The sequence below is a fragment of the Occultella kanbiaonis genome (genome assembly GCF_009708215.1).
In the GTDB taxonomy this organism is placed as follows: Bacteria; Actinomycetota; Actinomycetes; order Actinomycetales; family Beutenbergiaceae; genus Occultella; species Occultella kanbiaonis.
Genome location: NZ_CP046175.1, coordinates 342704 through 570770 on the forward strand (window position 1 = coordinate 342704; position 228067 = coordinate 570770).

At 71.2% G+C, this 228067-nt stretch carries 207 protein-coding genes and 2 pseudogenes (2 of these 209 cut by a window edge); 104 read left to right on the forward strand and 105 right to left on the reverse strand.

The genetic code is table 11. The annotated features are described in order from the left end of the window. On the reverse strand, positions 1-249 hold the beginning of the coding sequence (locus GKS42_RS01480; RefSeq protein WP_168217701.1) for a Gfo/Idh/MocA family protein. Its footprint begins 606 nt before the window's first position; only the first 249 of its 855 coding nucleotides appear in the window; the start codon lies at positions 247-249; its stop codon lies beyond the left edge, outside the window. Positions 250-323: 74 nt separating this feature from the next. On the opposite strand from GKS42_RS01480, the gene GKS42_RS01485 reads away from it, so the two are divergent. From GKS42_RS01485 to GKS42_RS01500, 4 genes are all read left to right on the forward strand, one after another. Then, positions 324-1364, forward strand: a complete 1041-nt coding sequence (locus GKS42_RS01485) for a Gfo/Idh/MocA family protein (protein ID WP_232847872.1) — start codon at positions 324-326, stop codon at positions 1362-1364. Beyond that, positions 1361-2356 (forward strand): Gfo/Idh/MocA family protein, encoded by a 996-nt coding sequence (locus GKS42_RS01490; RefSeq protein WP_154792236.1) that lies wholly within the window; start codon positions 1361-1363, stop codon positions 2354-2356. Before GKS42_RS01485 ends, GKS42_RS01490 begins: the two co-directional genes overlap by 4 nt. 188 nt (positions 2357-2544) lie before the next feature. After that, entirely contained in the window at positions 2545-3534 is a 990-nt protein-coding gene (locus tag GKS42_RS01495; RefSeq protein ID WP_168217702.1) for a LacI family DNA-binding transcriptional regulator, read from the forward strand. A 149-nt stretch (positions 3535-3683) separates the two neighbouring features. Then, positions 3684-4445 carry a 6-phosphogluconolactonase gene (locus GKS42_RS01500; RefSeq protein WP_154792238.1) on the forward strand — a complete coding sequence of 254 codons (762 nt, stop codon included), beginning with the start codon at positions 3684-3686 and terminating at the stop codon, positions 4443-4445. A 304-nt stretch (positions 4446-4749) separates the two neighbouring features. On the opposite strand, the gene GKS42_RS01505 is transcribed toward GKS42_RS01500, so the two are convergent. Both GKS42_RS01505 and GKS42_RS01510 read right to left on the reverse strand, forming a co-directional pair. Next, positions 4750-7800: a choice-of-anchor Q domain-containing protein gene (locus GKS42_RS01505; protein WP_154792239.1), complete on the reverse strand. Its 3051-nt coding sequence runs from the start codon at positions 7798-7800 to the stop codon at positions 4750-4752. Between the two features lie 219 nt (positions 7801-8019). Next, positions 8020-8379 carry a VOC family protein gene (locus tag GKS42_RS01510; RefSeq protein ID WP_154792240.1) on the reverse strand — a complete coding sequence of 120 codons (360 nt, stop codon included), beginning with the start codon at positions 8377-8379 and terminating at the stop codon, positions 8020-8022. 52 nt (positions 8380-8431) lie between these two features. Between GKS42_RS01510 and GKS42_RS26165 the strand changes: the two genes are divergently transcribed. The 3 genes from GKS42_RS26165 (at position 8432) to GKS42_RS01525 (ending at position 12538) form a co-directional block, all read left to right on the forward strand. Next, positions 8432-9115, forward strand: a complete 684-nt coding sequence (locus tag GKS42_RS26165) for a TetR/AcrR family transcriptional regulator (RefSeq protein ID WP_210769282.1) — start codon at positions 8432-8434, stop codon at positions 9113-9115. Between the two features lie 18 nt (positions 9116-9133). Next, positions 9134-10129 carry a cation diffusion facilitator family transporter gene (locus tag GKS42_RS01520; RefSeq protein WP_154792241.1) on the forward strand — a complete coding sequence of 332 codons (996 nt, stop codon included), beginning with the start codon at positions 9134-9136 and terminating at the stop codon, positions 10127-10129. 441 nt (positions 10130-10570) lie between these two features. Continuing rightward, on the forward strand, positions 10571-12538 hold the full coding sequence (locus GKS42_RS01525; protein ID WP_154796474.1) for a beta-galactosidase: 1968 nt from the start codon (positions 10571-10573) through the stop codon (positions 12536-12538). Between the two features lie 56 nt (positions 12539-12594). On the opposite strand, the gene GKS42_RS01530 is transcribed toward GKS42_RS01525, so the two are convergent. Continuing rightward, positions 12595-13512, reverse strand: coding sequence for an NADP-dependent oxidoreductase (locus GKS42_RS01530; RefSeq protein ID WP_154792242.1), 918 nt, complete (start codon positions 13510-13512; stop codon positions 12595-12597). 174 nt (positions 13513-13686) lie between these two features. Between GKS42_RS01530 and msrB the strand changes: the two genes are divergently transcribed. Both msrB and msrA read left to right on the forward strand, forming a co-directional pair. Continuing rightward, positions 13687-14163: a peptide-methionine (R)-S-oxide reductase MsrB gene (gene msrB, locus GKS42_RS01535; protein WP_154792243.1), complete on the forward strand. Its 477-nt coding sequence runs from the start codon at positions 13687-13689 to the stop codon at positions 14161-14163. After that, complete coding sequence (gene msrA, locus GKS42_RS01540) at positions 14160-14714, forward strand: peptide-methionine (S)-S-oxide reductase MsrA (RefSeq protein ID WP_154792244.1); 555 nt, start codon at positions 14160-14162, stop codon at positions 14712-14714. The genes msrB and msrA overlap by 4 nt, the downstream gene beginning before the upstream one ends. An 85-nt stretch (positions 14715-14799) precedes the next feature. Here msrA and GKS42_RS01545 read toward each other — a convergent pair whose 3' ends face one another. Next, complete coding sequence (locus GKS42_RS01545; protein ID WP_154792245.1) at positions 14800-15294, reverse strand: winged helix-turn-helix transcriptional regulator; 495 nt, start codon at positions 15292-15294, stop codon at positions 14800-14802. Between the two features lie 105 nt (positions 15295-15399). On the opposite strand from GKS42_RS01545, the gene GKS42_RS01550 reads away from it, so the two are divergent. Both GKS42_RS01550 and GKS42_RS01555 read left to right on the forward strand, forming a co-directional pair. Further along, entirely contained in the window at positions 15400-15894 is a 495-nt protein-coding gene (locus tag GKS42_RS01550) for an SRPBCC family protein (protein ID WP_154792246.1), read from the forward strand. Positions 15895-15938: 44 nt separating this feature from the next. Continuing rightward, on the forward strand, positions 15939-17048 hold the full coding sequence (locus GKS42_RS01555) for an enolase C-terminal domain-like protein (protein WP_154792247.1): 1110 nt from the start codon (positions 15939-15941) through the stop codon (positions 17046-17048). On the opposite strand, the gene GKS42_RS01560 is transcribed toward GKS42_RS01555, so the two are convergent. From GKS42_RS01560 to GKS42_RS01575, 4 genes are all read right to left on the reverse strand, one after another. Next, positions 17045-17956 (reverse strand): SDR family NAD(P)-dependent oxidoreductase, encoded by a 912-nt coding sequence (locus GKS42_RS01560; protein ID WP_154792248.1) that lies wholly within the window; start codon positions 17954-17956, stop codon positions 17045-17047. The genes GKS42_RS01555 and GKS42_RS01560 overlap by 4 nt on opposite strands. A gap of 70 nt (positions 17957-18026) precedes the next feature. Beyond that, entirely contained in the window at positions 18027-18254 is a 228-nt protein-coding gene (locus tag GKS42_RS01565; protein WP_154792249.1) for a DUF6458 family protein, read from the reverse strand. Positions 18255-18352: 98 nt separating this feature from the next. Further along, positions 18353-18868: a mannonate dehydratase gene (locus GKS42_RS01570; RefSeq protein WP_290368043.1), complete on the reverse strand. Its 516-nt coding sequence runs from the start codon at positions 18866-18868 to the stop codon at positions 18353-18355. Next, the gene (locus GKS42_RS01575; protein WP_154792251.1) at positions 18865-19938 is read right to left on the reverse strand and encodes a LacI family DNA-binding transcriptional regulator; all 1074 of its coding nucleotides are present in this window, start codon (positions 19936-19938) and stop codon (positions 18865-18867) included. Before GKS42_RS01575 ends, GKS42_RS01570 begins: the two co-directional genes overlap by 4 nt. Before the next feature lie 374 nt (positions 19939-20312). Between GKS42_RS01575 and GKS42_RS01580 the strand changes: the two genes are divergently transcribed. The 8 genes from GKS42_RS01580 (at position 20313) to GKS42_RS01615 (ending at position 29953) form a co-directional block, all read left to right on the forward strand. Then, positions 20313-21623 (forward strand): ABC transporter substrate-binding protein, encoded by a 1311-nt coding sequence (locus GKS42_RS01580; protein ID WP_168217704.1) that lies wholly within the window; start codon positions 20313-20315, stop codon positions 21621-21623. 131 nt (positions 21624-21754) lie between these two features. Continuing rightward, complete coding sequence (locus GKS42_RS01585) at positions 21755-22792, forward strand: carbohydrate ABC transporter permease (RefSeq protein ID WP_232847873.1); 1038 nt, start codon at positions 21755-21757, stop codon at positions 22790-22792. Continuing rightward, the gene (locus GKS42_RS01590) at positions 22789-23751 is read left to right on the forward strand and encodes a carbohydrate ABC transporter permease (protein ID WP_154792253.1); all 963 of its coding nucleotides are present in this window, start codon (positions 22789-22791) and stop codon (positions 23749-23751) included. The genes GKS42_RS01585 and GKS42_RS01590 overlap by 4 nt, the downstream gene beginning before the upstream one ends. A gap of 77 nt (positions 23752-23828) precedes the next feature. After that, positions 23829-24593 carry an SDR family NAD(P)-dependent oxidoreductase gene (locus tag GKS42_RS01595; protein ID WP_154792254.1) on the forward strand — a complete coding sequence of 255 codons (765 nt, stop codon included), beginning with the start codon at positions 23829-23831 and terminating at the stop codon, positions 24591-24593. Then, complete coding sequence (locus tag GKS42_RS01600; RefSeq protein ID WP_154792255.1) at positions 24590-26422, forward strand: heparinase II/III domain-containing protein; 1833 nt, start codon at positions 24590-24592, stop codon at positions 26420-26422. The genes GKS42_RS01595 and GKS42_RS01600 overlap by 4 nt, the downstream gene beginning before the upstream one ends. After that, positions 26419-28467: a DUF4962 domain-containing protein gene (locus GKS42_RS01605; protein WP_154792256.1), complete on the forward strand. Its 2049-nt coding sequence runs from the start codon at positions 26419-26421 to the stop codon at positions 28465-28467. The genes GKS42_RS01600 and GKS42_RS01605 overlap by 4 nt, the downstream gene beginning before the upstream one ends. A gap of 8 nt (positions 28468-28475) precedes the next feature. Beyond that, entirely contained in the window at positions 28476-29144 is a 669-nt protein-coding gene (locus tag GKS42_RS01610) for a DUF624 domain-containing protein (RefSeq protein ID WP_154792257.1), read from the forward strand. Next, positions 29141-29953: an IclR family transcriptional regulator gene (locus tag GKS42_RS01615; protein WP_154792258.1), complete on the forward strand. Its 813-nt coding sequence runs from the start codon at positions 29141-29143 to the stop codon at positions 29951-29953. The genes GKS42_RS01610 and GKS42_RS01615 overlap by 4 nt, the downstream gene beginning before the upstream one ends. Here the strand turns inward: GKS42_RS01615 and GKS42_RS01620 are convergent. After that, positions 29866-30927, reverse strand: coding sequence for an acetylxylan esterase (locus GKS42_RS01620; protein WP_154792259.1), 1062 nt, complete (start codon positions 30925-30927; stop codon positions 29866-29868). The two genes, GKS42_RS01615 and GKS42_RS01620, sit on opposite strands and share 88 nt — an antisense overlap. A 53-nt stretch (positions 30928-30980) precedes the next feature. Beyond that, positions 30981-32342 carry an SGNH/GDSL hydrolase family protein gene (locus tag GKS42_RS01625; RefSeq protein WP_210769283.1) on the reverse strand — a complete coding sequence of 454 codons (1362 nt, stop codon included), beginning with the start codon at positions 32340-32342 and terminating at the stop codon, positions 30981-30983. Between the two features lie 220 nt (positions 32343-32562). Here GKS42_RS01625 and GKS42_RS01630 point away from each other — a divergent pair, with 220 nt between their 5' ends. Then, positions 32563-34524: a right-handed parallel beta-helix repeat-containing protein gene (locus GKS42_RS01630; RefSeq protein ID WP_168217705.1), complete on the forward strand. Its 1962-nt coding sequence runs from the start codon at positions 32563-32565 to the stop codon at positions 34522-34524. Between the two features lie 87 nt (positions 34525-34611). On the opposite strand, the gene GKS42_RS01635 is transcribed toward GKS42_RS01630, so the two are convergent. Next, a complete protein-coding gene (locus GKS42_RS01635; protein WP_154792262.1) occupies positions 34612-35052 on the reverse strand; it encodes an anthrone oxygenase family protein in 441 nt (146 codons plus the stop codon). An 81-nt stretch (positions 35053-35133) separates the two neighbouring features. Between GKS42_RS01635 and GKS42_RS01640 the strand changes: the two genes are divergently transcribed. Next, positions 35134-35724 (forward strand): TetR/AcrR family transcriptional regulator, encoded by a 591-nt coding sequence (locus GKS42_RS01640; protein WP_154792263.1) that lies wholly within the window; start codon positions 35134-35136, stop codon positions 35722-35724. Between the two features lie 138 nt (positions 35725-35862). Here GKS42_RS01640 and GKS42_RS01645 read toward each other — a convergent pair whose 3' ends face one another. The 5 genes from GKS42_RS01645 to GKS42_RS25930 are packed head-to-tail and all read right to left on the reverse strand — an operon-like array spanning position 35863 to position 41225. Then, complete coding sequence (locus GKS42_RS01645; RefSeq protein WP_154792264.1) at positions 35863-36690, reverse strand: carbohydrate ABC transporter permease; 828 nt, start codon at positions 36688-36690, stop codon at positions 35863-35865. Beyond that, positions 36687-37628: a carbohydrate ABC transporter permease gene (locus GKS42_RS01650; RefSeq protein ID WP_232847874.1), complete on the reverse strand. Its 942-nt coding sequence runs from the start codon at positions 37626-37628 to the stop codon at positions 36687-36689. The genes GKS42_RS01645 and GKS42_RS01650 overlap by 4 nt, the downstream gene beginning before the upstream one ends. After that, entirely contained in the window at positions 37625-38962 is a 1338-nt protein-coding gene (locus GKS42_RS01655; RefSeq protein WP_154792265.1) for an ABC transporter substrate-binding protein, read from the reverse strand. The genes GKS42_RS01650 and GKS42_RS01655 overlap by 4 nt, the downstream gene beginning before the upstream one ends. Before the next feature lie 47 nt (positions 38963-39009). After that, positions 39010-40392: an FAD-dependent oxidoreductase gene (locus GKS42_RS01660; RefSeq protein ID WP_154792266.1), complete on the reverse strand. Its 1383-nt coding sequence runs from the start codon at positions 40390-40392 to the stop codon at positions 39010-39012. Next, positions 40389-41225, reverse strand: coding sequence for an IclR family transcriptional regulator (locus GKS42_RS25930; protein ID WP_168217706.1), 837 nt, complete (start codon positions 41223-41225; stop codon positions 40389-40391). Before GKS42_RS25930 ends, GKS42_RS01660 begins: the two co-directional genes overlap by 4 nt. A 154-nt stretch (positions 41226-41379) precedes the next feature. Here GKS42_RS25930 and GKS42_RS25935 point away from each other — a divergent pair, with 154 nt between their 5' ends. The 7 genes from GKS42_RS25935 (at position 41380) to GKS42_RS01695 (ending at position 51675) form a co-directional block, all read left to right on the forward strand. Beyond that, positions 41380-43344, forward strand: coding sequence for a hypothetical protein (locus GKS42_RS25935; RefSeq protein ID WP_168217707.1), 1965 nt, complete (start codon positions 41380-41382; stop codon positions 43342-43344). 74 nt (positions 43345-43418) lie between these two features. After that, complete coding sequence (locus GKS42_RS25940) at positions 43419-44255, forward strand: alkaline phosphatase family protein (RefSeq protein WP_168217708.1); 837 nt, start codon at positions 43419-43421, stop codon at positions 44253-44255. Positions 44256-44274: 19 nt separating this feature from the next. Further along, positions 44275-45132: an EamA family transporter gene (locus tag GKS42_RS01675; protein WP_168217709.1), complete on the forward strand. Its 858-nt coding sequence runs from the start codon at positions 44275-44277 to the stop codon at positions 45130-45132. 118 nt (positions 45133-45250) lie between these two features. Further along, positions 45251-46606, forward strand: coding sequence for a hypothetical protein (locus GKS42_RS01680; protein ID WP_154792269.1), 1356 nt, complete (start codon positions 45251-45253; stop codon positions 46604-46606). Between the two features lie 66 nt (positions 46607-46672). Then, a complete protein-coding gene (locus GKS42_RS01685; protein WP_154792270.1) occupies positions 46673-48568 on the forward strand; it encodes an ABC transporter ATP-binding protein in 1896 nt (631 codons plus the stop codon). Between the two features lie 133 nt (positions 48569-48701). Continuing rightward, the gene (locus tag GKS42_RS01690; RefSeq protein ID WP_232847875.1) at positions 48702-51251 is read left to right on the forward strand and encodes an alpha-L-rhamnosidase; all 2550 of its coding nucleotides are present in this window, start codon (positions 48702-48704) and stop codon (positions 51249-51251) included. A gap of 46 nt (positions 51252-51297) precedes the next feature. Next, on the forward strand, positions 51298-51675 hold the full coding sequence (locus GKS42_RS01695) for a VOC family protein (RefSeq protein ID WP_154792271.1): 378 nt from the start codon (positions 51298-51300) through the stop codon (positions 51673-51675). Between the two features lie 97 nt (positions 51676-51772). On the opposite strand, the gene GKS42_RS01700 is transcribed toward GKS42_RS01695, so the two are convergent. From GKS42_RS01700 to GKS42_RS01725, 6 genes are all read right to left on the reverse strand, one after another. After that, positions 51773-52123, reverse strand: a complete 351-nt coding sequence (locus GKS42_RS01700; RefSeq protein ID WP_154792272.1) for a UBP-type zinc finger domain-containing protein — start codon at positions 52121-52123, stop codon at positions 51773-51775. 28 nt (positions 52124-52151) lie between these two features. After that, entirely contained in the window at positions 52152-52625 is a 474-nt protein-coding gene (locus GKS42_RS01705) for a hypothetical protein (protein WP_154792273.1), read from the reverse strand. Positions 52626-52678: 53 nt separating this feature from the next. Then, positions 52679-53299, reverse strand: coding sequence for an RNA polymerase sigma factor (locus tag GKS42_RS01710; RefSeq protein ID WP_232847876.1), 621 nt, complete (start codon positions 53297-53299; stop codon positions 52679-52681). Then, the gene (locus tag GKS42_RS01715; protein WP_154792274.1) at positions 53296-53943 is read right to left on the reverse strand and encodes a hypothetical protein; all 648 of its coding nucleotides are present in this window, start codon (positions 53941-53943) and stop codon (positions 53296-53298) included. Before GKS42_RS01715 ends, GKS42_RS01710 begins: the two co-directional genes overlap by 4 nt. A 79-nt stretch (positions 53944-54022) precedes the next feature. Continuing rightward, positions 54023-58657: a golvesin C-terminal-like domain-containing protein gene (locus GKS42_RS01720; protein WP_154792275.1), complete on the reverse strand. Its 4635-nt coding sequence runs from the start codon at positions 58655-58657 to the stop codon at positions 54023-54025. 190 nt (positions 58658-58847) lie between these two features. Then, a complete protein-coding gene (locus tag GKS42_RS01725; protein WP_154792276.1) occupies positions 58848-63695 on the reverse strand; it encodes an NAD-glutamate dehydrogenase in 4848 nt (1615 codons plus the stop codon). Between the two features lie 240 nt (positions 63696-63935). On the opposite strand from GKS42_RS01725, the gene GKS42_RS26865 reads away from it, so the two are divergent. Next, the gene (locus GKS42_RS26865) at positions 63936-64835 is read left to right on the forward strand and encodes a YceI family protein (protein WP_154792277.1); all 900 of its coding nucleotides are present in this window, start codon (positions 63936-63938) and stop codon (positions 64833-64835) included. Positions 64836-64959: 124 nt separating this feature from the next. Here the strand turns inward: GKS42_RS26865 and GKS42_RS01735 are convergent, their stop codons facing one another. Then, positions 64960-66330 carry an FAD-binding oxidoreductase gene (locus GKS42_RS01735; protein WP_168217710.1) on the reverse strand — a complete coding sequence of 457 codons (1371 nt, stop codon included), beginning with the start codon at positions 66328-66330 and terminating at the stop codon, positions 64960-64962. Positions 66331-66532: 202 nt separating this feature from the next. Between GKS42_RS01735 and GKS42_RS01740 the strand changes: the two genes are divergently transcribed. Beyond that, positions 66533-67522: an LLM class flavin-dependent oxidoreductase gene (locus GKS42_RS01740; protein WP_154792279.1), complete on the forward strand. Its 990-nt coding sequence runs from the start codon at positions 66533-66535 to the stop codon at positions 67520-67522. A gap of 140 nt (positions 67523-67662) precedes the next feature. Here the strand turns inward: GKS42_RS01740 and GKS42_RS01745 are convergent, their stop codons facing one another. Next, positions 67663-68622 (reverse strand): helix-turn-helix transcriptional regulator, encoded by a 960-nt coding sequence (locus tag GKS42_RS01745; protein ID WP_168217711.1) that lies wholly within the window; start codon positions 68620-68622, stop codon positions 67663-67665. Between the two features lie 123 nt (positions 68623-68745). Here GKS42_RS01745 and GKS42_RS01750 point away from each other — a divergent pair, with 123 nt between their 5' ends. The 3 genes from GKS42_RS01750 to GKS42_RS01760 all read left to right on the forward strand — a co-directional run bounded on the left by GKS42_RS01750 (position 68746) and on the right by GKS42_RS01760 (position 71405). Beyond that, positions 68746-69348: a TIGR03086 family metal-binding protein gene (locus tag GKS42_RS01750; RefSeq protein WP_154792281.1), complete on the forward strand. Its 603-nt coding sequence runs from the start codon at positions 68746-68748 to the stop codon at positions 69346-69348. A gap of 120 nt (positions 69349-69468) precedes the next feature. Further along, on the forward strand, positions 69469-70296 hold the full coding sequence (locus GKS42_RS01755) for a CPBP family intramembrane glutamic endopeptidase (RefSeq protein WP_154792282.1): 828 nt from the start codon (positions 69469-69471) through the stop codon (positions 70294-70296). 71 nt (positions 70297-70367) lie between these two features. Continuing rightward, the gene (locus tag GKS42_RS01760; protein ID WP_210769284.1) at positions 70368-71405 is read left to right on the forward strand and encodes an LLM class flavin-dependent oxidoreductase; all 1038 of its coding nucleotides are present in this window, start codon (positions 70368-70370) and stop codon (positions 71403-71405) included. A 165-nt stretch (positions 71406-71570) separates the two neighbouring features. Here the strand turns inward: GKS42_RS01760 and GKS42_RS01765 are convergent, their stop codons facing one another. Then, complete coding sequence (locus GKS42_RS01765; protein ID WP_154796480.1) at positions 71571-72407, reverse strand: phosphotransferase; 837 nt, start codon at positions 72405-72407, stop codon at positions 71571-71573. A 129-nt stretch (positions 72408-72536) separates the two neighbouring features. Between GKS42_RS01765 and GKS42_RS25945 the strand changes: the two genes are divergently transcribed. Both GKS42_RS25945 and GKS42_RS25950 read left to right on the forward strand, forming a co-directional pair. Then, positions 72537-73238 carry a hypothetical protein gene (locus GKS42_RS25945; RefSeq protein WP_168217712.1) on the forward strand — a complete coding sequence of 234 codons (702 nt, stop codon included), beginning with the start codon at positions 72537-72539 and terminating at the stop codon, positions 73236-73238. After that, the gene (locus GKS42_RS25950; protein WP_168217713.1) at positions 73235-73582 is read left to right on the forward strand and encodes a nuclear transport factor 2 family protein; all 348 of its coding nucleotides are present in this window, start codon (positions 73235-73237) and stop codon (positions 73580-73582) included. Before GKS42_RS25945 ends, GKS42_RS25950 begins: the two co-directional genes overlap by 4 nt. 31 nt (positions 73583-73613) lie before the next feature. Here the strand turns inward: GKS42_RS25950 and GKS42_RS01775 are convergent, their stop codons facing one another. Both GKS42_RS01775 and GKS42_RS01780 read right to left on the reverse strand, forming a co-directional pair. Beyond that, on the reverse strand, positions 73614-74129 hold the full coding sequence (locus GKS42_RS01775; RefSeq protein ID WP_154792284.1) for a DUF2087 domain-containing protein: 516 nt from the start codon (positions 74127-74129) through the stop codon (positions 73614-73616). 40 nt (positions 74130-74169) lie between these two features. After that, positions 74170-74703 carry a hypothetical protein gene (locus GKS42_RS01780; protein WP_174791021.1) on the reverse strand — a complete coding sequence of 178 codons (534 nt, stop codon included), beginning with the start codon at positions 74701-74703 and terminating at the stop codon, positions 74170-74172. Positions 74704-75185: 482 nt separating this feature from the next. Between GKS42_RS01780 and GKS42_RS01785 the strand changes: the two genes are divergently transcribed. The 3 genes from GKS42_RS01785 to GKS42_RS01795 are packed head-to-tail and all read left to right on the forward strand — an operon-like array spanning position 75186 to position 80561. Further along, positions 75186-76619 carry a hypothetical protein gene (locus GKS42_RS01785; protein WP_154792285.1) on the forward strand — a complete coding sequence of 478 codons (1434 nt, stop codon included), beginning with the start codon at positions 75186-75188 and terminating at the stop codon, positions 76617-76619. Continuing rightward, positions 76616-77725: a hypothetical protein gene (locus GKS42_RS01790; protein ID WP_154792286.1), complete on the forward strand. Its 1110-nt coding sequence runs from the start codon at positions 76616-76618 to the stop codon at positions 77723-77725. The genes GKS42_RS01785 and GKS42_RS01790 overlap by 4 nt, the downstream gene beginning before the upstream one ends. Then, a complete protein-coding gene (locus GKS42_RS01795; RefSeq protein WP_154792287.1) occupies positions 77712-80561 on the forward strand; it encodes a CHAT domain-containing tetratricopeptide repeat protein in 2850 nt (949 codons plus the stop codon). Before GKS42_RS01790 ends, GKS42_RS01795 begins: the two co-directional genes overlap by 14 nt. 32 nt (positions 80562-80593) lie before the next feature. Here GKS42_RS01795 and GKS42_RS01800 read toward each other — a convergent pair whose 3' ends face one another. The 5 genes from GKS42_RS01800 to GKS42_RS01820 are packed head-to-tail and all read right to left on the reverse strand — an operon-like array spanning position 80594 to position 86183. After that, positions 80594-81418: an ABC transporter ATP-binding protein gene (locus tag GKS42_RS01800; RefSeq protein ID WP_174791023.1), complete on the reverse strand. Its 825-nt coding sequence runs from the start codon at positions 81416-81418 to the stop codon at positions 80594-80596. Then, positions 81415-82428, reverse strand: coding sequence for a FecCD family ABC transporter permease (locus tag GKS42_RS01805; RefSeq protein WP_210769285.1), 1014 nt, complete (start codon positions 82426-82428; stop codon positions 81415-81417). Before GKS42_RS01805 ends, GKS42_RS01800 begins: the two co-directional genes overlap by 4 nt. Continuing rightward, entirely contained in the window at positions 82425-83453 is a 1029-nt protein-coding gene (locus tag GKS42_RS01810) for a FecCD family ABC transporter permease (RefSeq protein ID WP_232847877.1), read from the reverse strand. The genes GKS42_RS01805 and GKS42_RS01810 overlap by 4 nt, the downstream gene beginning before the upstream one ends. Next, positions 83450-85186, reverse strand: a complete 1737-nt coding sequence (locus GKS42_RS01815) for a siderophore-interacting protein (protein ID WP_154792288.1) — start codon at positions 85184-85186, stop codon at positions 83450-83452. The genes GKS42_RS01810 and GKS42_RS01815 overlap by 4 nt, the downstream gene beginning before the upstream one ends. A 1-nt stretch (position 85187) precedes the next feature. Beyond that, positions 85188-86183 (reverse strand): ABC transporter substrate-binding protein, encoded by a 996-nt coding sequence (locus tag GKS42_RS01820; protein ID WP_210769286.1) that lies wholly within the window; start codon positions 86181-86183, stop codon positions 85188-85190. A gap of 96 nt (positions 86184-86279) precedes the next feature. Here GKS42_RS01820 and GKS42_RS01825 point away from each other — a divergent pair, with 96 nt between their 5' ends. Together GKS42_RS01825 and GKS42_RS01830 are read left to right on the forward strand one after the other, a co-directional pair. Next, positions 86280-87056 carry a helix-turn-helix domain-containing protein gene (locus tag GKS42_RS01825; protein WP_154792290.1) on the forward strand — a complete coding sequence of 259 codons (777 nt, stop codon included), beginning with the start codon at positions 86280-86282 and terminating at the stop codon, positions 87054-87056. Between the two features lie 201 nt (positions 87057-87257). Beyond that, positions 87258-88112, forward strand: a complete 855-nt coding sequence (locus GKS42_RS01830) for a GTP pyrophosphokinase (RefSeq protein WP_435529654.1) — start codon at positions 87258-87260, stop codon at positions 88110-88112. 35 nt (positions 88113-88147) lie between these two features. On the opposite strand, the gene GKS42_RS01835 is transcribed toward GKS42_RS01830, so the two are convergent. Then, positions 88148-88618: an SRPBCC family protein gene (locus GKS42_RS01835; RefSeq protein WP_154792291.1), complete on the reverse strand. Its 471-nt coding sequence runs from the start codon at positions 88616-88618 to the stop codon at positions 88148-88150. Positions 88619-88658: 40 nt separating this feature from the next. Here GKS42_RS01835 and GKS42_RS01840 point away from each other — a divergent pair, with 40 nt between their 5' ends. Then, positions 88659-90173 carry an amidohydrolase gene (locus tag GKS42_RS01840; protein WP_232847878.1) on the forward strand — a complete coding sequence of 505 codons (1515 nt, stop codon included), beginning with the start codon at positions 88659-88661 and terminating at the stop codon, positions 90171-90173. A 48-nt stretch (positions 90174-90221) separates the two neighbouring features. On the opposite strand, the gene GKS42_RS01845 is transcribed toward GKS42_RS01840, so the two are convergent. Then, positions 90222-91196: a DUF4862 family protein gene (locus GKS42_RS01845; RefSeq protein ID WP_154792293.1), complete on the reverse strand. Its 975-nt coding sequence runs from the start codon at positions 91194-91196 to the stop codon at positions 90222-90224. Positions 91197-91418: 222 nt separating this feature from the next. Here GKS42_RS01845 and GKS42_RS01850 point away from each other — a divergent pair, with 222 nt between their 5' ends. After that, entirely contained in the window at positions 91419-92048 is a 630-nt protein-coding gene (locus GKS42_RS01850; RefSeq protein WP_154792294.1) for a nitroreductase family protein, read from the forward strand. Positions 92049-92384: 336 nt separating this feature from the next. Here the strand turns inward: GKS42_RS01850 and GKS42_RS01855 are convergent, their stop codons facing one another. The 4 genes from GKS42_RS01855 to GKS42_RS01870 all read right to left on the reverse strand — a co-directional run bounded on the left by GKS42_RS01855 (position 92385) and on the right by GKS42_RS01870 (position 97484). Further along, complete coding sequence (locus tag GKS42_RS01855) at positions 92385-94397, reverse strand: HNH endonuclease signature motif containing protein (RefSeq protein ID WP_168217714.1); 2013 nt, start codon at positions 94395-94397, stop codon at positions 92385-92387. Positions 94398-94657: 260 nt separating this feature from the next. Beyond that, on the reverse strand, positions 94658-95389 hold the full coding sequence (locus GKS42_RS01860; RefSeq protein WP_154792296.1) for a FadR/GntR family transcriptional regulator: 732 nt from the start codon (positions 95387-95389) through the stop codon (positions 94658-94660). After that, complete coding sequence (locus tag GKS42_RS01865) at positions 95386-96375, reverse strand: dihydrodipicolinate synthase family protein (protein WP_154792297.1); 990 nt, start codon at positions 96373-96375, stop codon at positions 95386-95388. The genes GKS42_RS01860 and GKS42_RS01865 overlap by 4 nt, the downstream gene beginning before the upstream one ends. Continuing rightward, positions 96372-97484: a sialidase family protein gene (locus tag GKS42_RS01870; protein ID WP_154792298.1), complete on the reverse strand. Its 1113-nt coding sequence runs from the start codon at positions 97482-97484 to the stop codon at positions 96372-96374. Before GKS42_RS01870 ends, GKS42_RS01865 begins: the two co-directional genes overlap by 4 nt. A gap of 60 nt (positions 97485-97544) precedes the next feature. Here GKS42_RS01870 and GKS42_RS01875 point away from each other — a divergent pair, with 60 nt between their 5' ends. From GKS42_RS01875 to GKS42_RS01890, 4 genes are read left to right on the forward strand one after another with little or no spacing between them, the layout of a single operon-like run. After that, positions 97545-99203, forward strand: coding sequence for an extracellular solute-binding protein (locus GKS42_RS01875; RefSeq protein ID WP_154792299.1), 1659 nt, complete (start codon positions 97545-97547; stop codon positions 99201-99203). After that, positions 99184-100179: an ABC transporter permease gene (locus tag GKS42_RS01880; RefSeq protein WP_154792300.1), complete on the forward strand. Its 996-nt coding sequence runs from the start codon at positions 99184-99186 to the stop codon at positions 100177-100179. The genes GKS42_RS01875 and GKS42_RS01880 overlap by 20 nt, the downstream gene beginning before the upstream one ends. Continuing rightward, positions 100176-101132: a carbohydrate ABC transporter permease gene (locus tag GKS42_RS01885; RefSeq protein WP_154792301.1), complete on the forward strand. Its 957-nt coding sequence runs from the start codon at positions 100176-100178 to the stop codon at positions 101130-101132. The genes GKS42_RS01880 and GKS42_RS01885 overlap by 4 nt, the downstream gene beginning before the upstream one ends. A gap of 55 nt (positions 101133-101187) precedes the next feature. Continuing rightward, positions 101188-102291 carry a sialidase family protein gene (locus tag GKS42_RS01890; protein WP_154792302.1) on the forward strand — a complete coding sequence of 368 codons (1104 nt, stop codon included), beginning with the start codon at positions 101188-101190 and terminating at the stop codon, positions 102289-102291. 10 nt (positions 102292-102301) lie between these two features. Here GKS42_RS01890 and GKS42_RS01895 read toward each other — a convergent pair whose 3' ends face one another. Next, the gene (locus GKS42_RS01895; RefSeq protein ID WP_232847879.1) at positions 102302-103339 is read right to left on the reverse strand and encodes a BUD32 family EKC/KEOPS complex subunit; all 1038 of its coding nucleotides are present in this window, start codon (positions 103337-103339) and stop codon (positions 102302-102304) included. Positions 103340-103565: 226 nt separating this feature from the next. Here GKS42_RS01895 and GKS42_RS01900 point away from each other — a divergent pair, with 226 nt between their 5' ends. Then, the gene (locus tag GKS42_RS01900) at positions 103566-104723 is read left to right on the forward strand and encodes a phosphotransferase enzyme family protein (RefSeq protein ID WP_154792303.1); all 1158 of its coding nucleotides are present in this window, start codon (positions 103566-103568) and stop codon (positions 104721-104723) included. A gap of 234 nt (positions 104724-104957) precedes the next feature. Here GKS42_RS01900 and GKS42_RS01905 read toward each other — a convergent pair. After that, a pseudogene (locus GKS42_RS01905) lies at positions 104958-106457 on the reverse strand (ABC transporter ATP-binding protein); the annotation flags it as partial. Then, entirely contained in the window at positions 106454-108103 is a 1650-nt protein-coding gene (locus GKS42_RS01910) for an ABC transporter transmembrane domain-containing protein (RefSeq protein ID WP_168217715.1), read from the reverse strand. The gene GKS42_RS01910 and the pseudogene GKS42_RS01905, both read right to left, overlap by 4 nt. Positions 108104-108278: 175 nt before the next feature. On the opposite strand from GKS42_RS01910, the gene GKS42_RS01915 reads away from it, so the two are divergent. From GKS42_RS01915 to GKS42_RS01925, 3 genes are all read left to right on the forward strand, one after another. Continuing rightward, complete coding sequence (locus tag GKS42_RS01915) at positions 108279-108680, forward strand: RidA family protein (RefSeq protein ID WP_154792306.1); 402 nt, start codon at positions 108279-108281, stop codon at positions 108678-108680. A gap of 323 nt (positions 108681-109003) precedes the next feature. Then, the gene (locus tag GKS42_RS01920) at positions 109004-109846 is read left to right on the forward strand and encodes a hypothetical protein (protein WP_154792307.1); all 843 of its coding nucleotides are present in this window, start codon (positions 109004-109006) and stop codon (positions 109844-109846) included. Then, positions 109843-110685, forward strand: coding sequence for a hypothetical protein (locus tag GKS42_RS01925; protein WP_154792308.1), 843 nt, complete (start codon positions 109843-109845; stop codon positions 110683-110685). The genes GKS42_RS01920 and GKS42_RS01925 overlap by 4 nt, the downstream gene beginning before the upstream one ends. Positions 110686-110725: 40 nt before the next feature. Here GKS42_RS01925 and GKS42_RS01930 read toward each other — a convergent pair whose 3' ends face one another. From GKS42_RS01930 to GKS42_RS01960, 7 genes are all read right to left on the reverse strand, one after another. Next, positions 110726-111397: a hypothetical protein gene (locus GKS42_RS01930; RefSeq protein WP_154792309.1), complete on the reverse strand. Its 672-nt coding sequence runs from the start codon at positions 111395-111397 to the stop codon at positions 110726-110728. A gap of 67 nt (positions 111398-111464) precedes the next feature. Then, on the reverse strand, positions 111465-113393 hold the full coding sequence (locus GKS42_RS01935; RefSeq protein WP_168217716.1) for a glycoside hydrolase family 127 protein: 1929 nt from the start codon (positions 113391-113393) through the stop codon (positions 111465-111467). 23 nt (positions 113394-113416) lie between these two features. After that, positions 113417-114442: a Gfo/Idh/MocA family protein gene (locus GKS42_RS01940; RefSeq protein ID WP_154792311.1), complete on the reverse strand. Its 1026-nt coding sequence runs from the start codon at positions 114440-114442 to the stop codon at positions 113417-113419. 7 nt (positions 114443-114449) lie between these two features. Next, a complete protein-coding gene (locus GKS42_RS01945) occupies positions 114450-115382 on the reverse strand; it encodes a carbohydrate ABC transporter permease (protein ID WP_154792312.1) in 933 nt (310 codons plus the stop codon). Then, on the reverse strand, positions 115379-116335 hold the full coding sequence (locus GKS42_RS01950; RefSeq protein WP_154792313.1) for a carbohydrate ABC transporter permease: 957 nt from the start codon (positions 116333-116335) through the stop codon (positions 115379-115381). Before GKS42_RS01950 ends, GKS42_RS01945 begins: the two co-directional genes overlap by 4 nt. Then, positions 116332-117693 (reverse strand): extracellular solute-binding protein, encoded by a 1362-nt coding sequence (locus GKS42_RS01955; RefSeq protein WP_154792314.1) that lies wholly within the window; start codon positions 117691-117693, stop codon positions 116332-116334. The genes GKS42_RS01950 and GKS42_RS01955 overlap by 4 nt, the downstream gene beginning before the upstream one ends. Before the next feature lie 45 nt (positions 117694-117738). Beyond that, positions 117739-119643 carry a glycoside hydrolase family 127 protein gene (locus GKS42_RS01960; RefSeq protein WP_154792315.1) on the reverse strand — a complete coding sequence of 635 codons (1905 nt, stop codon included), beginning with the start codon at positions 119641-119643 and terminating at the stop codon, positions 117739-117741. A gap of 170 nt (positions 119644-119813) precedes the next feature. Between GKS42_RS01960 and GKS42_RS01965 the strand changes: the two genes are divergently transcribed. Further along, positions 119814-120818 (forward strand): LacI family DNA-binding transcriptional regulator, encoded by a 1005-nt coding sequence (locus GKS42_RS01965; protein WP_210769288.1) that lies wholly within the window; start codon positions 119814-119816, stop codon positions 120816-120818. Between the two features lie 263 nt (positions 120819-121081). Here GKS42_RS01965 and GKS42_RS01970 read toward each other — a convergent pair whose 3' ends face one another. Then, positions 121082-122005, reverse strand: a complete 924-nt coding sequence (locus GKS42_RS01970; RefSeq protein WP_154792316.1) for an NADP-dependent oxidoreductase — start codon at positions 122003-122005, stop codon at positions 121082-121084. 200 nt (positions 122006-122205) lie between these two features. Here GKS42_RS01970 and GKS42_RS01975 point away from each other — a divergent pair, with 200 nt between their 5' ends. Continuing rightward, positions 122206-122850, forward strand: a complete 645-nt coding sequence (locus tag GKS42_RS01975; RefSeq protein WP_154792317.1) for a hypothetical protein — start codon at positions 122206-122208, stop codon at positions 122848-122850. Positions 122851-122874: 24 nt separating this feature from the next. Here the strand turns inward: GKS42_RS01975 and GKS42_RS01980 are convergent, their stop codons facing one another. From GKS42_RS01980 to GKS42_RS02010, 7 genes are all read right to left on the reverse strand, one after another. Beyond that, positions 122875-123324, reverse strand: a complete 450-nt coding sequence (locus tag GKS42_RS01980) for a cupin domain-containing protein (protein ID WP_154792318.1) — start codon at positions 123322-123324, stop codon at positions 122875-122877. Between the two features lie 140 nt (positions 123325-123464). Continuing rightward, positions 123465-124076 (reverse strand): response regulator transcription factor, encoded by a 612-nt coding sequence (locus GKS42_RS01985; protein WP_154792319.1) that lies wholly within the window; start codon positions 124074-124076, stop codon positions 123465-123467. Further along, positions 124073-125197 (reverse strand): sensor histidine kinase, encoded by a 1125-nt coding sequence (locus GKS42_RS01990; RefSeq protein ID WP_154792320.1) that lies wholly within the window; start codon positions 125195-125197, stop codon positions 124073-124075. Before GKS42_RS01990 ends, GKS42_RS01985 begins: the two co-directional genes overlap by 4 nt. Before the next feature lie 27 nt (positions 125198-125224). After that, the gene (locus GKS42_RS01995) at positions 125225-126025 is read right to left on the reverse strand and encodes an ABC transporter permease (protein WP_154792321.1); all 801 of its coding nucleotides are present in this window, start codon (positions 126023-126025) and stop codon (positions 125225-125227) included. Next, positions 126022-126954, reverse strand: a complete 933-nt coding sequence (locus tag GKS42_RS02000) for an ABC transporter ATP-binding protein (RefSeq protein ID WP_154792322.1) — start codon at positions 126952-126954, stop codon at positions 126022-126024. Before GKS42_RS02000 ends, GKS42_RS01995 begins: the two co-directional genes overlap by 4 nt. A gap of 76 nt (positions 126955-127030) precedes the next feature. After that, the gene (locus GKS42_RS02005) at positions 127031-127420 is read right to left on the reverse strand and encodes a PPOX class F420-dependent oxidoreductase (RefSeq protein WP_154792323.1); all 390 of its coding nucleotides are present in this window, start codon (positions 127418-127420) and stop codon (positions 127031-127033) included. A gap of 33 nt (positions 127421-127453) precedes the next feature. Further along, the gene (locus tag GKS42_RS02010; protein ID WP_354002695.1) at positions 127454-128386 is read right to left on the reverse strand and encodes a DUF899 family protein; all 933 of its coding nucleotides are present in this window, start codon (positions 128384-128386) and stop codon (positions 127454-127456) included. A gap of 48 nt (positions 128387-128434) precedes the next feature. On the opposite strand from GKS42_RS02010, the gene GKS42_RS02015 reads away from it, so the two are divergent. The 6 genes from GKS42_RS02015 to GKS42_RS02040 all read left to right on the forward strand — a co-directional run bounded on the left by GKS42_RS02015 (position 128435) and on the right by GKS42_RS02040 (position 134238). Beyond that, on the forward strand, positions 128435-129076 hold the full coding sequence (locus tag GKS42_RS02015) for a TetR/AcrR family transcriptional regulator (protein ID WP_154792324.1): 642 nt from the start codon (positions 128435-128437) through the stop codon (positions 129074-129076). Between the two features lie 21 nt (positions 129077-129097). Next, positions 129098-131494, forward strand: a complete 2397-nt coding sequence (locus GKS42_RS02020) for an MMPL family transporter (protein ID WP_154792325.1) — start codon at positions 129098-129100, stop codon at positions 131492-131494. 98 nt (positions 131495-131592) lie between these two features. Beyond that, positions 131593-132273, forward strand: coding sequence for a metalloregulator ArsR/SmtB family transcription factor (locus tag GKS42_RS02025; protein ID WP_154792326.1), 681 nt, complete (start codon positions 131593-131595; stop codon positions 132271-132273). Between the two features lie 32 nt (positions 132274-132305). Next, on the forward strand, positions 132306-132728 hold the full coding sequence (locus tag GKS42_RS02030) for an arsenate reductase ArsC (protein ID WP_154792327.1): 423 nt from the start codon (positions 132306-132308) through the stop codon (positions 132726-132728). A gap of 51 nt (positions 132729-132779) precedes the next feature. After that, entirely contained in the window at positions 132780-133442 is a 663-nt protein-coding gene (locus GKS42_RS02035) for an arsenate reductase ArsC (RefSeq protein WP_154792328.1), read from the forward strand. A gap of 130 nt (positions 133443-133572) precedes the next feature. Then, positions 133573-134238 carry a Pr6Pr family membrane protein gene (locus GKS42_RS02040; protein ID WP_154792329.1) on the forward strand — a complete coding sequence of 222 codons (666 nt, stop codon included), beginning with the start codon at positions 133573-133575 and terminating at the stop codon, positions 134236-134238. Between the two features lie 18 nt (positions 134239-134256). Here the strand turns inward: GKS42_RS02040 and GKS42_RS02045 are convergent, their stop codons facing one another. From GKS42_RS02045 to GKS42_RS02075, 7 genes are all read right to left on the reverse strand, one after another. After that, positions 134257-137229 (reverse strand): glycosyl hydrolase family 28-related protein, encoded by a 2973-nt coding sequence (locus tag GKS42_RS02045; RefSeq protein ID WP_154792330.1) that lies wholly within the window; start codon positions 137227-137229, stop codon positions 134257-134259. 149 nt (positions 137230-137378) lie between these two features. Then, the gene (gene manD / locus GKS42_RS02050) at positions 137379-138599 is read right to left on the reverse strand and encodes a D-mannonate dehydratase ManD (RefSeq protein ID WP_154792331.1); all 1221 of its coding nucleotides are present in this window, start codon (positions 138597-138599) and stop codon (positions 137379-137381) included. Positions 138600-138671: 72 nt separating this feature from the next. After that, positions 138672-139565, reverse strand: a complete 894-nt coding sequence (locus GKS42_RS02055; protein ID WP_154792332.1) for a carbohydrate ABC transporter permease — start codon at positions 139563-139565, stop codon at positions 138672-138674. Next, positions 139562-140533, reverse strand: a complete 972-nt coding sequence (locus GKS42_RS02060) for a carbohydrate ABC transporter permease (protein WP_154792333.1) — start codon at positions 140531-140533, stop codon at positions 139562-139564. Before GKS42_RS02060 ends, GKS42_RS02055 begins: the two co-directional genes overlap by 4 nt. After that, a complete protein-coding gene (locus GKS42_RS02065; RefSeq protein WP_210769289.1) occupies positions 140533-141912 on the reverse strand; it encodes an ABC transporter substrate-binding protein in 1380 nt (459 codons plus the stop codon). The genes GKS42_RS02060 and GKS42_RS02065 overlap by 1 nt, the downstream gene beginning before the upstream one ends. Before the next feature lie 107 nt (positions 141913-142019). Next, positions 142020-142823 carry a FadR/GntR family transcriptional regulator gene (locus GKS42_RS02070; protein WP_154792334.1) on the reverse strand — a complete coding sequence of 268 codons (804 nt, stop codon included), beginning with the start codon at positions 142821-142823 and terminating at the stop codon, positions 142020-142022. A 35-nt stretch (positions 142824-142858) separates the two neighbouring features. Then, positions 142859-143521, reverse strand: coding sequence for a class I SAM-dependent DNA methyltransferase (locus GKS42_RS02075; RefSeq protein WP_154792335.1), 663 nt, complete (start codon positions 143519-143521; stop codon positions 142859-142861). 166 nt (positions 143522-143687) lie between these two features. On the opposite strand from GKS42_RS02075, the gene GKS42_RS02080 reads away from it, so the two are divergent. Further along, a complete protein-coding gene (locus GKS42_RS02080) occupies positions 143688-144470 on the forward strand; it encodes a DUF1206 domain-containing protein (RefSeq protein WP_154792336.1) in 783 nt (260 codons plus the stop codon). Between the two features lie 13 nt (positions 144471-144483). Here the strand turns inward: GKS42_RS02080 and GKS42_RS02085 are convergent, their stop codons facing one another. Genes GKS42_RS02085 through GKS42_RS02095 form a run of 3 tightly spaced genes read right to left on the reverse strand, consistent with a single transcriptional unit; the run spans position 144484 to position 147262 of the window. After that, the gene (locus GKS42_RS02085; RefSeq protein ID WP_154792337.1) at positions 144484-145440 is read right to left on the reverse strand and encodes an aminoglycoside phosphotransferase family protein; all 957 of its coding nucleotides are present in this window, start codon (positions 145438-145440) and stop codon (positions 144484-144486) included. After that, on the reverse strand, positions 145437-146696 hold the full coding sequence (locus tag GKS42_RS02090) for an MFS transporter (protein WP_154792338.1): 1260 nt from the start codon (positions 146694-146696) through the stop codon (positions 145437-145439). Before GKS42_RS02090 ends, GKS42_RS02085 begins: the two co-directional genes overlap by 4 nt. Beyond that, positions 146693-147262, reverse strand: a complete 570-nt coding sequence (locus GKS42_RS02095; RefSeq protein WP_210769290.1) for a MarR family winged helix-turn-helix transcriptional regulator — start codon at positions 147260-147262, stop codon at positions 146693-146695. Before GKS42_RS02095 ends, GKS42_RS02090 begins: the two co-directional genes overlap by 4 nt. Before the next feature lie 143 nt (positions 147263-147405). Here GKS42_RS02095 and gad point away from each other — a divergent pair, with 143 nt between their 5' ends. The 3 genes from gad to GKS42_RS02110 all read left to right on the forward strand — a co-directional run bounded on the left by gad (position 147406) and on the right by GKS42_RS02110 (position 150628). Beyond that, entirely contained in the window at positions 147406-148824 is a 1419-nt protein-coding gene (gene gad / locus GKS42_RS02100) for a glutamate decarboxylase (RefSeq protein WP_168217717.1), read from the forward strand. 249 nt (positions 148825-149073) lie between these two features. Continuing rightward, on the forward strand, positions 149074-149769 hold the full coding sequence (locus GKS42_RS02105) for a hypothetical protein (protein ID WP_154792340.1): 696 nt from the start codon (positions 149074-149076) through the stop codon (positions 149767-149769). Positions 149770-149953: 184 nt separating this feature from the next. Continuing rightward, positions 149954-150628 (forward strand): suppressor of fused domain protein, encoded by a 675-nt coding sequence (locus GKS42_RS02110; RefSeq protein ID WP_154792341.1) that lies wholly within the window; start codon positions 149954-149956, stop codon positions 150626-150628. A gap of 81 nt (positions 150629-150709) precedes the next feature. On the opposite strand, the gene GKS42_RS02115 is transcribed toward GKS42_RS02110, so the two are convergent. Beyond that, positions 150710-151486, reverse strand: coding sequence for an aminoglycoside adenylyltransferase domain-containing protein (locus GKS42_RS02115; RefSeq protein WP_154792342.1), 777 nt, complete (start codon positions 151484-151486; stop codon positions 150710-150712). A gap of 76 nt (positions 151487-151562) precedes the next feature. Here GKS42_RS02115 and GKS42_RS02120 point away from each other — a divergent pair, with 76 nt between their 5' ends. The 3 genes from GKS42_RS02120 to GKS42_RS02130 all read left to right on the forward strand — a co-directional run bounded on the left by GKS42_RS02120 (position 151563) and on the right by GKS42_RS02130 (position 153248). Further along, entirely contained in the window at positions 151563-152168 is a 606-nt protein-coding gene (locus GKS42_RS02120; protein ID WP_154792343.1) for a TetR/AcrR family transcriptional regulator, read from the forward strand. After that, positions 152165-152755, forward strand: a complete 591-nt coding sequence (locus GKS42_RS02125; RefSeq protein WP_154792344.1) for a GNAT family N-acetyltransferase — start codon at positions 152165-152167, stop codon at positions 152753-152755. The genes GKS42_RS02120 and GKS42_RS02125 overlap by 4 nt, the downstream gene beginning before the upstream one ends. A gap of 64 nt (positions 152756-152819) precedes the next feature. After that, positions 152820-153248 (forward strand): NUDIX hydrolase, encoded by a 429-nt coding sequence (locus tag GKS42_RS02130; RefSeq protein ID WP_154792345.1) that lies wholly within the window; start codon positions 152820-152822, stop codon positions 153246-153248. 50 nt (positions 153249-153298) lie between these two features. Here the strand turns inward: GKS42_RS02130 and GKS42_RS02135 are convergent, their stop codons facing one another. Further along, the gene (locus tag GKS42_RS02135; protein ID WP_232847880.1) at positions 153299-153859 is read right to left on the reverse strand and encodes a TetR/AcrR family transcriptional regulator; all 561 of its coding nucleotides are present in this window, start codon (positions 153857-153859) and stop codon (positions 153299-153301) included. Positions 153860-153982: 123 nt separating this feature from the next. On the opposite strand from GKS42_RS02135, the gene GKS42_RS02140 reads away from it, so the two are divergent. After that, on the forward strand, positions 153983-155869 hold the full coding sequence (locus GKS42_RS02140; protein WP_154792346.1) for an ABC transporter ATP-binding protein: 1887 nt from the start codon (positions 153983-153985) through the stop codon (positions 155867-155869). Positions 155870-155906: 37 nt separating this feature from the next. Here the strand turns inward: GKS42_RS02140 and GKS42_RS02145 are convergent, their stop codons facing one another. Beyond that, positions 155907-156611 (reverse strand): Type 1 glutamine amidotransferase-like domain-containing protein, encoded by a 705-nt coding sequence (locus tag GKS42_RS02145; protein WP_168217718.1) that lies wholly within the window; start codon positions 156609-156611, stop codon positions 155907-155909. Between the two features lie 125 nt (positions 156612-156736). Between GKS42_RS02145 and GKS42_RS02150 the strand changes: the two genes are divergently transcribed. From GKS42_RS02150 to GKS42_RS02180, 7 genes are all read left to right on the forward strand, one after another. Continuing rightward, positions 156737-157426: a ZIP family metal transporter gene (locus GKS42_RS02150; protein ID WP_154792348.1), complete on the forward strand. Its 690-nt coding sequence runs from the start codon at positions 156737-156739 to the stop codon at positions 157424-157426. A 42-nt stretch (positions 157427-157468) separates the two neighbouring features. Beyond that, entirely contained in the window at positions 157469-158560 is a 1092-nt protein-coding gene (locus GKS42_RS02155; protein WP_154792349.1) for a LacI family DNA-binding transcriptional regulator, read from the forward strand. 131 nt (positions 158561-158691) lie between these two features. Then, positions 158692-159933, forward strand: a complete 1242-nt coding sequence (locus tag GKS42_RS02160) for a sugar ABC transporter substrate-binding protein (RefSeq protein ID WP_154792350.1) — start codon at positions 158692-158694, stop codon at positions 159931-159933. Positions 159934-159937: 4 nt separating this feature from the next. Further along, positions 159938-160897 carry a carbohydrate ABC transporter permease gene (locus GKS42_RS02165; RefSeq protein ID WP_435529655.1) on the forward strand — a complete coding sequence of 320 codons (960 nt, stop codon included), beginning with the start codon at positions 159938-159940 and terminating at the stop codon, positions 160895-160897. A gap of 14 nt (positions 160898-160911) precedes the next feature. After that, complete coding sequence (locus GKS42_RS02170; protein ID WP_154792351.1) at positions 160912-161793, forward strand: carbohydrate ABC transporter permease; 882 nt, start codon at positions 160912-160914, stop codon at positions 161791-161793. A gap of 31 nt (positions 161794-161824) precedes the next feature. Beyond that, complete coding sequence (locus GKS42_RS02175) at positions 161825-162646, forward strand: ThuA domain-containing protein (protein WP_154792352.1); 822 nt, start codon at positions 161825-161827, stop codon at positions 162644-162646. Continuing rightward, positions 162643-163776, forward strand: coding sequence for a Gfo/Idh/MocA family protein (locus GKS42_RS02180; protein ID WP_232847881.1), 1134 nt, complete (start codon positions 162643-162645; stop codon positions 163774-163776). The genes GKS42_RS02175 and GKS42_RS02180 overlap by 4 nt, the downstream gene beginning before the upstream one ends. Here GKS42_RS02180 and GKS42_RS02185 read toward each other — a convergent pair. The 3 genes from GKS42_RS02185 to GKS42_RS26170 all read right to left on the reverse strand — a co-directional run bounded on the left by GKS42_RS02185 (position 163767) and on the right by GKS42_RS26170 (position 165567). Further along, on the reverse strand, positions 163767-164537 hold the full coding sequence (locus GKS42_RS02185) for an ankyrin repeat domain-containing protein (protein ID WP_154792353.1): 771 nt from the start codon (positions 164535-164537) through the stop codon (positions 163767-163769). The two genes, GKS42_RS02180 and GKS42_RS02185, sit on opposite strands and share 10 nt — an antisense overlap. 215 nt (positions 164538-164752) lie before the next feature. Beyond that, positions 164753-165118, reverse strand: a complete 366-nt coding sequence (locus GKS42_RS02190; RefSeq protein WP_154792354.1) for a hypothetical protein — start codon at positions 165116-165118, stop codon at positions 164753-164755. Then, complete coding sequence (locus GKS42_RS26170; RefSeq protein ID WP_210769291.1) at positions 165115-165567, reverse strand: DODA-type extradiol aromatic ring-opening family dioxygenase; 453 nt, start codon at positions 165565-165567, stop codon at positions 165115-165117. The genes GKS42_RS02190 and GKS42_RS26170 overlap by 4 nt, the downstream gene beginning before the upstream one ends. On the opposite strand from GKS42_RS26170, the gene GKS42_RS26350 reads away from it, so the two are divergent. Beyond that, positions 165481-166035, forward strand: coding sequence for an amidohydrolase family protein (locus GKS42_RS26350; RefSeq protein WP_232848054.1), 555 nt, complete (start codon positions 165481-165483; stop codon positions 166033-166035). The genes GKS42_RS26170 and GKS42_RS26350 overlap by 87 nt on opposite strands. Before the next feature lie 39 nt (positions 166036-166074). Here the strand turns inward: GKS42_RS26350 and GKS42_RS02200 are convergent, their stop codons facing one another. Next, positions 166075-166761, reverse strand: coding sequence for a GntR family transcriptional regulator (locus GKS42_RS02200; protein ID WP_232847882.1), 687 nt, complete (start codon positions 166759-166761; stop codon positions 166075-166077). 341 nt (positions 166762-167102) lie between these two features. Between GKS42_RS02200 and GKS42_RS02205 the strand changes: the two genes are divergently transcribed. The 14 genes from GKS42_RS02205 (at position 167103) to GKS42_RS02270 (ending at position 179825) form a co-directional block, all read left to right on the forward strand. Next, entirely contained in the window at positions 167103-168830 is a 1728-nt protein-coding gene (locus GKS42_RS02205; RefSeq protein WP_232847883.1) for a GH39 family glycosyl hydrolase, read from the forward strand. Continuing rightward, positions 168827-169684: an aldo/keto reductase gene (locus GKS42_RS02210; RefSeq protein WP_154792357.1), complete on the forward strand. Its 858-nt coding sequence runs from the start codon at positions 168827-168829 to the stop codon at positions 169682-169684. The genes GKS42_RS02205 and GKS42_RS02210 overlap by 4 nt, the downstream gene beginning before the upstream one ends. A 31-nt stretch (positions 169685-169715) precedes the next feature. After that, positions 169716-170684 (forward strand): carbohydrate ABC transporter permease, encoded by a 969-nt coding sequence (locus GKS42_RS02215; protein WP_154792358.1) that lies wholly within the window; start codon positions 169716-169718, stop codon positions 170682-170684. After that, the gene (locus GKS42_RS02220; protein ID WP_154792359.1) at positions 170681-171553 is read left to right on the forward strand and encodes a carbohydrate ABC transporter permease; all 873 of its coding nucleotides are present in this window, start codon (positions 170681-170683) and stop codon (positions 171551-171553) included. Before GKS42_RS02215 ends, GKS42_RS02220 begins: the two co-directional genes overlap by 4 nt. Positions 171554-171603: 50 nt before the next feature. Next, positions 171604-173040 (forward strand): ABC transporter substrate-binding protein, encoded by a 1437-nt coding sequence (locus GKS42_RS02225; protein ID WP_154792360.1) that lies wholly within the window; start codon positions 171604-171606, stop codon positions 173038-173040. Positions 173041-173093: 53 nt separating this feature from the next. Continuing rightward, on the forward strand, positions 173094-173861 hold the full coding sequence (locus tag GKS42_RS02230) for an SDR family NAD(P)-dependent oxidoreductase (protein WP_154792361.1): 768 nt from the start codon (positions 173094-173096) through the stop codon (positions 173859-173861). 35 nt (positions 173862-173896) lie between these two features. Beyond that, entirely contained in the window at positions 173897-174871 is a 975-nt protein-coding gene (locus tag GKS42_RS02235; protein WP_154792362.1) for a 3-hydroxyacyl-CoA dehydrogenase family protein, read from the forward strand. Then, positions 174868-175812, forward strand: a complete 945-nt coding sequence (locus GKS42_RS02240; protein ID WP_154792363.1) for a sugar phosphate isomerase/epimerase family protein — start codon at positions 174868-174870, stop codon at positions 175810-175812. The genes GKS42_RS02235 and GKS42_RS02240 overlap by 4 nt, the downstream gene beginning before the upstream one ends. Before the next feature lies 1 nt (position 175813). Then, positions 175814-177556 carry a dihydroxyacetone kinase family protein gene (locus tag GKS42_RS02245; protein ID WP_154792364.1) on the forward strand — a complete coding sequence of 581 codons (1743 nt, stop codon included), beginning with the start codon at positions 175814-175816 and terminating at the stop codon, positions 177554-177556. Continuing rightward, positions 177553-178011, forward strand: a complete 459-nt coding sequence (locus GKS42_RS02250; RefSeq protein ID WP_154792365.1) for a ribose-5-phosphate isomerase — start codon at positions 177553-177555, stop codon at positions 178009-178011. Before GKS42_RS02245 ends, GKS42_RS02250 begins: the two co-directional genes overlap by 4 nt. Continuing rightward, on the forward strand, positions 178004-178741 hold the full coding sequence (locus GKS42_RS02255) for a triose-phosphate isomerase (protein WP_154792366.1): 738 nt from the start codon (positions 178004-178006) through the stop codon (positions 178739-178741). Before GKS42_RS02250 ends, GKS42_RS02255 begins: the two co-directional genes overlap by 8 nt. A 103-nt stretch (positions 178742-178844) precedes the next feature. Next, complete coding sequence (locus GKS42_RS02260; protein WP_154792367.1) at positions 178845-179189, forward strand: hypothetical protein; 345 nt, start codon at positions 178845-178847, stop codon at positions 179187-179189. Positions 179190-179287: 98 nt separating this feature from the next. Next, on the forward strand, positions 179288-179518 hold the full coding sequence (locus tag GKS42_RS02265; protein ID WP_154792368.1) for a hypothetical protein: 231 nt from the start codon (positions 179288-179290) through the stop codon (positions 179516-179518). Then, on the forward strand, positions 179490-179825 hold the full coding sequence (locus GKS42_RS02270; protein ID WP_232847884.1) for a type II toxin-antitoxin system PemK/MazF family toxin: 336 nt from the start codon (positions 179490-179492) through the stop codon (positions 179823-179825). The genes GKS42_RS02265 and GKS42_RS02270 overlap by 29 nt, the downstream gene beginning before the upstream one ends. A gap of 57 nt (positions 179826-179882) precedes the next feature. On the opposite strand, the gene GKS42_RS02275 is transcribed toward GKS42_RS02270, so the two are convergent. The 7 genes from GKS42_RS02275 to GKS42_RS02305 form a co-directional block, all read right to left on the reverse strand. Beyond that, positions 179883-182150: an FAD-dependent oxidoreductase gene (locus GKS42_RS02275; RefSeq protein ID WP_232847885.1), complete on the reverse strand. Its 2268-nt coding sequence runs from the start codon at positions 182148-182150 to the stop codon at positions 179883-179885. After that, positions 182147-183019 carry a MurR/RpiR family transcriptional regulator gene (locus GKS42_RS02280; RefSeq protein WP_154792369.1) on the reverse strand — a complete coding sequence of 291 codons (873 nt, stop codon included), beginning with the start codon at positions 183017-183019 and terminating at the stop codon, positions 182147-182149. Before GKS42_RS02280 ends, GKS42_RS02275 begins: the two co-directional genes overlap by 4 nt. Then, positions 183016-184413 (reverse strand): hypothetical protein, encoded by a 1398-nt coding sequence (locus GKS42_RS02285; protein WP_154792370.1) that lies wholly within the window; start codon positions 184411-184413, stop codon positions 183016-183018. Before GKS42_RS02285 ends, GKS42_RS02280 begins: the two co-directional genes overlap by 4 nt. Next, positions 184410-185309: a carbohydrate ABC transporter permease gene (locus GKS42_RS02290; protein WP_154792371.1), complete on the reverse strand. Its 900-nt coding sequence runs from the start codon at positions 185307-185309 to the stop codon at positions 184410-184412. The genes GKS42_RS02285 and GKS42_RS02290 overlap by 4 nt, the downstream gene beginning before the upstream one ends. After that, positions 185302-186243, reverse strand: coding sequence for a carbohydrate ABC transporter permease (locus GKS42_RS02295; protein ID WP_154792372.1), 942 nt, complete (start codon positions 186241-186243; stop codon positions 185302-185304). Before GKS42_RS02295 ends, GKS42_RS02290 begins: the two co-directional genes overlap by 8 nt. Next, the gene (locus GKS42_RS02300) at positions 186243-187547 is read right to left on the reverse strand and encodes an ABC transporter substrate-binding protein (protein ID WP_154792373.1); all 1305 of its coding nucleotides are present in this window, start codon (positions 187545-187547) and stop codon (positions 186243-186245) included. Before GKS42_RS02300 ends, GKS42_RS02295 begins: the two co-directional genes overlap by 1 nt. Before the next feature lie 187 nt (positions 187548-187734). Then, positions 187735-188769, reverse strand: coding sequence for a LacI family DNA-binding transcriptional regulator (locus GKS42_RS02305; RefSeq protein ID WP_154792374.1), 1035 nt, complete (start codon positions 188767-188769; stop codon positions 187735-187737). Between the two features lie 152 nt (positions 188770-188921). Here GKS42_RS02305 and GKS42_RS02310 point away from each other — a divergent pair, with 152 nt between their 5' ends. Continuing rightward, positions 188922-190412 carry an ADP-ribosylglycohydrolase family protein gene (locus tag GKS42_RS02310; protein WP_154792375.1) on the forward strand — a complete coding sequence of 497 codons (1491 nt, stop codon included), beginning with the start codon at positions 188922-188924 and terminating at the stop codon, positions 190410-190412. 40 nt (positions 190413-190452) lie between these two features. Here GKS42_RS02310 and GKS42_RS02315 read toward each other — a convergent pair whose 3' ends face one another. Further along, on the reverse strand, positions 190453-191304 hold the full coding sequence (locus GKS42_RS02315) for a phytanoyl-CoA dioxygenase family protein (protein ID WP_154792376.1): 852 nt from the start codon (positions 191302-191304) through the stop codon (positions 190453-190455). Between the two features lie 15 nt (positions 191305-191319). Here GKS42_RS02315 and GKS42_RS02320 point away from each other — a divergent pair, with 15 nt between their 5' ends. After that, positions 191320-192228 carry a helix-turn-helix transcriptional regulator gene (locus GKS42_RS02320; RefSeq protein ID WP_290368044.1) on the forward strand — a complete coding sequence of 303 codons (909 nt, stop codon included), beginning with the start codon at positions 191320-191322 and terminating at the stop codon, positions 192226-192228. Here the strand turns inward: GKS42_RS02320 and GKS42_RS02325 are convergent. The 3 genes from GKS42_RS02325 to GKS42_RS02335 all read right to left on the reverse strand — a co-directional run bounded on the left by GKS42_RS02325 (position 192140) and on the right by GKS42_RS02335 (position 196025). Then, positions 192140-193885, reverse strand: coding sequence for a DUF4091 domain-containing protein (locus tag GKS42_RS02325; RefSeq protein ID WP_232847887.1), 1746 nt, complete (start codon positions 193883-193885; stop codon positions 192140-192142). The two genes, GKS42_RS02320 and GKS42_RS02325, sit on opposite strands and share 89 nt — an antisense overlap. Positions 193886-193964: 79 nt before the next feature. Then, a complete protein-coding gene (locus tag GKS42_RS02330; RefSeq protein ID WP_154792378.1) occupies positions 193965-194453 on the reverse strand; it encodes a hypothetical protein in 489 nt (162 codons plus the stop codon). A gap of 159 nt (positions 194454-194612) precedes the next feature. Beyond that, complete coding sequence (locus GKS42_RS02335) at positions 194613-196025, reverse strand: FAD-binding oxidoreductase (protein ID WP_232847888.1); 1413 nt, start codon at positions 196023-196025, stop codon at positions 194613-194615. Here GKS42_RS02335 and GKS42_RS27005 point away from each other — a divergent pair. After that, positions 195921-196403: a DUF4143 domain-containing protein gene (locus GKS42_RS27005; RefSeq protein WP_435529657.1), complete on the forward strand. Its 483-nt coding sequence runs from the start codon at positions 195921-195923 to the stop codon at positions 196401-196403. The two genes, GKS42_RS02335 and GKS42_RS27005, sit on opposite strands and share 105 nt — an antisense overlap. Positions 196404-196442: 39 nt before the next feature. Here the strand turns inward: GKS42_RS27005 and GKS42_RS02340 are convergent, their stop codons facing one another. Continuing rightward, a complete protein-coding gene (locus tag GKS42_RS02340; protein WP_154792379.1) occupies positions 196443-197504 on the reverse strand; it encodes a DUF2332 domain-containing protein in 1062 nt (353 codons plus the stop codon). A gap of 156 nt (positions 197505-197660) precedes the next feature. Here GKS42_RS02340 and rpiB point away from each other — a divergent pair, with 156 nt between their 5' ends. Beyond that, complete coding sequence (rpiB, locus tag GKS42_RS02345) at positions 197661-198116, forward strand: ribose 5-phosphate isomerase B (protein WP_154792380.1); 456 nt, start codon at positions 197661-197663, stop codon at positions 198114-198116. Between the two features lie 10 nt (positions 198117-198126). Here rpiB and GKS42_RS02350 read toward each other — a convergent pair whose 3' ends face one another. Continuing rightward, a complete protein-coding gene (locus GKS42_RS02350) occupies positions 198127-198570 on the reverse strand; it encodes a glutaredoxin family protein (RefSeq protein ID WP_154792381.1) in 444 nt (147 codons plus the stop codon). Between the two features lie 38 nt (positions 198571-198608). Here GKS42_RS02350 and GKS42_RS02355 point away from each other — a divergent pair, with 38 nt between their 5' ends. Then, positions 198609-198977, forward strand: coding sequence for a nuclear transport factor 2 family protein (locus tag GKS42_RS02355; RefSeq protein WP_168217720.1), 369 nt, complete (start codon positions 198609-198611; stop codon positions 198975-198977). Positions 198978-199002: 25 nt separating this feature from the next. Continuing rightward, a complete protein-coding gene (locus tag GKS42_RS02360) occupies positions 199003-200031 on the forward strand; it encodes a LacI family DNA-binding transcriptional regulator (RefSeq protein ID WP_154792383.1) in 1029 nt (342 codons plus the stop codon). On the opposite strand, the gene GKS42_RS02365 is transcribed toward GKS42_RS02360, so the two are convergent. From GKS42_RS02365 to GKS42_RS02405, 9 genes and pseudogenes are all read right to left on the reverse strand, one after another. Continuing rightward, positions 200016-200750: an SDR family NAD(P)-dependent oxidoreductase gene (locus GKS42_RS02365; protein ID WP_168217721.1), complete on the reverse strand. Its 735-nt coding sequence runs from the start codon at positions 200748-200750 to the stop codon at positions 200016-200018. The two genes, GKS42_RS02360 and GKS42_RS02365, sit on opposite strands and share 16 nt — an antisense overlap. Next, a complete protein-coding gene (locus GKS42_RS02370) occupies positions 200747-201529 on the reverse strand; it encodes an enoyl-CoA hydratase/isomerase family protein (RefSeq protein WP_154792385.1) in 783 nt (260 codons plus the stop codon). Before GKS42_RS02370 ends, GKS42_RS02365 begins: the two co-directional genes overlap by 4 nt. Positions 201530-201570: 41 nt before the next feature. Beyond that, positions 201571-203115, reverse strand: a complete 1545-nt coding sequence (locus GKS42_RS02375) for an acyl CoA:acetate/3-ketoacid CoA transferase (RefSeq protein WP_154792386.1) — start codon at positions 203113-203115, stop codon at positions 201571-201573. 96 nt (positions 203116-203211) lie between these two features. Continuing rightward, the gene (locus GKS42_RS02380; RefSeq protein WP_232847889.1) at positions 203212-203622 is read right to left on the reverse strand and encodes a hypothetical protein; all 411 of its coding nucleotides are present in this window, start codon (positions 203620-203622) and stop codon (positions 203212-203214) included. 3 nt (positions 203623-203625) lie between these two features. Then, a pseudogene (locus tag GKS42_RS02385) lies at positions 203626-204749 on the reverse strand (SIR2 family protein); the annotation flags it as partial. 42 nt (positions 204750-204791) lie between these two features. Continuing rightward, entirely contained in the window at positions 204792-205247 is a 456-nt protein-coding gene (locus GKS42_RS02390) for a hypothetical protein (protein ID WP_154792389.1), read from the reverse strand. Between the two features lie 144 nt (positions 205248-205391). Further along, positions 205392-206822, reverse strand: a complete 1431-nt coding sequence (locus tag GKS42_RS02395) for an NAD-dependent succinate-semialdehyde dehydrogenase (RefSeq protein WP_154792390.1) — start codon at positions 206820-206822, stop codon at positions 205392-205394. Between the two features lie 14 nt (positions 206823-206836). Beyond that, positions 206837-208060 carry an iron-containing alcohol dehydrogenase gene (locus tag GKS42_RS02400; protein WP_154792391.1) on the reverse strand — a complete coding sequence of 408 codons (1224 nt, stop codon included), beginning with the start codon at positions 208058-208060 and terminating at the stop codon, positions 206837-206839. Beyond that, a complete protein-coding gene (locus GKS42_RS02405) occupies positions 208057-209097 on the reverse strand; it encodes an Ldh family oxidoreductase (protein WP_154792392.1) in 1041 nt (346 codons plus the stop codon). Before GKS42_RS02405 ends, GKS42_RS02400 begins: the two co-directional genes overlap by 4 nt. Positions 209098-209154: 57 nt before the next feature. On the opposite strand from GKS42_RS02405, the gene GKS42_RS02410 reads away from it, so the two are divergent. The 6 genes from GKS42_RS02410 to GKS42_RS02435 all read left to right on the forward strand — a co-directional run bounded on the left by GKS42_RS02410 (position 209155) and on the right by GKS42_RS02435 (position 215480). Further along, positions 209155-209925 (forward strand): IclR family transcriptional regulator, encoded by a 771-nt coding sequence (locus tag GKS42_RS02410; protein ID WP_154792393.1) that lies wholly within the window; start codon positions 209155-209157, stop codon positions 209923-209925. Between the two features lie 126 nt (positions 209926-210051). Beyond that, positions 210052-210990: a carbohydrate ABC transporter permease gene (locus tag GKS42_RS02415; protein WP_210769293.1), complete on the forward strand. Its 939-nt coding sequence runs from the start codon at positions 210052-210054 to the stop codon at positions 210988-210990. A gap of 121 nt (positions 210991-211111) precedes the next feature. Next, on the forward strand, positions 211112-211900 hold the full coding sequence (locus GKS42_RS02420) for a carbohydrate ABC transporter permease (protein WP_197522357.1): 789 nt from the start codon (positions 211112-211114) through the stop codon (positions 211898-211900). Positions 211901-211911: 11 nt separating this feature from the next. Beyond that, positions 211912-212994, forward strand: a complete 1083-nt coding sequence (locus GKS42_RS02425; RefSeq protein ID WP_154792395.1) for a mandelate racemase/muconate lactonizing enzyme family protein — start codon at positions 211912-211914, stop codon at positions 212992-212994. A gap of 138 nt (positions 212995-213132) precedes the next feature. Continuing rightward, a complete protein-coding gene (locus tag GKS42_RS02430) occupies positions 213133-214428 on the forward strand; it encodes an extracellular solute-binding protein (protein WP_168217722.1) in 1296 nt (431 codons plus the stop codon). A gap of 2 nt (positions 214429-214430) precedes the next feature. Continuing rightward, positions 214431-215480 carry a mandelate racemase/muconate lactonizing enzyme family protein gene (locus GKS42_RS02435; RefSeq protein WP_154792397.1) on the forward strand — a complete coding sequence of 350 codons (1050 nt, stop codon included), beginning with the start codon at positions 214431-214433 and terminating at the stop codon, positions 215478-215480. Positions 215481-215490: 10 nt separating this feature from the next. On the opposite strand, the gene GKS42_RS02440 is transcribed toward GKS42_RS02435, so the two are convergent. Further along, positions 215491-215967 carry an anthrone oxygenase family protein gene (locus tag GKS42_RS02440; RefSeq protein ID WP_154796500.1) on the reverse strand — a complete coding sequence of 159 codons (477 nt, stop codon included), beginning with the start codon at positions 215965-215967 and terminating at the stop codon, positions 215491-215493. Beyond that, positions 215967-216818: an NAD(P)H-binding protein gene (locus GKS42_RS02445; protein ID WP_210769294.1), complete on the reverse strand. Its 852-nt coding sequence runs from the start codon at positions 216816-216818 to the stop codon at positions 215967-215969. The genes GKS42_RS02440 and GKS42_RS02445 overlap by 1 nt, the downstream gene beginning before the upstream one ends. An 82-nt stretch (positions 216819-216900) precedes the next feature. Here GKS42_RS02445 and GKS42_RS02450 point away from each other — a divergent pair, with 82 nt between their 5' ends. Together GKS42_RS02450 and GKS42_RS02455 are read left to right on the forward strand one after the other, a co-directional pair. Further along, positions 216901-217863: an AraC family transcriptional regulator gene (locus GKS42_RS02450; RefSeq protein WP_154792399.1), complete on the forward strand. Its 963-nt coding sequence runs from the start codon at positions 216901-216903 to the stop codon at positions 217861-217863. Between the two features lie 185 nt (positions 217864-218048). Beyond that, the gene (locus tag GKS42_RS02455; protein ID WP_154792400.1) at positions 218049-219065 is read left to right on the forward strand and encodes an adenosine deaminase; all 1017 of its coding nucleotides are present in this window, start codon (positions 218049-218051) and stop codon (positions 219063-219065) included. An 11-nt stretch (positions 219066-219076) separates the two neighbouring features. Here the strand turns inward: GKS42_RS02455 and GKS42_RS02460 are convergent, their stop codons facing one another. Together GKS42_RS02460 and GKS42_RS02465 are read right to left on the reverse strand one after the other, a co-directional pair. After that, positions 219077-220402: an FtsX-like permease family protein gene (locus tag GKS42_RS02460; protein ID WP_154792401.1), complete on the reverse strand. Its 1326-nt coding sequence runs from the start codon at positions 220400-220402 to the stop codon at positions 219077-219079. After that, positions 220399-221178 carry an ABC transporter ATP-binding protein gene (locus GKS42_RS02465; RefSeq protein WP_154792402.1) on the reverse strand — a complete coding sequence of 260 codons (780 nt, stop codon included), beginning with the start codon at positions 221176-221178 and terminating at the stop codon, positions 220399-220401. Before GKS42_RS02465 ends, GKS42_RS02460 begins: the two co-directional genes overlap by 4 nt. Positions 221179-221245: 67 nt before the next feature. Here GKS42_RS02465 and GKS42_RS02470 point away from each other — a divergent pair, with 67 nt between their 5' ends. Then, positions 221246-221833, forward strand: a complete 588-nt coding sequence (locus GKS42_RS02470; RefSeq protein WP_154792403.1) for a TetR/AcrR family transcriptional regulator — start codon at positions 221246-221248, stop codon at positions 221831-221833. A gap of 117 nt (positions 221834-221950) precedes the next feature. Here GKS42_RS02470 and kduI read toward each other — a convergent pair whose 3' ends face one another. The 5 genes from kduI to GKS42_RS02495 form a co-directional block, all read right to left on the reverse strand. Beyond that, a complete protein-coding gene (gene kduI, locus GKS42_RS02475) occupies positions 221951-222781 on the reverse strand; it encodes a 5-dehydro-4-deoxy-D-glucuronate isomerase (RefSeq protein ID WP_154792404.1) in 831 nt (276 codons plus the stop codon). A 59-nt stretch (positions 222782-222840) separates the two neighbouring features. Then, complete coding sequence (locus GKS42_RS02480) at positions 222841-223821, reverse strand: C-terminal binding protein (RefSeq protein ID WP_154792405.1); 981 nt, start codon at positions 223819-223821, stop codon at positions 222841-222843. A gap of 16 nt (positions 223822-223837) precedes the next feature. Further along, positions 223838-225145, reverse strand: a complete 1308-nt coding sequence (locus tag GKS42_RS02485; protein WP_154792406.1) for a TRAP transporter large permease — start codon at positions 225143-225145, stop codon at positions 223838-223840. A 1-nt stretch (position 225146) separates the two neighbouring features. Then, positions 225147-225689 carry a TRAP transporter small permease gene (locus GKS42_RS02490; RefSeq protein ID WP_154792407.1) on the reverse strand — a complete coding sequence of 181 codons (543 nt, stop codon included), beginning with the start codon at positions 225687-225689 and terminating at the stop codon, positions 225147-225149. 93 nt (positions 225690-225782) lie between these two features. Further along, a complete protein-coding gene (locus GKS42_RS02495; protein WP_154792408.1) occupies positions 225783-226844 on the reverse strand; it encodes a TRAP transporter substrate-binding protein in 1062 nt (353 codons plus the stop codon). 240 nt (positions 226845-227084) lie between these two features. Here GKS42_RS02495 and GKS42_RS02500 point away from each other — a divergent pair, with 240 nt between their 5' ends. Further along, on the forward strand, positions 227085-228067 hold the 5' portion of the coding sequence (locus tag GKS42_RS02500; protein ID WP_154792409.1) for an NAD(P)-dependent oxidoreductase. The gene runs 67 nt beyond the window's last position; only the first 983 of its 1050 coding nucleotides appear in the window; it begins with the start codon at positions 227085-227087; the stop codon falls past the right edge of the window.

The window sequence follows — 228067 nt, forward strand, 5'->3', positions numbered from 1 at the left end:
GGCCTGCCGGCGGTGCAGCGCGCCGTCGCGGGTGGAGATGATCGCGGCGTCGACCTGCCCGATCAGGTCCTCCGGGGCCTGCACGACGAGGTCGATCCCGCCGCTCGCGGCCAGCGCGGCATTGCGGTCGTTCGGTCCGCCGACCAGCGCCGCTGCGCGATGGCCGGGGTGGCGTTCCTCAGCGTTGAGGAAGCGGATGAAGTGGTCGGTGTGGGAGTTCTCGGTGCCGATGAATCCGATTCTTGTCACGCGACGCATCCTGTCGTGCAATCGGTTGCAAGTCAAGAGTTCGACCCCGTAGGGTGACGGGACACTCTCACGTCGTGGAAGGGATCCAGGTGAGCTCGCCCGAACTCGGTATCGGCATCATCGGGCTTGGCGCGATCGGAGTCACGCACGCGCGGGCGCTTCGTGCGCTGCCCGGCGTGAACCTGGTGGCGTTCAGTGGCGGAAGCTCTCAGCTCGCGGCCGAGAGCGGCTGGCCGGGGGCGGTCCGGCTCGACCCCGACGCGGTGATCGCCCACCCGGAGGTGGCCGCCGTCGCGGTGTGCACCCCCACCGAGTGGCATGCCCAGCTGGCCATCGCCGCCGCGGAGGCCGGCCGGCACGTCCTGGTGGAGAAGCCGATGGCCACCTCGATCGCCGACGCGGAGCGGCTCGCCGCGCTGCAGGCCGAGCGGGGCGTGGTGATCGCCATGGTGGCGCAGCGGCGGTTCGAGGCCGAGTTCGCCCACGTCAAGAGCCTGCTCGACGCCGGCCACCTGGGCCGGGTGCGTCTGGCCACCACCCACGTGCACTGGCACCGCGACGACGACTACTACGCGGCCGCCGGGTGGCGCTCCTCGATGGCCGCGGGCGGCGGTTCGCTGATGAACCAGGGTGTGCACAACGTGGATCTGCTGCGCTGGCTGTGCGGCCCGGTGGCCGACGTGACCGCGCAGTACGGCACGCTCGGGCACGAGATGGACGCCGAGGACACCACGGTGGCCACGCTGCGGTTCACCTCGGGCGCGCTCGGCATGATCAGCACCTCCACGGCCACGCCGCCGGGCTCGCCCGCGACGCTCACGCTGCACACGTCCCTTGGCGTCGTCGAGCTCGGGCAGGGCGAGGTGATCCGCTGGGACCTGCCGGGGGTGCCGCCGCCCTCCGCCGACGACACGGTGATCAGCGGGGCATCGGACCCGGCCGCGATCGGGATCGCCGGGCACGTCGCGATGTGGCGCGAGGTCCTCGAGGCGGTCGCGGGTGGACGCCGGTCCGCGGCCGACGCCACCGACGCCGTGGAGACCGTCCGGCTGCTCTGCGGTATCTACGAGGCGGCCCGGACCGGGCGCCAGGTACGACTGGAGGACCTCTCGTGACCCGTGTGGCCATCCTCGGGGCGGCGCACCCGCACGTGAGCTACGTCCTGGACGAGGTGGCCCAGCGGCCCTCGTGCGAGCTGGTGGCGATCGCGGAGCCGGATCCGGCGATGCGCTCCGCGCACCTGGCCGGTGCGCCCGACGTGCCCAGTTACGCCGACCCCGGCGAGCTGCTCACCGAGCACGACGTCGACGTGGCCCTCGTTGCCGGTGTGTACGGCGAGCGGGCGGCGGCGGTGCTGGCCGCTCTCGAGGCAGGTGCGCACGTTCTCGCGGACAAGCCGCTGTGCACGTCGCTGCCACAGCTCGACGAGATCGAGCGGGCGGCCGAACGGGCGGACAGACACGTCTCGGTGGTGTTCGAGAAGCGGTTCTACCCGCCCACCTCCGCCGTCCGCCGGCTGCTCGCGGACGGCGTGCTGGGGGAGCTCGCCCTGATCGCGAGCACCGGCCCGCACAAGCTCAACCTGCCGACCCGCCCGGCCTGGTTCCTGAGCCGAGCCGGCTACGGCGGGATCGTGGCCGACCTGCCGGTCCACGACATCGATCTCGTGCTGGCCCTGACCGGTGCGACGTCGGGCTCGGTGGCGGCCCTGACCGGGAACGCGCGGCCTGGCGACCACCCGGAGTTCGACGACCATGTGGCCGTGCTGCTCCGCGCCGGATCGGTGACCGCGACGATCGAGGCGAACTGGCTCTCCCCCCAGGCCGCGGACGTGCACGGGCACTACCGGATGCGCCTGACCGGTTCGGAGGGCACGGCCGAGCTGGACTGGGCGTACAACACGCTCACGGTCGCCACCCACGACCGGGCCCCGTGGGTCGAGACGCTGCCGCCGCCTCGGCGCCCGGCCGCGTACTTCTTCGACGCGGTCGACGCCGGACGCGAGCCCGAGATCACCACGGCAGCCAGTCTGCTCGCGACCCGTGTCGCGCTGCTCGCGCAGGAGAGCGCGGACACCGGCGGTGGCGCCCGGAGCTTCGGGGTCTGACGGGTGCGTGGCTCGAGGAGGCGCGCGATCCGACGACGCCGGTGCGCATCGTGCGTCATGATGGGGTTCCTCGCCGTCATTCCACCCGGCGCGCCTGGAACAGGGCGGCGGGATACGCCTGGGGATGGTCGTGGCGGGTTGGGGCATCGGTCCGCGCGGCCGCGGACGACGAACGGCCGGAGGGACTCGTGAAGGCTGCCACCATCTACTCGATCGCGGCCGAGCTCGGCATCTCCGGCTCCACGGTCTCCCGCGCGTTCTCCCGTCCCGACCTGGTCAAGGACGATGTCCGGGAACGGATCCTCGCCACTGCCGCGGCCCGCGGCTACGCCCCCAACCGGGCGGCGCGTGGGCTCGCCACCGGCCGAACCGGACTGATCGGGCTCGTGGTCGTGGACATCACCAACCCGTTCTTCCCGCCGCTCGTCGGGTCCATAGAGCGCGCCGCAGCGGGGATCGAGGCCTCGGTGCTGCTCGTGGATGCCGCGGCGCACGCCCCGGCCGAGCCGGGCCTCGTGCAGCGACTCAGTTCGCAGGTGGACGGCCTGATCGTCGCGTCCTCGCGGCTGCCCACGGCCGACCTCAAGGTTGCGATCGGCGCCACCACCCCCGCGGTTTTGGTGAACCGTGCCGCGGCCGGGCTGGCCTCCGTGGTCTGTGACAACTCCGAGGCATTGCGGGGCGCCGCCGATCACCTCGTCGAACTGGGGCACCGGCGCCTGGTCGTACTCCGCGGGCCGGCCGCGTCCTGGGCGGCGCAGCGGCGAACGGCGGCGATCCGGACGTGGGCGCGATCTGCGCCATCCGACGTGAAGGTGATCGAGCTCGGACCGTTCGACGCGGTGTTCGAGTCCGGTCGTGACGCGGTCCCGGACATCCTCGAGTCGGGTGCGACGGGCATCCTCGCCTTCGACGACCTCATGGCCTGCGGCGTGATCGCCGGTCTCGCCGAGCGGGGCGTCCGGGTCCCGGCGGACTGCAGCATCGTGGGGTGCGACGACGTCCTCCTGGCTCGAATGCTCACCCCACCGCTGACGACCGTCACGGCACCGTTCGAGGAGCTCGGCCGACACGCGGTCGAGCTCCTGAGTGAGGTGATCGCCGGCGCTCCACGACCCGCGAACGTCAAGCTCTCCGGATCACTGACCATCCGTGGGACGACGGCCCCGGTGCGCTGAGCAGACCCGCCGTCGCGTCCCCCCGGTCGAGTGGTCGCAGGCCCGGTCGAAGACAGCGCGACGGGGTCTGCGGTCTCGAGGATTGACCCTGACCGACGTCCTCGCTATAGTCGCTGCAACCGATTGCAAGCAGAGCAGGGTGAGTGGTCATGACGGAGACCGGTGTGCAGCAGTCCAGGATTCGGGTCGGGTCCACGGTGGATGAGGTCGCGATCGTTGCCGCCCGGGTGGTGGCGGACGCGATCATCGCAGGGATCGAGGCTCGGGGCACCGCCCACGTGCTCTTCGCGAGCGCGCCGTCCCAGGAGGCGATGCTCGCGCACCTGGCACAGGATCCGCGCGTCGACTGGTCCGCCGTCCGGTCCCTGCACATGGACGAATATGTCGGCCTCTCACCCGACGCGCCGCAGTCGTTCGGCCGGTGGCTCCAGGACCGCCTGCCCGACGCAGCGCTTGCCGGGTTCTCGCGCCTGCGCACCGACGGTGACGTGGATGCGGAGGTCGCCAGGTATGAGGCACTGCTCGCGGGCGCCCGGCTCGACGTCACGTGCCTCGGGGTCGGCGTCAACGGCCACGTCGCGTTCAACGAGCCAGACGCCGCCGCGTTCGACGATCCGGACGCCCTGCGCCTGGTGGACCTGGACATCGCCTCGCGGCAACAACAGGTCGACGAAGGACTGTTCGCGGACCTTGCGGCGGTCCCTTCGTCCGCGGTGACCCTGACCGTTCCGGTCCTGATGAGCGCACGCACGATGGTCTCGACCGTGCTCGGGCCGCACAAGGCCGCCGCCGTCGCGCGAGCCCTGCAGGGGCCGGTGAGTGTCGGCTGTCCGGCCAGCGCCATGCAGGCGCATCCGGACGCCCACTGGTTCCTTGACGGCCCGGCCGCGTCCCTACTGTCCGACGCGTAGTTGATCGATCGCCTTACGGGTTGCTGGCGAGGGTGGCCCGCGCACCTGAGCGCCGCGATCGGCCTCAGCCTACGTGGCGCTCCAGGCCACGGGTCATCCGTTCGTGTGCCGTGGCGAGGTCGCCCAGGAGAGGCATCCTGCAAGCTGTCCGGGGTCCGCTGATCGCGCCGTGCTGCCCATAGCGCTCCTGCTCACGGTCGCGTCGGCGCACCTGGAGGCCCGATGTCGCTCATCCGCGATGAGCGACATCGCGAGGGCAACCCAGATCCCGTGGTGGCGAGCCCAGGGCCCCGATCGACGTTCGTCAGGAGCCCGATCGCTGATGCTGTTGGCGTCGGCGGATGAGCAGCGCGGCGGTTCCGAGGAGCAGCATCGCCATGCTGGCAACCACGGCGGGCAGCGCATCCGATCCGGTGTCCGGCAGGCTCTGTCCGGCACCGCTCGGCGGTGCGCCGCCGTCGGTCGGCTGGACGCTGGTGTCGCTGCTGCTCGGCGGGTCCGTCGGTGCGGTGGCCGGCGGGTCCGTCGGCGCCGTGGTGGGCGGAGTCGTCGGCGCGGTGGGCGCGGCCGCCACACTGATCGTGAACACCTTGGTGATGGGGTCGCCCACGAACACGGTGAACGTCACGTCGCCGGCGACCTCGGGCGTGCCCGAGATCTCACCTGTCTCGGTGTCGAGCTCCAGACCGGCCGGAAGGTCTCCGTCGAACACGCCCCAGGTGTAGGGACCGCCGTTGCCGCCGGTCGCCTCGAGCGTGACCGCGTACTCCTCGCCGACTTCTGCGTCCGGCAGCGAGTCGGTCACGATCACCAGCGGGTCGAGCACGGTCAGGGTGCCGTTGACGTACACGAACGTGTAGAAGTCGTCCGCGCCGCCGCTGCAGAACGTGGTGCCCGCCGCGATGTCGTAGCCGCATGTGGGCAGCGTGTCCAGGTCGTCGACGGTGTCACCGGCGAGGAAGCCGGTGTAGTCGGCGCTCACCTCAGGCTCGAACGCGCCCTCGTAGGTGGTCGCGTCGCTCGCGGTCACGGTGACCACCCCTCCGGAGCGTTCGACCGCGCCGGCGTCACATGCGTCACCCACGAGCCGCGGGAATCCCTCGCCGCGCTGATCGAACTGGCCGGGGCACACGTCGATCGTGGCCTCGCCCCACGGCATCGAGGTGCCGGTGGAAACCAGGTTCACCGCCGGGCTCGTCGGTGCCGGGAGCGCGGTGCGCGTCGGGCCGCCGTTGTCGCCAAGGGCGTCGAGCAGCGGGTCCGCGACCGTGGTGCCGGCGTCGAGCGCGCAGGTGTCATCGGAGGCCAGGTTGAAGCCGGCGTCGGTCAGGCTGGACGTCTCACCGGTACAGGCGGGTACGCCGTCGGGGCTGCCCACGATCGACCCGATCACGGTCACCCCGGCGTCCTCACCGAGGGCGAGTGCGCCCTCGGCATTCTGCGCGACCGTGCTGCCGGCGAGGAGCAGCGTCTCCAGGGGGTACTCGTCCGACAGCTCGCCGATCCCCCGGCCGATGCCCGCGCCGCCGTTGCCGGCGACGGTGCTCGCCTGGATGAGGCCGCCGGCCCGATAGCTCAACAGGAGGCCGTTGGACTCGTTGCCGGAGACCTCGGTACGGACCAGCTGGACGTCCCCGGGCCAGAGGGCGCCGGACTCGGTCGCAAGGATGCCGTGGCCGGTGATCGGCACCCCGGCGGGATTGTCGAAGGGCGTCCTCACGCTGTCCCTGATCGTGCTGTCCGTGAGGGAGAGCGCACCGCCCTGCACCATGGCGCCCACGGAGTTACCGGCGATCGTCAGATCGCTCCCGGTCACGGTCGCAGCGAACCGGATGGCGATGCCCCCGAAGCCGAAGGCTGCGCCACCGTTCTCGAGACCGTTCCCGGTGATCGACGTGCCCGTCACGTCCACCGTGGTCCTCAGCGTCGCGTAGGGCTCCTCAGCCGCGAAGATCCCGGCCCAGTCGTTGTCGGACACCTCGCCGCCGGTCACCGTGACGTCGGCAGCCGTCACGTACATCCCGATCAGGTTGGCGCTGATCTCGGTGTTGGTCACGACGGCATCCACGGGACCCCCGATGAACACGCCTGCCGGGACGATCGAGCCCGGCGCGCCGACGTCGACGGGGGTGTTGCCCGTCACGACGCTGTCGGTGAGCTCCAAGCTCGCTCCGGCTTCCCCGGCCGTGGAGAAGATCCCGGCGAGGTTGTCGGCGATGGTGCTGTCGCTGATCTGCGTCTGGGCGCCCTCCAGGGTGAGCCCGACCCCGTTGCCCGAGACCTCGGTCCCGATGAGCGAGACGGTGAGCGGGATGGGATCGCCGCCTGCTGACTCACCTGCCCGGCCGAAGATCCCCTGACCCGACTCCTCGCCGAGGTTGCCCGTCACCGCGCTGTTCGTCAGCATGACGGTGCCGCCCTCGGGCAGCATCACACCGTTGTCGTTGCCCGAGATCGTGACGTCCTCGCCCAGGAACGTGCCGCCCTCGTAGAGCAGCACCCCACCACGAAACGTCCCGCCCTCGGGCGCACCGCTGTCGGTGATCGACGTCCCGGTCACATCGAACACCGCACCGCTGGTGTGGCCGGTGAGTCCGGCACCGAGGCTGGCGGACACCGATCCGCCGGTGATCGTCGCCTCGCCCGCCAGCAGAGCGACCGCCGTGCCGGTGGCGGCAATGGTGGATCCGCTGATCGACACGGTGGTCGGCACCGGGTCCCCGGGCTCTGTCGAGAGGCCGCCGGCCGTGACGCCGTTGAAGGTACCGCTGATGGCTGCGTCCTCGATGGTGACCGTGCTGCCACCCTCCGTCAGCACGCCCACGGTGGCGCCGGTCAGGCCCGACGGCCCGGCGCTGATGACGATGCCCGAGAGCGTCGCGGTCCGGTCCCCGGCGAGATGGATCACCGGCTTGACCGCGCCGCCGGCGTTCTCGGCGAGGAAGGTCATGTCGGCGATCGTCACGGCGCCGTCGGCATCGACGAGCACGGTTGCCGTGTCGTCGACGGCGGGGTTGGTCAGGACCACGTCGCCCGCGCCGGCGCCCTGCAGCGTGACCGGTGTGGTGACCGTCAGCGCCTCCGCGTAACTGCCGGCCGCGATCTCCACGACGTCATCGGTGGTGACCCGCGCCAGCGCCGCGCCGATCGTCGCGCACGCGCCCGCGCCCGCAGTCTCGCCACAGTCCGGCGCGTCGGCTCCGGCGCCCTGGTCGACGTACCAGGTGAGGCCTGCGGCTACCGCAGGCAAGGCCCCCGACAGCGACAGGGCCGCCGCGGCCACCGCCGCCGAGCCGAACGCCACGAGGCGCCGGCGCGGGGGGAGTCGATGGTTGCCCATCCGGTCGTCGAGCATGGCTGTCCGGCTACCGGCGCCGCCCATCGCAGTCCCCCTGCTTTGTTGTGTATTCAAGAATCGCTGTGACACTAGCGCTCATTCCGTGATGCGGGAACCCCCAATCTGTTCGATTCGATTCGAATCCGTGACTATCCGTTCCAGTTGCTCGACGTGGTTGCCACTCAAGGTTGGCTCGGTCGGGTGAAAGCGGGTCGGATCCCGCTCCACGCGCCCGGCTCAGGCCTCGGGAGCCTCCTCGGTGGAGTGGTAGATCCGGAACACATTGCCGTCCGGATCCTTGAAAGCCGCGTACCGGATCGGTGGCAGGTCCACCGGCTCGGTGAGGAAGTCCACGGAGTCCTTCTTCTCGGCGAAGTACGCGTCCACGTCGGCGACCTCGTAGAAGCCGGACTGGCCGTGCGGGTCGTCGGTGGGGATGTCGAGCATCAACTCGATCTCGGAGTCCGGGATCTTGAAGGCGGCGGTGGTGTCACCCATCCGCCACGCCTCGTCCCACCCGAGGGTGTCCCGGTAGAAGGTGACCGCGCGATCGAGATCGGCCACGGGTTGGTAGATCATCGTGAGTTTGAGTGCCATGTCAGAACCGTAAATGGATTACGTTGGGCCGTCAATGGTTTATGGTGTCGGGATGACGGATTGGATCCCGCTCCCGGGCAGCGCGAAGGCGCGACTGCTGGACGCGGCGATCGACCACCTCCAGCGTCAGGGGTACGAGGCGCTGAGCGTCCAGGCGGTCGCCCGCGCCGCGGGCGTGACCACCGGTTCGCTCTATCACCACTTCGGCAACAAGCTCGGCCTGTTCACGGTGGTCCGCGACGAGATGGACAAGCGCATGGTCGAGCGGATCGAGAGTGCTCTCGACGCGCTCGCGGCGGCCGGTGGCGCAGAAGGCAAGGACCCCGACGGCGAGGGCCGGGCCGGTCCGGACGGTGCGCCACGGGGCGGCGGCCGGGTCGGCAGGAACAGCGGGCCCGGCGGTGGTCCGGCGGACGTGAACGGCATACCCGACGGCGTGGCGCCGGCGGGCGGTGGTGGTGCGGCCGTCGCGGTGGACCGTGCCGCGCTCGCGGCCGCGCTCGAGGTCGCGTTCGACGCTGCGGTGCGGTTCGGCGTCACCAGGGTGCTGTCGGAGCCACGGCCCGACGGCGGCGCCGACGTCATCGCTGCCGCGCTCGTTCGCGCGGTGCCGGGCGGGGCGGCCGCGCCGGCCGCGATCCTCGCGGCGGCGTGGCGGCAGGCGCTGCGGTCGGTCGCCGACGGTGGGGATCCGGACGAGGTCCGGTCCGGTCTACGGTGGCTGCTCGCCGCCTGAGGTGCCAGTGTTGCCGATGTGAGCGAGCGGCGGCAGCGGGTGAGCGCGACGGTCCTCATCGCCTTCGGGGCGAACCTGTTGATCGCGGTCGCGAAGTCGGTGGCGGGGGCGATCACGGGATCGGCGTCGATGGTGGCCGAGGCGGCGCACTCCTGGGCGGACACCGGGAACGAGATCTTCCTGATGATCGCCGAGCGTCGTGCCCGCCGTCCGCAGGATGTCGCTCACCCGCTCGGGTACGGCCGCGAGGCCTATGTCTGGTCCATGTTCGCCGCGCTCGGACTGTTCGTCGCCGGTTCCGCCGTCTCGATCATGCATGGCATCCAGAGCCTCGTCGACCCCGAGCCCGCCTCGAACTTCGGCGTCGCCTACGTGGTGTTCGCGATCGCTCTCGTGCTCGAGGGCACCTCGTTCCTGCAGGCATACCGCCAGGTGAACCGAGCGGCGAAGGAGAGCGGTCGGGACCTGTTCGAGCAGGCGATCGAGACCTCCGACCCGACCCTGCGTGCGGTCTTCGCCGAGGACCTCGCGGCGGTCGTGGGCATCCTGATCGCGTTCGGTGGGGTGCTGGCGCACCAACTCACCGGCTCGCCGATCCCGGACGCGGTCGGCTCGATCCTGGTCGGGATCCTGCTCGGTGTGGTCGCGATCGTCCTGGTGGACCGGAACCGGCGCTTCCTGGTGGGGGTGGAAGTGCCGGCTGCGGCGCGTGCCCGTGTGCTGGAGAGCCTCACCTCCGTGCCGGAGATCAGCCGTGTCACGCAGCTGCACGTCGAGTTCGTCGGGCCGCGGCAGGTGTACCTGGTCGCCGCGGTGGACCTGCTCGGCGACGACACGGAGTCGCACCTCGGAAGCCGCCTGCGGGCACTGGAACACAGGATCGAGGCGAGTCCCGGCGTGGTGCAGGCCGTCCTGACGATCGCCGAGCCGTCCGCGCCCGACCTCAGGCCCGAGCACGCGCCGGGCCGGCCCAGGAACGAGCGCCGGACGGAGCCCGAGGTCGGTGCCGCCTGATTAGGTTCCGCGCGAGCGGTTGAATACGCTTCCCGCATGTCAGTCGACCCCGCTGCCAGCACACCGGACTCGAGCGCGGTCGACGGCCGCGAGCAGGAGTCGCGTGCGGACGCGCCCACAGCACCTCAGGCGGCGGACGCCTCCGCGCAAGCGCGGGTCGACGCACCCCTGGCCGATGCCGGCCCGGACCAGGTGGTGGACCCGCTCGCCGCAGGTGAGGCGGCCGATGCTGGGAGCGAGGCGCCCCTGGCGGACGGCGACGCACCCGCCGACGGCGGGGAGACCGACGCGGGATCGGACGCACAGAGCGAGGGTGACGCGACCGACGAGGCGGCCTCCGCCGTCGGGACCGAGGACGGGACTGTCGAGCCGGAGCCGGAGCCGGAGCCGGAGCCGGAACCGGAAGCGACGCCGGACGCCTGGCCGATCGCGCTGACCGGCATGGGGTTCGGCGGCGACTACAACCCGGAGCAGTGGCCGATGGCCACCCGTCTCGAGGACATCCAGTTGATGCGCGAGTCCGGGGTGAACATCGTCAGCCTGGCGATCTTCTCCTGGGCCACCATCGAGCCGCGCGAGGGCAAGTACGACTGGGCCTGGCTGGACAACATGATGGACCGGCTCTCGGCCGCCGGGATCCGGGTCGCGCTGGCGACCGCGACCGCGTCGCCGCCGCCGTGGCTGACCGTCGCGCACCCGGAGATCCTGCCCGTGCTCGCAGACGGCACGGTCCTCGGCCAGGGCGGGCGGCAGTCCTACGCGATCTCCTCGAAGGTCTACCGCGACTACGCGGTGAAGATGGCCTCCGCCGTCGCCGAGCGCTATGCGGGGCACCCGGCGCTGGCGCTGTGGCACGTCGACAACGAGATCGGGTGCCACGTCCCGCACGACTACTCCGAGTCGGCCGAGAAGGCCTTCCGGGCCTGGCTGATCAAGCGCTACAAGTCGATCAACTCCCTCAACGACGCCTGGGGCACCGCGTTCTGGTCGCAGAAGTACAACTCGTTCAAGGACATCCTGCCGCCGCGGTCCGCGCCCACCTACGCGAACCCGACCCAGCAGCTGGACTTCGCGCGGTACTCCTCGGACACCCTGCTCAGCTACTACACGCTGCTTCGGAACGCGATCCGCAAGATCACCCCGGGCGTGCCGATCACCACGAACTTCATGGTGGGGCCGGGCACCAAGTGGATGGACTACTACCGCTGGGGCGACGAGGTGGACGTGGTCGCGACCGACCACTACACCGTCTCCGCCGACGCCGAGCGGGAGGTCGAGCTCGCGCTCGCCGCGGACATGACGCGAGGCACCGCCAAGGGCAGGCCGTGGATCCTCATGGAGCACTCCACCGGCGCCGTGAACTGGCAGCCGCGCAACCGGGCCAAGGGGCCGGGGGAGATGCTGCGGAACTCGCTGCAACACGTCGCCCGCGGGGCGGACTCGGTGATGTTCTTCCAGTGGCGCCAGTCCAAGGCCGGCGCGGAGAAGTTCCACTCATCGCTGGTGCCGCACGCCGGCCGGAACTCGCAGATCTGGTCCGACTCGGTGCGTCTGGGCGAGACGCTGCGGGCCATCGCGCCGGTGCGCGGCTCACGGGTGCAGGCGCGCGCGGCGATCGTGTTCGACTACGTGAACTGGTGGGCCGTCGAGCTGGACTCGCACCCGAGCGAGGACGTCACGGCGTTCGACCGGCTGCGCGCGCTCTATCGCGAGCTCTGGCGCCGCGGCGTGACCGTGGACGTCGTGAACCCGACCGCCGACCTGTCCGGTTACGACCTCGTCCTGGTGCCGACGCTCTACCTGGTCACCGACGAGGGCGCCGCGAACATCGCCGATGCCGCCGAGCGCGGCGCAAGCGTGCTGATCACGTACTTCTCCGGGATCGTCAACGAGAACGACCACATCCGCCTCGGCGGCTACCCCGGTGCCTTCCGGGACCTGCTCGGTGTCAACACCGACGAGTTCTTCCCGCTGCTCGCGGGCGAGCGCGTCGCGCTCGACGACGGGTCGACGGCGGACGTCTGGACCGAGCGGGTCCGCGTCACCTCCGCCGAGGTGCTCCGGTCGTTCGTGGACGGCCCGCTGCCGGGTGGGCCGGCGGTCACCCGCAACGTCGTCGGCGACGGCGCCGCCTGGTACGCCGCGACCCGTCAGGACGAGGCCGGGGTGGCGTGGCTCGTGGGCGAACTGCTCGCCGAGTCCGGCGTGGCTCCCGCGGCCGCCGCGGCGCCGGGTGTCGAGGTCGTCCGGCGGACCGACTCCGACGGCGTGAGCTACCTGTTTCTGCTCAACCACACCGACGCCGACGTGAGCGTCCCCGCGAACGGGACCGACCTGGTCAGCGGAACCGTGCACACCGGTGACGTGACCGTGCCCGGCTGGGGCTACGCCGTCGTGCGGGAGGCCTGAGCAGCGGAGGACTGGACCGCGCGGCGCCGCTCGTACGGTGGGGCGGCTCCGCGCCGCTAGGCGCGAACTCGGATGATGGTCCTTCCCCGGACCCGCTCGGTCGGGTTGAACGCGGCGACAGCGAGGTCGAGGCTCGCGGTGTTGCCGATGTTCGGCCGCAGCCGGCCGTCCCGGACCCGCTGGACGATCTCACCCAGTTGCGCGCGGTCGGCCTCGACGACGAAGTCCACCGCGAGCCCGGCTGCCGGGCCCGCCTCGGGTGGGCCGGCAATGGTCACGAGTGTTCCTCCGGGGCGAACCAGCCGTGCGGACCGCGTTCCGACGTCGCCGCCGATGACGTCGAAGACCAGGTCGACGCCGCCGACGTCCTCCAGCGAGTCGTTGTCGAGGTCGACGAACTCCTGCGCGCCGAGGTCGAGCGCCGCCTGCCGGTCGGCGGCGCGCCCGGTGCCGATCACGTACGCGCCCGCCTCCCGGGCGAGCTGGGTCACCATCGAGCCGACCCCGCCGGCTGCGCCGTGGGCCAGGACGGCCTGCCCCACCTGGAGGCGGCCGTGCACGAAAAGTCCCTGCCAGGCCGTCAGGCCGGAGACCGGCAGGCTCGCGCCGATCGTGAAGTCGACGTCGCCCGGCAGCGGCGCGAGGTTGCGTGCCTCGACGGCCACGTACTCCGCCAGGGTGCCGTCGCGGGTCCAGTCCGCGAGCCCGAACACCCGCTGACCCACGGTCAGCCCTCTCGTGCCGTAGCCGAGCGCACTGACCACCCCGGCCAGCTCATGGCCGGGGATCGACGGTGTCCGGTCCCGGCCGAGGCGATCGGTCCAGGTACCCGGCCACGTCAGCTCGCCTGGCGTGAATCCCGAGGCGTGGACCTCCACGACGACATCGTTGCTCGCCGCTTCGGGGTCGGGCCGCTCCGCCACCATCATCCCGGCCGTGCCCGCGGACTGATCCGTCACCACGATGGCCTTCATCACGTACCTCCATGTCCTGTCCTCATCGCCACCGTAGTTCCACTCGGTCAGCGGCGGCGAGATCCGATCTGCCACCACGATCGGATCGGGTTCGCAGAGCCCGGGACCAAATCGACGCGCTGCGTTGTTCTGGTCTGTGACGCCGTAGCCAGCGACGTCAGAAGAGGAGAGATCGTGCCACACGACTATCGCAAGACCCCCGAGGCGCTGAGCCGCCTGACCCGCAGCCAGTTCAAGGTGACGCAGAAGAACGGCACCGAGCCGGCGTTCCGCAACGAGTACTGGAACAACCACGAGCCCGGGATCTATGTGGACGTGGTCTCCGGCGAACCCCTGTTCTCGTCGACCGACAAGTTCGACAGCGGCAGCGGGTGGCCGAGCTTCACGAGGCCGATCGGGGCGGAGGCCGTTCGCTCGGAGACCGACACGACGTTCGGAATGGTCCGCACGGAGGTGCGCTCCTCGGGCGCCGACAGCCACCTCGGGCACCTGTTCGATGACGGTCCCCCCGCCGCCGGCGGGCAGCGGTACTGCATGAACTCGGCCGCGCTGAGATTCGTCCCGGTCGCCGAGCTCGACGCGCAGGGTTACGGCGAGTACCGCTCGCTGTTCGAGACCGACACCACCAGCAGCCAGGAGAACGCATCATGACCAGCGGAATCAACGACACCGGAGCGATCACCCGTGAGCCGGGAGCCGAGACCGCCGTCCTCGCCGGCGGTTGCTTCTGGGGCATGGAGGACCTGATCCGACGCCAGCCCGGAGTCCTGGGAACCCGCGTCGGGTACACCGGCGGGGAGAACGACCACGCCACGTACCGCAACCACCCCGGGCACGCGGAAGCGGTCGAGATCGTCTTCGACCCGGCGCAGACCACCTACCGGGACATCCTCGCGTTCTTCTTCCAGATCCACGACCCGTCGACCCTGGACCGCCAGGGCAACGACATCGGCGCGAGCTACCGTTCGGCGATCTTCCCGGTCACGCCGGAACAGGACAGCGTCGCTCGCGACACGATCGCGGACGTCGATGCATCACGCCTGTGGCCGGGCAAGGCCGTCACCACGATCGAAGCGGCGGGACCGTTCTGGGAGGCCGAGCCCGAACATCAGGATTACCTGATCACCTACCCGAACGGTTACACCTGCCACTTCCCGCGTGCGGGCTGGGTGCTGCCCAAGCGCACCCCCACGACCGCCTGAGCCCCGTGCTGGCGTGGGCGCGTCCATCGTTCCTCACGATGGGCGTGCCCACGTCGCACCCACGAGTGGTGACCCGGCGGCCCGGCTAGTTCGCCGCCAGTCGCCGGCGGATGACGGCGGCGCGTTCCTCCGGCATGCCCGGGCCGGGGTGGGCCTCGACCTGGGTGGGGTCGGCGAGCGCGCCGCAGGTCGTGCAGGTGAGCTGCGGCGCGACCGTGCCGCCGCACCCGGTGTGGTGGTAGATGATCGGCGGGCCGTCCGGGGCCGCCCAACGGTCGCCCCAGGCGGTCAGGGCGACGAGCGCGGGCACGAGGTCGTGGCCCTTCCGGGTGAGCACGTACTCGGCGGTGCTCGGCTGCTCGCGGGTCGGGCGGCGCTCCATGAGGCCGGCCTCGACGAAGCCGTCGAGGCGTGACTGCAGCACGTTCGTCGCGATGCCGAGGCTGCGGCGGAACTGGCCGAACCGGGTCATGCCCGCGAAGGCGGCGTTGCGGATGATCAGCAGGCTCCACCGCTCCCCGACCAGCTCGAGGGTCCGGGAGATCGAGCACACCTGGGAGTCGTAGGAGTTGCCGAGCATGGACAGGATTCTAACCAAGGGCTTGCGTGATGCAACCACGCGGGTCTACCGTCGATTGCGTGATGCAAGCGCATCGGGCGCGGGCGTCGACCAACGGAGGTAACGATGACCGAGCAGGACTACACGACGACCATCGCCGTCGCACGCGCAGCCGAGGACGTGTTCGCCGACATCAGCGACGTGGGCGCCTGGTGGGGCGCGATCGAGGGACGAGCCGACGCCGTCGGCGCCGAGTTCGTCTACGAAGTCCCTGACATCCACTACTCGAAGTTCCGCGTCACCGAACTGGTGCCGGGTGAGAGGATCGTCTGGCGGGTGCTGGACAGCCGGCTGACCTTCGTCGCGGACGAGCGGGAGTGGGACGGCACCGAGGTCCACTTCGACCTGACCGCCCGCGGTGATGGCACGGACGTGACGTTCACCCACGTCGGCCTGCACCCCGGCGAGGAGTGCTACGACGTCTGCTCCACGGCGTGGCGGCACTTCATCGAGCGGAGCCTTCGCGCCCTGCTCGTCACCGGGACCGGGATGCCCGGCACGAACCCCGATGGCGAGCCGGAGGCGCACGAGGAGTGGCTGGATCGGTTCCGGGCCGGGTGACCGGGACGCGTGCCGGGCCTCTGGGGGCCAGTACGCTCGTCACCGTGTCAGCCGAACAACGCATCGCCGCGATCGAGACAGCCGAACTCGTCACCCGCTACCCACGCACGATCGGGCGCAACGCCCGCCTCGGCAGCCATGGCTCCGGGCCGACGGCCACGGCCGTCCTGGTCCGGACGGCCGATGGCGCGAGCGGGTGGGGCATCGTCGGGAGGGGAGACCTCAAGGGAGCCGCCGCGCTCGTGGGCGAGGAGGTCGGGGCCCTGTTCGACCCGAGCTTCGGCGTCATCGATCCGCGGGCGTCCGCGCTCGACTTCGCGCTCCACGACCTGGCGGCGAAGGACGCGGGCGTGCCCGTGTACGAACTCCTCGGCGGTCGCGGTGAGACCGCGGTGCCGTGCTACTCCGGTGCCATCTACTTCGATGACCTCGATCCCGACGACGACCCACGCGGCGTGAGCGCGGTTCTCGCGAACTGCGCGTCGGACCGGGGCGCCGGCTACCGTGCGTTCAAACTCAAGATCGGTCGCGGTCACCGCTGGATGGACGCCGAGGCCGGCTTCGCGCGCGACGTCGAGGTCACCCACGCGGTCCGCGCGGCCCACCCGGACGCACGGATCCTGGTGGACGCGAACAACGGCTTCAGCCCACTCGAGACGGTCCGATACCTACGGGCCGTCGCCGACTGCGAGCTCTACTGGCTCGAGGAGCCCTTCCACGAGGACCCCGACGGATTGCGGCTGGTCCGTGACTTCCTGCGTGAGAGTGGCTCCTCGACCCTGATCGCGGACGGCGAGTTCGAGCCCGACGAGGCCCAGGTGCTCGAGCTCGCCGGAGCCGGGCTCATCGACGTCCTGCTCATGGACATCGTCTCGTTCGGCCTCACGGACTGGCGGCGGGTGATGCCCGCCGTCCGTGAGTCGGGCGCCGACGCCTCCCCGCACGCGTGGGGCCTGCCCATCAAGACCTACTACGCCGCCCAGCTGGCGGCGGGCCTGGGATCGGTCCGGACGGTCGAGGGTGTCCCCGGGGTCACGGAAGGCGTCGACGCGAGCGGCTACGGCCTCATCGACGGGGTGCTCGCCGTTCCGGACGCGCCGGGATTCGGCCTCGCGCTCACCGCACCCACACGCCCGGTGACGCCGACGCGCTAACCGGACGCTGCGCCGTCGAGCCCGACGAGCCGGGCGCTATCGGCCCACAACGCGTCGGCGAGGTCGTCCCGGACGGCCAGCGTCGAGGGGTCGATCCAGGTGAGGCTGCCCGAGCGCAGCGCGGCGTAACCGCGCTCGTCCGGGGCGCGCCGACTGCCGTCGGCGAGATCGGTCAGGGCCTGCCCGGCGGCCTTCGCGGTGTTGAGGGTCGGCTGGAACCGGCGCAACGGGGCACCCGCCCCGGTGCCGAGCACCGCCCACGCCGCCCGCATCGGTGCCGGCAGGTCGCGGACGAGTCCGGTGCCGAACACCTGGCCCGGGTCGTAGGCGATCACCGTCGCATCACGCTCGCGGACCTCGGCTCGGGTTCGCAATGCCCGGGCGTTCAGGATCGCGCAGAGCTTGGCCGCGGTGTAGGCGCGCTGACCGGCCCTGCGCGGCTTCGAGTCCCGGTCCGGATCACGATCCGGGTGGGCGAGCAGATCGGCATCGGCATGGCGGGGGACGGCGAGACTCGCCTTCGTGGCGGGGTCGTGGGTGCCGCTCGTGGTCAGCACGATGCGGGCGCCCGGGGCCAGGACCGGGAGCAGGAGCCGGGTGAGCAGATAGTGCCCGAGATGGTTCAGGACGAACGTGGTCTCGTACCCATCCGCGGTCCGGCCGTCGGCGTCCGGCCGGATCCCACCGGCATTGAGCAGCAGGCCGTCGATCCGGGAGTCGCCGAGGCGCTCACGCACCGAGGCTGCGAACGCGCGGACCGAGTCGAGACTGGTCACGTCCATGGCGTCGGCCCGGTCCACGGGCGAGCGCGCCCCGACGATCACCCGGGTCTGCGGAGGGCCGGCCAGCGATGCCGCGCTGAGTGCACCGAAGCCGGAGCTGCCACCGGTCATCACATAGGTCGCCACGGTGTCCGCCTCTCGTGGGCCGCTTCGACAGCGTAGGGGGTCGGGACCCGAGGCTCGGTAGCGTGGGTGGTCAGCGCGGCGGCTCGACCGGGGGCGGTCCCTCGCGGCGTTCGACCACCGTGTGGGAGGTGTTGGTGCGTTGGCGGTTCATGACCAGCGCGATGATCAGGGCGATCGCCCCGGCCGCCATGCAGATGTAGCCGATCATGGTCAGGTCCACGACGTCCCAACTGTCCCGCACCGCGAAACTGAGGATCGCGCCGAGCACGATCAGGAAGATTCCTCCACCGATGCCCATGTCTGATCTCCCTCCGGCCCAGCCGAGTGTCCGGTGCCGCTCCCATGGTGCCCGCGGACGGGCCTCTCCGCATGTCGACAGTGGTGGCGCCCCTCTGTTCAGACGGGGGCCGTGACGGCGCCGCTGAGCCCGCGCGGGTACGTGCGGCTGTGCGTGCTGCCGGCGCGCATGATTGCGTCGTCCCCGTCGAGTCGGGGGACACGGTCGGGCACCGCGGGGACGTTGAAGCCGATCTCGTGGAGGGCCCGTACGACCCGAACCAGCTCCAGGTAGCCCTCGTCCGGAAGGGTCTCCTCGAATGCGGGCAGCGGCCCGGTGACGTTGCGCCGGTGCACGTCTGCGAACGGGCCCCGCCGACCGTAGTTCTCGATCATCGCGAACATGTCCGCGCCGCCCTCGGGCCAGGTGCCCACACAGAAGGTCGGGCCCCAGCGACTGCGACCAGCCGCACGTGCCTCCGCCCTCTGGTAGCCGTCGGCATTCCTGAACCACGTCGCGACGCCGCTCATCATGGGGATCGGTGGGTCGTCGGTGGAGTAGGTGTTCCCGGATGGAAGTCGAAGTCGGCCACCTCGATGCCGACTGCGCCGAGGCTCGCGATGTGCGAGCCTCACGCGGAGAGCTCGGCCTCGGTGCCCGCGGCGGGTGGGGCACTCGAGGCGCGCACGACGAGCTCGGGGCGGAGCAGGACCGACCGGCCGGCTTCGGTGTCGGACCGGGTCTCGCTGGCGATGATCTCCTCGACGGCCAGGCGGGCCATCTCGGCGATGGGCTGGCGGATCGTGGTCAGCGGCGGGTCGTAGAGGTCCGCCAGGACGATGTCATCGAAGCCGACGACGGAGACGTCCTTGCCGACCCGCAGATCCAGGTCGCGCAGTCCCCGGCAGACTCCCAGCGCGGTCATGTCGTTGATCGCGACCACGGCGGTCGGTCGGTCCGCGCGGGAGAACAGCTCGTGCGCCGCACGCCGGCCCACTTCGGCGGCTTCGACGTCGCCGAACGGCACGGCGTCCATCCCGGGCCACGAGGGCATGTCGTCGACGTCGATCCCGGCCGCCTCAAGGGCGGAGCAGAACCCGCGATACCGGGCGGTGCGGTTGACGCTTCGCAGCGATCCGGAGATGAATGCCAGGCGCCGGTGGCCCAGCTCGATCAGGTGCGATGCGGCCAGGTAGCCGCCCATCGGGTTGTTGATGCTGATGCTGACGACGGAGGCCGGGTCGTCCGGCTGGGCCGGCCGGTCGAACGTGACCAGGTGCAGCCCGCGCTCGATCGTCGGGGCGAGGTGGGCCAGCGACGGCAGCGAGGTGCACAGCACCATGCCACGTACGCCGTCCTCCCAGAGTTCCTCGACGTAACGGCGCTCGCGCTCGGGGTCGCGCTCGCTGTTGCACAGGAGCAGGTTGTACCCACGGGCCAGGGCCGCGGACTCGAGCTCACGCGCGAACGCTCCCCAGAACGGGTTGCCCACCGAGGGCACCACCAGGCCCAGCGTGCGGGTCCGTCCAGTGCGCAACTGGCGCGCCGCCCGGTTCGGCCGGTAACCGAGCTCGGCGATCGCCGCGTCGATGCGATCCTTCGTGGCGGGCAGCATGCGTTCGATCCGCCCGTTGAGCAGGTTCGAGACAGTGCTGGGCGACACCCCGGCGGCTCGTGCCACCTGCTGAATCGTGACTTGTCCCATGGTCCCCATCCTCAAGGTTCTCGCGTACTGCGCGGCCGGGGAAGAGGCTCGTAGCGGTCCTCGTCCACCGGCGGGTGCCGCGGCGTGCCGTCGGTGGCACTCCGATGCATCGGTGCACCATCCTGCCACGGATCGTGGACGTGCGGTGCAACGTGTACTCGGTGCGCTAGCCGCGAACGGCTTGCAAATCATCACTTGACTCTCCGGCGAACTTGTATCTAGTGTCAGTGCATCGATACACCGGGGATCTCGGATACAGAAGTCCGATCCTCCCGATGGAGAACCCCGACGCCGTTGTCGAACGCCTGCCGACGACGTCTGCACCGATCGAGTTCCACCCCGATGTCACATGCACCCTCGAAGGGAAACCACGCATGAGTTCCAGAACGAGTCGCACGCGGCGCTGCGCTGCCGGCCTGACCGCGGCCCTTGCCCTGACCCTCGCCGCCTGCTCCGCCGGCAGTGACGCCGGTGGCGGTGGCGACGCCGCCCCCGGCGAGGTGAGTGGCGACATCACGCTGCTCACCCCGATCTACGAGGGCACCGAGGGGCAGCGCCTCCTCGAGGACGAGTTGCTCCCACAGTTCTACGAGCAGTATCCGAACGTCACCGTGACCGTGGACTACACCACGTACGGGCAGCTCAACGAGAAGCTCACCACAGCCGTCGCCTCCGGCCTCATCCCGGACGTCATGATGATGGGCGTCGGCTGGATCGAAGGGTTCGCCGACCGCGGCATCCTCGCGAACCTGTCCGAGGACGCCGGGTACACCCAGGCCGACCTCGAGGCGGACTACGCCCCCCAGATCGTCGAGGCCGGCATGTGGGACGACAGCGTGTTCGCGCTCCCGATCATGCTCGACACCCGCGTCGGCGTGGCCCGGATGGACCTGCTCGCCGAGGCGGGCTATGACCACACCCCGACCTCCTGGGAGGAACTGCGGGAGATGGCGATCGCGCTCACGGAGCGGGACGCCGCCGGCACCCTGCAGCGGACCGGGTTCGACATCATGTCCACGGACCTGCGCCAGGGCTTCGAGACCATGTTCTTCTCCTCCGGGGGCTCCCTGTTCAACGAGGACTTCACCGAGCCCACGTTCAACTCGCCCGAGGGCGTCGAGACCCTGCAGTTCCTCGTCGATCTCGTCAACACCGACGGCATCGAGGACATCGGCTTCACGAGCACCGACGCCGAGGTGAACCCGCTGCTCAACGGTCGGGCGGCCATGGGCATCGCCCACAACAGCCTCTGGACCCAGGCCGAGGACGCCGCGCCGGACGTCATGGAACACCTGCAGCCGTTCACGATCCCCGGCGAGGTGCCCGGGATGTTCTTCGGCGGCACCATGGCCTCGGTCGCGGCCGGCTCCGAGCACCCGGAGGCGGCGCAGGCCCTCACCGAGTTCCTTGCCAGCCCGGACGCTGCCCTCGCCGCGAACGAGCAGCGAGGCAACGTGCCCGCCCTGACCGAGCTGCTCGACAGCGACTACGTGCAGGGCAACGTGATGGTCCAGTTCGCCATGGAGAACCTGGACGTCGCCCAGCGCGAGGGTGGTCCGCCCGCGTGGCTGGAGATCCGCGGCGACATCAAGCCCGCGATCGAGGCAGCCCTGCTTCAGCAGCAGACGCCACAGGAGGCGCTGGACACGCTGGCCGACGCCGCCCAGGCGGCGATCGACCGATAGCACCGGTGTGGCCCGGCCGGCTGAACGGGCCGGCCGGGCCTCGTCGGAGCGCACCTGCGTCAGCGGCAGGGCGCGGCCGATCGACTACTCGCCCGGGTGCGGGCGAAGCGACATTCGACAAGGACGTGATGATGAGCGCAGCACAGCACAACCCGGCCGCGGGCGCCGCGGTGCTGGCCGCCGCGGACGGCACCGGGCTCGCACCGACGGCCGATGCGACGCCCGCCGCGACCGGCCCGATGGCCCTACTGACCGGTCGCCTGCGTGGCGGCCGGCGGCGCCCGCCCCGGGTCGCGCCGTCGCGGTCGGGTCGCAAGACCCGGCGCGCCGGCTGGCTGATGGTGGCCCCGACGATCGCGCACATCGGACTGTGGACGCTGATCCCGGTGCTCGCGACCTTCGCGCTGAGCCTGACCGACTACAGCGTGTTCGACGCACCGGCCTGGATCGGCCTGGCCAACTACGTCGAGATCATCAACGATCCCGCGTTCCGCAAGGCCACCTGGAACACGATCGTCTACACGTTCTGGACCGTGCCGGTCTCGATGGCGATCGCCGTCGTGATCGCGGTCATGCTGAACCAGAAGCTGCGCCTGCAGAACTGGTACCGGGCCGCGTTCTTCCTGCCACAGGTCACCGCCACCGTCGCGATCGCGATGGTCTGGCTGTGGATGTTCAACCCGCAGACCGGCCTCATCAACGGGATCCTCTCGGTGGTCGGCATCCCCGGCCAGGCCTGGCTCGTGGACCCCGAGTGGGCCCTCTGGGCGGTGATCCTGGTGGGCGTGTGGCAGGGCATCGGCATGAAGATGCTCATCTACATCGCGGCGCTGCAGAACATCGACGAGAGCCTCTACGAGGCGGCCTCCATCGACGGCGCCTCCGCGGTCCGCAAGTTCTTCGCGATCACGCTGCCGATGCTCAAGCCGGCCACGTTCTTCGTGTTCGTGATCTCGATCATCGGCGCCTTCCAGGTCTTCGACCAGGTCTACGTGCTGACCGACGGCGGACCGGCGAACGCCACCACGATGATGACCTACGAGGTCTACCGGGCCGCGTTCCAGGACTTCCGGATGGGCCTGGCCTGCGCACAGTCCGTCCTGCTGTTCGCGTTCCTGCTCGTGTTGACCCTGATCAGCCGCCGCGCCACTCGAGGTGATGAGGAATGAGCACGTCCACCCCTGCCGCACCGCCCGCCACCTCGGCCGCAGAGGTCCGACCGTCCCGCCCTTCCGCGAGCAACCGCCGGGATCGCAGGGCACGCGACCGTCGACGTTTCGCGACCCGGAGCCTGCTGAACCTGTTCCTGCTCGTGGGTGCCTTCACGATGATCGTCCCGTTCCTGTGGATGATCTTCACGTCGCTGAAGAGCCCGGCCGAGCTCGCCCTGTTCCCGCCGACGTTCTGGCCGCAGGAGTGGCGCTGGGAGAACTACCCGGAGGCCCTCGCGGCGGCACCGTTCCACATCTACTTCCGGAACAGCTTCATCATCGCCTTCAGCCACACCGCGATCACGCTCGTGTTCGCCTCCATGGCCGGATACGCGCTCGCCAGGATCCCGTTCCGGGGCCGGGAGTGGATCTTCATGGGCATCGTCGCGATGCTGATGATCCCGACCTACTCCAAGATCGTGCCGCAGTTCCTGATCGTGCGCTTCATGCCGCTGTTCGGCGGCAACGACATCCTCGGTCAGGGTGGCACCGGCTGGCTGAACAGCTGGTGGGCCCTGATCATCCCGGGTGGGCTGAGCGCCTCGGCGATCTTCCTGTTCCGGCAGTTCTACCTGTCCCTACCCAAGGAGCTCGAGGAGGCCGCCCGACTGGACGGCCTCGGCGAGTACCGGATCTTCGCGCAGATCTACACGCCCCTGGTCAAGCCCGCGCTCGCCACCGTCGGGCTGCTCACCTTCCAGGACAGCTGGAACAACTTCCTCTGGCCACTGCTGGTGACCACGAGCGACAACCTGCGCGTCATCCAGGTCGGTCTCGCCGTGTTCCAGCAGCTCGAGGGCACCGCCTGGGGCTATCTGATGGCCGGCACCACGCTGGCCACCGTGCCGATGGTGCTGCTGTTCCTGTTCTGCCAGAAGTACTTCGTCCAAGGATTCGCGAACGCGGGCATCAAGTAGCGGCGCAGGCCCGGCGCCACCACGACCAGCAACGAACGGCCCCCGACCGGGAGCCCACCGAAGGAGAAGGAACCAGCATGCAGATCGACCTCACCGGACGCCGCGCACTCGTCACCGGGGGTGGTGCCGGGATCGGCGCCGCCATCGCCCATGCGCTCGGAGTGGCCGGTGCCGACGTCGCCGTCCACTACGCACACAGCAAGGAGGGAGCCGAGCGGGTCGCGGAGAGCCTCACCCGGCTCGGCCGCCGGTCCCTCGCCATCGGGGGCGACCTCACCGAGGCGGTCCAGGCCAAGGCCGTCGTCGAGCAGGCCGCCGGCGAGCTCGGTGGTCTGGACATCCTGGTCAACAACGCCGGCCACCTCGTGGCCAGGTCCCCGATCGCGGACATGAGCGACGAACTGTGGGAGCAGGTGGGTGCCGTCAACGTGAGCAGCACGTTCTTCACCACCCGCGCCGCGATCGGCTACCTGCGGGACTCGGCGGCAGGACGGGTGATCCTGATGTCCTCCCTCGCCGCGGAGAACGGCGGAGGTGCCGGCTCGGTGGCCTACGCGGCCTCGAAGGGCGCCGTCGTCGGCTTCGGTCGGGGACTGGCGAAGGAGCTCGCGCCGGACGCCATCACGGTGAACACGCTCGCCCCCGGGTTCATCGGCGACACGGCCTTCCACAACACGTTCAGCCCGCCGCAGGCCCAGGCCGCGATCATCGCAGGGGTACCGCTGAAGCGGGCCGGCACGGTGGACGACGTCGCCGGGGTCGCCGTGTTCCTCGCCTCGGACCTGTCGTCCTACGTGACGGGCCAGGTCGTGGACATCAACGGGGGAACGAACTTCCGGTGACCGACATCCTCGGCGCTCGCGGTGGGTGGTGGCACAACTACGTGTGCCCCACCCACGGCACGGAGCTCCTACCGGCCGACGGCGAGACCTACCCCTGCCCGCACGGCTGCCGCCTGCAGGGGGAGCCGTACGCCTCCGCGTGGACCGTGCTCGACCACCAGGCCAAGGCTCGGGCCGCGCGACACGCAGCCCACCGGTACCGAGCGGACGGGCGGGACGCCGACCGTGACGAGGCCACCCGGATCATCCGAGGGTTCGCGCGGGTGCATCATGATCTCGCGGGGGACTGGAGCGACCGGGCCGAGCCGTGGATGCTGCGAGGGCGGCTGTTCGCCCAGGCCCTCACCGAGGCCATCTGGGCCGTGCAGCTCGCCGACGCGATCGTCACCCTCGGGCCCGATGCACCCATGAGCACGGACGTCGTGGAACTGCTCGAGGGCCTGCTGACGACCGTGGCGGCTGCACGCGAGACCCTGGTGGTCGATCGAGGCGAGCCGGGCAGCAACTACACCGCCTGGCTCGACGCGGCCGGCGGCATGCTGAACCGGGCGCTCGAGGTGCTCGGCCGGCCCGCCGACGTCGGCACCTGGGTCGCGCGCACGTTCGAGCACCTGGAACTGGCCGTGGCGGGGGACGGTTGGGAGTGGGAGGGGTCCACCTACTACCACCTGTTCGTGCTGCGTGCCTACCTCCTCAACCTGCGCGGCACGCGGCCCGCCGACCTGCCGGCCGCCGCGGTCGCCAGGCTCGCCGCCATGGTCGCCGTGCTCAGCGGTCTCGCCACCGGCGACGGCACGCTCCCGATGCTCCACGACGGCCCGTACGACCGCGACGGCGTGCACCTCGAGGTTCTCGAGATCGCGGCACTCGCCGGCGGCCTGTGGCGCGAGACCGGCCTTGACCGCGTCGTCAACCACGCCCGACGGCGGTTGGCCGGCAGGTACGACGGGCTCGAGGACACGCTCGGGCCCTGGTTCGACGGCGATCCGCTGCCGGCGCTCACCGTCGACCGGGCGTCGGTGCACTTCGCGGATGCCGGCTACCTGGTCCTGCGGGACGCCACGGACTCCATCCAGGCGATCGTCGACGCCGGCCCGCACGGCGGCTCGCACGGGCACCTCGACAAGCTGGCCCTGTACCTCTACGGAGCCGACGGCGCCTGGCAGCCCGCGCCCGGGGTGCCGCCCTACGGCAGCCCGCTGCGCCGCGGGCACTACGCCCGCACGCTCGCGCACCCCACCGTCCGGGTGGACGACGCGGACCAGAACGAGAGTTCCGCCGTCGTCACGGCCTGGGAGGTGAGCGCGGACCGCACCCGCGCCGCCGCGCAGACCGACACGGCGATCGACGGCGTCCGGTTGCGACGCGAGGTGATCCTCGCCGGCGGGTGTCTCGTCGACGTGATGCGGGCCGAGACCCTCGACGGCGCGGCCCGGGACGTGACTCTCGCGTTGCGTCCCGCGGTGGCGCTGACGGTGTGGGCGGCCGACTGCGGCTGGCGGTCACGATGGGCCGCCGAGACCGGCGTCGCCGATCCGGACCGGTCGGTGGCGCCCGGCCCGGCTCAGCCGGCGGTGCTGCACGGCCTGCACGCCGCGACCGCGGCGGCCGACCTCGTGCTCGGCCCGGGCCGTGGCCCGTCCGACGACCCGTCCCGGCTCGTCCACGTCGCGGATTGGACCGCCAACGCCGCGGACGTCACGTTCGTGTCCGTGTACGCGGTCGGAACCGCCCCCGACGTGCTCACGATCGAAGCGACCGACGGGCAACTCACCGTCGGCGTCGGCGCGGCCGACGGTACCCGAACGACGTACGAGGTGATGAGATGACGAACCCAACCCTGCTCCTCGACGGCCACGAGGACCGGCTCCGCGCCGAGGCACAGGGCGTCCGTGCCGGCCAGTTCCGCCGGCTGCTCGAGGAGTGCGAGCGCTACCGCAGCGAGGTGCTGCCCACGGAGCATCCCAGCGCCTCGATCACCTACCTCGGTGCGGCGGCCGCGAACCTCGCGCTCGCGTACCGGATCACCGGGCAGGCCCACTACCTCACCGAACTGCGCCGCTGGCTCGCGGTTCCGGTGGGGTTCGTGCACTGGGGCAGGGCACACATGCCCGATCACGACCTGGACGCGGGCTGGCTGCTGCACGGGCTCGGGCTCGCGTACTCCTGGGCCGGGCCCGCACTACCCGCCGACGAACGGACCGCCCTGCGGGACAAGCTGATCCTGCAGGGTGCGCGGATGTACGAGTTCGCCGTCTCCACCGAGGGGCAGTGGTGGTCCTCGTCGTACTGGCAGAACCACAACTGGATCTGTTACGCCGGGCTCGCGACGGCCGGCTACGCCGTGACCGCCGAGCACCCGGCGGCCCGGGACTGGACCGAGCGGGCGAAGGCGAACTTCGACATGGTCCTGGACCTGCTTCCCGCGGACGGCTCGAACTCCGAGGGTGTCGTCTACTGGCGCTACGGCGAGCCCTGGCTGGTCAGCTACCTCGACGTGCTGCGGTCCGCGGAAGGGCTCGACTGGTTCGGTCGCAGCGACCACCTGCGCGAGACGTTCTGGTACCGCCTCTACCAGGCGGCGCCGGACCTGGAACGGATCGTCGACCACGGCGACTGCCACGACCGCCGCAGCGGGCACCCGGTGGCGATGTACTACAAGCTGGCGTCGGAGTACGGGATCGGCCAGGCGCAGTGGCTGGCCGCGCAGGTCACCGACCGGTTCCTCTGGCGCGAGGCGTACGAGAGCGGGGTCCGCCCCGGGATCAGGGCCGAGGCGTACCAGGAGTTCCTCTGGTACGACCCGAACGTCGCGCCGGTGGCGCCCGACGACCTGCCGACGAGCCGGCACTTCCCCGACCTCGGCCTCGTGGTGGGCCGGACCTCGTGGGCCGAGGACGCCACCCTGGTCTCGTTCAAGGCATCCCCGGGTGGTGGCCACAAGGCCTGGGACACCTCCCACGATCTGCTCGAGCAGCGCGGCTGGGTGACCCTGAGCGCCGGGCACCACCACCCGGACTCCGGCACGTTCGTGCTGCTCGGCGAGGGCTCCTACCTGGCCGTGGACGAGGGGTACTCCTCCCGCAAGCGCACCGCGCACCACAACGCCGTCCTCGTGGACGGCAACGGGTACGTCAACACCGGCCGCTACCACGTCTACAAGGACCTGGACCGCGAGTACACCGGCCGGATCGTGACCACGACGCTCGGCTCGGGCTGGACCCACGCGGTCAGCGAGGTCGCCGCCATGTACGACCGGTCGCTGGGGGTGCGGCGGGTCCGCCGGCACCTCGTGCTCACCCCGGGCGGGATCCTCGTGCTGGTGGACGACCTCGCGGCGGATGCCCCACGCGAGTGGACCTGGCTGCTCCAGACCGACAACCCGGCAGCACCGGTGGAAGCCGGTACCGACGGCACCCCCGAGCTCTGGCGCGCGGAAGCCGGCCGCGGCGCGCTCGCCATCCACGCGGTCGCGCCCGCGGTTGCGCGAACCGACGTGGTGCCCACGCCGATCCATGCGAACCCGACCTCATCGACGCCGTCGCTGGCGATCGAGAAGGTCCAGCACACGCTGCGGCGCACCGTCGGCCCGGCGGCGGAGGCGACGATCGTGAGCGTGCTCGAACCCCGGCCGTGGTCCGTCGACGGCGGAGCCCGGGTCCGGGCGCAGACCGACGGCCGCGTGGTCAGCGTGGAGATCACGGCCGACGGCGCCATCGAGCGGGTCGTGCTCGACCTGGACGGCGCCGCGGTGCCCGGCACGGGTGCGGCGGTCACGGGCGAGGGGTTCGCCGGGTGGCGCACCGAGCCCGGCGACGCGGACCCGACACGCTCCGCCGGTGCGGAGCTCGCCGAGGCGCCGAGGCGGCAATGATGAGCGCCGTGACCACACGCAGGCGCCGGGGCTGGGAGCAGCGACTCCTCGCCGCGATGGCCTACCCCGCGAACCTCGCCCTCGGCGGCGTGGCCGCGTTCATCCTGGCCCTCCCGGTGATCACCGCGGTACCCGCCGTGATCGCGCTCGGGCGGGCCTACGGGTCGTGGTTGCGCGAGGGTGATGATGCGGTGTTCACGGGCACCTTCCGCGAGTTCGCGGCGACCTGGCGGCGGAGCCTGCCGCTCGGGTTGGCGGGCGCCGTGGTCGTGGCCCTGCTGGTGGTGAACGCGACGTTCCTGATGGACCGCCTCGACGCGGGTCCTGATCCGCTCGCGCTGGTGCTGGTGCTCGTGCTGGCGCCGGCGACGGCGGTCGTCGGCGCCGCCGTCACGCTGCTGCTCCTCGGGCTGCCGGTCGCGGCGCACCGGTCCCGGGACGCCGACGTCAAGCACTGGCTGGCGGAGTCCGGCTACCTGGTGGCACGCCGGCCGGTGCGCGCGCTCGCCCTCCTCGCGATCGTCGCCGCGTTCGTCTTCACCTGCGGGCTGCTGCCGACGATCGTGCCGTTCCTGGGCCTCTCACTTCCCGTGTACCTGGCGCACGTCTCGCTCGGCCAGGGCGACGGCGCCGGACCGGGCCGCGGTGGCACCGGGCCGGAGGCCGACCGCCGATGACCGTCACGCATCCGGGCCCCGAGCAGACGAGCGCGTCCGCGCTCGCCAAGGGACTGCGGGTGCTGGAGGCGGTGCTCACGAACCACCGGCTCACCGACATCTGCGCGACCACCGGACTCAGCTACGGCACCGTCCATCGCATCCTGGCCGAGCTCGTGGCCGGCGGGTGGGTCGTCCAGGACGCCGACCGGCGCTACCACCCGGGCCCGCGGCAGGACGGCATGGCGAGCCTGCGGCGACCCACCGCCGGCGGTGGCCTGGACCCGGCGCGTCGCGACCTCACCCCGCACCTGCTGCGCCTGCGTGACGCGACCGGCCTGACCGTGCACCTGGCCGCGGTGCGGGACGGCGCTCTGGTGTACGTCGCCAAGGTGGAGGCGCCCGGGTCCTACCTGCTCGGCTCCTACGTGGGCCTCGGGCTCGAGCTGCACGCGACCGCCATCGGCAAGGCGTACCTGGCGACCATGGCGCCCGAGCGAGCAGTGCGGCTGCTCACCCAACGTCCGGTGCATGCCCGCACCCGGCACACGCTGATCTCCCGCGCTCGCCTCCTGGTCGATCTGAGCCAGATCCGCGAGCGGGGCTGGGCGTTCGACAACGGGGAGAACGAGGAGGGCATCCGCTGCATCGGGGTGGCGCTGCGCGGCGCGGACGGTCAGGTCTGCGGCGGTGTGAGCGTGTCCGGCCCGGACGCTGCGCTGGAGCGGCCCACCATCGCCGCTCACGCGCGGGCGGTGGTCCGGGCGGGCGCCGCCATCGGGAGTGCGCTGGCCGCGTCCGGACCTGACCCGGACGGTGTGTCGGACTGAGCGGTCGGGCGGCCGAGGGTCTCGGCCAGGGCGGCCAACGTGCGCGGGACGCCGTACGGGCCACCGCCCTCGTGACCGTTGTAGTGGTACACCGCGATGTCCCTCGGGCCGGCGTACCGGTGATAGGCCGCATAGACGGTGGACGGCGGGCAGATGTTGTCCATCAACGCCACCGAGAACCAGGCGGGACAGGAAGCACGGGCGGCGAAGTTCACGCCGTCGAGATAGGAGAGGGTGCGCATCGCCGCGTCGACGCTGTCCCGGTGCCCGCTCAGCCAGCGCCGGATCTCCGCATAGGGACCGTTGTCGGTGATCGTGGACGCACGCCGGTAGTGACACATGAACGGCACGTCCACGATCGCGGCAGACAGGTCGTCCCGAAGGCCGGCCACCGCGAGGGCGAGCCCGCCGCCCTGGCTGCCACCGAGCACGGCGACCCTGCTCCCGTCGACCTCCGGCGCACCCTTCAGGGCGTCGACGGCCCGCACGGCATCGGTGATCAGGCGGCGATAGAAGTGGCGCTCGGGGTCCTCGATGCCGTTCGTCAGGAAGCCCGGTGCGGACGACCCGTGGCCCTCCGGGTTGAGGTCCGGGGTGTGCGCGACTGTCTTGCCGCCGCCGCCCTGACCCCGGTTGTCCATGATCAGGTGGGCGTACCCGGCGGCGCTCCAGGTGAGCCATTCGAACGGGATGCCGCGCCCACCGTTGTAGCCGATGTACTGCACGATGCCGGGCAGCCGGCCGGTCCGGTGCCGGGGCAGCAGCAGCCAGGCCTTGATCGGCTGGCCCGCGTAGCCGGGGAACGTCACGTCGAACACGTCCACCGTGCTCAGGCCGACGTCGACCCGCTCATAGCCGGCCACGCCCGCCGGGGAGTCGGCGAGGGTGCGCGCCCAGAACGCGTCGAAGTCTCCTGGCTCCTCGGGGGTTGGGCGATACTCGGCCAGGTGGTCGAGGGACATGTCGACGTACATCGTTCTCGCTTCTCGTGTTCGTGGTGGTCGTGACTGCTCTGCGTGGACCGCGCTCAGCGCAGCTCGCGCAGCGGCACCGCATCCGCGAGAGCCTGGGCGCCCGCGTCGTTCGGGTGCAGCCCGTCGCCACTGTCGTAGGCCGGCAACAGCCGCTGGGGCCGGGCCGGGTCGCGCACGGCCTCGTCGAAGTCGGCGACCGCGTCGAAGAGGCCGCCGAGGATGCCCGCGTTGACCCTGGCGCGTACCTGCTCCAGCTCCGGGGTGTACCGCTGCCAGCCCTCGAACGGTGTCACGGTCGCGCCGAGGACACGCAGGCCCTGGTCGCGCGCGCGGCGAACGATCTGGTCGAGGCCCGCCAGGATCACCGAGGCCTCGAGCTGGCTCGGCGGCTGCTGGATGTCGTTGATGCCGAGGTGCACCAGCAAGGTGGACAGGCCCGGCAGCCCGAACACGTCCCGGTCCAGACGCGCCTGGCCGCTCACCCCGAACCGGGCATCGTCGAGGAGCACCCGGTTCCCGCTGATGCCGAGGTTCGCGACCGCCGGCATGCGCTGCCGGTCACCGGGCCGCCCGGCCGGGACGCGGCCGGCGAGCAGGTCGGGCCAGCGTGAGTTCGCGTCCGTGGTGGTGCCGACCCCCTCGGCGATCGAGTCGCCGAGCACTGCCACGACCGCACGACCCCGCGCGGGCACGTCCAGCCCGGTGACCAGGTACGACGCGGTGCCGCTGGGGACGAACGCCGCGCCCGGATCGAGGACCCGGTCACCGGGCGCCGCGTAGCCGGTCGCATGCACGTTGCGGTGGAAACTCACCGGACCGGTCGGTCCCGCGAGGTAGACGCTGACCACCACGTCGCCGCCGTCGTCCGCCTGCCACGGTCGGGGACCGCCCGGCGCCGGCCGGACCACCGGGTCGCTGACGAGCGTGGCGCCGGCGGCGAGCAGCCCGGTCGGTGACCCGCCGAACGTGACCGCCGCGCTCGTGCCGGTGTCGATGTGCGCCCCGCCGGTGCCGAACGCCACCGATACCGGACCGATCAGGACCGGGTCGGCCCCGAACGGATTGCCGAACCGCAGCCGCACCTGGCCGCCGGCGCTCAGCCGCAGCACCTGCCGCACCGTGGTGTCGGTGAATCCAACGCTCGCCACCGGGTCCGCACCGGTGGGCGCGACCGGCGCCGTCGCCCAGCTCGCCGCCCAGCCCGCGCCACCGGCTCCCGGGTCGCTGCGCACCTCGGCGGTGGCCCCGGCCGCCGTGGGCGCCCCCGCCGCGCGAGTCGGGCGGGCGGCCAGGCCCACCAGCGCACCGGCTCCGCCGAGCAGCGCCCGCCGGCTCAGCACGCGAGCGGCCGGTGTGGGCCGTCGTGCTTCGCACGCCTTCGTGATGGGTGCGGCGCGCGCCCTCGTGATGGGCACGGCGCACGCCCTCGTGATGGGCGTGGCGCAGGTCCGCTCGTCATCGGTCTCCCTCTCGCAACGGCGCCGGCCGCGATGCCCGCGCCGGTGCCATGATGCAGCGGACGCTACGGCCGGGCGCCAGCGCGGACAAGACGTTTCCATTGGCCGGAAACCGGCCGGCTTTCCGTCAGCAGGGAAAGCGTTGACGCGGGCCCCCGGGGCCGCTTGCGTCGTCACCATGGATCTCACCCGAACCACCGGACGACGCCGTCCGGGACCCACCCGAACCCTGGCGATCGTCGTGAGCGCGGTCCTGGCCGGGACCGTCGCGACGGCGCTCCCGGCGGTGGCCGAGGTGGCCCCCGCCCACCACGAGGTCGTGAGCGTCACGGCGTCCGGAAGCGACGGCAACCTCCCCGAGAACGCGGTCGACGGGGATCCGACCACCCGTTGGTCCGCGCAGACGATCGACGGCGGCGAACCCCAGTGGCTCACCATCGACCTCGGGGCGGCGCACCAGGTCGGCTACCTCGGCATCGCCTGGCACCAGGGCGATCAGCGCGAGTCCTACTTCGACATCGAGGTCTCGGTCGACGGCCAGACGTGGACGGCAGCGACGACCGGGCGCGCAAGCTCCGGGGCCTCGCTGAACTTCGAGCCCGTGGAACTGGGGGTGGCGCCCGAGACCGGGCTCGCTGCCCGGTACCTGCGCTACGTCGGGCACGGCAACTCCGCGAGCGGCTGGAACAGTGTGACCGAGCTCCGGGCGTACCTGCCGAACCCCGACGGCGCCGTCGTGGACGATCTCTCCGACCTGCTGCCCGGCCCCGATCCGGACGCGGAGCCGTGGACGGCGCCCGGTCTGGTGACGCCGGACGGCACCCCGCACGAGGTCGCCGAACCCGCACCAGCGACCGGCGCCACGCTCGACGTGCGCGACTACGGGGCCGACCCGTCCCCCGACACCGGTGACGACGCCGTCGCCCTCCGTGCCGCGATCGCGGCGGCCGCGCCCGGGGACACCGTGCTCCTGCCGCCGGGGACGTACGACCTGGTCAGCACCGACCCCGCCGACCCCACCACCCATGTGGTGCTGCGCTCCGGGGTGCACCTGATCGGGTCCGGCGCCGACGTCACCATCCTGCGCTCCGCGCTCACCGAGGAGACCTCCGCCGGGAAGGTGCTGCGCGGCTACGGGATCCACGACGTCGTGATCGCCGGCCTGACCATCACCTCGACCTTCGACGGACCGTTCAGCGACGACCCGAACGACAACTCCATCGGCGGCGGCCCCACCTACGGGATCTACCTCGCCCACCAGGGGCCGAACGGCAGCGAACGGGTACTGGTCGAGAACGTCACCGTCGAGCGCTTCCAGCGGATCGCGATCCGGATCGAACGCAGCAGGGACGTGATCGTCCGCGGCAGCCACTTCGCGAACGCGACCTCCGTGGGCGGCGGCGGCGCCGGGTACGGCATCGCGATCCAGGGCGCCCCGGGCGAGGACCGGTATGCCTATGCCGACGACTCCCGGCACAACCTGATCACCGGCAACACCTTCGACGGCACGTATCTCAGGCACGCGATCCTGCTGCAGTACTACACCCACAACAACCTGATCAGCGGGAACACGATCACCGGCGGCGTGCTCGACGCGATCGACCTGCACGGCGAGGACGAGTACCTCAACGAGATCAGCCGGAACACGGTCACCGGTGGCAGGGCGGCGGGCATCGCCCTCGGCAACACCGGCGGTGGCGCCACCCAGCACGACGCCTCCGGGCCGGGCAACTGGGTCCACCACAACATCCTGCGGGGCAACCGGGAGGCCGTGATCGTGATGCTCGGCTCGCCGACGACCCTGATCGAGCACAACGTCATCGTCGCGGGCCAGTTCGCGCCGGCACGCTCCGGGATCGAGCTGCGCAACGCGCCGGGGACCGTGGTCCGGGCCAACATCATCACCGGGAACCGGGCCGAGGGATTCTGGGGGATCCGACTGGTCCCGGACCCGGGCGACGACGGTCACGCCGCCGGTGACCCCACCGACGTGCTGATCGAGGCCAATGTCGTGACCGGGAACGCGAACGGAGTCCGTATCGACGCCGGCACCGGGATCGAGCTGCGGGCCAACGTGATCGCCGGCAACCGTGGCGAGGACCTGCTCGTCGCCGATGGCGCGGAGGTGATCGGCGGCTGAGGCACTCGGTGCGCCGACCGTCGGTCGAGACCAGCCGGTCGCGCCCGAGAGTGGTGGCCGGTCCGAGGGAGTGGACCGGCTGCCCTCTCAGGCGGCGACCGCGACGGTCAGCAGCGTGAACGCGGCGACGATGATGGCGACGCGCAGGTAGTGCAGGGCGTCCCAGCGCCCCACCTGTTCGCGCCAGTCGGCCGGCGCCGTCTCGGGCGTCCAGGTCTTCGACCGGTTGTTGATGGGTACCAGCAGGGTGATCGAGATGATCACACTCAGCGTCAGCAGGGCCGCGGCGATCCAGGCCGCGATGGCTGCCTCGGGCAGCAGCAGAGCCGTCGCGGCGGTGAGCAGGAGCGAACCGAAGTACCAGAACGGCATCAGCCGGCCGAGCATCCGACCACCGTCGGCTCGGGCGAGGAGCCCGGCGTTCTCCGGCAGCCGGTCGGTGATCGGGTTGATGACGAACGCCACCGATGCCTCGACCCCCACCATCAGTCCCGTGACCACCACTGCGACGACTGGCAACCAGTCCATGTCCATCTCCTCTGTCCTGAACGAAATCTAGCAGTGCTAGAAAACGTAGCAGAAGAAATCTAGCGGCGCTAGCATGGGCTGATGACCACACCGGCAGCAGCGCACAAGGCACGTCGGCTCGCGGAGCGGGAGGCGCGGATCGTCGCCGCGGCCCGTGCGCTCGCCGAGGATCAGGGCTGGGAGGCCGTGACGACGCGTCGGCTCTCGGACGCGATCGGGTACAGCCAGCCCGTGCTCTACTCGCACTTCCCCGAGGGAAGATCCCAGATCGTCACCGCCGTGGCACTCGACGGCATGGTCGAGCTCTCGGCGGCGATGGTCGCGGCGACCGCACCCGACGCGGCTCGGACCGGCGCGGAGGGAGTCCGCGCGCTCGTCACGTCCTACCTGGACTTCGCCGAGCGGCATCCGGCCACCTACGAGGCGATGTTCCGGCTGCCGATCGGTGTGCCGTTCGCGTCCGCGGAGACACCCCGCCCGCTGCGCGACGCGTTCGAGGCGATCGTCATCACCCTCCGCGGTCTCGACCGGCCGCCGGCCGACCTGGAGACGGCCGCGGAGGTGCTCTGGGGCGCCGTGCACGGCGTGGCCACCCTCCAACGGGCCGCGCGCTTCTCGCCCGGGAACGAGGGGCGACGCGTCGACGAGCTCGTTCGCCACTTCGCGAACTGACGCCGCGGACCGCCGGAGGTGAGAGTGGCACCGTGAGGAAGCACCTCGTGCCTGAAGCAGTCCATGGTCGTGGTCTGTCTCAGGCGGGCGGTACTTCCTCGGCGGGACCGGCGCCGGCGCCAGGGTGCGGCGCCGCCGTCAGCCCTTGATGCCGCTCGCGAACCCGATGATGAAGTACTTCTGCAGGAAGAAGTAGACGATCAGCAGCGGGATGATCGCGATCGCCATGCCCGCGAACAGCACTCCCCAGTCCGTGGCGAACTCGCCGCGGAACGCGTAGATCGCCACCGGCAGCGTCTGCTGGCTGCTGCCGCCCACGTAGAGCAGCGGGGTGAGGAAGTCGTTCCAGGTGGTGATCCCGGTGAGGATCACGACGGTGCCGGTGATCGGACGCAGCAGCGGGAACACGATCCTGCGGAACATCGTGACCGGACCGGCGCCGTCGACCCGCGCGGCCTCCTCGTACTCGCGGGGCAGCGCCCGGATGAACCCCGCGTACAGGAAGATCGTGAACGGGAGCTGGTGCCCGGCCTCGAACAGGATCAGAGCGGTCCAGGTGCCGAGCAGGTTCGCCGAGTTCATGAACTGGTACAGCGGCACCATGCCGAGCTGCAGCGGGATCATCAGCCCGACCAGGAACACCAGGTACGCCACGGTGCTGAGCCGGCTCAGCCGTCGGGCCAGCGTGTAGGCGGCCATGGAGCCGAAGCCGACCAGGATGAGCACGCTGAGGGCCACCACGATGATCGAGTTGAGGTACGCCTCGCCCAGATCGCCGCGGTTCCAGGCGGTGGCGAAGTTGTCCAGGTGCAGCGTGGTCGGCAGTCCGAGCGGGTTCGAGGCGACCTCGGCCTGCGTCTTCATCGAGACCGTGAAGAACACGTAGAACGGGAAGATGAACGCGCACGCGACGAGGACCATGAGCGCCTCGCGGCCCAGCCGTGCCGCCCCGAACCGCCGGCTCATCGGTCCACGTCGAATCGTCGCAGGGCGCCGAGCTGGACCATCGTGAAGGCGAACACGATCATCGTGAGCACCAGGGCGATCGCGGTGGAGTAGCCGAACCGGCCGGACACGAAGGCCTCCTTGTACATGATCACGGACAGCGTCTCGGTGGCGTAGCCGGGCCCACCGCCGGTCATCGCGAACACCTGGTCGAACAGCTTCAGGCTGCTGATCAGGGTCAGCGACATCGCGACCGTGGTCGCGGGGATGAGCAGCGGCACCGTGACGAGGCGGGTGCGCTGCCACCACGACGCCCCGTCCAGCGCGGCGGACTCGTTGAGCTCGGTGGGGATCCCCTGCAGCCCGGCCAGGTAGATCACCATGGTCAGCCCGGCGCTCTGCCAGATCACCACGCCGATCACGGTCCACAGCGCCAGCGAGGAGTCGCCGAGCCAGTTCTGCGCGAGGAAGTCCAGCCCCAGCCCGCGCAATACCGTGTTCAACGGCCCCTGCGGGGTGAGGATGAACGTCCAGAGGAACGCGATGATCACCGGCGGCAGCAGAGCGGGTGCGAAGAACAGCGTGCGGAGCACGTTCCTGGTCACCAGCGACGTGTGCAGCGCCAGGGCCAGCGCGAGCCCGACGAGCGTCTGCACCACGGTCACCGACACGGCGATGACCAGCGAGTTCCGCAGCGCCGACCGGGCCGCCACGTCGGAGAAGATCTCCGCGAAGTTGGCCCAGCCGACGAATTTCGTGCCGTCGGCCCGTCCGGTCCAGTCGGTGAACGCGTACACCGCCCCGGACAGGGTCGGGTAGAGCACCACCATGGCGTAGAGGACGAACGCGGGCAGCAGCAGCGCGTACGGCACCCCGCCCGGGGTCAGGCGTCCCTTCCTGCCCGACGGCGTCGGTCCGGTCGTTCGCGGTGACGTCGCCGTGGTCACGGCTGAGGTCACGGCGTGCCCTTCGCGTACTCGGCGTCCATCTGGGCGAGCAGGTCTGCGATGGTGATCTCGTCGGCGTAGAGCTGCTGCCCGGACTGCAGCATGGTCTGCTGCACGTCACCGTTGGGCCACAGGTAGTTCGCGTAGGAGACGGTCCGGCCCGCGTCGACGAGCGGCAGCACCGGCTCGAGCGCCGGGTTGTCGACCTGGGCGCCGACGTCCAGGCCGGGCAGCACCGCGAGCGCGTTCGCGTAGGTCTCCACGTTCGCGGGCTCGGCGAGGAACTCCAGGAGGGCGCGGGCGCCGTCGGGGTTGGTGGCCGCCGCGTTGACGGCCAGGAAGTCCGGCGCGGTCGGCATCAGGGTTGCCTCGGCGTCGTCGCCGGCGGGCATCGCGAGGATGGAGAACGCCTCTGCGCCGGTCTCGGAGTACTCGTACAGGGCGGGCAGGCCCGAGTTGGTCAGCACGGTCATCCCCGCGACGCCGGTGGCCAGGTCCTGCATGGCCTGGTCCGGCGAGACGCCGAGTGCGCCTTCGGTGAAGTAGCCCTTGTCACGCAGCTCGAGGTACTTGGTGAACACCTCGGTCCAGCCGGGCTCGTCGGTGAAGCTGGTCTCCCCGGCGCGCATCTGGGCGTCGAGGTCGGGGTTCGGCCCGTACAGCAGGGTGCCGGCCAGGATGTACACGTAGAACTGCAGGTAGATCGCGCCGCCGGACAACCCGTGCGAGATCGCGGTCCGGCCGGAGTCGGTCAGGGCCTGGCACACGTCGAGCAGCTCGGTCCAGGTGGTCGGCGGCTCGAGGCCCAGCTCGTCGAAGACCGCCAGGTTGTAGGCCAGCACAAGAGAGTTGCGCGCGACCGGGAACGCGAACGTCTTGCCGTCCACGTCGGACAGGGCCCGGGTGCCGTCGTCGATGCTGGCGGCCCAGGCCGCATCGGAGAGGTCGAGCAGGTCGCCGCCGCTGCCGAGCACGCCGGCGGCCACGTTGGAGGAGTACCCGGGGGAGACCCGGAAGATGTCCGCCGCGGTCCCGGACGAGAGCTGCACGGCGAGCTGCTGGTTCATGTCCGGCACGGCCACGGACGTGATGTCGAGCTCGACGCCGCTGTCGGCGGTGAACGGCTCCACGAGCGGCTCGATGCCGGTGTTCTGCTCGGTGGACAGGTACGCGGAGACGGTGCCACCGCCGGCACCGGACCCGGACTCCGCACCCGACCCGCCGCCGTCGTCGTCGTTCACGAAGCCGCCGCACCCGGCGAGCGTGAGGGCGCCGAACCCGGCGCCACCGAGGAGGAGGGCGCGGCGGGACGGGGTGAAGCGCGGTTCCGAGGTGATGGGGGACATGATGGGCCTCTCCTTCGAGGGTCGGGCGTGGGATCGGGGTTGTCGGGTCAGGCGCTGCGCGGATGGCCGGTCGTGGCCGGTTCGGTCGGGTGCGTCGAGCCGGCCGAGAGCGTCGGGTCGGTGGAGCGCGTCGAGTCGGACTCGGGCTCGGTACGGGGTGCGTCGGGGTCGCCGGGCACGATGGCGCCGTGGGCGCGCAGCGCCGCGCGGACGTCCTCGATGGGCACGTCCGCCGCGGCCGATCCGGTGCGCGCCGCGAGGGCGGTGATGGCGCCGGCCGCCTGGCCCATCGCCATGCAGGAGGCCTGCACGCGGTAGGCGGAATTGGCCTCCTGGTCCCCGGCGATGGCCCGGCCGGCCACGACCAGGTTCGTGCTGCCGCGCGGGATCATCGCGCCCCGCGGGATCGTCGGGAAGATGCCGAACGTCAACGGCCGGATGTCGATGCCGTCGCCGTCGTGCGAGTGCACGTCGATCGGGTAGAAGCTGAAGCTCACGGCGTCGTCCCAGAGCCGGCCGCTCGTGTAGTCGACCGCGGTGACCCGGGTCAGCCCGTCGATCGTGTACGTCTCCCGGACCCCGGTCTCGATCGCCCACCGGTCCACCGTGAGGCCCTCGAGCCCGGGCAGCGCTCGGAGGAAGTTGTGCACGCGCATCAGGGTGCGGCGCCCGGCGAGCTCGGCGGCGGTCTTCGCGGCGGACGTGCCACCCTCGATCCCGGGCACGTGGATCGCGTTCTCGCCGTGGTTGCGCAGGAACTTGCGCATCGGTTTGGTGAAGAGCTGCAGGTCGCCGGGCACCAGGTCGCCGGCGGCGACCGCCCGCTCGTACGCCGCGTCCAGCACCTCGTAGTCCAGGGTGGCCGGGTCGTAGCCGCCGAAGCGCACCATGATGGTGCCCGGCTGACGGTCGGCGTTCGCGTGCCGGGCCAGGCCGGCGTGGGCGACCACGTCCGCGTCACCGGTCGCGTCCACGAGCATGGTGGTGCTGAGGTCGATCAGCCCTTCCTTCGTGCACAGGGTCACGTCCCAGCCGGCCGGACTCGGGCGCACCGCGGCGACCATGGTGTGCAGCAGCAGTTCCGCGCCGGAGGCCACCACGGTCTCGTCGATCACCGACGCGTAGATCGCCGGGCTGACCGGCACCTGGAGCTTGTAGTGGGGCAGCTGCCACTGGGTGAAGTCCGGGAGATCGCGCCCGGTGAGCTCGACGGAGCGGCGCACCATGTCCCAGCCGATACCGGCGATGATCTGCCGGCCCCACGCGTGGAACAGCCCCGGCAGCGCCACGCCGGCCACGGTGGTGGTGCCGCCGAGGGCGCCGTTCTTCTCGACCAGCAGGGTGCGGGCACCCAGGCGCGCGGCCTGGATCGCGGCTGGACAGCCCGCGGGCCCGCCGCCGACGACGACGACGTCGTAGTGCTCGGTCATGATGCCTGCTCCCCAAGGGTCGGTGCGGCGCCCAGGAGCGCCGAGAGTGCGGTCGCGGACTCGACGACGGCGGTGCGCAGCGCCTCCGCGTGCAGCGGCGAGTGCCGGACCGAGGGGTAGCCGACGCACAGGGCGGCGACGGTGCGCCCGGTGTGGTCACGGACCGGTGCGGCGACGCCGCACACGCCCGGTTCCTCCTCCTCGTAGTTGGTCGCGTAGCCCTGCGAGAGAACCTGCTCGACGAGTTCCTCCAGCTCCGCGGGCGTCCGGTCCACGGCCGCCCGCCACGGAGCCCCGTCGAGCATCGCTGCCCGCCTCCGGGCGCTCTGCCCGGCGAACAGGATCTTCCCGGCGGCGGTGCGGAACGGGGGGACGGCGTTGTCGTCGGTGAAGCGGGCGACGGTGGGGTTGATGTTCAGCAACTGTTGGCTGACCAGCACCGAGAGGTCGACGCGCCGGGCGTCCTTGAGCACGGACAGGTGCACGGTCTCGTCCGTGGCGAGCCACAGCTCCCGGAGCACCGGCGCGGCCACTGACGCCAGGTCGGACTGCTCCACGTAGGACCGGTTCAGCTCGAAGAACGTCGGCCCGAGCAGGTAGCGCCGCTCCGGCTCCGACTGGCGCGCCAGGCCGTGGGTGACCAGGGCGCTGAGCAGGGTGCGTCCCGTCGAGGGACGGAGCCCGACGGCGGCCGTCAGGTCCTTGAGCGCGAGTCCGCTCGGTCCGGCGCCGGCCAGGGCACGCAGCAGCGCGACCGTGCGGTCGATGACCTGGATCGAGCTGCGTTGGGCGCCGGTGCCGGGCGCGGTCGCGGTGTCGTCGGTGGCGGTCATCTCCGCACCTCCTCGTCGGGATTGGTTGCGTTCGACATTATCGAAGCACGTGCGACACTGTGGCGCATTCTGACGGTAGCGGCTACGTTTGAATCGTGTCAACGCCGATGCGCCGACGCATTTCCCACTGATGCCGTTCCCGGAAGGACAGTCGATGTCGACCTCCCCGCTCGCCCACCCGCCACGCCGTGCCGTGCTGCTCGGCGGCCTCGCCACGATCGGTGCGGCCGCCGGCTCGGCGCTCGCCGGGATCCCCTTCGCGTTGCCGGCCCACGGCGCACCGTCCTCGGCCGGGCCGCTCGCGCCGGTGCCACCACTGGGCGCAGGCGGGCCCGACCGGAGTGCGTTCGAGCCTGCCGAGCAGCGCTTCGCGACGTTCCTGGTCACGCTCGCGGACATCGCCAACGACGTCGACGACTCCGACACGGAGCTGCGCGGGTTCATCCGCGGGGGCTGGTGGCGCAGCCCGGCCGAGCCGTTCAACGCACGCATCAGCGAGCTCGTCTACGTGCTCGCCTGGTTCGTCACCACCGAGCGGACCTGGAACCCCTACCGCGGGGATCCGGCGCTGCTGGCCCGCCTGGACGCAGCGCTCGACTACTACCTGCGGCTGCAGCACGAGGACGGGTCCTGGCCGGAGTACGAACCGCAGGAACGCTCCCGGGCGGCCACGGCGTTCGCACTCGGCTACCTGAGCAAGGCGCTGGAGCACCTGCGGTCCGCGGACCTGCTGCCCCAGCGCCGTGCCTCGATCACCGCGGCACTGCATGCCGCGATGGCCTGGTTCCTCGACCCGGCCAACACCGGCATCTGGCAGCCGGACCGGGTCGAGTTCGTGAACCAGCCGATGGCTGGGCTGGCCGGTTGCGTGAAGGCCCTCGCGCTCGACCCGGACCCGCGGCTCTCGGCGTTGCTGAGGGACCGGGTCGCCTACCTCGCCGACCACGGGCAGAGCCCCGCCGGGTTCCTGTACGAGCCGCGCGGGATGGACATCGCCTACAACCTCAATGTGACGCTCAGCGAGGTCATCGAGATCCACGACGGCCTCGGCCACCCGGTGCTGCTGCCACTGGTGCGCCGGCTCGCGGACTGGCTCGGCTACGCGAACGTGCCCGAACCCGACGGCTCCGGACTGATCTCGTTCGCGTCCGGTGCGGCCAGGACACCGATGTACTTCCTGGACGACGCCACCACGGACTTCCAGCAGCGGGATCTGGGTTCGGTGCTCTCCGAGCGGGTGCCGGCGCTGCGGCCGTTCTACACCACGGCGCAGGACCGGGACCGGATCCGGGCCGATTGGGCGGCGTCGGACGAACCGGTGCCCGCGCTCGCACCGGGAGCCGTCAACCCGCGGATCCCGGCGAACATCGGCTACGGCGAGCACTACCCGAGCCGGCGCGCCAAGGACCTCGCGCTCGCGCAGATGCCGCCGGTGCGGCGCCGCCGGTTCACCGAGCTGCGCACCGACCCGCAGGACCAGTACTACCTGTTCGTGCGACGCCCGAGCCACTACGTGCAGGCGTTCTTCGGCACCCGCCCGAACGAGGTGGTCCGGGCGGGGTTCGGGCTGCTCTGGCACCCGCGGGCCGGCGTGTTCGTGCACGGCGGCCAGAACTCGAACACCGAGTGCTGGGCGAGCGTGCTCCCGAACGGTGGCACCGACGGCGCCTCGAACCTCGCCCCGACGTTCTACGACGGCCCCGTCGCCGACGGTCACGTCGTCACCGACGTCTCCGGCGTGGGGGACCTCGGACTCGCCTGGGCCACCACCGGCGGCAACATCACCGGCGCCGCCCTGCTCACCGACGACGGTCTGGTCCGCGAGATCACCGCCACGATGGACGCCGTCGAGCAGGTCCCGCTCGTCCTGATGCCGTCCGACGACCTGCGCTGGTCGGACGGGACGCGCGCCGAGTACGGCACGGCAGCCACCGCCGTCGCCACCTCGGCCACCCTGACCCGCGGCGACGTGAGCCTGGTGATCGACTGGGGCACCGCCGTCGAGGTGAGCCTCGCCCCGACGCAGCGGACCTACTTCGCCGACGGCCGCCGTCGGGCCCACATGCTCCGAGTACCCCACGGCACGGCGGGGCGGATCACGTACACCTTCACCGGCTGAGGCCGACGGCGGCCAGCGGTCCGGGGGGCGGACCCGCCTCACGGGGCGGCGACGGGATCTGGGACGCTGGCCGCGTGACCGAAGATCATGTCCTCGTCGTGGGCATCGACGGCGTGCGCTACGACATCCTCCGCGAGGTCGCGACCCCGCACCTGGACGGGCTCGCAGCGGCCGGGTTCCTGCGGCCGCTGCGCGTCAACGACGCCGGGCCGACGATCTCCGGCCCGGGGTGGTCGACCATCTTCACCGGTGTGCTCACCCCGGACCACGGCGTGGTCGACAACGACTTCAGCAGCAACCGCTACGCCGAACATCCCGATGTCGTGAGCCTCGTGCGCCGCCAGCGCCCCGACGTCGTCACCTGGGTCGGCGCCGGCTGGTCACCGCTGGTCACGAACGAGTCCGGCGGCCCGCTGTTCGCCGGCGGCGGCTGGGCGCCGGCGAGCCCGCCCGCGCACACCTGCGAGGCGTGGCTCGCCGTCGACGCCGAGATGACCGGCCACGCCGTCGCCCACCTGACGGCTCACGCCGGCGTCGGCGGGTCACTGGTGGTCGCGTACCTGGGCGCGCCCGACGAGGTCGCTCACCTGCGCGGGGTCGGCCCCGAGTATCGGGACGCCATCGCCGCCGCCGACGCCCACCTGGGCCGGCTGCTGGCCGCCGTCGCGGGCCGGGCCGGCGAGGACTGGACCGTCATCGTCGTCACCGATCACGGCCACGTCGACGACGGCGGCCATGGCGGCGACACCGAGGTCGAACGCACCGCCTGGATCGCGGCCTCCGGTCCCGGGTTGTCGACGGCGGGCCCGCACCCCCTGGAGCACGCCGACGTCGCGGCCCACACGTTGGCGGTGCTCGGGGCCGTGCCCACCTCGCCGGCATTCATCGGCCGGCCGTTCGGGACCCGGTGACCGAGCCGACGATGTTCTCATGACGAACAGCAGCACGGTCCTGCTGGTCGTGCTGGCGACCGCGGCCCTGCACGCGGTGTGGAACGCCGTCGCCAAGTCGATCGGCGACCGGTGGGTGGCGACCTTCCTCTTCGGCTCGGTGATCGCCGTGACCGGCGCGGTCGGTGCGGTCATCACGACCGCGACGCTCGGGCTCCCCGATCCGGCGAGCTGGCCGTTCCTGGTGCTCTCCGCCGTCCTGCAGTGCGTCTACATGGTGCTGCTGACCAGGGCCTACTCGCTCGGGCAGATGAGCCGGCTCTACCCGATCGCGCGCGGGACCTCCCCGGTCGTGGTGACCGCCGTCGCCGTACTGCTCCTGCACGAGCGACTGCCGGCCCCGGCCTGGCTCGGCCTGGCCCTGCTGGTGTTCGCGCTGGCCACCCTGGCGCTCTCGCGCGGGGTGCCGCGGGCGGGTTCGGGGCTCGGGCTGGCCCTGCTGACGGGGTTCGCCATCGCGGCCTACACCCTCCTCGACGGCGTCGGCGTCCGGATGACGGCCGAGCCCCTTCCCTACATCTCCTGGATGTTCGCGGTGCACGGGCCGCTCCTCGCCGGCCTCTCGGCATGGCAGATGGGGTCGGGCCGGCGCGAACGGGTCCGCGGCAACGTGCGCATGGGGCTGTTCGGCGGTCTGATGTCCGTGACCTCCTACGGCATCGCCGTCTGGGCACAGGCGTATGCCCCGCTCGCCCTGGTCGCGGCGATCCGTGAGACCAGCGTGGTCTGGGGCGTGCTCATCGCGCGGTTCATCCTGGGTGAGCACCTCTGGAGGCGCGAAATCGTCGCGATCGTTCTCGCCGCAGGTGGGGCGGTCCTGCTCCAGCTCGGCGGCTGAGAGACGGACACAAGGTAGGGACCCGTTCAGCAGCCGCGTTCGGCGGCATGGATCCACGCTGGGCGGTGGTCCGCATGCGCAGCACGCATAATGGGAGTCCACCCACGTGAGGAGCCCGATGTTCGGCGGAATCTTCGGACGTCAGAAGCCGAGCCCAGCGCCGGAGGTCACCCCCGAGGTCGCCGAGGCACTCGTTCGGGCCGACGAGACCGTGCGACGTGGCACCGACGAGCTCGGTTACGCGACGGCGGAGTTCGGCGAGGTCGACACGCGCGAGTTCGCAACCGCGCTCACCCAGGCACGCACGCAGCTGCGGGAGGCGTTCCGGCTGAACGGTCTGCTCCTGGACGACGAACCGGAGACGCCGCAGCAACGTCAGCAGCTCGAGGCCGGGGTACTGGCAACGACCGCGGAGGTGGACCGGCTCGTCCGTGCCCCCGCGTCGGCGTTCGCCACCCGCCGAGCCGCCCTGCGTGACGCACCGACCGCCATCGCGCGGCTGCGGGCGGAGTCGGTGGACGTCGCGAGCCGGGTCGCGGAGGCGCGCGGGGCGCTCGCGACCCTCTCGACCCGCTACAGCGAGGAGGCGATCGTCGCTGTCGCGAACAACCCCGATCAGGCGGAGGCGCTGCTGCAGTTCACCGAGCGCAGCCTGGGTCTCGCCGAACGCCGGCACACGGCCGGCCGCGGCGAGGAGGCGACGAAGGCGATCCGGGTCGCCTCCGACAGCGTCCGGCGCGCCGACGAACTTCTCGACGCCGTCACCGACTACGAGGTGGAGGCCGTCCACGCCGAGTCCATCCTGACCGCCGTGCTGGCGGACTCACGCTCCGACATCGCCGAGGCCCGGCAGCTGCTCGCGGCGTCCCCGGACCCCGAGGTCGACACGGCTGCAGCCGCGTTGGACGCCGCCGTGACGGCCGCCGCGACCGGTGAGGCGTCGCGTGACCCGTTCACCACCCTGAGTCGGCTCCGCGCCTCCAACGAGTCGCTGGACCGGCTCGTCCAGGAACGCAGGAACCGGCCCGAACGGGAGCGGCGACGTGCCCACCTGGAGGCGGCACACGCCGACGCCGACCGTCAGGTCGCGCTCGCGCGCACCCTCATCGCCGACTACCCCGGTTTCATCGGTCCGGACTCCAGGACCCGGCTGGCCCAGGCGGAGCGACTGCTCGGCGGCCTGTCGCTCGTCGAGGATCCGCAGGCGGCCGTTGCCCAGGCCCGGCAGGCCGCGGACCTCGCCGCGGACGCGGCCGCGCTCGCACGACGCGACCTCGAGGCCGCGCGCATGCGCGAGCACGAGCAGCGAACCGGTTGGGGCGAGGACCAGGGGTACGGCTGGGGCGAGGACCGCGGTCGCCGACGTGGCGGCCGAGGCGGCGGGGCCGAAGGGCTGCTCGGCGGCGTCATCGGCGGCATGGTGCTCGGCGGCCTCCTCGACGGCCTGGACGACTTCGACTTCGACTTCGACTAGCGCTTCGACGTTCGCCGGCCGCGTAAGCGTTGACCTGAACGGCGGTTGAGGTCGCATGCTCTGGGGATGAGCATGAACTTCAGCCACTGGCGCGCGCTCGAGTCGGCGATGCGCACGGACCAGCCCAAGCGAACCTTCACCCGTGCGACGCTCAGTCGGATCGGTGGCTTCGCCCGCCCGCACAAGCGCAAGCTGATCGGCTTCATCGGGCTGTCGGTGGTCGGCGCGGTCCTGACGGTGATGACGCCGGTGCTGGCCGGCCGGGTGGTCGACGCCATCATCGCGGACGGGCCGGCGGCCACGGTGGTGCTGCTGGCCGTCGCGATCGCCGGGGTGGCGCTGGTGAGTGCGGGGGTCGGGTTGGTCTCCCGGTGGCTGTCGTCGACGATCGGCGAAGGGCTGATCCTCGACCTGCGCCGGGCCGTGTACTCGCACGTGCAGCGGATGCCGATCGCCTTCTTCACCCGCACCCGCACCGGGGCGCTGGTGAGCCGGCTCAACAATGACGTGATCGGTGCCCAACGGGCGTTCACGTTCACCCTCTCCGGCGTCGTCACGAATGTGATCGCGCTGATCCTCACGCTCGCCGTGATGCTGCGGCTGTCGTGGCAGATCACCATGCTCGCGCTGGTGCTGCTCCCCATCTTCCTGATCCCGGCCCGGCGGATGGGTGGGCGGCTGGCGCAGCTGGAGAAGGAACGGGCGAACCTGAACTCCTCGATGACCACGCAGATGACCGAGCGGTTCTCCGCCCCCGGGGCCACCCTGGTGAAGCTGTTCGGCCGGCCCGAGGCGGAGGAGGCCGAGTTCGGCGACCGGGCCGGCCGGGTCGCCACGATCGGGGTCCGCACGGCGATGGGACAGGGCGTGTTCATGCTCGCGCTGACCCTCGTCTCCGCGCTCGCGCTCGCCCTTGTCTACGGGCTCGGCGGCTGGATGGCCGTGGCCGGATCCCTCGAGGCCGGCACCGTGGTCACGCTCGCCCTGCTGCTCGGGCAGCTGTACGGGCCGCTGACCGCGCTGGCGAGTGCCCGGGTCGATGCCATGACAGCCCTGGTCAGCTTCGAGCGAGTCTTCGAGGTGCTCGATCTGCCGCCGCTGATCGAGGAGCCCGCCGCGCCCGCGCCGCTGCCGGCGGGGCCCCTGGCCGTCGAGTTCGACGACGTGCGGTTCGCCTACCCGAGCCCGGACAAGGTGTCCCTTGCTTCCCTGGAGGAGGTCGCCACCCTGGACCGCCGCGGCGGCGTCGAGGTGCTCCACGGGATCTCGTTCCGGGCCGAGCCCGGGCAGGTGGTGGCGCTCGTCGGGTCCTCGGGCAGCGGGAAGTCGACGATCGCCTCGCTGTTGCCGCGGCTCTACGACGTCGACTCCGGCGCGGTCCGGCTCGGCGGCGCGGACGTGCGCGACCTCGCGTTCGCGGACCTGCGCGGCGCGCTCGGGATGGTCACCCAGGACGGGCACCTGTTCCACGCCTCGGTCGCGGAGAACCTGCGCTACGCGGCGCCGGGGGCCACCGATGCCGACCTGTGGCAGGCGCTCGAGCGGGCCCGGCTGGCGGACCTGGTGACCAGTCTTCCGGACGGGCTCGAGACGGTGATCGGCGAACGCGGCTACCGCTTCTCCGGCGGCGAGCGGCAGCGGCTGACGATCGCCCGGCTGTTGCTGGCCAGGCCACGGGTGGTGATCCTGGACGAGGCGACCTCGAGCCTGGACGCCACCTCCGAGGCCGACGTCAGTGCCGCCCTCGGGGCCGCACTGGAGGGTCGGACCGCGCTCGTGATCGCCCACCGGCTCTCGACAGTCGTCGGCGCCGACCAGATCCTCGTGGTCGAGTCCGGCCGGATCGTCGAGCGTGGCACGCACGCCGAACTGCTGGCCGACGGCGGCCGGTACGCACAGCTGTACCGCACCCAGTTCGCGGGTGGCCGGGAGGGTGACGGCGCGGTACCGGTCCGGTCCTGACCGCGGTTCCGGCACGCGGAAGATCGACGCGTGCGTTCTGCGGGTGGCGTGTACGGTCAGTGGTGGCAGGAGGGGGCATCCCCATTCCGCCGGCCGTCAGGCCGGCGACACTTCCCGGAGGTTTCTCATCACCGTGCCCGGCTCCGATCAGTCAGCGCCCCTGGACCTGCGCCTCGAGCGAACCGAGCAGGCCGGGTGCCTGGGCACCCCGACACCCCGGGTGGGGTGGCGCCACGCGGCCGGCACCGGGCCGCAGGACGGCTACGAGTTGGAGCTCGTGCGGGGCTCGGCTGCCCCGGTGACGGTCGAGGTGACCGGCGCCGGTGGTGCCGAGCAGGTCGCGGTCGCGTGGCCGCACGAGCCGCTCGCTGCCGGTGAGGTCGGCTCGGTGCGCGTGCGTACCAGCCATGGCGACGGCGGCTGGTCGCCCTGGAGCGCGCCGCTCGCCTTCCACGTCGCGCCCCTGGCGCCCGAGGACTGGGTGGCCCGGTTCATCTCTCCGCGGCACCTGGCCGGACTCGACGACCCGGCCCCGGTCCTGACCGGCACCGTGACCGTGGGGCCGGGGCTCGTCGGAGCGCGGCTGCTGCTCTCGGCGCTCGGTGTGGTCCGAGCCCGGATCAACGGCGTCCGGGTGGGCGCCGACGAGCTCACGCCCGGCTGGACGAGCTACCACAAGCGGCTGCGCTTCCACGGCTATGACGTCACCGACCTCCTGCGTGAGGGCAGCAACGACGTCGATGCGCTCCTCGGTAACGGGTGGTACCGCGGTGCGCTCACCTGGGACCTGCGCCGCGACCTGTACGGGGACCGGCTGGCCCTGCTCGCCCAGGTCGAGTTGCGCTACGCCGACGGCCGCGTCGAGACCGTCGGCACCGACTCCAGCTGGCGGGCGCACTCCTCGCACGTGCTCTCCGACGACCTGTACGACGGCCAGCACACGGACCTGCGCCTGCGCGGCACGCTCGGTGCGGCGGACGAGGTCGACGAGCTCGACGTGGACCCGCGGATCCTGGTTGCGCCCGAGGGCCCGCCGGTGCGGATCACCCAGGTGGTGCCGGCCGTCGAGATCGTCCACAGCCCGACCGGCAAACAGATCGTCGACTTCGGCCAGAACCTCGTCGGCTGGGTGAACCTGACCGTGCGCGGCCACGCCGCCGGGGACCGCATCACCGTCCGGCACGCCGAGGTCCTCGAGCACGGAGAACTCGGCACCCGGCCGCTGCGCAAGGCGAAGGCGACGGACACCTACGACCTCGCCGGCCCGGAGGAGACCGAGCTCGCACCGCAGCTGACCTTCCACGGCTTCCGCTATGCCGAGGTCACGGGCGTCGACGAGCTCCGGCTCGAGGACGTCAGCGCCGCCGTCGTCGGCTCGCAGCTGACCCGCACCGGGTGGTTCACCTGCTCCGAACCGATGCTCGAGCAGCTCCACGAGAACGTGGTGTGGGGCACTCGTGGCAACTTCCTGGACGTCCCCACCGACTGCCCGCAGCGTGACGAGCGGCTCGGCTGGACCGGGGACATCCAGGTGTTCGCGCGTACCGCGGCGTTCCTGTTCGACGTGGACGGATTCCTGTCCTCCTGGCTCCGGGACCTCGCCGCGGACCAACGGCCCGACGGTGGGGTGCCGGTCGTCGTCCCGGACGTGCTCCGCGATGAGAACGTGATCGCCACCGCCTGGGGGGACGCGGCGACGATGGTGCCGTGGGTGCTGTACCGGCGGTACGGGGACTTGGATCTGCTCCGGCGGCAGCTGCCCTCGATGCGAGCCTGGGTCGACCGGCTCTGGGCCGAGGTCGACGACTCCGCGCTCTGGCGCACCGGGTTCCAGTACGGCGACTGGCTCGATCCCACGGCCCCGCCGGAGGATGCCGCGGCCGCCCGGGCCGACCCGCATGTGATCCAGCAGGCGTACCTGGTGCGCTCCACCGAGATGGTCGCGTGGGCGGCCCGGGCGCTCGGCCAGCGCGCCCTGACCGAGGAGTACGAGGACCTGGCGGACACGGCCCGGGCGGCGTTCCAGAACGCATACGTGGCACCGGACGGCCGGGTCACCTCGGACTGCCAGACCGTGTACGCGCTGGCCCTGTGCTGGGCGCTCCTCGGCAGCGGCGAGCAGGTCGAGGGGGCCGGGGAGCGGCTCGCGACCCTGGTTCGGGAGGCGGACGCCACGGTCGCGACCGGGTTCGTCGGAACACCGCTGATCCTGGACGCGCTGGTGATCGCCGGGCACACCGAACTGGCCTACGCGATGCTCCTGCAGACGCAGAACCCGTCTTGGCTCTACCCGGTGACGATGGGGGCCACCACGATCTGGGAGCGCTGGGACTCGATGCTGCCGGACGGCTCGATCAATCCGGGCGAGATGACGTCGTTCAACCACTACGCGCTCGGCGCCGTCGCCAACTTCCTGCACCGCCGGGTGGCCGGCCTCGTCGCGATCGCTCCCGGCTACCGGGAGGTCGAGGTCGACCCGCTCACCGAGGGACCGCTGACCCACGCCGGTGCGCGGCACCTCAGTCCGTACGGCGAGATCGCCGTCTCATGGGAGAAGCGGCCCGACGGCGTGGTGCGGCTTGACGTGAGCGTCCCGCCCGGCGTGGTGGCGCGGGTGTATCCACCCGGGGTGAAGCGAGGGTCGGTCAAGGTGGGTGCGGGGGAGCATACGTTCAGCGGGTGATCTGGCCCGGGTGCGTTGGCCCGGGCGGTGACCGAGGGAGGAAGCCGTGGCCACGCTGCGGGAGATCGTCATCGACTGCCGGGACGCGCCGGCGCTGGCTCGGTTCTGGGCCGCGGCCCTGGACGGCTACGAGGTGCGCGCGTATGACGACGCCGAGGTGGCCCGGCTCGCGGGTCTCGGGCTCACCCCCGAGACCGACCCGACCGTGGCGGTCGACGGACCGGGTCCCACGCTGTTCCTCCAACAGGTCCCGGAGGCCAAGACGGCCAAGAACCGGGTGCACGTCGATCTGTCCGCGAGCGACCGGAGCGCCGAGGTGGCCCGGCTCGTCGACCTGGGCGCGCGCGTGGTGGCGCAACAGGACGGCTGGACGGTGCTGGGGGATCCGGAGGGGAACGAGTTCTGCGTGGCCGACGAGCACTGACCCGGCGCCGCGGGCCCGATCGCTGCGCCGACCGCGCCCGGGTACGGCGCCGGTCAGCGGTTGCACGGGTCCATCGGACCGCGCGCTTCGGCGCAGGTCAGCGGTGGATGTGATCGCGCCAGTCCGCGGGGACGCGGCCGGCCGGCCCGGGCGTCGGCTGGTCCACCGGGTGCGAGCTCGGTGGGGCCAGTTCCGGACCTGTGACCGTGGACTCGGTGCGGTAGTTCCAGTACCAGTCCTCGCCCGGCTCGAACGAGCGCATCAGCTCGTGCCCGGTCTCGCGGAAGTGGGCGGTGGCGTGCTGGCCGGGTGAGCTGTCGCAGCAGCCGACGTGGCCGCAGGCGGCGCACCGGCGCAGGTGCACCCACCAGCCGCCGAGGCCCTCACACTCCTGACAGCCCGTCCCGCTCGGTGCGGCCGTGGTGTCGACGGGGGTGGCCTCGCTCATCGTGGTGCCTCTCGCTGGTCAGGATGGGTCAGCCGGTCGTGACCCGATCGCGGACCACGTCGATCCAGCCTGAGTGCACCTTGGCTCGGCCGAGGTAGCCATGCAGCGGCTCGCCGGCGGCCCGTACGGCGACGCCGAGCAGCAGGAGCGCCTGCCCACCGCGGGTCACCTCCATGAGGGTGCGCAGGTCCGCCGGCCAGGTCAGCACCGGGCCACGCTTGGTGTGCGTCAGGGCGAGCGCCTCGGCGTCCGGCTCCGCGGGCACCGGTTCGATACGGAACCGGGGCTTGACCGTGCGTGCGAACACCGGCGGGTCCTCGGCGTCGAACCGGTCCGCCTCGCGGAGCCCGAGCGCCTCGGCCAGGTCGGCGATGACGCCCGGGTCGTCGGTCGGGGTCAGCACGAGGTACGGCAACCGGCCGGTGATCGTCGACACGGAGCCGGTGGCGAGGTCGACGGAGGTGTGCGCGACTCTCCGCAGGACGTGCTTCGTGGCGCCCATGCGCGACCGGGCCCCTTCCGAACCGACGGCGGCAGCGATGACTACTGCACAACCTACCCGGCGGGCGCCGTTTTGTGACCCCCTCTGACGGCGTGGATCGTCGGGGTGCTGGTCGGGGTGGCGGCCGGTCGGAGATCCCTGGTGTGGCTTCCGTCGGAGTCCTCTCGCGCGATGGCACCATCGTCCGGAGCGAGCGAACGCCGGAGGGTCTCCCGCGCCCGCCGGTACCGGCTCGTCGCCGTGGACGGGGGGATGTCGAGGACGCGGGCTGCCTCGGCGACGGTGAAGCCGTCCCAGTGCACCGTTCGGATCAGCTCCGCGAGGTCGGGCTCCAGGCGGTCGATCGCGTCACGGACCTCGATGCCGGCGTCGGCGGACTCCCCGTCGGTCTCACTCGTGTACCGACGCAGGTGCAGGCTCAGGTTCGACCTCCGCCGGCTGCTGCGACGAGCGTTCAGGACAGTGTTGCGGGCGATGCCGAAGAGCCACAGCCTGGCATCGTGACCGTGGTCCGGGAGGTCCTCGGCGCGCCGCCAGGCCGTCAGGAGGACGTCGCTCAGCGCATCGGGCGCCTCGTCCGAACCGAGCCGGTACTCGAGGTAGCGCAGCAGATCCCGGGACGACGTGGTCAGGACGTCCTGGAGTACCGACTCCGCCCGCTTGTTCGCGTTCACCAGTCCGCACCCGGGCACGAGGCCTGACCGGAGTAGTTCAGGTCGGTGTCCTCGACGTCGAAGCCCTGGCTCTCGAGCTCGTCGTTGACGAGTTCGGAGACGGCGCGTCCCAGCGCGAGCGCGTACTCCATGTCGGCCGACATGGGCTCCCAGTCCGGGTGGTCGGGCGGGAGCTCCACGCCGTCGGCGCCGAAGAACCCGCTCTCCTCCGTGCGCATCTGGGTGATCATGGCGTCGACGTCCACCAGCGCCAGGACGTCGTTGTTCCGGAAGAACTCGCGAGTCGCCTCCGCGATCTCCGAGTCGCCCGAGGCGACGTCGCCGATGCGCTCATCACAGACGGCCCCGCTCGGGAGCGTGTAGGTGAGTGCCAGATCGGGGTCCTCTGCCCACGGCAGCCAGTCGGCCTCCGTGACGGTCGCAGCGGCCGTACCGGCTCCGGCGAGACCGAGCACGACGGCGGCGCTCACCGCGGCGAGGCGCCGTCGCCTCCCGCGCGTGGATGGCGGCCTGGCGGCCTCGCGGCGGTCGGCGATGAGCGCCACCAGCTCGGCGTCGGTCATGTCCGTGGCTCGGGGAGTGGGTGGCGCCGACGCGCTCAACTGCGCGTCCAGCTGGTCGTCGAGGTGGCGCGAGGGGGTCATGTCGGCTCCGATCGTAGGGGGCGCTCACCCCCTACATGTCCGGCGCCCCGACCGGATGCCGACGGGATCGGTGCCGCCTTCACACGGCGCCGACCACGGGCTCAAAGCGCGCCGCGTCACTGCGGAAGTGGCCCGACGACGTCGTCTCCAGCCTGACCTGCGCGGTCCCGAGCGCGAGGTCGAAGAAGCCGAGTTGTCGCCACGCGCCGGCATCGGCCTGTTGGTCGACGATCACCAGCACGTCGGCGTCCGCGGTGACCACCGTGTAGGGGGCGGCGGTGGTGGTGGTCGCGTTCCCGGGGAACCAGACGCTGACCCGGTACCGCCCGGCCGGGGCGCTCGCGGCCCACGAGCACGCGGCTCCGGTGAGCCCGCCGGCGTAGCGGCTGGCGCTGCCGTCGTGCCCGGGCAGGCTGCTCGGGCTCCAGGTCCCGGACTCGGTGTAACCCGGATCCTCGTTGTCGACCAGGAACATGCCGGCCGCATCCGCTGCCGTGATCGCGACGGCCGTGGCCGCGGTGGCGTCCGCGACGCTGAGCACGATCTCGTGCTGGGAGCCGACCACCGCATCGGCGGGTGCGGTCAGGGTGAACTCCACGTCCACGGAGCTCGCGGCAGCGAGGTCGATCGGGACCGTCTCGGGCACCACGGTCCAGCCGGGCGGCGTCCGGAGGGTCACGTCACCCCGGACCGGGGCATCGCTCTGGCTGCGAACCGTCGCGGTCAGCGTCGTCGCGGCACCCGGCGCCGGAACCGCCGGGGCCTGCAGGGCTTCGATGGCCGGACGCAGCGAGGCCGCGTCGACCGGAAGGAAGCGGGTGGCGTCGATGCGGTGGTAGCCGGGGTTGCGCACCTCCACCTGCACGAATCCCTCGGAGCCGGCCTCGAACTCGAAGCGGCCCAGTGTGAACCAGCCGTTCGCGCCGGCCTGCTGGTCGACCTCGAACTCGTCCACGCCGCCCAGGTGGTGCACGCTGTAGATCGCCGCCCGGGTGGTCTCCGGGTTCGTGGGGTACCAGATGGCGACGTCGTACAGCCCGGCGGTCCGCAGCTCCGGCCGCCAGGTGGCCGTGCCGCCGAGTTTGCCCTCCTCGCTGAACCGGGTGGCCGTGCCGTTCCAGCCGGCGAGGGTGCTGGGCAGCCAGAACCCGGCCTCCGTGTACCGCGGCCAGAGGTCGGCGTTGTCGATGATGACCTCGGTCCCGGCGATCTGGATGGTGAGGGCTCGCTCCGTGCGGTTCTCCAGGGTCGCCACCAGTCGGTGGCCGGTGCCGGGGCGGGCCGTCGCCGCGGAGGTGAGCGTGACGCTGTACTCGCGTTCCTCCCGGCCGGGCACCTCGTAGGCGACCGTGGTAGCCGAGGCGGTCCAGCCCGCGGGCAGGCTCAGGGTGAGCGCACCACTGCGCGCGAGGGGCCCGACGTTCAGCACGGCGAACGTCACCTCCGTGGACTCGCCGGGCAGGGTGAGCCGAGCCGGCAGCGCGGTCAGGGCCGAGATCCGCAACGCCTCGAGGACGTTCACCTCGGCGCCGTCGAGGTCCGCCGTGCCACCGGACCAGGAGGCGACGGCGGTCAGGGTCACCGGCCCGGCGGGCTGGGTACCGGGGACGGAGACGTCGAAGGTCCAGTCGGCGTGGCCGGTAGCGGGTACCAGCGCCGGTACGTCCACGGGCTCCGCGGTCCAGCCGTCGGGCAGGCCCAGCTGGACCTGCGCCGACGTCAGGTCGGAGTCGGTGCCGTTGCGGACCCGGGCACGGGCCCGGAGGGTGTCGCCCGCCGTGGTGTCCGGGCTGATCTCGATCTCGCCGCACGCATCCACGCCGGGCGGGCAGACCCCGGTGACTGAGGACGGGAGGTGGAGGGTGTGGTCGGCCGTGGACACGTCGCCGTTCGTGAGCCGGTAGCTGAACGTGGCCGTCGGGTCGTCCACGCCGATGGACCACTCATAGGGGAACACCTTCTCCGGCGCGTCCTGCCAGGTCCCTTCACCCACCCGGTAGCTGAGGTCGGTGGGCGTCTCGGTGTCGATCTGGACGTAGGCGTCGTACCCGTCGCGGGCCGGACGCGGCAGCAGCAGCGCACGGACCAGGCCGAAGTTCGACGTCGGGTCGGTGTCCTCCTCGTGGAAGCTGGCGCCGGAGCGGTCGGTCGCCGTCGGCTCCCAGTGCCACGGCACGTCCATGCTCACGCCTCGGACCACCACGGCGCGCAGTCCCTTGGCGGGGACGAGCACCCGCAGCCGTCCGCCGCGGATCGTGGCGCTCTCGCGGGTCCCGTCCGCGTTGATCAGCTCGGCCTCGTAGCGGTTCCGGGTCTGGATCCCGGTCAGCTCCGGCGAGAACGTGACGGTGGCCATGGAGGGGGTGGTCGTCTCGCTCGTCAGGCTGAGGTAGAGGCTGTCGTTGCCGACGGCCGTGATCCAGTTGAGCTGGTGGTCCGAGACGTCCACGATGCCGGGCGGGAAGTACGGCCAGACGCCGTCCTCGCCGTAGAACGAGCCGGGTGCGTGGCCGTACGTGGAGTACTTGAAGAACACGTAGTTCGACTCGAACTGACGCGGGAAGCTGATCTGCCCGGCCGAGCGGGTGAGCTGCTCGGTGATCAGGTAGTCGAGCGCGAGACCGAGCTGGGCCGGGATGTGGTGGAAGTAGATGCAGGTGGTCCCCGGCGGGCCGGTGAGCGGGAAGTCCGGCTTCATGTTGGCGGCGACGAACTGCCGGTTGTAGTAGCCCGGGTAGTTCGTGAACCGGCCGACCACCAGGTTGTGCGCGACCTCATGGATCAGCGTGTCGCCGGTGTGCTGGGCGAGCCGGAGCAGGAACGGCGCCCAGACCGGGATCATCGAGAACCCACCGCCCGGGTTCTCGATGTCGCGGCCGATCTTGTACGTGCTGAGCTGTTCGAACGTGACGCCGCTGGTCGAGACGACCCAGGCCGGCACCGACTCGGCGGGAATGTCGTCGAGCGGGTAGTCGGGCAGCACCGGGCTGTCCGACCACCGGTCGAGCTGAGCATCGATGAACGGCTGGTTCGGCACCGTGACGTTCCCGCGCGGGATCGGGCGCACCTGGGTCTGGGTGATGTAGCGGCGCGCCTCGGCGAGGGAGGCGTCGAGGAAGTCGGTGTCCCCGGTGAGCTCGAACAGGACCAGGAGCTCGGTCCAGGCCTTCGAATAGTTGTAGCCGAAGTCGTTCTCGCCCCGGTTCGTCGTGTACGCCGTGACGATGTTGTCCCGGAGGTAGCGCCGCCCCTCGGCCGTGGCTTCGGCGAGGTAGGCCGGGTTCCCGGTGAGCTCGTACGCCTGCAGCGGCGTACTCATCGGGGTCCGAGCGTCCTTCGCGGGGCGCTGCGCGATCACCCGCATGGCGAGCCGGTGCAACGCGCCGCTCTGCCCACGCGTCTGTCGGTAGAGCGGGACGAGGGTGGAGGCATCTCCGGTGATCTGCCCGACGCGGTACTTCTCGAGGCTGCCGTAGACCGGCTTGCCCTTGATCGGGCTGTGCCCGACGTCGGCCCGGGAGAGCTGGTACTCGATCAGCGGTCGGGCGCGCCGGTCGTAGAGGTCCGGGGTGCCGGTGAGGTGGAACGCGGAGAGCAGCACGCCCGCGATCGGGGTCCGGACCGCCTGGTCGTTCTCGATGTCCACGAACCCCTTGGCGCGGTTCCACCAGCCGCTGAAGGACGGTACGAACGCCTCGCTGTCGTCCTCGGCGGGTTCGATCATGGTGAGGTCGATCAGGTTGAACACCGTCTGGGTCAGCGACGTGTCGAACACGTTCTCCCGGTAGTCGGTGTAGCCGTACTCGTCGTGGACCACGGCGGCGTAGGCCTCGTGCAGCGGCCCCGGCGCAGCGTAGATCCCGAAGGCGTAGCCGAACGCCTCGCCTGCCGCGAGGGACGAGCGCCGCCCGGCCTGCGGTGCGTACGCGACGGGCTGGACGTCGCGGGTGTCGTTGCGCAGGCTCATCCCGAACGGTTGACCGTCGGGTCCGAGTTCGCGCTCGTGCTCGAACTCCAGAACCTCGGCGGGGGTGTACAGCCCGAGCGTGACGGGACCGCCGTCGACCCGGTGCTCGGCCAGTGTCATGGGTGCCATGAGTTCCCAGGCGCCGAGGGACTGGGCGTCCTCGATGACCCGGGCGTGCTGGCGGGTGCCGCACAGCACCTCGTCCACCTCGTCGGGCTGGCGGGTGTCGAAGGACTGGTAGCCGACCACGTAGTGCTGGGCCTGAGCGGCGGTGACGGTCCACTGCACCTCGGGGTTGTCACCGTCGAGGTTCCAGCGCACCACGAGGTCGTAGGCGTCGGGCACGCTGCTGCGCAGTTCGACGGTGCGCCGCCCGACCTGCTCCATCGAGTCGAACGCCACCCAGTTCGGGTGCATCGACGCGTAGTAGTCGTTGGGGCTGCCTTCCTCGCCGGTGAGCACCACCCACTGTTCGTCGAAGCGCCGCTCCGGCGAGGTGACCGGCAACCAACCGGACGACGTGCGCACCTCCAGATCCCGCACATAGGTGCCGCCGCCGGTCCAGGTGGCCCGGTGCATGGTGAGGCGGTGGCGTGGCCCGGTCACCTGGAGCAGCTCGGTCACGTCCAGGTCGGGCATCTCGATACGGCGCAGCGCGTCCGGTAGCGGTGCGTTCGTCACGGTGTCCGCGGCGGCTGCCGTGGGGTTCAGGGCGCCCAGCACCGGGGGCAGGACCGCGGCCCCCACGAGGAGGCGGATCGCGGAACGACGGGAGATTGCCCCAACACTATTTGGGGCAGCGATCGAATCTATGGCTTCATCGCGCATGTGGTAGATAGTGCATGCACCAACGTGAGGGCGTCAAGGACTGATCGAGACCTCTCTCGCTCTTCCCAGGGCGCGGGCGGTGATCGGTGGAGGCGGAGACGCAGGGCCGTCAGCGCACCAGCGAGCGCAGGTTCCGGAGCGCGACCGACAGCGGCGCCACGTCGGCGCCCTCGAGCGCCGTGATGGTGGCCACCGAATCCTGGACCCGGGTCAGGGCCGTGCCCGCGGCCCCGGTCCAGGTCGCCAACCGTTGTTCGGGGTCCGTGTCGCCAGGGGTGGCCGCCTGCACCGTGCGGGTCAGCGAGGCGAGGGTCCCGTAGAGGTCGTCGCGCATGGCTGCGCGGGCGAGGGCGTCCCACCTGTCGTCCAGGGGCAGGCCGGCCACCTGGATGAGCAGGTCGTCCACCTGGAACCGGTCGGAGACGGCGAAGTACAGGCCCGCCACGGCGGTCAGGTCCTCACCGGAGGCGCCGGCGAGCTCGACCACGTCCAGGAGGGACAGTGCGGGCAGCAGTCCGGCCGCACGCTCGGCCTGTTCGGTCGGTACACCGGCCTCGGTGAGGGCGGTGGCACGGGCGTGGAACCGGTCCAGCTCGGCGCCGCGCAGCAGAACGGGCAGTTGCGGCGTCAGCTCGCCCACCGGCCCGGCGAACACCTCGACGGCCTCGGCCACGTCCACCTCGTCGGGACGGTGCTGCACGAACCATCGCGAGCCCCGATCCAGGAGCCGCCGGAAGTCGAGGTACAGCTGGGTCTGCACGGCGGCGTCCACCTTGTTGTCCAGAGCCTCGACGGCCGCGACGAAGTGCTCCATGGCGAAGACCTCGCGGCACGCGACGAAGGCCCGGGTGACCTGCTCGCTGGAGGCGCCGGTCTCGTCGCCGGCGCGGAACGCGAACGTGATGCCACCCCGGTTCACCATGGAGTTCACCACCGAGTTCACGATGATCTCCCGGCGCAGCGGGTGCTCGGGGAGCCGGTCGCCGTAGGCCTCCCGCAGCGGCGCCGGGAAGTACTCGGCCAGGGTCCGGGTGAACCACGGCCCGTCGGCCAGGGAGGTGGATGCCAGGTCGGCCTTCAGCGCGAGTTTCGCGTAGGCGACCAGCACCGCGAACTCGGGCCTGGTCAGGCCCTGGCCGGCGGCGTCCCGTTCGGCGATCTGCCGGTCGGTGGGCAGGAACTCCACGGCGCGGTCCAGCTCGCCGCGCCCCTCCAGCCACTGGATGAGGCGGTGGTGCACGGCGAGCATCTCGTGTGCGTGCGCGCGGGAGTTGCCCAGCAGCACGTTCTGCACGTAATTGTCGCGGAGCACCTGCGCGGCCACCTCGTCGGTCATCGACGCGAGCAGCTCGTTGCGCTGGTCGAGGGTCAGCTCCCCGTCCCGGGTGAGCGCGGTGAGCAGGATCTTGATGTTCACCTCGCGGTCGGAGGTACCGACTCCGGCGGAGTTGTCGATGGCGTCGGTGTTGATCCGTACCCCGTGCATGGCCGCCTCGACCCTGCCGAGCTGACTCACGCCCAGGTTGCCGCCCTCGACGAGCACCTGGCAGCGCAGTTCGCGCCCGTCCACCCGGATCGCGTCGTTCGCGCGGTCGCCGATCTCGGCATTGGCCTCGGCGGACGCCTTCACATAGGTGCCGATGCCGCCGTTGTAGACGAGGTCCACCGGGGCGAGCAGGATCGCGTGGATCAGCTCGGCGGGGGTGAGGCCGGTGACGTCGTCGGCGAGGCCGAGCACCTGCCGGGTCTCCGGGCCGATCGGCACCGACTTCGCCGACCGCGAGAACACGCCACCGCCGGCGCTGATCAGTTCCGGGGTGTAATCGGCCCAGCTCGAGCGCGGCAGGTCGAAGAGGCGACGCCGCTCCGCGAAGGAGGCTGCGGCGTCGGGCGTGGGGTCGATGAAGACGTCCCGGTGGTCGAAGGCCGCGACGAGCCGGATGTGCTCCGAGAGCAGCATCCCGTTGCCGAACACGTCCCCGCTCATGTCTCCGATGCCGACGACGGTGAAGTCCTCGGTCTGGCTGTCCACTCCCATCTCACGGAAGTGGCGCTTGGTCGACTCCCAGGCACCGCGGGCCGTGATGCCCATCTCCTTGTGGTCGTACCCCGCGGACCCGCCGGAGGCGAACGCGTCGTCGAGCCAGAAGCCGTACTCCGCGGAGATCGAGTTGGCCAGGTCGCTGAACGCGGCGGTGCCCTTGTCCGCGGCCACCACCAGGTAGGAGTCGTCACCGTCGTGGCGGACCACGCGCTCGGGCGGGACCACCTCGGACCCGACCCGGTTGTCGGTGACGTCGAGCAGGCCGCGGATGAACGCCGAGTAGGCGGACCGGCCCTCCGCGAGCCACGCGGCACGGTCGGCTGCCGGATCCGGCAGACGCTTCGCGAAGAAGCCACCCTTGGACCCGGTCGGCACGATCACGGCGTTCTTGACCATCTGGGCCTTCACCAGGCCGAGTACCTCGGTGCGGAAGTCCTCGCGACGGTCGCTCCAGCGCAGCCCACCACGGGCGACGGCTCCGAAGCGCAGGTGCACGCCCTCCACCTGCGGCGAGTACACCCAGATCTCGAACCGTGGTTTCGGGGACGGCAGGCCCGGAACCAGGTGGCAGTCCAGCTTGAGGCTGACCCGGTCGGTGGGTTCGCCGTCCTCGCCGACTGCGCCGGACCTGAAGAAGTTGGTGCGCAGGGTCGCGCCGATGACGCCCACGAACGAACGCACGATGCGGTCCTGGTCCAGGCTGGCCACCTGCTCCAGGTCGGCGTCGATCTCGGCGGTGATCCGGGCCTGGGCGGCGTCGCGATCGCCGCCCTCGACCGTGCTGTCCGGGTCGAAGCGTGTCTCGAACAGGGCCACCACCCGTGCGGCCAGATGGGGGTTCGCCACCAGGGCCGCCTCGAGATACTCGACGCTGAACGTCGAGCCGATCTGACGCAGGTAGCGCGCGATCGTGCGCAGGATGACCACCTGCCGCCAGGCCAGTCCGGAGCTCAGCACGAGCGCGTTCAGGCCGTCGCTCTCCGCTCGGCCGCCGTCCACGGCGAGGAACGCGGCCTCGAACGCGGTCGCGGCGTCCGCCTGCGCGTCCCAGAGGTCCGCGCTCGGGGTGCGCAGCCCGAAGTCGTAGATCCGCACGGTGTCCTCGGCGTCGCCGGTGATCAGGTACGGACGCTCGTCGGCAACCACGACGCCGAGGTGGCTGAAGATGGGCAGCATGGCGGTCAGGCTCAGGGGTTCGCGGCGGTAGACCTTCAAGCGTCGCTCGGTCGGCTCGCCGCGGTCCGGGTCGTACAGGTGCACCCTGGTGTCGCCCGGCGCGAGCGCCTGCAATTGGGCCAGGTCGTAGGTGGCGGCGTCGGCGCCGAAGTCCTCCTTGTATGCCTCCGGGAAGCCGTACACGTAGCCCCGGCCGGCGGCTGGGTCATCGGTGGGTGAGACGTGCAGCGCGTCGAGGAGGTCCTCCTCCCAGGTACGGGTCGCCCGCAGCAGCCGCTCCTGGACGGCGCCCGTGTCGACGTCCGGGATGTCGGAGCCGCGCGGGACCCTGACCACGAAGTGCAGCTGGGCCAGCGGCGACTCGCTCACTCGCGTGGTGAAGTCCACGTGCTCGGCGCCGTAGGCCTCCCGCAGGATGGCCTCCATCCGCAACCGGACCACCGTGTTGTACCGGTCTCGGGGGATGTAGACGAGCGCCGAGACGAACCGGCCGAACTCGTCCTTGCGCAGGAAGAGCTTCGCCTTGCGGCGCTCCTGCAGGTACAGGACGTCGGAGGCGACCTCCCAGAGCGTGTCCACGTCGGTCTGGAACAGCTCGTCGCGCGGGTAGGCCTCGAGCACCCCGAGCAGGTCCTTGGCCGAGTGCGAGTGGGCGGCGAAACCGCTACGGGCGAGGACGGCGCGGACCTTCTCGGCAGCGATCGGAAGGCGAAGGACCGAGTCCGCGTACGCCGTCGACGTGAACATCCCGAGGAACCGGCGTTCGCCGATGACGTTGCCGTCGGCATCGAACGTGCGGATGCCGATGTAGTCCAGGTACACGGGGCGGTGCACGGTGGCCCGCGAGTTCGCCTTCGTGATGGTCAGCAACCGCGGTTCGCGGGCATTCTCCTGGGCCTCGGGGCGCAGCCGCGAGAACTCGTGGTCAGCGCCGGGTTCGCCGCGGAGGATCCCGAGCCCGCTGCCGCTCACCGGGCGCAGCACGTCCTCGCCGTCGACGGTGTCGAGGGTGTACTCGCGGTACCCGAGGAATGTGAAGTGATCATCGGCGAGCCAGCGCAGGAACTGCTCGGTCGGCTCCACCTCGTCCTGGTCGACGGTGGGTGGGGCGCCGGCCTCGAGCTGGCGGGCGAGCCCCTCGCACGCGTGCCGCATGGCGGCCCAGTCGACGACGGTGCGGCGCACGTCCGAGAGGACGGACTCCAGCCGCGCGGTGAGTTCGATGCGGGCGGCCTCGGTGGCGATCCGGTCGATGGCGATGTGCATCCACGACTCGACGGTGCCGGCAGCCGTCGGCGGACGCTCCTCGCGGACCGCGGTGAGCGCGCCGGCCTCGTCCCGGCGGACCACGATCTGGGGGTGCACGATCAGGTACACCACCCGCCCGTGGTCGGAGAGCGCCGCGGTGACGGAGTCCACCAGGAACGGCATGTCATCGGTGCAGATCTGCACGATCGTGTGCTTGCTCTGCCAGCCGTCCTCCGGCAGCGTCGGGGTGAACACGCGCACCAGCGTCTCGTCGGCGCCGCGGTGCTGCGCCAGGGTCGACATCGACCGGACCATGCCGAGGACGTCACGGGGCTCGCGTTCGGCCAGGTCCTCGGTCGCGACATGCTCAAGGATCCGGTCCACGAGCGGGATCAGGTGGTTTTCGCCGGCGTGTTCCGCGAGGTCGGTGACCGCCCGGAGGATGGCCCCCCGCGTCGATCCGGTCGGGACGGTCGCTGCCGAGTTCATTGCCCACCCATTTGAGTCGCTCTCACGCCTGTGTACGCGATTCGCGAGTCTATCCAGATTGTGAGACGCGGGCAGGTCGAGTCCCGCAGCCGGTTCGCCACCGGCGTCGGCGTCGGCGCGGCCGCCCGCGCCGGGGCGTGATCGACGGCCGAATCATTGTCCGCCCGGCTGCGATCGGCCGGTAGTGTGCACCCACGTGCCCGCCTTCCTGTGTGCGGGCGTCCCCCAACGAGGAGAACGATGTCCGTACTCGATGCGTCCATGAGCGGCGAGTGGGTGTTCGATCCGTCCCACAGTCGCGTTGGCTTCTCGGCCAGGCACGCGATGGTGACCAAGGTGCGTGGCGCCTTCAATGAGGTCGACGGCCGCATGTACGTGGACCCCCACGGCCCTCAGAACTCCACGGTCGAGGTCCGGCTCGCGGTGGCGAGCGTGGACACCCGCAACGGTCAGCGCGACGACCACCTGCGCAGTGCCGACTTCTTCGACGCCGAGACCTACCCCGAGATCGTGTTCCGGAGCACCTCCGTCGACGAGGTCGAGGACGACACCTACATGGTGGTGGGAGACCTGTCCATCCGGGACGTCACCAAGCAGGTGGCGATCCCGATCACGCTGGTCGGCGTCGAGCGGGACCCGATGGGTAACCTCCGGGCCGGCTTCGAGGGCACCCGCCGGGTGGACCGCCGCGACTTCGGACTCGAGTGGAACGTCCCGCTGGACACCGGCGGCGTGCTCGTCTCGGAGAAGATCACCCTCGAGTTCGACATCTCCGCCGTGCGGACCGAGGATGCGGCCGCCGACGGTGCCGTCGCGTCCGAGGATGCCGACCAGGCCGAGGGTGCCGAGCAGGCTGAGGGTGCCGAGCAGGTCCAGCAGGCCGAGGGGGCCGAGCAGGCCGGATCCGACGCGGAGGCCCCCGCCGAGCCGACGGCCCCCGAGTACGCCCAGGCCCAGGAGGGTGACGCCTCCGATGCGGCAACACCCGCGGCTGGCGTGGCGGGTCTCGCGCAGCCCGAGGGCTTCGCGCAGGTCGAGAGCGAGGCTCCGGTCGCGCCCGAGTACGACCAGCGCCAGCCGCAGCCGGTCCCCGCCCAGCAGCCGTCGCCGTGGGAGCCCCCGCCGGGGCACCGGTACTGATCCGCGGCGGCCCGCCGTCCCCCTGGGGGGGGCGGCGGGCCGTGCTGGGTCGGGCCGGGCTCGACCGGGCCTCGGGCCCGGCTCGACGGGCCTCCGGCCGTCCTCCACCGGCCTCGGGCCGGATTCAGGCCGAGCGCAGCCAGGGTGGGCTGAGGATGCCGGCCGGGTCGTGGGCGGCGCGCACCCGTGCGAGGCGCTCGTACGCCTCGGCGGGCCACATGGCCCGGTAGGACTCGGCCGTGCTGGCATCCCCGAACGAGACGTTCTCGTGCTCCGCGAGCCAGGCTCCCGCGGCCGCTTTGAACGCCTCGAACGCGGCCGGCCCCTGCGCACGCACGGGTTCCGGTCCGGCGGCGACGGTGGACACGGCCACGGCCGCGCCCCGACCGGTGGCGGCCGATCCCTCCGGCACGTCCGTGGCCATGGCAGCGCCGAGGTGGCGCAGTTCCACGACCGCCAGCGGGCTGCTCGCAGCGGCGGCGGTGCCGAGCAGCACGTCGACGAGAGCCTGGTCGAGCCTGCGGAGCAGGGTTCCGGCCGACCATGACTCACCCGGGTCCTCCGGGTCCCCGTGGATCCGAGCCACCTCCGCCAGCGGCAGCTCACCGAGGTCGTCGGTGAGCGCCGGGGCCAGCGCGCGCAGCGGCGCGGCGAGCCGTTCGCCGTCGGCGACCGACCCGGGCCGCGCGAACCGCAGCGCCAGCACCCGCTGACCGCGCAGCGGCTCGGGGATGAAGGGCAGCGGCGGCATGGTGATCAGGGCGACGGACGTGCTCACGTCTGCCGGCGCCGTCGGGAGCCAGTCCACCCACCCGCGCAGGACCTGCTCGCGGTGCTCCGTGGCGAACAGCAGGTTGCCGGCGTACAGGGACGGGATCGGCGCGAGCTCGATGGTGATCTCGGTGACGACGCCGAGGCCGTACTTGCCGCCGCGCAGCGCCCAGAACAGGTCCTGGTTCTCGGTGGCGGAGGCCGTGACCACCGCTCCGTCCCCCGTGACCACGCGCACGGACCGGACCCAGTCGGACGTGAACCCGTGGCTGCGCACGAGCGGGCCGAGGCCCCCGCCCAGGGTGTAGCCGACCACGCCGACGTGGGTCGAGGAACCGGTCACCGGCGCCAGGCCAAGAGGCGCGGTCTTCTCGATCACGGCGGACCAGCGGGCTCCGGCCCCGATCGTGGCGAGCCGGGTGGCCGCATCGACGCTCACCCCGTCGAGGTCGCCGGTGAGCAGTTGCAGGCCGGCCGTGACCGGCGCGTGTGAGCCGTGCCCGGTCGCGAGCACGTCGACGGTGAGGTTGTGCGCGGCAGCGAAGGCGACGGCGGCGCTCACGTCAGCCTCGCCGGCGGCACCGACCGCCAGCTCGGGTTCGTGCGTGACGGCCAGGTTCTGGCCGCGAACGGCGTCCGCGAACCCCGGCTCGCCGCGCAGCAGTACGGGGCCGGAGATCGTGGAGCGGAGACGGGAGAGATCGGATTCGCTGAAAGTGGTCACGCACACAGACGCTAGGCGGAGGTACCGACATCCGGATAGGCGTTTTCGCGCTCGGCGATGACGTCGTGACGAGTCGCCCGTGTGGTGCCCCGTGGGGTGCCGCTCGACCGACCGCCGGTGGATCGGAATAGCCCGGCCGGGACCCGCGTTGCCGCCAAGGACGCGGTGTGGTCTCCCCGCGCCACTCTCGCGAAAGGTCACCATGTCCGTCCCGCTGTCCCTGCTCGATCTGGCCACCGTCGGAAAGGGCGAGACCGCCCGGGAGGCACTCGAGGGCAGCGTGGCGCTGGCCCGCGCCGCCGAGCGCACGGGCTTTCGCCGGGTCTGGTACGCCGAGCACCACAACAGCCCCGGCATCGCGTCCTCGGCCACCGCGGTCCTGATCGCCCATGTCGCCGCGAACACCCGGTCCATCCGACTCGGCTCCGGCGGGATCATGCTCCCGAACCACTCCCCGCTGACCATCGCGGAGCAGTTCGGCACCCTCGCCTCGCTGCACCCCGGCCGGATCGACCTCGGCCTCGGCCGCGCTCCCGGCACCGACCAGGTCACCATGCGCGCCCTGCGGCGGGACGCCACCTCCTCCGACACCTTCCCCCGGGACGTCCAGGAACTGCAGGGCTACCTCTCCGGCGACAGCCTGCTGCCCGGCGTCGAGGCCTACCCGGGCAGCGGCACGAACGTGCCGCTGTACATCCTCGGCTCGTCCCTGTTCGGCGCCCAGCTGGCCGCCGCGCTCGGCCTGCCGTACGCGTTCGCCTCGCACTTCGCCCCGGCCGCACTCGAACAGGCGGTGGCGGTCTACCGACGGGAGTTCACGCCGTCGGACCAGCTCGCGGAGCCGTACGTGATCGCCGGCGTCGGCGTCGCGACCGGCGAGACCGAGGCGCAGGCACAGGCCCAGCTGCTCGCGACCCAGCGCAGCCGGGTCGCGCTGATCCTCGGCGGCAAGCGCGACTTCACCGACGACGAGGCGGACACGGTGCTCGCCTCCCCGCAGGGCCAGCACCTGCTCGAGATGATGCGCTACACGGCCGTCGGCACCGCGGCGACGGTCGGGGAGTACCTGACCACGTTCGCCAAGCACGCCGACGCCGACGAGCTCATCGTCGCCCTGCACGCCACCACCGTGACCGACCGGTTGCGCGCAGCGGAACTGGTGGCGCAGGCAGGTGGGCTGACCGCGGACTGATCCTGCGCCGTCGGCCCCCGACCCACCCGGCCTGACGCAGCCGGCACCCCCACCCAGCCCTGCCCGTTGCGGTGTGGTTCCGAGGCACCGGGTACGTCGGGGCCGCCCCGTCGACGCCCGGCGGAGCCGCCCAGCAGGGCTCAGCCCGGGTAGTGCTCGAGCGCTCGGCGGGCGGCGACGCGGATCTGCTCGACCATCGACGCCGGCTCCAGGACCGTCACCTCCGGTGCGAAGAGGACCGCCACGGCCGCCATCACCTCGCTCTGACGCACCGTGACCCGCCAGGTCTCCGCGCCGCCGGGCACCGCGGGCGGCTCGACCTCGATGGCGCTGCCGGACGCCACCTGCATGTCCACCAGGCGCCGCAGGATCCCGGCCCGGTCCTGCGACACCAGCAGCGTCACCGGCACCGGACTCAGCCGGTCGGAGAACCGAGCGCGCAGCTCCTCCCAGATCACGGTCAGCGGCCGGCCGTCCACCGGGGTGCTCGGCGCCTCCAGCACCGTCACTCCGGCGATCCGGGACACCCGGTAGCTGCGGACCTGACGCCGATGCTCGGCGACCAGGTACCAGCGACTCGCGTGATCGACGATCCCGATCGGGTCGACGGTGCGGGTCCCGGGGGCGGTCGCGGTGGCCGAGGTGTACGTCATCCGCACCCGGCGGCGCCCGATCACCGCCTCGCGCAGCTGCGGCAGCAGCGGCACCGCCTCCGCCGCGGCGAACCAGGTGCGGCGGTCGGCGAGCACCACACCGCCCAGGGACTCGGCGCGGGCGACCGCCTGGCTCGGCGCGGTCGCGGCGATCTTGGCCAGCGCCGACGACAGCGCCCCGCCGAGCCCGAGCTGATCGGACGCCTCCCGGGCGGTCCAGGCGAACAGGGCCTGCGCCTCCGCCGGCGTCAGACCTGACGCACTGGTGGTGAAGCCGTCCATCAGCACGCAGCCGCCGCCCCTGCCCTGCTCGGTGTACACCGGCACGCCGGCCGCCGACAGTGCGTCCATGTCGCGCAGCACGGTCCGCTCGCTCACCTCGAGCTGTTCGGCCAGCCAGGACGCGGTCGCTCGCCGGTGCCGCTGCAGCAACATGAGCAGATGCATCAACCGGTCCGCGCGCATGGGTTCGAGACTGCCACGGAAACCAGACACTAGATGTCAGGTTTCCACGATGAACTGGTTCCGACGGGCCACACAGGCCCGGACAGTCCACGAAGGAGATCGACCATGACAACCACCGAATCCGCGCTGCGGGCCGACCCTCGACCGCTGCTCGCCCGCGTCCTCGACCAGACCGGTGCCCTGATCGCCGACACCGACGAGTCGCAGTCTTCGCTGCCGACGCCGTGCGCCGAGTTCGATGTCGGCGCCCTGGTGGGTCACCTGCAGGGCGTGGTCCGTCGGATCGGCGTGGTGCTGGCGGGCCGCCCGTTCTTCGAGGCACCGAGCCACGTCGACAGCACCGACTGGGCAGCGGACTGGGCCGACGGCCGGGCCGGCACCGACGCGGTGCTCGCCGACGACGAGTCGTTGACCCGCGCCGTGACGGTGCCCTGGGGGCAGGTCCCGGGCGCCGCGGCGATCGGCTCGTACGTCGGCGAGCTCGCGGTGCACTCGTGGGACCTCGCCGCCGCCACCGACCGCACCGACGCACTCGACGGCGAGCTGGCCGTCATCGCGCTGGCCGCCTACCAGCAGATGCTGCCGGCCGAGCCGCGCGGCGGGCAGATTCCCTTCGCCGCCCCGGTGCCCGTTCCCGACGGCGCCGATGCCTACGCGCGTCTGGTCGCCTGGACCGGACGCGATCCGTACTGGACGACGGCGGCCTGACCCGGCGCCGGCGGGCAGGTCGCCACGGGCGGGCGGTTCGTGGGCGACCGGGTCGGGTGATCGGTGTCCGGCACCGGCCACGCGGCGGCCCGGCCGCGTGACTCCTGCCATGCTGGGGGCATGCCGGCCCCCGAGACCGCCCTGCCCGCCACGGACCGACCGGCACGCTCGCTCGCGCTCGTCCCCGCCGTCGGCGTGAGCCTCTCCGCCTTCCTGCTGTTCGGCCTGCAGCTACCGGGCTGGGGCCACGCGCTCCTGGTGGCCAGCCTGGCCGGGGCGTTCCTGGTCGGACGGGAGCTCGGCAAGGACCTGACCCTGATCGGGGTGGGCGTCGCGATCGTGTCGGTGACCTCGGTCGAGGCGGACGTGAGCTGGGACCGGTTCGTCACGATCGGGATCGTGCTCGCCCTCGCCGTGACCGCGCCGTTCCTGATCGACAGGTTCGTCTACAAGCGCCGCGCGATCCGGTTCCCGTGGCGCACCGGCCAGCCGTGGACCCGCCTCGAGAAGGCCTACATCATCGCCGTGCCGGTGCTCGGGTGGCTGATCCTGCCGTTCTACTTCATCGACTCCGGCGCCTATCTGAACTGGCCGCACATCACGGACGCCAGTGAGCTCGGCCGGTTCTTCGTGGGCGTCAACGCGGTCGGTACCTGGGACGAGCTCTTCTTCATCTGCACCTGCTTCGCCCTGCTCCGCCGGCACTTCCCGATGTGGCAGGCGAACCTGCTCCAGGCCGCGATCTTCGTCTCCTTCCTGTGGGAGCTCGGCTATCGGGAGTGGGGGCCGCTGCTGACCGCCCCGTTCGCGCTGCTGCAGGGCTACATCTTCTCCAAGACGGGGTCGCTGACGTACGTGCTGATCGTGCACCTGCTGTTCGACCTGATGGTGTTCCTCGCGATCGTGCACGCCCACAACCCGGGTGTCATCCCGATCTTCCTCATCTGAGCCGGGAATAACGCCGGGCCGTCCCGCCTTGACCTCCACAGGTACATGCAAACGCATTGAGTGGAGTGGTGATGGCAGAAATCGAGCTCGGTCTGGACACGTTCGGCGACGTCACGATCGGTGACGACGGGCAGTTGCTGAGCCACGCCGAGGTGATCCGGAACGTGGTCGCCGAAGGGGTGCTCGCCGATCGGGTGGGCGTCGACTTCATCGGCATCGGGGAGCACCACCGCGACGACTTCGCGGTCTCCGCCCCGGATGTGGTGCTCGCGGCGATCGCGTCCCGCACCGAGCGGATCCGGCTCGGGTCGGCGGTCACGGTGCTCAGCTCCGACGACCCGGTGCGCGTGTTCGAGCGGTTCTCCACCCTGGACGCGATCTCCGGCGGGCGCGCCGAGGTGATCCTCGGCCGCGGCTCGTTCATCGAGTCCTTCCCACTGTTCGGGTACGACCTGAAGGACTACGACACCCTCTTCGAGGAGAAGTTCGACCTGTTCACGCACCTTCTCGAGGAGGAGCCGGTCACCTGGAGCGGGACGGTCCGGGCCGCGCTCTCGGAACAGTTGGTGTATCCGCCGACGGCGTCCGGGCGCCTCCGTACCTGGCTGGGGGTCGGCGGTTCGCCCCAGTCCGTGGTGCGGGCCGCGCAGTACGGAATCCCGCTGATGCTCGCCATCATCGGCGGTGCGCCCGAGCGGTTCGCGCCCTACACCGACCTCTATCACCGAGCGCTCGCCGAGTTCGGTCGCGAGGCGCTGCCGATCGGCGCGCACTCGCCCGGCCACGTGGCACCCACCGACGCTCAGGCCCGGGACGAGTTCTTCCCGCACTACGCGGCCGGGATGGCTCGCATCGGCGCGGAGCGGGGCTGGGCGCCGATGACCCGGGAACGGTTCGAGGAGGAGGTCGGCGAGGACGGTGCCCTGTTCGTCGGCTCCCCGGAGACGGTCGCGGCGAAGATCGTGCGGGCCGTGCGGGCCCTCGGGCTGTCCCGGTTCGACCTCAAGTACAGCGCCGGCACCCTGCCGCACGACCTCGCCGTGCGGCACATCGAGCTCTACGGCCGCGAAGTCATCCCCGCGGTGCGCGCGGCGCTCGCGCAGGACTGACTTCCGCGTCCTGCCCGAGCCCTCTTCCCGCTGTGAGGAAGTACCTCTCGCCGTGATGCAGTACCGCTTGCCTGAGGAAGACGGTTGTCAGTACCTACCTCGGGCATGAGGTACTGCCTGACGGCTGGGAGGTCAGCCTCGCCGCGACGCCGGGGCACGGGCCGGTCAGCCGAGACCGTCCCGCGCCAGCGACACTCGCAGCTGGTCGAGCCACTCCTCGCCGAGCCGGCGGCCGTCCGGGAACTGGTCGGCACGGTCCCAGCGCCATGCCGTGATCATGGCCAGCATGAGGATCCGGCACTGACGCAGCACGACCGGGTCGATGTCCGGGTAGTGCTCGGCGACGTCGTCCGGGGCGTGGGCGAGGTCGAACTCGATCGGCCCTCGGCACGCCGTCTCGAGGTCGATGAACAACGGCCCGTGCTCCGTGGCGAGCAGATTGCCGGGGTGCGGTTCTCCGTGCAGCAACTGGTCGCCGCCACGGTCGACGATCGCATTTCGCAGGCCGCTCAGGGTGTCGCCGAGCAGGTCCCGATCCGGATCGCGCAGCTCCGGTGACCGGGCGCGGTCCGCGACGAGCTGTCGTGCGTCCTCGACCCGGTCCGTGAAGTGAGGCGTCGGAACGTCGACGGTACGCATCCCGGCGTGCAGCCGCCGCAGCGCCAGCGCGTAGTCGGCCGGTGCGATCTCCTCCGTCACCGGTTCGTGGTACGTCCAGAACGTGAACACGAAGCCGTCGAGCTGGTGGACGCGTGGCTCCACCCGGGGCTCGAGAGCCCGCACCGGGCAGCCGGCACCGATGAGCCGCTGCGCCAGATCGATCTCGAACTGCGCGCCCTGCTGCGCCTGCGGTGCCACCCGGACGAGGACGTCGCAGGGCAGCAGCCGAACCGAGAGCTTGTTCGAGTTGTGCAGGACGATCGCGTCGTCGGCCGCCAGACCGCAGGACGTCGCGATCGACCGGGCGGCGGCGATCGCACGCGTCATCTCGGATGGCAGCATCTCCACGCCCCAGTCTGCGTTGCCGTGCGGCTGCCGGGTGCAGCCGTGGTCACGATACGCAGGGCCGACCGATGCGGGCCGTCTCTTTTTCCTTCGCATCGAAGCCGCGGGCCCGGTTACGGTGCGCCGATGACCTCGACCGCGGAACTCGCGACCCTGCTGGCCGGCCAGGACCACCGGCAGGCACACGCGCACCTGGTCCGCACCGGGTGGAACGTGTGCGGCGTGGGGGACTGGGCCGTGACGCTGCGTTCCCCGGACGGGCTCCTGGCCGCGCGGGTCTCGCCGTTCGACCCGGCCTACCCGGTGTTCGTGGACCTGTGCCGACGGCTGCCGGACTCGGCCCACCTGCCCCGGGTGGAGAGCGATGTCGCGCTCGACGGCGGTGGGCAGCTGACGATCATGGAGTTCCTCCTCCCCGCACCCGACGGTGTGGCGGCGCAGCTGCGGGCGTCCTGGGACGCGCGCACGGATGCCGGCCTCGATGCGGTTCGGCAGGTGGCCGAGGACCTGGATGCCACGGCCCGGCGGACCGTCCCCTGGTGGGATGGCCTCGACACGAATCCCGGCAACATCATGCGGGCGCTCGACGGTCGGACGGTCCTGGTCGACGTCTTCTGCATGGACGGGGCGGCGCTCTATGCCGCCCTCCTGGCCGACCCCGCCGGTTTCGCCGAGCGGATCCCTGCCGAGCAGCGCCAGCACCTCAACGAGATCGCGTTCATCGCCCGCAGCAGCACCCCGGCGGAGATCGCCGACCTACGGGCTGCCGATGCGCTGGCCCATCGCAGTGGCCCCGGTCGCGGCGCGACTGGCATCCTCGAGGCGTGAGTTCCGCGCAAGCCCTCGTCCGCCGTCACGTCGACTCCTTCAACGCCGGGGACGCCGGGACGCTGCTCAGCGACTTCACGTCCGACGCCAGCTGGGTCACCGGCGACTACACGGTGCCGGGCGGTGAGCTCCGGGAGTTCTTCCGGTCGGCGATGGCGTCGATCACGCCACGACTCGATCTCGTCCGAGTCGTCGACGGCGGCAGTGTGGTCGTGGCGGAGCTGACCGAGTCGTGGACCCACGACGGCGAGGCGAAGCAGGCTGCCCTGGTCGCGGTGTTCGACCTCGTCGAGGGCAGGATCGCCAGGGCGAAGATCTACCGCGAGGGCTCGGCGGACGCGTGAGCCCGGATCGCCGGTAGAGCTCGCGCTCGGGTCACCCGGCCGGGTCCGCAGCTCGGGCGTACTCCGACCCGGAGCGGGTGCGCTCCAGGATCTCCTCGTCGACCATGGCCCGCCGCAGCCCGGCGGTGTCCGGGTCGAACCTGGCGAGCCGCTCGTTGAGCTGGGCTTCGGACACCACCTCGTCGACGGCGAGCGCCCGGTCCGCGACCAGCCGGAGCAGCGCGCGTCGCTCGGTGGCGTCGTAGGGGTAGCGGTCGATCTCGCCGCGCTCGTTCAGGAACCGCTCGGGACCGGTGGCCCGAGGCTCGGCGGCCGCCGCCAGGACTCGGCCGAACACTCCCGGCTGCTCGACGAGCCGTCCCTGCGCCTCCCGGACCAGCCCCGCACGTGCCAGCATGGCGCTCGCCTGCCGCTGCTTCGACGGACTCAGGCCAGCGGAGTCCGGGGACTCGTCCAGCACGATCACGGCGAAGAGGCGGCGCGCGTGCGGGTTCGCCAGCGCGGCCAGGATGGGCCGCCAGTCCGCCTGGTCGGGGTGCTCCGTCACTCGGTCATGCTAGCCATCCCGGCAAGGCAGGTCCGCGTCGTCACCGCTGTGGGCGATCCCAGGGCTGCGGCGCCTGCGAGGGCTGGCCGCACGGGTTCGTCGGGCCGGGCTGCGCACCCGGCTGGGCCTGGCCCTGCTGTGGCGATCCCGCGCCCCCCTGCGGCGCGAGCCCGGCATACAGGAAGGACCCCGGCTGCTGCGGGTCGCTGACGAGCAGCACGTTGTCCCCGGTCCGCGGGATCTCCAGCTTGGACACCAGCGACTGCAGCTGCAGCTGCTGCCCGTTCACCTCCAGGACGAGCAGGATCACCGGGTCGTAGTTGATCAGCTGGCCGGTGTCCTGCAGGCCGAGCACCCGGGCCGTGGTGGTCGGGTGGCCGGCGGCGCGCAGCTGCGCAGCCGTCTGGCCCTGGTTCATCGCCCCGGTGGCCTGCTGCATCGCCTCGGTGAACTCGCGGCCCATGAACGCCTGGGTGAGCTTGCCGGTGAGGCCGCGGCCCTCGGCGATGTCGTTCGCCATCTGCATGCCCTCGGCCTGACGCTCGGCCATGGTCTTGCGCTTGAACAGTCCCATCGTGGTGCTCCTTGCTTCTCGGGGCGGCTCGCTGCGCCCTGGCCGATGCTGCTGACTCCTTGTGACATGACCGACGCTAGGAGGCCGTGGCGGCAACCGGTCCCAGGTTCGGCGACTGCTCATCGGGCGTTCCGGCGCGGTTCACGCAGGCCGCCGAGCGTTCACCTGTCGCGCAGGGCGCCGGCCCGGTCGAAGCCGTTGCACCGGCCGAAGCCCTTGCATCGGCCGAAGCCGTTGAACTGGGATCGGTAGCCGCCGGCGCCCGCCCAGGATCCGATGGTCAGCGCGATCCCATCGCCACCGCACCGCAACCAGCCAGGGGGCACACCGTGGGCGCATGCCCCGCATCGATCGACGATCCGCCCGCGCACACCCGGCCCAGGCGCCCGCGGCGCAGCAGCCGCCCACCGGACCGAGGCCGAGAGCGGCCCCCTCGGCGCCCGCGTCCGCACCTGTGGCCGGTGTCTCCTAGACTCGGGCGCGTGAGCACCGAGGGGGAGCGCGTCGCATCGACGTTGCCGCGCGCGCTCGTGCTGGACCGCGCGTGGCGTGCCACCGCCACCGATCACGCGCCCGGACTGGTCCCGCTGAGCAACTCCACCGGCGGGCCGCTGTCCCGGACCGTCAAGCTGATCCTCGACCCGCTGGTGATCCGCCCCGGCCAGCGACCCGAGCTCGCGACCACCGCCCTCACGCCCGCCGCGGCGGAGCAGGTGACGGACATCCTCAGCGACGCCGGAGCCGTCCTCGCGCACACAGCCGCCTGGTTCACGGTGCTCAAGCGTGCCCGCCGCGCGGCCCGGATCACCGAGGGCCACCCGCAGGACCTCTACTTCCAGCGCGCGTTCGAACTCGCCACCGTCCACGGTGAACCGACCGAGCCCGACGGCGCCCGGCTCGCCGGCGAGGTGTTCGCCGAGGTGCACCACGCGGGCCCGAGCGTCGCCCGCCTCCGTGAGCACCTCGCCGACCCGGCCACGCGCGCGGAGCACTCCGACCGGCTGAGCCGGAACTGGTCGGCGCGCGCCGACCCCTCCGGCATCGACCGCTCGGGCACGGACCCCTCCGGCACCGACCGCTCGGGCACGGACCCCTCCGGCATCGACCCTGCCGACGACGGTCCGGTCGGGCCCACGCACCGGGCCGCCGCCGCCCCCGTCCTGGACGAGAGTGCCGCGGCCGCCGCGCGCTGGCAGGACCTCGTCGACTCCGACGCGGGCGCCGGCCTCGGCCGGCACTGGTGGTTCGCCGGCGGCGCCGCCCGCGACGACGGCACCTCGATGCACGAGCTGCCGCCCGCCCCCGAGCTCGGCGAGCACGCCTCCACCGCCGACCTGGCGCTCCCGCTGGACCGCAGCATCTACGAGCGGGTGTTCACGCTGGTCCGCTCGGCCTCGGGTCGGGACGAGCTCGGCGACATCGCCGACGTCGTGACCGACGAGGTGGACCGCGCCGCCTCTCCGTGCGGGTACACCGACCCCACGCTGCGCGCTGGGCTCCTGGTCGGCGTGGAGCTGGCTCACCGGCTACGCCCCATCGAGAGCGTCGGCGGCCCCGGTAGCGGCTCCGGTTCCGAACTGGAGCGACGCATCAACCGCCGCTGGCAGCGCGAGGCCTACGTGTGGCAGGCACGCCGGCTCCCGATCGACGGCGACCGCGATGCCGGTGGGGTGCTCGGCGACGTCGCCCGCGAGGTGGCCGCACCCGCCCCGAGGTACGTGCGCCGGCTCTGGTCGAGGCTGCACGGTCGCGACGCCCGGTCCCGGCCGCTGTCCGACCACGAGGAGGCCCTTGACGTGCTCGAGGGCGTCGCGCTGTCCGTGATCCGCGACCACCGTGACCGGGTCCGGGGCGCACTGTCCCGCCTCGGCGACGCCGCCGCACCCACGCCCGACGCCAAGGCGGCGCCCCGGTGACCGACGTCAGCATCGCCGTCGACCCCCTCGGCGCGATCATCATCGACCCCGCCGGCACCGCCCAGCCCCCGCCGTGGCGGGCGGGCGTGGTGGACGCCGTCGGCGGTTCGCTCACCTGGCCGGTCGGCAGCGCGCGCACGTCTCCGCCCCACGCCGTCCTCGACGACCCCGACGCCGCCCAGCAATGGCTCTGGCAGGTCTACGGGACCGAGGTGGCGCTCGCCGTGGCCGCGCTCGCCGCGGACCCGATTCCGACCGAGCCGGGCGTGCCCGTGGTCGCGGCCGCCGAGGCCGGCCCGCTGACCGGTGTCGCGCACCGCCTCGGCCACGTCTGCTGGGCGCAGGCCTGGTGGCCCGCGTCGGTGCTCGACGGCGTCCCTCCTCTCGACGCGGACCTGCTGCTCCTGGAGCGGGTCGGGTTGGAGCACGAGGCCGACGGCCTCGTCGACGACGCGCTCGGCGCCGCTGCCGCGACGGGCGTCGCGCGCGCCCTGGCGACCCTGGACGCGCTCAACGGCAGCCTCGAACCGCAGTCGCCGGAGTCGGTGACCGTGGCCCAGGCACGGGCCGCGGCCCTGGACTGGGCCGACGCCCTCGAGCTGGAGCTGACCGCCGAGGCCACGCCGCGCGCGGAGGCGTTCGCGCTCGCCGCCGGTGCGAGCCCCGCGCCCGGGATCGAGCTCGCCCGCGGCCGCCACGGCGCCACCTGGGCCGGTCTGCCCGCCGGTCTCGTCGACGCCGCCGAGACCGCCGTCGCGTGGAGCCTGCGCCGCACCGCGACCGGCCGCGAACTGATCGTCGAGGTCGCGGGCCTGCCCGGGCGGCCGGCCGGCCTCACGCTCACGGCGACCATCACGGACGAGGCGGGCTCCGCCGTCGTCCTCGACCTGCTTCCGGACGAGAGCGGGTGGCGCGCCCAGGCGCCGGTGCCCGCGCAGACCGGGACCACGCTGACGGTCGCGGTGACCCTGCCCGGCTACGCCGTGCCCAGGTCCGGGCCGGACGCCGCCGACCGGGACCGGGTGCGCAGCGCGGCGCGGGAACTGTTGGCCTCGCCCGCGATCCTCGCGCAGGGTGCGGCGAGGATCGTCGATGAGGATTTCTGACACCATCCGCCGCCAGATCCACACCGGCATCGAGTTCCAGATGGCCGGCCGGTGGAAGGAGGCCGAGCGGACCCTGAGGTCGGTGGAACGGCCGATCCGGGCGCTGCCCGCCGGCTCCGAACGCACCCACCTTGAGCTGGCGCTGCTCGAGGCCCGGGCCACGTTGCACATGTACCGGCAGGAGTGGGCGGCCGCCGAGGAACGGCTGCGCGAGATGCTGCGGCAGATCGCGGCGGAGCCGGACGAGTCGATGAAGCAGTGGCAGGGCAGTGCGCTGACGAACCTGTCCTCGGTGTGCGCGCAGAGTGGTCGCGACCTCGAGGCCGCCGAGCTGTCCCAGCGGGCCGTGGCCGTGTTCGAGTCGATGACCGCGCCGCGTCCGGAGGACGTGGAGATGCTCGCGACCACCCGCAACAACCTCGCCGCCCAGGCGGCCCGGGAGTCCCGGTTCGACGACGCGAAGCTGCACGCCAACCACGCCCTGGTGGCGGCCACCGGGCAGGGCTCGATGCTGCCGGAGGGGCAGGCGCTGCGACTGCTCGGCACGATCGCCTCGTTGGAGGACGACCTCCCCGCCGCGGCCGACTACCTCGGCCGTGCCCAGGACGTGCTGACCCGGTTCGGCGCGCACCTGGAGAGCGCCCAGGTGGGCCTGGTGCTGGCCCGGCTCGCCGCCCAGCGTGGTGACGGCCCACGATTCGCGGCCCACATGGAGGAGGTCCGGGAGGCGTTCCGCAGCCGCGGGGAGCTCCGGGCGATCGCCGAGATCGACTACATGCAGGCCGAGTTCCTGCTCGCCTGGGTGCCCGAGGAACACGACCGGGCGGCGCTGAACCTGGACTGGAGCGGTGTCGATGCGGACACCGACCCGTACACGCTGTCCCAGGACCATCAGAACGACCTGCTGCTCGGCGGCGCGGTCGACTACGCCATCCCGGCCGCGTTGGCCCTGGACGCGATGCGCACCCAGTTCCCGTCCGGCTATCAGCGGGAGCGGTTCGTCACGCAGGTGGCCGACCCGGCCCGGGACGCCGCGTTCCGGGCCGCGCTGCAGTCCTCGAACGGGATGGCCACCTTCGCGCTGATCGAGTGGCAGGCCGCCAGCGGCACCCCCACCGTGGTGCTCCCGGCCGCGGCCGCGGCCCGGCCGGTCGAGGGTGCCGGTGCGAGCGCCGACGAGGCCGTCGAACTCATGCTCCCGAGCGGCGCGGCGGTGGCCGTGGAGCCGGTGCCGAGGTTGCTGCTCGCCCCGGGTCAGGGGGAGGTCCTCGGCGAGGAGTACGCCACGGCGCGCACGAGGTACGGGCAGGAGCTGCGCTCACCCGCGCTCGTCCAGCGCTGGGCCGAGCCGGGCGACCGGCCGACGGTCGTGCTGACCTTCGTGGACACCGGGCACGGCACGTTCTGCAACTGGCGCATCGACGGTGCGCCCGGGGGCGTCGGCCGGGTGGCGCACGAGGAGATGGAGCGGGCGCTCGGCCGGCTCGCGCAGGGACTGCCCTCCGTCGCGGCCGGTGTGGACAAGGTCGCCACCTACACGGACCTGCTCACGTCCGGGCCGCTCGTGGACTACGACACGGAGTGGGAGGTCGCGGTCGGGCTCGCCGAGGCGTTCCTGGCCACCCCGCTCGTCGACCAGGTCGCCGCGTATCACGCGGCCGGGGTCCGCCCGCACGTCCGGGTGCAGCCGTCGCCGCGCACCGCTTCCGTCCCGTGGGAGCTGCTCGCGGTGGACACCACGGACGTTCGGCTCGTGGAGATCGCCGACGTCACCGTGGTCGCGCCGGGCCACGTGCCGGGCGCCGGGACCGACGCCGCCGACGGCGGGACGCGCTCCGTGTGGTCCGGCGGCGGCCGGTTCCGGGGCCGGGGTGGCGCCGGGGCGACGGCGGCCGGTGCGTCCGCGGCCGACGCCCGACCGGCGCGAGGTGGACTGCTCGGGCGGCTGCGGCGGTCCGGTGCCGGTGGTGCCGGGCCGGTTCCTGACGGTGCGGGTGGTGCCGTACCCGTCGCGGGCGGTGCGGATGGTGCCGCCGAGGGTGCCGTCGCCGGTGCTCCGGGGTTTGCCGCGACCGCCTCGACGGCGGACACCGTCATGGCCCTCGACCCGCGGATCCCCGGCTGGCCCGCCGCGTCCGCGCTCGGCTCCGTGCTCGGCCGGGTCACGCCCGGCGACGCCCGGTACGCCGGGCTCCTCGAGCGGCTCGACGGCTATGCCCGGGCCGGCCGTGTCGACGTCCCGGGCCCCGACCTGACCAGTCTGTTCCGCCGCACCGACGCCGACCGGGACTGGCTCGCCGCCGCGCTGCAGGCCGGCCCGAGGCGGTTCGTCTACGTCGGGCACGTCAGCGCCGCCGCGACCGAGCGCGGCCAGGCCGACGACAGCCAGCTGCACCTGTCCTGCACCGCCGACCTGCCGGGCCTCGCCGAGCCGATGCGTGAGCACCGTCCACTCTCGGCGCGGGACCTGCTCGCCGACCCGCAGCGCTGGCCGATGCCGCCCCGGGTCGCTCTGATCGGTTGCGAGTCCGGCGCGGACGCTCGGTTCCGCGATCCCTACGGCCTGGTCGGCGCCGTGGTGCGCGCCGGCGCCACGCTGGTCACCGGGACCCGCTGGCCGTTGCTCACCGAGCACGCGCTGTCCTCCCTGGCGGACGGTGCCGGCAACCCGATCACCGACGCCGTGCTCGCCGTCGACGCCGCGCATGACGCACCGGACGCCGTCGCCGCCTTCAGCGACTGGCAGCGCGAGCGACTCGCCGCGTGGCGTTCGACCCGTGCCGTCGCGGACTCCCCGCTGCTGTGGGCCGGGTTGGTGACGTTCACGGTCGCCTGACGTCGGCGCCGGTCCATCGACGCCGACCGGGGCTACGGCAGGGCGGGGAGAACGATCGGGACCCCGAGGTCCGGGTCGGGGACCACCCGAGCGCGGAGCCCGAAGACCTCCTCGATCATCGGTGCGGTGACGATCTGCTCGGGGGCGCCCTCGGCGACGATGTAGCCGTCGCGCATCGCGATGAGATGGTCGGCGTAGCGGATCGCGTGGTTGATGTCGTGCAGCACCGCGACCACGGTCTGGCCGTCGTCGCGCAGCCCCGCGACCAGGTCGAGCACCTCGACCTGGTGGGCGATGTCGAGGAACGTGGTGGGCTCGTCGAGGAGTAGCAGCGGCGTCTGCTGGGCGAGCACGAGCGCGATCCACACGCGCTGGCGCTGCCCGCCGGAGAGGGCGTCGACCTCGCGGTCGCGCAGGTCCCCGACCCCGGTCGCGGCGAGCGCGGCGTTCACCGCGGCCTCGTCCTCGTGCGACCACCTCGAGATGAGGTTCTGGTGGGGCGACCTGCCGCGCGCGACCAGCTCCGCCACCGTGATGCCGTCCGGGGCGAGCGGGCTCTGCGGGAGCAGCCCGAGCACACGCGCCACGTCCTTGCTGCGTTGCTGGTGGATGCTGTGGCCGTCGAGGACCACCTGGCCGGCCGACGGCGGAAGCAGCCGGGCGAGCGTCTTGAGCAGGGTGGACTTGCCGCACGCGTTCGGCCCGATGATCACCGTGAACGCGCCGTCGGGGATCTGCACGTCCAGCTCGTGCAGCACCTCGCGGTCGTCGTACCCGACGACCAGTCCGCGGCCCTGCAACCTGGCCCCCGCCGCCGCCGCATCCGAGATCGCCACCGGCATCGGCTCGTGCGTCATCGTGTCTCCCTCGCGAGCAACCACACCAGATAGAGCCCGCCGAGCGTCACGGTCACCGCGCCGACGGGCACCGGACGTCCGGGGATCGCGAACTGGGCCAGGACGTCGGCCGCACCGAGCAGCAGCGCACCCACCAGCGCCGACGTCAGCAGCGAGGACGTGCCCACCAGCCGCTTCGCGATCTGCGGCGCCGCGAGCGCCACGAAGCTGATCGGTCCGCTCAGTGCCGTCACCACCGCGATCAGGCCCACCGCGCAGACGATGAGCACGAGTTTGTCGAGCTCCACACGGTGGCCGAGCATCGCGGCGGTGTCGTCACCGAGCTCGAGCTGCTTGAGCCGGGAGCCGGTCAGCACCAACAGCCCCACGAAGAGCGCGACGCCGATCAGCCCGGGCGTGGCCTGCGGCCACCGCACGCCGTTGAGCGAGCCCGCGCCCCACACCGCGGCCCGGAGCGCGATGTCGAGCGAGGCCTTGACCGTGATCGCGCTGTTCACGCTCGTCAGCAGCGCCGACACGGCGATGCCCACGATGATCAGCCGGAACCCCTGCACGCCGCGGCGCCACGCGAGCAGGTAGATCACGAGCGTGGTGGCGAGCCCGCCGACGAACGCACCCACCGCCGTCGTGGCATAACCGGTACCCCCGAGGAGGATGACGGCGAAGACGCCGGTGAGCGCCCCGGTGGAGAACCCGATGATGTCCGGGCTGCCGAGCGGGTTCCGGGTGAGCGACTGGAACACCGCGCCGCTGAGCGCGAGGGCTGCACCGAATGCCAGCGCGAGCACGGCACGCGGGGCGCGCCAGGTCAGCACCACGGTGGCGGCCTGTTCGGGCCCGCCGCCGAGGAGGACCTGGACCAGCTCCCCGACGGGCACCACATAGCTGCCGAGCGACACCGCGACACCGGTGACCACCAGGCACGCGAGCAGCAGGATGCCGCAGACCACGAGCACCCGGGTCCGGACCAGCACGGACGCCGGGCCAAGGCGCAGGGCGAGGTCGGTCACAGCCCGCTCGCCCCCCGCCGTCGGACCAGCAGGACGAGCACCGGAGCGCCGATGAAGGCCGTCACCACGCCGACCTGCAGCTCGGTGGGCCACAGCACCACGCGGCCGATCACATCGGCGGTGAGCAGCAGCACCGCACCCACCAACATCGAGCCGGGGATCACCCAGCGCTGGTCCGGCCCGGTGATCCACCGCACGATGTGCGGCACCATCAGGCCGACGAAGCCGATCGGGCCGGCCGCGGCCGTGGCCGCGCCGCACAGCAGCGTGATCGCGACGACGCACGCCACCTGCAGCGCCGCCACCGGCACCCCTAGGGAGCGCGCCATGTCGTCGCCGAGCGCCATCGTGTTGAGCGGGCCGGCACACAGCATGGCCAGCACCAGCCCCGCCACGATGAACCAGACGACGGCGCCCACGGTCTCCGGCGGCCGGTCGGTGATGCTGCCGGCGCCCCAGAACCGCATCCGGTCGTAGATGGTCGGGTTGAGCAGCGCCAGCGTCTGCGACATCCCGCCGAGCACCGCCGCGAGCGCGACGCCGACGAGGATGAACCGCACCGGGCTGGCGCCGGCGGTGCCACGGGTGGAGAGCAGGTACACGAGCACGGTCGCGAGCACCGCGCCGAGGAACGAGTACGGCAGGAACTGCTGCACGCGGCTGAGGCCGAGGATCGCGACGGCGAGCACCACCGCGAACCCGGCGCCGGCGTTGACCCCGAGGATGCCCGGGTCGGCGAGCGGGTTGCGGGTCAGCGCCTGGATGAGCGCGCCCGCGACGGCGAACGCGGCACCGCACAGCACCCCGAGCAGCGCGCGCGGCACCCGGAGCGTCCACACGATGTCGGCGCGGTCGGAGGGGTGCAGCAACTGGTGCACGCTCTCGGCCACCGAGATCATGCCCGAACCCACCAGCATGCTCACCGCGAGCATGACCGCCAGGGCGAGGACCGCGAGCAGCAGCAACCACCGGCGGCCTCGTGCACGGGAGGCGGTCGTGACCCGGGTGGTGCTGGCGGTGCTCACCGGCGGCGCAGGGTGAACGCCACGAAGTCCCAGCCGAGCGCCGTCGTCGAGGTCACCTGCCAGCCCGCGGTGGCGGCGAGCCGGGCGATCTCGGGCTCGGTGCGTCGCCCGGCCCCGGTGAGCGCGAGGTGGGTCAGGTCGCGCGCGGCGCCACGGCTCCCGCCCGGACCGGTCGCGGTGAAGGCGTCGACGACGACGGCGGAGCTCGCCTGCTCGGCGAGCTCGCCCAGCAGGATGGTCACCTCGTCATCCGTGCGGGTCTCGATCTCGAGGGCGCTGAGCACGAGGTCGGGCGCCCCCTGCGCGTCCGACTCGGGTGCGGCAGCGCGGGCTGGGAGCTGCTCGGCCAGGATCGCGCGTTCGCTCGCGGTGCCGCCGAGCCGGACGGCCGGGCCGGGCAGCCCCGCGACGATCGCTGCGCCCGGACCCTGAGCGGTCACCGTGCGCGCCTCCTGCCAGGCCGGCAGCTGCCCGAGGGACTCGGCCACGAAGGCGAAGGTGGCGGACTCGGCGACGAGCTCGGCGAACCAGGCGTCGTCCTGCCCGGCCGCGCTCGCGAGGGTGCGGCCCTGCCGGAGCGCCCAGGCCGGCCGACCTGCCTGCATCGCGGGCGCGAGATCGAGCAGCGCGTCGATCACGCTGCCCTCGACCGAGTCGGACTCGAGCTCCTCGAGGATGTGCTCGTCGTCGAGGAGACGCTCTCCCAACGCGCCGAGAGCTACGCGAGCCGGCGCACCGCCGTCGAGCACCACCACGTCGATCGTGGCGAGGTACCCGACCAGCGCGACCAGTGCGGGCTCGGCGACGCCGAGGCTGCGCGCGAGGTCGGTGCACCCGCGCGCCCGCGCGGCCAACGCCTCGAGGAGCCCGAGGCGCACGGCGGCGCGGACGCTCAGCCACGGCAGCGGGTCGAGCAGCGCGAGCGCCTTGCGCGCCGCGGTGTCCTCGGCGGCCCAGTAGCCGGTGACGTTCTGGTGCGAGGTCGGGACCTTCTTGACGTGACGGAGCCAGCGGCGCAGCTCGATGAGCGAGCGGCTCTCGCCGGCGGCCCACACGAAGCCGGTGCCCGCGGGCAGGTCGGCATCGATGACCGACTGGGGCAGACGCGACGGCGCCCGCTCGGGGGTGGTCACCCAGGTGAGCGTGTCCGCGTCGCGGACCGGGACCGGAAGCCGGGCGCTCGGGTGACGGATCTCGAGGTGGACGTGCACCGGCGCGTCGGTCGGACGGTCGTTGAGGAAGCGCAGGATCGCGGGGATCGCGGTCTCGTCCCCGGCGAGGATGACCCAGTCCAGCTGCTCGGGCAGCACGAGCGAGCTCTTCGGGCCCACGAAGTGCAACCGGTCACCCGGGCTGGCCGCCGCCGCCCACGAGGCCGCAGGCCCCTCGCCGTGCATGACGAAGTCGAGATCGAGCTCGAGGGCGGCGGCGTCCCACCGGGACGGCGTGTAGTCGCGCCCCTGCCGGTGGGGTGCCGGGGGCCAGTCGATGCTCCGGGCTCGCTGTACCGGCAGGGCCGCCCGGAGATCGCCGTCGGAGGCGAAGACGAGCTTGACGTGGTCGTCGAAGGCCTCGTTGATGAAGGCGGGCATCCGGTCCTCGCCGACCGTGAACTCCCCCAGCTGGTCACCGGTCACGGTGACGCGACGCAGGCGCGGGGTCACATCGGTGACGGCGCTCACCGTCACCTCGCGCAGCACCAGCGGGTGGGTGAGCAGTGTGGTGTGGGCCATGTCAGCCGAACTCCGCCTCGATGTGGTCGAGCAGCTCGAGCGCGGTCTGGTAGTCGGCTCGGTGCGCCCAGTAGGGCAGGTCGTAGGCGCGGCCGGCCTGGAAGGCGGGCAGGTCGCCGTACGTCGGGTCCTCGCCGAGCTCGGCGGCGCTGATGACCTCCGACTGGAAGCCGAGCACGAACACGGTGGGGGCGGTGACCGCCTGGGCGACCTGCTCGGTGGACATCTCGAAGCTGTCGCCGCTGCCGAGCGGCTCGAAGTGCGGGTTCTCGGCCAGGAGTGGCTGCGGCTCGAAGCCGAGCTCGGCCATCGCCTGCGGGAGCGCGGACTCCTCCGGGATCGAGAACGGGCGCAGGTCCGGGAGCATCAGCAGGTAGGCCACCGGAGTCGGCGGCACCGTGATCGCGTCGCGCACCTGCGCCGCGCGGGCGGCGTAGGTGTCCTCGAGCGCCTGGGCATCCTCGGGCCGGTCGAGCACGTCCCCGGCGATGTAGGCGAGCTGGGTGTGCCAGTCGGGCAGTGCCTGGTCCACGATCACGGTGGGGGCGATCTCGGTGAGCTGCTCATACGCCTCGATCGCCTGCATCCCCGGGAACCCCTGGCCACCGGCGACGATGAGGTCGGGAGCCATCAGGAGGATCGCCTCGAGGTCGAAGCCGTCGTTGCTCCAGGGCACGATCTCGGTGCCGTCGGCGGCGGCCTCGTCGGCCCAGAACGGCGGGAACTCGGTCGACTCGGTGTTCAGCGGCACCGACCCGACGACCGGCACCTCGAGGGCGTAGAAGAAGCCGGTGAGCGCGGAGTTGAGGACCACGATGCGCTCCGGGTCCCCCGGGACCGTCACCTCACCCTGGATGGTCTCGACCACTCGGTCGGCGGCTGCCTCGTCACCGCCCGTCGGGGTGGTGTCGGCATCGCCGTCGGCGGTTCCGCCACAGCCGGCGAGCAGGGCGACGGCCAGGGCAGCGGCGGGCAGGGCGAGAAGGGGGCGGCGCACGCGCACGGGCGGTCCTCGGGGTGGGAATGCGGGTGGATGACATCGGTTACGTTAGCCTTGCCTAAATGCCAGGAAGCGACATTGTGAGGCCCTGAGATGACGCTTGCGGATCCGAGGCTGCTTCCCGCCGAGGACGAGCACGACACCGTGGTCCAGTTCCGTTCCCACCCGCCCCACCAGCATCAGGAACCGCACCTGATCTACCTGATCTCGGGCGCGGGATCGGTGCGGCTCGCGGACCGTGAGCACGCGCTGGTGCCCGGCACGGGTCTGTGGCTCGCAGCGGACGTGGAGCATGAGCTCCGGCTCGACGGGCCCGGGGTGGTGCTGGGGCCGTTGCTCTCGCCCGCGGTCGGTCCGCCGGCGGGCAGGGAACGGCGGGTGCAGTCACCGGAGCTGCACGAGCTGATGACGATCCTGCTGGCCCGATGGGCCACGCCGGGCTTCGACCGGCCGTTGTTCCGTGAGGTGATGGAACGGGTGCTGACGGAGATCGGCACCGATCGGTTCGACCTCGCGCTGCCACGGCACGCGGCCGCGCGGGCGATCGCGCTCACTGCGGCGCGGAGCGATTCCACACTCGCCGAGCTCGCAGCGGAGCAGTTCCTCAGCACGCGGCAGGTGCAGCGGATCTTCCTGGATCAGACCGGGCTCCCGTTCGCCACGTGGCGCACCCGGGCGCGACTCAACCTCGCCGTCTCGGCGCTGCGGCGGGGTGAGGGGATGCGGGGCGCCGTGCCGGAGTCAGGCTTCGGGTCGCGGCGCACGCTGCGCCGGGCGCTGGCGCGCGAAGGTGTGGCACTCGAGTCGCTGGTGCCGCCGCGGCCCGGGCGCTCGAACGCGGCGAGGCGACTGGTCCGGGCCGGAGCCTGATCGGACACCCGCCGCCAGCAACCGGGCGTTCGACCGGGACACCGGGGTCCTGGGCGGGGCCCGACCCCAGGTCATCCGGCTTGCGGGCACAGGGCAGAGCCGGGAGTCGTGCGTGGAAACGGGTTGAACAAGGTCGTCGTGTTCTCATAGGTGTGGAGCCCACCACGGGCTCCTCGCCTCGTCGACACCCAGGGAGCCCCCGTGCCCGACCCGAACCCGTCGTCGTTCGGCGCCGGTCCTCCGGATGCGGCCATGATCGCCTTCGCGAGGGGGATGCGCGAGCAGTTCACCCGGATGCAGATGGAGCACCAGTTCGCGGTGGACGAGGTGCTCACGAAGGTCTCGATCCTGCGCCGCGAGTTCATCCAGCTGCACCAGTACAACCCCATCGAACACGTCAGCTCGCGGCTGAAGTCGCCCGCGAGCATCCTGGACAAGGCGCTGCGCCGCGATCTCGAGTTGACCCCGCAGGCCATCCGGGCCGGTATCACCGACATCGCCGGGGTTCGGGTCACCTGCTCCTTCATCCCGGACACGTACCGGATCCTCGACACCCTGACCTCGCAGGCCGACGTCCGGGTCCTCACCATCAAGGACTACATCGCCAACCCCAAGCCCAACGGATACAAGAGCCTGCACGCGATCGTCGAGATCCCGGTGTTCCTGTCCACCGGTCCGGTGCCGATCACCGTCGAGGTGCAGGTCCGCACGATCGCGATGGATTTCTGGGCGAGCCTGGAGCACAAGATCTACTACAAGTACGAGGGTGAGGTCCCCGAGCATCTGGCGGCGAGCCTCTCCGACGCGGCGGGCGTCGCGGCCCAGCTGGACCTCCGGATGGAACAGCTGCATGAGGAGGTCCGTGGCGGGCGGGCCGCCCGGGACGACTCCTCGACGACTTTCGACGGCGTGGACGAGCAACTCCTGGTCCGGCTCTGGGAGCGCTCGCGTGCCCGGCTCGCGGACGCCGGTGCCGAACCCGCCGGTGCCGATGCGGCCGGTGCCGAACCCGCCGGTGCCGATGCGGCCGGCGCCGACGGCGTGATCGGTCGGTAGCTCCCCAGCCACCGGCGCCCCGCGTTCCGCGTGCCTCACCCCGCGGCGGCGACCACCACCGGGTCGGCGCAGCCGGCCGCGAAACCGGCGATCCGCTTGTCGATGTCGCGCTGCAGCACCCAGGCTCCGACCCGCTCCGCGAGCGGAGCGAGCCAGGCCGGCCGGCACGCGAAGTTGTACCGCCAGATCGCCCGGGTACCCCCGCCGTCGGCCGTTTCGAACCGCCACCCACCGCCGAGGCGAGCGAAGAACCACGGTCCGGTGACCATCTTCATCCCGACGTTGCGCGGCGGGTTGTAGGAGACGTACTCGCTGACCATGCGCAGCCCGCTACGGTGCCGCGTCATCGTGCGTACCCCCTTCGCGGGCACCGTGGCGCCGTCGAGGAAGTGCTGCCTGCGGATGAACGGGTCCCAGCGCAGCCGCACCTGCCCGGTGGTCTGGGAGACCGCGAACGCCGTCGCGGGATCGAGGTCCACCACGACGCTTGACTCGACGACCGGCATGGCAGCGATGATCCCACGCCCAGCCGGATACGCTGCCGCAGTGTCCACACCGAGTGACCCGGACCGCGTGCTGCTGCGTCGCGTCCGCCGGCCCGGCGGGGGCGAGCCGTTCGACGTCCTGATCAGTGGTGGTCGGGTCGCGTCGATGTCCGACGGCGGCGGCCGGCCGGGCGTCGCCGGCACCGATGCCGGGGTCGAGTCGGTCGACGCCGACGGTGCGTTTCTGGTGCCCGGCTTGTGGGACGCGCACGTGCACATGCAGCAGTGGGCGCTGCTGCGGGAGCGCCTCGACGTCAGCGCCGCGGCGTCGGCCGCGCACGTCCTGCGGCTGGTCGCCGACCACCTCGCGGGGCGCGCTGCCGGCCCGGGCCGGCACGACCATGGACCGCTGAACGGCTTCGGGTTCCGGGACGGACTCTGGCCCGATCGGCCGACGCTGGCCGCGCTCGATGCCGTGGCCGGCGAGGTGCCGGTGGTTCTGGTCAGTGGCGACGTGCACGGCGCCTGGGTGAACGGCGCCGGCGCGCGGCTGCTCGGCGTGACCGTCGGGGCCGACGGCATGGTCCGCGAGGGGTACTGGTTCGAGGCGTCCCGTGACTACGAGGAGGCGCCCGAAGCGCTGCGCGAGCAACTCGTGGCGCGAGCCGCGCGGGCTGCCGCGGCGCGGGGTGTGACCGGGATCGTGGACCTGGAGCTGGCGGACAACGTCGCCGCCTGGCAGGGCCGGATCGGCGCCGGGGTGGACCAGTTGCGGGTCCGGGCCGGCTGCTACCCGGACCGGCTCGAGCAGACCGTGGCCGCGGGGTTGCCGACCGGTGCCGTGGTGGACGGCACCGGTGGCCTGCTCACCGTCGGGCCGCTCAAGATCATCTCCGACGGGGCACTGAACACGCGCACCGCGCACTGCCGGCACGCCTATCCCGACGGCGGGCACGGCGTGCAGGAGTGGAGCGGGGAGCAGATGCTCGACCTGGTCACCCGGGCCAACGGAGCGGGCCTGGCCACGACCATCCACGCGATCGGGGACCGGGCGAACACGATCGCCCTCGACGTGTTCGCCGCGGCCGGGGTCGGCGGGCGCATCGAGCACGCCCAGTTGATCGATGCGGCCGATGTGCCCAGGTTCGCCGAACTCGGGGTCACCGCGAGCGTGCAGCCCGAGCATCTCCTCGATGACCGCGACGTCGCCGACGTGTACTGGTCGGGCCGGACCATGGATGCGTTCCCGCTCGCGTCCCTGGCCGCCGCGGGCGCGCGGATCCGGTTCGGGTCGGACGCGCCGGTCTCCCCGCTGGATCCCTGGCTGGCCATCTCCGCCGCGGTGGCGCGCACCAAGGACGAGCGCGAGCCGTGGCACCCCGAGCAGCGCATCGGCGCTGCCCTGGCGCTCGCCTGTGCCGCCGACGGGCGGACGAGCGTCCGCGTCGGCGACGTCGCCGACCTCGTGCTGGTCGGCGCGGACCCGTTCGACACGGACCCCGTCCGAGGGCTGCGGGAGATGCCGATGCTGGCCACCCTGCTCGGCGGCAGGTTCACTCACCGCGACGGGATCTGAGGCGACCGGGCGGGCGCTCCGCCCGGTCACGTCGACCCGCCGGGCGTCCTACGAGCCGGCCGCAGCGCGCCGCTCGGCGTCGAGCAGCATCGCGATGGCGTCGCCTGCGATCTGGAGGCGTTCCGTCACGGTCCGGCTCGGCGGACCCGCGGTGACCTTCAGGCCCCGGTAGGCCGGAGCCGACGGCGCGGCAGCAGCGAACGTGCGACGCATCTCCTCGGGTCCGAGGAGGCTCTCCGGCCAGGCGTCGTCGCCTCCGGCGCCGCGGGGTGCGATGTGCCCGTCCTGCCATGCCACCCCGGAGGCCCCGGGCGCGGGGGTGGCTCCGGAGAAGATGAGGCCGGCAAGTCGGCCGCGCGCCGCTGCCATCCGAACGTGCTCCTCAGGGGTCTGCGCGGAGCGGCCCTCGATGGCGCTCCGGCCCCAGTTCACGGTGACGCCGAGCCGGGGGTCCGCGATGGCCTCGATCACGGTGAGCTCGGCGTGGAGCTCGAGGAACCCCTTCTCCGGGGTCCGGCCCGGTCGGGGTGCGTCGCAGTGCTCGACGGCGAGAGTTGTGCCGGTCGGGTCCGACTCGAGCAGCTCGGTCAGGGACCGCTCGAACTCGCCGACCGATGCGGCCGGTGTCGGGGCGCTGTTGATCTCGATGGCGCGGATCCGTTGCCGACCGGCCAGGTCCGCGACGCGCTGCACGAGCGTGAGGGCGCGGCGCACGTCCTCGACCGCTGCCGCGCGTCCGTCGGCGTCCGTCGACGCGAGTCCGTAGTTCGCATCGGCCGACAGTCGCCCCACAACCGTGGGGATGCAGGTGATCACGAGATCCCAGCCCTCGGGCACGAGCGTCGGCAGTCCGTCGGCGCCCGCCTCCCAGCCTGGCGTCGCGCCGACCGCGTTCTCGAGGGGAATCTCGAGTGCATCCACGTCAGAGAGGCCCTCGAGGGCACGGTAGGCGTCGGGTAGTTCGTCCGGTTCGCGGCCGGCGAACAGCGCGTACGCGCCGAGTACGAGCCCGGTCCCGGTCATCGTCCGGCCCCGCGATTCGGGAGGTGGTGGTCAAGGGCGGACGCGATCGGCGCGTGGTGTCGTTGCACGGCGACACGCTACCGTCGTGGCCGCATCCGAGGGTCCTTCCTGGGCGCGTGCCGTGGCACATTCGCCCGTCGTGGTCCCGGGATCCGCCGTCCGCGATGTGAGCCATCGCAGCCCGGACCGCAGGATCGGGCCGGGCGGGGGCAGGATCTAGACATGACGCTGCCGCTGTCCCCGGACGAACTGCTCAGCACGACCCGCTCGGTGCGCAAGCGCCTCGACCTCGACCGCCCGGTCCCCTTCGAGCTGGTCCGGGAGTGCGTCGAGGTGGCACTGCAGGCGCCGAGCGGCGGAAACCGGCAGGCTTGGCACTGGATCGTGGTGACCGACGAGGCGAAGCGCGCCGCCATCGGTGAGTTCTACTCCCGCTCCTACGGCGCCTATCGGAGCGAACGGGCGAGCCGCCCCGTCCCGTCCGGCCGGGTCGCCGCCCAGGCCCGCGTCGCATCCTCCTCCGACCACCTCGCCGAGGTCATGGGCCGGGTTCCGGTGCTCACCATCGCCGCGATCGAGGCTCCCGAACTTCCCGAGGGGAACCAGGCGGGACTGTGGGGGTCGCTGCTCCCGGCGGCGTGGAGCTACGCGCTCGCTGCGCGCGCCCGCGGGTTGGGCACGGCATGGACCACGCTGCATCTTCCGTACGAGCACGAGGTTGCCGAGCTGCTCGGTGTGCCCGCCCACGTGCGCCAGGGCGTGCTGCTCCCGACCGCGTACTTCACCGGGGAGACGTTCCGACCGGCGCCGCGTGAAGGCGTGGACTCGGTGCTCCACCACGACTCCTGGTAGACGGAGGAGTCACGGGTCTGGCTGCGCCATCGAGGAGTTCGGTCCGGCCGAACGCGGCGGCATGGGCGGTCCTGAACAGCGCGCCGGCCCGATCGTCGTCGCGACCACACTGGACAGCCCGGTCGGCATGCCCTGGGGCCGGCGTGGCCACCACACTGGACAGCCTGGTCGGCATGCCCTGGGGGCGGCGTGGCGACCACACTGGACAGCCCCGGTCGGCATGCCCTGGGGCCGGTGTGGCGACCACACTGGGCAGCCCCGGTCGGCACGCGCTGGGGGCGTGCATGGCGACCAAGCCGGCCAGAGCGGTCGACACGCCCTGGGGCGTGTGGGTGGTCATGGCCCGGGGCCGTGGATCTGTTCTCCGTCCTTGGTGAAGAACTGCCACTCGCCGCCGTTCCAGATCATGGCGATCTGATGGGTGTCGACGTAGCGGTGGTGGTAGAAGCACAGGAGGGCGCCGTTGTTGAGGTCGGTGTTGCCGCCGTCGGCCCAGTGGACGACGGAGTGGTGCCCCTCGCACAGTGGTGGTGGGGCGGCGCAGCCGGGGTATGTGCAGTGTCGGTCTCTGGCGACCATGGCTCGGCGTCGTGCGTTGGTGAAGCGGCGGTGGGCTCGTCCGACGTTGATGATTTCGGAGTCGGGTCCGAAGATGACGCGGTAGATCTCGCCGCCGCAGGCGATCCGGCGGAGTACTGAGGGCGGGACGGGGCCGGTGCCGTCGGCCCAGGTCGCTGGGGGTTGGGACAGGATCGCAGCCCAGTCGACGTGTTCGAGCGCCTTGAGGTTGGTCAGACCGCCGGTGCCGAGCCGCAGCGGCGGTAGGTCGCGGCCGAACACGGGCCGCGCGTCGCAGGCATCGGCCGGGTTTGCGTCGGGGTCCATGCGTGCCCAGTCGGGGATGTCCGCCCCGGGCCGCTCCGCAGCGGGCTGTCCAGCCCCGGGCTGCCCAGCCCCGGGCTGCTCCACCCCGGCCTCGGCGCGAGTGGGGTCGGCTTCGGTGTTCCCGGGCTCGGCGCCGGTGGGGTCGGCTGCGGTGTCGTGGGTGTCGGTGCCCCAGCCGTGGTGGGTGCTGGTGGCGAGGATGTGTTCGAACTCAGGTGCGCTGATCAGTACGCCCATGTGCGGCCGGACGGATTGGCCGGTGCCGGCCAGGCCCTGGTTGAGGATGAGTTGTGCTGCGTCGGCGAGCGCCTGGGCGCGACGTTGGCTGGCGGTGCGGGTGTCCCCGGCGGCGGGGACGGGGGTGAGGGCGGTGAGGGTCTCCTTGACGAGTTGGCCGTGTTCCTCGGTCAGGAACCCGGACAGGTGGAAGCCGCCGGTGGTGGCGGCGAGGTCGAAGAACTCGCGTTCGCAGGCTTCCCGGTAGCCGCGCTCGTCGGACTCGGCGTCGGCGAGCGCGGCGAAGTACTTGCAGACCACGCGTAGGTCCTCGAACGAACCAGCACTCGCGAGTGTGAGGATCACTGACTCCGCGGTCGCGTCAGCATCGAACGGACCCGCGCTCACAGCCTCGCCCGCCGCGTCGCTGGCCGCGTCGGCCTCACCACCGGCCTCGCCCGCAGCCCCGTCGGCCTCGCCCGTCTGCGCGGTATCGCCTGTCTGCGCGGTATCGCCCGTCTGCGTGGTCTCGCCCGGCTTCGGCCCGTCGCCCGTCTCCGGTCCGTTGCTCGTCTCCGGCCCGTCGCTCGTCTCCGGTGCGTCTCCGGCCTGCGGTGCTCGGCCGGCTTGCGTGGTGTCACCGGTCGGTGTGGTCTCGCCGGGTTGGGGTTCTGCCTGGGTGGTGGTGGTCATCCCGCGTGCGGGTAGCCGCAGCGCGGCCCGGCGCGCCGCGCTCGAGGCCGCGACGGTCGCGATCAGGCCGGCCTGCTCGATGCCGAGCTGGCCGGTGCGTAGGGCTTCGCGGACCTCGGGCAGGTCGTTGCTGAACCGGTCGGCCAGCCGGACCTCACGCGAGGCCCGGGCGAAGGACATCTTGTGCGTGCGCGCGACGTGCTGGGTGTAGGTGCGGACCTTGCCGGACAGGTCCCACAGGCCCTCGGCCCGCTCGGCCGCGAGCCAGTCCAGGCGCCGCCCGGTCAGGATCTCGATATTGCGGTGGGCCCGCACACTGGCCTCGCCAAGTGCCCGACCGGTGTGGTCGTGCTGCTCCTGGAACCGGTCCGTGGCCGCGAACGCCGCGGTCACGCAGTCGAGCACGAAGAGCCGGTCGTCCAACGACCCGCCCAACAAGGCGCCAAGCCCCGCTTCGTGCCGCGGATCCGAGGCGAGGTCGACGACCGGGCTGGTCCCGTCTGCGGGCACGCCGTCGGCCCGCGTGTGACCCGTGGTCCAGTCCATCATCCTCACCCCCCGATCCTCGAACGCGCGTGCTAGCGAGAACCACGCTACGCGGATCCGAGAACCGTGCAAGGGGCTGTCAAGCCACTGTGGACAACGAGGAATCAGACCCCCGAACAGTGGCCCCAAGGCGGTCGATCCCGACCCGGATGCCACACGATCCACAGGTCCGGCCACCCGCCCTGGAGATGTCACAGGGGGCGTGTAGCCCATCGGCCCCGTCTCGCAGGAGCGGGCGGCAGTGGTACATCGCGAGGGAGAGCCTGGGATCAGTCCTTCGTGGTGCCGGACTTCCCGGCTGCGGCGAGCCGAACGCTGATCCCGTCGAAGTGGTCGACGAGGGACTGGGCGACGCGCTCGGGCTCGCCGGAGGCGAGTGCATCGCAGATCTCCCGGTGCCAGCTCACGGCGTCCGTGGGCGTGTAACGCGGGCCCGGCAGCTTGTCGTCGACGTACTGGAAGGTCCGCCAGAAGACACGGAGCAGGTCGAGGATGAGTCCGTTGTTCAAGGGCTCGTACATGGTGGCGTGAAAGCGCCAGTCCTCATCCGGGAAGTACCGGCCCGCGGCCGCGGCCGCGTCCATCTCCGCCACCACGGCCTCCAGCGGCGCTCGAGAGCCCTGGGACCAGTACGCGGTGACCTCGCGGGCGAGACCGACCTCGAGGGCGCGCCGCAGTTGCAGCAGTTCCCGGACGTCGGCGAGGTCCCCGCTCGCGGACAGGGTGAGCCGGAAGCCGAGCCCTTCCTCCAGGGATTTCAGGCCGGCCGAGCCGACGAATGTCCCGTAGCCGTGCCGCACGTCGATGATGCCGACGGCCTGCATGGCCTTGATCGCCTCGCGGAGCGAGTTCCGGGAGACGCCGAGCTCGGCCATCAACTCCGGCTCGGTGGGTAGCGGGTCGCCGGCCTTCAGCCTGCGCTCGACGATCAGGTCGCGGATCCTGGTCCGGGTCACGGCCTGGCTGGCCAAGGCCCGTCCTGCTCCGCTCTGCGCCGTCATTGCCCCACGGGCTCCTCACTTCCAGATCCGATCGTTCCAGCCCCTACTCTCTCACCGATCCGCGGTCCGAACTCGGCGATGAGTGCGCGGACCCCCGCCCGCTCCGCCTCGTCGAGGGGAATACCGGGTCGCGCCAGCGTGGCTCCGGCGATCACTCCGAACTCCACCAGGGCGGCCTTGAACGCGCCGAGTGCGGCCGACGTGGCCGACCGCCCGGCCCTGCTGGCGACGCTGGTGATCCCGAACAGCTCGAAGAGGCGGTCCTGCTCGGCGCGTGCCAGTTCGACCTGACCCGCGCTGGCCAGATCGAACAGGCGCCGGTAGCCGGCCGGGTCCACGTTGCCCAGACCCGGCACCACGCCGTCGCAGCCCAACCCGATCGCGTAGTCGACGGTGAGCTCGGACCCCGTGAAGACGGACAGGTCGAGGCCTCGTGCGGATCGCCTCGACAACAGTGCGCGCAACGAGACGTCGGAGCCGCTGGAGTCCTTGACGGCGACGATCGCACCTTCGGCGGCGAGCTCGATGACAGTGTCCGGCGACAGTTTGGTGCCCACCTTGGACGGGATGTCGTAGGCCACCACCGGCACGTCCACGCGGGCCGCGACCTCGGCGAAGTGCCGGCGGATCTCCTCGTGATGGGTCGCCGCGTAGAACGGCGCGGTCACCACCACGGCATCCGCCCCGGCCGCGGCGGCGCGTCGAGCCTGGTCCACCACCCGCTCGGTACCCGTGTCGATCGCGCCGGCAAGCACGGGCAGCCGCCCGCCCGCACGCGCCACCGCGGCAACCACCACCTGTTCGCGCTGGGCATCGGTGAGTGCGCTCACCTCGCCGGTGGTGCCGAGGACGAAGAGTCCGTGCACGCCGCCCTCGATGAGGTGGTCGACGAGCCGGTCCAGTGAGGGTTCGTCGACCCTCCCTTCGGGTGTGAGTGGGGTGCACAGGGGTGGGATGACGCCGGCGAGGCGGCCATGGCTCGTCACGAGTTACCTTCCGTTGGGCTGGACTGGATGAAGCGTATGGATTCGTACGCGGATCGCGACCCGCACTCGACGAGGGTCGCGAGCGACCCGTCGGCCAGGAGCGTCAGGTCGCTGTAGGCCCCGGGACCCTCGTGCAGCACAGGGCCGCGGGTCCAGGTGACGCCGGCGTCGCCGCTGCGCCAGAGCGTGACGTCCCGGCGTTCGGTTCGATGCCCCGGGGTGATCAGCCAGAGCACGCCGGCGCCGGTGGCCAGCATGCTGCCCTGGACGGCGGGGACCGCCAGTTCCGGGTGCTGACGGAAGGGCGCCCGAAAGGACTCCCCGCCGTCCTCGGACCACGCGCCCAGGCGACCGCCCACGCGAGCCTGGTTGCGTGCGTTGACGTACACGACGCCGTCGGGCAGCTCCGCGGCAGTGGCCTCGTTCGGGTTCAGAGCCGCACCCACCGGGCGCGGTACGGAGTCGACGGCGCCGACCCGCCAGGTGTGACCGTCGTCGTCGCTGAGGAGCAGGTGGCCACCGTAGGCATGGTCACCCGGCGCGTCGGACAGGACCGAGTGGGTGCACGCCGCGACCAGACGACCGCGGTGCGGACCGTTGGCGAGTGTGAGCCCGTGACCGGGACCGGTGGCGAACCAGCCCCAGTCCGGGCGCCGGACCTGGTCGGTGACCTCGATCGGGTTGCCGAACGGTTCACCGGGGCTCGGTGCGTGCTGCACCCAGACGCGGCGCCGGTCGCCCTCGCTGACCCCCGGGCGCATCAGGTCCGACTCGGACACCGTCGCCCCGTTGGTGACCGTCAGCAGGACGACCTCGCCTGCCGCGGTGAGGAGCGGCATCGGGTTGCCGGTCGTGTGGTCCGGGCGCCGGGCCACCACGGTCATCGGTGCCCAGGTGGCACCGGAGTCGGGGGAGTGTCGCACCACCACGTCGATCCGACCGGTGTCGCCGGCGGAGTCGCGGCGTCCCTCACAGAACGCCAGCAGGTGTGGACCCGACGCGATCAGGGCGGGGATCCGGAACGAGGCATAGCCGAGCGTGCCCGCTGCGAAGAGCTCCTGCCCGTTCGCAGCCGGCGCGGCACCAGAGATCTGGGCTCTTGAGGACATGGGACGTACTATGTCATAGTGGCTCGGTCTTGTACCAGTCCAGGTCCGAAGGAGAACCGGATGTCGCGTTCATTGAAGTTCCTAGAGGCAGACCGACGCACCGTGCTCAAGGGCGGGGTTGCCGCAGCTGTCGCGGCCCTCGGCGGCGGCGTGCTCGCCAGCTGTTCCAGTGAAGGGTCGCCAAGCGGCGGCGGCGGCGGAGGAGGGGGTGGAGGTGCGACCGTCGAGCTGCCGACCTACCAACGGTTCGAGGGTGCCACCGCGGACTTCCCGGCCGCCGCGGAAGGGATGAACGAGGGGTTCCGCGCCTACCCCTCGGACCCCCAGCGCGTGATCTCCGATGCCCTCGGCGACGGTGAGGTCATCAGCTTCATGACCAACATCCCGGGCGCCATCCCACCCACCCGGGACGCCAACTCGTTCTGGCAGGCGGTCGAGGAACGGATCGGCTCGCCACTCGAGATCTCGATGTCCTCCAACGACGAGTACAAGGACAAGTTCGCCACCCGCATCGCCGGCGGGGACATCCCGGACATCCTGAACATCCCGAAGGACGTGGCCCAGCTACCGGACCTGCTCGAGGCCACCTGCCTCGACCTGACCGAATACCTCTCGGGCGACGCCGTGCTCGACTACCCGTTCCTGGCGAACCTGCCGTCCCAGTCCTGGCCGGACACCCGCTTCAACGGCAAGATCTTCGCGGTCCCGGTGCCCCGTGGCATGTCGCGCACGTCGGCCCCGATCTTCCGCCAGGACCTGACCGAGGCGGCGGGCATCAGCGAGGCGAACCCGGGCAGTTTCGACGAGTTCATGGACCTCTGCGCCGAGATGACGGCGCCGGGCGCGAACCGGTGGGCCTGGGCCTCGATGCCGTCCCAGTACATCCAGCAGATGTGGGGCACGCCCTACCTCTGGGCCGAGGACGGTGGCGCTTTCACGCACATGTACGAGACGGACGAGATGCTCGGCGCGATCGAGGACATGATCGCGGTCTGGGCCGCCGGGGTGGTGAACCCGGACGCGTACACGGCCACCGGTGGTGCGAAGAAGCAGTGGCTCGCCGCAGGGACGGCGACCTTCATCCACGACAGCTTCGTCGCGTGGAACCAGTTCTACACGGACAACCCGACCATCACCGAGATGCAGCTCAACATGCTCGACGTGCCCGGCCGGGACGGCGGTCAGGGGTCGCCCTGGATGGGTGCGGCGAACAACAACATCACCGCGTTCAACGCCGAGACCACGCACGATCCCGAGGTCCTGCTCGCGATCGCGAACTGGATGGCCGCGCCGTTCGGCACCGAGGAGTATCTGTTCCGCAAGTTCGGAGTCGAGGGCGAGCACTACGAACTGTCCGGGACGGACCCTGTGCCAACCCCGCTCGGCAGCTCCGAGGTCGGGATCGGCCTGCAGTACATCAGCGACGCTCCCATGGCGCTGTACCTGCCCGGCCGCCCAGATGTCCCCGAGACGCAGGCCGCGGTGCAGGCCACGATGGTCGGCCGCCTCGTGGACGACGCGTCGTACGGCCTGTACTCGGAGACCAAGTCCCGCATGAACGCCCAGCTCGAGAGCGCCGTCAACGACGCCATGAACCAGGTGGTGCAGGGCAACGCGGGCATCGAGACCTTCACCGACGCCGTCGAGACCTGGCGCGTCAACGGTGGCGACGCCATCCGGGGTGAGTTGGAGGAGGCGTATGCCGCAGAGCACGGCTGAGAGGCGCGCGGCACCGGTCGCCGCGGCGCCCAGCAAGCCGGTCGGTGCCACGCACCGGCGTCCGGGGCTGCCCTGGTGGCGCCGGCTGAGCCGGGACCGCATGCTGGTGCTGTTCGCGTTGCCCGGGATGCTGGCGGTGCTGTTGTTCCAGTACGTGCCGCTGCTCGGCAACGTCATCGCCTTCAAGGCCTACCAGCCGTTCCTCGGCATCGGCGAGAGCCCATGGGTGGGTCTGGAGAACTTCCGGATCATCTTCAACGGCGACCCCGCGTTCCTGGCCGCGCTGCGCAACACCCTGATCCTCACCGGACTCCAGGCACTGCTGGTGTTCCCTGCACCCATCGTGCTCGCGCTCCTGCTGAACAGCCTGTTCTCGGACCGGATCAAGCGGCTCGTGCAGAACGTCCTGTACCTGCCGCACTTCCTGTCATGGGTGATCGTGGTCGCGGTCTTCCAGCAGATGCTCGGGGGCAGCGGACTGCTGAACAACTTCCTGCGCACGCATGACATGGCCGCCCTGGAGATCATCGGAAACCCGGACGTGTTCCACCTGCTGCTGACCGCCCAGATCATCTGGAAGGACACCGGCTGGGCCACGATCATCTTCCTTGCGGCGCTCTCCACGGTCGATCCCCAGCTCTACGAGGCCGCGGCCGTTGACGGCGCGGGCCGGCTACGGCAGATGTGGCACATCACGCTGCCCGCCCTCAAGGGCGTGATCATCCTGCTGTTCATCCTGCGCCTCGGCGACTCGCTCTCGGTCGGCTTCGAGCAGATCATCCTGCAGCAGGCCGCCGTCGGGCGCGGCGTCAGCGAGGTCCTCGACACGTACGTCTACAACAACGGAATCGTCGGTGGGCAATGGGGCGTCTCGGCCGCCGTGGGGCTGGTCAAGGGCGTGGTCGGGGTGATCCTCGTGCTCGGCGCGAACAAGGTCGCCCACATCTTCGGAGAACAGGGGGTCTACAAGTCATGAGCGCGACCCGGACCGTTGAACGTCCGCCGAACCCGCCCGTGACACCGCCCACCCGGCAGCGACGGGGCAGGCGGCTCGTCCTCGGCACCCCACTGCCACCGTGGTACGTGCAGGTGGCCAAGGCACTGGTGCTCGGCATCTTCTGCGCCCTGGTGATCGCGCCGTTCGTGGCGATCATCTCCACGTCCATCGCTCCCCGCGACCAGATCTCGAGGGCCGGCGGGCTGGTGCTCTGGCCGGACGCGGTGAACCTCGACGCCTACCGTTCGATCCTCTCCGGCGGCGTCGTGACCCAGGCGGCGCTGATCAGCGTCGGCGTCACGGTGGTGGGCACCGCGCTGAGCCTGTTCACCTCATGCCTGCTCGCGTACGGGCTGTCCCGGCCCGGCTCCTTCGCCAGCCGGCCGATGCTGCTCATCATCCTGTTCTCGATGCTGTTCTCGGCAGGCATCATCCCCACCTACCTACTGGTACGGGGCGTCGGCCTGATCGACACCCTGTGGGCGTTGATCCTGCCGACCATGATCAGCGGCTTCAACGTGGTGGTGCTGCGCTCGTTCTTCATGAACATCCCAGATGAACTGCTCGAGAGCGCCCGGATCGACGGCGCCGGCGAGTGGCGGATCTTCTCTGGGATCGTGATCCCCCTCTCGAAGGCGGTGCTGGCGGTGATCGGCCTGTTCTACGCGGTGAGCTACTGGAACGCGTACTTCAACGCCCTCATCTACCTCAACGACTCCGGGCTCTGGCCGCTGCAACTCGTGCTGCGTACGTACGTGATCAACGAGACGGCGCTGTCCAACACCGACCTCAGCGTCGCCGAGAACCTGCCCGCCCAACCGTCGCTGCAGATGGCGATCCTCGTCGTCTCGCTGGTCCCGATCCTGATCGTCTATCCGTTCCTGCAGCGTCACTTCGCCAAGGGGATGATGATCGGTGCCGTCAAGGGCTGACTCCCGCGCGACCCGCCATCACCACAAACCGCTACCCAGTCCCAGGAGTCTTCAGATGCCACCACCGATCACGGTCTTCGAGCGCGACACCCACGGCTACCAGTGCTTCCGCATCCCAGCCCTGGTCCGAACCCCGGTGGGCACCCTGCTCGCGTTCGCCGAGGGCCGGATGCCCGCGGTTCACACCGACGCCTGGTGCCACGACGCCGCGCCGATCGACCTGGTGCTGCGCCGTTCCACCGACGGCGGTGCCACCTGGGGGCCGCTGCAGGTCCTGCTGCGCGGCGCCGGCCAGGACGACTCCGGACTCACCGGTCCGGGCGGTCAGGCCACCCGAGGCAACCCGGCGCCGGTGGTCGTCACCCGGGGACCGCACGCCGGCCGGGTTGCTCTGCTCAGTTGCCACAACCCGGCCGGGGTGCGCACGCGCACCCCGTTCGCCCAGGTGAGCGACGACGACGGCCGCACCTTCTCGCCGGCCCGGAACCTCTCCCACCTCATGCCCGACGGCGTCGGTTGGTTCGCGACGGGCCCGCAACATGGTCTGGAGCTCGGTGAGGGCCCGCGTGCCGGCCGATTGGTGGTGGGCATCAACTACGACGTGGACGGTGCCCGTTACGGCGGGCTCCTCTGCAGCGACGATGCCGGACAGACGTGGTTCCGCGGCGCCACCGTCACCGGCGCGGACCCCGGCGACATCCCGCAGGAGCTCGGCCTCGTGGAGACGTCGGGCGGGCGCCTGCACGCGTTCGCCCGGCAGAACTCCTACGCGCCGCTCACCCGGCAGCACGCCGTCTCCACCGATGGCGGCGACAGCTTCGAGGCGCCGTTCGTCGGTGTCCCCGACCTGATCACCACGCCGAGGATCCAGGGCTCTGTGGTGCGCGTCGCCCCCGCGGGCGCGCCGGCGCCACCCGGGACCACGGTGTTGTTCAGCTCGCCGTCGGACCCGGACACGCGCCGCACCATGACGATCTGGCGTAGCGACGACGATGCCGCGACCTGGTCAGAGGTGGGACCGCTCAGCGATGACCGTGCCGGCTACTCGGATCTGGCCGTGCTGGCGCCGAGCGTCGTGGGGATCCTGTACGAGACCGGCGCCTATCCGGACGGCGACGCCCGTGACACGATCCGGTTCGCGACGCTCGCGACGCCGTAGTGACAGCCGGCTAACGTGGCCGCGGCCCCGTCGTGGGCGCCCGATACTGCGCGTGGATGTCGCCGTCGACCAGGCGCCAGCAGAAGTCGTTCATCTCCGCCGCGGCGGGAGCGTGCCGGGCGAGGATGCTGGCCACGGCCGCCGGCACGTCCGGCGGGATGTCGCCGTTCGCGCACCGGCGCACGTAGGCGTTGCGTGCGGCGGGACCACCGCTGAACTCGGCCGGCCCCGGCACCCCACACACCGTGGTGACCAGCCAGTTCACCAGCCGCATCGCCGCGTAGTCGGCATCGTGGTCGACGTTGTGAGCGACGAAGGCGCGCTCGGCGTCGGACAGGTCGAACCGGGGCGAGGTGGCCAGCCCGAGATCGACGAGGTAGATCCGATCGCCGTCGGCCCGCATGTTGCCGAAGTGTCCATCCATGTGCAGCACCTCGCGGCTACGCAGGAACGCGACGGCCTCGAAGAGCTGTTGCTCGACCGTCTCGGCGTTGCCCACCGGATCGTTCAGCAGGTCTGCCAGCTGGTCGGGGAGGTACTCGAGGAAGAGCACGAGGCTGGAGCTCGCGCCGGCCAGTTCCTCGAACCGGGTCCGCACCGCCGGATCGCCCCCGAACTGGGCGACGACCGCCTCGATGTCCAGGTGCTCGGACGCGACCGGTGGGCGGCCCGGGAGCACCCGCCAGTGATGCAGCAGGGCGAAGGACTCGGACTCACCGCCGAGGACGCCCTCCGTGACTGTGATGTTCGCGGCCAGCTCGCGCCACGCGCCGAAGCCCGGGCCGGCGAGGCGGTGCATGCCGTACTGGCAGGAGGTCGGCAGGTCGAAAAGGTTCGCCGTGCTGTGCGGATGCGCCAGTTCACGGTCGGTGATCGGAATGCGCTTGGCGAACACGGTGATGCCGTCGACGTCGATCAGCGACGCGTCACCGCCCACGCCCACGGCGCTGGTGGCCGCGGCCTGCAGGAGCGCCGTCAGTTCGTCGTCGTCGCGGGCGGTGAGCGACGCCGACACGTGGTCGTGACGGACACGTCGGGTGCTGAGCATCACGCCATTCTGCCCGCCGTCGAGGATCCGGCCGCCTGTTGACAGGCGTGAGGAACGCGAGCAGCATCAGGGACAGGCGTCGACCAGCGCCCAGCCCGTGAGGACTCGTCCCAGCCGATCCTCATCCGGGCGAAGGGGATCTCTGCCCTCAGGGTCGGTCCGGTCGAGTCGAGCCTGTTTCGAGTGCCGTGCAGCTGGGGCGAAGGCACGTCGAGGAGGGCTTGTCATGACGAAGAGCGGGAGTTTCAAGCGCGCGGTTCGCGACCACGCACGTAGGACCGGGCAGCGCTACACCCAGGCGCGGGCAGACCTGGAGGACATCAGTCGGCCGTTCGCCGACACGCGGCCCTTCGACCCGGACGCGCTCACGGTCCACCTGGAGTCGAAATACGGGATCCGCGTCACCTCGATGCTGCCGATCGACGACGACCCACGGACGCGGCCGCGGGGTTCGTGGCCCGGCCACTATCCCTCGACGTTGCTCGTCGAGCGCGAGCAGGGCACGCCATGGATCGCCCGGGTCTTCTCGTCGCCGGCCGACCGGGTCAGCCGCGTGCAGGAGGACGCCGAGATCCTCGGCTTCCTCGCGGATCACGGTTTTCCCGCCGAGCGGCCCGCGGTCGACGACGCCGTCACGGTGTTCGACGGCAGCGGGGTGCTGCTGACCGAGCTCATCGCCGGCGGGCGACCGACCGATGCCCACGGTCGAGTGACCTCGCCAGAAGTGCTGCACGAGCTTGCGAGCCTGCTGGGCCGCTTGCACAGCCTGCCCCCGGTGGGCGGCGCAGCTGCCCGCGACGGCGGCTCGGAGGAACACGACGGCGGCTTCCACGTCGGACGGCCTCGGCAGGACCTCGTCGCTGCGATGCGGTTCCTGGTGAGCGTCGAGGACCGGGTCGCGCCGGCCGGGAGGGAGACGTTCGAGCGGCTCCGTGACGACGTCGAGTCCGCGGACGACGCCGAGGGCCTGCCCGAAGCCTTCACGCACGGCAACTTCCACGCGTGGGCTGCCGTCGGTGTGCCCGGCGAGCTCAGCATCGTCGGGTGGGCGGGGTCCGGTCGTGGTCCGAGACTGCCGGCGCTGGCGTGGCTGCTGCGCACGGCATCGGAAGGTCGACCCGAGTTCGTCGATGCCGTGATGCACGGCTACCGCGAGCACGTCTCATTGACCGACGAGGAGGTCGGCCGGCTGCCCGCGGTGCTCAACATCCGACCGCTGTGGTTGGCGTGCCTGGAGTACCGGGAGGCGGTGCGTGCCGGGCAGACGCCGCTGTTGGACGACGACGGAGGCTACGGCTTCCACCGTCCGGAACGATCCGAGCACCTGGCAGCGCAAGCGGTCGCGGCACTCAGCGACCCGCCGCACCGGTCAACCGAGCCCTGACGGACGGCCCGTCCACGCGCGCCATAGCGAGGCGTACGCGCCGTCGGCCGCGGAGAGCTCGTCATGGGTGCCGAGCTCGGTGATGCGGCCGGCGTCCATCACGGCGATGCGGTCGGCGTCGCGAGCCGTGTGGAGCCGGTGTGCCACGGCGATCACCGTCCGCCCCTGGGCGGTGGCAGCCAGCGCCCGTTCGGTGTGACGCGCCGCGCGGGGATCGAGGAGGGCGGTGGCCTCGTCCAGAACGATGGTGTGAGGGTCGGCGAGAAGCACGCGGGCGAGAGCGACGTGCTGGGCCTGCGCACCGCTGAGCTCGTGGCTGCCCAGGTCGGCGTCGAGCGTCTCCGGGAGCTCGTCCACCCAGTCCGCGCCGACGGCGTGGAGCGCGGCGATCAGCTCGTCGTCGCCGGCGTCCGGGGCCGCGATCGTGAGGTTGTCGCGCAGGGAGTCGGCGAAGACATGGTGCTCCTGCGTGAGGAGCACGACATGGTTGCGGAGCTCCTCGGGTGGGAGGTCCGCGGTCTCGACGCCGCCGACGGTGACCGCCCCCCGGCGCGGTCGGTCGATCCCGGCGATGAGGCGCCCAAGGGTGGTCTTGCCGGCCCCGGACGTGCCCACGATCGCGAGATGCTCACCTGCCTGCACGTCCAGGCTCACGCCCTCGAGCACGTCGCCGGTCTCGCCGTAGGCGTAGTAGACGTCGGTGATCACGATGCGCTCGTCGACCGGTGACGGCGCGCTCGGTGCGGGGGACCGCTCACTCTCGGCGCCGAGACCTTCGACGCGCGCGAACGAGGCCAGGCTGCTCTGCAGCGTCTCGACCCAGATCATGATCGTGTCGACAGGTCCGCTCAGCTGGCGCAGGTAGAGGGTGGCGGCGACCACGGCGCCGAGGCTGATGGCCTGATCGAGGTAGAGCAGACCACCGACGCAGAACACGGCGCCGACGGCGAGCGCCGTCGAGATGTCGATGGTCGGGAAGAGCACCGTGCGCAGTCGCAGCGTCCGGAGCTGGGCGGTGGTGGCCGTGGCAACGGTCTCCGCGGAGGCCGCCCGACGACGCTCCTGCAGCCCGAGAAGTTCGACCGTGCGAGCGCCGGCAGCCGTGGTGGCCAACGCATCGGCGACCTCAGCATGCGATGCGCTCTGGGCCAGGTAGGCCGGGCGTGCTCGCCGCAGGTACCAACGCAGCACGAGCGGGATCGCGAGCAGCGCGACCAGCGCCACCCCGCCCAGCACCGGTGCCAGCAGGAACAGCGCGGTCAGCACGATCAACCCTTGGATCAGTGCGAACAGCACCTCCGGCGCGGCATCACGGAGAACCGTTGCGACAAGTCCGGCGTCGGTGGTGGCCCGCGAGGTCAGGTCCCCGGCTCCGGCCCGCTCCACCGTGCGCGCAGGCAGCCGCATCAACCTGTCGGTCAGCTGCTCGCGCAGGCGCGCCGCCGTTCGCTCACCGAAGCGGTACCCCAGATAGCGGGCGAGGTAACCGAGAGCGAACTGCCCGACGGCGGCAAGCACCACGAGCAGGCCGAGCCGGTCGATCTCGGCGAGCCCATGCCCGGCCTGAACGCTGTTGACGATCTGCCCGACCAGCCACGGGGCGAGGAGCCCCGCCGCGGCCGCAGCACAGTTCGTACCGATGACGGCTGCGAACGTGGCGCGATCCGCGCGGACCAGCCTTGCCGCTGCGCGCCGGACCTCGGCGGGCTTCGCGATCGGGAGAGGTGCGCTCATGAGGCTTCGCCTTCGTCGGGCTTGTGATGCTGGTCGGGCTTGTCCGGTTCGGTGGTCTCCCCGCGTAGGACGAGAGCCGCGTACGCGGGCTCGTCACGGATCAGGCCGGCGTGGGTGCCGCTCGCGACCAGCCGGTCGCCGGCCACGAAATGCACGTGATCGGCCTCCGCCAGCATCAGGATCGATGTCGAGGTGACCACCGTGGTGCGACCCTGACGTTCGCGGACCAGGCGCTCGACGACGTTCGCCTCGGTGGCGGCGTCGACGGCGGACATCGGATCGACCGCCAGCAGCACCTTCGGGGTGGAGACGACCGCCCGGGCGAGCCTCAGTCGTTGCCGTTGGCCACCGGACAGGTTGCTTCCGTGGGAGTCGATCCTCGACGCCAGACCGTCCGGCAGCGCGCGCACGAGATCGTCGGCTGCGGCGACGTGCAGGGCATGCAGCACCACGTCCTCATCGACGTCGTGAGCTCCGGCCACCACCTCGCCGGCCGTTCCCGCGAACAGCGCCGCGTCGTTGTCGGCGACCAGCAGCTGGCGACGGAGCGCGCCGGGATCCATCTCGGCCATCGGCTCACCGTTCCAGGCCCCGCCCGGACGCAGGCCGCCGAGCCGGTCGACCAGCGCCACCGCATCGGCCTGGCGGGAGGTGGCGATCACGGTGAAGGTGCCCGCTGCGACCTCGAGCCCCGTCACCGAGTCGATGAGCTCGCCGTCCCCCGGCACGGCCCTGGCCCGGACGCCGTCGCCACGCTGCAACGAGAGGAAGTCCGTCACCCGGCGGCCGGCGACCAGGGCGCGACTGAGATCGACGGCGCCCTCGATGAAGGACGACACCGGGACGACCAGGACGGCCGCGTACCCGAAGACCGCGACCAGCTCGCCGACGGAGATCTCGCCCTCGACGGTGAGTCGCGCCGCCAACCACACCACCACGGCCACGAACAGGGTCGGCACGCCCAGGGCGGTCGCCTGGATCAGGCTGGTGACCCGCCCGACCTTGTAGCCCTGACGCTGCAGCTCCTGGGACGCGTGCCGGAACCGGTCGGCGTAGACCTCCTTGCCGCCAAGACCGTTGAGCACGGTCAGACCACCGATGATGTCGACGATCCGGCCGGTCAGGGCGCCCTGCTGCGCGCGGTACTGCGCACCGACCGCCTGCAACGGGCCGAGCGCGGGCCCCAGGATCAGGGCCAGGACCGGCACCCCGCAGAGAACCACGACGGCCAGCAGCGTCGAGATCTGGAACAGCAGCACCGCGATCACCACGTAGGCGACTGCGGCTCCAACGCCGGGCCCGGTCACGGTGAGGCTGCGGCCGAGCGTCCATGCATCGACGGTGCCGATGGCCACCACCTCTCCGGCTCGGCCTCGCCGCTGCTGGGCGGCACCGAGCCGGATCGACTGTGCTGCGAGCGTCGACACCGTCCGGAACGCGGCGTCCATGCGTACCTTCGTCATCGTCCGGTGCCGCCAGATGCCCAACCAGGCGAGCACCGCACCCGAGCCGACCAGGGCCGACGACCACGCGAACACCACACCCCGGTCGGCGTCGGCGAGACCGTCGACGGCCCGGGAGAGCAGGTACGGCGGGAACACCAGCCCCACCATCCAGACGGTGCCGAGGAACGCCCCCAGTGCCACCCTTCGCCTCTGCTGGAGCACGAGCCACGCCAGGTATGACCACGGCCCCCGAAATGTCGGAGTCCGCTGGTCGGTGTCGGCGGAGCTCGTCATGCCTCTACCCAAGCACAAGCCCGGCGCCGAGCGGCACCCGCGCGAACCTCGTCGGTGTCGGCGGCTCGTGCCACGCTTGCGTATGGCTACCATCCAACGAATCCGCCCCGAAGGGCTCGTCTCCAGTCCGGCGTTCAGCCACGTGGCCGTCGTCCCGCCGGGCGCAACCACGATCTACGTCGGCGGCCAGAACGCCGTCGACGTCGACGGCGCACTCGTCGGCGCCGAGGACGTCGCGGCGCAGTCCGTCCGCGCGCTCCAGAACGCCAGGACCGCCCTCGCCGCCGTCGGCGCGACCACGGACGACGTGGTGCAGTGGAATGTGCTGTTCGTCGAGGGCGTCGACCTCGCGGCCGCCTACGGGGCGATCGCCGGCGAGCTCGCCTCCGATGAACCTCCGCTCGTGACCGGTGCGCGGGTGTCCGGGCTCGGCGTGCCCGGAGCGCTCGTGGAGATCGGTGCGATCGCTGCCGTGCTGCGATGAGGCGATCGCCGTCGCCGGCAGGCGGGGTCGCTGGATGACGTCGTGGCGCTCCTGCGCTGGATCAACGTGGGTGGCAGGAACCTGATCGCGATGAGCGCCTGGTCGCGCCCTTCAGAGCGGCCGGCCACCGGAACGTGCGGACGCACGGCCAGAGCGGCAATGTGTCCAGCGGATGACGGTGCGGAACTCGCGCACGAGCACCCGCCTGCTCGAACTGATCGACGGCGATCGAGCCGTGATCGCCCGCACCACCCCATAACGATCGGATCAAACTTCGGCGCCAGGGATCGCGTCCGCCCGAACCCTGACCTAGGTTGCCGGACATGGGGAGTGTTCGAGGGGCGCGGCCGGTCGGGGCCGCGATTGCGACGATCGCGCTGGCCGCGACGGCCCTGACCGGCTGCAGCTGGTTCGGCCTGGAGCCACCCGCGCCTGTCGCCTGTGCGCAGCCAGGCGCCCCGGCGACGGCGGCCGGCGAGACGGCGCCGGTCCTCACCATCGCGCAGGGTTCGACGAGCGACCTGGTCCTGGTCGTCTACGCCGACGGCAACGTCGCCACGCACGCCGATGCCGACGCCGCCGCCGTCCCTGCGGCGGCTGCCGTCACGCTGCCGCGCTACGCAGGTGGGCCCTACCAGGGTGGCGCCGTCGGCTCGTGGGAGGGCGGGTACCTGAACACGTGCGCCCTGGACAGGCTCCACGCGCTGGCCCAGGACGGCCTCTGGGGCGACCCCGAGCCCGGCGTCGTGCAGGTCACCGATCAGCCGGAGACCCACTTCCACTACACCGACGGCGGGTCGGTCGCCGACGTCTCGGTCTACGCGCACGACTCGGGGTACACCTCTGGCCTGTCCTGGGCCGAGCGCAGGGTCCGGGACAAGATCGTCGCCCTGACCGACTTCCTCGACGTCAACGTCGTGGCAGCGGGTGGGACCCTCCCCGTCACCGAGCTCCAGATCGACGGCGACGGCGCGGTCGACGCGAACTTCACGTGGCCGTTGGCAGCCGCCCCAGCGGACCTGCTCGGGGATGCCGGCTGCGCGGTGATCGCGGAGGCGGACGCGGTCACCCTGTACAGGTACGCGCTCGAGAACGACCTCGGCGTGCTCGAACACAACCTCGCGGTCCGAGCGCTTCCGCCCGGCGTCGCCGGGTGTCAGCGGTGACCGGAGCGAGCCGTCGCAGCACCACTGCGTTCGTGGCGGTCATGCTGCTCGCGGTGGTCGGCGGGTGCGCCGGCGCCCAGTCGCCGGACCCGGTGCAGGCATGCGCAGAGGGTGAGCCACCGGAGCCCTCTGGTGAACCCGGCGACGCCGAGATCCTGCTGGAGGTGGCGAGCGGGTTCGGGCCGCAGGATGTGCACACCGTCGTCTACGGCGACGGGCACGTGGCCACGCTGACCGACGAGGACGAACGTGCGCTCGCGATGCTGGCCCTGCCCCGGCACATCGCCACCCCCTACGACGCCGGTCCGGGAGCTTGGCAGGGTGGCTACCTCCCGGACTGTGCGCTGACCCAGATCCGGGACCGGGCCGAGGAGATCGTCGTCGGTGACCACGAGTTCGGCGAGCTCACCATCAGCGACTCGCCCCGCACCTTCGTCACCTACCTCGACGCGGACGGCACCGAGCACCGGGTCAACGCGTACGCGTTGGGGAGCGAGGACGGTGTCGGTGGCATCTCCGGCGCCGAGCGCCTGGCCCGGGAGCGCCTCCTGGCGCTGATCTCCGTCGTCACCGAGAACGCCACGGCCACCGAGATCCTCCCGATCGACGAGCTCCAGGTCGACGGCGTCGTGGACGCGGTCGAGGAGGACCCCGGTGGCCCCGAGTGGCCACTCGCGGAGGGCCTCGCGCAGACCCTGGACGAGCGCGACTGCGTCGTGTTCACGGGGCAGGACGCCCGGGACGTCTACCGGTTCCAGCTCGACGGCGGTTTCGCGGAGGTCGACGGGTCCCTCGCCGTGAGGGCGCTGCCGCCGGGATTCGAGGGCTGCGTCGAGTAGCCCGCCGCACCCGGAGCCTGCCTCGGCGGCGGTCCGGGGGTCAGCGTCGACGTAGGGCCGTTCGGCGCCGCTGCGAGAAGGCCACGAACGCCCCGGCGCTGACCAGCAGGTACCCGACGATCACGGCGACCGAGCCGAGGCCGGGCAGCCCCACCCCGGTGGCGAGGTCGACGCCCGCGGTCCCGCCGCCGTCGCGCCAGAGCGTGATGACCACGTGCGCAGTCCAGATGGCGCCGACGAGCGCGAGCAGCCCGACCAGTCCCACGACCGGCCACGCCTTGTCCGCGAAGATCGCCAGCGCCGTCACCAGCATGCCGGCGGCCAGTACCAGCAGCCCCGTCTGGGTCCAGGCCGGCCCGAGGGCCAGGTGCTGGTCGAGCCCCGACCAGGCCCCGGTCGCCGAGGCGACCGCGACCGCCGCCGCGGCGACGTACGCGATGCCCGTCACGGCCCGGACCAGCCGGGACCGGGCCGGCAGTCCCACCGCGAACAGGGTGGTCAGGACGAGCGGGAAGACGAAGCCGAACTGCAGGTAGGCCAGCGGGTCCGGGAACGGCGAGCCGACCACATCGGGCAGCCGCGAGAGCAGATCGCCGATGTCCGCCAGCGTGCTCACGTCATCGACCGACTCCCGTCCCCAGGGCAGCACGACCACCCCGAGCCACAGCAGCGCCAGGCCGGGCCAGATCAACAGCAACGCCTTCAGTCGCATGGTCCTCCTTCGGGTCGAAGTCGGCATGCAACCACACGACCCTGAGAGCGCCCGTCCGGCGCGCCGGTCAGGACTCCCGCAGCCAGACCGCCATCGTGGATCGGCCCCGGTTGTTCCAGGAGTAGTACGGCACCGCCGTCAGCGGCAGCTCGGTGCGGGGGGCCCGCTCGCCGAAGTACAACGAGTCCTGGTCGGCCTGGCCCCGGCTCTCGCCCCAGGCCGGTCCGGCGAGCTCCGGCACCACGCCCGACGGCGTCGCTCTCGGCTGCGGGGTCGTCTCACCCAGGAGCACGGCGTGGGCAGGCACGCCGACGTCGACGCCCTCGATGCAGTACACGAACGGGCCGCGCGTGAGCGCCACCCGCCCGGCGTCCGCGGCGACGAGCGTGCTCGCGTGGACCCGCCGCACGTCGACGTCGAACCTCACCTCGACCGTGTCCCCGTCCGCCCACTCGCGCCGCAGCGTGACGTAACCGTTCCCGTCGACCGCGCCACCGCCGTCGGGCCGTTCGCCGTTCACGCGGACGGAGACCGAACGCGACCACGACGGCGCCCTGACCAGCAGCGACCAGGTGGCCGGTGCGGCGGTGCGGACAGTCAGGTCGACCCGGTCGCCGCCCGGCCCGGAGGTGTCCTGGCGCAGCTCGACCCGGCTGCCGGCGACCTCGGTGGTGAGCGTGGAGCCGATGAACAGGTCCACGGCGATCGTGTCCGCCGCGGTCGCGTAGATGTAGGACCCCAGGGACGCCTCGAGCCGGGCCAGGTTCGGCGGGCAGCACGCGCAGTCGAACCAGTCGGCCCGTTCGACGGTGCCGTCGCTCGCGAGCGGGTTCTCGTAGAAGAACCGTTGCCCGTCCTCGCTGACGCCCGCGATGACCCCGTTGTGCAGGGCGCGTTCGAGGATCTCGATGTAGGCGGCCTGCCCGGTCAGGCCGGCCATCCGCCGGGCCCAGAACACGAGGCCGATCGCGGCGCAGGTCTCCGCGTAGGCGGTCTCGTTCGGCAGTGCGTGGTCGCGGGTGAAGCCCTCGTTGTGGCGGGAGTCGCCGATGCCGCCGGTGACGTACATGCGCCTGGTGGTCAGGTGGGTCCAGAGCCGTTCGCAGGCGGCCCGCAGACCCTCGTCGCCGGTCTCCGCGGCGAGGTCGGCCATCGCGCAGTACAGGTACATCGCGCGCACCGCATGGCCGACCGCCTCGGTCTGCTCCCGCACTGGCGCGTGCGACTGGTTGTACTCACCGAACTCCCGACGGCGGCCCTCGCGCTGGGGGAACATCGCGCCGAAGAACCCTGGCGTGCCGCGCCGGTCGTGCTCGAGGTCGAAGTAGTGCGGTTCGGTGCCGCGGGCGTCGACGAACGTCAGGGCGAGGTCGAGGTAGCGGCGCTCGCCGGTGGCCCGGTACAGGCGCACCAGAGCGAGCTCGACCTCCTCGTGCCCGCAGTACCCGCCGTGGTGGGCGCCGCCCGGCCCGAACTCGTCGCAGAGCAGGTCCGCGAGGCGGGTGACCACGTCCAGCAGGGTGGTCCTCCCGGTCGAGGAGTAGTGGGCCACCCCGGCCTCGATCAGGTGCCCGGCCGAGTACAGCTCGTGGGCGTCGCGCAGGTCGGTGAACCGCTGTCCCGGTGCGACCGCCGTGAAGTACACGTTCAGATAGCCGTCCTCTCGCTGCGCGCCGGCGAGCGCGGCGATGACGCCGTCCACCTTCGCCTCGAGCGCGGGGTCCGGGTGGGTGCCGAGGACATAGCTGGCCGCCTCCAGCCACTTGGCGATGTCGGACTCCCAGAACGGGTGCGGCTTCGGCTCGTCCGACTCCGGCGTCCAAGTCAGCGCGAGGGCGCCGAGCCGGCCGGTCGCGACGAGCTGGTCGTACTGCGCGTCCAGGGTGCGTGCGCGCAGCTGTTCCTGGCGTGGGGCCCAGAACGGGTCGTGGACGACGACGTCGCGCACGTTGGCTGGCACCCGGCGGGCGACGGCGGTGGTCGGGTTCTCGGTCATGGCTCCTCTTCGAGTGACAACGGTCAGGCAGTGGAACGGTCGGTCAGGTGGGGTGGGCCGAGCGGCACCTCGGCGCCGCCGCGGGCGAGCGACTCCCGAGCGGCGAGCACGACGCGCACGTCGGCCGTTGCGGCGGCGAGGTCCACCAGCGGCTGCCGGCCGGTGGCGATCGCGTCCGCCCAGTCCACCACGATCGAGCGGTGGCTCTCGTAATAGGACTCGGCGGCGCAGAGCGCCCGTGAACCGGTGCCGTCGACGATGCGGGCGACACCGTCGGGCCGTTCGTAGGCGACGTCGATGTCCAGCTGGGCCAGGGTGCCGAGGACCAGTCCTTCGGTCTCGACGGGCCGGGCCGGCGTGCCCCAGCAGTACAGGGACGTCCCGAGCAGCCCCGAGGCGAACCGGACGTCGAGGGTCACGGTCTCCACCCCGGCTGCGCCGCCGGCCCGGTGGGCGGCGACGGCGACGATCTCCCCGCCGAGCACGCGCAGCATGCTCGTGTGGTGGGTGCCCTGGTCCCAGAGCAGGCCGGACGCGGCCTCGCCGCCCAGCCGCCAGGGCCGGGCCCATTCGTCGCCGAGCGTGTAGGCGCGGGTGCTGCGCAGCGCCAGCACCGCGCCGACGGTGCCGTCGTCGATCGCCGCACGGGCCGCGCGCACCGCCCTCAGGTGCGGGTAGTTCTCGGCGACGGCGACCACGCGCCCGGCCCGGGCCGCCGCGATGGCCACCCGTCTGCAGTCCTCGGTGGTCAGCGCCAGCGGCTTCTCCACCAGCACGTGCAGCCCGGCGTCCAGCGCCTCGACGGCGAGGTCCGCGTGTGCCGCGTGCGGCAGGCGGATGTCGACGCCGTCCAGGTCCTCCGCGGCGCGGGCCTGCGCGAGCGAGCCGTAGGCCCGGGCGCCGAGACCACCGGCGAGCTCGGCCCGCCGGTGGTGGTTCCGGTCCACGACGGCGACCACGCTGACCTGCTCGGTCACCGGCGGGTAGACGTCGCGGGCCATGATCGTGCCCATGGCTCCCGCGCCCACCAGCGCGATCCGCAACGTCATGGGGCCATCATCCCTTGAGCCCCGTGAGCGTGACGCCCTCGACGAAGTACCGCTGCAGCACGAAGAACAGGACGATGATCGGCAGGATCACCACGAGCGAGGCGGCCATGAGGAGCCCCCACTGCGCGGTGTACGTGCTCTGGAACGTGGCCAGGCCGAGCGCCAGGGTGAAGTTCGAGTCGTCGGTCAGGTACAGCAGTGGGCCGAGGAAGTCGTTCCAGACGCCGATGAAGGTGAAGATCACGACGACCACTGTCACCGGCTTGGCGAGCGGCATGATGATCCGCCAGTAGACCGTCCACGGGTTCGCCCCGTCGATGTACGCGGCCTCGTCGAGTTCGTAGGGGATGGACAGGAAGAACTGCCGGAACAGGAAGATGTTGAACACGCCGCCGCCGGCGCCGGCGAAGAACGCCGGGACCGTCAGCGGGATGAACGTGTCCAGCGCGCCGAGTTCGCTCCACATCACGAACGTGGGGATCAGGGTCACCGCGTACGGCAGCATCACGCCGCTGAGCAGCAGCCCGAAGACCACGTTCCGGCCCCGCCAGCGCAGCCGGGCGAAGCTGAACGCGCTCAGCGAACAGGTGATCACGGTGCCGGTCACCACGAACAGCTCGATGATCATCGTGTTCAGGAAGTAGCGCGCGAACGGTTGCGCCGTCAGCGCCTGCGGGAAGTTCTCCCAGGCGAACGGGTCCGGGATCCACGCCGGCGGGCTCGAGAAGATCTGCGCGTCCGTCATCAGCGCACTGCGGATGAGCCAGACGAACGGCACGATCATCACGATGGCGCCGAAGGCGAGGACCAGCCAGAGGCCGGCCCGCGTCAGACCGCGTGCTTCACCGACGCGGGTGCGGGGCGAACGGCCCCGGCGCTGCACCGCGGTCGCCGTCGGCGCCGACGGGTTCTTCGGCCCGGGGGTCAGGACGCCGGTCATCGCGCGTCTCCCATCTCGTAGAACACCCAGCTGCGTGCGTTCCGGAACAACACCACGGTGACCACCATGACGATCAGGAAGAGCACCCACGCGAGCGCGCTCGCGTACCCCATCTCGCTGTCCGTGAAGGCCTTCGTGTACAGGTAGTAGATGTAGAAGAGCGTGGCGTTGTTCGGCCCGCCCTCCGTCATCACGTAGGCCTGGTTGAAGACCTGGAACGTCCCGATGACACCGGTGACCAGGTTGTAGAAGATGACCGGCGTCATGAACGGCCAGGTCACGTGGCGGAACTTCGCCCAAGCGCCGCCGCCGTCAAGGGCGACCGCCTCGTACAACTGGCCCGGCACCCCCTGCAGACCCGCCAGGAAGATGACCATGGCGTTCCCGAAGCCCCAGGTGGCCATGATCACCAGCGACGGGATCGCCGTCGACTCCGAGTAGAGCCAGTTGGACGTGGGCAGGCCGACCGAGCGCAGGATCGTGTTGAACAGCCCGAAGTCCGGGTTGAAGATCCAGATCCACAGAACCGCGCTGGCCACCGCCGGCACGAGGGTCGGCAGGTAGTACACGGTGCGCCACAGGGACTGCCCGCGGAAGCTCTGGTTCACCAGCAACGCGACCACGAACCCGACGAACAGGGTCAGTGGCACGGCCGCCAGCGTGTAGTAGGTGGTGACCCCGAGGGACTTCCAGAACAGTGGGTCGTCGGCCATCTCGACGTAGTTGCCGAACCCGATGAACTGCGGGTCACCGCCGATCTGCCAGTCCGTGAGGCTGAAGATCAGCGAGGCGACCATGGGCCCGATCGTGAAGATGGCGAAACCGAGGATCGCGGGGAGTGCGAGCAGCACCCCCCAGCGCGCCTCGCCGCGCCCGAGGCGTCGGCGCGGACCACCCGGCGGACCGGGCGGCGCCTTGCGCGTCGGCGCCCGGTCCACTGTCGTGGTGGTCATTGCGGAGCGGAGGGGTAGACGCCCTGGAGCATGCCGTCGTTGAGTTGGGCGGCGAGCTCACCCATGACGGTCGCGACGTCCTCCTCGCCGGTCTGGATGCGTTCGGTCGTGGAGGTGATGAGCCGGTCGATCTCCTCGACGTTGCGTAGCTTCTGGGTGAAGTAGGTCTGCGAGTTCTCGAGCGTGTAGTCGATGACGGCGGTCTTGTACTCCGGCGGATGCGCGTCGTTGTCCGTCCACGAGGCGATCGCCTCGGGATCGGTGTAGTACTTCTCCTCGAGCGGCATCCAGAGCCCGCTGCTGAACAGGTCGACCTGATCCGGATCGGACTGGAACGCGTACAGCTCGAGCGCCTGCTCCACGTACTCGGTGTCCGCGAAGATCGCCGTCGGTCCGCCCATCGCGGTCGTCTTGGGCGTGCCGAGGCTCGGCAGCACCCCGACCCCGAAGTCGAAGTCGGCCTGTGAGACGTCCAGGAGCGCCCACTGCCCGTCGATGGCCATCCCGAGGCGCCCGGAGGCGAGCTGGACGGCCATCGACGGTGCGTTGTTGCCGAGCTGGGACGGCGACGGCGCGACCCGGTGCTCGTACATGAGGTCGACGAGCTTCTGGAACATGTCGATGGCCTCGGGGCTGTCGAGCATCGTGCGGGTACCGCTGGAGTCGACCACGTCGACACCGGCGCTCAGCAGCAGTCCGTACCAGGCCCCTGACCACATGCTCGCGAGCGTTCCGAACCTGGCCACCTGGGTTGGGTCGAACCCGGCCTCGTCCGGGCGGCGGCCGCTCTGGTCGGCCGTGAGCAGGTAGGCGTTCTCGACGTAGGTGTCCCAGTCCCACGCCTCGGCGGCCGAGGCGGGTGGCGGCTGCGCGCCCGTCTCGGCGAACGCGGCGCGGTTGTAGAAGGTGATGACCGTCTCGTTCGCGCCCTGGGTGCCGAGACACTTGTCCTCCTCCCAGTAGAAGTAGGACCCGGGCAGCCGTTGCCCCAGGCTCGGATACTCGTCGAAGTGGGGCGCGAGGTCGAGCAGCTTGCCCTGCTCCGCGAGGCGGTAGGCCATGGCCGGCTGGACGTATCCCAGGTCGGGAACATTGCCGCTCGCGACGAGCGCGTTGAGTTTCGTGTCGTAGTCGGCCGGCGTGTAGACCGGCTTGATCGTGAGGTCCTCCTGGGTGTCCTGGAAGCCGGCGAGCATGGCTTCGATGGCGTCCTGCTCACCCGTCGACCCCCAGAACATGTACTCGAACTCGTTGCCGCCGCTGCACGCGGCCAGCGATCCGCCGATGCCAACGGTGGCGGCGAGGCCACCGCCGATCTTGAGGACGTCCCGGCGGCTGAGGTTCGGTGAACCTGTCATGTCACTCTCCTTCGAGTTGATGTGGATGGATCAGTCGGTGTGCACTCAGGGCGCGACGGGCAGCCAGACCTTCATCGGTCCGATCTCGCGGTTCGCCCACATGAAGTAGGGGATGGCGACGATGTCGACGGCTGGTCCGTCCGGTGCTGCCCGGCCGTCGAGGACCACGGCGGGCACCCCGCCGAGGACGTCGCGGTGCTCGACGCGCACGTTCGCGCCGACCATGACGACGTCGTCGACGAGGACGCCCGGGACCTGGTCGACCTGCTCGATCGTGTACAGGAGCGGACCGCGCCAGAGCGCGACGGCGCCGCGTACGGCGTCGACACGGTGGTGGCCGTGCTCGGTGCGCGGGGCCATCGGCAGCCGCAGGGTGAGCCGCTGGCCGGTGTTCCAGACGCGTCGCAGGCGTGCGTAGGTGCCCGCGTCGACGGGGACGGCCACGCCGTCGACGTCCAGTTCGGCGCCCCGCGCCCAGGATGGGACCCGGATCGCGAGCTCGCGTTCGCGCCCGTCCGCCCCGGTGACCTCGACGACGACGTCACCGTCCCACGGATATCCGGTCGCGACCCGTACCGCGAGGCCGTCGCCGTCGATCTGCGCGGCGGCGAACTGGTGGATCTGGACACCGCCGTCGGTCGCCGTCGCCACGTACTGGCTGATCGTGGCGAGGGTGCGCATCAGGTTCGTCGGGCAGCAGGAGCAACCGAACCACTCGTGGCGACCGCTGGCAGCCATCCGCGAGTCGTAGGCGAGGGCACCGTCACGGACCTGGAGCGCATTGACGTAGAAGTACTTGTCGTGGTCGAGGGAGACCCCGGACAGCACGGCGTTGTAGAACTGCCGCTCGATGAGATCGGCGTACTTCGCCTCGCCCGTGGCGATCAGCAGCCGCCAGCTCCACTGGAGCGAGGCGATCGCGGCGCACGTCTCGCCGTAACCGCGGTCGGTCGGCAACTCGTACGGGTCGCCGAACGCCTCGCCCTCCCAGCGTGAGCCGAGGCTGCCGTTGACGTACATCTTCGCCTCGACCATGTTGTCCCACTGTCGCCGCAGCGCGGCCAGCAGGGCCGTGTCGCCGTTCTCGAGGGCGACGTCGGTGGCGCCGGAGGCGAAGTAGACGGCGCGGACCGCGTGGCCCTCCGGGTAGGCCGTCTCCCTGACACCGATGCGGTCACTGAAGTACACCGAGGTCCAGCCCTGCCAGGTGGGGTCGGTGAGGGTGCCGCGGCCGCGGACCTCGACGAAGTAGGTCGCGAGGTCCAGGTAGCGGCGCTCGCGGGTCACCCGGTACAGCTCCACGAGCGCCATCTCGACGAGCGGGTGGCCACAGGTCTCCTCGCGCTTGCCCCAGCCGAACGTGGTGTCGAGGTGGTCGGCGGCGCGGCGGGCGACATCGAGCAGGACGGTGCTGCCCGTGGTGCGGTACTGGGCAACGCCGGCCTGGATCATCGTGGCCATGTTGAAGATCTCGTGGTCGTAGGAGATCCATTCGTAGCGGCCCCGCCTGCCGGCGGCCTGGTTGAACGTGCTCAGGTAGCCGTCGTCGGCCTGGGCGCGGCGGACCAGGTCGGCATACTCCGTGAGCCAGCGGCCCAGGTCGGGGTCATCGCGGTGCCCGAGTTCCCACGCGACCGCCTCGAGCCACTTGAACGCCTCCCCGTCCTCGAAGACGGGGCCGGCATGGGGCGATGCCTGCTCGCGCGCCGCGGCGTGGGTGAAGTTGTCCCAGGCGCGCTCCCGCTCGAGGTGGTCGTGGCCACGGGTGACGGACACCTGCCCGTTCTCACGTTCGAGATCCGCGAGGAACCCGCTGGTCAGCCGGATGGCGCCGAGGGGGAGCGGGCGCAGCGCGGTGGCGGCGACCGGGTCGACGGGGCCGGCGCCGGCGCTGCGGAGGGTGGCCGGGCTCGGGGCGGGACGGGCATGGGGTGAGGACGAGACGCTCACGGATCTCCTTGACACGGCGATGGGACTGGTTCGGTCCGGGCGAGCAGGAGCCTGACACAGAAGGGATGATGAGCGCAACATGTTTCCGAGAGTTTCCTGTTTTGAGATGGGGTGGTTGTCGGCAGAGCCGTTCCCGGTTGTGTAGTGTTTCCGGAAACATGGGAGGCACGATGACCGCGTCGAAGAAGCGCGCAACGATCCGCGACGTCGCTGCGCGCGCGGGGGTCTCACCGGGCACGGTCTCGAAGGCCCTGAATCACAGCGGGAGCGTCAGCACCGATACGCGTGCTCGGATCGTCGCGGCGGCGGAGGAGATCGACTTCCGGCCGAACGAGCTCGCCAGGAGTGTGTTCGAACGTCGCAGCTTCACGGTCGGGATGATCACCACGGACAGCTTCGAGAGGTTCAGTGTCCCGGTGATGCTCGGCGCCGAGGATGCCCTCGGGGCCGGTCGGATCTCCGTCTTCCTCTGCGACAGCCGCGACGACCCGATCCGGGAGCGTCACTACATCGACGTGCTCATGGGTCGTCGGGTCGACGGCTTCATCGTCACCGGCCGCAGCTCGAACGTGCGGGCGCCGCTGCCCGTCGAGCCCGGCTTCCCGGTCGTGTACGCGCTCACGCCCACGGCCCGGCCCGAGGACTGTTCGATCGTTGTCGACGACACCCAGGTCGGTGCCGTCGCCGGCGAACACTTCGTGCGGATGGGGCGACGGTCCGTCGCGCACATCACCGGGCCCGAGCACTTCGACGCCGTTCAGCAGCGTTCCAAGGGGCTCGCGGGTGCGCTGGCCGCGGCCGGGCTGGAACAGGCCGGCCCGACGTATCACGGCAACTGGAGCGAGGCCTGGGGCCACCAGGCGGCACAGATGGTGCTGCGCGCCAGCCCCGACGTCGACGCGATCTACTGCGGCAGCGACCTGATCGCCCGTGGCGTCCTCGACGGGCTTCGGGATCTGGGCCGCGCCGTGCCGGACGAGATCGCCGTCATCGGCACCGACAACTGGGAGGTCATCGCCACCGGTGCGCGGCCCGCCATGACCACGATCGACACGCAGCTCACGCAGATCGGCCGGCTGGCGGCGCAGCGGCTCCTCGATGCGATCGCGGGCCGGCCCCACTCCGGCACCGAACGCGTGCCCGGCCGCCTGGTGCTGCGCGGCTCCACGAACTGAGGATCAGGTGCGGGCCGAGCCCGCCCTGCGTCGTGATTGCAGACGCCGGGCGTGGCGGCCCGTCACCGCCACGCCCGGCAGTCTGCTTCACCGGCGCCGAAGCGCCGAACCCGCTCCCGTAGGGAACGGACATCCATGAGGAGGCCGGTACCGGCCTCCTGATACATCCCCCGATGAACCAGCACCGACCTCCTGAAAACTAGCCGTCGGCTGGGCCCGGTGGCGATGGGGCGTTCTCCCCATGCCTCCCGGACCGCCGGTGGTCAGACGCGGATCACCAGCTTGCCGCGGGTATGTCCGCGTTGGTTCTCCACGAGCGCGGCCGCGGCCTCCTCGAGCGGATAGACCCGGGCGACCTCCACCCGGAGCGCGCCGGAGTCGGCGAGCTCGGCGAGCTCGCGCAGGTCGGTGGTGTCCGGCCGGGCCCAGACGTACTGGCCGCCGTAGGTGTCCCGGGCGGCGGCGTCGGTGATCGATCCGATCGTGCCGCCGGCGCGCAGCAGCGCCGGTGTGTCGTCCAGGGTGCCGCCGACCAGGTCGAGGATCACGTCCACGCCCTCGGGTGCCAGGGCGCGCACGCGCTCGACCAGGCCGTCGCCGTAGGCCACCGGCTCGGCCCCCAGTGAGCGCAGGAAGTCATGGTTCGCGGGCGAGGCCGTGCCGATCACGTAGGCCCCGCGCGCGAGCGCGATCTGAACGGCGAACGCCCCGACGCCGCCCGCGGCGGCGTGCACCAGGACGCTTCGGCCGGGCCCGACGGCGGTGCGTCGGACCAGCTGGAGGGCGGTGAGCCCGGCGAGGGGTACTCCGGCCGCCTCCTCCCAGGTCAGGGAGGTCGGCTTGTGGGCGAGGGTCCGCACCGGCGCGGCCACGTACTCGGCGAACGTGCCGCCGGAGATGACGTCCGTACGCACGTAGCCGTACACCTCGTCGCCGACGGCGTAGTCGGGAGTGTCCAGCCCGAGCCGCTCCACCACGCCGGCCACGTCCCACCCGGGTACGACCGGGAAGTGAGCGGCGACGAACGAGTCGAGGTATCCCTCGCGGGCCTTCCAGTCGACCGGATTCACGGCCGCCGCCCGGACCCGGATCAGCACGGAGTCCGGCCCGACCAGCGGCATCGGGTGGTCCTCGGTGAGCTCGAGGACGTCGGGTCCGCCGTAGCGGGAGTAGGTGATCGCTCGCATACTTCGTCAACGTAGTACCCCTGCAGAACTCCGGCACCGCAACGGCCGGACCGCGGCGCCCGGATGACCGGAGCGCGGGCGTCGGTGACGGCCCGGACCGAGGCAACGCTCCGCCGTCGGGTAGCGTGAACGCGACCGGAGTGACCATGGCGAGGGCCCCACGAGGCCCGCACGGTCGCCACAACGGGGAGGGGGCGCGGGTGCGAGACGATGCCGGCCCGAAGCGGGCCAGGAAGAACAAGCCCGGCGACGACAGTCCGCTCAAGCCACAACGGCCGTGGCAGGTGCTGAGCCGGTCGATCTTCCGGATCGAGACCGGACCTGCGGGTGAGGTCCACGAGTACGCCGTGGACGTGGACCACTTCGATCTCGACGAGAAGGTGGCGCTCTACCGCGACGGCCGCCAGCACCTCGTCGCAGGCACGCCGGCCACGTTCGTCGTCCCGGGCGGCGCGATCGAGGTCGCGCGGTCGACCTTCGGGGTCAGCCGGATGCACCTGGTCGCGGACTCCGGCGAGGAGCGCGTGCTTGCACCGGACCGGCACAGCGCGGAGTACTGGCGGCTGGTCCTCGACCGCCGTCACCCCCGCCTGAGCAGGTGGATCGGACGAGTGGCCATCGGCATCCTCGTGGTGGGACTCGTGCTGTTCGTGCCGCAGCTGCTCGAACTCGTCAGCGGCATCGATGTGGTCGCCGAGAACGTCGGCACCTTCACCTCGCCCATCTCGCTGCCGGCCTGGCTGAACGTCACCCTCCTCGTCGCCGGGATCCTCGCGTCGACCGAGCGGGCGCTCACCCTGCGCAACCACTGGCTGCTCGACCTCGATACGTGGTGGCTCGGCTGAGTCGACGACCGGCGTGGCGTGGCCTCAGTCCTCCGCCGGATCCTTCTCGGCGTCCTCATGAGTGGGGTGCTCCGTACCCGGCTCGTGATCCGGGGGCCCGTAGAGGGCGTAGAGCTTCAGGGGCTCGTCGCCGGTGTTGATGACGTTGTGCCAGGTGCCCGCCGGTACCAGGATCACGTCGTCATCCTTGACGTCCCGCACGAACGGGAGATCGTCCTCGGCGGGCCCCATCTCGGTGCGTCCGGTGCCCGTCTCGACCCTCAGGAACTGGTCGTTCTCCTCGTGCACCTCGAGGCCCACGTCGTCGCCCACGTCGATGCTCATCACCGTGAGCTGAAGGTGCTTGCCGGTCCAGAGGGTGCGGCGGAACTCGGTGTTCTCGACGGTCTCGGTCTCGATGTCGACGACGTAGGGTTCACCGCCATGATCCGTGGCGGTGGTGTAGGGCTCGTCCTTCGTCCGGTTCTCGTTCATGCCGACCTCCTCGGTGCTCGTTGGCCGAGAGGGTCCCGGCGTCATCAGCGTAGGCAGGCAGCACGGAGATCGCCTGCGGAACCCACGCGTGCGCGGTCCTCCCGACGGGCAGGACGAAAGACTGGCACGCTCCGAACGGCTCAGAGCCAGCCGCGGTCCTCGGCGATCCGGACCGCGGCGGCGCGGTTGGCGGCGCCGGTCTTGCCGATCGCGGCCGAGAGATGGTTGCGGACGGTGCCCTGGGAGAGGAACAGGCGGCTCGCGATCACGGCCACCGAGGCCCCGTCCCTCGCGGCGCGGAGCACGTCGGTCTCCCGCGCCGTCAGGGGCGAGCGGCCCTCGATCAGGCTGTCCGTGGCCAGCGTCGGGTCCACCACTCGCAGCCCCGCGGCCACGCGCCGGACCGCGTCGGCGAGCTGGGCGGCGGGGGTGTCCTTGACCACGAAGCCGTGTGCCCCGGCGGCCAGGGCCCGGCTCAGGAAGCCCGGCCTTCCGAACGTGGTGACGATCAGCACGCGCACCTGCGGCAGTTCACGGCGCAGCTGTTCGGTGGCCGTGATGCCGTCCATGCCTGGCATCTCCACGTCCAGGAGCGCCACGTCGGGCCGGTGCAACCGGGCGGCTGGCAGCACCTCGTCTCCGGAGCCCACCTCGGCGACGACCTCGAGGTCGGACTCCAGCCCGAGCAGGGCGGCGAGGGCGCCGCGCACGAGCGACTGGTCGTCGGCGAGCAACAGCCTGATCGGGGTCACCGGCCCACCACCCGGAGCCGGAACCCGGACGCCGTCGACTCGGTGATCACCCGAGCGCCCACGGCGGCGGCCCGTTCGCGCAGCCCGCTGAGCCCGTGACCGCCGGAGCCGGCGTCCTCCGGTGCGCCGCGGCCGTCGTCGCCGATCTCGACGGTGTCCGCGGTCAGGGTCACCGTGCAGGTGTCTGCCCGGCTGTGCCGGATCACGTTCGTGATCCCCTCCCGGACCGTCCAGGCGAACAGGTCCCGGAGCCTGGCCGGGACCTCCTCGACCGACGACGGCAGGTCGGCGTGGATGCCGGCGGCCCGCAGCGCGGTCCGGGCCTGGGCGATCTCGCCGGCCAGAGTCAGGTCCCGGTAGCCGGTCACGGTCCGGCGCACGTCTGCGAGGGCATCCCGGGAGAGCCGCTCGACGTCGGCCATCTCCGCGCCGGCCCGCGCCTGATCGATCGGCAGCAGACGCTGCGCCAGCTCCGCCTTCACGGTGATGACGGTGAGCGAGTGGCCGAGGATGTCGTGCAGATCCCGGGCGAAGGCGTTGCGCTGCTCCTCCAGGGCCAGCCGGGCGTTCTCCTCGCGGATCCGCAGGAGCTCGATGTTGCGGTTGATCGCCATCGTCAGCCCCCACACCGCGAGCGCGGCGACCCCGGTGCCGAACAGCAGGCCGCGGTCCACCTCCCAGCCCGGGACCAGGATCGTGGCGAGGTACGTCGCGACCAGGATCGCGCCCACGCCAGCCCAGGCCCACCAGCCGGGCAGGCACATGACGGCGATCACCGCCAGGTACACCGCGGTGGTCGTGCCGACCTGGCCGAGGCTGAGGCAGATGACGATCGCCAGGGCGACCTCCACCGCGAGGGCCGCGACCGCCGTCGACCGGCGTGCGAAGGGCCGGAACGGCCCACCGGGACGGCGCCGGAACCGCAGCGCGAAGAACACGCCCATGTAGACGGCCGCGAAGGCCACGGTGGCCACGAGACCGACCCACCCGGCCACGGTATCCCGCCGGCTCCAGGCCACCTCCAGCGGGTTGAGGAGGTAGAACAACCACACCGCGGCGAACACGACGCCCCACCGGCGTGGGCCGGTCGGGGCGTCGCTGCTCGGGCGGTCGGCGGTCACGACCGTCACCGTAGTCCCACCGCTGGGTCAGACCCGCGCCGTGTCGCGGCTCATCCGCCACGCGGCGCCCGCCACGAAGATCGCGAGCCAGACCACGGCGTTCACCACGGCGTACCAGGGCAGGTCGCCGGTCAGGACCGACCGGGCGATCTCCGCCACGCCGAACATCGGCGTGAACGACGCGATGTGCCACATCAGGGTGCCCTGCGTGATCGGGATGAACACGTTGCCGAGGAACGCGAACAGCGCCAGCCCGGGCCCGAGGATCTGCATCGCGTTCTCGCTCGGCACCAGGTAGCCGACGAAGACGCCGAGCGCCGCGAACACGAGCGTGCAGATGAGGGTCAGGAACGCGCTCGCGATCCAGGTGCCGAGGTCCATCGACGGCTTGCCCTGGGCCACGCCCGCGAGGTTGACGACCAGGATCGCGAGCGCGCCGAGGGTCACGGCGAGCAGCGCCTTGGTGAGGATGTACGCCGTCGGGCTCAGCGGCGTGAGCCGCAGCTGCCGCGACCAGCCCTGCGCCCGTTCCACGGCGACCATGGCGCCGGCCGAGGCGGCCGTGAGCGCGGCGCCGTAGAAGGCCATCGACACCATCACGTAGGCGGCCACGTTCCCGCGGCCCACCGATGTGTCCCAGTCGGTCTGGCTGCCGAACGCGAGGAACAGGGCGATCGGGAACACGAGCGTGAAGATGATGGTGCGCCGGTTCCGCAGGGTCCGGCGCAGCTCGATGCCGAGCATGGTCGAGTTGAAGCCGCCCAGCGGCGGCACGCGACGGGTGTCGGGGTCGAAGTGGTCGGCCGCTGGTTCGGTCGTGGTGGTCATCGCAGGTTCCCGTCGGTGTCGTTGTTGCTGCCGGTCAGGCGCAGGAACGCCTCTTCGATGCCCTTCGTGACGATCTCCAGGTCCGTCGCGTCGGTCTGGTTGAGCAGGTAGCGGGCGACGGCGTCACTGTCGCCGGCGTGGACGGTCAGCTGGTCGCCGGTCAGGTTGACGGAGTCGACGCCGGCGATCGACGCGATCGACGCCGTGTCGGCGTCGTGGACGCGGGCGCGGATGGTGCGCCCCGAGGCGAGCGCCTTGATCTGCGGGCCGCTGCCGTCCGCCACGATGCGCCCCTGGCTGACCAGCACGATCCGGTCGGCGTACTGATCCGCCTCCTCGAGGTAGTGGGTGGCGAACAGCACGGTGCGTCCGGTCTCGGCGTCGCGGCGGATCGAGCTCCAGAACGCGCGGCGGCCCTCGACGTCCATGCCGGTGGTCGGCTCGTCGAGCAGCAGCAGGGCCGGGTTGGACAGCAGCGCCATCGCGAACCGCAGCCGTTGCTGCTCCCCGCCCGAGCACTTGGCGACCTTGCGGTCCGCGATGGCCGTGATTCCGGCGGTGTCGAGGACCTCGGCGACGGGCCGGGTGTCCGCGAACAGGCTGGCGGTGTAGGCGACGGTCTCGGCGACCGTCAGGTCCTTGAGGAGGCCGCCGGTCTGCATGACGGCGGAGACCAGACCACGCGCGATGGCGTGACGGGGCGTCAGGCCGAGCACCCGGACCTCGCCCGAGGTGGGCTGGCTCAGCCCGAGGATCATGTCGATGGTGGTGGTCTTGCCCGCCCCGTTCGGGCCGAGGAAGGCGACCACCTCGCCGGGGTGGATCTCCAGGTCGATGCCGCGCACGGCGGGGACCGAGCCGAAGTTCTTGGTCACCCCGGCGAGGCTGACGGCGGCCCGCCGGGTCTTCAGGAGTGTTGTCGAGGTCATGCCTCAAGCCTGCGGCGGCGCCCTCCCGCGTGCCTGCGCCGGTCGTCACGATCGGGGCATGACATTTGTCAGGCGTCTACTTGCGGATGACCTTCTCGATCGACATCACGAGGATCACGCGGTCCGCGGAGTCCGGCGGGGCCGGGGTGTCCGCGTCCCCGTAGCGGGCGCCGAGGACCTGGTAGAACGCACCGGCCGGGTCCGGGACGACCTCGGTGAGCCGGCCGCGCACGGAGATGAACCGGTACGGGTCGGCCGGGTCGGGGACCGAGAGGGCCATGCCCGGGTTCGCCTGCAGGTTGCGGTACTTCGCGCGCTTGGTCGTGTGCGTGAACTTGAGGACGCCGTCCTCATGGAGGAACCACATCGGCTCCACCTGCGGGGTCCCGTCCGGGCGCACGGTGGCCAGGTGGCCCACGTTCGGGTTCTCGATGAGGTCGGTCAGGTCTTCGGGGATCGGTGCCATGGCCGCCAGCCTAACGACCGGCGACCCGGGGTCTCAGTGGTGGTGTCCGTGCCGGCCGAGAGTGTCCACGGGGCCGGCGCCGGGACGGGTCCACTGCGGAACCGGGCGGCTGGTGTCGCCCCATGTGGAGTTCCCGTCGGCGTCCGTGCGCCAGTACCAGCAGGCGTGCTGCCCCTGCGGCCAGCCGTCCGGGTTGTCCTCCCACGCCTCGCCACGGCCGTAGGGGGTCATGTCGAGCAGGTGGAACGGGCCGTACACCTCGGTGCCTCGGCCGGTCGTCGAGTAGGTGAGGTGGACGCGGTCGCCGTCGCGCAGGAAGAACGCGAGGTTGCCCATCTCGCCGCCGATCGGGGCGTCCAGGCCGTGCACCGAGTACCACGGCTGGGTGTAGCCCATGAATGCGACGTAGGGGGCCACCTCCTCCCAGACGCCCGTGGTCACGATGGCCATCGAGACGCCCCGGGAGTTGAGATAGACGCCGTCCCTCAGGTGCCATGCGGCAATGGTGCAGCCCTCGCACTGCCCCTGGTGCGGGGCGCCGTCGTGCCACATGTGCTGATAGAGCATGAGCTCGTCGCGGCCCTCGAAGAGGTCCAGGAACGGGACCGGACCGTCCGGCCCGACGACCTCGACGGTCCCGTCGATCTCCACCATGGGCAGCCGGCGACGGGCCGCGGCGATGGCGTCCCCGGTATGGGTGTGTGCCTTCTCGCGGACCAGGAGGTCGTCCCGCGCCGCCTGCCAGGTGGTCAGGTCGACGACGGGCGGGCGGGCCGGCTTTCCGGGTCCGGTGGCGGTGTGCTCTGGCGTGGTGGTCATGAGGTCCTCCGTGATCTCTTGTGCCGGGGCGACGGCGCGCGGCTGCCCTCCGGCGCTCATCGGGTACAGACTCGCGGCCCGGCCGGAACTCATCGCCTGCCCGTCGGCCTCGTCCGGACCGGCGTGGTCAAGGTCACAGGAGGTCACCCCTCGGACTCATTGCACTGAGTGCATCGGTGCACTTAGTGTCATCAAGTGCTCCCCATCCCACCCGGCGGCGACCGCCGTGCCGCGCTCAAGGCGCGTCATCGGCGCGCGATCATCGACGCGGCCGCCGCGCTGATCGACGAGACCGGGGTCGCCACGTTCACCGTGGACGAGTTGGCGGTCCGCGCGGACGTCTCCCGCCGCACGGTCTTCAACCACTTCGCCTCGATCGACGAGATCGTCACCACCGTCTGCAGCGAGGTGCTCGGCGGGGTTCTGGACGAGTTCACCGCTACCCCGACCACCGCGACCGGCGACATGTTCGACGAGGTCGTCGAGGTACTGCGCGCCACCGACCTGGTGCCGCCGATGGCGTACCTGACCCGCGTGATCGGGATGGAGGATCCGGTCGCCTCCCCCCGCCAGGCCGTGATGCTGCTGAGCACGTTCACCGACATCAGCGAGCGGCTCTCGGAGGAACTCACCCGTCGCCATCCCCGGACCGAACTGCTCGACATCCACCTCATGGTGAGCGCGCTCTTCGGTGGCCTCGTGGTGCTGCACCGGTACTGGTTCGAAGCCACCGGGGCCGCCGTGGACGACGAGTCCCGGCGCGTCTGGTCAGAACTGCTCGAACGACTCATCGCCGCGACCCGCAACGGCCACCGCTCCACCGACACCCCCAGCTGACCACGAGCCCAAGGAATCCCCATGGCTGAACTCCTCTATCGCCTCGGCCGCTTCGCGGCGCGCCGGGCCCGCACCGTGATCGCCGTCTGGCTCGCCATCCTGGTGATCGCCGGTGGCGCGTTCGCGGTGGCGGGCGGCACCCTCGCGACCAGCATCTCCATCCCCGGCACGCCGACCACCACGGTCACCGACCGGCTCGCGGACGAGTTCCCCGAGGCCTCCGGCGGCACCGGCACGGTCGTGCTGCAGACCGAGGACGGAACCCCGTTCACGGCCGAGCAGCGCGCCCAGATCGAGGAGCGGCTCGCCGAGGCGGGCGACGTCGACGGCGTCACGACCGTGATCGACCCGTTCGTGACCGAGGAGCAGCGCGCCGCGCAGCAGGCCGAGATCGAGGGCGGCCTCGCCCAACTCGAGCTGGCCGCGGCGCAGGGCGAGACCCCCGAGCTCGCGGCCCAGCGGGCCGGCCTGGAGATGGGTGCGGCGCTGCTCGAGATGGCCGCCGAGACCCGTCAGGTCTCCTCCGACGGCGCGACCGCGCTCGCCACGATCGCGTTCGTGGATCCGCAGCTGTCGATCCCGCAGGAGACCAAGGACGCCGTGGTCGAGGTGTTCGACGAAACGATCGACGGCGTCACGGTCGACCTCTCCTCGGACATCACCCAGGGCATCCCGGAGCTGTTCGGCGTCGGCGAGGTGCTCGGCCTGCTGGTCGCCGCCGTCGTCCTGATCGTCATGCTCGGCACCCTCATCGGTGCCGGGCTGCCGATCCTCACCGCGCTGATCGGCGTGGGCATCGGCGCGCTCGCCTCGTTGTCCCTGTCCGGCGTGGTCGAGATGGTGTCCGTCACCCCGGTGCTCGGGCTCATGCTCGGGCTCGCGGTCGGGATCGACTACTCCCTGTTCATCATCAACCGGCACCGACGCCAGCTCAAGCACGGCGAGGAGTTGCACGCCTCGATCGGGCTCGCGAACGGCACCTCCGGCAACGCGGTCGTGTTCGCCGGCGCGACCGTGCTGATCGCGCTGCTCGCGCTGAACATCACCGGGATCCCGTTCCTCGGCCTGATGGGCACCGTCGGTGCGTTCTGCATCCTGGTCGCGGTGCTCATCGCGATCACGCTGACCCCGGCGCTGCTCCGCCTGGTCGGTACCCGGATCCTGTCCCGCAGGGAGCGGGCGGCGCTCGCTGCCGGCACCAAGGACGGCACCAGCACGGCCGTCCCGGCCGCACCGCAGCCGATGTCCACCGCCCGGGCGATCGGTCGCGTGGTGATCGGGATCGCGGCGCTGGTGATCATCGCGCTGCCCGCCCTCGATCTGCGCTTGAACCTGCCCGACGGTTCCACGGAGTCCGCCGACTCCACGCAGTACCGCGCCTACACGACCATCGCCGAGGAGTTCGGCGAGGGCCGCAACGGCACGCTACTCGTCGTCGCGGACCTGCCCGAGGGTGCGAGCGAGCAGGATGCGCTGCTCGCGCAGGTCGAGATCGGCCAGGCCCTGTTCGCCCAGGAGGACGTGGTCGCGGTCGCGCCGATCGGGACCTCGGAGGACTTCAGCGTCATCGCCTTCCAGGTGATCCCTGCCGAAGGGCCGACCAGTGAGTCCACCGAGACCCTCGTCCACACCCTGCGGGACGCCTCACCTATCGAGGGCGTCTACGAGATCGGGGTGGCCGGCTCCGCGAGCGGCAACATCGACATCTCGGAGAAGCTGGCCGACGCGCTGCCGATCTACCTGGCCGTGGTGGTCGGGCTCTCCCTGCTCATCCTGATCCTGGTGTTCCGGTCGATCTTCGTGCCGGTCATCGCCACCCTCGGGTTCATCCTGTCCTACTTCGCCGCGCTCGGCGGAGTGGTCGCGATCTACCAGTGGGGCTGGCTCGCCCCAGTCTTCGGGGTGGACAGTCCCGGCCCGATCCTGAACTTCCTGCCGACGATCCTGGTCGGCATCCTGTTCGGCCTGGCGATGGACTACATGCTGTTCCTCGGAACCGGAATGCGTGAGGCCTACGCCCACGGTGCCCCGGCGCGGGTCGCCGTGGTGCAGGGCGTGCGGGCGGGCCGGACCGTGGTCACCGCTGCCGCGATCATCATGATCTCGGTCTTCGGCGGGTTCGTGTTCTCGCACAGCGCGATGATCCGGCCGATCGGCTTCGCGTTGGCGTTCGGGGTGCTCGTCGACGCGTTCGTGGTGCGGATGCTGATCATCCCCGCCCTGATGCACCTGGCCGGCGACAAGGCCTGGTGGCTACCCCGCTGGCTGGAGAAGATCCTGCCGGACGTCGACGTCGAGGGTGCCAAGCTCGAGCGCCGTCACGGCCACGACGCCGAGGTAACCGACTCCTCGTCCGAGGACGAGGCGCCCGACGGCGACGCGGACCCCGCGCGTGAAGGCGCCCCGGTCTCCGGCTGAGCCGAGCGAGAACGACGCCCGACGGCGCCCCGTCCTTCCCAGGGCGGGGTGCCGTCCTCGTATTGACAGTGCAAGGTAGATCAACAAGTATTGAGGCAATGAAGACTGAGCGAGTTGCCGAGATTGCGCGACGGGCGGCGCTGCACGCAGCGCTGGCGGATCCGGCGCGGCTGCAGATCGTGGACGTGCTGGCGCTCGGCGATGCGGCGCCGTCGGAGCTTGCCGAGCTGCTGGGCGTCGGGTCAAACCTGTTGGCCCATCACCTGAAGGTGCTCGAGCGGGAGGGCCTGGTGGTCCGGACCAGGTCGGAGGGGGACGGGCGCCGCTGGTACGTACGGCTGGTGCCCGAGGCCCTGGCCGCGGTGCAGGTGCGGCCGGTGCGGGAGGTGGCGCGGGTGCTGTTCGTGTGCACCGCGAACTCCGCCCGCTCACACCTGGCCACGGCGGTCTGGCGCCGGGTCAGCACGGTTCCCACGGCCTCCGCCGGCACCCACCCCGCCGGGCGGATCGCCCCGGGCGCGATGGCTGCGGCCCGGCGCCACGGCCTGGACCTGCCGGCCATCACCCCACAGCATGTCGAGGCCGTCCGGGCACTCGGCGATCTGGTGGTCACGGTCTGCGACCGAGCTCACGAGGAACTGCAGATTCCCGTCGACGTGCACTGGTCGGTGCCCGACCCGATCGGCCGTGGCACCCCGGCCGCGTTCGACGACGCCCTGGCCGACCTGGAGCGGCGGGCGAACGCCCTCGCGCCCCACCTGGCACGTCAACCGGGCTGACCGTACCCGCCAACCCGAAGGAAGTCACCACGATGACCGAGCGTCCCAGTGTCCTGTTCGTCTGCGTCCACAACGCGGGCCGCTCCCAGATGGCGGCGGCCTGGCTGTCCCACCTGTCCGGCGGTGCGATAGAGGTCCGCTCGGCCGGGTCCGCGCCGGCCGACCGGATCAACCCCTCGGTGGTGGCCGCCATGGCCGAGGTCGGCATCGACATCGCTGCCGAGCAGCCCAAGGTCCTGACCACCGAGGCCGTCCGGGCCTCGGACGTGGTCGTCACGATGGGCTGCGGGGACGCCTGTCCGATCTTCCCGGGCAAGCGCTACGAGGACTGGGAGCTGGAGGACCCGGCAGGCAGGAGCGTGGCGGCCGTGCGCCCGGTGCGCGATGAGATCCGGCGTCGTATCGAAGGGCTGATCGCCAGCCTGCAGTCCGCCAGAGCCCAACTCGAGGAGTGAGCATGAGCGTCGCCACCGTCGACCCCGCCGCCACCGAAGACCGGAGGAGAAATGCCTGACAGGGGAATGCCCGGACTGCTCAGCGCCGATCACGTCCTGCACGGGATCGCCGGTGACCTGACCACGAGGTTCGAGGGCACCTTCACCGCCGAGACCATCGAGCGGTACGTCTTCGAGTCCTACGCAGCGCTGGCGCGCAGCGCGAAGGTCACCGCCCACCTGCCGGCGGTGACCGCCCGGTTCGCCGCCGACCGGCTCACCGCGCTCGCCCAGTCGGAGGGACTGCTCCCGCACGAGGTCCCCGAGGTCCTCTTCGTCTGCGTCCAGAACGCCGGCCGGTCCCAGATGGCTGCCGCGCTGCTGGACCACCATGCCGCGGGACGGGTGCATGTCCGCTCCGCGGGGTCCACGCCCCTCGAGCGGATCCACCCCGCCGCCGTCGACGTCATGAGAGAGGTCGGGCTGGATCTCGGCAGGGAGTTCCCCAAGCCGTTGACCGATGACGTGGTGCGGGCCGCCGACGTGGTGATCACCATGGGCTGCGGCGATGCCTGCCCGATCTACCCCGGCAAGCGCTACGAGGACTGGGAACTGGCCGACCCGGCCGACGCCTCCCTCGACGCGGCCCGCCGGATCCGCGATCAGATCGACGCACGGGTTCGCACTCTGCTGGGCGAGATCCTCGCACCGGTAGGGGAGTCGGCGCACCGTTAGGGGAGTCGGCCGGCGCAACCTTGATGCCGAGGGTTGCGGTTCGGCTGGAACCTCTGCGACTCTGGCCCGGCGCGCCCGGCCGCGCCATCGGCCGCCAGCGGCCCCGATGTCGCCCGAGCACAGGAGCACCATGACGGTCGCGAACGATCCCACCCGCCGGCCCGGAGGCGCCCGGAACTGGCCGAGCACCGTGGTGCGGGCACTCGTCGTGGCATTGGTGATCAGCGCCGAGGTCTACCTGATCGTCGTGACCGGGGACCGGTACATCCCGTCGAACCACTTCAGCTACTTCACCGTGCTCAGCAACGTGTTCGCCGCCGTCCTGTTCGCCGTGTCGCTGGTGCGGCCGGTACCGGACGCCGTCCGCGGCGCGGCCGTGACGTTCCTGCTCCTCACCGGAGTCGTCGCCAACACCCTGCTGCTCAACGTGGATGTGCAGACGCCTCCCTATGCCAACGTCGTGCTGCACATGGTGGTCCCGGTCCTGGTACTGGTGGATTGGCTGATCGCGCCGCCGCGGACCCGCCTGACCGCGAAGCACCTGATCGCCTGGATGGTCATCCCGCTCGCGTACCTCGTCTACAGTCTCATCCGGGGCGCTCTGGTCGACTGGTACCCGTATCCGTTCCTGGACCCACGCGAGCAGGGCTACGGCATGGTCGCGGTCATGAGCGTCGTGGTGGCCATCGCCTTCGGGGCCTGCGCCGCGCTCGTCATCTGGTCCGGCAACCGCCTCCAGCGGCGCCGCCGGGACTCCGCGGGTGAGCCCGCTCGTGAGGCGTCGCAGCCGGGCTGACCCGGACGGGCCGCCGACTCAGCGCGTGCCCAGGACGGCCACCTCGAAGACGCGGGCGACGCCGTCGGTCGCGCTCGGGCGGGTGAACCGCAACCGCACCTCGCTCACGGGTACGTCCGCCTGGAGCGGCACGCGGACGGGGCTCGCCCCGTTGGCCTCCACCCGGCCGATCAGCTGCCACGCACCGTCGATCAGGGCGTCGACCTCGACCGTGTGCACGCGCAACGCCTCCGAACCCGCGACGCCGCTGTGGATGACGGCCTCGTGCAGGTCCGCCTGGGTACCCAGGTCGATGGTCAGGGTTGGCAGCGGGTCGCCGGCGCCGGAGACCCACCGCCCGCCCGCGACGTTGCCGTCGACGGCGTTCGTCGCGACGTTGCCGGACAGCACCGAGGAGGCGGTCACCGGGGCGCCGAGGACGAGGTTTTCGGCGCCCACGCGCACCGTGAACGGCACCTCGACCACCGTGCGGGCGCCCTGGGCGGTGAAGGTGAGGGACGCGAGCAGGCTCGTCGTGCCGTCGGCCGCCGTCGCGCTCGCGGCCACGGTCACCGGGACGCCGGCCTCATCGCCGCGCAGCAGCCGCGCCGGGGCCGGACCGAGCCCGACGTCGAGGTCGTCCGTGCCCTCGATCGTCACCTGCACGTCCTGCAACGGTGCGGGGTCGAGGTTCGCGATGGTCAGCACGGTCGCGGCCCGCTCGCCGGGCAGCAGTCTCAACGAGGCATCGTCGATCCCGACCCGTAGACCGGCGGGGCGTGCGCCCGGGCCGGGCCCCCCGACACCGAGGTAGGCGACCTCGAGCGCGGGCACGCTGCGACCGCTGCCGACGTCCGCGATCGTCGCACCCCAGCGCGTGTTCGCGACGTTGTCGGGCCGGTAGCCCCGGGTCCCGCGGATCACCACACCGGTCGAGTCGACGATCCCGACGGCGTACGGGTAGGGCCCGAGCACGGTCGCGACCCGGAAGAAGACGGTGTTCGTGAACGTCACGTCCCGCACCCGCTCCAGCTCGACGGCCTGGGACTCCCAGCCGTAGATGTGGTCCTCCGTCTGCACCGCCCGTAGGACCCAGTTGCGCACGTCGCGCAGGACGACCTCGCGGTGACGGTGGTGCTCGACGGAGATCTCGTAGACGCGCCCCGGCACCGAGGTGTTCTCCACCAGGAACCCGTTGTCCGCCCAGCCGGCGACCGCCCAGAGGTTCAGGAACGAGCCGCCGCCGCCGTCGACCCAGAAGTTGTACCGGCCCACGCCGCGATGGTCGTAGCCGGGATCGCCGGGAGCCGGATCGCCCGGCTGGATCTCCTCGGGCGCCCACTTGACGAACTGGGTGACCACATCCGAGAGCTGGCTCTGCGCGCCCGCCTGCCAGCGCACGTGGACCGAGCCCGGGTTGACCGGTGCGGTGTCCAGGCCGAGGCCGGACACGGTGTTGCGCCCACCCGGCGGCGTCTGCACGATCGCACGGGGATCGTCCGGGTCGGCGAACGCGTCCGACCCGTCCGGGATGGTGAGCCAGGTCTGGCGCGGGTGCAGCCCGATCAGGTTGTTGGTCGGTCCCAGCCGCAGGGTGTCGGTGAGCCGGTACGCGCCCATCGGGACATAGACGGTGTCGTGCTCGTCGAGTGCCTGCTGGAAGATCGCGAGATCGTCCTCGGTGCCCGAGCCGACGCTCACGCCGTGCTCGGCGGCGTACTCGGCGATGTTGACCCAGTCGGTGGTCACCGGCGGGAGGGCGATGTCGCTGCGCAGGACGCGCTCGAGGACGGCGGCCGGGGCCCGGGTGGCGTCGAGGAGCACGTCGGTGCTGCGGGACTCGGCATCGCCGAGGGCGTCGGTGACGCGCAGCCCAAGGGTGGCCTCGACGACCCGGTAGCCGGCGTGCGGTGAGGTCCAGGTGGTGGCGCTCGGCAGTGTGCGCAGCAGGGGCCCCGAGTCGATGACGCCGGTGTTGAGGACGTTGAGCTGGTTCTGGGCCTGGACGAGCTCCGGCTCGGAGGTCGCCGGGATCGACGCGGAGTCGTTCAGCGTGATCACGGGCCCGGCGATCCGCTCGAAGAGGGAGTCCTCGATCACCAGGCGCTGAGAGGCGTCCGGGATCGTCTCGATGCCCGCCGCCGCGTCCGCGAACCGGGTGCGCACGATGCTGAGCTTGGCGTCGGTGTGCAACCGGATCGCCGCTACCTGCTGTCCGGTGAAGGTCGAGTCGAGGATCGTGGTCTGCCAGCCCGGCGAGGCCGCGAACGCCAGGAGGCCGAACTGGCCGCCACGCACCGTGACCCGCTGCAGCAGGTTCGCGTTGTGGTCGATGCCGGCGTAGCCGTCGGCGAGAGTGATGCCCACGTCCTGGAGCAGGAACATCTGGGCGCCGCCGAAGCGCACCCCGACGGCGCCGGGATTGTGCTCTGCCACGACGATGTTCACGTTGACCAGGCCGGTGCCGAACGTGTCGTTGTTGCCGAACGTCACCGGGGTGCCCGGCACGAACGGCCGTCGGGTGGCCGCGAACACGAACTCCGGCTCGCCCGCGAAGGCCGGCGTCGCCGGCGCGACGTAGAACTCCGGGCGGGCCGAGCCGAAGCCGACCAGGCGCACCGAGGCGTGCAGGTCGAGGCGTGCGGTGACCCGGTAGGTGCCCTCGGGGACGAAGACGAGCCCGCCGCCGTCACCGACCTCGAGGCCGCGGGCACCGCCGACGATGTTGCCGAGCCAGTTCTCCCCGCCACGCCGGGATGCCTCGTCGATCGCGGCCTGGATGACGGCCGTGTCGTCACCGACGCCGTCGCCGTGTACGGGGAACTCGGGGCTGCCGAGCACCACGGCGAGCGGGTCCTGCGGCATCGTCGCGTACACGGACGGGCCCACCGGGGCGTCCGCGGCCGGTGGGGCGGCCGCGGCAGGTTCGGCCGCGCCGGTGACGCCCGTGGCCAGGGCGGCCGTGACGGCACCGACGACGACGGCGGCGAGCAGCCGCTGGGAGGGGCGCATGGTGACTCCACTTCGGTGTGGCGGTTGGTGGCCCGACTCCAGCGGGTACTGCGCAAAACTGCAAGGGCCGGCGGGCGCCCCCGACGAACGACGGCGCCCTGCCCTCGGACGAGGACAGGGCGCGCGACGGGCTCAGGCTGCGGGGTGGGTCACCAGTCGTGCACGGTGCCGTCCTGCAGGCGGTTCGTGGGCAGGTAGGCCTGTTGGTACGGGTGCGCGGCGGCGAGCTCGGCGTCCAGTTCCACCCCGATGCCGGGGGCCTCGCCCGGGTGCAGGTGCCCGTCGGAGAACGTGTAGGCGTGCCGGAACACCTCGTTGGTGAGGTCGGTGTGGCCCGAGTACTCCTGGATCCCGAAGTTGTGGATGGCGAGGTCCAGGTGGATCGCGGCGGCCATGCCCACGGGCGAGATGTCCTCCGGGCCGTGGATGGCGCTCTTGATCTGGTGCTGGGCGGCGTAGTCGAACAGCTTCCGCAGCGGGGAGACCCCGCCGAAGTGGGTGACGGCGGAGCGCACGTAGTCGATCAGCTGCTCGCCGACGAGGGTCTGGTAGTCGAACACGGTGTTGAAGACCTCGCCGATGGCGAGCGGGGTGGTGGTGTGTTCGCGCACGAGGCGCAGCCCGTCCTGGTTCTCGGCCGGGGTGCAGTCCTCGAGCCAGAAGAGGTCGTATGGCTCAAGGGACTTGCCCAGTCGCGCCGCCTGGATCGGGGTGAGCCGGTGGTGGGCGTCGTGCAGCAGGGGCAGGTCCGGTCCGAACTCGTTGCGAACGGCCTCGAACACGTTCGGGATGTGGCGCAGGTAGGCACCGGTGTCCCAGTCCTCGACGGCCGGCAGCACGCGCTGGTCCAGCCGGGTCGGGTTCGCCGCGTGCGCACCCGAGGCGTGCACGCCGTAGACGGCCTTGAGCCCGGGCACCCCGGTCTGGATCCGGATGCTCTGGTAGCCCTGCTCCAGCAGCGCACGGACCGAGTCGAACAGCTCCGGGATGCTGGCGCCGTTCGCGTGCCCGTAGGTGCGCACCCGGTCCCGGCTGGCGCCGCCGAGCAGCTGGTACAGCGGCAGCCCGGCCACCTTGGCCTTGATGTCCCACAGTGCCACATCGACCGCGGCGATGGCGGCCATGGTCACCGGGCCGCGGCGCCAGTAGGCGCCCCGGTACAGCGATTGCCAGGTGTCCTCGATCCGGTGCGGGTCGGTGCCGAGCAGCAGCGGGACCACATGGTCCTGCAGGTAGCTGACGACGGAGAGCTCGCGGCCGTTCAGGGTCGCGTCGCCCAGTCCGGTGATGCCCTCGTCGGTGGTGAGCTGCAGGGTGACGAAGTTCCGGCCGGGGCTGGTGACGACGACCTTCGCGTCGACGATCTTCATGGGGGCTCTTCCTGTGTGGTTCGGGTGGGGTAGGGGGTGCGGCCGGCGGCGTGCCTGGACCGGGCGTGCCGCTCAGCCCTTCGTGGCGCCGGCGGTGAGCCCAGCCACGAGGTAGCGCTGGCCGAACACGGCGGCCAGGATGACCGGCACCGTCATGAGCGTGGCGGCGGCCATCAGGCCACCCCAGTCCGTGCTGGCGTAGGAGATGAAGTTGAACAGCGTGACGGGCATCGTCATGGTGTCCTCGTCGGCCAGGATCAGCGCGAACATGAAGTTGTTCCAGCTCCCGATGAAGGCGAGCACGGCGGCCGCCGCGGTGCCCGGCGCGGCGAGCGGCAGCGCGATCCGCAGGAACGACCCGAACGCACTCAGACCGTCGGTGCGGGCGGCCTCCTCGAGTTCGATCGGCAGACCCTCGAAGAAGCCGATCATGATCCACAGGATCAGCGGGACCGCGACGAACATGTGGCTCAGGACCAGCACCGTGTAGCTGCCCACCAGCCCGAGCTGGGCGAACAGGTAGTACCAGGGCACCAGCAGTGAGATGGCCGGGACGATCCGGGCGACCAGGACGAGTGACCCGGTCCGGCCCATCGAGAACCGGCCGACCGCCCACGCGGCCGGCACGGCCAGCACCGCACTGATGGCCGTGGACAGCACCCCGACGATCAGCGAGTTCAGCATCGAGCCGAGGATCGCGCCGTCGGCGAACGCGCTGCGGAAGTTCTCCAGGGTGGGGGAGAAGATCAGCCCCACGTTCGGGTCCGTCACCTGCACGTTCGTCTTGAACGCGGCCGCGATCATCCAGATGATCGGAAGCGCCACGATGAGACAGACCACGGCGATCGTCACGCCACGTAGCCAACCCCAGAGGCGGCGCCGCCGACCACGGCGGCGAGGCACCGCCGTCGGGCGTCGGGTGCCGGACGGCACGGACGTCGTGCCCACGGTGCTCACGGTGCTCATGCAGAGGTCCTTCCGGTGCGGCGGCGCAGCAGCACCACGACGGCGACGATGAAGATGGTGAACAGGACCAGCACGGCCGACGCGAGCCCGTACTCCTGGTAGTCGAAGGTGAGGCCGTAGGCGTACACGTTCAGGGTCTCGGCCTCGAACGCGGAGCCGCCGCCGGGGCCCTTGGTGGCGTAGATGATGTCGAACGTCTTGAGCGCGTCGACACCGCGCAGGACCAGGGCGGTGAGCAGGGTCGTCCGCAGCATCGGCAGGATGATGTAGCGGAACCGCTGCCAGGCGTTGGCCCCGTCCATCAGTGCGGCCTCCTCGGGCTCCTCCGGCAGCGTGGACAACCCGGCGAGGAGGAGGATGGTCATCATCGGGGTCCACTGCCACACGTCGATGAGCATCAGGGTGGGCAGCGACTGGCTGACCGAGCCGAGGAACTCCTGCGGTGGGATGCCGACGAAGCCGAGCAGGTGGTTCGCGATGCCGTTCGTGGGGTCGAGGATGAGCAGCCAGAGGATGCCGATCGCGACCGGGGTGGCCAGCAGCGGGACCATCAGGATGGTCCGGACGATCTCGATGCCGCGGAACGCCTTGCGCATCAGCATCGCCAGGGCGAGGCCGAGCACCGTCTGCAGGAGCACGGCGCCGACCGTGAAGTACACGGTGCGCCAGACGGCCGGCCAGAACCGGCGGGTGTCGGTGAGAGCGTCGATGAAGTTCTGCAGGCCGATGTAGGCGTTGTTCGCGTTCACCGCGCCGAACGCGTCGGTGAGGCTGAGGTTCAGGGTGAACACCAACGGGAAGATGATCATCAGCGCGACGAAGCCGAGGGCCGGCGTGAGCAGCGCCCACTTCAGGCGGCGGTTCGCCTGCTCGAACGGGATCGCCTTGCGTCCGCTGCGGGTGGTGGCGCGCGCGGCGGGTTGCTCGGGCGCCGCAGTGGGGGCTTCGGTGACGGTGGGGGACGGCATCAGAACTCCCGCTGGCGGTTGTCACGGATGAGGAAGTCGGCGAACTCGGCGTCCGCGTCGGCAGCGACCGGCGGCACGGCCGCTCCGGTGATCCCGGCCACCAGGGGACGGCCCACGATGTCGCGGGCGCGGCCCACCTGGATCACGTCCGGGCGGTCGGTGCCCTTGCCGTTCTCGGCGTTGATCCTCATGGACTCGGCGAGATCGTCGGGGAAGGACGCGAGCGTTGCCGAGTCGTCCCACGCGGACTGGCGGGCGCCGGGAATCCCGTCCGCCTGCAGCCGGGCGACCATCTCCGGGCCGGAGATCCACCGGATGAACTCCCAGGCGTCGTCCTGCAGCAGCGAGAACCGGTTGATTCCGAGGCTCCAGGACGGGATGTTGTGCGGGACCGACCCGGCCGGACCTGCCGGGAACGGCGCGAAGCCGACGGTGTCGATGACCGTCGAGATGCCCGGGTCGAGGAAGTTGGAGTAGATGGCGTCCGCGTCGATGTAGAACGCGGCCTTCCCCTGGGCGAAGATCGGCATGGCCTGCTCCAGGCTCATGTTGGTCACGCCGGGCGGGCCGGTCTCGGCGAGCAGACGGCCGTAGAACTCGTAGGCGGCGATCGCTTCGGGGGTGCCGATACCGGACGCGCCGTCGATGGTGAAGTCGCCGCCGAACGAGTACAGGAAGCTCGACCACTGCGTCACGGCGCCGGAGCGCTGGCCGCGACCGACGTACCCGAAGAACCCGTTGTTGCGGTCGGCGAGTTCGAGGGAGATCTCGAGCATCTCCTCGAGCGTGGCCGGGGCGCCACCGAAGTCCTCGAGGAGGTCCTTGCGGTAGTAGAGGGCGGGCCGCTCGGTGACGATCGGGACGCTCACCACCTTGTCCGCGGTGACCGACCGTTCCCGCGGCGCTTCCTGGAAGTCGCTCCAGTCGTACTCGGCGTCGCCCTCAACCCGGTCGGTCAGGTCCGCGAGCCACCCGTTGCGGGTGAACAGGATCTGCTCCTGCAGGGCCCGGACCATCATCACGTCGATGTCCGTGGCGGAGGCGTTCAACTTCACGTTGTAGCTGTTCGAGAGTTGGTCCGCGGTGAGCAGCCGCATCGAGACGCGTCGTCCGACGAGGTCCTCGAACTCGGGCAGGTGTTCGGCGATCGCCTGGGACCAGACGTGGTTGATCGCCATGATCCGCAGCGGTGCGTTCGGGTCGGCGGTGCGCGGACCGGGCGAACAGGCGCTCAGGGTCGCGGCGCCGGCGGTGGCCGCGACGAGCGCGCCGAACGACCGACGGCTCAGGGCGTGCTTGGCTGAGGCGACGGGACCGGCGCCGCGGCTCAGGCTGCGCTCGGCTGCGCCGTGGCGACGCCGGATCGGTGGCATGGTCATGCGAGGAACTCTCTTCTGGGGTGTGTCGGACCGCGACGGCCAACTGGTCCAACTGGTAGGACCAGTTGGAACCTAACAGGGAATCGGCAGGGCTCCAAAGGCGCTGGTCAGCGCGCGTCGTCCCGTCCGAGCAGGGTCTCGATGTGCCGGGTGGCCATGACGTCCAGGCTCACGTCCAGATCGGTTCCGTACGTACGCAGTCCGAGTGCGAGGTGCTCGCGCATGTACTGCCGGGCCAGGTCCACGTCCCGGGCCCGCAACGCGGCCAGGATCTCCGGGTGGTGCGGCACGCCGGGTTCGAAGATCGCCGGATCGGAGTTGGAGCGGAGCATCATCTCGAACATCAGCCCGCTGATCGAGGAGAGCATCACGCGCAGCACCGGATTGCCGCTCGCGACCGCGATCGCGTCATGCAGCTCGACGTCCGCGCGGGCCTTGGTGATGACGTCCGTGGCGCTCTCGATGCGGTCGTTGATCTCGGCGAGCACCTTGAGCTGCTCCTCGGTCGCCCGCTGCGCCGCGAGCCCGACGATCTCCACCTCGAGCGGGATCCGGGCCTCGATCAGCTGTCGCACCGTGGGCCGCTCGGCCCGGTACAGGCCGTCGTAGCCGCGGGCCTGCGCCGAGGACTGCTCGGCCACGAAGGACCCCCGCCCGGGTGCGACCTCGATCAGGTGGTGGGCCTCCAGCCGGCGCAGTACCTCGCGCACCACACCCCGGCTCGCGCCGAACTGGATCGCGAGCTCCCGCTCGGAGGCGAGCTTCGCGCCGACGGCGATCGCACCGGTCCGGATGTCCTGCTCGAGCTCGCGTGCGATGCGTTCGGTGAGCAGTCCGCGGTGCCCCGTCGCAGCCGACGCCAGCGCACCCGCGCCGGGGTCGACGGCGGGTGGGCGGGGTGGGGTGGACATGCGATGAGGATACGCGGAGCCGCGCGAGCGATCCCTCAGTCCTCCGGCGTCGTCACCTGCAGGTACGCCTGCGGCGTTGGTTCCGGTGCGCGCGCCTGGCGGATCGTGGCGGTGCCCGCGACGAAGCCGGCCTCAGCGAGGAGGCCGGCAATCGCGTCCGGGTCGAGCCGGTAGGCGTCCAGGTCGATCTCGTGTCCGTACCCCCGCTCGAGGTGCTTCGGACGGTGATCGCCGGCCTGGAACGCGAGCAGCAGGCGTCCGCCGGGCCGCAGTGCTCGTCGGAACTCGGCGAACACCCTCGGCAGGTGTGCCGGCGGGGTGTGGATGATCGAGTACCAGGCCACGGCTCCGGCGAGCGAACCCGGCGCGATGCCCGCGGCCTCCAGCTCCAGCAGTGATCCGACCACGAACCGCAGCTCGGGGAGGCGTTCGCGCGCGACGGCGACCATCGCGGACGAGAGGTCGAGGCCGAACACGTCCAGCCCGAGCGACGCGAGGTGCGTGGTGACCCGCCCCGGACCGCAGCCGAGGTCGGCGACCGGACCTGCGCCGTCGGCCAGGACGTCCTCGGCGAATGCGCCCAGCAGGGCGCGGTCGAGCGCGTTGCCGGCGAGCTCGTCGCGCAGCAGCGACTCGTAGTCGACGGCGACCGTGTCATAGGCGGTGCGGGTGGTGGTCAGGAAGTCGGGCTCGCTCACCGGGCGAGGTTACGGCCCCGGCTCCCGAGGCACAGCGACCGACCCGCCTCGACCTGGTCCTGAACCTCTCGACTCGGTCGACGGGGATCGGACTGCCACACCGGCTTGGCGACTGCCCTCGCCGAGTCCGCTCGCGGGGAGCGAGGGCCGATGCGAGGCTGGGGGCATGTCAGGGACCGTCCGCAATGCCGCCTCCGATGCCGGTGACCACCCGGTCGTGCGCGCCGGCGCCCGCGTGGGATACGCCGCCAGCGGCGTGCTGCACCTGCTGATCGGGTGGCTCGCCCTACAACTCGCGTGGGGCGGCGGGTCCGGCTCGGCCGACTCCTCGGGCGCGCTCGCCCAGCTCGGGTCCACCCCGGTCGGCGCCGTGCTGCTCTGGGCGGTCACGGCCGGGTTCGCGCTGCTCGGGCTGTGGCAGCTCACCGAGCTGATCGGTCCCGGTGAGGCGAAGGACAAGATCAAGAACCTCGGCAAGGGGGTCCTGTATCTGGTGCTCGCCGGCACGGCGCTGCGGATCGCGGCCGGCGGGTCGGGGTCCGGCGGTGGCGAGCAGACCTCGAGCATGACCGGCACGCTGATGGCCCAGCCGTTCGGCCGGATCCTGGTCGCGGTGGTCGGCGCCGTGGTCATCGGCGTCGGGATCTATCACGTCGTCAAGGGCGCCCGGACGACGTTCCTGAGGGACCTGCGCGAGAACCCGGGGCGATGGATCACCCGGGCGGGACGCCTCGGGTACATCGCCAAGGGCATCGCGCTGGTCCTCGTCGGAGGTCTGTTCGTAGCGGCCGCCGTGCAGTCGGATCCCGAGGAGGCACAGGGGCTCGACGGAGCGCTCCGGTCGCTGCTCGAACTGCCCCTCGGATCCGTGCTGCTCACCGTCGTCGCGTTCGGGATCGCGTTCTACGGGGTGTACTCCTTCGGCCGGGCCAGGTACGCGAAGGTCTGAGCCCTCGGCACCGTCAGGGTGACTGCAGCGCCTTGATGATCGTGATGCTCCGGGTGATCTCCGCCGCGGTGCCGGGGTGCTCGGTCGCATCCAGCTCCCAGATGGCGTTCCGCACGGACCGGACCAGGGCGAACGCGCGGGCCTGGTCGTAGTCGAGCCCCGCTCCCGCGCAGGCCACGTCCAGCCGCAGCTGCAGGTGTCCGCGCAGGTCATGGGCGTCCTGCGCCTGCTCCCACCGGTTCCACAGCAGCGGCGCGAGCGCGAACGCCGGGTCCGCGGCCATCGTCTCGGCATCGATGGCGACCCACTCGCCCGGGTCGGGTCGCCACAGGACGTTGCCCGGGTGCAGGTCCGCGTGCACGAGCCGGGCGTCGACGTCGTCCTGTGTACCCAGGTCGACGGCGAGGGACCGGCCGGCCTCGAGCAGTCGCCTCGGGAAGGCGGTACCCCGGGCGTCCCGGGCGCGCAGTGCGTCGATGTCCGCGACGAGGGTGCGCAGGTGCTCGGACAGTCGCGGTGCCCACGGCGGCGCCGGGCGGTCCAGCCGGGTGGCCAGGCGGCCGAGCTCCTCGGCGGCGTCGAGGATGCCCACGGTGTTCAGGTCGCGGCCATCGAGGCGCTCCAGGAGCAGTGCCCAGCGGCCCGGGTCCGCGGCGAGCAGCCGGACCGCACCGGCGCCGTCCCACGCGCGTAGCGCCAGGTGCTCGGTGCGACCCTCCGCGTGCGGCCAGACCAGCTTCAGCATCGCCGGCGAGCCGTCCTCGCGTCGGACCGGCAGGACCAGCGCGGACGCGCCGTACAGTGCCGGGCCCGCCCGGCCGTCGCGGCGCAGCCGCCACTGCCCGAGTACCTCCTCGACGAGGCGAGGCAGCGACTCGAGCCAGGCTGCGCCGTCGGGCAGTCCCGGGTCGGGAACGTGCCGGATGACGACCTCACGCAGCCCGGGTGGGATCAGGTCGGGATCGGTCATTGCGCCGGGGCCCGGTCGGGGAGCGTGGCCGGCTCGATCGTGAAGGTGCGCAGCGGCCGGTTCGTGATTGCGAGGACGCCGACTATGGCGGCGCAGGCCAGGCCGCCGGAGATGAGCGCGACCGGGGCGGAGGTCAGGCCCGCCACCAGTCCGGCTCGGAAGTTGCCGACCTCGGGACCGCCCACGCCGACGATGTGGTCCACGGCGGAGACCCGGCCCCGGTGTGAGTCGGGGGTGGCGAGCTGGACCATCGCGCCGCGGGTCACCACCGAGACCGTGTCCGCCGCGCCGGCGACGGCGAGTGCCGCGAACACCAGCCACAACGGCTGGGCGAAGCCGACCACCGCGAGCGCGATGCCCCAGGTTCCGGCGGCGACGAGCTGGATCAGGCCGGCGCGGCGGGCGCGGGTGACCATGCCGGAGAGCAGGCCGGCGCCGATGCCGCCGACCGCGATCGCGGACAGGAACAGCCCGAGCGTCTGCGGGTTCCCGCCGAAGCGCAACTCGTTGATGAGGGGGAAGAGCGCGATCGGCATCGCCAGCAGGGTGGCCGCGAGATCGGTGGCGAACGAGCCCCAGAGGGCCGGCTTGGTCCGGATGAACCGCAGGCCGTCGATGCTCTGCCGCAGCCCTGCCCGTGCGACGGTCCCCAGCGGCGGCATCGCTGGGAGCCGGATCACCGCGACCAGGGACGCGCAGCCGGCGACGGCCTGCACGAGGTAGGTGGGTGCCAGGCCCCACTGCGCCAGGACCAGGCCGGCCAGTGCCGGACCGACCAGCATCGACGCCTGGAACGCGAGGTTCTGCAGCGCCAGGCCCGCGCCGACCTGGTCGGCGGGCAGGAGTCGGACCGGAAACGTCCGCCGGGCGGGGGAGCCGAGCGCGTTGAACGCCGAGGCGAGGCCGATGAGGAGGAACAGCACCGCGAGCGAGTCGAGCCGGAGCAGGGCCTGGACGGTCAGCCCGGTCGCGACGAGCACCTGGCCGAGGGTGGTCAGCCGCACCAGGGTGCGCCGGTCCATCGCGTCGGCCAGGGACCCGCCGACCATCCCGAACACGAGCTGCGGGATCGCGTTCACCAGTCCGATCGCACCGGTCCATACCGGGCTGTGGGTCATCTGCCAGACCTGCAGGAGCACGGCCACGGTCGCGAACTGGTAGCCGAGGGTGCCGACCGAGGACCCGATCCACAGGTCCCGGAACGCGCGACTGGACCGCAGCGGGCGAATGTCGAGCAGGCGGTCTGTGATGCTCACGTGGTGGGCTTGCTGGTCGTGCCGGCGTGGCGTGCGGGGGTCGACGCGGTGCTGCCAGCCGGGGCGGACCGGGTCGATCCAGGCGACGGGGTGGTTTCGAGCAGGGCGCGGAGCCGGTCCAGGAACGGTCGCGCGACGAGGGCCTGTTCGAGCTCGCCGACCACCCGGGTCAGCGAATACGGCACCTCGGCGTCGAGCTCGGCAACGGCCTGTTCCGTCGCGCGCCACTCCGCCTCGAGGAAGGGCACCAGGGAGTGTCCGCGCTCGGTGAGCGTGATCGGGCGGGTGCGAGCATCGGCTCCCGGCGTGGTGGTGACCAGTCCCTCGCTTCGCATCAGGCTGATCGTCTGACTCATCGCCGAGTGCGTCTTGCCCAGGGCTGCGGCCAGGTCCTTGATGGTCAGCGGGCCGACGTGGGCGAGGCGGATCAGCGGCATGGCGAACCGCGGCCGGACGCCCTCGATGCCGCGCTCGAGATAGAGGCGCTCGATGTCGGCATCCATCGCGGCGAGCATCGTCGTCAGGGCGTGCCAGTGACTGTGGTGGGTGGGATCCGGGGATGTCACAGCGCTAATATAACAGTGCTCATAGGAGAGTGGGTGGCACGCTGCATCGTCCGTCAGGTCTCGTTCGGATCACTCGGATCACGCGATGTGGCTGCATGTCGCGACGGTTACGTTGATGCGCACGCGCAGAGATGGAGAACGAGATGAGCGATCCGACCGAGGGTGACTGGTACGGACCGATCCATGGTCGGCGGCAGTTCCGGGAACACATCGACCCGATGCAGTTTCCGTCCGACGGCATGCCGCCCGCCGAGGCGTACGAGCTGCTGCACACCGGGCTGATGCTCGACGGACGCGAGACGCTCAATCTCGCGTCGTTCGTCACCACCTGGATGGAGCCCGAGGCAGAGGCGCTCATCCACGACACGCTCCGCAAGAATCACATCGATCATGAGGAGTACCCGGCTGCCTCGCTGGTCGAGGAAGGGTGCGTGCACATGCTCGGGGCACTGTTCAACGCCCCGGACCCGGCGAAGGTCGTCGGCGTGGGGACGATCGGATCCTCCGAGGCGATCATGCTGGGGCTCCTGGCGCACAAGCGCAGCTGGCGCAACCGACGTCAGGCCGCGGGGCTCAGCACGGACAATCCGAACGTGGTCTATGGGGCGGAGACCCATGTGGTCTGGGACAAGTTCGCCAACTATTTCGACGTCGAGATGCGCAAGATCCCGATGGCCGCGGATCGCTACGTGCTCAGCGCGGAGGACATCGAGAGCCGCTTGGACGAGAACACGATCGCTGTGGGTGCCGTGCTCGGCACGACCCACATCGGCGAGGCGGATCCGATCGAGGCGATCAACGATCTGCTCGTCCGGGTCAAGGACGAGCGAGGGTGGGACATTCCGTTGCACGTGGACGGAGCCAGTGGGGCGTTCATCGCGCCGTTCGCCGAACCGGAACTGACGTGGGACTTCCGCCTCGGGCAGGTGGCCTCGATCAACGCGTCCGGGCACAAGTACGGGCTGGTCTACCCCGGTGTCGGCTGGCTGATCTTCCGGGACGCGTCGAAACTCCCGGAGGATCTCGTCTTCAGCGTGAACTATCTGGGCGGTGCACAGCCCACCTACACGTTCAACTTCTCGCGAGGCTCGGCGATGATCCAAGCGCAGATGTACAACTTCCTGCGGCTCGGTCGATCCGGGTACACCTCGATAGTCGGGAACATGATGGCGAACGCCCGCCATCTCAACGACGGACTTGTCGCCAGCGGCAGGTTCGAGATCCTCAACCCGGGACTCAGCGAACCCGTCGTCACCTTCAGGCTCAAAGGCGATCCCGGCTTCGACGTCTACCACCTGTCCGCGCGGCTGCGTCAGGACGGCTGGATCGTTCCTGCGTACAGCCTCCCACCCAACGCCGAGCATGTTCACCTGATGCGGGTCGTGGTCAGGCTCGATCTGAGCCGTCAGATGATCGACCTGCTGCTCCGCGACCTGCTGAAGGCCTGTGACGACCTGGCCTCCGAGCAACCGAGTCACCGCGCTGCCGCCAAGCCCGACCTGTGGACGGCGCCCGCTCGAGCGGCGGCGCACAGCAAGGCACGTACCGGCTTCGTCCGGTGAGGTCCCGTGACGTCCGGCGCAGCCTCGGCACGCTCGGCGCGGGCGCTGCCCGAGCTCCCGGCCGGATGGCGAGTGATCCGAACGGCGGGGCCGCTCGGATTCGTCACCCATGCGCGGCTGGAACGGGCTGACGGGAGTCAGGTCGAATGGACGTCGCGACGACACCGCAAGCGACTCGGACTCGGCCCCCCACTCGAGGGTCCGACCTCGGGCCGGGCCGGCCGGAGGTACAGCGGGCGGCCCAGCCGGATGAGCTGGTGTCTGGCAGCCCTGTTCGGGGTCGGTGCCGTCTGCTTCGCGATCGGCTCGCTTCCGCTCTTCTTCGATCATGTGGCCCCGGGGATCGTCGCCACGACGTTCCTCGTCGGGTCGATCTTCTTCACGACCGCGGCGTACCTCCAGTTCCACGAGACGCTGACCGCTCCGGGAGAGGTCCTGCCCGAGTCCGACCATCCGAGACGGCGACCCCTCCGAGGAGCCCCCGGGCGCATCGACTGGTGGGCGACAGCCGTCCAGCTCGTGGGGACCGTGCTGTTCAACGTCAGTACGTTCGCGGCGACGCAGGTCGATCTGGGCGTGGTTCAGGAGCGACGCCTGATCTGGGGTCCTGACCTGGCCGGTTCGGCGTGCTTCCTGATCGCCGGCTGGCTGGCCTACTCGGAGGTGAACCGGGGGATCGTGCCTCGTCCGGACCGATCCGTCGGCTGGCGGATCGCCGCGCTCAACCTGGTCGGATCCGTTGCCTTCGGAGCGGCCGCCATCGCGGCCCGCTATCTGCGAACCACCGATGAGCCGGCGAACATCGCCCTGGTGAACCTGGGAACGTTCGTCGGGGCGATCTGCTTCCTCGTGGGCGCCGTGTTGCTCCCGGTGGAGTCCGCGAAGGACGATGCGGGGCACGATGAGGAACTCAGGTCCGGTGGGCCCGGGTCAACGGCCCCGTGATGGTGCGGTGCCACCGGTCGTGCGGTGCTATCGGCCCGTCAGTGCCAGTCCGGGTGCCGTACGTCGAGATCCGTCCGGGCCGCATCGCGCGGGCTGCGAGGGCGCGGTCCAGGTCGCAGCAACGCGTGCCGGGCAGCGCTGCCCGTTCCACATCCGACGCGCCCGATCTAGTCTCGGAGCCGTGATGACGAGGAACGAATATGTGCAGCGCGCGCAGTTGCAGGACGACTGGTCTCCCGGCTGGGAGGCGATCGACGCGGCGTTCGGCGCGATCTACCCGGGCGTCGAGCCACCGCACCTGGCCACGTCGATGCCGGCTCGTGCGATGTTCGGCGGCAACGAGTATCTCGACGGCGCCAGCCTGTTCCCCTCCCCGAAGGGCTACCAGCACGTCGTCACCTACGGCATGAGCTCGCTGTACGCCGACGCAGAGGACTACGGCGGCGAACGCAGTGGCTGGGGCTACGAGATGACCATGAAGGTCGTCGCGCCGGGCAAGTCGGAGGCCGGCTGGGCGGTCTCCGTGATGAGCAACCTGGCTCGCTACACGTCTACCTCCGGCCGGTGGTTCGAGCCGTACCAGGCGGTCGCCGGCAATGGCACGCCGATCAGTATCGGCTCCGGCAGTGCGCTCACCTCGCTCCTGGTGGTGCCGGACACGGAGGTTGCGGGCGTGGACACCGTGCACGGCAGGCTCGACTTCCTCCAGCTCGTGGGCATCACGCAGCTGGAGTCCGACTGGGTCTTCGCCGACCCCTCGCTCACGCTCAGCCGGATCCGGGAGCTCGCCGACCGCCTGGCCGAGGCCACCGGACCGGACCTCGTCACCGATCTCGAGCGGACGCTGTCCCTCGTCTGACCGACCTGCGCCGAGTGCGCGGAAACCCCCGGGCGCTCGTGAGTTGACCGAGGGCTTCCGCGCGGTCGGCGACGAGAACGCTCACGGCGTCGCGGCGACCTCCGCGGCGAGCGACGTCACGAACGCCGCTACGTCCTCGTACCGGCCCGGTACGTCGTCCGCGCCGGCGTCGTACCACCAGGCCGACGCCCACTCGATCAGCCCGGCCGACTCCGGGTGCCGGGCCGCCGCCCAGACCCCGGCCCGGCGCTTCGAGACCTGGCTGCCCTCGACGACCAGGTGCAGCGCACGGCACAGGGTGAGCACCGCATAGGCCTGTGCGCCGGTCCGTCCGTGCGCGTCCTCGACCCACTCCGGCCAGCTCGCCGCATGCTCACGCACCACCGCGCGAATCGCCGCCCGGTCGACCGGCGGCAGCACCGCCGTCGGGCTCTGGCCGCGCAGCGCTCGTCCGTCCGCGCGCGCCGATGCGACGTTCAGCAGGTAGTGCCGGCTCGCCTCGAACAGGTGCAGCGGCTCGCCCGGGCTGATCCGGATCATCGGGCCCGGGCGGTCCGGGAGCGCCGCCAGGGTCGCGGCCGGGAAGTAGTCGACCTCGATCCGGTCCGCCCAGACGGAATGGTCGACGGCGAAGCGTGCGTGCAGCGGTCGCAGCAGTTCCAGCGTGGCCGGGGTCGGCACCTCGCGCAGCACGGCGAGCAGGTCCAGGTCGCTGCGAGCCGGCTCGAAGTCGCCGGCGACGTAGGAGTCGTGCACGTACAGGGCGAGGAGGTTCTCGCCGAGGGTGGCGGCGATGCCGTCGGCGAGCGCGTCGAGCATCCGTCCGGGCGATGCTGGCGCGTCGGGCACTGTGGTCATGGTCCAACCGTACGGCCCGATGCCAGCCGACGTGAGGTACAGTGAACGAAAGTTCACTCAAACCTGGAGCGAGCACATGCCCCGCACGGACGAACAGAACGTGGCCATCCGGGCCGGCACCCGGGACACGATCCGGACCGCCGCCGTCCGCGAGTTCGCCGCACGCGGCTTCGCGGCCGCGAGCATCCGCGGCATCGCGGCCGAGGCGGGCCTGAGCACGGGGTCGATCTACCGCCACTACGCCACGAAGGAGGACCTCTTCGACGAGCTCCTCACCCAGGCTGCCACCGGACTCGGCGCCGTCGCGGAGCAGCTCGCCGGCCCGGGTCGGCCGCTCGACCTGATCCGCGCGTTCACGGCCACGTATCTGGCGGACCTGCAGGGGGACCGGGGCGAGGCCGAGTTCTACATGGTCGTCAACCAGGGCTTCACCAGCGACACCCCGCCTGGGACCACGGCACGCCTCGCCGCGGCGCACACCGCGCTCTGGCGCGCGTTCGCCGACCTCGTCCGGCGTGGCCAGGAGGAGCAGCAGTTCGGCCGCGGCGACGCCGAGCAGCTGACGGTTGCCTTCTTCGCGATGCTCGCCGGGCTGACCACGCTGCGCCTCGCGCTCGGCGACGACCTGACGATGCCGGAGCTCGACCTCGTGCTGCGGCACCTGACCGGGTCGGACCGATGATCGACATCGTGCGGGCCGACGTGTTGGGTGAGGCCCATCGGCGACGGATCGCCGACGTGTGGGTCCGCGGGTTCGCCGAGGACTTCGCCTACTTCTCCTCCGATCCGGCGGTGCTCGGGGACGCGTTCGCGCACCTGCTCCTGCTGGAGCACTGGTACGTCGCGCTGGTCGACGGCGAACCGGCCGCGGTGGCGTGCCTCAGCGAGGGCGACGAGGAGGTTCTGCAGCCGCGGGCCGCCGAGTTCCGCCGGCACCTCGGGCTCGTGCACGGGACGATCACGCACCTCATCGTCCGGAGCCAGTTCCTCGGCGGCCACGACGGCGTCCGGCCCGGTCTCGTCGAGATCGGCTTCGTGACCACGGCGCCGGCGTACCAGGGCCGCGGGGTCGCGACCGCGCTGCTGCGCCACCTCCTCGCCCTGCCCGGCTACGACGAGTTCGTGCTGCGCGACATCAAGGACACCAACGCCGCCGCGCTCGGCCTGTACGCCAAGCTGGGCTTCGCCGAGTCCGGCCGGCGGGCCGTGCGGGGTGCGCGGCGGGCCGGGTTCGCCGAGTACGTGTCGATGCGGCTCGTCCGGGACTGACAGTGACGTCCCGAAGCCGGCGGCCCGGGAGCCCTGCGCCCGGGCGGCAGTATCGTCACGACCCATGGATACGAGACCTGCGAGCTACGTCGTGGCCGTCCGGGACGAGGCCGTGCTGCTGGCCCACTGGAACGAGGGCGGCCGGACCGGGTGGACGCTGCCGGGTGGCGGCATGGAGGACTACGAGTCCACCGAGGAGACCGCGGTCCGGGAGTTCCGCGAGGAGACCGGCTACGACGTCGAACTGGACGGGCTGCTCGGGGTCGACACCCACTACATCGCGGCCGCGGACCGGCTCCTGGCCGGCGCCGGGCCATTGCGTGGCCTGCGGGTCATCTACTCCGGACACGTCGTCGGCGGTGAGCTCACCCACGAGGTCGACGGAAGTACCGATGAGAGCCGCTGGGTTCCGCTCGAGGAGGTCGCGGGCCTCGACACGGTTGGCTTGGTCGACGTGGCGATGACCCTGCTCAAGGCCCGCCGACCTGTCTGACTCGCCCGGTCCGCCGACGTGACCTCAGGCAGGTCGCCCGGTCCTGCTCCTCACCCGGACACGCTGCGCCGGAACGATCGCACTGCGAGGTCGGCCGCCACGTGCCGCGGGATGTCGCCGGCGCTGACCTCGGCGGCCGTGTAGAGGATCGCGTAGAACAGGTTCGCGGCCCACGCGTTCGGGATGTCCGCGGCGATCGCGCCCTCGGCGCGGGCCCGGTCCAGGAGCGGGGTCAGTCCATCGTCGGAGTCGTCCGACGGCCAGTTCGGGTTCTCGGCGAACCGGTCCGGGTCCGCGTAGAGGAAGATCACCCGGTCGCCGATCTCGATACCCGTCCGCAGGTACGCCTCGAGGGCGTCCATCGGATCGGCGCTCGTCGTGTCGGTGGCGTCCACCGTCTCGAGACAGTTCAACGAGTCGAGCAGGAGTGCGTCGACGAGCGCCTGGCGATCGGGGAAGTAGCGGTGCAACGTCGAGCGGCTGACCTCGGCGCGCTCCGCGATCGCCCCGAACGACGCCGAGTAGTCGCGTGCCCAGACCGCCGCCGCGGCGTCCAGGATCGCAGCGCGGGTGCGGGCCCGCGCGCCACGTTCGATCTGATCCGTCGTCACGACGCCGAGGATAGGCCGTCCGAAGCGGGTGCGCCATTCCTGTTGTCAAATAGGACAATCGTGTCGCACAATAGACCGGCATTGTCCCCTCCGGTCGGGTGGGGTGGCGGACGGAGGATGGACATGACGGATGTGTCGGGCGCGACGGATTTGGCGGGCGCCGCGGACGCGGCGGGCGAGACCCGGGCCGCCGGATCGGCAGCCACGCCGGAACGCAGCACGCGCGAGAAGGTGCGCATCCTCTGGGGCTACGCCCGCCCGCACAAGGCGGTGATCGCCGTCGCCCTGGTCCTCGGCGCCATCGGCACGGCGGCCGAGCTGGCCACCCCACTCGTCACGAAGGCGGTGCTAGACGGGCTCGAGATGTCGGCCTCGCTGCGCACCCCGATCACGATCCTCGGAGTGCTGCTCGTGGCCGGGTCGGCCGTCGCCCTGATCCAGGGGATCATGCTCGGCACGCTCGCCGAACGGATCATCCTCGCGGCCCGCACCGGCCTGGTAGGCCACCTCCTGCGCGCCCGGGTCCAGGAGGTCACCGCACGTCCACCGGGGGAACTGGTCACGCGCGTCACGTCGGACACCCTCCTGATCCGGGAGGCCACCACGTCCAGCATCGTCAACTTCGTGAACGGGATCATCGGCCTGGTCGGGGCGATCGTGCTGATGGCGTACCTGGACGCGGTGCTCCTCGGCGTGACGGTCGCCGTCCTGATCCTCGTCGGGATCTCGGTGGTCGCACTGATGCCGCGGCTGTCGAAGGCCCAACAGGAGGCACAGGAGCACGTGGGTGCGCTGGGCGGCCGGCTCGAGGGGGTCATCCGAGCCCTCCGCACCGTGAAGTCCGCCCGAGCCGAGTCCCGTGAGACCGAACGGATCGGCGGCCATGCGCAGGCGTCGGCGCGCAGCGGCATCCGGGCGGTCAGGCTGGAGAACATCTCCTGGACGATCACCGGCGCGGGCGTGAACCTCGCCGTGATGATGCTGCTCGGAGTGGGCGCCTGGCGCGTGTCCACGGGGGCGATCACCGTGACCACGCTGGTCGCCTTCCTGCTCTATGTGTTCCAGCTGATGATGCCCGTGATGCTGCTGACCATGTCGCTGACCTCGCTCCAGTCCGGCCTGGCCGCGGCCGCGCGGATCAAGGACGTCGAGGACATGGAGCTGGAGGTGGACGACGACGGCGCCCGCAATCCGCGCACTGACGGCGCCCGGGCCGGGGGTGCTCCGGGCGCCGAGGCGCCGGTGCTCCGGCTGCGCGACGTCACTTTCCGGTACCCGGAGGCCGGCGCCACCGCGCTCGACGGTGTCAGCCTCGACGTGCCGCGCCGTGGGCACACCGCGATCGTGGGACCTTCTGGGGCCGGGAAGACCACGATCATGTCGCTCCTGCTCCGGTTCCTGCACCCCACGCAGGGCGGCATCGAGCTCGACGGCCGTCCGTACCGGGAGTGGACGACCGCGGAGATCCGGTCCCGGATCGCCTACGTCGAGCAGGACACCCCGATCGTGCCCGGCACGTTGCGGGAGAACATCGCCTACGCCTCGCCCGAGGCCACGGACGAGCAGGTGCGGGCCGCCGTCGACGTCCTGCGGCTGACCGAGCGCGTCGCGGCGATGCCGGACGGCCTGGACACCGAGGTGACCTCGTCGAACCTTTCCGGCGGCGAGCGGCAGCGGGTGGCCGTGGCGCGCGCCCTGGTCGCGCGGCCGGAGATCCTGCTGCTCGACGAGGCGACCGCCCAGCTGGACGGGCTCACCGAGGCGGCCCTCGCAGGCGCGATCGGCGAGGTGGCCAGGACCGGAACGGTGATCACGATCGCGCACCGGCTCTCGACGGTGGTCGATGCCGACCAGATCGTCCTGCTCGAGCACGGCCGGGTGCGGGGGATCGGGCGGCACGCCGAACTGCTCGAGAGCGATGAGCTGTACCGCGAGCTCGTCGCCGCGCTTCGGCTGGACGCGAGCACCGCGCGCACGGGCGAGGGGGAGCGGGTTCCGGCCCGGGCCTGAACCGGACCTGCCCTCGGAGCGGCCGGGCCGGGCCGGGTCACGTCGGGGGGTCGTCCCAACTGCGATCGGAGACCTGGAAGGAGTCGCCGGGTGCGAACTCGTCGACGACGTCCCCCGCGAACCGCCTGACCGTGCCCGCACCGAGGGCGGTCGCGATCCCGGCGGAGCACCGAACGCCCATGGTCTCCGGCAGCCCGATCACCGTGGTGTCATGGGTGCTCGACCAGTGGCTGGCGCTGGCATGCTGGGCGTCGGTGAAATGCGGCAGCACAGCGACGCCTGCGATGAGCGCCAGCCCGGTCAGGTCGCTGAGTCCGGGCTCGTTGGCGTCGTTGCCTTCGGCGATTGCAATGCTCTCGCACGCCAGCACGGCGCCGGCGCTACCTCCGTAGTAGTCGCCGCCGTCGCGCCAGAACTCGCGTATCGGTCGGGTGAAGCCGTGGGAGCGCACCTCGTCGAGGAGACGGAACGTGTTGCCACCACCGACGAACAGCAGGTCGGTGGACCCCGGGCACAGCTCCGAGGGCGCATGCTGCGCGAGGCCCTGCCAGGTCACGAGCTCATAGTCGACACCGAGCCGATCGAGGTTCCCGCGCAACCAGCCGTCAGCTGACGGCAGCATCTCGCGAGGTAGGGCGAAGGGCCAGTAGAGGATCCTCGTCCGAGGCCGATCCAGGATCGACCGCCACAGCGGCTCCTCATCGAGGGCACTGCCGCATCCGAGCCAGACGGTCCCGCGCATGCTCAGACGATAGGCGGTCGCGTTGCCGCGTCGAGGACACGCCGCTAAATCACCGTCGCAGACATCTGCCGTCCGAACGTAGCGAGCCGCCACCACTCGCCGGGACCCTTGTCCTACCATCGGGCATGCTCACGGCGCTCCTGTACGGGTTGGGCACCTCGGTGCCGATGCTGATAGGCGCGGTGATCGGGTTGCGTTACGACCTGCCCACCAAGGTCCTCGCGGCGATGATGGCGTTCGGTGCGGGCACCATGATCGCGGCGGTGACCACCGAGCTGTTCCAGCCCGCGTTCGACAGCGAGGGCCTGCTGATCGCCGGCGCGGCGCTCCTGGGTGGTGCGCTCGTCTACGTGCTCGCGGACCGGCTGATCGAGCGCAAGCTCGGGCCGGCCGCGCTCGGCCCCGCGCTCATGCTCGGCGCGCTCCTCGACGGAATCCCGGAGAACACCGCGCTGGGTGTCAGCCTGACCGGTGCCGGCGGGATCGTGCTGCTGGTGGCGGTCGCCGTCGGCAACGTCCCCGAGGCGATGGCGGGTGCGGCCTCGATGCGCAGGCAGCCGGGCTTCGCGCCGCGGCGCGCGCTCTGGATGTGGGCGGGCACGGCGATCCTGCTGACCGTGGTCGTCGTGGCGGCGTGGGCGGTCAGCGACGTGATCTCCGCCCGCAGCATCTCGGTGGTCCAGGCGTTCGCCGGCGGCGCCACCCTCGCGGTACTCGCCGACTCGCTGATGCCGGAGGCCTATCGCGACGGCGGATGGTGGGTCGGGCTGTCCACGGCCGTCGGGTTCCTGGTCGCCTTCGCGCTCGGCGGGTGACCCCTTGCCAGGTGCCCGCCTCCTCACGTAGCATCATCGTCGATGCGTATCGATGACGATCGTGCCGACGAGCGGACGGACCCCGTGGGTCCGGCCGGGAGCGTGCCGCCGGGGCGCCGGGGCAGGCTCGCTCCGACGAGCAAGGACGTCGCGCGGGTCGCGGGCGTCTCGCAGAGCACGGTCTCCTACGTGATGAGCGGCAAGCGCCCGATCTCGGAGAAGACCCGCCGCAGCGTGCTCGAGGCGATCGACCAGCTCACCTATGAGCCGAACGCCGGTGCCCGGGCACTCGCCGGCCACCGCACGAACGTCGTCGGTCTGGTGGTGCCGTTCCACAATCCGGAGGCGGCGAGCGGGCTGATGGCCTTCGCCGAGGAGATCGCGGTCATCGCCCGCGGTCGCGACTACGACGTGCTGATGCTGACGGCGGCCGAAGGGCCGGCCGGGCTCGTCCGGGTGCAGCGGCGGGCGATGTGCGATGCCGCGATCGTCATGGAGATCACGACCGACGACCCCCGCGCGGCCATCGCCCGCGAGCTCGAGATGCCGGTCATCTTCATCGGCGTCCCGGACGACCGGGACGGCCTGCACTGCATCGACTTCGACTTCGAGACCGCCGGCCGGCTGCTCGTCGACGAGCTCGCCGACGCCGGTTGCCCGGAGATCGCCGTACTCGGGTGGTCCGAGGAGCGGGTCGGTCTGGGCATCAACTACGTCCCACGGTTCCGGGAGAGCGCCCGGGCGCGCGCGGCCGAGCGTGGGGTCCCACTGCGCTGGATCAGCGCGCCGCACACCCGCACCGGGGTCGAGGGCTACCTCGACGCCGCGCTCGGGCCCGACGGCGGCCCCCATCCCGGGCTGCTCACCGTGCACAGTCCGCATGACGTCGGCGCCGCACTGCAGCAACGCGCCCTGGTGCCGGGCCGCGACCTCGATGTGGTGTCGCTGTGCACCGATGTGGAGGCGCAGGCGCAGCCCGTCCCGCCCACCGCGGTATCCACCCAGCCCCGGGACGTGTCCCGGCTGGCGATGGCCTGGATGTTCGACCTGCTCGCCGGGGACGTTCCCGCCGAACTGCGTCTCGTGGAGGCGCGCCTGACCAGGCGCGGCTCCGTCCGTCCGAGCGGCAGCTAGCTCCGCTCGCGACAACCCATGTCCGCCACAACCCATCCGATCGTCCATCGATACGCATCGACGCCGCCCGATCCAGATGATCGGTCCGGTTCAGCCCACGAGGACGTGGGCCTGACAGAGAGGAACGAGAGATGACCAGGTTCTCCAGAGCCCGAGTTGCGATCGCCGCGGCGGCCGCGCTGCCGCTGGTGCTCGTGGCCGCGTGCAGCGGCTCCGACGGTGGCACGGACGGCGACGGCGGTGGTGACGGCGATGTCACCGAGCTGCACGTCCTCGACTACTACAACAACGACCCGAACAAGACGGTCTGGCAGGGCGTCCTCGATGCCTGCGCCGCCGAGGTCGGCGTGGAACTGAACCGCGAGTCGGTTCCGGGCGGCGACCTGATCGCGAAGGTGCTGCAGATGAGCTCCTCGCGCACCCTGCCCGACGTCCTCATGCTCGACAACCCCGACGTCCAGCAGATCGCCGAGAGCGGGGCGCTGGCGCCGCTGTCCCAGTTCGGGCTCGACCCGGGCGGGATCGCCGAGGGCGTCCTGTCCGCCTCCACCTACGAGGACGAGCTGTACGCGCTGCAGCCGGTGACCAACACGATCGCGCTCTTCTACAACACCCAGGTCCTGGCGGACGCCGGGATCGAACCGCCCACCACCTGGGAGGAGCTCGAGACCGCGGCGGCCGCGTTGACCGAGGGGGACCAGTACGGTCTCGCCCTGTCGGCGATCAACACCTACGAGGGCACCTGGCAGTTCCTGCCGTTCATGTGGTCCAACGGCGGCGACGAGGCGGACATCGCGACCGAGGAGGTCGCCGGGGCACTGCAGCTGTGGAAGGACCTGCTGGACTCGGGGTCCATGTCGCAGTCGGTGGTCACCTGGTCGCAGGCGGACGTCGCGGACCAGTTCTCCAGTGGCAACGCCGCGATGATGGTCAACGGCCCCTGGAACTTCGGCACGCTCGCGGAGAACGCCGAGCTCGAGTACGGCATCGTCCCGATCCCGGCGCCCGCGGCCGGCGACACCGTGGTCTCGCCCTTCGGCGGCGAGGCCTGGGCGGTCCCGCAGACCGGCGACGACGCGCGGATGGCCGTCGCCGCCGAGTTCGTCCAGTGCCTGGTCGGTGAGGATGCGGTGGTCGACGCCGCGGTCGGGACCAACACGGTGCCGACCGACCCGTCCCTGTCCGCCGCCGTCGTCGAGCAGGTCCCGAACCTCGCCTCGTTCGCCGAACAGGTCCCGGACCTGCGCGCACGCACCGGTGAGCTCGGGCCCGAGTGGCCGACCCAGGCGACGGCGATCTACGAGGCGGTCCAGAACGCTCTCGTCGGAGGCATGAGCCCGGAGGACGCGTTGGCCCAGGCGCAGAACGGCTGAGCCGGTGACCTCCACCGAAGTACGGGTCGGGTCCGGTGGGCTGGCCCCGCCGGGCCCGGCCCGGCCGGCCCGCCGCCGATCGTCCGGTCGCGGACGCCTCGTCCAGGTCGCATTCCTGATCCCTGCCGCTGTCTATCTGGTGCTGTTCTTCGGCTACCCCGTCGTCAAGAACATCACCATGGGCTTCCAGGAGTACACGACCAGGACCTTCTACACGGGCGAGGCGCCCTGGGTCGGGTTCGCGAACTACGTCACCGCCGTGACCGACCCGGTGTTCGACCGTGCCCTGCTCAACACCGGCCTGTTCACGGTCGGATCCATCCTCGGGCAGTTCACGATCGGCCTGGCCATCGCACTGTTCTTCCACCGGCGGTTCCACCTCTCCGGCGTGCTGCGCTCGTTGTTGCTGCTGCCGTGGCTGGTGCCGATGATCGCTGCGTCGGCGGTCTGGCGGTGGATCCTCGACACCGATCACGGGGTCCTGAACCGGACCCTCGACCTGCTGCCGTTCCTGGACGGCCGCCCTGCCTGGCTGACGTCGACCACGTTGGCGCTGGTCGCCGTCATCATCGTGAACATCTGGCTCGGGATCCCGTTCAACGCGACGATCCTGTACGGCGGCCTGCAGGAGATCCCCGAGGAGCTGTACGAGGCGGGCTCGCTCGACGGCGCCACCGGGGCCCGCGCGTTCCGGCACATCACCTGGCCGCTGCTGCGCGGCGTGGTCACGGTCGTTCTCGTGCTGGGCGTCGTCTACACGCTGAAGGTGCTCGACGTCATCCTGGGTCTGACCAACGGTGGTCCCGCCAACGCGACCCAGACGATCTCGACGTTCTCGTACCACATGTCGTTCCGCGAGTTCGACTTCGGGGTGGGCGCCGCACTGGGCAACATCCTGGTGTTGATCTCGCTCGTGTTCGCCATCGTCTACCTGCGCCTCAACCGGCGCGCCATCGACGAGTAGAGGCTGGAGGTCTCATGAGTGCCGCAGTTCCGATCGCCCGGCGAGCAGCCGGCGGCGACACCGCCGGTCGCGCGTCGAGGGTGCCAACCCCGCGCCGGCCCGGCCACACGATCCTCGGCGTGATCATCATCGCCGTCATGCTGTTTCCGCTCTATTGGATGCTCAACGTCTCGCTGCAACCGGCGGGCAACGCCTCGGCGACGCCGTGGCTGCCCCTCGACCTCTCCTTGGACGGCTACCGGACCGCGCTGGCCGAGCAGGGCGGCAACCTGGTCACGAGCCTGATCATCAGCCTCGGCGCCGTGGTGTTCAGCCTGCTGATCGCGGCGCCGGCCGCGTACGCCCTGGCGCACTTCCGGTTCGGCAAGTGGGTCGTCGTGTTCCTGTTCGCCGTGCTGACCACCCAGATGGTGCCAGGCATCGTCGTCGCGAACGCCCTGTACAGCGCGTACAGCGACCTCGGGCTGCTGAACACCTACGTCGGCCTGATCCTGGCCGACTCGGCGGCAGGCATCCCGTTCTCGATCATCCTGATGCGGGCCTTCATGATGGGCATCCCGGCTTCGATCGTCGAGGCGGCCTACGTCGACGGCGCGGGTCCGGTCCGCGCGTTCGTGTCCGTCGTGCTGCCGATCAGCCGCAACGCCCTCATCACCTCGGCGCTGTTCATCTTCCTGTTCGCGTGGGGCGACTTCCTGTTCGCGCTCACGCTGACGACGTCGGAGAGCATGCGTCCGATCACGCTCGGCCTGTACAGCTACATCGGCGGCTTCGTGAGCGACTGGTCGCCGATCATGGCGACCGCCGTGCTCTCCTCGCTGCCGGCCATCGCCCTGCTGGTCCTCGCCCAGCGCTACGTCGCGGCCGGGGTCACCGGCGGCGCGGTCAAGTCCTGAGTTCCTTCACCAACAACCTAGGAGTCCACACATGTCCGAACCGATCCGGGTCCTCGTCTGGGGCGAGAACCGTCACGAGCAGCTCGAACCGGCCGTCGCGCAGCGCTATCCCGACGGGATGCATGGGGCGATCGCGCAGGGGATCGAGGCGAACCTCGGCAGCCGCGTCCGGGTGCGCACCACCACCCTGGACGAGCCCGAGCACGGCCTCACCGAGGAGGTGCTGGCCGACACCGACGTGCTGATCTGGTGGGGCCACGCCGCGCACGGCGAGGTTGCCGACGAGGTGGTCGAGCGGGCCCACCGGCACGTGCTGGAGGGCATGGGGCTGATCGTGCTGCACTCGGGGCACTGGTCGAAACTGTTCATGAAGCTGATGGGCACCACCTGCACGCTGCGGTGGCGTACCGAGCATGACCGCGAGCTGGTGTGGACGGTCGACGCGACGCACCCGATCGCGCAGGGCATCCCGCACCCGATGATCATCGAGGAGGACGAGATGTACGGGGAGCAGTTCGACATCCCCACCCCGGACGAGCTCATCTTCATCTCCTCCTTCAGTGGCGGCGAGGTGTTCCGGTCCGGTTGCACGTTCCGGCGCGGCCACGGCAGGATCTTCTACTTCCGCCCCGGCGACCAGGACTTCCCGACCTACTTCCACGAGGGCGTGCGCCGGGTCATCTCGAACGGTGTCGAGTGGGCGCACACGGTGCGGCCCGAGCGGAGCCTGCCGACCCTGTTGCGGTACGAGACGGAGGACTTCTACAACGGGCACGGCTACGGCGGTGCGCTGAGCGCCGAAGCCACGGTGGCGGCCGAGCAGCGGGCCACCGCACCCGCGGGCGCCGAGTGAGCCCGGCGGCCCCCTCGGTGGCGCCGCTGCGGCTCGTCCAGGTCGGCGCCGGCAGCATGGGCCGGGCCTGGCTGAACGTGATCGCGGCCAATCCGGACACCGAGCTCGTCGGCCTGGTCGACCTTGACCTCGACGGGGCGACGGCGGCACTCGCCGCCGCCCCGGCCGGGCTCGCCGCAGGCGACGTCGTGGTGGGCACGGACCTGGTGGCGGTCGCCCGCGAGACCGGTGCGACCGCCGTCGTCGACGTGGCGGTCCCGACGGCGCACCACGCGATCACGACGGCGGCCCTGTTCGCCGGGCTCGACGTGCTCGGTGAGAAGCCGGTCACCGAGACCGTCGCCGAGGCCCTCTCGCTGGTGGCGGCGACCCAGGTGACCGGGCGGCGGGTCGTCGTCAGCCAGTCCCGGCGCTACCTCCGGGAGGCGTTCCAGTTGCGCGAGGCCGCCCGTGCACTCGGGCAAGCGGGGACCCTCGCCGTCGACTTCTACAAGGCGCCGCACTTCGGCGGGTTCCGTGAGCACATGCCGCAGCCGCTGATCGTCGACATGGCGATCCACCAGTTCGACCTGGCCCGGTTCCTGCTCGACGCCGACCCGGTCGCGGTCTACGCCGAGTCGTTCAACCCGCCGTGGAGCTGGTTCGACGGCGACGCCAGCGCGATCGCGACGTTCGAGATGAGTGACGGCGCACGGTTCTCCTACGGCGGGTCCTGGTGCGCGCCCGGGCTGGAGACGTCCTGGAACGGGGCCTGGCGGCTCTCGGCCGAGCGCGGCAGCGCGACCTGGGACGGTGACCGGCTGCCGGTCGTGGAGGGGCAGGAGCCGGTCGACCTCACCGATGTGGCCGATCCCGGCCGGGAACTCGTCGGGTCCCTGGCCGCGTTCGTCGCCGGTCTGCGCGGTGCTCCGGTGATGTGCGAGGTCGCGGACAACGTGCTCAGCCTCGCGATGGTCGAGGCCGCGGTCGCGTCGGCGGGCACCGGGCAGCGGGTCGCGATCGACGACGTCCTCGAGCGCGCCTACGCCGACGCGCTCGCGGCCGAGCAGCGCGACGACGTCCGCGCCGCGCTGCTGTCGTGGCCGTCCGTGCGCGAGGGGCTCGGGAGGGCGAACCGAGGTCAGCCGTAGGCCTCCGGGTTGACGGGAACCCCGTTCGACTCCAGCCACGCGATGACGTCGGCGCGCTCGGCGGCGGCCCGCTCGTTCAGCAGCTCCGGGTCATAGCCGAAGTAGTAGTCCTGGAAGCTCGCGCCGCCGCTGGTCAGGGCGAGCGGGTCCGCCCCGGCGTCCAGCAGCACGATCAGCTGGGCGCCGCGGTTGACCCGTGCGCAGCCGTGCAGTGGCCGACTCCCGTTGGCGTCGGCACCGTCCGGGTCCGCGCCACCGTCGAGGAGGAGGCCGATGGCGAGGTCGGAGGAGGTCACGCACGCCACTCCCAGCGCGGTTTCTCCGGTGATCGCGTTCTGCGCGTTCACGTCGGCGCCGGCCGCGAGCAGGATCGGGACCATCGTCTCCGAGGTGGCGTCGGAGGTGTTGACGTCCACCGTGTCCTCCAGCGGGGTCTTCCCGGCCCAACCGGTCAGGTCCGGGTCCGCACCGGTGTCGAGGAGCGCGGCGAGTCCGTCCGCGTTCTCGACATGGATCGCCCACTGCAGCATCGTGAGGTCGTCGGTGCCCTGCGCGTCCGGGTCGGCGCCATCGGCCACGAGCCGGGCGATCTCGTCGGCGTCCCCGGCCGCGACCGCCTCGGCCAGCGCCAGGTCATCGGCCTCGGTGAAGAACTCGGTGGGCTCCGGCCCGCTCGCGGTGCCGGGCAGCAGCCCGCAGCCGGCGAGCAGGCCGATGCCGATCCCCAGGGTGGCCAGGCCGCGGCCGGCTCGCGTGGTCATGCCCGAATGCAACCACAGGGCCTGCACCGGCACGCGTGGTCGTTGGGTGGAACCTTCCGCCGGCACCCATCTGGAGTGCCGAGCCCGCGCCGCACCCGTCGAGGTAGTCGGTTGCGCATCGAGTTCGCCGCGTACTTCCGGCGATCTCGAGGCATATCCGACTAGGTCGGCGACGTGCCGCTGCGGGTGCGGGCTCCGGCGTGGCGCGTTTCCGGTCAGAGCCCTACGGACGGGTACTCCCTGCCCAGCCAGTGGCTCAGCTTCCGGCCGAACTCGCGCTGGAAGGACAACGGGCCCTGCTCGCGGGTGTACTCCTCGTCGTACAGCGCGATGAACGGGGTCAGGTTCAGGAAGAAGTGCGCCCCGTGCTCGAACAGCCAGACGTAGTCGTGCGCAGCCAGTGCGGCCCGCTCGTCGTCGGTGAACGAGAGCACGGTGGTCTCCTCGGCATCGTTGAGCCTGCGCCCCACCTCCTGCTCCCACGCCTCGATGGTGCCGGCCGGGTCGTCCTTGTACCGCTGCACCCACGTCGGGTCCCGGTCGATCGTGTAGAGGAACTTGTCCACGTAGTACGTGCTCATGCCGGGGCTCCGTTCGGGTACCAGGTCAGGTACATCTCGCGCGTGTGGAACAGGTCGAACTCGTCGACGTAGTCCGCCTGGACGCCGTCACCGGCGATGCCCGTCATCAGCAGCAGGTCCATGAACCCATGCGTGGCATTGCCCGCGCCCGCCATCGACTCGTGGGTCACGTTCGCCAGGATCGCGTCGATGTTCCCTGTTGCGAGCCACTCGATCGCGTTCCGGTCGAACTCCGGGTCCGGGCCGTGCTCACCGAACTGGCGTGGTCCGCCGAGCTCGAGGGACAGGTGGCCGGTGCCGATCGCCGCCACCCGCAGGTCCGAGGGGTAGGCGTCGATGATCTCCCGGATCGCCCGGCCGACCTGCCAGAACCGTCTCGGCGACGGCATCGGTGGCGCGAAGATGTTCGTGTAGATCGGCACCACCGGCAGGTCCGCCCCGGGCCGCACGGTGACGATCGGGCAGATGATCGGGCACAGGACGTCGTCGGCTGGGCCACCCGCGGTGGCGCACGTACCCTCGGGCTGGACTCCGCCGTCGGGAGCCCGGAGCCGGGCAAGAAGGCGGACGTCGTGCTGATCAAGAACGACGACTCGCCTGTGATGTTCCCGGTGCTGCACCCATACGGGCACATCGCGTTCCAGGCCCAGCGGGGCGACGTGCACACCGTGGTCGTGAATGGCCGGGTGCTCAAGCACGAGCACCGCCTGCTCGGCACCGACCTCGCGAAGGCGCGCACCGCCGTCGAGCAGACGGTCGAACACCTGCGCACCACCCTCGGCGAGGACGAGTGGCGCCAGGGGATGAGCCCGGAGATCCCCGAGTCGAAGGTGCTCGACAACCCCTACATGTACACCGACTACGCGGACGACTCGACGCACCGCGCGTGCGGTGTGCGCACGCCGCTGCGCCACTGACCCGTGCGGTGGGTCAGTGGCGCAGCAACTACGACACCGTCACTCGGGCCGGTCCGACTCGGTCGGCAGCTCGAGCTGGCGCAGGCGTGTGTAGGCGCCGCTGAGATGGTCCTCGGCGGCGGCCCGGGCGAGGACCGGGTCGCCCTGCGCGAGGGCCATCCGGAGTTCGTAGTGCTCGGGATACCCGACGGTCGGGAAGTCGGGGAAGTTCACGTTCCGGGTGTGCAGGAAGAAGAACACCTGGCTGCGGATGGAGACCCACGCACGGCTGAGCCGCTGATGGTCCGCCGCGTCATACAACACGTCATGGAAGGCGAGGTCCAGTCGGACCGCCTCCTGCGGGGCGACGGATCCGGAGGTCTCCTTCATCGCGTCGAGCACCCGGTCCAGTTCCGCGAAGTGGGCAGGCGTCATTCGCGTTGATGCGCGTTCGGCGGCAAGGGACTCGATGGCGGCGCGAAAGGTGTGCACCTCCTCCACGTCCACCTGGGTGAGCACGCTCACGAACGCGCCGCGATGGCGCCGGATCTCGACCTGCCCCTCGGACTCGAGGAACGCCAGGGCCTCGCGCACCGGACCGCGGCTCACGTCCAGGCTGGCGGCGAGCTCCATCTCGCGCAGGTGCTGACCGGGCGCGAGCACGCCGGTGGCGATCTGCTCACGGAGCACCGCCAACACGTACTCGGCCATGGACGTCCGGGGCGGAGAGTTCCCGGTGTCGATCACCGTGCGCCTCCCAGGGGACCGGTGGCCGATACCTCGGCCGTCGAACCCGGTCCCGGTCCCGCCGTGGTGCCGCCGTGCCGGCTGGCCCGTTCGATCCGAAGAGGCCCGACGGGCCCGCAGATCATGCGCATGTTTCCCCTCAATCTCCGCCGCTACGTCGTGCTGCTGTCTACGAACGGTAGCGCCTGAAACGCCTCGGTGTGGAGCAGTCTAGCCGGTTGAAGATCATTGACAATCACGATTGAAGATCATTGACAATCTGAGAACGGGCGGTCTAGCCTCGCCGGAGGTCGCCAGGGACGGTGGCCGCGATGACCCCCCGAGAGAGGCAGAGTCCGGACGTGAACTTCACCGCTGAAGTCAACCCAGGTGTGGGACTGGACAAGAGTTCCTTCCCGCACGCCGCGCCCAGCGACCCGAATGCGCCGCACGTCCGTGCGGCCGAGGTGACCATCGACGCCGCCGTGGACCGCGGCGCGCTCGCCCGGATCTGGGAGAGCATCGGATACGACGAGATCAACTGGACCTACACCCCCACGGGGCGCTCCCTGCTCGGCCGGTTCGGTGAGCTGAGCGACAAGGGCTTCCACGTGCGCCCGCACTACGTGTTCTGCTCGGGCACCGGCTTCGGGATCCCGCACTGGGGCACCGGCAACGTTTTCCACCTCGACGCCGACGGGAACGCGTTCTACGACTTCACCATCGCCGACCAGGTCTACGACGCGATCGTCGAGTCCGGCAACCACGTGCTCGTCGAGCTCGCCTTCACGCCGCGCGACCTGGTGCCCGATCACGCCGCCGAGCTCGAGGTGGTGCCCAGTCCCACCGTGTACAGCAACTACGAGGCCGGCGCCTGGGGCTACCCGCCCAAGGACTACGCCGCCTGGGGCGAGCTGATCGCCGCCCACGCCCAGCACTGCCTGGACCGCTACGGCGCCGACGAGGTCGACACCTGGCTCTGGGAGCTGTGGAACGAGCCGGACATCTTCTACTGGCGTGGCACCCCCGAGGAGTTCTACGAGCTCTACTCGGTGACGGCGGCCGCGGTCCGGCGCGTGCTCCCGACGGCGAAGGTCGGCGGCCCGGCCGTCACCGGCTCCGGTGCCGAGTTCCTCCGCGGCTTCCTCGCCCACACCAGCGCGCGCAAGGATCCGCTCGACTTCGTCTCCTTCCACACCAAGGGGTCCGCGTTCCGCCCGTGGCGCGTCTACGGGCCCACCGGCGGTCCGGCGCCGGAGCAGCAGAGCCCGAGCGCACACAAGATGCTCTTCGAGATCCGCACCCTGTCCCGCGTGATCGAGGAGTTTCCCGAGTACCACGGCCTGCCCGCCATCGTCGACGAGTGTGACGCCGGGGTCCCGGCCCACTACAGCGTCTACGACAACGCGAACTTCCGGTTCCAGAACACCGAGTACTACCCGGTGTTCCAGGTCAAGCTCATGAAGAAGATCCTCGACCTGAACGCCACCGAGACCGTGCAGGTCGAGCAGGCGACCTCGTGGAGCTTCTACTTCGAGGGCGAGCGCTACTTCGAGGGCACCCGCGCGTTCCTGACCGCCGGCGGAGTGGAGAAGCCGTTCCTGAACGCCTACCGGGCACTGGCGCGGCTCGGCGAGCGCCGCGTCGAGGCCGGTTCTGACGTGGCCCACCCGGTCACGGCCCTGGACGACTGCGGTGGTGCCAGCATGCCGGAGGAGGTCGACGTGCTCGCCTCCCGGGCCACGGACGGCACCGTGGCAGCGCTCGTCTGGCGGCACATCGACGACCAGTACCACGCGGACGACACCGAGGCCGCTGTGAACGTGAACATTTCCGGCCTGGACGGCGCCGCCTACACGCTGCGGCACTACCGGATCGACGCCACCCACTCCAACGCGCACACGATCTGGGAGGGGCTCGGCTCCCCGCAGCTGCCCACGGACGACCAGCTTGCCGCGATCAAGGCGCGGCAGGGACTCGAGGAGTTCGAGGCCGCCCACGACGTGACGCCCGTCGACGGCGCGGCGCAGGTTGCTCTCCGCCTGCCGCTGCCGTCGGTGTCGTTGCTGGTGTGGGAGCCGAAGGCATGACGACGGCGGCGCTCACCTCGTTGGATCGGCGCACCATGCTGCCGGGTGGGGTCGAGATCCCCCAGGTGGGCCTCGGCGTCTTCCAGGTGCCGACGGCGCAGGCGCAGCGGGTGGTCGAGGAGGCCCTCGAGGTCGGGTACCGCCACGTCGACACCGCGGCCGCGTATGTGAACGAGGAGGGGGTCGGCGCCGCGCTCGGGTCCGCGGGGCTGCCGCGCGAGGAGGTGTTCATCACCTCGAAGCTCCGGAACGGTGACCAGGGCTATGAGAGTGCCCTGCGCGCCTACGACGACACCCTCGCCCGGCTCGGCCTGGAGGCCCTTGACCTGTACCTGATCCACTGGCCGAACCCGGCCGCCGGGCTGTGGCAGGACAGCTGGCGGGCGCTCGAACGGATCCTGGACGAGGGGCGGGTCCGCGCGATCGGCGTCTCGAACTTCATGGTCGAGCACCTGCGCGAGCTCCTCGGCCGAGCCGAGCACGTGCCGGCCGTGAACCAGATCGAGGTCCATCCGACCTTCGCTCAGTCGGACCTTGCCGGCTTCTGCGCAGAGCATGCGATCACGGTGCAGGCGTACTCCCCACTCGGGCAGGGCGCCGATCTGTCCGCCCCCACGGTCACCGCGATCGCGGACCGGCTCGGGGTCACCGCCGCCCAGGTGGTACTCCGCTGGCACCTGGATCGCGGCCGGGTGGTGATCCCGAAGACCACGTCCCGAGCTCGGATGGTCTCCAACGCGGACCTCGACGGCACCGACCTCACCGACGACGACCTGGCGGGCCTGGACGCCCTGGAGACGGGAGTGCGGATCGGCAACGACCCGCGCACCTTCGCACTCAGCCAGATCCGCTGACCCCGACCCGACACCCGATGGAGCGTGTTCGATGGCGACACAAGTAATGCCGGTGCGAGAAATTCGCACCGCGGCACCCGCAGCGCCACCATCGCCGGCCCGGCGCCGGCGCGAGCGGAAACGCAACCTCTGGATCTACGCCTTCCTGCTGCCCACGTTCATCCTCTACGGGATGTACACGCTGTACCCGATCGTGGCCAGCTACTGGTACTCACTCGTGGAGTGGAACGGGTTCTCCGCGGACCAGCGATTCGTGGGCCTGGACAACTACGAGGCCGTCCTCGCGGACCCGCTGTTCTGGTCCTCGGTACGGGTCACGCTCCTGTTCATGCTGATCGTTGCCCCGCTGCGGGTGTTCGGCGCGTTCGCCCTGGCGATCCTGCTGAACTCGCCGCGGTTGCCGTTCAGCTCGTTCTTCCGGACCGCCTACTTCCTGCCAGTGGTGACCACCACAGCGATCGTCGGCGTCGTGATGCGGTTCATCCTCGACCCGGCGAGTGGCCCGGTTGCATCGGTGCTGCAACTCTTCGGGCTCGGCCCGGTCGATCTGCTCGGCTCATCCTCGACCGCCCTGCTGACCGCCGGCGTGATCTACGTGTGGAAGTTCTTCGGCATCACGATGATCTACTGGCTGGCCGCGCTCCAGACGATCCCCAAGGATCTGTACGAGGCCGCGCGGATCGACGGCGCCGGTGCGCTCAAGCTGTTCCGGCACATCACGCTGCCGCTGCTCATCCCGTTCCTGCTGATCATCTCCGTGCTGACGATCGAGGACTGCTTCCACGCCTTCGACCTGATGCAGTCGATGACGGCCGGCGGCCCGTTCTTCAGCACCGAGATCATCGAGATCTACATCTACCGATGGGCGTTCGCGGCCACGATCCCTCAGCTCGGGTTCGCCTCGGCCGCAGCGGTCCTGTTCGGCATCATCGTGCTGGTCGTGGTGATCGCCCAGGTGTGGGCCACCATGGTCTCCCGGCGGCTGCGGGCGCGAGCATGAGCGCCACGACCGCGTCGACCGGCTCGCGGACCTGGAGCCGGTTGCGGAGCCGGATGCCCTGGTGGGTCCTCGTCCTGTTGCTCACTGTGCTGGCATTCATCTGGGTCTTCCCGTTCATCTGGATGGTCTCGGCCTCGCTCAAGACCTCTGCCGAGATCTTCGGCGGCGGACTGAATCTCATCCCCGAGACCCTGCAATGGGAGAACTACGTCCGAGCCTGGCAGGACGGGAACTTCCGGGTCTACCTGCTGAACACGGTGATCGTCACGGTCGCGACCGTCGCGATCGTGGTCGCCAGGTGTGCCCTGGCCGGCTATGTGCTCGGCCGCTACCGGTTCCCCGGGTCGCGTCTGGTGATCGGGATCCTGGTGGCCACCCTGTTCGTGCCCACCGGCTACACGATCATTCCGATCGTCAAGATCTCTCTCGAACTGGGACTGCTGGACCAGCTCGGCGGCATGATCCTGGCCCTGGCCGGCGGTGCGAACGTGGCCGCGATCCTCATCTATGCGGGGTACTTCCGGGGCATGCCGGCCGAGCTCGAGGAGGCTGCCATCGTCGACGGCGCGGGCTTCCTGCGCACCTTCGCACGCATCATGCTGCCGCTGTCCATGCCGGTCACGGCGACGGTCGGCATCCTCACTTTCCTGTTCACCTGGAACGCCTTCTTCCTGCCCCTGGTCTTCTCGTTCAGCAACCCTGCGCTGCGCACGGTGAGCGTGGGCATGCAGGCGTTCGTGGGCGAGAACTCCACCGACTGGCCCGGCATGGCCGCCGCAGGCGTGATCTCGCTGCTGCCGATCGTCGTGCTCTTCGCCTTCATGCAGCGCTACTTCATCGAAGGCATCGCGGGCGCCGTCAAGTCCTGACGGGCCCGCCTGAACCCTCAACCCCCCCAATCTCAACGAGGAGAATCCCCATGTCCCGAACAGCACTCAGCCGCCGCCACTTCATGGGCGGCGTCGGACTCACCGGCATGGCCGGCCTGTTGGCCGCGTGCGGCGGCGAGAGCCCACCGCCCGGACCCGGCGGCGGTGGTGGCGACGCCGGCTCGTTGCGCTGGTGGGATCACCTTGGCGGCCTGCAGGACCTGCACGACGAGTGGGCCGTGACCCAGGGCGAGTCGCTCGGGGTCACCATCGAGCACACCTACAACGAGCCGGGCAAGGCCACCGAGGCCCTGCAACTGGCCAACCAGAGCAACCAGCTCCCGGACGTCTACTCCCCGGTGATCGGGCTGCCGCTGCCGGCGCTTGTGGAAGCGGGGTGGGTCCAGGCGATCACCGTCTCCGACGACGTCATCGCCCGGCTGCCGGAGGGCACCTTCGTCGAAGGGCTGTCCATGCTCGACGGCGTGATCTACGGGCTCCCGGCGTTCACGGACAAGCAGTACGTCGCCTGCACCTGGTACAACGCGGAGATCGCCGACGAGGTCGGCTTCGACCCGCCGAAGAGCTATGACGACTTCCTCGCCGCGCTGCGCGCGATCGCGGAGCACGGCGAGTACGCACCGATGACCATCGCACTCGGCGCTGTCGGCCGGATGCGCGAGCAGATCGACGACCTCGCGCAGGCCGGCGGCTTCCCAGGATTCATGGGGCTGCGATTCGACACCGGCGAGTACGAGTACCACCACGACGCCTACGTCAACGCCATCGAGCTGTACAAGGAGATCTCGGAGAACGGCTGGCTGTTGCCGGGCACGAACGGGTTCCAGATCCCCGACGCGCGTGGGCGGTGGGCCGCCGGAGGGATCGGGTTCCACATCGACGGCCCCTACTCACCCGGCGCGGTGCGGTCGCTGAACGCGGACATGTTGCCCAACATGGCCGTCGCCGGGATGCTCACGCCGGACGGCGAGGACGTCGTCGCGACGAAGGGTGCCCGCGGCGGCGACTGGGTGATCGGCGGCACCAGCGAGCTCGCCGAGATCGCGAGCCGCTTCGTGGAGACGTTCACCCAGGACGACTACCAGACGGCGCTGGCCACCGGGATGGACCAGCCCCCGTTGAACCTGGACGTGGTCGCGGACGCAGACGTCATCGAGCCGTACGCGTGGCTGGTCGATGACTTCCGGGCGCGGGTGTTCCGGGCCCCTCAGCCGCAGGTTCGCAACGTCGACGTGACGCAGGTCCAGGCCCGGCAGGCACCGGTGGCGCCTGAACTCGGCAACGTGATCCAGGGCTACCTCGGTGGCGAACTCACCGACCTGCGCGCCGAACTGACCAAGCTGAGCGACGCCTACTCGGCCGCGCTGGACGAGGCCATCGCCGGTGCTACCGGCGAGGGCGCGAACGTGAGCCGGGCCGACTGGGAGTTCCCGGACTGGCAACGCGGCGTGGACTACACCTACTGACCTGCATGCACGCACAGTCCACCGACACCAACTGAGAGGACAGGGACCACACCATGGGCGTCTTTCCCACCGAACGCACCGCGGTCATCACCGGGGCCGGATCCGCCCGAGGCATCGGGCGGGCCACCGCGCACCGGCTCGCCGCCGAGGGCTGGAGCCTCGGGCTCGTCGATATCGACGGCCCCGCCGTCGAGTCGCTCGCGACCGAGTTGACGCAGACGCACGGGGTCGCGGCGGTGGGCCACCGGGTCGACGTGAGCGACCCGGACGACGTACGCACCGCCGTCGGGAAGCTCGAGGCGGAACTGCCGCCGCTGCTGGCGCTCGCGAACGTGGCCGGGGTCAGCTCCCCGACCCCGTACCTGGAGCTTCCGGACGAGGAGTGGACCCGCGTGATGCGGGTCAACCTCGACGGCGTCCACTACGTCAGCAAACGCGTCGCCGAGTCGATGGCAGCCCGGGGCGTCGGCCGCATCGTGTCGATCTCGTCGGTCTCCGCACAGCGGGGTGGGGGTACCTACTCCAAGACCCCGTACTCCGTGGCGAAGGCCGGCGTGATCGGGCTGACCAGGGCGCTCGCCCGCGAGCTCGGGCCGTACGGGATCACGGTGAACGCGATCTGCCCGGGCCCGATCGACACCGACATCATGGGCGGCACCCTCACCGAGGAGCGCAAGCGGGAGCTGGTCGCGGAACTCCTGGTCGACCGGGTCGGCACCACGGCGGACATCGCCGCCGCGATCAGCTTCCTGCTCGGCCCGGACGCGGGCTACATCACCGGCCAGACGTTGAACGTCGACGGCGGCCTCTACATGCACTGACGGCACCCGCCGTCCGTGCTCAGGGAAGGAACACAGTGCGCACCATCACCACCGTGGCGGTCATCGGGTCCGGGTACATGGGCGGCGGGATCGCCCAGACGCTCGCGGACGCGGGCCTGGCCGTGCGGATCGCGGACGCCACCGCCGACCGGGCCAGGGCCGCGCACGCGCGGATCCTGGCGGAGGCCGCCGAGCTCGAGGCGTCGGGCCTGATGCCCGCCGGCCATGCCGGGCGGGTCCGAGACAACCTCACCTGGAGCGAGTCGCTCCCGGCGGCGGTCGACGGCGCCGACTTCATCGAGGAGGCGGTGCCGGAGGACCCGGACACCAAGCGCCGGGTCCTCGCCGAGATCAGCGCCGCGGCAGCTCCCGCGGCGCTGATCGGGACGAACACCTCGACGATCCCGCTCGCCCGGCTCGCCGACGCGGTGAGCCACCCGGACCGGTTCCTGGTGGTCCACTTCAGCAACCCCGCGCACCTCGTGCCCGGCGTGGAGCTGGTGGCCGGGGCACAGACCGCGGACTCGACCGTGGCGGCCATCCGGACCATGCTCACCGGGATCGGCCGACCGAGTGCCGTGGTCGCGGACGCGCCCGGCTTCGTCCTGAACCGCGTGCAGTACGCGATGGTGAAGGAAGCCCTGCTGATCGTGCAGGAGGGGCACGCGAGCCCGGAGGACGTGGACACCATCCTGCGCTCAACGCTCGGGTTCCGGGCCGCGTTCTTCGGGCCGCTCGCGATGCTGGACATGGCCGGCCTCGACGTCTACGCCGACTCCTTCCGGCTGCTCGCCGACGCGCTCGGGGACAGGTTCACCCCGCCGGAGATCCTCACGGACGCGGCGGACGCGGGCCGGCACGGCATGAAGAACGGTGCCGGATTGTGGCGCGACTACACCGACCAGGACACCGGCGCCATCCAGGCCTGGCGGGCGCAGGCCTACTCGCGGATGAGCGCCCTGCTCGCCGACCTCCCCCCGGCTCCCACCCTGACCAGGAGAACGGCATGACGGCGCCGTTCACGGCCGACACCTGGCCGATCGGCGTCGGCCTGCCCCAGCTCGTCGGCACCCTGTCCGACGGCCGCGACGTCACCACGACCGGCCCGCAGGCCTGGCGGCCGACCTTCCACGAGGTCGCCGCGGCCGGCTTCACCGAGATCGACCTGTTCACCACCTTCATCCGGATCTCCGACCTGGACGACGACGGCCGCGGCGGCCTGCAGCGACTGCTCACCGAGTACGGCCTGCGGATCAGCGCGATCCCGCTCGCGCGCCGCAGCATCCTCGATCCGGACCCCGACCGCGCCGCCGCCAACCTGGAGTTCGCCCTCGATACGGTGCGGGCCGCCGGAGAACTCGGCGTCGGCACCGTCTGCGTCGGACTGCACCAGCCACTGACCACCGAGCAGCAGCGGGCGGAGTGGTTCTGGCTCGCCCCCGGCGAGGAGAACCCGGAGGACCCCGCGGTCTGGGCGGCCGCCGTCGACGGCTTCCGCCGGATCGGCGAGGAGGCGGCGCGGGCCCAGGTCCAGGTCTCCCTGGAGATGTACGAGGGCACCTACCTGGGGACGTCGGAGAGTTCGGTGCGACTCGTCACCGACATCGGGCTGCCCAACGTGGGCCTGTGCCCGGACATCGGCAACATCGTCCGACTGCACCGGCCCGTCGAGGACTGGCGGGTGATGCTCGAACGGATGCTGCCCTACGCCAACTACTGGCAGCTGAAGAACTACCTGCGCGACCACGACCCGGCCACCGGTGCCTACTTCTCGGCGCCGGCGCCGCTGGAGACCGGCTACATCGACTACCGGACCGCCGTCGGGATGGCCCTGGCGGCCGGCTTCTCCGGCCCGCTGTGCGTGGAGCACTACGGCGGCGACGGGCTGAGCGTGGCCGCCACCAACCGTGACTACCTGCGCCGCATCCTCGCGGCGAAGATCGCGAGCTGACATGACCCACCTCGTCAACGACCCGAAGACGTTCGCCGCGGACGTCCTCACCGGCTTCGCCCGGGCGCACGCCGACCGGGTCCGGGAGGTGTCCGGCGGCGTGGTCCGGGCCGCCCCCGCGCCGCCCGGGAAGGTCGCGGTGGTGCTCGGCGGCGGGTCCGGGCACTACCCCGCCTTCGCGGGGTGGGTGGGGGACGGGATGGCCGACGGCGTCGTGTGCGGCAACATCTTCGCCTCGCCCTCCGCGGACCAGGCCGTCACGGTGATCCGCGCCGCGGACCGCGGCGCCGGGGTGCTGCTCGGCTTCGGCAACTACGCCGGGGACCAGCTGCAGTTCGGTCAGGCGGCCCAGGAACTGCGAGCGGACGGCATCGACGTGCGGATCGTCACCGTGACCGACGACCTCGCCTCGGCCACCGAGCCGGAGCAGCGCCGGGGTATCGCCGGCGACCTGATCGTGTTCAAGATCGCCGGCGCCGCTGCGGCCGCCGGCGCGGACCTGGACGAGGTCGAACGCGTCGCGACCCGGGCCAACGCCCGCACCCGCACCATCGGGATCGCGCTCGCCGGATGCACCCTGCCGGGCCAGGACGAGCCGCTTTTCACCGTCCCGGCGGGCCGGATCGCCCTCGGCCTCGGCATCCACGGCGAGCCCGGCCTGAGCACCGAGGATCTCGGCAGCGCGAGGGAGGTCGCCGACGACCTGGTCGACCGGATCCTCGCCGAGGCGCCAGAGGACGCCGACCGGGTCGCCGTCCTGGTCAACGGTCTCGGCGCCACCACCCACGAGGAACTGTTCGCCGTGTACGGCCGGGTGGCCGATCGGCTCACCGCGGCCGGCCTCGTGATCGTCGCCCCCGAGGTCGGCGAACAGGTGACCAGCCTGGACATGGCGGGCCTGTCCCTGACCGTCACCTTCCTCGACCCCGAGCTCGAGCGCCACTGGACGGCGCCCGCGGACACGCCCGCGTTCCGTCGTGGTCGGCCCGACCCGATCCGGACGGTCGACGGGCCTGCCGTCGCAGACCCGCCCGTGGAGACGCTCACCCCGGCGCCCAGCGCGACGGCCGTGGCTCCCGGCACGGAGGACTCCCGACGGGCGACCGAGGAGGTGCTGCGCACCGCCGCGGCGATCGCCCTCGCGCTCACCGAACACGAGGCGGAGCTCGGCCGGCTGGACGCCGTGGCCGGCGATGGCGATCACGGGCAGGGCATGGTGCTGGGCATCGGCGGCGCGGTCCGTGCCGCCGAACGGGCGCACCTCGCCGGGGCCGGCCTCGGAGACGTCCTCGACGCCGCCGGCCGGGCCTGGTCGAACGCCGCCGGTGGCACGTCGGGGGCACTGTGGGGTGCGGCGCTACGGGCCGCCGGCGCCGAGGTCGGCAACGAGCGAGCCCCGGATGCCGCAGGCCTCGCCCGCGCCGTGGATCGCGCCGTCACCGCTGCCGCCGACCTGGGCGGCGCCCGGGAGGGCGACAAGACCGTCATCGACGCGGCGGTGCCGTTCGCCGCCCAGCTGCGCTCCGCCGTCGGGCAGGGCACGGCGGCGCCCGCCGCGTGGGCGAGCGCGGCGACCGCGGCCGAGGAGGCCGCACGCGGCACGGCCGCACTCACGGCCCGGCTCGGCCGGGCCCGCACCCATGGCGAACGCGCGCGCGGTCACGCGGATCCGGGTGCCATCTCGTTCGCGCTCGTGGTCGGCACGGTCGCGCAGTCATCGACGGTCTCAGCGGAGGAATCATGAACTGGCGGATCGCGGTCGGTGCGGACAGCGCCGGCTACCACTACAAGGAAGCCCTCAAGCGTGACCTGGAGGCCGACCCGCGGGTCCTGGAGGTGATCGACGTCGGCATCGTGGAGGGGGATGGCACGGACTACCCGCACGTCGCGCTCGACGCCGCTCAGCTGGTGGCCGACGGCCGCGCCGACCGGGCGCTGCTCGTCTGCGGGACCGGGCTCGGCGTCGCGATCTCGGCGAACAAGGTCCCCGGCGTCCGGGCCGTCACCGCGCACGACTCCTACTCGGTGGAACGGTCGGTGAAGTCGAACAACGCCCAGGTGCTCACCTTCGGGGAGCGGGTGATCGGGCTGGAGCTCGCCCGCCGGCTCGCCTCGGAGTGGCTCGGGTACACGTTCGACGGCGAATCCCCCTCCGCGGCGAAGGTCGCCGCCATCACGGCGTACGAGCGTCGTGACTGAGTTCTGGGTCGGCACCAGCTGGAAGATGACGAAGACGCTCGCGCAGGCGCGCGAGTTCGCCCGCGGGGTCGGGGCGCGTGCGGACTGGCCGGTGCGCCCGTTCGTCGTGCCGCCGGCCACCGCGCTGGCCGCCGTCGCCGCCGAGCTCGGGCCGGCGTCCCCGGTACGCGTCGGTGCGCAGGACGCGCACTGGGAGGACGCCGGAGCCTGGACCGGGGAGGTCTCGGTGCCGCAGGTCGCCGACGCCGGTGCGACGATGCTCGAGATCGGGCACTCCGAGCGGCGCGAGTACTTCGGTGAGACCGACGAGCGGGTCAACCTCAAGGTGCTGGCCGCCGTCCGGCACGGCCTACTCCCGCTGATCTGCGTCGGCGAGTCGGCCGACGTGCGCCGGACCGGTGGTGCCGCCGAGTTCGTCGCGGACCAGGTCCGCGCGGCCCTCGCCGCGGTCCCGGACGCGGCGCCGGTGCTGATCGCGTACGAGCCGATCTGGGCGATCGGGGCAGCCGGCCGACCGGCCCGGCCCGAGGCCGTGGCCGAGATGGCGGTGGTGATAGCCGCCGCGGCGGGTACCCGGGCGACCGTGCTCTACGGAGGTTCGGTGAACCTGGGCAACGCGGTGGAACTGGCCCGGGTGCCCGGGATCGGTGGACTGTTCATCGGGCGGGCCGCCTGGGAGGTGTCCGACTACCTGTCCATCGTGGACGCGGTGGGCGATCTCGTCGGCTGACGGCGACCGGGCGTCGATTCGGGCTGCGTCGGCACGGGCACTCGCCCTACCCTGGCTCCCAGGGACGCGCGAGGACGCCGTCCGTGCGGGAGGGGAGGCGCGAATGCGTTACGAGCCGGTCGTGGACCCGAGTCAGGACGGCGTGATGACGGCCGGGCGGATCGTCGCGATCGTGCTCTCGGTGCTGTTCGGCCTGCCCTTCCTGGCCGGCGTGTGGGTGGTGCTGCAGAGCACCGTGCTCGGACACCCCGAGTCCGACCAGCACGGCTACGGTCTGATCTTCGGCACCCTCCTCGCGGTCGTCGCCGGGCTCCTGACACTAGCCGCGCTGCCGTTCGCGCTCCGGGGCACCGCCCGCAAGATCGTCGGCGCGATCGGCATCGTGGCGGTCCTGGTCGCGCTCGGATTCGTCGGGTACGCCGCCTACTCGGTGCTCACCGGTTCCTGAGCCGTCCACAGGCCCAGTGCAGGCCTCCCGCCGGTCCGCCAGGATCGTGTGATGAAGCCACCCATGCGTGTACGACGGCAGGTCCTACAATCGTGAGTATGCCAAGTATTACGATCCGTACCGACGACCAGGTCGAGCGAGCGCTGGCCGAACTGACCAGCCGCGGCTCCAATCGTTCGGACGTGGTCCGGCGGGCGATCCTCGAGCTGGCGCGAACGGAGCACGCGGCGGCGCTGCGCGCGGAAGCCGAGGCCCTACGCGACGATCCGGACGACGCTGCCGCAGCAAAGGCTCTTGCGCATGAGATGGGCGGGATCAGTGCGTGGTGACGTCTACGAACTGAAGGCACCCCGGAACGCGCGAGGGCACGAGCAAGCCGGCCGACGGTTCGCCGTCGTGCTCCAGTCCGATGATCTCCCGCTGTCCACCTGGGTGGTCGCGCCAACGTCCACGGGGCGGCGTGCGGCGTCCTTCCGGCCGGAGATCAGCATCGCCGGCTCACCGACCCTGGTGCTCGTCGAACAGTTGACGGCGGTGGATCCAGAGCTCAGGCTCGGGGCCCGGGTCGGGAGACTGACCCGAGGCGAGATGACCCGTATCGACGGGGCTGTGGCCGACCTGCTGGGCCTGGGCTGATCTGCCCCGAGCTCACCCGATCCGGCCGGCCGACGTGTGGGCCGGCCGGCCGCCGGATCAGCTCTGCCCGTCCGCCCACGCCCGCAGCGACACCACGCGGGCGCTGTCGGTCCCGTTCGTCGCGGTCACCACGAGCCGCACGGCGCTCGCGGACACCGGCACCTCGAGCGGGTGCCGCCGGTGCCGGCGCCGGTTGTCGGTGACGTCGGCGACGACCTGCCATCCGCCGTCGACCTCGGCCTCGACGCGGTAGTCCCGGACCAGGGTCGGCAGCACGTCGAACGGCGTCCGGTGGTGGTGCAGGTTGATGAGGTCCTCGTCGAGGTCGTCGTCGAAGATGACCGCGACCTCGGCCAGGTCCGCACCCTCGTCCCAGGCCAGGGATAGGGTCGGTTCGGGGTCGTGCGCCAGGGGCTGGGAGATCCACATCTGCGGTCCGCCGAACGGACGCGCGTACCCACCGACGGCGCGCTCGGCCGCGTACGCGTCCGTGGGAGCCTCGAGCCGCACGCACAGCGAGCCGCGCTGCAGCACCTGCTTCCACTCCCGCCACTGCTCGGTGTAGCGCTCGTCCTCGCCCGGGTCGCGGTGGGTGAACGTCAGGACGCCCGGCAGCGGGGTGTCCGCGGTGTGCACGCGCACCTGGGCGTTCGCACGCAGCACCAGGAACGCGTTGCGCGCCGAGGCCGGGCGCCACTGCGCGGGCAGCCGGACCCACTGCTTCTCACCGGCGGGCACCGCCACGGTCACGGTGTCGACGAGGTCGCGCGGGACGTAGTTCTGGCCGAGCTCGGGGTCGTGCACCTCGAGCACCAGCTCGGTGTCGACGTCGGCATCGAGAAGGATCTCGATGCCGTCCAGCGCCGGGTTCACCGGGACCACGAGCGCCACCTTGGTGGCCAGGTCGAGAATGCCCGACGGCGTCTGCGCGGCCAGGGTGCGCAGCGTCGAGGACGCGCTCACTCGCGCGGTCAACGCGGCGTCGGCCGGGTCGTCGTGGACCACGCCGAGCACCGCCGCGTCGGCGCGCACGAGCGCTCGCCTGACCAGCTCGAAACGGGACGTCGCGAGCTCGCGGGGACTGACGCCGTCGGCCACCGCGACGGCCGCCGCCACGCCGGCGGCCTCGCCGATGACCGCGCAGGTGGCCATCACCCGGGTGGTGCCGAACGCCACGTGCGAGGCCGAGATGTTGCGCCCGGCCATCCACATGTTCGTGACGTTCTGCGAGTAGAGCGAGCGCAGCGGGACGTGATAGTTCCCGTCCGGGTGCCAGTGCCGCGACCCGTGCTCGGTGGCGTACATCCCGCCCGGGGGGTGCAGGTCGATGGACCAGCCGCCGAACGCGACCCGGTCGTCGAACTGCTCCTGGCCGAGCACCTCGTGCTGGGTGAGCGTGTGGTCGCCGACGAAGCGGCGGTACTCGCGCTTGCCGGGCACCGACCCGACCCACTCGAGGGTCAGGTTGTCCGCGTCGTACTTCCCGGAGTTCTTGATGTGGTCCCAGATGCCGTACACCGCGGCCTGCAGCTCGTCCCGGATCAGCTCGTTGTCCGCGACGACGTCCCGGTCGCCGCCCCACTCGATCCACCAGTAGTCGCACCCGTTCGCGTCCACCCGGATGCCGCGCAGCTCCGGGATGGAGGTCCGGGCGATGTCCTTCGCGAACGACGGCGGCACGAACTTCACGGGGTGCCCGACGTCCTTGGTGTAGAAGAGGATGGTCGAGCCGAGGGTCTGCGCGTCGCGCTCCTCGGGCGCCCAGGACTCGCCCAGGTCCGCCCGCGACTCCCGGCCGGTGCGGTACCGGGCGCCGGCGAGGAACCCGACCAGCCCGTCCCCGGTGGCGTCCACGAACGAGGTCGACGTGAACCGCAGGCGTCGCTCGGAACCCATCTGCCAGCCGGTGACCGACCGGATCGAGCGGGCGTCCTCGGGGCCGTCCGCCTCGACCTCGCGCACGTCCGTGTTCAGGAAGAGGGTGATGTTCGGCTCCGCGCGGACCGCCTCGCCGACCACGAGGTCCCAGTAGTAGGGGTTGCCGTCGGCGTTCGTGAACTGGTTCTCGACGAACAGCTCGCCCATGATCCCGGTCTCGCGGGCGTAGTGCTGCACGCCGTGCGCGGTCGCGCCGCACACCCACACCCGGACCTCGCTCGAGGAGTTGCCGCCCAGCACCGAGCGGTTCTGGATGAGGGTCACGCGCGCGCCCTGGCGCGCCGCACCGATCGCGGCGCACACGCCGGCGAGTCCGCCGCCGATGACGGTCAGGTCCGCGTGGACGTCCTCGGTCGCGATGACGGGCGACGGCGTTGGCTGGGTCACTGGGTCTCTCCGATGGTGATGGTGGTGGGGTTCTGGGGGATGCCGAGGGCGTCGGGGACCCGCTGGGCGACGAGCACCCAGAGCAGGGCGGCGGTGAGGGTGTCGCCGACGCGGCCGGCGAAGTGGTCGGTCCACGCGGTGCCCTCGCGGGTCCCGGTGTAGAGGGTGGCGTCGGCGTCCGTGGCGAGCTGCGCCGTCGGGTCTCCGGTGATGACCACGGAGTGGGCGCCGTTGGCGCGGGCCCGGGCGAGGAAGTCCACCGCGATCTCGTCACGCCCCGAGCGGGACAGTGCGAGGGCGACGTCGCCGGCGCCCATCAGTCCGGCGGCGACCCGGGCTGCCTGCGCGCCCTCGTGCCACCACACCGGGCGCCCGATCCGGAGCAGCCGCAGGTAGAGCTCGTGCAGCGCGACCGAGTCCCCCCACTCGCCGTACAGGTGGATCCGGGCGGCGTGGGCGATCCAGTCCGCCACCTGATCCGCGGTGCGCAGGTGCACCGCGCCCATCGCCTGCCTGGCCGCCCGGTGCTGGGCCGCGACGAGGACGCCGAGGACCTGCTCGGGTGGGTCGTTCGGACCGATCTCGGTGCCGATGTCCCGCTGCCATCCGCCCTGGACCTCGCGGCCGTGCTCGGTGGCGATCGCCGCGCGCAGTGCCGGGAAGCCGTCGAAGCCGAGCAGGTCCGCCAGCCGGGTCAGCGTCGCCGCGGACACCCCGGCAGCCTCGGCGAGCCGGGTGATCGACTCCCGGCCGGCCGCGGCCGGGTCCGCGACGATGTGCGCGGCGGCCCGCGCCGTGGCACCGGTCAGGGTCGGCAGGGAGTCGCGCAGGGCCTGCAGCGGGCTCGTGGAATCGGCATGGGTGCTCATGTGTAGAAGAATTGCGCACTCGCGCGCGCGTCGTGGTCACTTGTCAGCCGGGCCCAGTGCGCGCTGAACCCGGGCGGGAAGGTGTGCGTGACGAGCGCCCCGGGCGCCACCTCGAGGGTGGTCACCCGCCCGAACGTGCCGTCACCGCGGGCGTCGATCTCCAGGTGCACGGTCATCGGGGTCGCGCCGTGGTTCTGCACGTGCACGCACTTGTTGTCGAAGCCGGTCATCAGGTACGGGTCGGACGCCTCGCCCGCGACCACCTCCGTGTCCCACCAGGGTCCGCCCCACCCGGCCGGCTTGCCGAAGGACCAGAGGTCGTCGGTCTTGCCGAAGAACATGCCGGACTGGGGCTCCGCCGTCGTCGGGTTGAGCCCGTGGCTGGGCGAGGCGTTGTCCGCGCCGGCCACGAACATGCCACGCCAGCTGCAGAAGTCGCCGAGCACCCACAGGTGCGTGGAGATCGGCCGCACGCCCCAGATCCGGTTCCCGTAGGCCCAGGGGGAGAGCTCGTAGAACATGCCGTGGTGGTCCAGGAGCAGGCGCTCGTGCTCGACCTCCCGGATCCGCGGCCACTCGGTCTGCCACTTGTGGTCGAAGGTGTGCGAGGCCTTCGGCAGCCGGTACCGGCGCCAGGTGCCCTCGGCCTCGGTGAACACCTCGAGGATGGCCGAGGCGGCGTCCCAGCCGGACGCGAAGATCGTGCCGCCGAACTCGTGGCGCCCACCGATCGCCGTGAACGGCTTGCGTTCCAGGATCCGCCAGGATTCGCCGTCGAACTCCGCGAGGCGCCCGCGGGCGCGCTCGCCGCGCCATTCCGGCTCGGCGTACTCGTTGGAGCAGACCACGAGCCGGCCGAAGCTGGAGTAGCAGTCCTTGTAGTGGACCTTCCACTCGCCCTCGGTGTCGAGCTCGTCGTTCAGGTCCCAGGCGAGCTCGCAGGCCAGGGTGGTCAGGTCGAGCGAGAAGACCTCGCCCTCCATCGTCAGCACGTACACGTGCGTGTCCGGCTCGGTCAGGTGGCGGGTGGTACCGCACAGGCGGTGCCCGGTCAGCTCGGGGACGGTGCGGATCGTGTGGTCGGGGGAGATCACGTGCGGCCCGATGACCAGGTACCCGGTGGGGTAGTGCACGAACCGGTTCGTGTAGGTGCCGTCCACCCCGAGGGTCTCGGCCACCACCTCCATGCGCAGGTCCGCGTCGATCCGGCGCAGGCTCACCCCCGCGCCGCTCGCGGCCTTGTGCGAGTTGTAGTTCTGCACGTACAGCACGCCGTTGTACGGCATCAGGGCGCCGACGCCGAGCTCGCTGCGGGGCGGGCCGAAGTCGCCGACCTGGGCGAGGGAGGGGAAGACGCCGGAGACCTGGAGGGGGGCGTCGGTTGAGGAGGTCATTTGATCCCGGTGTGGGTGAGGGCCTGTACGAACCGCTTCTGCAGCAGCAGGAAGACGATCAGCACGGGGATGATGGAGACCACCGAGGCGGCCATGGACAGGTTCGGGGCGAGCGCGCCCTGCTCGTCGGCGAACCCGGTCAGGCTCAGCGGCAGGGTGTAGACCTCGGGGCTGGAGATGAGCACCAGCGGGGTCTCGTAGTCGTTCCAGGACCAGACGAACGCGAGGATGCCGAGCGCGCTGATCACCGGGGTGGCCATCGGCAGGTACAGCCGCCAGAAGATCTGCCACTCGTTGGCACCGTCGATCCGGGCCGCCTCCGCGAACGCCGCCGGCTGCGCCACGAAGAACTGGCGCATCAGGAACGTGCCGAGCACCGTGAACATGCCGGGCAGGATGAGCGCCAGGAGGGTGTCGTAGAGGCTCAACTGCTGGAAGTAGATGAACCGCGGCACCAGGAGCAGCTGGGCCGGGATGATCGACGTCGCCAGGTAGGCCAGGAAGATCTTGTCCCGTCCGCGGAAATGCAGCCGGGCGAAGGCGTACCCGGCCATGGTGGCGGTCAGGACCTCGCCGAGCACGCGGGCGACGGCGACGATCACCGAGTTCGCGAACGCCGGCAGGATCGAGTTCTCGCCGGTGAGGACCTCCACGTAGGAGTCCCACTGGGCCGGATCCGGGATCCACTGCATCGGGATCGTGAACGCGTCCAGGTTGGACTTCAGGGAGGTCGAGACCATCCAGGCGAACGGCGCCAGGAACGCCAGCGCGAGCAGCCACAGCGGGATCCCCCAGAGCCAGCGGTTGCGCCGCGCCCGCCGTTGCCGCGGGGTCAGGTTCGCGCGCGGGGCGGCTGCGGTGCGCGCCGGGACTCGGGTCAGGGTCGCGTCAGTCATTGAGGGCCTTTCCACGCTGGGCCCGCCACATCGCGAGCGTCAGGGCGAGCACGCCCACGAACGTGACCATGCCGATCGCCGCGGCGTACCCGAACCGGTAGAACTGGAAGCCGGTCTGGTACATGTAGAAGGAGAGCACCGTGGTCGCGTCACCCGGCCCGCCCGCGGTCAGCAGGGCCACCAGTCCGAATCCCTGTGAGGTGCCGATGAAGAGGGTGACCAGGAGGAACACCGTGGTGGGCAGCAACGAGGGCCAGGTGATGGTGCGGAACCGCCGCCAGGGGCCGGCACCGTCCATCTCGGCGGCCTCGTACAGGTCGGTCGGGGCGTCCTGCAGAGCGGACAGGTAGATGACCGCGGCGTAGCCCATACCGCTCCAGATGGCGATCACGATGAGCGCCGGGAGAGCCCAGTAGGAGGATGCGAACCAGCCGGGCAGGTCGGTGAGGCCGAACGCGCCGAGCACCTGGTTGACCAGGCCCGAGGAGGGGTTCATCAGCATCAGCCAGGTCATCCCGATGGCGACCGTGCTGACGATGTAGGGCATGAAGAAGACCGCGCGCAACGCTCCGCGGCCAGGGATGTCCCGGTCGAGGGCCAGCGCCAGGGCCATCCCGAGCAGCACCGTGAGCGGCACGCTGACCCCGGCGTAGACCACCGTGCGGCCCACGCTGCCCCAGAACAGCGGGTCGGCGAGCACGTTCGTGAAGTTGTCGACGCCGATGAACTCGATGCCGCCGAGGCCGGAGACCAGGTTCCAGTCGGTGAACGCCAGGATCACTACCGAGACCAGGGGCACGAACGTGAACAGCGCCACGCCCACCAGGTTCGGCAGGATGAAGAGCCAGCCGACCCGGTCCGGCGGGCCGAGCCGGCGCCGGTTGCCGGGAGCCGGCGGCGCGCTGGTGACTGCGGGCGCGGTGACGGTCGCCATCAGTTCCTCCGTCCGTAGCGCTCGATCGCGGCGGTGGCCTGGGCGTCGATCGAGGCGATCGCGTCCTCCGGCGAGCGCTCGCCGATCCAGCACACGTCGCGCTGCTGCTCGACGGCGAGGGTGATCTCGGGGAAGGCCGTCAGGTTGGTGTCCACGAACAGCTCGGGGTCGTCGTCGAAGAGCACCCGCCGGAAGGACTCGACGTCGAACCAGTCCTCGGCCTCGGGACCGAGGAGGCTGTCGAGCATCTGGTCGGTGTCGACGTTCTGCAGCGTGGGAATCTTGCCGCCGGGCGCCATGAACTGCGAACCCTCGGTGATCCAGAACCGGACGAACTGCCAGGCGAGGTCGTGCTTGGTCGACTTCGGATTGATCATCACGAAGTTGCCGAACACGCCGGTGTTCCAGCTCCCGGTGTCACTGGTGGGGATCGGCGCGGCCGCGGCCCGGAACTCGTGGGGGTAGTTCGTCGCGTCGTACAGGTACCGGAGGCTGAACGGCGCGGTGACCCAGAGTGCGAACTCCTCCGAGATGAAGGCGTTCTGCTGGTAGGCCTCGAGCTGGCGGGCGAGCACCTCCGTCCACGGGAACAGCACCCCGTCGGAGATGAGGTCGCGGCTGCGGGTGAAGTGCTCGAGGAACAGCGGCTCGGAGAAGTTCGAGTCGCCGTCGGGCGTGAACCAGAAGTTCGGTCCGAGGCCGATCCGGGGCACGTCGGGCATGCTGTAGCAGCCGTGGGCGCCGTCCGTGGTCAGGATCCGCGCGGTCTCGACGAACTCCTCCACGGTCCACTCGGTCGGCAGCTCGAGGCCCGCCGCCTCGAGGCGATCGAGGTTGGCCACCACCATGTTGGGCTCGCGGGTGGTGGCCAGGGCGCTGACCTGCCCGTCCTGCCAGTACGCCTTCGGTGCCTCGGTGTCCAGGAACGGCGCCAGCTCGGGGGCCGCCTCGATCCGGTCGGTGACGTCCAGCGCCAACCCGGAGCCGGCCCGCAGCGCCATCGACTCCATCGAATAGGTGAAGTAGACGTCGATGTCCACGCCGCCCTGCAGGGCGGTGTCCAGCTTGAGGTTGCCCCGGTCGTCGTTGATGAACCGCGTGTAGACCACGGTGTACTCGGGGTGGGCCGCCTCGAACGCCTCCACCAGGGCACCTGGTCCCGACTCGGGCGGCACGCCGCCCCACACGTTCAGCGTGGTCGCCGACGACGTCGACGTGCCCTGCCCGCACGCGGTCAGGGCCCCGAGCGCGCCGAGGCCGAGCGCGCCGCCCAGCACATGCCGGCGGCTGGGCCCGGTGGGCATCACCCGACGGTCCCGACGGTGGTCATGGCGTCGACCGCCGACGCGGTGGTGGTTGGCACTTCGAGCACGCGATCTCCTTCGACCGAATCCATGGCGTGTAAGAAGTTACCGTTGTGGTTGGCAATATGCAAGGCACCTGAAAATCTCTTGCATGCGCCTCACGGCCGAGCGGTGTGCTCCCGGTGGCTCAGGCCGGAGGCTCGTCGGCGTGCGCCCCCGTCGTGCTGGTCCGCGCGACGAGAGTCGGCTCGAAGACCTGATGGGTGTGCTCGTGGTCCGGCCCGGCCGCGATCTCCGCCAGGAGCAGGCTCGCCGCGGCCACGCCCATCTCGCGGATCGGCTGGCGCACCGAGGTCAGGGGTACGGCGGCGCCGGCGGCGAACGGGATGTCGTCGTAGCCGACCACGGCCAGGTCGCCCGGGACGCCGACGCCCCGGGCCGTCGCTGCCTGCAGGAGGCCGAGGGCGAGCAGGTCGTTGGCGCAGAACACGGCGCGGGGCGGACGCTGCGAGTCCAGCAGCCGCTGCCCGGCCTCGATCCCCTGCTCGATCGTGTCCTGGGCGCAGTCGAGGATGTGCTCGGGGCGCGGCTCGTGACCGGCGGCACGCAGCCCGTCGACGTAGCCGGACTTGCGCTGCTGATAGACGGCGGCCTCGCCGGGACCGCCGACATACCCGAAGCTGACGTGCCCGAGGGAATTCAGGTGCTCGGCCACCAGAGTGCCGCCGCGGACGTCGTGTCCGCCGACGGTGCAGGCGTCCAGCTCGTCCCCGGCGCTCGCGATCACGACCACCGCGAGGCCACTCGCGCGGGTGCGAGCGAGGTTCGCCCGGAGCGCCGGGCTGAAGCGGGTGGACGCCAGGATCACGCCGAGGGAGCGCAGCTCCGTGAACTGGCGCAGCGTGCCGTCCTCACGCTCGGCACTGTTGTGCGTGCTCGCGATGAAGACGGTGATTCCTTCGTCCTCGAGGACGCCCTCGACCCCGGCCGCCAGTTCTCCGTAGAACGGGCTCACCGCCTCGAGGACGGCCAGGCCGACCACGCGGCTGCGGCCGGACTTCAGTGCGCGCGCCGAGGCGTTGCGAACGTAGCCGGTCGCCTGGATCGCCTCCTCCACCTTCCGGCGGTTCTCCGCGGTCACCGTGGCGCGCGCGTTGAGAACGTTGGAGACGGTCATGGGCGAGACCCCGGCGATGCGGGCCACGTCACCGATCGTCGGCATGTCTTCCTCGTTCCGGTCCAGTCCGCTGCGGTGCCCGAGCCGCCCCTGACTGGGCGGTCGGTGCTCAGGGTCTTGACGTCCCCTCGAGATGAATGTAACGCTACACCGACGCGATGTAGCGCTACATCCAATCGATGACGAGGTGACGTGGCATGAAGCAGGTGGATCGCCGGCGAGTGATGGGGTGCTGGCTCGGCAAGGCGGTCGGGGGCACTCTGGGTCAGACCTTCGAAGGGCTCGAGGGCCCGCTCGAGGCGGAGTTCTACGTACCGGTGCCCACGGAGATGGTCCCGAACGACGACCTCGACCTCCAGGTCCTCTACGCCTGCGTGATGGACCTGATGGACTCGCCCGCCGTGGACCGGCACGTGTTGGCGGAGTCCTGGCGCAACCACGTGGAGTTCCCCTGGAACGAGTACGGCGTCGGCATGCGCAACCAGGCCGAGGGCATCGAGCCGCCCCACTCCGGAAGCTTCGACAACTGGTTCACCTGTGGCGAGGGTGCGGCGATCCGGAGCGAGCTCTGGGCCTGCCTGGCGGCCGGTGACGCGGACCTGGCCGGCGCCTACGCCTACGAGGACGCCTGCTTCGACCATGCGGGCGACGGGATCGATGCGGCGGTCTTCCTCGCGCGGATCCAGGCGCTCGCCTTTGTCGAGTCCGACCCCAGGACCTTGATCGACGGCGCCCTGGCCGGCCTGTCCCCGGAGAGCGGGATCACGCGTGTGGTGCGGGACACGCTGTCCTGGCTGGGCGAGGGCCTGGCCTGGCTGGCGGTCCGCGAGCAGATCGTGGCGCGCTACGGCAACAGTGACTTCACCGACGTGCGGATCAACACCGGCTTCGTCATCCTCGGCTGGCTGGCCGGAGCGTCCTTCGGTGAGCGGATCCTGATCACGAACAACTGCGGCGGGGATTGCGACTCGTCCACCGCGTCCATCGGTGCCCTGCTGGGGATCCTCGACCCCGACTCCATCGAGGAGCGTTGGCTGGCGCCGATCGGTCGTGACCTCGTGCTCAACCCGGAGATCACCGGGATCGAGGCGCCACCCACCCTTGACGCGTTCACCGATCTCGTCCTCGACCTTCGGGCACGGCTGGACGGGCGGCGCCCAGACGCCGTCAGCGGCCCCTTCGATCCGCAGGACCACCGCATCGAGGTCGGGCTCGGCTGGATGACCACCGCGAACGGCAAGTGGGACGTCCGTGACCAGACCGAGCTCCCGCCCGCCGGCAGCCCGGTGCCCGAGGTGGGCCTCACGGCGACGACCCTGCCGGGCACCTGGGTGCGGATGCCCGCAGCCGATTTCCAGGACAGGATCCTGGTGCTCCGCTACCGCTTCGACGCGCGCGGACGCACCGACGTCCGGCTGATGTTCAACTGCACCGAGCACTACCGGATCTGGTTCGACGGCGAGTACCTGCACGGAGCGCAGGGCAGCCAGTACCAGTTCCCGGCGCCGCACATGGCGCCGCTCGGCCAGTTCATCGACTTCCGGCCCGGCGCGGGCGTGCACGAGGTGACGGTCGCCGTGAAGCGGCCGCCCGCGCACCGCGAGGTCGCGGAGTGGGTGATCGGTGCCGTCGAGCTGCCCGGGCACATGTGGATCGAGAACGCGTTCCGACCTGACGTCGCCGGATGAGGTTCGCGGCCGCGTGGTGCGGTGAAACGAGGCCTCGCGCTCAGAGGCCGTCGCGGTCGTGCCAGTGCTGCTGCCAGCGCCAGTCGATCGGCTCGCTGGCACGCTGATACCGGATGTCGGTGGACAGGCGCATCCGCTCGTCCGGGTCCACGTTGTCCAGCGCCGCGTGGATGATGTGCGCGGAGTGGATCACCACGTCGCCCGCCCGGTAGTCGGTCACCAGCCACCGGGCGTCGTGGGCGTCGGCGAGGCCGGGCAGGTCCGCGGTGATGGACGCCGCCGGTCGCTTCAGCCGGCCCTGCGCCTCCTCCGCGAGGGTCACCCGGTGTGAGCCCTCGAGGTAGGTGAGGCCACCGAGCGTCGTCGGGCAGTCGCCGAGCGGGATCCACATCGACAGCACCCGGTCGGTGCCGTCGCGCAGGTACACGAGGTCGTAGTGGGCCTGCGTGGCCGTGCCGATCCCGTTCTGGCCCGGCCTCGTGTGCCGCAGGATCTTGCGCCGGTGCAGGTGCACGTCGTCGCCGAGGAACCAGCCGAACCAGTCCGCGATCGCGGGCAGCCGACACAGGCGGTCGTACTCGGCCGAGGGAACGACGTGCCCGAACAGCGCCTGCCGGTAGGTGGCCTGATCGATGGGTCCCGGGCCGGCGATCCCGTCCTCCGGTCCGGTGCCCGGCCGGGTGACGCCCGCGGGCGCGAGGGTCTCGAAGTAGAACCTGCGGAACGCCGCCACCTCCTCGGTCGGGAGCTGGTCCCGCAACAGCAGGTAGCCCTGGGCGCGCAGGCGACGCCACAGCGCGTCCCGGTCGCCGCGCTCGGCGTCCGGGGTCTCGGCGAGTTGACCAAGACGGTCTGGACTTTCCGCCAGCTCGTAGCCGTTCGACGTCAGCATTCGACGTACGCTAGCGTGCGGCGAACCTCCTGCCCATGGACGATCGGCGGCGAACACTTGGACTTTTCTGCACCCAGTAGCGGTCCGGGCTGGCGAGCCTACCCGGCGGCGGAGCCCGCCCTGCGGGACAGCGGCCTGAGCTGCCGCGGAGCCGGGGAGCAGAGCGGTCCGTCACGGCACACCCGGGACCGCCGCCTCGCCACGCACGGCCTCGTGCTCGTCACCGAGGGTCGCGGCCGGTACGCCGACGAGGCGCACCCCGACGGCGTCGCCGTGCAGGCACCGGCGGTGATCTGGCTGTTCCCCGGGCTGGCGCACGGATACGGGCCCGACGGCGGTGGCTGGCAGGAGCACTGGCTCCTCTTCGAAGGGGTCGGCACGCGCGCGCTCGAGGGTTTCGGTGCCTGGGACCGCGACGAACCTGTGCGTCGCGCGGCGCCGGAGCTCGTCGGGCGGGTCACCCCCGTGTTCGCCCACCTGCGCCGGCTGCTCGCCGTGCCCGGCGGGCGCGGGGCGATGCTCGCGGCGGCGCTGACCCACCAGCTCATCGCGGTCGCGGCGGAGTGCGCGCCGCCGGCATCCGCGGCGCAGGCGCCGGACGTGATCGAGTCCCTGGCCGCTGCCGCGCTGGTCCCGATGCCCGTCGAGCGCCGCGCCCGCGCGCTGGGCCGCACCGAGGCCGAGTTGCGCGAGGCGGTGCTGCGGGCCACCGGGCTCACCCCGCACGAGTTCGTGCTCGCGACCCGCCTGGAGCGGGCCCAGTTCCTGCTGGCGGAGACCACGGCGGGCGTGGCCGAGGTCGCCGTCCAGGTCGGCTACGACGACCCGGCCTACTTCAGTCGGCTGTTCCACCGCCGGGTCGGGATGTCGCCGTCGGCGTTCCGGGAGCAGGAGACCCGTCGCGGCGAGCCAGCTCGGTCATGATCGCCGCGTCGACCTCGCGGCGTGAAGCCAGGTAGTGCTCGCGGTCGTAGCTGAACGTGGCGTACCCGAGTTCGCCGGCCTGGTCCACGGTGGCCCGCGCCGTGGCCGCGTCGGTCAGGTCACGCAGCAGCTGGAGCGCGCGGTGATCGTCCATGGCCTGGGCGAACACCCGGTACCTGATGCTCGGCCACGGCCGCCCGTCCGGTCCCGGGTAGACGATGAACGGGTCCCCGGCCGGGAACGCGGCGCCCGCGCTGGTGTCCGTGAACGGGTCGATCGGACGTGTCGAGTACTGGGCGGCCCAGAAGTTGAAGCCCCAGTGCAGGAAGCCGGGCGCGCCGGCCACGAACAGCTGCCGCCCGAGCACCCGGTTGCGCAGCGACGGCAGCCCGATGAACCGGTTCGCGACGTCGCGGTGCTGGGACACGCAGTAGTACACCCACGGGCTCATTCCGTGGTCGAGGAACTCCTGCACGTGGTTGGTGGCCACGATCGGAGTGTCCACGGTTCCGGAGCGTGCGAACTCGAAGTCGCTCAGCGCGTCCACGACCGTGGCTCCGGCGAGCAGGTCCTCGACCACGGCCCGCGCGGCCCGGTAGTCGACCAGCATGCGCTCGCCCGGTTCGTCGCTGATGTGGAAGAGCACGCCGCCGTCCCAGTGCTCGGCAAGGTAGGCGCGAAGCGCGGGCAGCAACTCCGCCAGGAGGGCCCGGTAGGCCGGGTCGGTCGCGGGCACGTCCCACCCGAACCGCCGCTCGACGCCGGCCGGGGTCCGGACGTAGATGGCCGGGGTCGCCTTAGCGCCCCACTGCGTGAACAGGTGGGCGATCTCCACGGTGGTGATCCCGTGCTTGCGGCACAGACCCAACCACCTACCCAGGAGGTCGAAGTCGAAGACGTGACCTCCGCCGTCGGGCGTGATGCCGACCAGCTGCACCGGCGTGCGCTCGGACCCCACCGCGGTGTCCAGCGGCGGCGTCCAGGTGGGCGTGAGCACGGAGTTCACACGCATCCGCGCGGCGGCGCCGAGGTAGGCGTCGAGCAGGTCCCAGTGCTCCTCGCTGAACACAGGCACGTCGTAGTACTCGGCCAGGCTGTCCGCATGCAGCCAGTGCGTGTTGACGATGTCCAGCGCGGGCAGCTCGACCGGGTGGACCACGACCTCGATCGTCGCGGTGAACAGCGTGGCACCGTCGGCGTCCGCCACGCTCAGGCGCAGGTCGTGGCGCCCGGCGAGAGCCGGGTCGCTCACCTCGACGTCGAACCACAGCGCCTGCCAGTACCCGACGGCGGGGCGCACCGGAGTCCCGGACGGCACGGGCCGGAGCAGGTCCGGGTAGAGACCGGGGGAGTCGCGCAGGTAGCCGTGGTCATGCCCGTCGAACGCCACCAGGGCGCAGGGCACGAGTTCGACCGTCGACACCTTCACCAGGTGCGCGAGCGGACCGTCCACCCGCGGGTGCAGTGTGCCGAGCGCACTCAGGCTCTCCGCGGCGGGCGGCAGGTAGGCGAGCTGGACGGACAACGTCTCACCGAGGAACCCGGACAGCGGCGCACCGGCCGCCATCGGTGCCGGGCGCTCGTCCGCGAACACCTTCTCCAGGGTGTCGACGAGCTGGAACGTCCAGTCCGGGCGGGGGTGGGGGCGATCGGTCACGTGAGCTTCCTCGGGTCGCGGTGTTGCGTGGAGACTAACGGGCCCGCGCCCCCGTGACCTCACGCGCTCGCGGGCGCCGTCACCAACCGGGCGCGCCGGCAGGGGCAGCCGGGGTGTCCCTGCGGTTGCCGAGGATCGCGCCGATGGTCGCCAGCATGCCGCCGGCCACGGCAACGAATCCCGCCGGCCCCCGCTGGATCAGGACGTAGCCTCCGGTCGCGAGGCCCTGCTCGTCGACGCCGTCCCAGATGACCTCCGCGGTGGGCACGAGGACCAGGGCCAGCACCAGGATGAGGAGGCCGAGACCCGCGAGCAGCACCGGCCACGTGCGGGTGCGGCGCCAGACCAGCGCAGCCACGCCGCCGAGCGCGAGGAGTCCCGTGATGTACAGGCTGATGGTCGCGACGGGATCCTCGCTGAAGTCCGGGTCCCCGGGGGTGGCGTTGCTGACCGTCCAGGGCAGGATCGCCGCGACGAGGGCGATCGCGAGCCCACCGACGGCGAACACCAGCGCGGTGGTCGGTGCGCGCGACGGACGTCCGACCTGGTGATCCGGGTGCCCCTGCATTCCCGGAGTGTAGGCAGCCGGCTGGGCGCCGGCCCGGTCGTGGCGTGGGTGCAGGTGCCCATTGACCCCGCACCTGCCGTGCCAAGATCGCCCCTCGTGACGGACGAGGTCGACGGCGCAGTCACTGGGTCGGCGGGGCGGCGGTCGGGTCGGGGCTGCTCAGAGGATGGCGCCGGGGTTGAGCAGGCCCCTCGGGTCGAGCGCGTCCTTGATCGTCCGGTTCAGCCGGAGCACGTCCTCGCCGACATAGCCGGGCAGCCACGCCTTCTTGGTGCGGCCGACGCCGTGCTCGCCGGTGATGGTGCCGCCGAGCCGGATGGCCAGGTCCATCACCTCGCCGTAGGCGACCTCGGCGCGGGCGGCCTGGCCGGCGTCGTCCGGGTCGAAGACCACGAGCGGGTGGGTGTTGCCGTCCCCGGCGTGGGCGATCACGCTGATGATCACGTCCCGGGCGGCGGAGATGTCCGCGATCCCGGTGACCAGGGCGCCGAGCTCGGGCACCGGCACGCCGACGTCGCCGAGCAGCAGCCGGCCCTTGGTCTCCACCGCGGGGATCGCACCGCGGCGCGCGGCGGTGTAGGTCTCGCCGAGCTCGACGTCCGCGGTCACCAGGACCTCCTGGGCACCGAACTCCCGGCAGACGGCGGCGATCGCCTCGATCTCGCGGGTAGCCGCCTCGCCGGGCTGGTCGGACTGCGCGATCAGCATCGCCTGGGCGGTGCGGTCCAGGCCGTAGCCGTGGATGTCCTCGACGGCGTTGATCGCGACGTTGTCCATGAACTCGAGCATCGAGGCGCGGGTGCTGCTGGCGACCGCGAGCACGGCCCGGCAGGACGCGCCCAGATCGGCGAACGTCGCCACCATCGTGGCCGACGGCGGCGGCTGGGGCACCAACCGCAGCACGATCCGGGTGATGATCCCAAGGGTGCCCTCGCTGCCCACGAAGAGCTTGGTCAGCGACAGTCCGGCGGCCTCCTTCAGGCGCGGGCCGCCGAGGTCGACGGCGGTTCCGTCCGCGAGCACGACAGTCAGGCCGAGCACATAGTCAGTGGTGACGCCGTACTTCACGCAGCACAGGCCGCCGGCGTTCGTGGCGACGTTGCCACCGATCGAGGAGAAGCCGATGCTCGCCGGGTCCGGCGGGTACCAGAGCCCGACGGCGGCGGCCGCGGCCTTGAGGTCGGCGTTGATCACGCCGGGCTCAACGAAGGCCATCCGGGTGACCGGGTCGATCTCGACGTGTGTCATCTCCGCCATCGACACCACGATCCCGCCCTCGACGGCGGACGCGCCCCCGGACAGGCCGGAGCCGGCGCCGCGCGGGACGATCGGGATCGAACGCGCGCCGGCGTAGCGCACGACCTGCTGGACCTGCTCGGTGGTCTGCGGCAGGACCACGGCCATCGGCAGCCCGGCGTTCGGGTCGAGCGCACGGTCCCAACGGTGCGCCTCCCGCTCGTCGATGCCGTGCAGCACCTTCAGACCTGGCAGGGCTTGGACCAGGTCCTCGATCCGATCGGTGTCGGATTCGGGAGTCGTCATCGTCTGGTTCACTCCGTCGGTCGTCATCATCGGCGCCTGTCCTGGACCGCTGCATCCTCGTCCGCAACGATAGTCGCGTGGCGCGGGCCAGATTGCCGCGTCCGGCGAGAACCGGCAGAACATGCATCAGCACAGGATCTGCGCATCATCGACCGAGTCCCCGCGTGGCACACCAGCCGGTTCTCTCGTCCGGTCAGGACGCCGAAGTGCTACGTGATGGTTCCAGGTCGGGCGGCACGGTTGGTCGGTGTTGACCGCGAGGCCGCCCTGCGATCGGGAGACGTGCTCGGGCGTCTCATCGACGCGTTCGTCACGGCGCAGATTCGACCGCTGCTCGCGTTGGGGACGGGACCGGTCAGTCTGTCGCACTTGCGAGACCGTGGCGGAGCCACAGCCATGTCCGGCTGATCTTCCTCGCAGGCCGGGCACCGACACCGAGAGTGATGTCTACGTTGCGGCGAACCAGGACAGCAGGCGACCCTTCGACCAGCACCGGCCGAGCGCCTCCGAGTGCCGCCCCGCCCGGTCGAAGGTGGCCAGCCCGATGATGCTGTGGCCGGAGGCGGGACGGTCACCGAGCGTCGGGATCGTCGGTGCGACGCCGACGCCCTCCGCGGACACCCAGGCCACCGGGCGGTCGCCGGCCGCTTCCTCGAGGCTGTCCAGGAAGAGTCGCCGGCCCTCGAGGGGCAACCGGGACAGCGCCCACGTGGAGGTGATGACCGGCACGGCGTGCGCCGGGACCCGGGCGATGGCGTTCGGCAGCATCGACGCCGGGGCGCCCTGGAGCAGCACCGGTGGTTCGCTCCTCGCGAGCGAGACCTCGGCGTCCAGCCGCTCCAGCTGCTCGCGCCGGTCGGGTGCCACGCAGGCGCGCAGCCAGCGGGCGTCGTCGGGGTCGGTCACGTCCACCGGGTCCCGGTCGATGCCGACCCGGGCGACGACCTCGGGCAGGGCGAGCTCCGGCAGCGGCCGGTCGCCGACGATCGAGGCCGACCGCTGGGCCGGCGAGGCCAGGTCCCCGAGCGTCTGACCGTTGCCGTAGGTCAGGCCGACCCGGTCGACGGTCAGGTTGAGCCCGGCCGAGCAGCCGACGTCGATCAGCCCGATCGCGTTCGCGCCGACGCGGTGCGCGGCGTGCGCGATGGCCGGATACAGCACCGTGGCCCGTCCGGTCTCCTCGGCCCGCAGCTGTCGGCTGGTGACGATCGCGACGACGGCGTCGGCCATCGCGGTGAGCGTCTCGACGGCGGCGCTGGCGGCAGCGTCACCGTCGCCGGCCGCGTAGGCCTCGGCGAGCGCGGGGGCCCGACCGGTGAGGGCGAGGTCGTGCAGCGCGGCGAGGACCATCGCGGGACGTCGCCTACGGGCCGGCGCCGTCTCGACGGCGCGCAGCGCCGCGCTCGACCGGCTCACGGCGATGGCGACGCGTCCGGACAGGGGCGACGCCCCGCCGTCGTCCTCCGCGAAGCGCCGATACGCCTCGGCGAGTGCGCGTGAACTACCCACGGCTGCCAACGATCTGCCGTCGTCTCCGGTCGGTGTCTGGCATCGGCGACGATCCTAGCCAGGGCGCGGCCCGCCGTCGTGACTACGTGGTGGACACCCGCCGGTCACCGCGTCGTTCGAGGTTAGGCTGGAGGCGATCACGCCAGGAGGATATTCATGAAGATCGCCATCGGGTCCGACAGCTCGGGACACGGATTGAAGGACGCCGTCGCCGCGCATCTGCGCGAGGGCGGCCACGAGATTATCGACGTCGGCTGGGACGGCGCGGGTGAGGCGGAGTACTCCGCCCACTACGCCAAGCAGGTCGCGCACCTGATCCGCGACGAGGCGGCCGACCGCGGCGTCCTGATCTGCGGTACCGGCATCGGGATCTCGATCTCGGCGAACAAGGTCCGCGGCATCCGGGCTGCGGTGTGCTCGGAGCCGTTCACGGCGAAGCACACCCGCGAGCACAACGGTTCGCAGATCATCGCGTTCGGTGCCTTCGTGGTGGCTCCGGAGATGGCGTTCGCGATCACCGACGCGTTCCTCGGCGCCGAGTTCAAGGGCGGCATCTACCAGGAGCGCTTCGAGATCATCGCCGGTATCGAGGCCGAGGAAGCCCGGGTCTGACGCGGCCCGGTCAGGCACCGTCCGCGGCCGTCCCGGTGAGCCGGGTCCGCAGCTGGTCGGCGCTGGGGTTGCGCAGCACCTGATCGCCGATCAGCACCGTCGGCGTCAGTTCGTCCCCGTTGTTGAGCCGGCGGACCTCGGTGTTCGCCTGCGGGTCCGCCCACACGTTCACCCAGGTGATCCGGTCGTCACCACGCAGGTCGTGGAGCAGACGCTCGCAGTAGACGCAGCCGGGCTTCCAGAACACGACCGCGCCGCCGGTGCCGAGGCGCTGCGCGGCGGACCGCCACGGGGTGTGCCGCCCGCGTCGGGCGAGCAGTGCGACCAGGAGCAGCCCGGCCACCACCACGGCACCGATGAGCCACGGGCTCCCGTCGCCCAGGACCAGCAGGACCAGAGCGAGAAGGACGGGCAGGAGCCCGAGGAGCAACTGCTTGCGGCGTTCCGGAGCCATCGTTCGAGACTAATCCGACGGTGGCACAATCCATGCCCATGAGCGCAATCGAACTGCTACGTCAGCTCGGCGATGTTCTCGACGGCCACCGCTGGGACGACCTGCCGGCACTGCTCCATCCGGCCTTCCGAGGCGACTACGTCCACACCGGAGAGCAGTTCGGGCGGGATGACTTCGTTCGGCTGAACGTCGACTACCCGGGATTCCAGCGGTTTCGATGGGAGGACCTCGTCGACGCCGGCGATCGGGCGGTTGGCCGCGCTCTGGTGACGGGTACCGTCGACGAACAGGAGCAACGCTTCGGGGTGGCGACCTTCATCACCGCGCGCGACGGGCTGATCGCGGAGCTGACCGAGGTGTGGACCGACGTCGAGCAGACACCGCCGAGTGACCGCCGACCGGTCTGACCGCCATCCGCGACACAATGGCTCCATGACCGATCCCGAGTCCGCAGGCCCCGCGACCGTCCGGTCCGTGGCCCGGGCCGCCGGCGTCTCGGTCGCCACGGTGAGCCGGGTGATGGCGGGCACCGGGGTGGTCAGCCCCGCGCGGACCGAGCGAGTACTGGCGGCCGCCCGAGAGCTCGGGTACCGACCGGACCCCATCGCCAGGAGCCTGGCCACGGGCACCTCCCGCCGCATCGCCGTGCTGGTCCCGAACCTGTCCAACCCGTACTTCTACGACATCATCCGCGGGATCGGCCGGGCCAGCGCCGCGGACGGCTACACCATGATCGTCGCGGACTCGATGGAGGACGCCGCCGCCGAACGGGCCCTCGCCGTCGACATGCTCCAGCAGGCGGACGCGCTGCTGCTGGTGGCACCGCGCTCCGACCGGGCCACGCTGGAGGCGCTGCAGGGTTCGCGCCGGCCGGTCCTGATGCTGCTCGGCCCCAGGTCCGAGACCGAGCTGCCGGATCTCAGCGTGGACAACCTCGGCGGGATGACCAAGCTCTACCGGCACCTGGCCGACATCGGTCACCGGCGGGTGATCTACCTGTCCGGACCGCCCGGGGCGTGGCAGAACCTGCGCCGGCTCGAGGCGGCGCGCCGCGCCGAACGGTTCGGCGTGCAGGTCACGGTCCTGGAGGCGGGTGGCACCATCGCCGCCGGGCACGGCGCGGCCGATGCCGCCCTCGACATCGGCCCGACGGCGATCGCGTGCTTCAACGATCTCGTCGCCTTCGGGGTGTTGAACCGGCTCACCGAGCGTGGCATCGGCGTCCCGACCGACATCTCTCTCACCGGGTACGACGACATCGACTTCAGCGCCTACTCCTCACCGGCCCTGACCACGGTCCGCACGCCCCGCGAGCGGCTGGGCAGCGAGGGCTGGCAGACGCTGCGCCGGATGATCGACGGCGAGCGCGTCGACCCGGCGCCGGCAGAGCTGGCCGCCGAGCTCGTGGTCCGCGACTCGACCGGACCGGTTCCGAGCGAAGCCGCTCAGGCCAGCGCGTAACCGCCGTCGACGGGCAGCGTGTGCCCGGTCACGAAGCCGGCCGCCGGGGAGAGCAGGAACAACGCCGGACCGGTCACGTCCGCGGGCGAGCCCAGCCGCTTCATCGGGGTGCGGCCCACGATGCGCTCGTGGTTGGCGGGGTCGGCGAGCAGCTGGGCCGTCATCTCGGTGCGGATGTACCCAGGCGCGATCGCGTTCAGCCGGATCCCCTCCTCGCCCAGCTCCACCGCGAGCCCCGCGATGAGCTGTGACAGCGCCGCCTTGACCGAGCCGTACGGCACGATCCCGGCCAGCACCCGCTCCGCCGACATCGAGGACATCGCCAGGACCGATCCCGGGCGGGTGCCGTCCCCGGCGCGCAACGCCCCGTGCAGCGCGCGCACGATGCGGTAGAACGAGGACAGGTTGACGTCGACCAGCCGCGCCCAGTCCTCCTCGGCGATCTCGATGCCCGGGGTGCGGACCTGGATGCCGGCGGCCGTGACCAGGTGGGACAGGCCACGCCCGTCGAGCCAGTCGGTGATCCGGGCCGGGAAGTCGGCCGCGGCGACGTCGGCGACGAGGCCCTCGGCCCCGGCCCGCTCGGCGATCTCGTCCACGGCAGGGGAGCGGTCGACGAACAGCACCCGGGCACCCGCGCCGGACAACGCGGTCGCGATGTCGCGGCCGATGCCGCTCGCGGCCCCGGTGACGACGGCGGTCTGGTCCGTGAACGTCACTTCGCCCCCTCCCGGGCCGCGGTACGTGCCGCCTTGGCCGCGTGGAACGCGTCCATCCGGTCGGTGAACTCGACCCCTTGGAGCGTCTCCTCGCTCAGCTCGTTCAGCGCCGCCTCGCTCGCGGCGAGCCCGTCGTCGAGCAGTTCCCGGTTGAGCCAGCGCTTGGAACGGGCCAGTGCGTCCGGCGCTGCCGCGCGGACGCCGTTCAGCACCCGCTCGAGCGTGCCGTCCAGTTCCTCCTGCCCGACGGCGTAGGTCGCCAGGCCGAGGTCCCTCGCCTCCTTGTGGCCGAGGGTGTCGCCGGCGAGCGCCAACCGCGCGCCGAGGCGCCGGCTCGACGCCGCGGGCATGGCGCCGAAGTAGACGGTCGCCCACACCCCGATCTTCGCCTCCGGCAGCGCGAACGTGGCGTTCTCGCCGGCGATCACGATGTCGCTCCAGGTGACGAGCTCGACCCCGCCGCCCAGCGCGGCGCCCTCGACGACGGCGATCACCGGCAGTGGCGAGGCGGCGATCGCGTGGAAGGTGGGCAGCATGCCCGTGACGAAGTAGTCCTTGGCGCCCTGGACGCCGTCGAGTGCGCTCATCGCGTCGATGTCGTTGCCCGCGCAGAAGGACCGCCCGTCACCGCGCAGCACGATCGCGCGCTGCGCCGGGTCCTGCTGCGCCGCCCGGACCGCCGCACCGAGGGACTGCCAGGCGGCGAGGTCCATCGAGTTGCGCTTGTGCGGCCGGTCGAAGGTGATGACGGTGTGGTCCGGGTGGACGTGGACGGGCACGAGGGCTCCTTCGGGGGATGGCAGGCGGGCGAGGGGCTGCGTCAGGGCAGCGGGAGCGCGGCCGCGACCGGTGCGAACACCTCGGCAGCCATCGGCCTGATCTCGCCGATGACGGGCTGGAAGTCGAGGTGGGCGAGGATGTCGCGCTCGACATCGATGCCGGGCGCGACCTCGGTCAGCGCGAGCCCGGCCGGGGTGAGCTCGAAGACGCAGCGCTCGGTGACGTAGAGCGCGCGGCGACCCTCCCCGGCCGCGAACGGTCCGGCGTAGGTCACCTGCTCGACCTCGGGGACGAACTTGGCGACCGCACCCTCGGAGTCGATGACGAGGCGCCCGTCCTCGACGTGGACACGCAGACCCTTGGCGCGGAACGCACCGCAGAACACCGCCGTTCGTGCGTTCTGGCTGATGTCGACGAACCCGCCGGGGCCCATCACCTTCCCGCCGAACGAGGAGACGTTGACGTTCCCGCGGGCGTCCACCTGGGCCATGCCCAGGCAGGTGACGTCGATGATGCCGCCGGCGAAGATGTCGAACTGCACCGACGAGCTCACCCGTGCCGCCGGGCCCCGGGACATGCCGAAGAGATCTCCGAGCTCCGGTTCGCCGCCGTACAGGCCCTGTTCCACGGCGAGCTGGACCGTGTCCAGGCGCCCTTGCTCGCGCAGCACCTTGGCCACGTCGGCGCTCATCCCGAAGCCGAGGTTGAGGACGTCGCCCGCGCTGACCTCGAGGGCCGCGCGCCGCGCCACGACGGCGCGGATCGGGTCCGTGATCGGCTCGGCGACGGACTCCTCGGCGGGCACCGGGTGGAACAGGCCCGGGTCCTCCTCGGTGAGGTAGGTCTGCATCTGGGTCGGCTCGACGACGACGTAGTCGACGAGGGCCGCCGGCAGCAGCACCCGGCGCGGGTCGAGGCGGCCGGCGATGCGTCGCTTCACCTGGACGATCACCGTGCCGCCGCAGCCGCGGGCGGCCTGCGCGGCCTCGAGGGCGTCGAGGATCGCAGGCTCGGCGTCGGCGCCGATGTTCCCGAGCTCGTCGACCTCGGTGCCCCGCACCAGGGCGATGTCCACGTGCAGCGGCCGGTAGCGCAGGTACTCCTGCCCGTCGAGCTCGAGGACCTCGACGAGCTCCTCGCGGGCGCTGGAGTTGGCTCGGCCACCCTGGTTGCGGGGGTCGGCGAACGTGTGCAGGCCGGTCCGGGTGATGTATCCCGGTCGCCGCGCACCGGACTCACGGAACAGGTGGGTGATGACTCCGGCCGGCAGCACGTAGGCCTCGAGTTTGTTCTCGGCCGCCAGCGCCATCATCGCGGGGGACCAGGTCCAGTGCCCGCCGATGACCCGCGTGGTCATGCCCTCGTGGGCGAAGCCGTTCACGCCGCGCTTGTCGCGGTCGCCCACCCCGAGGGCGTGCACCAGCCGCAGGCCCCGTGGGGTGCCGGCGGTGCGGAAGCGGCGCTCGACGGCGGCGATCACCGCGGTGGGCTCGAGCTGGCCACCACCGTTCGCGGCCAGCGCGACGGTGTGGCCGTCCTGGACGCGCTGGGCGGCTTCGTCGGCGGAGACGATCTGGACGGGCATCGCGGGTACCTCTCGCTTGGTCCATCTGTTGTAACCGGTTACAAAATGGAAGTCAAGCGAGTCGCCCGTGGGTGGGGCGGTTCAGCGGCGATCCGGTCAGGCGCCGAGCGAACGGAGCAGTTCGACGACGGGGTCCCATCGGGTGGGTCGGTCCGACATGGACGTGAGTGCGTCATGGAGTTCACGGGCCTTGGCGACCAGGTCTGCCTCCCGATCCTCCAGCAGCGCCTCGTACCGCTCGTCGAGCAGGTGGCTGTTCCCGGCTGCGAGGAGGGCGATGTGGTCGAGGAAGATGGTCAGCGACCGCGCGCGGGACTCCTCGGGATCGCCCGACGCGGACACCGGCACGTAATCGAACCGACTGTGCCAGAGTTCGGCCTGGGCGGGCTCGGGCCTGAGCGGGAGGACGGTGCCGAGCGGTCGCTCCTTGTCCTCGGTCGACATGGACCCCGCCGCACGGAACGCGATCACCTCGTGCGTCAGACGAAGGAAGTTGTCGTCCGTCATGGAGGCTCCGACGACCAGGAGGTGCCGGGTCACCATCAGCGACTGGACGAGCGAGCCCATCGGCCGTGACGTGGCGTCATAGCTGACGAAGTCGCTGCGGGTGAGATGATCGTCTCGGGGCGTTCGGCATCACCATGCATCTTCAGCACCCAGGGGCGGTCCTGCTGGGCCCTGTCGAAGGGCAGGACGGCGACCCCCGCGTTCGCCTGGACGTCACCGGCCGCGAGCTCGTACAACCGGTCGTAGTTCGTGGTGACGACTTCGCGGCATCCGAGCGCGGCGAGGATCGCGTGGGTCATCGCGTAGCGGCGTTGATGGGTGACCTGGGCGGCGATGGCGGCGCCGAAGTCAGCGCCGTACTTGATCCGCAGGAGCTCGGCCCGGTCGAGGGTCGAGGAGAGCTGCGTCAGATCGACGTCCTTGCCCTCCGCGAGACTGCCGAGCAGGCTGTTCCATGACGGGAGTCCGGCCCCGATGCTCACCCCGGCGCCGAGGAACAGTGCCAGCTCCCCGGAACGCGCGACGGCGGCGAGGCGCTCCGCGGCCGCACGCAGTTCCGGCGTGAGCAGTGCATCCCCGGAGCCGAGTTCACGCCGCCGCTCCTGGAGCGCCGTGTAGTCGGACGTGGAGTTCGCAACGATGACGATGTCGATGCCCAGAGCGGCGGACTCCTCACGGCAGACCCGCAACTGGGTGTCGATGACCTGACCGCGGTTCGGACCGAACCCGCCGTGCCCGGTGCCGAGCAGTGGCATCGAGACGAGCACGTGGGATCGCCCCTGCCCCGGATCGAGACGTGCCACCTCGGCGAGCACCCGGCGGAGCCGGGCCATCACGTCGTCGAGGTCCTCGGTCAAGGAGCGGGAGAAGTAGGACGCCACGTCCACGAACCACGTCGGCTTCGGTGGCTCGGCGGGGCCGGTCGCCGTGGCGCGGCCCCACCGTCGCTCACTCCAGCCATCCGGCTGCAGGGTCCGAACCGCCTCCCCGAACCCGGCATCGGGTAGACCGAGGGTCGGTGCCCAGTGACCGCTCACGCTGAAGTACCGATCGGTGGCGAGGATCACCGCATCGCTGTCGAGGTTCTCCATCCGTCCCTGGACGACGAACACATGCCCGTTGCTCATGAACGGACGGTATCGACGTTCGTGTGGTGCCGGGGGCACGGTTCAGTCGTTGACCACGATGTACCCGACGTTGAATGAGGCGGCGACGTTGGCGGTGCCGACGGTCATGACGTCGCCGCCGGGTGCGTCGAAGGCTTCGGAGTCCGAGGTGAGCGCCGTGTAGCCGTCCTCGTCCACGGTGCCGCACTCAGCGGTGTGGCTGACCAGGTCGACATCGTCGATTGCCACGGTCACCGTCAACGTGGAACCGTCGATGCTCGTACAGGCGACCCGCAGGAGGTAGCGACCGGCGGGGAGATGGAACCCCACGTACGCATTGGAGTCCGCCGCCGGATCCACCTGGCCGCCGGCGCCACCGGAGAACCCCTCGGCCTGGGCAAGGGTCGGGTCGAGAACCGCCGGGTCGGGCAGGTCGGGTCCGGCCGGAGCTCCGGTGCAGGCCGCGAGCAGGACCGCGCCCGCCAGGGTGGACACGAGGGTCCGTGCAGGGTGGCGCATGGGTGAACCGTAGCGACTCGGCTCGCCCGACCTCCACGCGGCGGACATCGCCGAGCGCGTCAGGGCAAGGACAACTCCGGACGGCCCCTCGGTCGAGGCGACGAAGTCCGTCCCCGCGGGTGCGCGCGGCCCGGGGACGCGAGTTCAGACGGGCGACCCGATGTACTTCTCCTCGAGGAACTCCTCGATCCCCTCGGCGCTGCCCTCGCGCCCGAGGCCGGACTGCTTCATGCCACCGAACGGTGCGGCGGGGTCGCTGAGCACGGCACGGTTCACGCCGATCATGCCGGCGTCGATGGCGAGCGCGATCGTCATGGCGTCACCGGGTGGGCCGTAGACGTAGGCGATCAGCCCGTAGATGGTGTCGTTGGCCATCCGGATCGCGTCGGCCGGGTCGTCGAAGCCGATCAGCGTGATCACCGGGCCGAAGATCTCGGTGCGGGTGATCTCGCTGCCGTGGGTGACATCGGCCAGGACCGTCGGCGGGTAGAAAGCACCGACACCGCTGGCGGTGGCGCCGCCGAGCACGACTCGGGCTCCGCCGTCGACGGCGGTGTCGACCAACGCGGCGACCTTGTCCCGCTCGGTCACCGAGACCAGGGCGCCCAGGTCGTTCTCCGGGTCGCGACCCGGCCCCGTCCGGACGCGGGACATGGCCGCCGTCAGTTCGGTCGAGAACTCCTCGAGCACGCTGGTGTGCACGTAGAACCGGTTCGCTGCCGTGCAGGCGGAGCCGCCGTTGCGCATCTTCGCGACCATCGCCCCGGCCACGGAGTCCGCGACGTCGGCCCCCTCGAGCACGACGAACGGTGCGTTCCCACCGAGTTCCATGGCCGAGCTGATCACGTTGTCGGCCGCCTCGTGCAGAAGCAGCCGGCCCACCTCGGTCGAACCGGTGAAGGAGAGCTTGCGCACGGCCGGATGGTGCAGCATCGCGCGTACGGCCGGAGCGGTGGGCGCGGGGGTCACCAGGTTGACGACGCCCGACGGCACGCCTGCCCGCTCGAGGACGCCGATCACGTAGGCCGCGGTCAGCGGTGTCTCGGAGGCGGGCTTCAGCACCACCGTGCAGCCGGCGGCGAGGGCCGGCGCGATCTTCCGGGTGGCCATCGCCGCCGGGAAGTTCCACGGGGTGATCAGGACGCTGACGCCGATCGGCTGGCGGGTGACGGTGATGCGCTTGTCCCCGGCCGGTGACAACCGGAAGTCGCCACCGATGCGGACGGCCTCCTCGGCGAACCAGCGGAAGAACTCCCGCGCGTAGCGTGCTTCGGCGAGCGCGTCGGCGTGGGCCTTGCCGTTCTCGCTGACGATGATGTCGGTCATCGTCTGCTCCTCCGCCGCCAGGAGCTCGTAGCAGCGCCGCAGCAGTTCCGATCGTTCGCGTGGCGGCGTGGCGGACCACGCCGGGAGCGCGCGCTCCGCGGCGGCGACGGCGTCGAGGCAGTCGCCGGTGGTGGCAACCGCGAACGTGGTCAGCTCGGTGCCGTCGGCCGGGTCGACGACGGAGAAGCGGCGGTCCTCCGACCCGGGCCGCCACACACCGTCGATGAAGAGATCGTTCAGGTAGGTCATGGGTGCTCTCCCGCTCAGGTGTGGTCGCCGCGCCAGGCGGCGGTGACTATTCCGGGGATCCGTTCGATCGGCCTGGCAGCCGCCACGTTCCCCGCGAGCCTGCTGATGCCCGCCGCTCGTGCCGAGATGTCCGGAAGGTCCTGGGCACGGACTCCGAGTTCGGCGAGGCTCGCCGGGATCCCGATGTCGGCGACGATCTGCTCGATCCGGCGGATCGCATCGAGAGCCGGGTCGGAGCCGGATTCGGCGACGCCGAGGAGCGTGCCTATCCGGCGCAGCGCGGGGTCGATGTCCGGTCGGCACCCACGCAGCACATACGGCAGGAGCAGGCCGGTGCCGAGGCCGTGCGGGGTCTTGGTGAGGGCCCCGATCGGGTACTGGATCGCGTGCGACAGGTGGGTTCCGGCACTCCCGAAGGCCATCCCGGCCAGCAGGCTGCCGTAGGCCATCTCGGTCCGTGCGGCGCCATCATCGGGGTCGGTGACCGCGCGGACCAGGTTCGCCGCGATGACGGTGATCGCCTCCTCGGCGAGCAGGCCCGCCAGTCGGTTCCGACCCACGAACACAGGAAGCTGGTCGGGCCACTCGGGAGTCCTGACCGCCGCCGTGTAGGACTCGATCGCGTGCACGAACGCGTCGACGCCGGCGTGTGCGGTGACCGAGGCCGGTGCACCGTGGGTCAGGGTCGGGTCGACGACGGCGAACCGCGGGATCAGGTGCGGGCTCGAGATCCCGACCTTGAGGTCCCGGCTCGGATCGGAGACCACGGCCACCGGGGTCACCTCCGACCCCGTGCCCGCCGTGGTCGGCACGGCGATCACCGGGGTGATGGGTCCCGGGACCGCGTTCTCGCCGTAGTAGTCACTGAGCCGACCCCCGTGACTGCGCAGCAGCGCCACCAGCTTCGCCAGATCCAGCGCGCTTCCACCCCCGAAACCGATGACCAGGTCGGGACCCCAGGCCGAGGCCGCGTCCGCGGCACGTTGCACCGAGTCGACCGGGAGCTCGGGCTCCACCTCGGTCCAGACCTGCAGGACCGCTCCGGAGTCCCGTAGTTCCTCGCAGGTCCGTTCGAACTGCGGCGTCTCGGCCAGGAACGGATCGCAGCACACGAACACCCGCCCGCCCAGCTCTCGCGCGAGCGGCGCGATCGACGACGCGGCGCCGTTCCCGAAGTGGATCCGGGTCGGCAGCCGGAGCAGCCCGAACCCGTCGGAGTGTGTCCGGGTGTGGCTCATGCGCCGTGCTCCTCGAGGAGTTGTTCGACCTCTCGCCAGACCTGGGGGTTGACCGGGATGCCGTTGGCCAGCCGCTCGGCCCGGGTCGCCCTCGCCCGGTCGCCCGGCACCGTGACCGGGTCCGGGCCGGTCCCGCTGGCGCGGACGTCATGGAGGTAGGCCTCCACGAGGCTGAGATGGGGGAGCCGGCCGATGCGGTCGAGTGAGATCGCGACGAAGATGTCGCCCTTCGTGGCGATGTGTTCGACGTCCAGCGTGCCCTGCTTCCGAGGGCCGAACGCCGTCCCGGTGACCGTGCCCACGAGGACCTCCAGGGCGATCCCGAGGGCGTATCCCTTCGGGCCACCGAACGGCGAGAGGGCCCCGTCGGACACCTCGGCGGGATCGGTGACCGGCCTGCCGTGACGATCGACCGCCCAGCCGAGTGGGATCGGCCGCGAGGTGGCGGCGTGGTCGAGGACCTTGCCCATCGAGACCGCCGCCGTCGACATGTCGAGGACGAGCGGCTCGCTCTCGGTCGGCACCGCGATGCCCACCGGGTTGGTGCCGACCATCGGCCGTGCGCTGCCCCAGGGGTGGACGAGCGCTTCGCTGGTCGTCAGGGCGATGCCGATCTGGCCGGCCGCGGCGATGCGTTCCACGTACGGGGCGAGCATGCCCATGTGATTGGCGTTGTGCACCGCGGCCAGGGCGACGCCGCTCTCGGCGGCCCGTCGGGTGATCGCCTCGATGGCCACCCCCGCCACCACGGGACCGAAGCCGCGCTCGCCGTCGACGCTCAGGAACGCGTCGCTGATCCACGTCGTGCGTGGCGCGACTCCGGTCCGGATGAGCCCGTTGCGCATGCGGCCGACCAGCACGGCGAGCCGCCGCACCCCGTGCGAGGGGTGGCCGCGGAGGTCGCCCTCGACGAGCACGTCCGCCTGTTGAGCGGCGTCGGCGAAGGTGGCACCCTCACCCACAAGGATCTGGACCACGGCGTCGTGCAGACGATCTGCGCTCACGGCCACGTCGGTGCCGACGCTGTTCGTCGTCATAGGTATCCTCCTCGGTCACGTCTGGACCGATGATGACCATCACGGAAGGAAGCGGCTATGACCCGTCCCGAACAGCAGGACGCAAGCTCTTCGCTCATCAAGGGCTTGTCCCTGCTCAACCTCTTCTCGGTGACCGACTTCGAGATCAGCATCAGCGAGATGGCCCGGACGTCGGGGATCCCGAAGTCCACGGCCCATCGCCTGGTGACCGATCTCGTGGAATGGGGCGCCCTCGAGCGTGGCCGGAACGGATACCGGCTCGGGGTGCGCATGTTCGAGCTCGGGCACCTGGTGCCCGCCCAGCGGACGCTGCGCGAGGTGGCGCTCCCGTATGCGCACAACCTCAACGAGGTGACCGGCCTGACCTGCAACCTCGCCGTCCGGGACAAGCACGAGATCATCTACCTCGAGAAGATCTCCCGCCGTGACCTGTTGGTCCCGCACTCGCGCCTCGGGGGCCGGCTGCCGCTGCACTGCACCGGCCTCGGCAAGGCGATCCTCGGTTTCAGCGACCACGACTTCGTGGAGTCGGTGTTGAGCGCACCCCTGACGAGGCTCTCGCCCAAGACGATCACCGACCCCACCGCGCTGCGGCGAGAGCTGGCGCGGGTGCGGGAGACCAAGGTCGCCTACGACGTCGAGGAGTCGCAGCCCGGCCTGTTCTGTGTGGCAGCACCGATCTTCGGGATGGGCAACCACCTGGTCGGAGCGATCTCGGTGACCGGTGCGACCGCGTTGTCCCAGGCCCAACGCTACGCATCCGCGGTGCGGATGACGGCGATGGCGATCTCCCGCGTGCTGGGATCGAGGCCCGGTCGTCCGGCATAGCGGGACGACCGCTTGATGCCCCTCGCCTTCCGCGCGATCGTCGGAGCCCATCGGGACGAGGACGTAGCCCGATGTCCGACGGTCGTACCCCCCCGGCCGCGGACCTCTCGAGGGAGATGAGAGCCAGTGGCGAACACGCAGGTCTCGGCATCCGCGCCGGATGTCGCGCCGGCCAGGAGCCGCAAGGAGAAGCCGCGGCGCCAGAATCTCGCGGGCTGGATGTTCGTCGGCCCGGTGATCTTCGGAGTGCTCGCGTTCCAGATCGTCCCGGTCATCGCCTCACTCGGCGTCTCGATGACGAACTGGACCGGGCTGAACGAGCCGGACTTCCTCGGTCTCGGGAACTTCGTCGCGTTGTTCACGACCGACGCCCGCTTCTACTCGACGCTGCTGAACACGGCGATCTTCACCATCGCGATGGTTGTCCTCTCGATCGCGATCGGACTCGCGCTGGCCGTTCTGTGCAATCAGCGGATCCGCGGTGTCGGCGTGTTCCGGACGCTCTACTACTCCCCGGCGATCACCAATGTCGTGGCCATCGGGTTCGTCTGGTTCTGGCTGTACGAGCCGAACAACGGCCTGATCAACTCGACCCTGCGCGGAGTCGGGATCACTGGTCCGGCGTGGCTCTCCGACCCCAGCACGGCCCTGATCGCGGTGATCATCGTGGCGCTGTGGCAGGGCGTCGGCTACCCGATGGTGATCCTGCTCGCCGGGCTGCAATCCATCGACAAGTCGCTCCTGGAGGCCGCGACCGTCGACGGCGCCTCCAACTGGCTTCGATTCTGGCGGGTCACCTTCCCGCTGCTGACCCCGAGCATCTTCTTCCTGACCATCATGCAGTTCATCTCGTCGTTCCAGGTCTTCGGCATCATCTACGTGATGACGTCCGGCGGGCCGAACAACGCGACGTCGGTCCTGATCTTCGAGATCTATCAGGTGGCTTTCGCGCAGGGGCGTCTCGGCTATGCCTCGGCGATGGGCTGGGTGCTGTTCCTGATCGTCGGCCTCGTGACCGTCTTCCAATGGAAGATGGAGAAGCGGTGGGTGCACTATGACAGCTGAACGCGTCGTGGCCCGAGCGCCACAGGGACGTGTGGTGAGCTCCGCCGACGGAGTCGAGGGTCCTCGGGCAGCACCCGCCCGACGGCGTCGCCCGCGCGGCATCGGACGGCGGACCGCGGTCATGATCACGCTGATCGTCCTGGCGGGCGTCTTCGCGATGCCGCTGCTGTGGATGGTGAGCGCGTCCCTGAAGCCGGAGAACGAGGTGCTCGCCTCGCCGCCCACGTTCATCCCGTCCGTCTTCCAGTGGGAGAACTATGCAGCTGCCGCGGACGGCCTCCTGCCGTTCTTCCTGAACAGCGTGAAGCTTGCGGCGCTCAACGTGACCGGACTGCTGTTCTTCGCATCGCTGGCCGGGTACGGGTTCGCACGCCTGAACTTCGTGGGAAAGAACGTCGCGTTCGCATTGTTGTTGGCGACGGCGATGATTCCGAGCATGGTGTACCTGATCCCGCAATACATGCTCTTCCGGGAGATCGGCTGGATCGACACGCACTTCCCGCTCTGGGTCCCCAATGTGCTGACGCCGGTGTTCGGGACATTCCTGCTGCGGCAGTCGTTCCGTGGCGTGCCGAGGGAACTGGAGGAGGCGGCGAAGCTGGACGGGGCGTCCGTGTTCGGGACGTTCTGGCGGATCATGCTGCCCCAGGTCAAGCCCGCCCTGGCCGCCGTCGGTGCCCTGACCTTCATGGCGTCCTGGAACGACCTGTTCGGGCCGTTGATCTTCCTGAACTCCACCCGGCTGCAGACCATGCCCATCGCACTCGTGCTCTTCCAGGGAGAGTTCTTCACCCAGACGAATCTCATGATGGCGGCGGCCACCCTCACGATCATTCCGCCGCTCATCCTCTTCTTCCTCGCCCAACGGTATTTCGTTCAGGGCATCACCATGTCAGGTCTGAAAGGTTAGGTCGCCGTTTCATGCGCATCACACAGGTCGAGTCCATCATCCTGCTCGAGCAGTTCCATATCGTGAAGGTCCACACCGACGAAGGGCTCATCGGGATCGGCGAGATCAGCCCGATGAAGGCGGCGGTCACGCACGCGATCGTCGAGCATGCCCTGGCGCCGCTGCTCGTGGGTGAGGACCCAGGGGACATCGAGCGGCTCTGGCGCCGGATGTACACCAAGCCCTACAAGCTCGGACCGATGGGCGCCCAGCTCGAGGCCATCGCCGGCATCGACATCGCGCTCTGGGATCTGCTCGGCAAGGCCGCGAACCTACCCGTCTACGCGCTCACCGGTGGCAAGTACCGCACCGGCATGAAGGTCTACGCGAGCTCGATGTCGCGCAGCATGAGCCCGCAGGAGGAGGCCGAGCGGGCGGTGTCGTTCCAGGAGCAGGGCTATCACGGCTACAAGATCCACTCCTCGACCCCGTGGATGCATGACGACGGCTTCGACCAGACGATCGACACCGTCGCGGCGGTCCGCGCCGCGGTCGGTGACGACTTCCCGATCCTCGTCGACGTCAACAACGCCTACTACGAGCACACCGCGATCCGGATCGCGCGTGAACTCGAGGCGTACGGCGTCTGGCACTTCGAGGAACCACTCGCCGCGCACGACTACGCCGCCTACGCCCGGCTGGCGGACGCCGTCGACATCCCCATCGCGGCGGGCGAGCAGGAGTACACGAGCTGGCAGTTCCGCGACCTGATCACCCAGGGCCGGGTCGACATCCTGCAACCCGACGTCATCAAGTGCGGCGGCATCACCGAGTTCCGCAAGATCGCCGTACTCGCGGACGTCCACACGAAGCCGATCACGGTGCACAACACCCAGCAGACGATCGGCACCTCGGCACACGCGCACCTGTGGGTGAGCACGCCTTCGTGCGTGTACCCGCAGGAGTACAACATCGAGCACAACCCGGTGCTCGACGACGTCCCGATCTGGACCAACCCCCTCGTCCCGGTCGATGGCGTCATCACCCCGTGGGACCTGCCCGGTCTCGGGGTCGAACTCGACGAGGACGCGGTGGCGCGGTTGCGCAGCAACTGACGGCGCGTCCTTCATTCGGAGCGCCGCATCACGGCGACTCCGGCTCACCGGCCCGACTCCTCGGCCGGCTCATCAGCACGGCTCAGCACACAAGGACAGGACGAACCAATGGCGGTAGATCAGGTCTCACGACGATCGTTGCTCAAGACCCTGGGAGTGGCCTCCGGCGCCGCGCTCATCGGTGGCCCACTCGCCGGCTGTGGGGGCGGCGGCTCCGGCTCCGACTCCGGGTCGGGCGGGACCTTCGCCTTCATGAGCTGGGACGCCACCTCCGACACCCCGCTGTACCAGGTCGCCCAGAACTGGGCGGAACAGGCCTCCCGGGAGATCGACGTGCAGTCGGTGCCGGGCGGCGGCGACTACGAGACGAAGCTTCGCACCGTGCTCTCGTCGGGCGCCCACCCGGACGTCATCCGCATCAACGACGACTTCGTGCAGGCGTACTACAGCGAGGGCTCACTGCTCGATCTCACCCCCTATCTCGAGCAGGACTCGATCGACGCGGACGACTTCTACCCGGTGGCGTTCAACTTCGCCAAGCAGGCCGACGGCGCGCACGCGGCCTGGCCGATCCTGACGAACCCGGGGATCATCTACTGCAACGTGGACGCCTTCGAGGAGGCGGGCGTGCCGCTCCCGCCGACTGACTGGGACGCCGACGGGTGGACCTGGGACGACTTCCTCGACGCAGCCACGAAGCTCACCAAGCCGGGCGGCGAACGCTGGGGCGCGCTGCTCTTCCACGACACCGCCCTGGAGACCGTCTGGCCCGTCAACAACGGCACGACCGGCATCTACTCCGAGGACGCCCAGACGTTCACGCTCGCCGACGAGGGCAGCACGGACGCGCTGCAGTGGGCCGCCGACCTTGCGCTCGTGCACGGCGTCCACCCGGACTTCGGCACGGTCAGCACCGGGAAGTCCACTCCGAACTGGGCCCAGTCCCTGTTCGGGACCGGGCAGGTCGCGATGCTCCTCGGGCTGACCAGCTCGATCCCCTACCTCCGCGAGAACGCGGAGGTGAACTGGGACATCTTCCCGCCGCCGCAGCAGGTGACCCGGCAGACCGTGAACACCATGACGGTCCTGGCCGTGCCGTCCGAGTCGCCGGATCCCGATGCCGCCTGGGACTTCCTGAAGTACTGCGTCGGCCCTGAGGCCGCCGAGCTCTTCGCCGAGTCGCGCGGTTTCGTACCCGTGGCCACCGCCTCCGCCGACCTGTTCGTCGCCGACGATCAGGCACCCCAGAACCTCGCGATGGTCAGCCAGGCCCTGGCGAACGCCGTCAACGAGAACTTCGGTCTGTACATCGAGCGGGCGCGCACGGTCTACCGGCCCGTCCTCGACGAGATCTGGAGCGGCCGCCAGACCGCCGCCGACGCGCTCGGTGGGATCCGGGCCGAGGTCGAGGCGATCCTGGCCGGGCAGGGTTGAGCATGAAGATCACCAGAGTCACCGTCGAGGTCACCTCCGAGCCCAAGCAGCACGCGATCCGGGACGCGATCCAGCTGCTGGACCGCAACGGCCGCTGCGACGTGACGGTCGAGACGGACGCCGGCGTCAGCGGCACCAGCAGCACCTATTTCGGTCGCGTCGCCAGCTCGCCCGCGCTGCTCGGCGCCCTGATCACCGAGCAGCTCGGCCCGGCGATCATCGGCCAGGACGCCACCATGATCCGGCACATCCGCGACCTGCTCAGGACCCTGACCGACTACCAGGGCACGGCGGGCCTGTCGACCTTCGGCATCTCCGCGATCGATCAGGCCCTCTGGGACCTGCTCGGCAAGTCGCTCGGGGTGCCGGTCTGGAAACTGCTGGGTGCCAACCGGACGGCGATCCCCACCTACGCGATGGTGGGGTGGCTCGAGCTGGACGTTCCGCAGCTGCAGGACGTCTGCGCCCGGGCCATGGAACAGGGCTTCCAGGGCGTGAAGATGAAGGTGGGCGGTGGCCCTCTGGCCGAGGATCTCGAACGGATCGGTGCGGTCCGCGCGGTGATCGGCGACGGGGTCCCGCTGATGGTCGACGCCAACCAGGCGTTCGACCTCGCCGAGGCGATCCGGCGTGGGCGCGCGTACTCCGACCTCGGCTGCCGGTGGTTCGAGGAACCGCTACGAGCCGCGGACACGGCGGCGCACATCCGGCTGGCCGAGAAGCTGGACATCCCGATCGCCACCGGGGAGAACCGCTACGGGCAGGAACAGTTCCGGGACCTGTTCGTCGGTGGCGGCGTCGGCGTGGTCCAACCGGACCTGCGCCGGGCCGGCGGGCTCACCGACTGCTACGAGATCGGACTGATGGCGGCCGGGTTCGGCATCCCGTACGCCTCGCACGGCGGCGGTGCGCACATCCACGTCCTCGCGGCGCTGCCGAACACGATCTACGTCGAGAGCGGGCTGCTGCCGGCGGACGGATCGGTCACCCTGACCGACGGCTGCTACCCGCTGCCCACCGAACCCGGCCTGTCCTCCTGGAGCGCGCACTGAGCGATACCGGTCAACCGACCACCAGAGCGACGACCAGGCAGGCGAGCGCCGCCGTCGACGTGGCAGTGCGCACGTCGTTCCACCGGGACCACCGCGCCTCGAACGCGGCTCGCACCCCGGCCGGGTCGGCCGGGGTGGGGCCGGCCCGGTCGATGGCGTTGTTCAGCGGGATGTTCGCGCGGCCGGTGATGATCAGGCAGGCCAGGTAGCACGCCACGGCGGCGCCGATCCACGGCACGGCGGCGGAGGAGGCGTCGCCGACCAGGTGCGCGATCAGCGCGAGGACGGACAGCACGATCGCCCCGCCGAACGCGAGCGCGAACCGCGGGTTCAGGATCGCGGTGTTGATGTGGTGCATCACCTCGACGAACGCCGCGTCACGCGCGCGCGCCACCCCGGGCATCACGGCCACGGAGAACGTGTAGAACAGCCCCGCCGCGAGGCCCATCGCGACCGTGGCCGCGGCGAGGCTGAGGGTGGCGAACATCAGCGCACCGGCGCGGGTACGCTGACCCACGCGCCGCTCGCGGCAGCCTCGCGCGCCCAGTCGGAGAAGTCCCGGGCCGGGCGTCCGAGGACCTGCTGGACACCGTCGGCCGGGATCGAGTTGCGCCCGTCGAGGACCTCGGTGAACAGGTACATGAACAGGTCCACCAGCTCGGGCGGGGTGCCCTCGGCCGTGAGCCCGGCGCGGAACTCCTCGGCCGGGATCTCCTGGTGGCGCACCTCGAGGCCGCTCGCGGCCGAGATCTCGGCCATCGCGTCCGCGAAGGTGAGCGAGCGCGGGCCGGAGAGCTCGTACACCCGGCCGGCGTGGCCGTCCTCGGTGAGCACGGTCGCGGCCACCTCGGCGATGTCCTCGACGTCGGTGAACGGTTCCGGCTCGCCCGGCCCGGGTGCCGCGAACACGCCGCTGAGCACGGCCGGCAGCAGGAAGCTCTCGCTGAAGTTCTGGTTGAACCAGCTTGCGCGCAGCACGGTCCAGTCGGCGCCAGAGGCGCGCACGCGCTGTTCGGCGTGCTCGGCCGCGGTCTCCCCGCGGCCGGAGAGCAGCACCAGGCGGCGCACGCCGGCGGCGACGGCCTGCTCGGCGAACGCACCGATCACGTCGTCGGCGCCGGGCAAGGCCAGGTCGGGCACGTAGGCGATGTAGACGGCGCTCACGCCATCGAGGGCGTCGGCCCAGGTGGACGGGTCCTCCCAGTCGAACGGCGGCTCGGCCGATCGGGAGCCGAGGCGAACGGGATGCCCGACGGCGGTGAGTCGCTTGGCCACTCGGCTGCCGGTCTTGCCGGTGCCGCCGAGGACGAGGGTCAAGTCGTTCGTGGTGGTTGTCATGTCCCCACTCAACAGGGCGCGCGTGAGACGATCCATAGTTCAGGCTCTTGATTTCATACGTGGGCGTCTACACACTGGGGTCATGGATGCACTCACCGGACTCCTCGACGGCCCTCGTGCGCGCGGCGCGTTCCTGATGCGCTCGCTGATGGTGCCGCCGTGGGCGATCCGGATCCGGGACGAGGCACCGCTCACCGTCGTGGTGATGACCAAGGGGACCACGTGGATCCGTCCGGACGCGGGTGAGCCGGTCCGGTTGACCGCGGGCGACGTGGCCCTCGTGCGTGGCCCGGACCCGTACACCGTGGCGGAGCCGCCGGACGCGCCGATCGGGGTCTACATCAACCCGGGCCAGCACTGCACCGCACCCGACGGTCGCTCCCTCGAGGAGGAGATGTACCTCGGTGTGCGCACCTGGGGCAACGACGCCGACGCCCCGACCGAGGTCATCACCGGGGCCTACGGCGTGGAGGGCGAGGTGAGCCGGCGGCTGCTCGACGTGCTGCCCACCGTGATCGTCATCCCGGCCGGAGATCCGGGCGCACCCACCACGCTGGTCCGGCTCATCCGTGAGGAGATCGTCAAGGACGACGTCGGTCAGGACGTGGTGCTCGACCGGATGCTCGACCTGCTCCTGATCGCGGTGCTGCGGAACTGGTTGAGCCGGCCGGAGGCGCAGCCGCCCGCCTGGTACTCCGCGAGCGCCGACCCGATGGTCGGGCACGCCCTGCGCCTGCTCCACAACAACCCCGGCCACCCCTGGACCGTCGCCGGGCTGGCTGCCGAGTGCGGCGTCTCCCGGGCCGCGTTCGCCCGCCGGTTCACCCAGCTCGTCGGGCAGGCGCCGATGGCCTACCTCACCGACTGGCGGCTGACCATGGCGGCGGACCTGCTCCGCGAGCCGGACGCCACCGTGGCTTCGGTCTCCCGGCGGGTCGGCTACGGGAGCTCGTTCGCGTTCAGCTCCGCGTTCAAGCGGGTCCGCGGAGTGAGCCCGCAACGGCACCGGAGCGGCGCCGCGCTCGCGGCCGTCGGGGCCGACTGAGCCCGACGGCGGAACTCGGCTGCCGCCGTCGGGCGCCGCGGGCGCTCACGCGAGCGCTTCCGCGGAAGCGCGCAGGTGCTGCCCGACGGTCGGCGGACCTGATCGGACGTGGTTCCGGCGGCGCTGCTGGGCCCGGGGACGGATACCTGGGCGTCGGCCTCGCACCCGGTGAGAGGATGCGGCAGATGAGCGACTCTCCGGCGTGGCTGCCCACGCCTCCCTGCGCCGAGCTGCACCTGCACATCGAGGGCACTCTCGAGCCGGACCTGGTGTTCGCGCTCGCGGAGCGCAACGGGGTGGACCTGCCGGATCCGGATGTCGGTGCGTTGCGGTCCCGGTATGCGTTCACCGACCTGCAGTCCTTCCTGGACCTCTACTACGAGAACATGGCGGTGCTGCGCACGCCGGCCGACTTCGCGGAGATGACGCGCGCCTACCTGACCCGAGCGCGGGCGGCCGGGGTGCGGCACGCGGAGATCATGTTCGACCCGCAGGCGCACCTGGCCCGGGGGGTGCCGCTGGCGGCGAGCGTCGGGGGCATCGCCTCCGTGCTGCACACGAGCGAGGCCGAGTTCGGGATCTCCACCGGTCTGATCGCCGCGTTCCTCCGGGACCGGCCGGCGAGTGAGGCCCTCGAGGTCCTCGAGGAGCTGCTCGCGATGGACGCGCCGATCATCGGCATCGGCCTCGACTCCGCCGAGGTGGGGAACCCGCCGTCGGGCTTCACCGCGGTCTACGACCGCGCCCGCGGGGCCGGCCTGCACCTGGTGGCGCACGCGGGGGAGGAGGGGCCGCCGTCGTACATCGCCGGCGCGCTCGACGACCTCGGCGTCGAGCGGATCGACCACGGGATCCGGTGCCTCGACGACCCGGCACTCGTGGCGAGGCTTGCCGCCGAGAAGATCCCGCTGACCGTGTGCCCGCTGTCCAACGTGCGGCTGCGGGCGGTGCCCTCGCTCGCCGCGCACCCGCTGCGGCGGCTGCTCGAGGCCGGGGTGATCGTGACGATCAACTCCGACGATCCGGCCTACTTCGGTGGCTACGTGGACGACAACCTGCATGCGGTGCGGGAGGTCCACAAGCTGACCGACGACGAGTTGGCGGCGCTCGCGGCGAACTCGTTCCGGGCATCCTTCCTCGACGGCGACCGGCGGGACGCGCTGCTCGCCGAGGTCGAGGACTGGCGAACCGCGGCGCGCTAGCGGTCCCGTCGTCACGCGACGCGGGCGGCGCGAGCCGTCTGCCCTCCGGAGACGACGGTGGTGAACAGGGTGATGCCCGCGGCGGCGATGACCACCGCGACCAGGGGAAGGACCTGCACCGCAGCGGCCGCCGTGCCCGTCTTGAGGATCGCGAAGGGAACAACCACGGCGATCGAGCCGACCGTGCCGACGACGACGGCGACGATCGCGGCCACGGCGGTCTCGGTGACGAGCATGCGGGTCGCCTGGCCGGTGGTGGCGCCGACCGACGACAGCACGGCCAGCTCGCTGCGCCGCTGCCGGATCGACGCGATCAGGTTGTTGACGAGTGCGATCGACATGAACGCGGCGATCAGCAGCACGACGAGGTAGTTGATGGCGGCCATCAACTGGCCGATGCCGTCACCGGCGCGGCTCGCCTGGTTCTCGATCGATTGCATGCTCAACGTGCCTGCGGCGACGCCCACGAACAGGGTCAGGAACGTGACCGCGGGCCGGATGCGCTCGGGCGCGACGCGCAGGTTGGTGGCGGCGAGGCGGGTCTCCGCGCCGCCGCGCCGTCGCAGCACGACGATCAGTGTGCGGTCCGCGAGCCGCAGCAGCTCGGGCGCCAGGAGGGCCGCACCGACCGCGACGAGCACACAACCCGGGCCGGTCGCCGCGGTCGCGTAGACCGATGCCGGGTCCATGGCGAGCGCCGTCAGGGACGACCCGAGGCCGACGACGGTCAGGATGACGGCAACGATTCGACGTGGCCGGGCGGCCCGTGAGCGCTTCGCGGCGGTCGGTTCGCCGATCGGGCTCCGGCCCGCCGCCTCGCGGCTGCCCACGAACGCGCCGACGGTGGCGGCCACGATGACGACCACGCCGGCCAGCACCGGGGCGAGCGCCCCGGGGGCGAACGTGGCGGCACCCGAGATCACGCCGCTCGCCGCGGTCGCGGTGACGATGACGGCACCGAAGGCGTACCCGAGCAGGATGCCTGGCACCGCGGCGACTGCCGCGATCACCAGGGTCTCGACGGAGACCATCCGGCGGACCTGGCCCGGTGTGGCGCCGATGAGCCGGAGACCTCGGACCTCCTCCGTTCGCCCGCCGAGTGCCACGCCGACCGTCGAGATGACGGCGAAGACGACGATCCCGAGGATCCAGCTCCCGAGGATGACCGGGAACTGCACGAGGAACGCCCGATCCTCGACCCGTGTGCTCGCGGCCAGTCCGGTCGCCATCACGCCGGCCATGCCGGACAGGAGCATGACCCCCACGAGCACGACCATGGCGGTCGCGGCGGCGCCGGCCCGATGGCGTGCGATCGACAGCAGCGCGAGCCGGATCACAGCGACGCTCCGGTGATCGCGTTCGAGCGCTCGGCCAGGTCCAGCAGGCTCGACATGCGCACGGCGACGTCGCGGCTGGTGGGGTCGGGCAACCGGTCCACGATGCGCCCGTCGGCGAGGAACAGCACCTCGTCGGAGTAGGCCGCCGCGGCCGGGTCGTGCGTGACCATGATGATCGTCTGCCCCGCATCGGCGAGCTCGCGGAGCACGGTGAGTACCTCACGGGCGCTCCGGAGGTCGAGCGCGCCGGTGGGCTCGTCGGCGAAGACGACCGCCGGCCTCGCGATCAGCGCCCTGGCGATCGCGACGCGCTGCTGCTGCCCGCCGGAGAGCTGGGGCGGGCGATGCGAGGCCCGTTCCCCGAGCCCGACGCGGGCCAGCAGACGCTCGGTGGCGGCCCGGTCGGGGCGGCGTCCCTCGAGCCGCAAGGGGAGTTCGACGTTCTCGGTGACCGTCAGGGCGGGAAGCAGGTTGAAGGACTGGAAGACGAACCCGATCGCGACCCTGCGCAGCCGCGCGAGAGCCTTCTCGTCGAGGGTCGTGACCTCGGAACCGCCGAGCTGCACGGATCCGGAGGTCGGCTTCTGAAGGCCGGCCGCGCAGTGCATCAACGTCGTCTTTCCCGACCCGGACGGGCCCATGACCGCCGTGAAGCTGCCGCTCCTGATGGCCAGATCGACGTCGCGCAGCGCCCGGATCGGCGCCCCGCCGGTCTCGTACGTGCAGCTGAGCGCCGTGGTGCTGAGCGCAACGGTTTCGAGTGCTGGGGCAGTCATGCCATCCTCCGGTGTGAATGGTCGTTTGAAACGAACGTTTACATTGCCGAGAGATAGAGTACGTCCCATGGGCCATCGCGACAACCTCCTCCTGGCGGCGCGCAACTGCCTGCTCAGAAAGGGCTACGCGGCGACGACCGTGCGCGATCTCGTCGAGGAGAGCGGCGCCAACCAGGCCTCGATCAACTACCACTTCCGGTCGAAGGACCGGCTTCTGAACCAGGCGCTGTTCGAGCTCAACAGGGAGTGGGGGGCGCTTCTGTTCGAAGCGCTCGGCGTGGATCCGACCCGGGAGTCGCCGTCCGGTACGCCTCCGGACGAACGCGGGGTCGTCGAGCTCTGGAATCGCGTGATCGGGTCGATCCGTTCGAACGAGCAACTGTGGTTCGTGAACTTCGAGTCGGTCTCATTCGTCCAGCACGATCCTGAGATCCGGCAGATGAACGCCGACGGCCAGGCTGCGTCCCGCACTGCGCTCGCCCTGGCGTTCGCCGGTCTTGGCAAGGACAGCGATCCCGCCCGGCGGCGTGCGGTGGGGTCGCACTACTACTCGCTGCTCGTCGGGCTGGCCCTGCAGCTCCTGACCGATCCTGACCACGCCCCGACCGCAGCCGAGATCGTAGCGACGGACTCGGGCGTGCACCCCGCCCCGTGAGGCGAGGGACCGCTTGCGCTGCATCGCCGATGCAGGGCCCGGGGACCGCGCACCAGACGCCGACGGCCCCGGCGACAAGCGCCGGGGCCGAGCGGAGTGCTTCTGTGCGGGTCGGGCTCAGCGGAGCTCGGTGACCTGCACGTGGTCCATGTCGTCGAAGGACTGGTTCTCCCCGGCCATCGCCCACACGAACGAGTAGGCGCTGGTGCCGACACCGGAGTGCACCGACCAACTCGGGGAGATGACTGCCTGTTCGTTGGCGATCACGATGTGGCGGCTCTCGGTGGGCTCACCCATGAGGTGCAGCACCCGCGCGTCCTCGGGGAGGTCGAAGTAGAGGTAGGCCTCCATGCGCCGGTCGTGGGTGTGCGCCGGCATGGTGTTCCACATGCTGCCCTCGTGCAGGGTGGTCACGCCCATCACCACCTGGCAGGACCGCACGCCGTCGGCATGGATGTACTGGTTCAGGGTGCGCCGGTTCGAGGTGCGCTGCTCGCCGAGTTCGCGCACGTTGCCCTCGCCGGCGCGGACCAGGGTGGTCGGGTAGGTCGTGTGCGCGGGCGCGGAGAACCCGTAGAACCGGGCCGGTGTCGCGGTGTCGGACGACGCGAACGTCACGTGCTCGGCGCCCCGGCCCACGTACAGGCAGGCGCCGTGACCGAGTTCGTACGCTGCGCCGTCGACCGTCACGGTGCCGGAGGCACCGACGTTCACGATGCCGATCTCGCGCCGAACGAGGAAGTGCTCGGCGCGCAGTTCTGCCGGCGCGACCAGGCCGATCGGCCGGTCCGTCGGCATCGCGCCGACCAGGACCACGCGGTCGTGGTGGGAGTACGTCACGCTCACCTCCCCCGGCTGGAAGAGGTCCTCGACGAGGAACCGGCGGCGGAGCGCGTCGGTGTCGAGCGAGGGAATCTCGGTGGGCGAGGTGGCGTAACGGATGTCCACTTCAGGAGCCTGCTTTCATGTGGCTCGACGGCGGTGCGCCGCCGGGAACGGCTGACCGGTCAGCGGGCGGCGCGGCCGGTCTGAAGAACCTCGGGGTTGAGGATGTTGCGGGGGCGCTTGCCCGCCACGACGTCGACGGCGTTCTCGGCCGTGCGGCGCTTCAATTCGGAGTAGGACTCCTCGGTGTAGAAGGCGGCGTGCGGGGTGAGGATCACGTTGTCGAACCGGGTCAGCGGGTGCTCGGCCCCGATCGGCTCCTCCTCCAGCACGTCGATCCCGGCCGCGTGCAGGCGTCCGGACTCCAGTGCCGCGACGAGCGCCGCGGAGTCCACCACGCCGCCGCGCGCGGTGTTGACCAGGACCGCGCCCGGCTTCATCGCCGAGAACGCAGCGCCGTCGAGCAGGTGCAGGCTCGCGGCGTCGAGCGGCGTGTGCACCGTGATGACATCGGACTCTGCGAGCAACTGCTCACGCGAGACTGCGAGCCAGCCCTCCGGGCGGACCTCCCCGGGGCTGAACAGCACGTCGTGGACGAGCACCGTGAACCCGAGCGCGGCGGCCTTGCGGGCCGTCGCGGACCCGATCCGGCCGCACCCGAGGACGCCGACCGTCTGGTTCGAGAACTGCCGGATCGGCAGGGCGGGGCCGAGGTCGTGCTCGCCGCGTCGGATGCCCCGGTCGAGGTTCACCAGACCGCGGATGGTGCCCAGGATGAGCGCGATCGCGTGGTCGGAGACCGCCTCGGTGCCGTAGTCGGGCACGTTGCAGACGGCCACGCCGAGTTCCGTGGCTGCCTCGATGTCGACCGTGTCCACGCCGACGCCGTAGCGGCTGATCACCTTGACGTCCGGCAGCGCCTCGAGGACCTCGCGGGTGATCTTGGCGTACTGCACGATCAGGCCGTCGGCCCCCTGCGCGCCGGCGATGACATCCGCCGGTGCGTTGGTCTGGTTGAGCGTGAACTCACCCCCGGCGGCCGCGACGACGTCGCGTTCGATCTCCAGGGTGGCGTGGTCGCAGTCGGTGACGACGATGCGCATCGGTGCTTCCTTTCCGTTAGATGAGGCCGAACAGTCCGGGTAGCCACAGGGACAGTGCCGGCACGAACTGGATGACCAGGAGCATCACGATCAGCGACACGTAGAACCAGAGCAGCGGCTTGAAGACCCGCTCGACCTTCACCTCGGCCACCTTGGCGCCGACGAACAGGACCGGTGCCGATGGTGGAGATATCACCGCGATGCACATGTTGAACACGAGCATGATGCCGAAGTGGATCGGGCTGATCCCGTACGCCTCCACCGCGATCGGCAGGAAGATCGGCGTGAAGATCAGCACCGCCGGGGTGGCGTCCAGGGGGATCCCGATGATCAGCAGGATGACCATCATGATGAGCAGGAACACGATCTTGGAGTCGGTGATCTGCGTCATCCACTCCCCGATCAGCTGCGGCACCCGGGAGTAGGTCATCGCGAAGGACATGATCGAGGAGAGCCCGATCAGGAAGATGACCACCGAGGAGGTCCGGGTGGACTGCAGCAGGATCTTGGGGAAGTCCTTGATCTTGACCGCCCGGTAGATCATCGCCAGGGCCGCGGAGACCACCACGGAGACCGCGGCGCCCTCGGTGGGGGTGAAGAACCCGAAGATGATCCCACCGATGACGATGAGCACCATGGACAGGGACGGCAGTGCCCGCCAGAGGATCGTCAGGAACACGCGGAACGTCGGGAAACCCTTCCCGCGCAGCTCCGGCTTCTTGCGGGCATAGAGCCAGATGATCACGGCACAGGACAGACCCCAGAGGATGCCGGGGATGTACCCGGCGACGAACAGTGCGCCGACGGACGCCTGGGAGACCAGGGCGTACACGATCAGGGTGTTGGACGGCGGGATCAGCATGCCGGAGGGGGCCGAGGCCACGTTCGCGGCGGCCGCCCAGTGCATGTCGTGGCCGTCCTTGCGCTGCTGCGGCGCCATCGAGGATCCGACGGCGGCCGCGCCCGCGAGGGCGGAGCCGGAGATCGAACCGAACAGCATGTTCGCGACGACGTTGGTCTGCATGAGCGAGCCGGGCATCCGCCCCGTCATCGCTCTGGCCAGATCGATGAGTCTTGTGGCTATGCCGCCGTTGTTCATGATGGCACCGGCCAGCACGAAGAGGGGGATCGCGAGCAACGCGAACGAGTCGATGCCGTTGTAGATCTTCTGGGCGCTCGTGTAGATGCCCTGTTCGTTGCCCTGGAGCAGCACCAGGCAGATCGAGGCGGGAAGTCCGATGGCGACCGAGACGGAGACACCGAGGGCCATCAGGCCGAACATGCCGATCACCATGATGAGAGTGACCATGAGTGCGTCGTTCATGTCAGATCCCCTCTTCCGCGATCTTGCTGATGTCCACGTCTTCCGGCTCGTCGTGGTGAGTGATCTGCTCGTCCGAGGCCCGGACGATGTCGATGGTGTGCAGGATGCTGTAGATGACGATCAGCGCACCGGCGATCGGGAGCACCAGGAACGTCTGACCCTGGGTGACCGGCATCAGCTGCACGTGGTCCTCCCAGCCGGCCAGGACGTTGCGCATCCCGCCCCAGATCATGATCCAGACCGCGAAGAAGGCCACGATCGCGTGGGCCAGGATCGAGACACCCTTGACCGCCTTGACCGGCAGCTTGTTGACGAGCCAGTCGATGGCGACGTCCTCCTTCTCGCCGATCACGTAGGCGGCGCCGATGATGCCCTGCCAGATGAACACGATCCTTGCGCTCACCTCGGTCCAGGGGAGTGAGATCCCCAGGAACCGGACGACCACCTGGGCAATCACCAGGCCGACCATGACCACGAAGAGGATGATGCAGAACCAGCGTAGGAACGCGTTCAACCCCTTGTGGAACCCGTCGATGACCTTCATCGCTGCTCCGATTTCTTGTGCTTCAGGTGTCTTGAACAGCCGAATGGGAGTGCGGCCGAAGTCGCCCGCACCCCCACTCGGGTCAGTGCCTGGTCAGCTCCCGGCGGGGAACTGCTCGTTGTACTGCTGGACCGCGTCGAAGAGGTCCTGTCGCACCGGGTTGTTGATGGACTCCTCGACCAGCGGGGTGACCCGCTCACGGAAGGCCTCGATGTTGACGTCATCGTTGAACTGCGCGCCGGCCTCCTCGGAGGCGGCGATCGACTCGTCGATGAACTCGAGGAAGCCGGTGTTGGCGCTCTCCACCAGATCCGGGATGAGCGCCTGGAAGGCCTCGCGGTCCTCGTCGCTCATGTCCGCGAGGATGTCGGTGTTCATGAGCAGGTAGTCCGGGATCATGAGGTGACGGGTGTAGGAGTAGTATTCCGCGACCTCGTCGTGATTGAGGGCGTTGTAGACCGTCTCGTTGTTCTCGGCGCCGTCGAGCACGCCGGACTGGAGCGCGGTGTAGACCTCGCCCTGGCCCATCGGGGAAGCGACCCCGCCCATCAGCTCGATCATCCGCACCTGGGAGTCGGACTGCTGCACACGAAGCTTCAGGCCGTCCAGGTCCTCGGGCTCCACGACCGGACGCTCCGCGTTGTACACGTTGCGGACCCCGGCGAACAGGGCGGCCAGGACCGTGATGCCCTTGGACTCCTCGATCGAGGCGAACAGGTCGCCGGTGACCTCGGTGTCGGCGAACACGCCGGCCTGGGCCTCCTGGGAGGCGAACATGTACGGCAGGTTGAAGACGATGAAGTCCTCGTTGAAGGACTCCATCACCGGGCCGCCGATGTACATCATCTCGACACTGCCCTCGGAGACGTTGTTCACGACGTCCGCCTGGGTGCCGAGGAGCTCGTTGGCGTACACCTCGATGCCGTAGCGGCCGTCGGTGGCCTCGTAGAGTGCCTCACCTAGTTCGACCGCGGCGAGGTACTGGGGGTGCTCCTCGGTCTGGTTGAACGCGAGCCGCCAGACCGTGTCCGCGCTCGTCACGTCGATGTCGTCTCCGTCGCCACCGTCGATACCACCGCCGGAGCCGCACGCGGCGAGGCCGAGGGTGATGGTCAGGGCAGCTGCTGCGGTCGCGAGGACCTTCTTGCGTGTCATTACAGACCTCTTCGTCCGGGGGATATCACCGAATGTAGTGCGGACGGCCGGCGGCCGCCCCTCGGCTCCGCGATCATCGTGGAGCCGCCCCGCCATGCTAGGTCAATAGTCATATCAAAGCGGGTGGAATAGTGATATCAAAGTGTCAGCGGGTTGTGCAAGTCAACGAGATCGGCTGCAGTCACCGCGGGCATGGACGCCCACCGACACACGAGAGGGACCGGGACGATGATGACGGACATGACGAGCGGGACGAGCGGGACGGCTTCGACAGGGGCGGGAGAGGCGAACGGCGGGGCCGCACCGGGCGCGGATGGCACCAGGGTCGGGGTCATCGGGCTGGGCGTGATGGGTGCGCCGATGGCTCGGCACATGGCGACGGCGGGCATCCCCACCTCGGTGTGGGCACGGCGTCCGGCGATCACGCAGGCGCTCGCCGCGCACGGCGCCTCGGTGGCGGCAACGGCCGCCGAGCTCGCGGCTGCGAGCGACGTGGTCGTCCTGGTGCTGCCCGGCATGCCGGAGATCGACGCCGTGCTGACCGGCCCGGACGGGCTGCTCGCGGGCAATGCCGGTGAGCCCGACGGCGTGGGTGGCGCCGAGCAGGTCGGCTCGTCCGACCCCGACGGCGTGGCCGCCGCTGGGCAGGTCGGCTCGGCGCGGCCGGCCCGGCTGTTGGTGATCTGCTCGACGGTATCCCCGCGCGACGTGCGCGAACTCGCGGATCGACCGGAGCTGCGCGACGCCGGCTGGCGCGTCGTGGACGCCCCGATCTCCGGCGGCGAGCAGGGCGCCGAGGCCGGAACGCTCGCGATCTTCGTCGGCGGCGAACGCGAGGACGTCGAGGTCGTCGCCGGGGTCCTGAGCGCCACCGGGAACCCGGTGCACCTGGGCCCGCTCGGCTCGGGCCAGGTCGGCAAGGCCTGCAACCAGGTGATCGTGGCGGCCACCGTCACCGCCCTCGGAGAGGCCGCGGTCCTCGCCGAGCGGTCCGGGCTGGACGTCGCAGCACTCTTCGACCTGCTCGGCGGCGGCTACGCCGGCTCCCGTCTGCTCGAGGTCAAGAAGGACCGCTTCGTCGCGCACGACCACTCGCCGTCGGGCGCCGCGAAATACATGGTCAAGGACCTCACCGGCGCCCTCGACCAGGCCGAGGACGCCCGCACCACGCTGCCGCTGACCACGCAGCTGCTGCAGACCTTCACCGACCTGACCGCAGCCGG

Excerpts from the sequence above, each read along its gene's own strand:
- GKS42_RS02025 (WP_154792326.1), top strand. The coding sequence starts at position 131,593 with ATGAAGACTGAGCGAGTTGCCGAGATTGCGCGACGGGCGGCGCTGCAC.
- GKS42_RS01765 (WP_154796480.1), bottom strand. The coding sequence starts at position 72,407 with ATGCTGCCATCCGAGATGACGCGTGCGATCGCCGCCGCCCGGTCGATC.
- GKS42_RS02440 (WP_154796500.1), bottom strand. The coding sequence starts at position 215,967 with ATGTTCGCCACCCTCAGCCTCGCCGCGGCCACGGTCGCGATGGGCCTC.
- GKS42_RS01580 (WP_168217704.1), top strand. The coding sequence starts at position 20,313 with ATGAGTTCCAGAACGAGTCGCACGCGGCGCTGCGCTGCCGGCCTGACC.
- GKS42_RS01760 (WP_210769284.1), top strand. The coding sequence starts at position 70,368 with ATGGCAGAAATCGAGCTCGGTCTGGACACGTTCGGCGACGTCACGATC.
- GKS42_RS02455 (WP_154792400.1), top strand. The coding sequence starts at position 218,049 with ATGAGCGACTCTCCGGCGTGGCTGCCCACGCCTCCCTGCGCCGAGCTG.
- GKS42_RS02405 (WP_154792392.1), bottom strand. The coding sequence starts at position 209,097 with ATGACGACGAACAGCGTCGGCACCGACGTGGCCGTGAGCGCAGATCGT.
- GKS42_RS01980 (WP_154792318.1), bottom strand. The coding sequence starts at position 123,324 with ATGAACGAGAACCGGACGAAGGACGAGCCCTACACCACCGCCACGGAT.
- GKS42_RS01725 (WP_154792276.1), bottom strand. The coding sequence starts at position 63,695 with ATGAACTCGGCAGCGACCGTCCCGACCGGATCGACGCGGGGGGCCATC.
- GKS42_RS01500 (WP_154792238.1), top strand. The coding sequence starts at position 3,684 with ATGACGGAGACCGGTGTGCAGCAGTCCAGGATTCGGGTCGGGTCCACG.
- GKS42_RS02400 (WP_154792391.1), bottom strand. The coding sequence starts at position 208,060 with ATGAGCCACACCCGGACACACTCCGACGGGTTCGGGCTGCTCCGGCTG.
- GKS42_RS02210 (WP_154792357.1), top strand. The coding sequence starts at position 168,827 with ATGACGACGGCGGCGCTCACCTCGTTGGATCGGCGCACCATGCTGCCG.
- GKS42_RS02250 (WP_154792365.1), top strand. The coding sequence starts at position 177,553 with ATGAACTGGCGGATCGCGGTCGGTGCGGACAGCGCCGGCTACCACTAC.
- GKS42_RS01750 (WP_154792281.1), top strand. The coding sequence starts at position 68,746 with ATGACAACCACCGAATCCGCGCTGCGGGCCGACCCTCGACCGCTGCTC.
- GKS42_RS26165 (WP_210769282.1), top strand. The coding sequence starts at position 8,432 with ATGACGGATTGGATCCCGCTCCCGGGCAGCGCGAAGGCGCGACTGCTG.
- GKS42_RS02130 (WP_154792345.1), top strand. The coding sequence starts at position 152,820 with ATGGATACGAGACCTGCGAGCTACGTCGTGGCCGTCCGGGACGAGGCC.
- GKS42_RS02150 (WP_154792348.1), top strand. The coding sequence starts at position 156,737 with ATGCTCACGGCGCTCCTGTACGGGTTGGGCACCTCGGTGCCGATGCTG.
- GKS42_RS02155 (WP_154792349.1), top strand. The coding sequence starts at position 157,469 with ATGCGTATCGATGACGATCGTGCCGACGAGCGGACGGACCCCGTGGGT.
- GKS42_RS02140 (WP_154792346.1), top strand. The coding sequence starts at position 153,983 with ATGACGGATGTGTCGGGCGCGACGGATTTGGCGGGCGCCGCGGACGCG.
- GKS42_RS02480 (WP_154792405.1), bottom strand. The coding sequence starts at position 223,821 with ATGCGCATCGTCGTCACCGACTGCGACCACGCCACCCTGGAGATCGAA.
- GKS42_RS01715 (WP_154792274.1), bottom strand. The coding sequence starts at position 53,943 with ATGACCCCCTCGCGCCACCTCGACGACCAGCTGGACGCGCAGTTGAGC.
- GKS42_RS02145 (WP_168217718.1), bottom strand. The coding sequence starts at position 156,611 with ATGCGCGGGACCGTCTGGCTCGGATGCGGCAGTGCCCTCGATGAGGAG.
- GKS42_RS01815 (WP_154792288.1), bottom strand. The coding sequence starts at position 85,186 with ATGGCCCACACCACACTGCTCACCCACCCGCTGGTGCTGCGCGAGGTG.
- GKS42_RS02020 (WP_154792325.1), top strand. The coding sequence starts at position 129,098 with ATGGCTGAACTCCTCTATCGCCTCGGCCGCTTCGCGGCGCGCCGGGCC.
- GKS42_RS02380 (WP_232847889.1), bottom strand. The coding sequence starts at position 203,622 with ATGACGGACGACAACTTCCTTCGTCTGACGCACGAGGTGATCGCGTTC.
- GKS42_RS01585 (WP_232847873.1), top strand. The coding sequence starts at position 21,755 with ATGAGCGCAGCACAGCACAACCCGGCCGCGGGCGCCGCGGTGCTGGCC.
- gad (WP_168217717.1), top strand. The coding sequence starts at position 147,406 with ATGAGCGATCCGACCGAGGGTGACTGGTACGGACCGATCCATGGTCGG.
- rpiB (WP_154792380.1), top strand. The coding sequence starts at position 197,661 with ATGAAGATCGCCATCGGGTCCGACAGCTCGGGACACGGATTGAAGGAC.
- GKS42_RS02310 (WP_154792375.1), top strand. The coding sequence starts at position 188,922 with ATGAAGCAGGTGGATCGCCGGCGAGTGATGGGGTGCTGGCTCGGCAAG.
- GKS42_RS02035 (WP_154792328.1), top strand. The coding sequence starts at position 132,780 with ATGCCTGACAGGGGAATGCCCGGACTGCTCAGCGCCGATCACGTCCTG.
- GKS42_RS01530 (WP_154792242.1), bottom strand. The coding sequence starts at position 13,512 with ATGAAGGCCATCGTGGTGACGGATCAGTCCGCGGGCACGGCCGGGATG.
- GKS42_RS01550 (WP_154792246.1), top strand. The coding sequence starts at position 15,400 with ATGACCGAGCAGGACTACACGACGACCATCGCCGTCGCACGCGCAGCC.
- GKS42_RS01940 (WP_154792311.1), bottom strand. The coding sequence starts at position 114,442 with ATGACGTTGCGGATCGCGCTGGTGGGCGCGGGAGCCATGGGCACGATC.
- GKS42_RS01605 (WP_154792256.1), top strand. The coding sequence starts at position 26,419 with ATGACGAACCCAACCCTGCTCCTCGACGGCCACGAGGACCGGCTCCGC.
- GKS42_RS02445 (WP_210769294.1), bottom strand. The coding sequence starts at position 216,818 with ATGACAACCACCACGAACGACTTGACCCTCGTCCTCGGCGGCACCGGC.
- GKS42_RS01795 (WP_154792287.1), top strand. The coding sequence starts at position 77,712 with ATGAGGATTTCTGACACCATCCGCCGCCAGATCCACACCGGCATCGAG.
- GKS42_RS01680 (WP_154792269.1), top strand. The coding sequence starts at position 45,251 with ATGTTCGGCGGAATCTTCGGACGTCAGAAGCCGAGCCCAGCGCCGGAG.
- GKS42_RS02105 (WP_154792340.1), top strand. The coding sequence starts at position 149,074 with ATGAGCTGGTGTCTGGCAGCCCTGTTCGGGGTCGGTGCCGTCTGCTTC.
- msrA (WP_154792244.1), top strand. The coding sequence starts at position 14,160 with ATGACCAGCGGAATCAACGACACCGGAGCGATCACCCGTGAGCCGGGA.
- GKS42_RS02260 (WP_154792367.1), top strand. The coding sequence starts at position 178,845 with ATGCGTTACGAGCCGGTCGTGGACCCGAGTCAGGACGGCGTGATGACG.
- GKS42_RS02125 (WP_154792344.1), top strand. The coding sequence starts at position 152,165 with ATGATCGACATCGTGCGGGCCGACGTGTTGGGTGAGGCCCATCGGCGA.
- GKS42_RS02170 (WP_154792351.1), top strand. The coding sequence starts at position 160,912 with ATGAGTGCCGCAGTTCCGATCGCCCGGCGAGCAGCCGGCGGCGACACC.
- GKS42_RS02495 (WP_154792408.1), bottom strand. The coding sequence starts at position 226,844 with ATGACACGCAAGAAGGTCCTCGCGACCGCAGCAGCTGCCCTGACCATC.
- GKS42_RS02350 (WP_154792381.1), bottom strand. The coding sequence starts at position 198,570 with ATGGCTCCGGAACGCCGCAAGCAGTTGCTCCTCGGGCTCCTGCCCGTC.
- GKS42_RS02465 (WP_154792402.1), bottom strand. The coding sequence starts at position 221,178 with ATGACTGCCCCAGCACTCGAAACCGTTGCGCTCAGCACCACGGCGCTC.
- GKS42_RS02295 (WP_154792372.1), bottom strand. The coding sequence starts at position 186,243 with ATGGCGACCGTCACCGCGCCCGCAGTCACCAGCGCGCCGCCGGCTCCC.
- GKS42_RS01965 (WP_210769288.1), top strand. The coding sequence starts at position 119,814 with ATGACCGCGTCGAAGAAGCGCGCAACGATCCGCGACGTCGCTGCGCGC.
- GKS42_RS01590 (WP_154792253.1), top strand. The coding sequence starts at position 22,789 with ATGAGCACGTCCACCCCTGCCGCACCGCCCGCCACCTCGGCCGCAGAG.
- GKS42_RS02190 (WP_154792354.1), bottom strand. The coding sequence starts at position 165,118 with ATGAGCACGTACTACGTGGACAAGTTCCTCTACACGATCGACCGGGAC.
- GKS42_RS02110 (WP_154792341.1), top strand. The coding sequence starts at position 149,954 with ATGACGAGGAACGAATATGTGCAGCGCGCGCAGTTGCAGGACGACTGG.
- GKS42_RS01900 (WP_154792303.1), top strand. The coding sequence starts at position 103,566 with ATGACGAAGAGCGGGAGTTTCAAGCGCGCGGTTCGCGACCACGCACGT.
- GKS42_RS25935 (WP_168217707.1), top strand. The coding sequence starts at position 41,380 with ATGTCGACCTCCCCGCTCGCCCACCCGCCACGCCGTGCCGTGCTGCTC.
- GKS42_RS01630 (WP_168217705.1), top strand. The coding sequence starts at position 32,563 with ATGGATCTCACCCGAACCACCGGACGACGCCGTCCGGGACCCACCCGA.
- GKS42_RS02160 (WP_154792350.1), top strand. The coding sequence starts at position 158,692 with ATGACCAGGTTCTCCAGAGCCCGAGTTGCGATCGCCGCGGCGGCCGCG.
- GKS42_RS01685 (WP_154792270.1), top strand. The coding sequence starts at position 46,673 with ATGAGCATGAACTTCAGCCACTGGCGCGCGCTCGAGTCGGCGATGCGC.
- GKS42_RS01640 (WP_154792263.1), top strand. The coding sequence starts at position 35,134 with ATGACCACACCGGCAGCAGCGCACAAGGCACGTCGGCTCGCGGAGCGG.
- GKS42_RS01995 (WP_154792321.1), bottom strand. The coding sequence starts at position 126,025 with ATGACCACCACGACCGAACCAGCGGCCGACCACTTCGACCCCGACACC.
- GKS42_RS01525 (WP_154796474.1), top strand. The coding sequence starts at position 10,571 with ATGGGGTTCGGCGGCGACTACAACCCGGAGCAGTGGCCGATGGCCACC.
- GKS42_RS02245 (WP_154792364.1), top strand. The coding sequence starts at position 175,814 with ATGACCCACCTCGTCAACGACCCGAAGACGTTCGCCGCGGACGTCCTC.
- GKS42_RS01620 (WP_154792259.1), bottom strand. The coding sequence starts at position 30,927 with ATGTACGTCGACATGTCCCTCGACCACCTGGCCGAGTATCGCCCAACC.
- GKS42_RS02070 (WP_154792334.1), bottom strand. The coding sequence starts at position 142,823 with ATGTCCACCCCACCCCGCCCACCCGCCGTCGACCCCGGCGCGGGTGCG.
- GKS42_RS01655 (WP_154792265.1), bottom strand. The coding sequence starts at position 38,962 with ATGTCCCCCATCACCTCGGAACCGCGCTTCACCCCGTCCCGCCGCGCC.
- GKS42_RS01915 (WP_154792306.1), top strand. The coding sequence starts at position 108,279 with ATGGCTACCATCCAACGAATCCGCCCCGAAGGGCTCGTCTCCAGTCCG.
- GKS42_RS02120 (WP_154792343.1), top strand. The coding sequence starts at position 151,563 with ATGCCCCGCACGGACGAACAGAACGTGGCCATCCGGGCCGGCACCCGG.
- GKS42_RS01875 (WP_154792299.1), top strand. The coding sequence starts at position 97,545 with ATGTCGCGTTCATTGAAGTTCCTAGAGGCAGACCGACGCACCGTGCTC.
- GKS42_RS01780 (WP_174791021.1), bottom strand. The coding sequence starts at position 74,703 with ATGGGACTGTTCAAGCGCAAGACCATGGCCGAGCGTCAGGCCGAGGGC.
- GKS42_RS01800 (WP_174791023.1), bottom strand. The coding sequence starts at position 81,418 with ATGACGCACGAGCCGATGCCGGTGGCGATCTCGGATGCGGCGGCGGCG.
- GKS42_RS01835 (WP_154792291.1), bottom strand. The coding sequence starts at position 88,618 with ATGCCGGTCGTCGAGTCAAGCGTCGTGGTGGACCTCGATCCCGCGACG.
- GKS42_RS02215 (WP_154792358.1), top strand. The coding sequence starts at position 169,716 with ATGGCGACACAAGTAATGCCGGTGCGAGAAATTCGCACCGCGGCACCC.
- GKS42_RS01565 (WP_154792249.1), bottom strand. The coding sequence starts at position 18,254 with ATGGGCATCGGTGGAGGAATCTTCCTGATCGTGCTCGGCGCGATCCTC.
- GKS42_RS02355 (WP_168217720.1), top strand. The coding sequence starts at position 198,609 with ATGAGCGCAATCGAACTGCTACGTCAGCTCGGCGATGTTCTCGACGGC.
- GKS42_RS01700 (WP_154792272.1), bottom strand. The coding sequence starts at position 52,123 with ATGAGCGAGGCCACCCCCGTCGACACCACGGCCGCACCGAGCGGGACG.
- GKS42_RS01930 (WP_154792309.1), bottom strand. The coding sequence starts at position 111,397 with ATGCGACTGAAGGCGTTGCTGTTGATCTGGCCCGGCCTGGCGCTGCTG.
- GKS42_RS01850 (WP_154792294.1), top strand. The coding sequence starts at position 91,419 with ATGACGCTGCCGCTGTCCCCGGACGAACTGCTCAGCACGACCCGCTCG.
- GKS42_RS01755 (WP_154792282.1), top strand. The coding sequence starts at position 69,469 with ATGCCGGCCCCCGAGACCGCCCTGCCCGCCACGGACCGACCGGCACGC.
- GKS42_RS02305 (WP_154792374.1), bottom strand. The coding sequence starts at position 188,769 with ATGCCGACGATCGGTGACGTGGCCCGCATCGCCGGGGTCTCGCCCATG.
- GKS42_RS02065 (WP_210769289.1), bottom strand. The coding sequence starts at position 141,912 with ATGACCATGCCACCGATCCGGCGTCGCCACGGCGCAGCCGAGCGCAGC.
- GKS42_RS01660 (WP_154792266.1), bottom strand. The coding sequence starts at position 40,392 with ATGACCGAGCACTACGACGTCGTCGTCGTCGGCGGCGGGCCCGCGGGC.
- GKS42_RS01825 (WP_154792290.1), top strand. The coding sequence starts at position 86,280 with ATGACGCTTGCGGATCCGAGGCTGCTTCCCGCCGAGGACGAGCACGAC.
- GKS42_RS01615 (WP_154792258.1), top strand. The coding sequence starts at position 29,141 with ATGACCGTCACGCATCCGGGCCCCGAGCAGACGAGCGCGTCCGCGCTC.
- GKS42_RS02420 (WP_197522357.1), top strand. The coding sequence starts at position 211,112 with ATGATCACGCTGATCGTCCTGGCGGGCGTCTTCGCGATGCCGCTGCTG.
- GKS42_RS01505 (WP_154792239.1), bottom strand. The coding sequence starts at position 7,800 with ATGCTCGACGACCGGATGGGCAACCATCGACTCCCCCCGCGCCGGCGC.
- GKS42_RS01860 (WP_154792296.1), bottom strand. The coding sequence starts at position 95,389 with ATGACGGCGCAGAGCGGAGCAGGACGGGCCTTGGCCAGCCAGGCCGTG.
- GKS42_RS02115 (WP_154792342.1), bottom strand. The coding sequence starts at position 151,486 with ATGACCACAGTGCCCGACGCGCCAGCATCGCCCGGACGGATGCTCGAC.
- GKS42_RS02270 (WP_232847884.1), top strand. The coding sequence starts at position 179,490 with ATGAGATGGGCGGGATCAGTGCGTGGTGACGTCTACGAACTGAAGGCA.
- GKS42_RS01955 (WP_154792314.1), bottom strand. The coding sequence starts at position 117,693 with ATGACAGGTTCACCGAACCTCAGCCGCCGGGACGTCCTCAAGATCGGC.
- GKS42_RS01705 (WP_154792273.1), bottom strand. The coding sequence starts at position 52,625 with ATGGGCGCCACGAAGCACGTCCTGCGGAGAGTCGCGCACACCTCCGTC.
- GKS42_RS02285 (WP_154792370.1), bottom strand. The coding sequence starts at position 184,413 with ATGACCTCCTCAACCGACGCCCCCCTCCAGGTCTCCGGCGTCTTCCCC.
- GKS42_RS02175 (WP_154792352.1), top strand. The coding sequence starts at position 161,825 with ATGTCCGAACCGATCCGGGTCCTCGTCTGGGGCGAGAACCGTCACGAG.
- GKS42_RS01945 (WP_154792312.1), bottom strand. The coding sequence starts at position 115,382 with ATGACCGGCGTCCTGACCCCCGGGCCGAAGAACCCGTCGGCGCCGACG.
- GKS42_RS02000 (WP_154792322.1), bottom strand. The coding sequence starts at position 126,954 with ATGACCTCGACAACACTCCTGAAGACCCGGCGGGCCGCCGTCAGCCTC.
- GKS42_RS02055 (WP_154792332.1), bottom strand. The coding sequence starts at position 139,565 with ATGAGCACCGTGAGCACCGTGGGCACGACGTCCGTGCCGTCCGGCACC.
- GKS42_RS01895 (WP_232847879.1), bottom strand. The coding sequence starts at position 103,339 with ATGCTCAGCACCCGACGTGTCCGTCACGACCACGTGTCGGCGTCGCTC.
- GKS42_RS02225 (WP_154792360.1), top strand. The coding sequence starts at position 171,604 with ATGTCCCGAACAGCACTCAGCCGCCGCCACTTCATGGGCGGCGTCGGA.
- GKS42_RS02470 (WP_154792403.1), top strand. The coding sequence starts at position 221,246 with ATGGGCCATCGCGACAACCTCCTCCTGGCGGCGCGCAACTGCCTGCTC.
- GKS42_RS02410 (WP_154792393.1), top strand. The coding sequence starts at position 209,155 with ATGACCCGTCCCGAACAGCAGGACGCAAGCTCTTCGCTCATCAAGGGC.
- GKS42_RS02485 (WP_154792406.1), bottom strand. The coding sequence starts at position 225,145 with ATGAACGACGCACTCATGGTCACTCTCATCATGGTGATCGGCATGTTC.
- GKS42_RS02335 (WP_232847888.1), bottom strand. The coding sequence starts at position 196,025 with ATGATGACGACCGACGGAGTGAACCAGACGATGACGACTCCCGAATCC.
- GKS42_RS01595 (WP_154792254.1), top strand. The coding sequence starts at position 23,829 with ATGCAGATCGACCTCACCGGACGCCGCGCACTCGTCACCGGGGGTGGT.
- GKS42_RS01870 (WP_154792298.1), bottom strand. The coding sequence starts at position 97,484 with ATGTCCTCAAGAGCCCAGATCTCTGGTGCCGCGCCGGCTGCGAACGGG.
- GKS42_RS25945 (WP_168217712.1), top strand. The coding sequence starts at position 72,537 with ATGACCTCGACCGCGGAACTCGCGACCCTGCTGGCCGGCCAGGACCAC.
- GKS42_RS02375 (WP_154792386.1), bottom strand. The coding sequence starts at position 203,115 with ATGCCCGTCCAGATCGTCTCCGCCGACGAAGCCGCCCAGCGCGTCCAG.
- GKS42_RS01545 (WP_154792245.1), bottom strand. The coding sequence starts at position 15,294 with ATGCTCGGCAACTCCTACGACTCCCAGGTGTGCTCGATCTCCCGGACC.
- GKS42_RS01880 (WP_154792300.1), top strand. The coding sequence starts at position 99,184 with ATGCCGCAGAGCACGGCTGAGAGGCGCGCGGCACCGGTCGCCGCGGCG.
- GKS42_RS01740 (WP_154792279.1), top strand. The coding sequence starts at position 66,533 with ATGTCCGTCCCGCTGTCCCTGCTCGATCTGGCCACCGTCGGAAAGGGC.
- GKS42_RS02450 (WP_154792399.1), top strand. The coding sequence starts at position 216,901 with ATGGATGCACTCACCGGACTCCTCGACGGCCCTCGTGCGCGCGGCGCG.
- GKS42_RS02060 (WP_154792333.1), bottom strand. The coding sequence starts at position 140,533 with ATGCCGTCCCCCACCGTCACCGAAGCCCCCACTGCGGCGCCCGAGCAA.
- GKS42_RS01970 (WP_154792316.1), bottom strand. The coding sequence starts at position 122,005 with ATGCGAGCGATCACCTACTCCCGCTACGGCGGACCCGACGTCCTCGAG.
- GKS42_RS02300 (WP_154792373.1), bottom strand. The coding sequence starts at position 187,547 with ATGCCCACCGGGCCCAGCCGCCGGCATGTGCTGGGCGGCGCGCTCGGC.
- GKS42_RS02330 (WP_154792378.1), bottom strand. The coding sequence starts at position 194,453 with ATGCAGGGGCACCCGGATCACCAGGTCGGACGTCCGTCGCGCGCACCG.
- GKS42_RS02280 (WP_154792369.1), bottom strand. The coding sequence starts at position 183,019 with ATGAGCACCCATGCCGATTCCACGAGCCCGCTGCAGGCCCTGCGCGAC.
- GKS42_RS02045 (WP_154792330.1), bottom strand. The coding sequence starts at position 137,229 with ATGCGCCCCTCCCAGCGGCTGCTCGCCGCCGTCGTCGTCGGTGCCGTC.
- GKS42_RS02390 (WP_154792389.1), bottom strand. The coding sequence starts at position 205,247 with ATGCGCCACCCTGCACGGACCCTCGTGTCCACCCTGGCGGGCGCGGTC.
- GKS42_RS02425 (WP_154792395.1), top strand. The coding sequence starts at position 211,912 with ATGCGCATCACACAGGTCGAGTCCATCATCCTGCTCGAGCAGTTCCAT.
- GKS42_RS02360 (WP_154792383.1), top strand. The coding sequence starts at position 199,003 with ATGACCGATCCCGAGTCCGCAGGCCCCGCGACCGTCCGGTCCGTGGCC.
- GKS42_RS02240 (WP_154792363.1), top strand. The coding sequence starts at position 174,868 with ATGACGGCGCCGTTCACGGCCGACACCTGGCCGATCGGCGTCGGCCTG.
- GKS42_RS02030 (WP_154792327.1), top strand. The coding sequence starts at position 132,306 with ATGACCGAGCGTCCCAGTGTCCTGTTCGTCTGCGTCCACAACGCGGGC.
- GKS42_RS01510 (WP_154792240.1), bottom strand. The coding sequence starts at position 8,379 with ATGGCACTCAAACTCACGATGATCTACCAACCCGTGGCCGATCTCGAT.
- GKS42_RS01920 (WP_154792307.1), top strand. The coding sequence starts at position 109,004 with ATGGGGAGTGTTCGAGGGGCGCGGCCGGTCGGGGCCGCGATTGCGACG.
- GKS42_RS02085 (WP_154792337.1), bottom strand. The coding sequence starts at position 145,440 with ATGACCGATCCCGACCTGATCCCACCCGGGCTGCGTGAGGTCGTCATC.
- GKS42_RS02395 (WP_154792390.1), bottom strand. The coding sequence starts at position 206,822 with ATGACCTACCTGAACGATCTCTTCATCGACGGTGTGTGGCGGCCCGGG.
- GKS42_RS02315 (WP_154792376.1), bottom strand. The coding sequence starts at position 191,304 with ATGCTGACGTCGAACGGCTACGAGCTGGCGGAAAGTCCAGACCGTCTT.
- GKS42_RS02265 (WP_154792368.1), top strand. The coding sequence starts at position 179,288 with ATGCCAAGTATTACGATCCGTACCGACGACCAGGTCGAGCGAGCGCTG.
- GKS42_RS25930 (WP_168217706.1), bottom strand. The coding sequence starts at position 41,225 with ATGACCGCCACCGACGACACCGCGACCGCGCCCGGCACCGGCGCCCAA.
- GKS42_RS02005 (WP_154792323.1), bottom strand. The coding sequence starts at position 127,420 with ATGGCACCGATCCCCGAAGACCTGACCGACCTCATCGAGAACCCGAAC.
- GKS42_RS01845 (WP_154792293.1), bottom strand. The coding sequence starts at position 91,196 with ATGACCGGGACCGGGCTCGTACTCGGCGCGTACGCGCTGTTCGCCGGC.
- GKS42_RS02185 (WP_154792353.1), bottom strand. The coding sequence starts at position 164,537 with ATGACCACGCGAGCCGGCCGCGGCCTGGCCACCCTGGGGATCGGCATC.
- manD (WP_154792331.1), bottom strand. The coding sequence starts at position 138,599 with ATGAAGATCGTCGACGCGAAGGTCGTCGTCACCAGCCCCGGCCGGAAC.
- GKS42_RS02080 (WP_154792336.1), top strand. The coding sequence starts at position 143,688 with ATGTCAGGGACCGTCCGCAATGCCGCCTCCGATGCCGGTGACCACCCG.
- GKS42_RS02290 (WP_154792371.1), bottom strand. The coding sequence starts at position 185,309 with ATGACTGACGCGACCCTGACCCGAGTCCCGGCGCGCACCGCAGCCGCC.
- GKS42_RS26865 (WP_154792277.1), top strand. The coding sequence starts at position 63,936 with ATGTCCGTACTCGATGCGTCCATGAGCGGCGAGTGGGTGTTCGATCCG.
- GKS42_RS02490 (WP_154792407.1), bottom strand. The coding sequence starts at position 225,689 with ATGAAGGTCATCGACGGGTTCCACAAGGGGTTGAACGCGTTCCTACGC.
- GKS42_RS01675 (WP_168217709.1), top strand. The coding sequence starts at position 44,275 with ATGACGAACAGCAGCACGGTCCTGCTGGTCGTGCTGGCGACCGCGGCC.
- GKS42_RS02435 (WP_154792397.1), top strand. The coding sequence starts at position 214,431 with ATGAAGATCACCAGAGTCACCGTCGAGGTCACCTCCGAGCCCAAGCAG.
- GKS42_RS01885 (WP_154792301.1), top strand. The coding sequence starts at position 100,176 with ATGAGCGCGACCCGGACCGTTGAACGTCCGCCGAACCCGCCCGTGACA.
- GKS42_RS02040 (WP_154792329.1), top strand. The coding sequence starts at position 133,573 with ATGACGGTCGCGAACGATCCCACCCGCCGGCCCGGAGGCGCCCGGAAC.
- GKS42_RS01950 (WP_154792313.1), bottom strand. The coding sequence starts at position 116,335 with ATGACCACCACGACAGTGGACCGGGCGCCGACGCGCAAGGCGCCGCCC.
- GKS42_RS01745 (WP_168217711.1), bottom strand. The coding sequence starts at position 68,622 with ATGCATCTGCTCATGTTGCTGCAGCGGCACCGGCGAGCGACCGCGTCC.
- GKS42_RS02220 (WP_154792359.1), top strand. The coding sequence starts at position 170,681 with ATGAGCGCCACGACCGCGTCGACCGGCTCGCGGACCTGGAGCCGGTTG.
- GKS42_RS01645 (WP_154792264.1), bottom strand. The coding sequence starts at position 36,690 with ATGAGCCGGCGGTTCGGGGCGGCACGGCTGGGCCGCGAGGCGCTCATG.
- GKS42_RS01635 (WP_154792262.1), bottom strand. The coding sequence starts at position 35,052 with ATGGACTGGTTGCCAGTCGTCGCAGTGGTGGTCACGGGACTGATGGTG.
- GKS42_RS01890 (WP_154792302.1), top strand. The coding sequence starts at position 101,188 with ATGCCACCACCGATCACGGTCTTCGAGCGCGACACCCACGGCTACCAG.
- GKS42_RS01575 (WP_154792251.1), bottom strand. The coding sequence starts at position 19,938 with ATGGGACAAGTCACGATTCAGCAGGTGGCACGAGCCGCCGGGGTGTCG.
- GKS42_RS01935 (WP_168217716.1), bottom strand. The coding sequence starts at position 113,393 with ATGACCGAGAACCCGACCACCGCCGTCGCCCGCCGGGTGCCAGCCAAC.
- GKS42_RS02230 (WP_154792361.1), top strand. The coding sequence starts at position 173,094 with ATGGGCGTCTTTCCCACCGAACGCACCGCGGTCATCACCGGGGCCGGA.